Here is a 230,686-nt window from a genome sequence, read left to right on the forward strand (position 1 = left end):
CGTTTCGATCGTCGATACCAAGGGCGCGAAAGTGGCGCGCGGGCTGGTCGAATATGACTATGCCGACGCATGTCGCATCGTCGGCCGCCGCAGCGAGGATGTGGCCGCGATCCTGGGCTATGCGCCGCGATCCGCACTGGTGCATCGCAGCCATATGGCGGTGCTGTGACGACAATTGCGCTGACCGGCGGAACCGGGTTTGTCGGCGGCAAGCTGATCGATCTGGCGCTGGAACAGGGCATTACGGTTCGCGCGCTTACCCGGCGCGATCAGCGCGCACGGGACGGTGTTACCTGGGTGCCGGGGTCGCTCGACGATATCGCTTCGCTGACCGAGCTCGCTCGGGGCGCCGACGCCGTGATCCATGTCGCCGGCGTCGTGAACGCACCAAGCCGCGAAGGCTTCGCGAAAGGCAATATCGAAGGCGTCGCGAACATGATCGCCGCCGCAAAAGCCACCGGCGTCACGCGCTTCGTGCATGTTTCCTCACTGGCATCTCGCGAGCCGCAGCTTTCGACCTATGGCTGGTCGAAGGCCGAGGGCGACAAGCTGGTCCACGCATCGGAGCTCGACTGGACGATCGTCCGGCCGCCCGCAATTTACGGGCCGGGCGATTATGAGATGCTCGAACTGTTCAAGCTCGCTGCCAGGGGACTGGCGCTGACCCCGCCGCGCGGCCGCATGTCGGCAATCGAAGTCAGCGATCTCGGACGGTTGCTGCTCGCACTGACCAAAGCCGAGGGCATGGGCGGCATGACATTCGATGCCGATGACGGACGCCCGGGCGGGTGGAGCCATGGCGAATTTGCGCAGGCGATCGGTGTGGCGGTGGGTAAAAAGATACGTGTCATCGCCCTGCCCCGCGCGATCATGATGCTGGCGGCGCGCGGCGACAGGATGTTCCGCGGCGCCAAGGCCAAGCTGACACCCGACCGCGTCGATTATTTCTGCCATGAGAACTGGGTGATCGACGCCGACAAGCGCCCGCCCGCACAATTATGGCAGCCGCAGGTTGCAACGCCCGACGGGCTGGCCGCAACGGCGGCATGGTATCGCACGCGTGGCCTGCTATAGGAGTGCCCATCTACGCCTAAAGGCCGCCGCATTTGCTTGGCACGGACGGCAAAGGGCAATTCAAGGAAACACTGTGAGCGACCGTCAGGAAGTTTTCGAAACCGTCAAAGCGCAGATCGAACCGTTCAACAAGAAGGGCGTCGCGCTGACCGACAGCACCACCTTTGCAGGCGATCTCGAATGGGACAGCCTGACCGTGATGGATTTCGTCGCGGCGATCGAGGATGAATTCGACATCCTGATCACGATGAACATGCAGGCCGAAATCGAAACGGTCGGCCAGCTGGTCGATGCCGTGGAAAAGCTGAAGCAGGGTTAGAACAGAAACCTCCGTTTGCCCTGAGTAGCCATTGAGCGAAGTCGAAATGGCATATCGAAGGGCGCTTCGATACAGGGCTTCGTCAAGCTCAGCCCTTACTCAGCACGAACGGGTATAAGGACATAAAATAGTGACCGACGCGATGCAGACCGCCGACGCGCCCTCCGTCCCGGAAGGCGCGAAGCCTGACCTGATGAGCAAATTCGACGGCCTGATCGCCGAGCGCCAGGCATTGCTCGACAGCGGCGTCACCGATCCGTTCGCGATCGTGATGGAACAGGTGAAATCGCCCACCGAGGCGGTGATCAAGGGCAAGGACACGATCCTGCTCGGCACCTATAATTATATGGGTATGACCTTCGATCCCGACGTCATCGCGGCGGGGCACAAGGCGCTCGACACGTTCGGCAGCGGCACCAATGGCAGCCGCATGCTCAACGGCACGTTCCAGGACCATATGGAAGTCGAGCAGGCACTGCGCGACTTTTACGGCACGACCGGCGCGATCGTGTTCTCGACCGGATACATGGCCAATCTGGGCATGATTTCGACGCTCGCCGGCAAGGGCGATTACATCATCCTCGACGCCGACAGCCACGCCAGCATCTATGACGGGTGCAAGCAGGGCTATGCCGAAATCGTCCGTTTCCGCCACAACAGCGTCGAGGATCTCGACAAGCGCCTGGGCCGCCTGCCCGCCGATGCCGGCAAGCTGGTCGTACTCGAAGGCGTCTATTCGATGCTCGGCGACGTCGCCCCGCTCAAGGAAATGGTCGCGGTTGCGAAGAAGCACGGCGCGATGGTGCTTTCCGACGAAGCGCATTCGATGGGTTTTTACGGCCCCAATGGCCGCGGCGTCTATGAAGCGCAGGGCTGCGAAGGCGATGTCGACTTCATCGTCGGCACCTTTTCCAAATCGGTCGGCACGGTGGGCGGCTTCTGCGTGTCGAACCATCCGAAGTTCGAAGCGATCCGCTTCGCCTGCCGCCCCTATATCTTTACTGCGTCGCTGCCGCCCAGCGTGGTCGCTACCGCGACGGCATCGATCCGCAAGCTGATGACCGCGCATGAAAAGCGCGAGCGGCTTTGGTCCAATGCGCGCACGGTGCATTCGGGGCTCAAGGAAATGGGCTTCAAGCTCGGCACCGAAACCGCCGAAAGCGCGATCATCGCCGTCATCCTGACCGATCAGACACAGGCAGTGATGATGTGGCAGGCGCTGCTGGAGGCCGGCCTCTACGTCAACATGGCGCGCCCGCCAGCGACTCCTGCCGGCACCTTCCTGCTGCGTTGTTCGCTCTGTGCGGAACATACGCCCGAACAGGTCGAACAGATTCTGGCGATGTTCCGCAGCGCCGGCACCGCAATCGGCGTGATCGGCTGATTCCGGCAAGAGCTTTTCAGGCGAGTCAGCTGCCTCTAGGGTCCCTGTCGTCATGAGCGATACCGATGAGGGAAGCACGGGTCGACGCGTGAACTGGCGGCTGGTGCTGCTGGCGCTGTTCACGCTGCTCGGCACCGGCATCTTCGTCGCGCTGCTGACGCTGCAGATGCGCAGCACCGAACAGCGCGACGTCGCGCTGGCGCGGCAGGCGCATACCTATGAAGTGATCATCCGTGCGACGACTCTGTCGGGCCAGATCGGCCGGGCCGAGGCTGCACTCGGGCGCTATGTGGTCAGCGGCGATACCCGCATCGGCCAGCAATATAGCGAAGAATGGCGCAAGGCATCGGATCAGATCGATCGGCTGTCTTCGATGACCGCCGACAATATGGTCCAGCGGCGCCAGATCGATTCGCTGCGCGAAGCCTTTCAGCGGCGCGGCGACGAACTGGCCGAAACCGCCGCCTATTCGGTGCATCATCGCAACGCCGACGCGCTGGGCAAATTCTATGCGGTCAGCGAAAGCGCGGCGCTGCGCGACCTGAGCAACCGGCTGACGCGGATTATCGATCACGAACGCGTGCTGCTTGTCCAGCGGTCGCAGGCGCTGGCGGCATCCAACCAGCATGCGAGCCAGGTGACACAGACGCTTGCCGGTTTCGGGATCGTGATCGTGCTGGGTGCGATCATTCTTGGCTGGCTGACGGTTCAGGCGATCAGCGATCGCGCAGCGTCCGATGCGGAAGCATCGGGCGAGCGCGCGCGTGCCGCCGAACTCGAACAGGCGGTGTCGGAAGCGACCGAGCGACTGCGCGCGGAGGCACGCGAACGCGAAGAGACCGAGGCTCAGCTGAGACAGGCCCAGAAGATGGAAGCCGTAGGCCAGCTTACCGGTGGAATCGCGCATGATTTCAATAATATGCTGGCAGTTGTTCTGGGCGGACTGGAACTTGCCAAACGCCATCTGCGCAACGGCGGAAAAGACGCGCAACGCCATATCGAAAACGCCATGGAAGGTGCCAACCGCGCCGCCGCGCTGACCCGTCGCCTGCTCGCCTTTTCGCGATCCGAGCCCGTCCTGCCCGAGGCGGTAGCGCCCGACGCGCTGGTTTCGGGCATGTCGGACCTGCTCGATCGCACGCTGGGCGATGGAATCGCGATTACGACCCGGGCCGATTCGGACGGGTGGACGATCTGGGTCGATCGCCATCAGCTGGAAAATGCGATCCTGAACCTCGCCGTCAACGCCCGCGACGCAATGGACGGGCGCGGCGACCTGACCATTGCCACCGGCGCCGTGACGCTGGAGCGCAACAGGATCGGCAGGCTGGCCGCAGGCGATTATGCCACCATCGCCGTCACCGACACCGGCACGGGAATGACTCCACAGGTGCTGGAGCGGGTTTTCGAGCCCTTCTTCACCACCAAGCCGGCGGGCAAGGGCACCGGGCTGGGTCTCAGTCAGATTTTCGGTTTCACGCGCCAGTCGGGCGGCGATGTCGAAATCCGCAGCGCGCCGGGCGAAGGAACCACCGTCACGCTCTATCTGCCGCGGCATCTGGGCGACGCATTGCCGGCAAGCGGCAAGATCGAAAGCGATCTGGAAACGCCCGAACATGCGTTCGACATTCTGGTCGTGGAGGATGATCCGCGCGTGCTTGCCGCCACGGTCGGCGCGCTGACCGAACTGGGCCACCGGCCCGTGGGGTGCGATGATCCGCAAAAGGCGGCAGACCTGCTGAAAGCGATGGAATCGCTGGACCTGGTGCTTTCCGACGTGCTGATGCCCGGCCAGACGGGACCCGAAATGGTCGCCGCGCTGGGCGATCGGATTGCCGGCACGCCGGTTCTGTTCGTCACCGGATTTGCCGGTGAGATCGATGCCGCGCAGTTCGGGCGGCACCCCGTGCTGCGCAAACCCTTCACGCTGGCGGGGCTGCAACATGCCGTGGATGAAGCGGTGCGTGCGCGCCACGAGACGCAATTGCATGCCGATGGCGCAACATAGCGCAACTTCCCGCCATGGCCCCGATTATACGGATGACGGCGGCACACACCGCCGGTATAGCCGTTCCCCTCACCGGCGCGTTGCGTCCTGTCTGTCGATTTACCGAAGGTTCCGCTGACATCGCATGAAATCGATCGACCGCTATATGGCGCGACTGATCGCGGTGCCGCTGATTGCAAATCTTGTAATCGCGTCGATGCTGCTGGTGCTCGATCGGATCCGCATTCTGCTCGACTTCGTCGCGACCGAAGGCGGTCCGGTGAGCGTCGTCTGGGAAATGCTGGCCAATCTGCTGCCCGAATATCTCGGCCTCGGCATACCCATCGGGCTGTTGCTCGGCATCCTACTGGCATTTCGTCGCCTCTCCACCAGTTCGGAACTCGATGTCATGCGCGCCGTGGGCATGGGCTATGGGCGGATGTTGCGCGTGCCCTATATGTTCGCGATCGGGCTGGCGCTGGTGAACTTCGCGATCGTCGGTTTCGTCCAGCCAAAGGCGCGCTACGGATACGAACAGCTGCGCTACGAACTGCGCTCGGGCGCATTGGGCGCTTCGATCAAGGTCGGCGAATTCACCAGTTTCGGCGACAAGATGACGCTGCGCATCGAAAAGAGCGAGGATAGCGGGCACAAGCTGTCGGGCATCTTCGTCCATGCAGTGCCGCATGCCGGCGAATGGCTGGCGGTTACCGCCGAACGCGGACAATTTCTGCGCACCGACGATCCCGACGTCATCATCTTTCGGCTAACCAACGGCACGCTGACTCAGAAATCCAAGGATTCGCCCGTCCCGCGCGTGCTGACTTTCACCGCGCATGACCTGCCGATAGATCTGCCGAAATTCGAGACTTTCCGAAGCAGGGGCGGTCGCAACCTCGAACTGACCCTGCCCGAATTGCTGGCAACGGGGCACGACCCCCAGGTCAGTCAGGAGGACCGCAACACCAGCCGCGCCGCGCTGCATTTCCGGCTGGTCGAAGTGGCGACGATGCTGTTGCTGCCGATGCTCGCGGCGGCGCTGGGCATTCCCCCGAAGCGATCGACATCGGCGCTCGGCGTCTTCCTGTCGATCGTGATGATCGTGACCTATCACAAGGTCAACGAATATGGGGAGTCGATCGGCAGCCTGGGTCTGGTCGACCCGATCGTCGCGCTGTGGGTGCCGTTCGTGATCTTCGCATCATTGGTGATCTGGATGTATTATACCGTCGCTTACGTGCCGGGCGGACAGCCGATCGGCGCGCTTGAAAAGGTGTTTGCCAAAATCGGCAAATCGATCGCCAGGCTGTGGCCCGGGGCGCGGAGGAAGTCCGCGTGACCGCGAGCAATTTCTTCCCCTCGCGCACCATGTCGCTCTACATGGCGCGTATGTTCCTGGTCCGCAGCTTCGCGGTGCTCGCGGGCCTGGTGCTGATCCTGCAGACGCTCGATCTTCTCAGCGAATCGGGTCGCATCCTGGCCGATCCGGCCAATGGCGACGCGGAAATCTGGCGCTATGTCAGCCTGCGGACGCCGCAGATCATTGCCACCTTCCTGCCCTTTTCGGTGCTGCTGGGAACGGTGATCACGTTGATGACGCTCAACCAGAACAGCGAAGTGATCGCGATGAAGGCCTCGGGCCTTTCCGCCCATCAGGTGCTGGCACCGCTGATCGTCGCCGGATTGCTGGTTGCGGGAATTTCCTTTGCGTTCAACGAACGGATCGTCGCACGCGCCAGCGCCACGTTGGATCAATGGAAAAAGGTCGATTACGGCACGATGCCGATCGATCGCGGCGACCGCGCCAATGTGTGGGTGCGATCCGAAAACAATCTGATCGAAGTCGACCAGATCCGCGGCAAGGGCAATGCCGCGCATCTCTATGGAATCACCGTCTACGAACGTAGCGGGGAAAATCTCCGGTCGATCCTGATGGCGAATGAAGGCGTGCGCGACGGCGATGGCTGGCAAGTGAGCGGCGCGCGCCGGTTCGACATCGCGAGCGGCACGGTGACGCCGCTGGGAACGCTGACGCTGGCCAGGGGCGTGACGCCCGATCAGTTCACGCTTTCGTCGGTCGATGCCGACGGGCTTTCCTTTTTCGAACTGCGCAACGCCATTCAGGAACTGCGCGCGGTCGGTCGTCCCACCAAAGCGCTGGAGGGCAGTTTGTGGCACAAGCTGTCGGGGCCGCTATCGGCCGTGCTGATGCCGCTGCTGGGCGCGGTGGCCGCATTTGGCGTCGCGCGATCGGGCAAGCTCTTTCTCCGTGCCGTAGTCGGCATGGCGCTCGGCTTCCTTTATTTCATGGCCGATAATTTCGCGATCGCGATGGGCAATCTGGGTGCCTATCCGCCGTTTCTGGCGGCATGGGCGCCCTTCATGCTGTTCCTGATGATCGGCGAAGCGCTGTTGCTCAAGACCGAGGAATAGGCGGGAGCGAAACGCCCCACTCCGTCCGATCGCCACCCGTTCGATCGCCACCCGCTCTATCGGCTGTCAGTTCCGTCCGCGCTGCTTCATCGTATTCTGGCCCAGCCGCACCATCAGTCCGGTCAGCGTGGGATAGTTCGCCTTGTGATACGCCGAATCACTTGCCAGCGCTTCGCTAAGGCGACGATGCGCTTCGGTGAGCGAATGATATGGCAGGCTCGGCAACAGGTGATGCAACGCGTGATAGCGCAGCCCCACCGGCGCCCAAAAATAGGGCAGCCACGACGGACCGGGCACGTTGACGCTGTCCAGAAACTGCGCCGTGACGGTCAGCGGCTCGCCTTCATTTTCCCACAGATGCGCGACCAGCGTCCGCACCTGATTGATCACCGCCACGCCGGCAATCACCGCCATATAGATGGCGAACGCCCTGAGCGGGAAAATCCCGGTCGCGACGGTCGCGATCACGCCGATCGCCCAGATGCTGCAGATCGTTTCCTGAAACGCCCATTGCTTGCGGAATTCGCCGGTCGGCGCCTTGCGCTCATAGCTGGGGTTGATCTGCAGCCCCGAATATTTCGCGATCACCAACCGGCGAAGCTTGGGAAAAAGCAGCGAAAGCGGCGTCAGAATGCCGAACCGGATCAACAGCCCGACCGGCATCAGCACCGACACCAACAGGAACAGCGGAAGCGTATAGGGCTTCATATGCGCAAGCGGCAGATATTCGGGATCGTCGGCCGTGCCATAGCGCGTGCGCGAATGATGGATCGCGTGAATGCCCTCATACATGAAGGAGGGCAGCATGATCGGCATGCCGACCAGCACATTCCATCCCACCCGGAATCCGGGCAGCAGCGAATGTTTCACATGGGTGATTTCGTGAATGAACAGCGACGCCCGATAGAGCGCGAGCACCGCCACCGCGCCGGCAAGCAACGTCCAGCCCAGCGTCGGCGAAAACATCGCAGCAAGCATCGCCGCATAGCCGATGGCAGCCGATATGAGGCAGTCGGTCCAGTACAGCCACGGCTTGGGTTTCTGAAGATCGCGCGTCAATTCCGCGGCCGCGCGCATCATCGCACGATCGTCCGCGACGCCGGAAAGGCGGATACGCGGCTCCCTCACCTCACGCGCGGACGCATCGGCTGGCTTCAGGGCAAGTATCTCGGTCATAGTCCTTAACTGCCAATAGATAGTGGCTATATGGTGGCATTCCAGCCCCGACAGGCACAGCAATGCCATCGACGTCCCGGCCTGGCGCCGGATCGCTTGACAAGGCACCCCTGACGCAGGACTGCATTGCGCGAAATCAATGCGAGGTCGTTTTGGCAAGCCAGCCCGTCGTCCGCCCCGTTTCAGGCAAGCGTGACATCAAGTCTTTCATCGATCTGGCCTTTCGGCTGAATGCCGGCGATCCCAACTGGGTGCCGCCGCTGAAGAGCGAAGTGGCCGGGACGATCGACCCCAAAAAAAATGGCTGGTTCAGCCATGCCGAAGGGCAGCTGTTCCTCGCCGAGCGCGACGGACAGGTCGTGGGCCGTATTTCGGCGCATATCGATACGCTTGCGCTTGAGATGCCGGCCGACCAGGGTTTCGGCCCGGGCACCGGTTTCTGGGGCATGATCGAGGCCGAGGATGAGGCGACGGCTCACGCCCTGATCGCACAGGCCGAACATTGGCTGGCGGGTCGGGGCATGACTCGCGCGCTCGGTCCGGTCAGTCTTTCAATCTGGGAAGAGCCGGGCCTGCTGGTGCTGGGCCATGATCACGCGCCGACGGTGATGATGGGCCACCATGCCCCGCAATATCGCGCGTGGATCGAACATACAGGCTATGCTCCGGCCAAGAAGCTGCTCACTTATGAACTCGACGTCCGCAAGGAATTTCCTCCGGTTATCCAGCGCATCATCGCATCGGGGGAAAAGAACCCGCGCATTCGCATCCGGATGGTCGACAAGTCGAAATTCGACGAGGAAGCGGCGATCATTCTCGCCATTCTGAACGATGCATGGTCCGACAATTGGGGCTTTATTCCGCTTACCCAGCCGGAAATCGATGATGTCGGAAAGAAGCTGAAGCCGATCGTGTTCAACGATCTGATCCGGATCGCCGAGCTTGACGGCGAACCGGTGGCTTTCATGATCACCCTGCCCGACCTCAACGAAGCAATTGCGCCGCTCAAGGGCAATCTCTTCCCGTTCGGCTGGGCGAAACTGCTCTGGTGGCTGCGCGCGCCCAAGGTGCGGACGATGCGCGTCCCGCTGATGGGCGTGGTCAAGCGTCTGCAATCCTCGCGCATGGCGAGCCAGCTGGCTTTCATGATGATCGAATATATTCGCCGTTCGGCAGTCTCGGTCTATGGCGCCTCACGCGGCGAAATCGGCTGGATCCTGGACGATAATCAGGGAATGATTGCGATCGCCGATGCGATCAACAGCCATGTGAATCGCGAATATCTGATCTATCAGAAGTCGCTGTAACGCAGGGTTTTGCGCCTCAGCGCAGCCGTACCCAGGTCGGTGCGTGGTCGCTGGCCTTTTCCTGGCCGCGATATTCCTTGTCGACGCCCGCATCGACGAAGCGATCGGCCGCCTGGGGGCTGAGCAGCAAATGGTCGATGCGGAAACCGGCATCGCGCTGCCATGCGCCGCGCTGATAGTCCCAGAAGGTCCAGACACCCCCTGCCGGAAACCGCGTGCGCAGCGAATCGGTCCAGCCCTGGGCCAGCAACCGGCGATAGCCCTGCCGCGATTGCGGCTGCATCAGCGCGTCATCGGCCATCGACTTCACCGAATATACGTCGTCGTCATTGGGAATGACGTTGTAATCGCCCGCAAGCACCACCGGGCGCTCTTCGGCCAGCAATTCGCGCGCGCGATCTTCCAGCCGCTCGATCCAGCGCAGTTTGTAATCGAATTTGGGACCGGGAACGGGATTGCCGTTGGGCAGATAGATCGAAGCGACGATCAGACCGTCGACTTCAGCCTCCAGATAGCGGCTATGTTCATCGTCCGGATCGCCGGCCAGCCCGCGTTGCCGCTCGACAGGATCGGCGCCGCGCGCCAGCACCGCCACGCCGTTCCAGCTTTTCTGGCCATGCCAAACCAGGCCGTATCCGGCGGCGCGAATATCGTCGGCCGGAAAGCTGTCGTCGGACGATTTGAGTTCCTGAAGACAGACGATATCGGGCTTCTGCTCGTCGAGATATTCGAGCAGCCGCGGCATGCGCGCCTTGATTCCGTTGATGTTGAAGCTGACGATCTTCAAGACGCGCGCCGCCGGTCAGACGGCAAAGCTGGAGCCGCAGCCACAGCCTGCAGCGGCGTTCGGATTTTCGACGCGAAACGCAGCGCCGCCGAGCGATTCGACATAATCGACGCTGCACCCGCGGACGAGATCGAGGCTGACCGAATCGACGACCAGACGCACGCCATCGGTTTCGGCGATGCTGTCATCGGCTTCGACGCCATCGGCAAAGCCGAATTTATATTGAAAGCCCGAACAGCCTCCCCCTTCGACCGACAGCCTGAGGATTGCGGGCTTGTTCTGCTTTTCGGCGATCGCCGCCACGCGCGCGGCAGCCGCGGGCGTCAGCGCGATATCGGTTTGGGCGGTTGCCGTCATGGCATTTCAGATAGGCGCGACAGGCGCCCTCGGCAACCGTCGCGCACAGTCCCGAAGGACATAGTTGTTATTCGTCGTGCGCCGGGCCGCCCACTGCGTTTTCGCGGCGTTCCTGAATCGCCGTCAGATACTCGCCCGTATGAAGGAACGGGATCGGATTGACCGCACGGCCATCGACACGAACTTCATAGTGGAGGTGGCTGCCGGTCGAACGGCCGGTCGAGCCCATCAGGCCGATCACATCGCCGCGATGCACCTGCTGATTGTCCTGAACCAGAATGCGCGACAAGTGGCCATAGCGCGTGGCGAGGCCGCGACCATGGTTGATTTCGATCAGATTGCCATAGCCGCCCGCACGACCGGCGCGCGATACGATACCGTCGGCGGTCGCATAAATCGGCGTACCGACCGGACCGGGAATGTCGATGCCGCTGTGCATCGCGCGCGTGCCGCGGAACGGATCGGAGCGGACGCCAAAGCTCGAAGTCAGCGTGACATGATCGACCGGCTGAAGCGACGGGACCGAAATCACGGTCTGCTCGAGCGCATCGAGCTTCTTCCAGGTCAGGAACAGTTCGTGGAACTGGGCATCGGCATCGGCGCCCGATTTTTCGGGATCGTCGCCGGCGGGCTCATAGGGGCCGCCCATGCCGCCGACACTCACGAAACGCTCGGGCTTGAGGCCCAGCCGACGCAGATGATTGGAAGTCTGTTCGAACCGCGCTTGCCCGGCAGCAATCGCCTGCTGCGCGAAGGCGCGCTGGCGCGATTCGATGCGGCGCAGCGGGGCCAGCACTTCGTCGGTCATCGCGCTGGTTTCGGGGGCATCGGGAAGCGGCTGGTTGAGCAGCGCGGGATCGCCCTTGCCCGAAAGCACTGCGGAAATGAGGCGCTGGCGAGCCTCGACGCGGGCGGCATGGATGCGGGCGGCTTCCTTGGCAGCGGCGATATCGGCCTGCATCTGCATCACCTGATGCCGCATATCGGCCATTTGCGCTTCGGGCGAACGCGCGGCCGAAATGCCCGAAACCGCAATCGCATCTGCCGTCGCCTGAGAAACGCCATAGGCCGAGAAGGCGACCGTCAGCGTCGCGACGCATGCCAGAAATGCCTGGGTACGGCCGGCAATGCTGAACCGGCGCAGGTCGCGGCCATCGTGCAGAATAAGATCACGCGTCGTGAACAAGGCGCGGAACTTTTGAAACAGACCCGCGTTAGATTGTTTCGATGCGTTAGCCATGCATTCCCCGGTGTCTTGGCGAACGACCCCGCGCCGATTGCGCGGTGCCATTCGCATTAACCAATTTTCCGGGAATCAGCCCCTCCGCTCCCGGCAACTATACTCATGGGAAATTTTCGCCGTCCGGGGCAAGCGCGAGATAGTATTCCCGCGTCAGACCGGCTGCATGGCGCGCCGAGTCGTTGAACGGAGGCTTAACGACACCCCGAAAATGACGCGAAACGAGTGTTCGCCATGCCTGTTGCGGACTCGTTTGCCTGGTGCGGCAGGCGGATTCGAACCATTTCGTCCCTGCGCCGACATGGCGGATTTCATCGCTCAGAATCCGGCGCAATATCCGCGCGGTCGGCAAATCGCCCGCCGCTTCGAACCGCGCGATCGTCATCGGCGTGATGTCGAGGCCGCGCGCTTCGAGCACCATCGGCACTACCGCGAGCCGCGCCATCGCATCGCCCGCCGTCGCTTCGGCAGCTTCCCACAGCCCACCATGCGCCGGATGTGCGCCATAATGGCTGCCGAGCTGGCGCAACCGCCGGTCGAGCAACGCGAAGTGCATCGCCTCGTCCGCGCCAACACCGATCCAGTCGTCGACAAAGCCGCGGGGAAATTCGCCGCCGAACCGCCCGATCAGATCGAATGCCAGGTCGATCGCGACGAATTCGATATGCGCGAGCGCATGAATGCCCGCGATCCGCGCACGTTCCGATCCCGCCCTGCCGCGTTTCGGCATCCGGTTGGGCGGCAACAGTTCCGGCCGTTCGGGTCGCGCAGGCGCAACAGGCATCGCCACGTCGAAGCGATGCGCCAGTTCGCCCCGGCGCCATTGCCGCGCGACCAGCCGCGCCGCCTTTACCTTTGCAGCAGGTTCAGCGGTATCGAGGACCGATCGTGCGGCCCCGGCAATGCTGCGCATCAGCCCGCCGCCAGTTCCTTTACCGCTTCGAGCACATCGACCGCATGGCCGGGCACCCGCACCTTGCGCCACATGCGCACCAGCTTGCCATCGGCGTTGAAGAGGAAGGTCGAACGGTCGATGCCCATATAGGTCTTGCCGTACATCTGTTTTTCCACCCAGACGCCGAACGCTTCCATCGCCGATCCGTCCGCATCCGTCGCCAGCGCTATGGTCAGATCATATTTGGCGATGAATTTCTGATGCTTGATCGCGCTGTCCTTCGAAACGCCCAGGATGCGGGCGCCCGCCGCCTGAAATTCGGGCAGCAGCGCACTGAAATCCTGTGCCTCGCGCGTGCATCCCGACGTATCATCCTTGGGGTAGAAATAGAGGACGAAAATCTCGCCGGCGTGATCGCGCAATGCCAGCGGCTTGTCCTCGCTGTCGGTCAGCGTGACGTCCGGAATCCGGTCGCCTTCCTCGATCGCCATCTGTTCAGTCTCCATCCATCGGTTCGCGCCGGACCGCCGCCCAGCATTTGCGCACCTCCTGCCGCGTAGCATCGAGCGACGCAACCACAGCGGACCAGCTTTCGGCCCCGACCGCCTGCGCCAGCAGTTTTTGCGTGGCGGGAGAAGGCTCGGCGCAATCGGGAGCCACCAGCCGCATGGTGACGAGCAGGCGCGAGAGAAAATCATGCGCGGCGCGCATATCCCCGGGCAACAGCCCCTTGGCGATCAGCGCGTCGATGGCGCCGCCCAGTTCGGGATCGAAGCCGGTGCGATGAGTCAGCTGAAGCAGCTGGACCGTGAATTCCAGATCGACCAGCCCGCCATCGAGCAGTTTGACGTCGAGCGGCCCGCTAGGGTGTTTGTGCGCCGCCATCTCCATGCGCATCCGGGTAGCATCTTCGGCAACGTCGCGTTCGGGACGTGCGCCGTTCAGCACATCCGCGATAATGTCTGCGGCCGCCTTGCGCGCGTCGTCCGATCCGAACACCGGCCGCGCCCGGGTCAGCGCCATATGCTCCCAGGTCCAGGCATCTTCCTGTTGATAGCGCCGAAATCCCTCGAGCGAGACCACCAGCGGCCCCTGCGCGCCGGACGGCCGCAGCCGCGTATCGACTTCATATAAGGGCCCTGCGGCGGTGGGCACCGAAAGTGCAGCGCTGAGACGCTGTCCCAGCCGATTATAATAAGTCACTGCGCCCAAAGGCTTTTTACCGTTCGATTCCGCCGAATAATCGCCCGTGAACAGATAGATGAGATCGAGATCCGAGGCGTGCGTCAGTGCCTTGCCGCCAAGCCTCCCGAGCGCAAGCACGACGAGTTCGCTGCCCGGAACGCTGCCATGATCCTTTTGAAATTCGGCGACGGTCGCGGCGGCGAGAACGTCGATCGCAGCCTCCGCGACACGGGCATAGCCCGCCGAAACCTCGAGCGGGTCGCTGACCCCCGCGACGATCTGGGCGCCCAATGCGAAACGTCGTTCACCGACGATGCGGCGCACATGGTCGAGCAGCCATTGATAATCGCTGCCCGGCTCGCGACGCCCCATTTCGTCCGCGAGCATGTCAGTGGAGGGCATCGGATCGAGCGCGCTTGCGTCGATCAGCCCGTCGAGCAATTCGGCCCGCCGCGCCAAGGCTTCGGCAAGCGTCGGCGCATGGCTCAATATCGTGCTGAGCAGCCGCGCCAGCGCCGGCTGTGCCTCAAGCAGGCGGAAAAAGTTGATTGCGCTGGGAAGCCGTGAAAGCAGCGTATCGACGCGCGCCATCGCCGCCGCGGGCTCGGGCGCATCGGCAAAGGCGTCGATCAGGCCCGGCAGCGCATCCTCCAGCGCCGCACGCGCCGCGCCTGTGCGCAACGCGGGATAGCGCCCGCTGCGCCATTTTTCGATCAGGTGCTGTGCATTATGCACATCGGCGAACCCGGCATCGGACAGGCGCGCTTCGAGTCCTGCGCCTTGCGGAAGCCGGGAGGCGTTATCCTCATCGGCAAGCTCGTCATATATCCGCCCCACCCGCTCGACATGCGGACGCACCGCTTCGAGCAGCGCGCCGCCGCTCTCCATCCCGTGCAGCGCCGCGACGCGGTCGAGCGCTTCGGGACCTTCGGGCAATTGATGCGTCTGGCGATCGTCGATCATCTGGGTGCGATGCTCGATCGTGCGCAACACCGTATAGGCGGCCGCCAGGGCACCCGCATCATAGCCGTCGATCCACCCGGCCCCGGCAAGCGCCTCAAGCGCCGGGAGCGTCGCCGGCACGCGCAAGGCAGGATCGCGCCCGCCATGGATCAGCTGATGGATCTGCGCGAAGAATTCGACTTCGCGAATACCCCCGCGACCGCGCTTGAGATCATATCCCGGGCCGAAACGCTGCGTTTGCGAATAATGGTCGCGGATGCGGTGCGAGATGGCGCGTATCTCGCCGATCGCGCCGAAATCGAGCGCGCGGCGCCAGATAAAGGGGTGGATCGCCTCAAGGAAATATTCGCCGAGCGCACGATCCCCCGCCGCAACGCGCGAACGGATGAATGCCGCGCGCTCCCATGCCAGCGCCTGCGATTCATAATAGGAAATCGCGGCCTCCACCGGCAACGCGATCGGCGTCACTTCGGGCGACGGGCGCAGGCGCAGGTCGATGCGGAAAACATAGCCATCGGCGTCGCGCGCCTGAAGCAGTTCCACGACGCGGCGACCGATGCGGACGGCGGCTTCGCCCGGATCTTCGCGCTCGCGACGTGGCAGTGTCTTGGGATCGACCAGGAAGATAAGGTCGATGTCGGACGAATAATTGAGTTCGTGCCCGCCCAGCTTACCCATCGCGATGGCGGCAAATCCACGCGGCGCTTCTCCGGGATAGCGTTCGGCGATCGCGGCCGTGATCGCGCGGTCCAGCGCGCTGTCGGCGAAGTCGCTGAGGATATGCGTCACTTGCGTCAGATCGCTCAGCCCCGCCAGATCGCCGAGCGCGACTGCCAGCGCCAGCCGTCGCCGCTCGACCCGCAATTGCGTCGCTATCGGAAGATCCGCCGTGCCGCTGGCAGCATGTGCCAGCGGATCCCGCAGAAAAGCGAGCAGGTCGTCCGCCAGCTGCGGCTCTTTCGCCAAGATCGACGAAAGAAACGGGGCGTTGGCGCGGGCGCGGGATATCGCCGATTCGAGAGCGTCATCGAGACTCAATGAACAGAAAGCTCCTACTCGCGGAAATGTTTTTTATAGTTGTCAAGCAACAAATTGCAGACTGCTTGGTTCTATCCGCATGAACCGTACCCCATCTCGATCGGCCACTGCCGCCGCTTCATCCGGATACCGGGTGGAAGCGCCGCGCGCAGGCGATGCCATCGGCTTGGCATTGCGCGACGCCTATGACAATGATCTTGGGCTTCCCGACGATATGGCGGCGCTGCTGCGTCGGCTCAATCGCAACGGTTCGGATCGCATAACGCACTGATCGCAAATGCGCCGGAGCAACGTTCGGGCGCCGGTTTCAACGCAAAAACGCTACATCCGCTTTTGCTTCAGCGGTCGCGGCTCAGATCGTCGACTTCGCCCAGAATCGTATCCAGCGCGCTGCGTCCATCGCCTTCGGGGCTGTCGCGGCGTGACGGCAATTGGCCGTCGGTAAGAAGATTTTCCAGCGCGACACGCCCACGCGCGACGCGGCTCTTGATCGTACCCACCGCAACGCCACAGATTTCCGCCGCTTCTTCATAGGCGAAGCCGCCCGCGCCGACCAGAATCAGCGCTTCGCGCTGCGGTTGGGGAAGGTGCAACAGCGCCCGCTGCATATCCGACAATTCGACATGGCGGTCCTGGCTTGCCGGAGCGGCGAGCAGGCGGTCGGCGACCAGATCGTCCCACTCGCCCTTGAAGCGCGAACGCCGCATCTGGCTGAGGTAGAGATTGCGCAGAATGATGAAGGTCCAGGCGCGCATATTGGTGCCCGCCTGAAACCGCTGACGCGCCGCCCATGCCTTGAGCAGCGTTTCCTGCACCAGATCGTCGGCAAGATCCCGGCTGCCCGAAAGCGAACGGCCAAAGGCACGCAGATGCGGAATCACCTGCGCCAGCTGCTTTTTGAATTCGGGATCGGAAAGCGCGACGTGCTCGGTCTTTTCGACCGCCTCGTTATCGGAAGCCTCGTCGTGCTGGTCTGACTGCGTCATTCGATTCCGTTCGGTTTCTGCCCCGGGATTCGACGGGATCATAAGATAGGGAGCCGGGCCGCCATTGCCAGTGGCGGAACTGCCGGCGGAAACTAACGCCACAGGATAACCGCGAACAGCACGATGACCAGAATCATCGATATTGCCAGAATATATCGCGTCATGCCGGGCGTAGCACCTGCACGCGCTTCTTCGGTATCGAGTTCGATAGGTTCGTTTTGCTCAGTCATGAACCATCAACCCGCGAAAACCGTTTTGGCTCCGTACCGTCTTCGATTTTCGCGGCTGATGTTCAGTTGGCTGCCGGCACCGTCGCCTGGTCGAAGAACAACGCCTGACTGATCGTCGTCTTCACCGTTTCGCGCTGGAACGGCTTGGTGATGAGGAAAGTCGGCTCGGGCCGCTCGCCGGTCAGCAACCGTTCGGGGAAAGCCGTGATGAAGATCACCGGCACTTCGAATTCGGCGAGGATGTCCTTCACCGCATCGATGCCCGAACTGTCGTCGGCAAGCTGAATATCGGCCAGAACGAGCCCCGGGCGATCCTCCATCGCCAGCGCGACGGCTTCGTCGCGAGTCACCGCAACGCCGGTCACGTCATGCCCCATGTCACGCACGATCGTTTCGATATCCATCGCGATCAGCGGTTCGTCCTCGATGATCAGCACGCGCGTGCGCGTTTGCGATTCGATTTCGCCAATCGCTTCCGAAACGAGGTCGGACACTTCGTCCGGCTCTTTCTGAATCAGATACGCCGCATCTTCGATCGTGAAACCTTCCATCGCGGTCAACAACAGCGCCTGGCGCGAAAGCGGCGCGAGCCGGGCGAGCCGGGCGCGCGCGATCGCCTCGCTGCCGCCGTCGGAAACACCCGAATCATGTTCTTCGAACTGAGTCGTCTGCCAGATCGCCTGAAAGGTGCGATACAGGCCGAGACGGGGGGCGATATCCGTGGGGAATTCCTCCGGAGCCTCAACAATCGCTTCGAGTGCGGCACGAACATAGCGGTCGCCTTCCGCCTGGCTGCCGGTCAGTGCGCGTGCGTAACGCCGCAGAAAAGGAAGGTGCGGCGCGATTTGCTGTCCAAGCGACATGGTAGGGTCATTCTCCTTCGCGTGAGCCGTCGAACATGCGTCTCCGGCCCCCCTGTTGCAATCAATTTGCACACCCGAAGAAACCCCTCCCCGGATTTGCGTTGAAGCATGGAACCAACGACGCGCTTTTTAGTTTCATGCGCATGGCAAGGGTCTGTTCCGTTTCTCAGGCCCTTGCGCGGCTGAAACAATATTCTTAATCCCGGGCCCGGTTGCCGGGTCCTGAGGGGGGAATTGGTGCACTCTGCGGATCAAAAGAAAACGAAAGACCAGCACCCACCGTCGGGCAATGGCAAAGACGGAAAGCGGCGATCAGACCGCGACGTGGGTGATGCTCTTCGCAAGGCGTATGATGACGCCATGGGGGAAGCCATTCCCGACTCCATGCTCGATTTGTTGAAAAAACTCTCCTAAGTCATCCTTCATGGCGACAAGCGATCAGAAGCCGCGCGATACGGGGCCGGCGGCGATGATGGCGCGCATGCCCACCGGCGCGAAGCTGTTCCTGATCCTTTCCTGCGCGCTGCTGCCCCTGGCGCTGATTGCCCTTTTCACCACGTTGCGCACGACCCGGCTTGCCGATGTCGAAGCCGAAGCCCGGCTGAATGCCGCGGCACAGGAAAGCGCGTCGGTTCTCGAAACCTTTCTCGGCAATCATGTTCAGGGGCTGCGCCAGGCGCTGGGCGCGCTGGAGCGCGATCCGGCCGACGCGCCGGCCTGCACGCGCCTTCAGGGCAATTTTGCCGGCATCGCCGCCAGCGGCGCGCAATTCGCCATCACCGATCGCAACGGCCGGATTCTTTGCGGCACGCAATTCAGCGTTGCCGGGGCCGATATCCTCGAGCCCGGTGATGTCAGCGCCGGCATCGTCCCGGGCAGCGGATTGACATTGCGCACCGCCGGGGCCGCAGGGGGAACCGCGACTGCCTTCTACCCCACCCGTTCGCTCGCCGCGCTGGCGCGTCCCAGCGGTTTCGTTCCCGATTATGGCGCGGCATTGGTCAAGCCCGACGGCGAGCGGCTGCAATTGCGCGCGCTCGACAACGACACGCTGGAAACCCGGGGTGCGGTTCGCAGCAATCTGGGGATCGACGGTCTCTTCCTCGAAATGAAGATGCCCGGCGCGCCGATCACTGCGCCGTTGCTGATCGCGATGCTGCTGCCGTTGTTGATGTGGTTCGCCGGCGCGGGAATCTCATGGTTTGTCGTCGATCGGCTGTTGATACGCCCGCTCCGGCGGCTGCGTGCCGAAGTCGGCGCCTATCGTCCCGGCGAAACGATCGAATATGGCAAATTCGGCGCCATTCCGGCCGAGGAGATCCGCGAGCTGAGCGACACGTTCCGCGACATCAGCCGGACCGTTCAGATTCACGAGGCCGACCTTGCGGAAGGGTTGGTGCGCCAGACCAAGCTGACACGCGAAGTGCATCATCGGGTGAAGAATAATCTTCAGGTGATTGCCAGCCTGATCAACTTCCACGCCCGCAGCGCACGATCGGCGGAAGCCACCGAAGCCTATGCATCGATCCAGCGCCGCGTCGACGCGCTCGCGGTCGTGCACCGCTATCATTATGCGGAGATGGAGGAAAATCGCGGGCTCGAACTGCGATCGGTGATCGGTGAGCTGGCATCCAGCATCCGGGCAACCGCGCCGGAAGCGGCGTCGGGACTTGGCATCACGCTCGAACTCGAACCCTTTATGGGTAGCCAGGACGTCGCGGTTGCAGTCGCGTTTCTGCTCACCGAAATCATTGAGCTGGCGATGAATTGCAGTCCGGCGGCGCAGGTGCGGATCACGCTGAAGGCCGATCCGGCGGATGCGGGGCGTGCGGTGCTGAAAGTGCTTTCCCCTGCGTTGGTCGAAACGCCGGAAATGGAGGCGCTGGTTCAGGGACGCTATGGCCGCGTCATGGGCGGGCTGGCGCGACAGTTGCGCAGCAAACTCCATTATGATCCGCTGCTTGGCGCCTATGAAGCGTCGATCGCGGTCATCGGTAAATCCTGACCTGAAAAAAGCGTAAAAAAAACGCACGGGGCGGAACCGGTCTTCAAAACACGCGTTCTGCAAGACGGATAGTGACCTTATTGCCCCCCCGCTCTCGCTATCCAAGACATGGGCCCGGAAGCGTCAACCCTCCCCCCCCCCGGTGACGCTTCCGGGCCTAACACTTTTTATACCCCCTTCGAAAATCTGTATTTTTTGACGGTTGCGGAACGAAATTCCGGGCGCGGCATTTCTTTTTGCGGGCCGCAGTGCGGCTGGGGTGCCACCTCGTTTTTGGGAGATGGATGATGCGTAAGTTTCTCTGCATTGCGGCGATTGCCGGCATGTTCGCGGTTTCGGCCTGCAACACGGTCGAAGGCATGGGCGAGGATGTTTCCTCGGCAGGCGACGCGGTTTCGGGCGCGGCGGACGGCGCCAAATAAGCCGGACCGGCCGGACAAGATATCAAAGGGCGGAGCGCGCGGCGTTCCGCCCTTTTTTATTGCGTGTCCGCAGCCGCTTCTGCCGCCTCTGCCTTTTCGCGGCGGCGATGCGTGAAACGGATCGCGACGAGCGAAAGGAAATACAGGCCGATCATCGGCACTGCGAGCAGCGTCTGCGACCAGATGTCGGGCGGGGTCAGCACCGCCGAGACGCCGAATGCGACCACCACGAAATAGCGCCAGGCGCCCTTGATCTGTTCATAGGTCAGGATGCCGGAGCGTTCGAGCAGCATCAGCAGCACCGGCAGCAGGAACGCCAGCCCGAAGGCGAACAGGAACTGCATCACGAAATCGAGATAATTGCCGACCGACGGCAGCGCCTCTTGCTCCACCCCGCCCAGATTGCCCTGAAAGCCGAGCAGGAACTGCAGCGCGACCGGAATGGTGATGTAATAGGCCATTGCCGCGCCGCCGAGGAACAGCAGCGGCGTCGCCAGCAGGAACGGCAGCAATGCCCGTTTTTCGCGGCGATAGAGGCCCGGCGCGACGAATTGCCAGATCTGGTTCGCGATCACCGGGAAGGACAGCATCATCGCGGCGAAAAACGCCACCTTCACCTGGACGAAAAAGGCTTCGAAAATCTGCGTGAAGATGATCTTCCCCTGCCCCGCCGCGAGCAGCGGCTGGACCAGAAAGGCGAAGATTTTGTCAGCGAAATAATAGGATGCGCCAAAGGTGATCGCGACTGCGACCGCGCAATAGAGCAGCCGCTTGCGCAGTTCGAGCAGATGGTCGAGCAGCGGCGCCTGGCTGTCGTCGATTTCGTCGCGGTCGCTCACGAAGCGGGCTTGTCCGTGGCGGTGTCGGACGCTTCCGGCGCGGCGGGCGGCGATGCGGGCGCGGCGTCACCGCTCTCTGCCGGTGCATCGCGCAGGACGGGTTTTTCGGTCATCACCGGCGGCTGATCCTCACCATCGGGCAGCAGGTTTTCCGGCGTGCCGGTGTGGGATTCCGCGGGCGCAGCCGGCGTCGCGGGCACAGTCGGCGATGGCGAGGAATCGGGCAACAGACCGGCCATCGGATGCTCGCGCATGATGCGGGCATTTTCCTCGGCCCATTTCTTTTCCATTTCGGCGAGCTCGGCCTCGCGCACCATCGCGTCGAAGCCCGAGCGGAACTGGCGCGCCATGCCGCGTGCCTTGCCGACCCATTGGCCGGCAAAGCGCATCGCTTTTGGCAGGTCTTTCGGCCCGATGACGATCAGCGCCACAAAGCCCACCATCAGCAATTCGCTCCAGCCAATATCGGCAAACATTCGCTAGACTCTGCCCAATTCGATTAAACCGTTCGCCCTGAGTGGGGCTGAGCGAAGCCGAAGACCCGTATCGAAGGGCAAACAACACCCTTCGATACACCGCTTCGACAGGCTCAGCGGTTACTCAGGGCAAACGGCGGATCAGCCGGCCACCACACGCCCGGGCTAAGCCCTTGCGATCAGCGCTGCTCTTCGCGGGCGCGCTCGGTTTCGGTTTCGACGCTTGGGTCGGGCGCACGAAGCCCTTCGATCTTGCTCGGCGGCGTGGCGTTTTCCTCTTCCGACATGCCCTTTTTGAAGTTCTTGATACCCTTGGCGACGTCGCCCATCATATTCGAGAACCTGCCGCCACCCAGCAGCAGGATCGCGATCAGGGCGAATATCAGAATCTGCCAGATGCTCGGACTCATACGAAATCTCCTCGACTCCGCCCGTATCTAGTCCTCATCCGTGACGTTTTCCACCTCCGCTTCGTCGTCCATCTCCATTTCCGCCTGTTCGAACGCCAGATCGACCGGATCGAGCAGTCCGGCGGCGCGCAGATCGTCGATTCCGGGCAAATCGCGGCGGCTTTGCAGCCCGAAATGGCTGAGGAATTCGGCGGTGGTGGCATAGAGCAGCGGGCGTCCGGGCACTTCGCGGCGCCCCGCCGGGCGGATCCACCCCGCCTCCATCAGCACGTCGAGCGTGCCCTTCGATATCTGAACCCCGCGGATCGATTCGATTTCCGCGCGCGTGACCGGTTCGTGATAGGCAATGATCGCCAGCGTCTCGATCCCCGCGCGACTGAGCTTGCGGCTTTCCTCGCGGTCGCGGCGGAGCAGATGCGCGAGATCGGCGCTCGTCTGAAAATGCCAGCGTTCGCCGCGCCGCACGATTTCGATCCCGCGCCCGGCATAGACTTGCGTCAGCCGGTCGAGCGCGCCGCGCACATCGGCCTCGGCCCCCACATGCGCCTTGATCTCATGAATCGTCAGCGGTTCGACGGCGGCGAACAACACTGCCTCAACCGCGCGTTCGATGATGTCGGGTTCCTGGTTCATGCCCCTGCCCGCAGATATAGCGGCGCAAAGGCCGATTTCTGCTGCATTTCCAGCCGCCCCTGCCGCGCGAGTTCGAGCGCGGCGACGAAGCTGGAGGCGAGCGCCGACTTGCGATAGGGCCCGGTCGCTTCGGGGGGCAGAAAGCTTTCGATCGTCGACCAGTCGACGGCCTTGCCGATCATCGCCGACACGCGCTCGATCGCTTCGTCCAGCGTCATTACCGGGCGCACCGCGACGATATGCATCACCGGGCGGGTGCGCGCGCTGACGCGGCCATAGGCGGCGATCAGATCATAGATTTCGGCTTCCCATTTCGCCTGACGCACGGTGCGCAGCCCCTCTGGCGCGCCACGGCGGAACACGTCGCGGCCCAGCGTATCGCGCGCGATCAGCCGCGCCCCCGCCTCGCGCATCGCGTTCAGCCGTTCGAGCCGCAATTGCAGCCGCAGCGCCAGTTCCTCTGGGCTCGGCTCAACCTCAGGATCGCGCGGCAGCAGCAGCGCGGATTTAAGGTAAGCGAGCCAGGCGGCCATGACGAGATAATCGGCGGCGAGCTCAAGCTTGAGCGAGCGGGCCTCGTTCACGAAATGCAGATATTGCTCGACCAGTTGCAGGATCGAAATCGCCTTGAGATCGACCTTCTGATTGCGGGCAAGCGTCAGCAGCACGTCGAGCGGCCCTTCCCACCCGTCGATATCCAGATTGAGCCGTTCGGGAGCGTCTTCGACCGCAGCGTCCATCGGGCGAGTTAAGCAGGATGCGCGGGGCTTCTCAATGGGCAGCAACGACGCGCCGCGAAAGTGGCGGTTTTGCGTGCCAAGTTCGCAGTGAGTCGCACCAACCCGCGCGTTCGCACGCGCTCGCGCGCGAGGGAGGTGGCGTTGCGGGGTGGTGGATGTGGCGGAAACGGGTGTTGGGTTGGTGCGCATCGTTGGGGCACGGTAGGCGGGGCGTGGGGTTGTAGGACAGGGGATTTTAGGTCAGATTTGCACGCCATGACCGGTAGTTCGAGGCACTGCCCGTCAATCTCGAAAGCCGTCAATCGTTCATGCAGCGTTGGCGGACATGAATGGTGGAAAGCGACTGGTCCAGCACGGGGCTGTCATCTGACGTTAACGGACGCTCGTTCAGCCAGCCACCTTCCCAGTCGCAAGATGCGTTCACACTCCTTCCGAAATGACTCGGAATAGCCTGCGACCTTTGCCTGGAGCCGGACTGCCGCTAGGCTCGCCTCATGATCAACCTAGTCAGCCTCAAGCGCTTTAAGCAGATCGAGGAGGCCGCTCTGCCGCTCGGTCCAATCAATGTACTAGTGGGCGGCAATAACTCGGGCAAAAGCTGCATCCTGCAGGGTATCCACTTCGGCATTGCGCTGGCGCAGGCCCGGCGCGAGGCCGGTGTGCAGCAGTTTCCGCCGGAACGCCTTCGCTACTGCCCAACAGACGACTTTCTCGATCTGCACCACGGCCGGCGGCTGACCGAGGGCACCAGCATCGACTTCCGCTATGAGACGACCGGCGATGGCGATGGCGACCATGCTGCCGTTGCGCTTCAGCGCGGACGAAACGGCGTGGTCTCTGCGGTAAGTAGCGGAGGACCGCTGCTCGACTCCGTGAGCGATCCGCGTGGATTCTTCTCGATCTACGTCCCCGGGCTGGCCGGGATCACGATACGCGAAGAGTATCGGTCCGACGCGGTCGTCAGCAACGGCATCGCCCGTGGCGACGCCAACCTCTACCTTCGTAACGTCCTACTCAGGATTGAGCGCAGTCAGGTCCGGAAGGACTGCTTCGACGGTTACCTAGACCGGGTGTTTCCGGGCGTTCGCGTCAATACGCAGTTCCAGGAAACCGCCGACCTTTGGATCAGATCGACAGTCACTCGTGAGAATGCCGGCACCCGGGCACTCGACCTCGTCGGAACAGGACTCCTGCAAGCAATCCAGCTCATCGCGTACGTGTCCAACTACGAACCCAAAGTGCTGCTCCTAGACGAGCCTGACGCCCACTTGCATCCCAGCAATCAGCGCCTCTTGGCGGACACCCTGGCGATGATTGCCGGCACAACCGACACGAAGATCATCCTCGCCACCCATTCCCGGCACCTCCTGGACGCCCTCAGCGAACTCGAGGATGCCAAGCTCTTCTGGGTCAAGAACGGCGCGGCGACACCCCAGCAGGCTTGGTCCGACATCGCCGTCCTGATGGACCTTGGCGCGCTCGACAAGGGCGAGCGGTTCCTCGCAGGCAATTACAAATATCTCGTGTGGTCGGAGGACAGGGACACCGAGCCACTCTCGATCGTCCTGGAAGCGAACGGCATCTCCCGCGAAGAAACTCTCGTCTTCAGCTACCAGGCGAGCAGCAAGGTGGACGCGGCCAAGCTGATGGCGGCCTTCGCCGAACGCGTCAGGCCGGGCGTGATCACGGTCGTTCATCGCGACCGCGACTTTATGAGCGACGAAGAGGTCGAGCGCCTTCGAGCGCAGTTCGACCTCGATCAGGCACCCAACATGCGACTGCTCATAACGCAGGGTTCGGATATCGAAGCTTACTTCACTCGTCCCGACCACATTGCAGAGGTGATGGCGAGTGATCCTGCCGACGCGCAAGCACTCGTGGAAAGCGTTCTGCATAAAGACATGATCGAGTTCGTTACCGCGTTCATCAACAAGCGTGGGGAGATCAAGCGGTCCCTATACAAGAAGGATCCCGAGGCCTGCCCGGAAATCAACGCCCTGATCAACGGAAACCAGATCCCGTTGGAAAAGGCGGTAGGTAAGCTGCTGCTGAAGCGGGTCAAGCAGCGACTACAGGCCGATGGCTTTAACGGCGGCGACATTGTGCGGTTAACCGAGGCGCTCACCGACCCCAATGTTGCAGCCGCGTTCGCCTGAGACACCGTAGATCAGTCCAGGTCAGGGTCAACAAAGGTGCGCGTTTGCAAATGCGGCGGCGGGCAACAGTGTCTTGTTGCAGGCCTGGAAGCCGCACGGACGAGCGACCGCTCCTCGCCTCGCGACACTCAAAAGCGGACAATCCGCTTCCGGCCAGTCGCCGCCGGTGAGTTTCTGAACATAGGGCCGCTTTGGGCGAGCTAATCCGAGGCCGGCAAGGTCAGCAATGTTCGCGACAACTGCCCGATCACCACGCGGTGACCGCCGGTGCCCCAACCGCCGAGATCCGGACCAGGTTTACCGAGCAACAAACATCCGCCAAAGTGACGCAATGCCACTGTTAAGTCTCATCCCATTCGGCGTGTTCTTTCTCTGCTGTGTGCTACAATTCTGGTATATGAAAAGAGTGAGAGACGTTCTCATTGATCGGCATCCAGAGACGTTCCTCGCCGTAGAAAAATCGTCGATTTTTCCACATCAGGGTCTATGGAAATTCACGAGAGGGAACCGCTACAAAGAACTGGGCGACAAGGAACTGAACCGACATGTTAGGAACCTCAAACGGCTGTGGGTAGTCACGATTGGTTCTTGGCTCGTTTACGCATTCGCGCTCTTAACGCTGCCGATGCGTTAGGCAATCCACCCAGTGAATGACAAATTGACCGGCCTATCTGGCGCCTCATCGGACATCAGGCTGGGAGGACGCACCGACGTGCCCTTACGAAAAGCGAATTTGGGTCGCTGAAGGGCGGCTATGTCGGCGATTGTCGATTGAGCGCCAACCTGCGCGGATGGCAGCTTTTCCATTCCTATCCACAAAACCGGATAGGCGGCAGACGGCCCAATCGAGCCTAGTTCGGCCATCGCACCTGCGCAGGCAGCGGCCTGTCGCTGCGTATTTTCGGCGATTCAGGGGACACATAGGCGCCGTGGCTGTGTCGGCATTTGGTGTGGGACGCGACAGATATGGGCCCCTGCCTTTGCAGGGGCGACGGTGCTTGTCGCTTTATGCTGAGGTGGGAGCCGGAACGACCCGCAGCGAAATCGTTACGGCTGCTTCCTTCCGGACCTGACCGGGTTGGCGACGACTACGTCCGCCCGACTCCCGAGGGGGCAGATAGTCGCGCGCGGATCGCTTTGCAACGTCAGGAAAATTCGGTGAGGATTCGGTCGGCGACTTTGGCATGGGCGGCGTCGCGATCCCGGGCGGTGACGGTGTCGCAATTGATGAAGCAGGCGATCAGGATCGGGGCCCGTTCGGGCGGCCAGATAATCGCGACATCATTGGATGCGCCGTTGGTGCTGGTCCCGGTCTTGTCGCCCACGCGCCATTCGGAGGGCACGCCGGCGCGCAGGCGGTTGTCGCCGGTTTCGCAGGCGACCATCCATTGCGCCAACTGGCCACGCGATGCCGGGGTCAGCGCATCGCCGAGCACGAGCCGGTTGACCGTATCGAGCATCGCACCGGGCGTTGTCGTGTCGCGCGAGTCGCCGGGCAGGTTGCTGTTGAGATCGGGCTCGATCCGGTCGAGCCGGGTGGTGGTGTCGCCGACGCCGCGCAGCCATTGGGTGAAGGCTTGGGGTCCGCCGATGCGGCGCAGCAACAGGTTGGCGGCGACATTGTCGCTGACCGTGACTGCGGCTTGGCAAAGTTCGGCAAGAGTCGCTTCGCCGCGATCCATCTGCCGCTCGATAAAGGGCGCATAGGGGACCAGATCGTCGGGGCCGAAGCCGATCCGTTCGTCGAGCCGCAGCTTCCCCGCATCGTTCAGCGCGAGGACCATGCCCGCGAGCGGCAGTTTGAACGTCGAGCACATGGCGTAGCGGCTGATCGCGTCGAAATCGATGCGGCGGCCGCTGCCGGTATCGAGCGCCGAAAGGCCGATTCCGCCATAGAATTTGCGCGCGAGATCGTCGAACAGACCGTTTCCGGTCAGGGCCACGTCCTGTCGATCCGGATCGGGCGCGGGGCGGCATCCCATGGCGATGCTGGCGGCGGCGGCGGCGATCAGGCTGCGGCGGTCGATCATGCCGCTCAGCGCCCCTGCATGTTGCGATGTTCGGGCGGCATCCGCACGGTAAGCGTGTCGAGCGCGCCGCCGAGCAGTATCTGGCAGGCGAGGCGACTGGTCCGCGTGGCCCCGGTGGCGAGATCGAGCATGTCCTCCTCTTCCTCGCTGGCGGGGGGGAGATTGTCGAAATCGGCGGCGTCGACGATCACATGGCACGTGGAGCAGGCCATCTGGCCCTCGCACGTGCCCTCCAGCGGCTGACCGGCATTTTGTGCGACTTCGAGCAGCGCGGCGCCATCGGGGGCGTCGACTTCCTGAACGGATTCGTCGTCGGACGACAGGAAGCGGACCCGGGTCATGCCGAAACGGCCTGGGCGCGGGCGGCGGTGTCGATACGGTCGAGGGCGGTCATCAATTCCTCTTGAGTCGTGTAGCGGCCAAAGCCGATGCGGATGCTGGAGCGCGCCTGTCGGTCGGTCAGGCCGATCGCGCGCAGGACGTGGCTGGAGCGGCCCGAGCCGCTGGCACAGGCCGAACCGGCGGAAAAGGCAATATCGCGCAGTTCGGACATCAGGCGGGCGACGTCGAGCCCGTCGCGGCGAATGTTGAGGTTGCCGGGATAGCGAAGGTCGTGCGCCCCGTTGAGGTGCCAGCCGTCGAGACGCGCGAGTGCAGCGTCGCAGAGCGCTGTGACATGTGCCATGTCGGCGTCGCGCCGATCGGCCATCAGCTTCGCCGCCGTGCCGAAACCGGCGCAGAGCGCGGGGCTGAGCGTGCCCGAGCGGCCTGCCGCCTCCTGTCCGCCGCCATGGAGCAGCGGCGCGAGCGTTACGCCGTCGCGTATCCATAGGGCGCCGATCCCCTTTGGCCCGTGGATCTTGTGCGCGGAAATGGCGATCAGATCGGGGCCGTCAGGGATCGGTATGCGGCCATAGCCCTGAACCGCATCGCAGAGCATCAGCGCGCCGGCCTGATGCGCCAGTTTTGCCAGCGCGCCGACCGGCTGGATCGTGCCGATCTCGTTGTTGACGAGCATGCAGGCGACGAGCGCGGTGCCGGGCGTGATCGCTTCCGCCGCAGCTTCCAGATCAACGATGCCGTCTTCGCCGACCGGCAGGATCACCACCTCCCTGCCCTGCCCGCGCAATGCCTCGACCGTGTCGAGCACGGCGGCATGTTCGGTCGCCTGGGTCACGATGCGACCGGGACCGACGCCCTTCAGCGCCCAGTTGAGCGCTTCGGTGGCGCCGCCGGTGAAGCTGATGTCGCCATTTTCGGGAAGCAACGCCGCGACCTGATCGCGCGCCACCGCGACTGCCGCGCGCGCGGCGCGTCCGGGCGCATGCGCGCTGTGCGGATTGGCGTGCTGCGACTGGAGCCAAGGGAGCATCGCCTGCAATGCTTCCGGCGCGAGCGGCGTCGTCGCCTGATAGTCGAGATAGATCATGCCGCGCGGTTTCTCCCCTCGGCGGCGAGGTTCAGCCAGTGCTCGAAGAACTGATCAATCTCTTCTGCGGTGGTGTCCCAGCCAAGGCTGACGCGGATCGTGCGGGCAGACACTTCCTCCGGGATACCAAAGGCCCGCAGCGTCCGGCTCTGCTTGAGTGTGCCGGAGGAGCAAGCGCTGCCCGCTGAAACTGCAATTCCCGCCATGTCGAACCGCATCAACTGGGCCGCCGCGCTGAAACCGGGCGTCGCAACGGCGAGAATGTGCCCGCTCCACAGCGCGCCTTCACCGGCGGGGGAAACCACCTCGCCACCCGCCCGATGGAAGTCATATTCGCGGTCCACAAGGACTTCGGCAATATCCAACCACTTTGCCGTCCCGTCTCTGTTGCGCGCTACGTCGACGGCAGCGGCGAATCCCAGCGCGCCGGGCAAATTCTCAGTGCCCCCGCGATAGCCGAATTCCTGACCGCCTGACGGGTCGAGCATCGCGAAATCGCGCACCAGCAGCGCACCGATGCCGGGCGGTCCGCCAAGCTTGTGTGCCGACACCACAATCATGTCCGCATCGGGCAGCGCCAGCTTTCCGGCAGATTGCGAGCAATCGGACAGGAAGATGCCGCCCGCCTCGCGCACCTGATCGGCCACGCCCTCGAGCGGCTGGATCGTGCCGGTTTCCGAATTGAGGTGCTGGATCGCCACGATCGGCTTGCCGTTGCCCGCGAGCAGCGATCGCAAAGCTTCCCGGTCAAAGGCGGCACCCGCCATCGGCACTATCGCGGCCTGCGGTCCGGCAGCGCGGAACACCGCATCATGCTCCACAGCCGAAACGATCCCCCGATCCGCCTTCGCCCTGCCCAATCCGATCGCCAGCGCCTCGCTCGCGCCGCTCGTGAAGATCAGTTCGCCGTCCCATCCCAACGCCGCCTTGATGCGGGCGCGCGCATCCTCGAGCGCGGCGCGCGCGGCGCGGCCTTCGGCATGCGGCGAAGAGGGGTTTGCCCAGTTGCGCATCCCCTGTTCCACCGCCGCGATTGCCTGTGGCAGCATCGGCGTGGTCGCGGCATGATCGAGATAGATGCGGGTCAAGTCGTGTTCCAATTGCGCAAATCGGGTCCGTGCCTATATAGCGCGCACTTTCCTGCGCTCCACCGGAGCGTGAACCGAATCATCGTAGGTGCCATGCCCGAAGTCATCTTTCCCGGTCCGGAAGGCCGCCTCGAAGGCCGTTTTTCGCCCGCTCCCAAGCCCCGCGCACCCGTCGCGATGATCCTGCATCCCCACCCGCAATCGGGCGGGACGATGAACAATCACATGGTGCAGGAACTGTACAAAACGTTCCAGCGGCGCGGTTTTGCGACGCTGCGCTTCAATTTCCGCGGCGTGGGACGCAGCCAGGGCACGTTCGACAATGGCATCGGCGAGCTTTCCGATGCCGCCAGCGCGCTCGACTGGGTACAGAGCTTCCACCCCGAAGCATCGACCACCTGGATCGCGGGCGTCAGCTTCGGCGCGTGGATCGGCATGCAGCTGTTGATGCGCCGCCCCGAAATCCGCGGCTTCATTTCAGTCGCTCCGCCCGCGAACATGTATGATTTCACGTTCCTGGCGCCCTGCCCCAGTTCGGGCATCATCATTCAGGGCGACAGCGACGAAGTCGTTACGCCCGGCGCGGTGCAGAAGCTGGTCGACAAGCTGCGCACGCAGAAGCACATCACCATCCATCACGATGTGATCCCGGGCGCGAACCATTTCTTCCAGAATGAAATGGGCCTGTTGATGAAGAGCGTCGACAATTATCTCGACATGCGGCTCGACCCGAACTCACCGATCCGCTGAGCCATGACCATTCGCCGCGTCGACATCACAGCGACCGGCGGATGCCAGTGCGGCGCGGTGCGATATCGCGCCACGGCGATGCTCGACAATGCGCATATCTGTCATTGCCGGATGTGCCAGAAAGCGACCGGCGGGCCGTTCGCCGCGCTGGTCGCCGCGCCCGATGACGCATTGACCTTCACGCGCGGCGCGCCTGCCGTTTTCATGAGTTCGCAGCGTGTCGAACGCGGCTTTTGCAGCGATTGCGGCACGCCGCTTTTCTATCATTCGCTCGACAGCGGACGGACCAATCTGACGATCGGATCGCTTGACGATCCCGCCGCTTTTTCGCCGCATAGCCAGCTGGGCAGCGAGGCGCGGCTGCCGTGGTTCGGCGCCTTGCCGACGCTGCACGACGATGGCGTGACCGGCGCTGCGAATCCCGAATGGGCAGCAGCGATCGCGCGAACGAGCCGTCAGGCCCCCGATCATGACTGACCGGCGCTAGGAAGCGCGCAGCCGCGCCGCGATCCAGTCATCGACGATCGCCGTGCCGGGATAATCGGCATTTCCCATGTCGCGGTTGATCTGCATATGCCCGCGTAGCGCGCGTCCCGGCAGCGCACGCACGCTGGCATCGGTTCCCGCACCCGTCAGCACGCGCGCCAGCCCCTCGGACTGGCGCTTGCCGTCGTCGCGATCGACATGGAGGATCAGGAACGCCGGGGCATTGGGCGAAGCGGCATGATGGAAGGGCGACAGGGCGCGCTGGCGCACAGGATCGTCACCGAACGCCTGACGATAGGTATCGTGCATGATCCGGGGACCGTCGCCAAGCTGGGCCGGGACGTCATAGGCAGCCCCGTCGAGCAGAACCACGCCGCGCAATGCGTCCATGCTGAGCCCCGCGGCGCGCAGATATTGCGGATCGGTGCCGACCAGCGCGGCCAGATGCGCGCCCGCACTATGCCCCATCAGCACGATCCGCGAGGGATCGATGCCCAGTTCGCGCGCATGACCGACCAGCCAGGCGAGCCCATTGGCTATATCCGCCGCCTGCTGCTCCACAGTCGCCGCAGGAACCAGCCGATAGTTGAGCGAGGCGACGGCATAGCCGCGCGCATGGAAATGCGTGATCTTTGCTTCGCCGGTGGCATTGCCCTTGTCGCCGCGCTTCCACCCGCCGCCATGGACGAAAACGATCAAAGGCGCATTTTCGGCAGCGGCAGGATAGAAATCGAGCCGTTGCAGCGGCGCTAGCCCATAAGCGATTTCACGCGCGTCGGACTGGATCGCCGAAGGCGCCACGGGATCGGCCAGCCCTCTGGCAGCGACGCATCCGGCGCTCAGCAGTGCCGCCGCAGCGATAGAGGCCGTCAATATCCTGCGCATGCGCGTCTCCCGATATCCGTCGCCAACATGACACCGGAGCGCTGAACCGCGCCTGACTCAGAGCGTCCAGATCAGGACATTGCCGAGCATCACCGCAGCGCAGACGATCATCAGGATGCCGCGCCGGCGGTCGTTGCGCTTTGCGATCATCCACACGCCGCCGGCGACCAGCGCCAGCATCGCCGCGATCGTCAGCATCAGCGCGAAGCCGGCAATCGGCGTCAGCGAACCGGTCACGACAATTCCCCGGCGGCATCGGCGTTCTGAGTGCTATTCTCCGATTCGCGATCGGCGAGCACGCGGGCATAGGCGTCGGGATCGACATTGCCGCCCGACAGGATGACGAGCATGCCCGGCTGTAACGCGATCTTGCCGGACAGGATCGCCGCGAGCCCGACCGCGCCGCCCGGTTCGACCACGAGCCGGAGATGATCGGCCGCCCAGCGTTGCGCGATGCGAATCTCCGCCTCGGACACGGCAATGCCGGTGACGCCGCGATTCGACAGCACGTCGAAAGTGAGTTGCGAAACCCGGGGCGTCATCAATGCGTCGCACGCCGTTTCCGGCGCATCGTCGCGCACCGGCTCGATCCAGCCCGCCTCGAGACTGCGGCACATATCGTCCCAGCCTTCGGGTTCGACGATCGTGACTTCGGCGTCGGGCAGCGCCAGCGCGCATCCGGCGGCGAGCCCGCCCCCGCCACAGGGCACGACGATGCGAGTCGGCTGGTCGAGCCCCAGGCTGCTCATCTGCTGCGCGGCTTCGATCGCTGCGCTCCCCTGCCCCTCGATCACCCAGGGATCGTCGAAACTGGGCACCAGAGTCGCGCCGCGCGAGTGCGCCAGATGCGCGGCGATCTTCTCACGATTTTCGGTCCTGCGGTCATAGGAAACGACCTCGGCACCCAGCGCGAGCGTGCCGTCGCGTTTCACTTTCGGCGCATCGGACGGCATCACGATCACTGCCGGAATGCCGAGCCGCCGCGCCGCCCAGGCGATACCCTGAGCATGGTTGCCCGAGGAAAAGGCCACCACGCCGCGCTGACGCCCCTGTTCGTCGAGCGCGGACAGCCGGTGCCACGCCCCGCGCAGCTTGAACGCGCCGACCGGCTGGAGCGATTCGGCCTTGAACGCGACCGTCACCCCCCTGATACTCGCCGTCAGCAACGGCGAAGGCGGCACGATCGCCGCGATCTTGGCAGCAGCGTCCCGAACGCCTGCCCGTGTAGGCTGTCTTACAATCGTCACGACTCAACCCCGCAAGGAACTCACAACGTCCTATAGTCTTTACATCAAAAGCGGTGGACCCTATGTGGCCATTCCCTCGCTGCCCCATGGGACTTCCAACCGCAAGGCAGCACTTGTGTTGAACTGCAAAACTACCCTTGGAGGTCCCTTGAATTGGCCAAACATCATAGCGCGCTGGGGCTAGCAACCGCCCTTCGACCGGTTCAGCCGGTAACGCTTGTTCGCCCGCACGCAGCTGCGCGCGCTGCCCGATTCTTCGTCGAGAAGTTTCCGGGTCGTGCGATGTACGCCGTAAAGGCGAATCCGTCCCCCGACCTGCTGCAGGTTCTGTGGGATGCAGGCATCACGCATTATGACGTTGCTTCGCTGGGCGAAGTCCGACTCGTGTCGCGGACGCTTCCCGACGCCACCTTGTGCTTCATGCACCCGGTGAAGGCGGAGGAAGCGATTGCCGAGGCCTATTTCGATCATGGCTGCCGCACTTTCAGCCTCGATTCGATCGAGGAGCTGGAAAAGATCGTTCGCGCGACCGAAGGCGCGAAGGATCTGACGCTATGCGTACGCCTGCGCGTATCCTCCGATCATTCCAAGCTGAGCCTGGCTTCCAAATTCGGCGCGATGCCGGGCGAGACCAAGCAATTGTTGTTCGCCACGCGCCAGGCGGCCGATGCGCTGGGCATCTGTTTCCATGTCGGCAGCCAGGCGATGAGCCCGGAAGCCTATTCCAACGCAATGGAACGCGTGCGCGAAGCGATCGTCGAAGCCGCAGTGACGGTCGACGTAATCGATGTCGGCGGCGGATTTCCGTCGGCCTATCCGGGGATGGAGCCGCCGGCGCTCGAACATTATTTCGAAACGATCCACCGCGCCTGGGAAAGCCTGCCGATCAGCTATTCGGCGGAACTGTGGGCCGAGCCGGGCCGTGCGCTGTGCGCCGAGTATAGCTCGATCGTCGTCCGCGTCGAAAAGCGTCGCGGTGACGAGCTTTATATCAACGATGGCGCCTATGGCGCGTTGTTCGATGCGGCGCATATCGGCTGGCGCTTTCCGGTGCGGCTGCTGCGTGAGCCGGACAGCAATGCGCGGGACATGGAATTTTCCTTCTATGGTCCGACGTGCGACGACCTCGATCATATGGCGGGGCCGTTCCTGCTGCCGGCCGATATTCGGGCAGGCGATTATATCGAGATCGGCATGCTGGGCGCCTATGGTTCGGCGATGCGGACCGCGTTCAACGGCTTTGGTTCGGACGAGACCGTAATCGTGACCGACGAACCGATGGCGAGCCTGTATCTGCCCGACGAGCAACGCCGGGCGGCGTCGAACGTCGTTACGCTGTAACATTTGCTGTTAAGCCCGTTTGGGCTGAGCCGGTCAAAACCCCGTTCTTCTCTCTGCAGCCGGCAGCGAAGAAGAGCGGCACTTCGACAAGCTCAGTGCAAACGGGTTAAGAGGCTGTGCCTCTGCCAACGGGTTTCCGCGTCCCCTTTTTGAACGACGTTGGCCATGACGATTGGGAGAACCCCCATGACCGATACCCTGACCAAGACCGCAGCCGCCAACGCGCCGATCAACGACACGCGCAAGGCCGAACTTCTGTCGAGCACCGTCGAGCATATCGACATTCGCAGCTTCGACGCGCGTCCGATCATCGATTCGATGAAGAAGATGAGCTTCACCAGCCGCGACCTGGCGAATGCGACCGGCATTTATAACCAGATGCTGAGCGACCCCGATTGCACGGTCTGTCTCGTCATCGCCGGTTCGACTTCGGCGGGCGGCTGCATGGACCTCTATGCCGAGCTGGTGCGCAGCAACATGGTCGATGTGATCGTCGCCACCGGCGCCAGCATCGTCGACATGGACTTCTTCGAAGGGCTTGGCCACAAACATTACCAAGCGCTTGAAATCCCTGACGATGACACGCTGCGTTCGCTCTATATCGACCGCATCTACGACACCTATATCGACGAAGAGCAGCTGCAGGATTGCGACCACACGATCAACAAGATCGCGGAATCGCTCGATCCCAAGCCATATTCGTCGCGCGCCTTCATCCGCGAAATGGGCAAATACCTTGTCGAGCACGGCAAGAAGGACAACAGCCTCGTCAAGCTGGCGTACGAGCATGACGTTCCGATCTTCTGCCCGGCGTTCGTCGACTCCTCGGCGGGCTTTGGCCTCGTCAAGCATCAGGTCGATGCCGCCAAGGAAGGCCGCCCGTACATGGTGCTCGATGCGATTGCCGATTTCCGCGAGCTTACGCAGATCAAGATCGAGGCGGGCACCACCGGCCTGCTCATGATCGGCGGCGGCGTGCCCAAGAACTTCATTCAGGACACGGTCGTATGCGCCGAAATCCTGGGCCATGAAGATGTCGAAGTGCACAAATATGCAGTCCAGATCACTGTCGCCGATGTCCGCGACGGCGCCTGTTCGTCCTCGACGCTGCAGGAGGCGGCGAGCTGGGGCAAGGTCAACACCGGCATCGAACAGATGGTGTTCGCCGAAGCCGGCAGCGTGATGCCGCTGCTCGCCAGCGATGCCTATCATCGCGGCCATTGGAAGGACCGCGCCAAGCGCGCCTGGGCCAAGCTGTTCGCCTGATCCGCGCGATCGAACGCAAACCGAAAAACCCGCCGGAGCACCCTGCTCCGGCGGGTTTTTCCTTGGCTATTGCGGTTGCGGATCATAGCCGCTGGCGGCGATTGCGCATGGCACGACACGCGAACCGAAACGCAGCGGCCGAGGCTCGCCTCCACGCCCCAAGTCATCGATAGGCAGCGCATCATAGGCCAGCTATAGCCGGTGCATGGCAGAGAAATTCGAACGGCATCGTCAGCCCTGGCGGCCCGATGAAATCCAGAAACTTCACACGCTGGCCGGCAAGGGCATGGCGCTGAAGGCGATCGCCAAGGCGCTGACCCGCAGCGAGGAATCGGTGAAGGATCGCGCACGAGCGGACGGGCTGAAGATCGCCAGGTTGCGATGAGGCGGCGCCAAACTGTCGATTAAACTTACAGTAACCAAGGGCTCCGCCAGGCCGTTAACTATGTAACACATTGTTTTTAAGCGTTTTGGTGGTTCTGGCCCGATCTCTGCTTAAGTGTTTCCCGGCACAATAATTGGGAGGCACATATGCGCCACATCCGTACCATCACCAGCGCGGCGTTGCTCGCGGCAGCAGTTCTGCCGGCGGTCGCGCAGGCTTCGTCGACTCCTCCGGAAAGCACCCCGGGCGGCGGTGGCGGTCAGGGCACCAGCGGTTCGCCGACTTCGGTTCCCGAACCCGGCACGCTTGGCCTTCTGGGCGGCGGCATCGTCGCTGTCGCGCTTGCCCGTCGGGCACGTCGCCGCAAAAGCTGATCGCCGATCCCGCTGCGCTTGCGAAGCGCGGCGGACCAAGGCAGTTTGCCCTCCGGCGGAAGGCCCGCCGGGGGGAGAACGATAATGCACAGCCAGATTCTCGCGCCTGTCGTGGTGCTCGTGGCGTGGTCGCTGATCATGCTGCTATGGACGCTTGCGGTCCGTTTCCCGGCAATGGCCAAAGCCGATATCAAGCTCGGCAATCTGGTGGGCGGCACCGGCAAGGACGCCGACCGCATATTGCCGCCACAGGCGCAATGGCCCTCCCACAATTACAATCACCTGATGGAACAGCCGACGCTGTTCTATGCCATCGCGCTGACGCTGGCGATCATGGGCTGGGGCGACGGGATGAATGCCTGGATCGCCTGGGTCTATGTCGGCCTGCGCATCCTGCACAGCCTGGTGCAGGCGACGTTCAACCGCGTGAGCATCCGGTTCGCGCTGTTCGTATTGTCGACCTTTGCGCTGGTCGCACTGACGCTGCATGCCGGGATCGCGTTGCTCCACGGCCATTGAGCGTAGGGGCTAGGTCGTGATCCGACTCTGTCCCGATTAGCTTCGACCGTTTGTCCTGAGTAGCCATTGAGCTTGTCGAAATGGCGTATCGAAGGGCCCTTCGATACGGGTCTTCGCCAGGCTCAGCCCCTACTCAGGGCGAACGGAAACGTAATTCCATTTAAATAGCACAGGATCTAACCGAACAGGCGCGTCAGGCTGCGTTCGAGCATCAGCAATTGCCACAGCGTGCGGCCATGTTCGGCACGACCGGCGCGGTGATCGGCGGCGAGCCGCTCGATTGCCTTCAGGTCGAACCAGCCGGTCTGAGCCAGGAAGCGCGAGCGCGGCAGCGCGGCGGCTTCCTCGGCCAGCGCCTTGCGGAACCATGCCGATACCGGCGTCACGAACCCCATTTTGGGCCGATAGAGAATTTCCTTCGGCAGCCACGGCTCAAGCGCCTTTTTCATCAGCCATTTGCCCTGCCCCGCGCGGATACGCAGCGCAGGCGGCAAGGTCGCCGCGAATTCGACGAGGTGATAATCGAGCAGCGGCTCACGCGCCTCAAGGCTGACGGCCATGCTGGTGCGATCGACCTTGGTCAGGATGTCGCCGGGCAGCCAGTGCTGGAAATCGGCATATTGCGCGCGATCGAGCGCATCGCGTGCGGGCGCATTGCGCATCGCATCGACATAGCGTTGCTCGGCGGCGTGGCCGCCCAGCGCCTTGCGCGCGCCATCGGTATAAAGCTGGTCGCGAAGATCGGGGCGCGTGACGCCGACCGCCTTGGGATAGGCGAACTCGCCACCCTCCGCGAGCGCGAGCAAGGTTGTCTTGGCGCGGAACGGACGCGGCGCCCAGTCCGCCTTGGGATAGAGCCGGCCTAGCGTGCCAAAGATCGGCTCGCGCAGGCTTTCGGGCAGCAGCCCGCGTATCTTTTCCTCGGCAGCGTGGAAACGATAGCGGCGATATCCCGCGAAGCTTTCATCGGCGCCGTCGCCCGACAGCGCGACCGTCACGCTTTCGCGCGCCAACTGGCAGACGCGATAGGTGGGCAGCGCGGAGGCATCGGCAAAGGGTTCGTCAAACGCGCCGACCAGCGTGTCGATCAGTGCGAAATCATCGGCGGCGACGGTGCGGATGCTGTGCCGGGTCGCGAAACGCTCGGCAATCGCCTGGGCATGCGCGGTTTCGTCGTGATCGGCTTCGTCAAAGCCGATGGTACAGGTCTTGACCGCCGCCTTGCTCGCTTCGGCCATCATCGCGACCACTGCCGAACTGTCGACACCGCCCGACAGGAACGCGCCGAGCGGCACGTCGGAAATCATCCGCGACTGGACCGCCCGACGCATCAGATCGACCAGTTCGGCCTCCAGATCGGCCGTCTTGCCCTTTGCGCGATGCGTGAAATCGAGGTCGTACCAGCGTTTCGGCTGGGGCACCGGCTTGCCGCGTTCGAGCAGCAGGAAATGTCCGGCGGGCAGCTTTTTAACGCCCGCGACGATACAGGCATCGTCGGGAACATAGCCAAGGCCGAGGAAATCCTCGACCGCATGGAAATCGGCCGCGCGGCGGACGAGCGGGTGCGCCAGCAGCCCCTTGAGTTCCGACGCGAACGCGACCGCGCCGTCGGAAAGCTCGGCATAATGAAGCGGCTTCACCCCGAACCGGTCGCGCGCGAGAAACAGGCTGCGCGCGGCAACATCGTAGATGGCGAAAGCGAACATGCCGTTGAGGCGCCGGAGCATGTCCGGCCCCCAGGCACGCCAGCCATGGAGCAGCACTTCGGTATCGCTATGCGTTTCGAACTGCGCGCCCAGTGCCTCCAGATCGGCACGGACTTCCATGAAATTATAGATTTCGCCGTTGAACACCGTGACGACCGCGCCGTCGGCCGTCTGCATCGGCTGCGACCCGGTGGCGAGATCGATGATCGAGAGGCGCCGATGGCCGAGACCCACGCCGGGAACGGTCCAGACGCCCGACCCGTCCGGCCCGCGATGCACGAGCGCGTCGGTCATCCCCACGATACGCGCGGGATCGACCGGTTTGGGCGTGTGAGGATAATAGAGGCCGGCTATGCCGCACATGATGTCCGCGCCCCCTTCCCTGCCGCTGGCGTCCCGTCGCGCCTAGGACAGCGCGGCGCGGCGATCAACGGCCATGCGCGATACGATCCGCCAATGCGTCGACCGGACCCGCCGCCGCGAGGAAACGCTGCAGGGCGGCACGACTGTCGGTGTCTTCGCGTTCGGCCGAAAGCAGCACGGCAACCGCGGTCTGATCGCCGCCCACCAGCTTTGCCCGAAGCGTTGCGAGTTTGGCGCGGCTGTCGCTGCTCGTCAGCGTATCGCCGATGCGATACCAGGTGACGGTTTCGCGTTCGACAGGCCCCGGCGCGCGCATGCGGATCGCCGCGCCGCCATCGAGCGGCGGCAGCGTCTGAACGCGCAGCCAGCGGTCGTTTTCGCGAATCGCCCCCTGGCCGAAGCTGATCAGCTCCTTGCCCTCATGCTGGCTGCCGTAAACGGCTACGACCAGATCGACGGTGGCGCCGGAGGCATCGCGATAGCGGCCATGGAGATAATGATCGGCGCCCGGATAATTGGCGGACCAGGCGGCGCGTTCCGAAAGCGGCACCCGCTCCCATCCCGGTACGTCGGGCAGCGCCACTGTGGCCGGCAATTCGGTCGCGCGCGCATTGACGACATGGCCGAGCGTGAGGAACAGGCTGGCCACGACCAGCACCAGCAGCCCGGCGACCGGCGCGTCGGCGCGAAAGCGGACCGGCGCCTGAAACCGGGCCGGATCGAACCAGCGCGCATCGGGATCGCGATCGAACCAGCGCCAGCCGATCGCCAGCACGCCGGCCATCACCAGCGCGAAGAAGAACCAGCCATAGACGATATGGTCGAACCCGGTCGCGGCCTCGACCGTCGTCATCCATGCGGCATAGATGGTGCCGAACGCCCGCACCGCATTGGCGAGGATCGGCACGATCAGTGCCATCACCATGAAGGCGGCACGGCGGCGCCACGACACGTAACAGACATTGGCGACCAGCGTGCCGTAAGCGAGCATCGCGATCACGAACTTGGCGCCCGAACATGCCTCCGCCACTTCGAAATAGCCGTTGGGCGTCGTGATCAGCACCCCGTCGCTCGTCGCAGGCACGCCAGCGATATGGAGCAGCGGCATCACCATCTTCGCGGTAAGATCCTGAAGCGGCTCCTGCATCCCTTCGCCAAAGGGCACGAGGAAGAACATATAGGCGATCGGAAAGAGCAGCGCGCGCGACACGTTCGGGCCGAGCACGGTCACCACGCTGCCCTGAAGCATCAGCACCAGCCCCAGATGGCGCATCAGCGCGACCTGTGCCGCTTCGCCGAGCAGCCAGGCAACGCCGCCCGCCCCGGCGAGCGCGAGGCCGGGAAGCCAGCCGGCGGGAACAAGCTGCGCCAGTTCGTTCCTGCGCTGCCACACCAGCCAGCCGATCACCGGCAGGATGAAGAGGCAATGGCCGAACGTGGTATTGGTCCAATAGATCGTCGCAAGGTCGCGCGTGTCGCTCCGGAACAGCAGCAGGAGCAACGCCCAGACGCCGCCGAGCACCAGCGCATGCCGCACCCAGCGGCTGTCGAAACCGGCCTTCGCCTGATCCGCTGCAGGCGCAGACGCCACCGCCGTCATGCCACCGCCGCCGCGCGACCCGGCGTCCGACCGGTCAGCCCGAGGATCGAATCGAGCGGCGCGAGCCGGGCGTCCCAGCTATAGCGTTGCTGCACCCGTTCGCGCGCCGAAGCGCCCAGTGCCGCCGCGCTGCGGGGGTCGGCGAGCAATTCGTTGATCGCCTCGGCCATTTCGCCGACGCTGGTCCCGACGCGGATGGTGCCGCCATGATCGATCCCCTGCGCCGCATCTCCGGTCGCGACGACCGGACGCGCCATCGCCATTGCCTCCAGCACCTTGTTCTGGACGCCGCGCGCGATCTTGAGCGGCGCCACCGCGACCGATGCCGCCGCCAGCCAGCCGCGCACATCGGCGACTTCGCCGGTCACGACGACGCCGGGCTCCTTGCCCAGCGCCTTTACCGCATCGCTGGGGTTGCGGCCGACGATCGCGAAGCGGACATCGGGATGTGCAACGCGGATATGCGGCCACACCGTTTCGACGAACCAGGTAACCCCTTCGATATTGGGGCGATAATCCATCTGGCCGGTAAAGACGATCAGCGGGCCCATCGTATCGATGCGTTTGAACTGCGCCGCCGGATCGTAAAATTGGGTGTCGATGCCGTTTTCGACGACATGAACGCGATCCGCGCCGGTCCGCTCGCGGAACAGGGCGGCTTCGGCTTCGCTGACGAACAGGCTGGCATCGGCGCGCGCCGCCACCTGGCGTTCATGCTGAAGCAGCAGGCGCGATTCACGCCCGAACATCCATCCCTTCAGCCCCTTGGACCCTTCGGCATAGGCAGCGAATTTCGCCGAATCCATGTCGACGAAATCCATCACCACGCGCTGACGCGGGCGCGACGGCAGATATTGCGCCATCTGGCTGGAAAAGACGAAGATCGTATCGATCGCATGCCGGGCGAGGATATTGTCGACCGATTGCTGGAGCGTTTCGTTCTGAAAGGCGGTGATCGACAGCGGGCGATGCGTGAACAGCGCCTGCATCCCCGCCGCGATCTGCGGTTTGGAACGCCAGATGATCGACCGATTGCCGGTATAGGGTGCCAGCCCGCCCTTGCGCTTGAGATCCTGCGAACTGTCGGCAAAGGCGATCAGGTGCACGCGCTTGCGCTGCGAGAGATATTTCAGAATGTTGAAGCCCCGGATCTTGTCCCCCCGATCGGGCGGATAGGGGATCCGATGGGCAAGAAAGAGAATATCGCCCATCAGCCGAGCCCCCGCGAAATCCAGGGGCCAAGGCGATTGGCGACCGCCAGCGGCAGCCGTTGCCAGGCCGCGACCTGAAGCCGGTATTTGGGGCTGAGCGGATTGATTTCGCGCGGCGCCTCTCCGTCGCGGGCGCGCTTGAAATAGGTGAGCGGTTGCGCTTCGAACCCCCAGTTCTTCTTGAACGCGGCGGCGCCGGTCCCGACCTTCGAACGGCCGAAATCGAAGCGCGTGCAACCGCGCGTGCGAGCATGCTGCATCAGCGAGAAATACATCCGATCATTGGCGCGAAGCGCGCGTGCCGCTGCGGTGCCGCCGCCCCAATAGGGATAGACGGTCTGTTTCCAGTAGAGACTCAACACACTCGCCACAGGTACACCACCATGGCTCACTATAAGGATATCCGCCGAATTCCCAAATTCGCGCAGCACTTCGGTAAAGAGGCGCCGGGGGAATACCGGCGTCCCCAGATTGCGAACCGATTCGGCATAGACCTGATAATGCGCTGCAGCGTCACTGGCATGACAGCCCGTCGTGACGACAAGATCATTGGCAAGCGCCTTGCGGATCTCCGCACGCTGCTTGCGCGGCACAGCGAGCAGCTCGGCATCCTCGTCCCCGGCCAGGTCGCGCACGAATCCGCAATAGGTTTCGCTGTCCTGATGCCAGCCGGTCCCCGGATGCGCGCCGCCGCGCAATTCCATCGTCGGACAGCTCAGCCGCCCGGCGAGCTGCCACCCCGCCCGCGCGAGCGGCGCGACGGCGCCGACACCTTCCGACAATATTCCGCCGCCGACACCGAACCCGGCCGATACCAGCGCCCGGCCGAACAGAGGCGAATGGACTTCGCATAACGGCAGCACGCCGACGATCTGTCCCGAGCCGCGCTCGGCGATCAGATAATGGGCCTTCTGCCCGCATCCCCGCGCGACTGCGGCGGTCCATTCGGGCAAGTGAAACGGCGTTGCTTCGGGATGGTCGTGCACGAAGGCGCCGATCCGCGCCCGCTCGGTCGGGTCGGCCAGATCGGCGGCGCGTATCGTGATCGCAGGATGCAGCATCGGCGCGTTCATGCCAGCCCCCTGGCCAGCGCGGCAACGACGCCGTCGGTCCGTCCCCAGCGATGGCGCGCGATCAGCCCGGCGATCTTGCCGCGCATCGCGCCAAGCCGGGCATAATGGCGCAGCTTCGATTTCAGCGGCGCGGCGTGGACGCGCGGCTGATCGGGATCGATTTCCCAGGGATGAAAATAGAAGATCGCCGGATTGCCCGCCGCATTCGCCGCGCGCACGGCGCGATCGGTGATGCCGGCGGGAAGGAGGCGGAAAAAGCCGCCGCCCGCAGTGACTTCGCGGCCCAACAGCGTGGCGATGGTGACCGGCAGTTCGATCAGCGGGGAATCGGGCAGCGGACGCCAGGCGGCGCGCGGGGCGTCCGGCACGCCATAATGATCGTGCCGGATCGGCGCGATGCTGGAGGAATAGCCATAGCCTTCCTCCGCCAGCACCTGATGCGCCCAGGGCGTGCGTGCATCGAAGGAAAAGCTGGGCGCGCGATAGCCGACGACCTTCGTGCCCGAGGCATCCTCCAGCGCGGCGCGCGACCGCGCCAGATCGCTGCGAAACTGTTCCGGCCCCATGGTGAAGACGCGTTGATGGTCCCAGCCATGGCTGGCGATCTCGTGCCCCGCATCGGCAATGCGGCGCAGCAGGGCGGGATGGCGATCGGCCACCCATCCCAGCGTGAAGAACGTCCCCTTGACCCCGCCTTCGTCGAACAGTTCGAGCACGGCATCGGTATTGGCTTCGACCCGATCTTCGAGCGCGGGCCAATCCTCGCGCGCGATCACCGTTTCGAAGGCGCCGACCTGAAACCAGTCCTCGATATCGACCGACAGGGCATTGACGACCATCGGCGCTCCCTTCAGGCCGCCGTACCGCGAAGCGACGAAATATCGGGCCGCCGCGCGTCGCTTTCGACCCAGTCGACGAGCAGGGTCAGCACCCGGCGGAGCACGTCGTCCTGCGACTGAAGCTGGGTTTCGAGCATTTCGATGCGGCGCATCAGCGCCGTGACATCGGGATTGTCGTTGCGCGATTTGGGCGGCGCGGGCGCTTCGGTTGCCGCGGCGCGGATTTCCGCCGGGCCGAGCGTCAGCGGCTCTTCGTCGCGTGCTTTTTCGGGGGACGCTGGCAACGGGGATTGCACCGGCGCCGGCCGTTCGGCTTCGACAACCGGGGATGCCGGTTTCGGGACCGTTCCGGCGAACTCGGCAGTGTCGCCGTCGAGATCGGCGATCACCGATTCGACATCGGCGCCGTGAAAGGTTTCGATCTGCTCGATCGCGCCGAACAGCAGCACCCGCGTCGCCAGCTGGTTGAGCTTGCGCGGGCTGCCACCCGACCAGCGGTGCATCGCCGCGATCGCATCGTTGGTGAAGCGCGGCTTGCCGCGCCAGCCGACCACCGACAGGCGGTGGATCAGATAGGGTTCGACTTCATCGGCTTCCATCGCGCCGAGCTGATGCATCGCGATGACGCGCTGACGCAGTTGTTCGAGGCGGGGATCGTAGAGGAGGTCGCGGAATTCGGGCTGGCCGAGCAGGAAGATCTGCAGCAGCGGATAGCCGCCGGCCTGGAAATTGGAGAGCATGCGCAGCTCTTCCAGGCTTTCGATCGGCAGCGCCTGTGCCTCATCGACGATCAGCAGCGTGCGCTTGCCGGTGCGGGCGACGTTGTGCAGCCCCTTTTCGATCGCCGACAGCATCGCCGCCTTGGGCTGCCCGGTCGCATCGATGCCCAGCCCTGCCGCGACGGTGCGCAACAGATCCTCGGCGGGAAGCTGAGTCGAGACGATCTTGATGATGTTGAGCCGTTCGGGATCGATTTCGCCGAGCAGATGCCCCATCAGCGTCGTCTTGCCGACGCCGGGCGCACCGGTGATGACGACGAACCCCTCGCCCTGACTGAGGCCATAGCCGAGATAGGCCATCGCCTTGCGGTGCGTGGCGGTATCGAACCAGAATTTGGGATCGGGCGTCAGCTGGAACGGCCGTCCGCTCAATCCATAGTGATCGTCGTACATCATCGTCTCCCCGGGCGGGTTTCCCGGCTAGAATCCATAGCTGAGGCCAAACAGGCCCTGTGCCACGAAACTGTCGTCATAAGGGTCCGGTCGTCCAAAACCGTACAGGCCGACGGCCGCAGTCGCGCTCAACCGGCCGAAGCTGTGCGAATAGGACGTGTTGGCGCCCCAGCCGAAGATATTGTCCGAACCCGGAATCTCGCTGTTGTAATAGTTGACATAGACATTGCCGCTCAACTGGCCGCGCGGTCCGATGCTGCTCGATCCGAACAGCTGGGCATAGAAGCTTTCGTCGGTCAGGCCGTTGACGCTGAAGCCGCTGCCGGTTTCGGGCGCAATGAATTTGCGGCTGGCATAGCCTGCGCCGATTCCCCATCGCGTACCCGCACCGTTGAACGCAACCACCGCGTCGACGCCGCGCGCGCGATAATTGGAGGTCGCGACCGACTGGAACACGCCGTTCAGACAGCCGCCGCCGGTTCCGCCATTGCCGGTGACGCACCCGGTATAGGTGCTGCCGAACGGATCGCTGATCGTGCTGTAATCGGTCGAAAGCGCGGCCAGACCGCCGGTCAGCTGACGCCCGAAGCTCTGAACGCTGTCATAAACGCCGACCTGCAGCGCGCTGCCGCGGCCGAACTGGTAGCTGAACGATCCGGTATAGGTCCAATCGTCATAGCGGCGCCCGACGCGCGCTTCGACCATCGTCCGGCGGCTGGGGCGATACACCACGCCCGCGTCCCAGAAGAGACCGTCCATGTCATAGGCCAGCCTGCGCGGCGATGCCGGATCGGAGACATAATGGCCCGACCCGTCGGTGACCGGATCGCCCGATCCGTCGAGCAGCGCGTCGCGCTGGCTGATCTGAATGCTTTCATAGCCGACGCCGCCGACCACGGCGACGCTGCGCGCGACCGGGATTACGACGTCACCACGGCCATATTTGCCTTCATAGCGCTGGTCGAGCTGGCCGGCATCCTCGCGCTCCCACGCGCCGCTGACAGTGACGCCGACGGGCAATACGGTGCCGGATGCGAAGCCGACGCTGGCGGTCGCCGTTTGCGAAGTCGAATCGTCATAGACGTCGAGCTGCGGCGCGCTGGGGTCGACACCGGTCGAACCGGGCGCCTCTGCACGGACATAGCCGAACCGATAGCCCGCATTGACGTTGAGCGCGCCGAGATGCGTCGAAAGGCTGGGGCCGGCATAGGCCGAATAGATCTGGCTGACATTGCTGACATTCGGATCGTTGGTGTTGAGCGCAGCATCGCCGCGCACGTCCGAGCGGGCGCGCGTGGCGATCCCGCCCGCTTCGATCGTGAAGCCCGGCGCAACCGCGACCGCAGCGCGCGCGAGACCCGAATGGACATCGCCACCGGCGGTGTTGCTGTCATACGAAAACTGGTGGGTATAGGTATAGCTGAGCTGCACCTGTACGCGCCGCGTCTGCACCGATGCGTCGACGCCGGCACCGACGCTGGTATAGGTCAGCACGTCGCCGCTCTGAAGATCGGCGCTGAGCACCTGTCCTGCTTCGATATGCGGCCTGATCTGAACATGACGGCCGCCGCTCGATTGCGCATAGGCTGGGCTTGCCGCCAGCACCAGCGCGCCGATCGCGGCGCTTCCGAGCCATTCGATACGCACGCGCCGCATGCGGCTGCCATAAGCTGTTCCGGCGGTCATGCGCCCGCATCCTCATAATAATTGCCGAAGCGATATCCGCCCGGCTGAAACGAAACGCCGTTGAGAACGAGCTGCACATGCTCGCACGCATCGACCATCGCGACGGCTTCGCGCAGGTCGGTTTCGGTGGTCTGATCGGCACGCACCACCAGCATCACCTGGCCGACATGGAGCGCGAGCACCGAAGCGGGCGATGCCGCCAGCACCGGCGGCGTATCGAAAATGACGTATCGGCGCGGATTGGCCCGGGCGAGCCCGGCGAGAACCGCATGCGCGTGATCGCTGGCCAGCAATTCGGTGTCGCTTGCCGATTTGGTGCCGGCGGGAAGCAGAGTCAGCTGGGGAATATCGGTTTCGACAACGCAATCCTCGACATCGTTGACCGAACCCGAAAGCACGTCGAGCAGGCCCGGCCCCTGATCGACGCCCAGCCGCCGGAGCACATCGGGCTTGGCGAAATCGGCATCGACCAGCAGGATCTCGACATCCTTTTCCGCCGCCAGCGACAGCGCGAGGTTGATCGCACAGAAAGTCTTGCCCTCATTCGGGCGCGCCGAACCGACCAGCACCATGCGGGCGCTGTCGGCATCCGCTCCCGCGACGGCGCGGGCGGTCAGCAGCAGCTGACGCTTCACCAGGCGGAATTGTTCGGCGAGCGACGTGATCGTGCTGCCCGGGACGATCAGCCCCTGTTCGGCCAGACGCTCCCGGTCGATCGCCACGCGGCGGCGACCCGAACGCATCGTCGGTTCGGAAAGTGCGGCAGGCACCGGCGTCGCCACCGGCGCCGTCGGCTCGGGTGCGGGCGGCACGGGTGCAGGCGGCGCTTGCGGGACGGGCATTGCCGCATCGACATCGCTGCCCCGGCGCAGGATCGGGCCGACGGGCTCCTGCGGCATATCGAACACAGGCTGCGGTGCCGGCGCCGGAGCCGGTTCAGGCTGGACCTGGGGCTGCGGCGCCGGTGGAACCGGCGCTTCCCGCTGAGCGGGCTGGGCCGGCGCCGTATCGGCGTAGCGATAGAATTCGGCGGCGCGCTCGAGCAGCGTTCCCTTGAACCGACGGGGAGTGGAATCGTTCATGCCTGCCCCCTCACGCCGCCATGCCGCGTTGAATGAATTCGACCCCGACAAGGCCGACGAACGCCACCATCAGCGCCAGCGTGCCGCCGGCGAACAGCATCAGCCGACGACGACGCAGCGCCCGTTCCGCGTCGGTGACGATTTCGCCGATCGAACCGATCACCGGCATGCCGCTGGCGCGTTCGAGCTTGCGGGCGTCGATAAAGGTGGTCTGCAACCGCGACAGGCCGAACGCGACGCCAAGCCCGCCGAACAGGCCGACGACGAGGACGCCGGCAAGCAGCATGGGGCGATTGGGCGATGTCGGCGTGCGCGGCGCGGTGGGCGGATCGATCACGCTGAATTTCACGGCACCGGTCTGAGTCTGGGCCTGCGCCTGGAGGCTGACCTGTTCGCGCTGGGCGAGCAACTGGTCATATTGATCCTTGAGCACGCTGTAATCGCGTTCGATCTGCGCCTGTTCGGCGGCGACGCCGGGTGCGTCGCTGAGCTTGCCCTGAAGCTGGGCCAGGTCGCCCTGAATCTGTTGCTTGCGCTGGTTCAGCGCCGCGACCTGCGCCGCCTTGTCGGCCTGCATCGACCGCAGCGACAGATAGAGCGGGTTGGTGGTGCCCCCCGAAACCGCACCGGCGGGTTCGTTGCGTGCGGCAGCGCGCGCCGCAGCAAGCTGGCTGAGCAGCGCCTTCACATCGGGGTGATTGTCGGTCCAGCCGCGCGCGCGCGCTTCGGCCAATTGTCCCTGAATGGCCGCAACCCGCGCACGCGCCGGGCCGACCGCCGCACCACCGCCGCTGGCGACGGTTGCGGGCGTTCCGGCCATCTGGGCATTGACGGCGTTGAGGCTGCTCTGCGCGGCGGCAAGGTCGCTTTCGACCTGGGCGAGCTGGGTGCGCGCTGCCGAAATCCGGTCGCTCAGCGATCCGGTGCCGGGCAGCGAGGAGAGATATTGCGACTGGAATTCCGCGCGCTTCGATTCGGCTTCCTGAAGCTGGCGCTGGCGCTGGGCCAGCTGTTCATCGAGGAACGCCAGCTGTTGCGTCGATTCATTGCGCTCGTTCGACAGATTGTCGTCGACGAAGATATCGATCAGCTTCTGCACCACTGCCTGGGCGATCTTCGGATCGCTCGACGTCGCGGTGATTTCGAACAGATTGTCCTGCTGCGCGACGACCTTGATCGCCGATTGCAGCCCGGCGATGCGATCGGCAACGTCCTGATCGGTCGATACGGTGCGCGACAGCGCCGTGCCGCGAACGACCTTTTCCAGATTGACCGCAGAGGTCAGCGTCTGGCGCACGCGATCGACGTCGCGCTGCTGCTGGACCTGATTGGTGTTCGACTGGTTGGGCAGCATCTGGCGCAGCTGCACGAAGATGCGCGCGCTGGACTGATAGCTGTTCGGGATTTGCGATACGACGAACCAGCCCGCAAGGCACAGGGCCCAGGCCACCGCCAGCGCGATCCACCGGCGCCTCCATACCGCGTGCAGCGCGGCGCGTATCTCGTCGTACAGACTGCCCATGCCCGCTACGCTCTCCGTTAAAACATGCTTTCCGGGATGATGATCACATCACCCGGTTCCAGGCGGACATTCGCGCTGGTGTCGCCATTCTTCATCAGGTCCGACAGGCGCAGCCCATATTCGCGCTGACGGCCGCTCGCCCGGTCGAACCGGACCAGACGCGCGCGATTGCCCGATGCGAATTCGGAAAGGCCGCCGACCGCGATCAGCGCGTCGAGGATCGTCATGTTCGCGCGATAGGGAATCGACGCGGGCTTTTCGGTAGCGCCGACGATGCGGATCTGCTGGCTCGACGTGCCCGAGAAATTCTGGACGATCACCGACACGATCGGGTCGTTGATATATTCGCTGAGCGCGATCTTGATATCGTCGGCGAGCATCGCGGGCGTTTTTCCGACCGCGGGCATGTCGCTGATCAGCGGCGTCGTGATGCGCCCGTCGGGACGCACCTGAACCTGTGCCGAAAGCTCCGGATTGCGCCATACAAAGACCTGAAGCTGGTCGAGCGGGCCGATGATATACTCCTCGCCCGGCGCATCGGAACCGGCGACGAAACCGGCCGGTGGCAACTCGGGTCGTCCGCCCCCGCCCATGCATCCGGCAAGCAGCATTGCCGCGACAATCGGCAGCAGCAACACCCGGCCTGTCTTCACGAAACGCATTCCCGAACCTCCTTCCCTGTGCGGGAACCGGCCGACGACGTCTCGACGGCATTCCACACAGGATGAGCTTCGCTATGCGCGGGAACGGGTTAAATTAGCGTTAGGAGTTTTTCGCATTTGCGAGGATTTCTCGCGCTGCGGGGTGCCCGAGAAAGCCCGACGGGCTCGCCGAGGCACCATAGGCACCGGCACAGAAGATCGCGATCAGATCGCCGACTTCCGCCTTGGGCAGCACCACCCGGTCGCCGAGCCGATCGAGCGGCGTGCAGAGTGGCCCGACCACCGAAGTTTCCACGTCGGCCAGATGGTCCAGCCTGTCGGCCACGGCGATCGGATAGTTGCGGCGCACCACCGTGCCGAAATTGCCGCTGGCGGCGAGCTGATGGTTGAGCCCGCCATCGACGACCCAGAAGGATTCCTCGCCGCTGGTTTTGATATCGACGATCCGGGTCAGATAGACGCCGGCTTCCCCGACGATCCACCGCCCCAGCTCGATCGCGAACCGCGATCCCGACAGATTTACGGGCATATCCGCGAGCTTTTCGGCCAAAGCTGTGCCGATAGCGGCGATATCGACCGGTGTGTCGCCGTGAAAATAGGGAATGCCGAACCCGCCGCCCAGATTGACCAGCGGCGGAACCGCGCCCGCTTCGCCGGCAAGCCGCGCCGCCAGGTCCACTGTCGCCGCCTGGGTTTCGATGATCGCCGCCGTGTCGAGCGACTGCGACCCGGCGAAGATATGGAAGCCGCGCCATTGCGCGCCTGCATCGGTGAGCTTGCGGACAAGGCCGGGCACGCTGGCGACATCGATCCCGAACGGAGAGGCCCGCCCGCCCATTTTCATGCCCGAACCGCGCAGTTCGAAATCGGGATTGACGCGAATGGCGATTTGCGGCGCCAGGCCGAGCCGCTTGCCGATCCGCAAGGCGCGATCGACCTCGCCCACAGATTCGGCATTGAGCGTCACGCCCGCGCGGATCGCGGCTTCGAGTTCGTTGTCGCGTTTGCCGGGGCCGGCAAAGCTGATGTGTTGTGCCGGTTTTACTGCCAGCGCCTTGACCATCTCCCCCGCCGAAGCGACGTCTAGCCCGCCGACCAGTGGCGCGACCTGCGCGAGCAGCGGCTCCCAGGGATTGGCTTTCACGGCGTAATGGATGTCGACGATATCCGGCAGCGCGGCGCGCAATCGGGCGAGGCGATCACCGATCGACCCGACGTCATAGACGAAGAGTGGGGTGTCGCCTGCAGCTTCGACCCATTGTTCGGCGGTCCTGCCGCCGATGGTCAGCTGTTCCTGCTCCGCAAATTGCGGGGGAATGGGCCCGGTAGGTTTGCTCATCGGTTTCCCCCGCACGTTGCGCCTGAAGAAGAACGGCGCTTCGACAGGCTCAGCGCAAACGGCTGTGGAGATAGTTTTTCCGGCGCCACACACCCTCCCGTCAGGGCTGAGCCTGTCGAAGCCCTGCTCTTCGCTGAAGCCCCACTCATGCCTGCGCCTCCGCCGGGTTGGTTTCGATCAGCGATAGCCGAAGCGCGGTGCGATCGAGCTTGCCGTTGGGATTGCGCGGCAATTGCGCCTGCCAGCGATAGCGTTGTGGTTGCTGGAAACTCGGCAATTCGCGGCGCAGCCGTTCGCGCACCGATGCTTCTGCGTCGTCGGGATCGCCCTTGGCGCGGGCAATGACGACGATCGCCTGTCCCAGCCGCGGATCGGGCACGCCGAACACCGCGCATTCGGCAACTTCGCCGCCGGCGAGCACCGCATCCTCGATTTCGGTCGGGCTGATCCGGTTGCCCGCCGATTTGATCATTTCATCGTCGCGCCCGACAAAACGGAGCAAGCCGTCGCTGCCCACCATCGCGGTGTCGCCCGACCAGACCGCCATGCCGCCATATTCGGAGAAAGCAGGCGCCGGTTTGAAACGCTGTGCAGTGCGTTCGGCGTCCTGCCAATAGCCCTGAGCGACCAGCGGCCCGGCATGGACCAGCTCGCCCGGCTCATCGGGACCCGCGCGGGTGCCGTCGGGGCGGACGATCATCACTTCGGCAAAGGGCACCGCGCTGCCAACCGAATCGGGATGTTCGTCGATCAGCGACGGATCGAGATAGGCCGAACGAAATGCTTCGGTCAGACCATACATGGCGTAGAGATCGGCTTGCGGGAACAGCCCTCGCAACCCGCGTACCAAGCGCGGTGTCAGCGCACCGCCGGTATTGGTAAGCCGCTTCAACCGCGCGGCGGTTTCGGGCGGCCAATCGGCCTCCAGCAACTGGACCCAGAGCGGCGGGACGCCCGGCAGGCTGTTCGCTTCGAACCGCTCCACTGCCTTCACCACGTCGCGCGGGGTCAGGTAATCGAGCGGGACCACGCTCGCGCCAGCAAACCAGCTCGAAAGCAGCTGGTTCTGGCCATAATCGAAACTGAGCGGCATCACCGCAAGGATGCGATCGCGCGGCACGACGTTCAGATAGGTCGCGACGCTGACCGCGCCGAGCCAGAGATTGGCGTGGCTGAGCATCACGCCCTTGGGACGCCCGGTCGATCCCGAAGTGTAGAGAATCGCGACGAGTTTCGACGTGTCGCGATCGGCTGGCGATGGCGGCAGCGTTTCCCCGGTCAGCGGCACATCGTTTTCCAGCACGGCGATACAGCCATCGGGCCGATCGCCATCCTCCAGCGTGCCGAGCCGCCCTGCCCCGCCGATGATCATCCGCGCGCCGCTGTCGCGCAGGATATGGCCGACCTGTGCGTGCTTGAGCAACGGATTGACGGGGACATGGATCAGCTGCGCCCGCGCGGCGGCCAGGGGCATGACACAGGCGAGCCGCGTCTTGGCGAGCCAGCTGGCGACGCGATCGCCCGGTTCCAGCCCCTGCGCGCGCAGCCATGCGGCAACCGCACCAACCGCATGTTCAAGCCCGGCAAAGTCGAGCACACCGCCCTTGTCGACCAGAGCCGGCGCATCGGGAGCGCCACGCAGAGTCAGCCGGTCGAGCGGTTCGGTTTGCGGGCTTAAGCCTTTCGTCATTACGTTCGCCTAGTTCCCTTTGGTGAAGAGCGCGGTTACCGGAATAAACCGATGAGTGTTGACGTAAAGTTGTTCGACGATCTGGAAGCTGTCGCGGCCGATGCCGGCGACGCGCTCGATCGTGCGCATCAGCCGCGTGTCTATGACCGGATCGAATGGTTTGCGCGTACCGCGGCGCGCTGCCCGGTGCCGGGCAGGCCGCTGGTCGCCCGCGCGCGTGCCGGGGATACCGCGCTGTGGCTGTTTCTCGCCAGAAAAGGCAGCAAGGCACAGGCGCTGGCCAGCTGGTACACGCTCGATTTTCAGCCGGTCAGACAGGGCGAAGGCATGTTGCTGCTCGCGCCATTGGCGGCGCAGCTGAAAAAACTGTCGCATATCAGCATGTCTCCGGTCGCTGACCCCGACCCCATTCGCGCGGCGTTTCGCAGGGCCGGCTGGATAACCGCCGTCAGTCCCGCCACAGTGACCTGGGAAGTGCGGCCGCCCGCCGATTTCGATACCTATTGGGCTTCGCGCCCCGGCCAGTTGCGCAGCACCGCCAAACGCAAGGGCAGGAAGGCGGGGCTCGACATCACGATCCACCGCCAGTTCGATGCCGCCGCCTGGGACGCCTATCGCGCGATTTACGAAGCAAGCTGGAAGCCCGACGAAGGCAGCTGGGATTTCATGCGCGACTTTGCGGAGACCGAAGGTGCCGCAGGCGCTTTGCGGCTGGGCATTGCCAGCAAGGACGGCGTGCCGATCGCCGCACAGCTGTGGCATGTCGAAAATGGTCGCGCGACGATCCACAAGCTCGCCTATCGCGAGGATGCCAAAGACCTCTCCCCCGGCACGATATTGAGCGAGGCGATGTTCCGGCACGTGATCGAGCAGGACCGCCCGCAGGTGATCGATTACGGCACCGGCAACGAACCCTATAAGGCCGAGTGGATGGATGGCGCGCGCAAGATGTGGCGCATCGATTGCTGGAATCCCCGGCATCCCGCGTCATGGCCGGGTCTTCTGCGCCATCTGCTCGGACTTGTCCGCAGAAGGCTTAGCCTTTAGGTGGCCTCGGCAAATATCCAATCGGGTCTGATGACAATGCTCCCTGAAGGTTACGAAACCGTCCAGAAGACCGTTCGCGCGGTGCTGCGCGACACGCTGGGACTCAGCGAGGAACGCGCGGCGGCGTTCGACAGCGATACGCCGCTGTTCGGCGCGCTGCCCGAGCTGGATTCGATGGCCGTGGCCGGGGTGCTGACCGAACTGGAAGACCGGCTGGGCATCATCATCGAGGATGATGAAGTCGATGGCGAGATGCTCGAAACCTTTGGCGCGCTGACCCGATATGCCGCGGACAAGGCGCTTACATGATCTCCCAGTATGACTGGGAAGGCGGGCGCGAGGCGATGTTGCGCTTTGGCCCCGATACCGGCCCGGTCATAGTCGCGGCATTGCCGCTGTTCGAGGAAGCCAACCGCACCCGGGCGTTCGTCGTGTCGATCCTGCGCGCGCTGGCGCAGCGCGGCGTGGCGGGCGCCCTGCCCGATATGCCCGGACAGGGGGAGAGTTGCTACCCGCTCGAAGATGCAACGATCCTGAAAATGCAATCCGCCTATGAAGCCGCCGTCGAGAGTTTCGACCGTGATGGCCGCAATTGCTATGGCATGGCGATCCGTAGCGGGGCGCTGCTCGATCATCTCGGCATGATCTATGGGCGCTGGCATCTCTCGCCACAGGGTGGCGCGCAATTGCTGCGCGAACTGACACGGATGAAACAGGCCGAAGTCGGACGCGATCAGAAGCTGGGTGCCCATTGGTACATGGACGCGGACGTCCCGACTGTAGCCGTGGCCGGAAACAGCCTGAGCACAGCGTTGCTGACCGACCTGTCGCTCAAGGAACCGTGGCAACGCGAAGACGCCCCGGACATTCCCCATCGTATCGTCCGCATGGAAAGCGATGCGCAGCCAGCCGATCTGAAGGTCGCCGGCGCGCCGCTCTGGCGCCGGGCAGAGCCGGATAACGACCCGGCATTGGCGGACCTGCTCGCCGACGACATCGCAGAATGGGTGCGCGCATGCGAAAGCTGATCGCCTTTTCCTGCGCGGACGAAACGCTGTTCGGCACGCTCGACGAAGCGCCGGGAACGACCGGGCTGCTGATCGTATCGGGCGGCAATGAAATCCGCATCGGCGCGCATCGCGGTCAGGCGTTGCTGGCGCAGCAGGTGGCAGGCGAGCTTGGCGTTCCCGTATTCCGCTATGACCGGCGCGGGATCGGCGATTCAACCGGCGAAAATGGTGGGTTCGAGACGACGCGCGACGACATGGCGGCCGCCGTCGCGGCGTTTCGCGAACATGCACCGCATGTCGAGCGGCTGGTGGCGTTCGGCAATTGCGATGCGGCGACGTCGCTTGCCTTTTTCCACGAACATGCCGGGTGCGACGCGCTGTTGCTCGCCAATCCCTGGGTGATCGAGGAGGAAAGCGACACGCCGCCCGCCGCCGCGATCAAGGCACGCTATGCCGAGAAGCTCAAGGACCCGAAGGAATGGCTGCGGCTGATGCGCGGCGGCGTGAATATCGCCAAGCTGGCAAAGGGGCTCGCCAAATTGGCGGCGAAACCCGCACCCGCCGCACCCGAGGGACTGGCGGCGCGCATGGCATCCTGCCTCGATGCCAGCCCGGTGCCGGTGACCATTTTGCTGGCAAAGGGTGACAATACCGCCATTGCCTTTGCCGATGCGTGGAAGGGCGAACGTTTCGCCCGCATCCGCACGCGCGTTGCGTTCAACGAGCTGGATTCGGACAGCCACAGCTTCGCGCGCGCGGGTGACAAGGCGTGGCTGTTCGAACGGGTGCGAGAGGCTGTCGGCTAGACATGCTCAAACGCTGGAGAAATCGCATTCCCGTTTGTCCTGAGTAGCCATTGAGTAAAGTCGAAATGGCGTATCGAAGGACCGTTGGCACCAACAGACCGGACCTTCGATACGCCGCTTCGACAGGCTCAGCGGCTACTCAGGACGAACGGATCGATCCAAGCGGGCGGATTCCCCCTCCCCTTTCGGGGGAGGAATTTTTACTCCGCCGCTTCGGTGATCGCTTCGAAATCGGCTTCGGCGAGGAAACGTTCGGCATCGAGCGCGGCCATGCAGCCGGTGCCTGCCGCCGTCACTGCCTGACGATAATGTTTGTCCATCACGTCGCCGCACGCGAACACGCCGGGGATGTTGGTCTTCGACGTGCCCGGCGTCACTTCGATATAGCCGTCCTTGTCGAGTTCGAGCCCGGTGCCCTTGAACACTTCGGTCGCGGGCGAATGGCCGATGGCGACAAAGCCGCCTTCGACATCGATGCTCGAAATTTCGCCGGTTTCGGTGTCGCGCAGTTTGAGCGCGGTCAGCCCCGCCGGATCGCCTTCACCGACAAATTCCTCGACCGTCTTGTTCCACAACACAGTGATCTTTTCATTGGCGAACAGCCGTTCCTGCAGGATCTTTTCCGCGCGCAGGCTGTCGCGGCGGTGGATCAGCGTCACGTCATGGCTGTGGTTGGTGAGGTAGAGCGCTTCCTCGACGGCGGTGTTGCCGCCGCCGATCACCGCAACCTTCTTGCCGCGATAGAAAAAGCCGTCACAGGTGGCACAGGCCGACACGCCCTTGCCCTTATAGGCGTCTTCGCTTTCCATGCCGAGCCAGCGTGCCTGTGCGCCGGTGGCGATCACCAGCACATCGCCCGAATAGACCGTGCCGCCATCGCCGATCAGGCGGAACGGGCGCTGCGACAAGTCGACCTCGACAATCGTATCCCACATCATCTGCGCGCCGACATGTTCGGCCTGTGCCTGCATTTCCTCCATCAGCCACGGGCCCTGGATGACGTCGCGGAAGCCGGGATAGTTTTCGACATCAGTGGTGGTGGTCAGCTGACCACCCGGCTGGAGACCCTGCACGACGATCGGCGCCATGCCCGCACGCGCGCCGTAAATGGCGGCGGAGAGCCCGGCGGGGCCGGAACCGAGGATCAACATGCGGGTCGAGTGGGTGGCGGTCATGGGTGTTCCTGTGTCGATGTGCGGGCGCTGGCCCTGAAATCCGTTGGTGCTGAGCCTGTCGAAACACCGTTTTGCCCTTTTCCGAAATCGGAAGCAGCAGGACCGCCCTTCGACAGGCTCAGGGCAAACGACGTTTCTCTTGGCTGTCTTTTCGAAGAATGGGGCGCGTCGGATGCTATTGCAACAGCGCCGATAGAAGCATTCCTATCCCCCCGACAAGGCCGCGTCCGCCGCCCGATCGACCGCATCGTGCAGCGCGGCGAGATCCGCATCGTCGATACAGTAAGGCGGCATCAGATAGACGGTGTTGCCCAGCGGGCGGAGCAGCACATTCGCCTCGCGAAAGACGGCCGACATGCGCGGGCCCGCCGCCGACAGATAATCGCCGTCGGGCACGGCGACTTCGGCGGCAACGATGGTGCCGGTACGGCGCACATTGTGAAAACGCGAGTCCGATACGAGGCGCGCGCGCCACGCCTCTTGCCGCTCGCACAGGCTGGCGACGCGTTCGCGGACCGGCTCCTCGCGCCAGATCGCCAGATTGGCGGCGGCGGCGGCGCAGGCGATCGGGTTGGCGGTATAGCTTGACGAATGGAAGAACATCCGCGCCTTGTCGGTCGAAAGATGCGCGTCGAAAATCGGCGCGGTCGCCATGGTGACGGCGAGCGGCATCGATCCGCCGGTCAGCCCTTTCGACAGGCACAGCAGGTCGGGGATCACATTGGCCTGTTCGCACGCAAGCAGCGTTCCGGTGCGGCCCCAGCCGGTCATCACTTCGTCGGCAATCAACAACACATCATGCGCGGCACAGATTTCCGCCATTTCCCACAGCATGTCCGGCCCGTACATCCGCATGCCGCCCGCGCCGAGGATCAGCGGTTCGACAATGAAGGCAGCGGGCTTTTCGGATGCGGTGCAGGCCGCTTCGAGTGCGTCGAGCGTCGCCTGTTCCGCCCCGGCGGCGGGAAAGGGGATGGTACCGACATCGAACAGCAGCGGCGCATAGCTGGCGCTGAATACGCCGCGCGCGCCGACCGACATGCCGCCGACCGTGTCGCCATGATAGCTCGATTCCATCACCAGGATGCGGTGGCGCGGCTCGCCGCGATTGGCCCAATAGCCAAGCGCCATTTTGAGCGCGACTTCGACGCTGGTGGAACCACTGTCGGAGAAGAAGACATGGGCGAGCGGCGCGGGCATGATTGCGCGCAGCCCCGCCGCGACCGTCTCTGCTGGTTCGTGCGTGAAACCGGCGAAGATGACCTGATCGAGCTTTTGTGCCTGCGCCGCGATCGCCGCCATGATGCGCGGGTGGCAATGACCGTGCGTCGTCACCCACCAGCTGGAAATGCCGTCGATGATGCGGCGGCCGTCGTCGGTAAAGACAGCGGCGCCCTCCCCGCGCACGACGCGCGGGATCGGCTCGCCCAGGCCGTGCTGGGTAAAGGGGTGCCAGACGGGCGAACTCACAGGCGCAACTCCGACAGGTCGAATCCTTCGGCAAAGGCGGGATGGAGCGTATCACAGGAAAGCCTGTCGAGATGCGGGAGTCGCCCGAGGCGCCGGACCTGACCGATCGCGCAGATCGTCCGTTCGGTATCGGGCATCGCATCGCCGACAAAGGCGATGCCGGCGATCGGTACGTTGCGGGCGCGCAGCGCCTCGATCGACAACAGGCTGTGGTTGATCGTGCCCAGCGCAGTGCGCGCGACCAGCACCACCGGCGCACGCCATTGCGCGAACATATCGGCATAGAGCAACGGTTCGGAAAGCGGCACCAGCACGCCGCCTGCCCCTTCGATCACCAGCAGGCCGTCATGGCCGGGCGGAGTCAGCCTGGCGGGGCTGATCAGCACGCCTTCCTCCGCTGCGGCGAAATGCGGCGAGGCGGGAAGTTTCAGGCGATATGCCTCCGGATAGGCGCGATCTTCGGGCAGGCGCGCGAGGCGGATCACTGCTTCGCGGTCGGTTTCGTCTTCGAGCCCCGCCTGCACCGGCTTCCAATAGCCGGCGTCGAGCGCGTGGACGAGCGCAGCGGCGATCACGGTCTTGCCGATGCCGGTATCGGTGCCGGTCACGATCAGCGCGCGGCTCATACGAGACTCTCCAGCGCGGTGGCGAGTGCGTCGATATCCTTCACGCGCGCATTGCGGGTCAGCGAGATGCGCAACCGTGCGGTCCCCTGCGGTACGGTAGGCGGGCGGATCGCGCGGACGTCGAACCCCTGTGCCTGCAGCGCATCGGCCATGGCGACGGCGCGGGCATTGTCGCCGACATGGCGCAGCAATATCTGGCTGCCCGTCGCGGGAACGCCGACGGGGCCGAGCCGTGCCCGGGCATGGGCGATCAGCGCGTGGAGTTCGGCGCGATATTCGGGATGATCGGACAGCGAGCGGATCGCGGCCCGGGCGATTGCCGCCATCAGCGGCGAGGATGCCGTTGAAAAGATGAACGGCCGGGCGCGGTTGACCATGAAATCGGCGAGCAGGCGCGGCATGCCGAGCAGCGCGCCTTCGCATCCCAAAGCCTTGCCCAGCGTGCGCAGGACGATGCGGTTGTCGGCGGACGGCAGATCGGCGGACAGCCCCCGCCCCTGAGGCCCCCACACGCCGGTCGCATGTGCCTCATCGACCACCAGCATCGCTTCGTGGCGATCCGCCAGCGCGGCGAAATCGGCGAGCGGCGTCTTGTCGCCATCCATCGAATAGAGGCTTTCCACTGCGATCCAGACGCGGCCGGTGCCGCCGCCGGCGCGCCAGTCGGCGATCACTGCGTCGAATCCATCGACCTGTTGATGCGGCGCGGCGCGATATTCGGCGCGGCCCAGCCGCATCCCGTCATGGACGCTGGCATGGATCAGCGCGTCATGGACGATCAGGTCGCCGCGCTGGGGCACTGTGGCGAAGAACGCCGTGTTCGCGGCGAATCCGCTCGAAAAGAACAGAGTCGCCTCGTCGCCGAAAAATGCCGACGCCTCTGCCTCGAGCGTTACGATCTCGGGATCGTTGCCGCGCAACAGCCGCGATCCACACGATCCGATCGGCACGCCGCGCGCCAGCGCTTGCGCCGCCGCTTCGCGCAACAAGGGCGCGTTGGCAAAACCGAGATAGTCGTTCGACGAAAAATCGACACCCCGGCGCGGGGTCAGCCGCCGCAGCGATCCGGAATCGGCAAGCGCGGCGAGATTGGTTTCATAGGGTGCGGACCATTGCATATCCCGGCGCGGTTAGCCGAGCGCCTGCGCGGAATCCAGAAAGCGGTTCTTTGTATCGCTGTTAGCCCGTCGGCTTGCTGCGCAGCAGGGCCGAGCGGAGGCATTCGCAGACGATTTCGTCGCGCTGGTTCCACAACTGGTGCTTCCAGGTGACGATGCCCTGCCCCGGTCGCGACTTTGACGGCCGAATTTCGGTGACTTCGCTGGTCGCGCGCAGCGTGTCGCCGATGAACACCGGCTTGGGCATCACCAGCTTGTCATAGCCAAGATTGGCGACGAGCGTGCCGAGCGTGGTGTCGCCGACGCTGAGCCCGACCATCAGCGAGAACGTGAAGGTGCCGTTGACGAGAATCTGCCCGAACTCGCTCGCCTTTGCTGCTTCGGCGTCGAGGTGCAGCGGCTGGGGATTATGCGTCATCGTCGTGAAGAGGAGATTGTCGGTCTCCGTCACGGTACGGCGGATTTCGTGGTCGATCCTGTCGCCCACTGCCCATTCGTCGAAAAAACGTCCGGCCATAGCTTCTCTCCCCAGATTTCCGTTCGTGGCCCGAAACACCGTTGCGAAATACCCCATGCCCTTCGATACGCCGCTTCGACAAGCTCAGCGGTTACGCAGGGCGAACGGAGGGTTTCGGACAATACCGGCCGCACGCACCGCGTCGAGATCGGGCATGCCGTTGACCGCCATCAGCAAGTCCGCCTCGGCAAGGATCGATTTGAGCACATGCGCGGCGCCATCGGCACCGCCCAGCGCGAGGCCATAGCAATAGGGCCGCCCGATGCCCACCGCCGCAGCGCCCATTGCCAGCGCCTTCACCACATCGGTGCCCGAGCGCACGCCTGAATCGAACAGCACCGGCGTGTCTGCGGCAGCCTTCACGACGTCTGGCAGCATATCGATCGCCGCGATCCCGCCATTGGCCTGGCGCCCGCCATGGTTGGAGCAATAAATCCCGTCGACGCCCGCATCGACAGCACGACGCGCATCGTCGGGATGGCAAATGCCCTTGAGCAGGATCGGCAGGCTGGTGAGGCTGCGCAACCAGGGCAGGTCGTCCCAGGTCAGCACCTTGCCGAACAGGCCGACCCACAGCATCACCGCCGCCTGCACATCCTCCGCCGGGTCCTTGCCGAGCAATTGCCGGAACACCGGATCACTGGTGTAATTGGCAAGCACATGGCCGCGCAGCTGCGGGAAATTGCCGGTGTTGAGGTCGCGCGGGCGCCAGCCGGTCACCCAGGTGTCGAGCGTGACCACAATCGCCTTCGCCCCCGCCTTTTCGGCGCGAGCGACAAGGCTGGCGGCAAGATCGGGGTTTTTCGGCGTGTAGAGTTGATACAGCGCAGGCGTGTCGCCGCAGGCCGCGAAGACATCCTCCATCGGATCGTTCATCAGCGTCGACCCGATAAACGGCACGCCAGTCTGCGCCGATGCCTGTGCGGCGGCGAGATCGCCATGCCCATCATCGGTGCAGATGCCGGTGACGCCGATCGGCGCCATGAAGATCGGCGATGGCAATCGCATCCCGAACAGGTCGATCGACAAGTCGCGGCTGGCGCAATCGACCAGCATGCGCGGCACCATGCCCCAATGCGCAAAGGCCGATGCATTGGCGTCCTGCGTCGCTTCGTCGCCGCATCCGCCCATCACATAGTCGCGGACATTGTCGGGCATCGCCTGCGCCGCCCGCGCCTCCAGCGTGGCGAAATCGACCGGCAGATCGGGTGTCTTTCCGCTCAGTCCGGCGAAATAGATCGCGTTCTGATAATCGCCATAATGCGGCATCCGGAGCTCTCCTGAACTTTTTTCTTGCCCGCCACTGAGCCTAATAATCGTATCGTCATGCTGAATTCGTTTCAGCATCCACCGCGCAACAGCGAAGGTCGGTCGGGAGGAAAAGTGGACCCTGAAACAAGTTCAGGGTGACGAAGCCTGATTGACCGCCTGCTGATTTTCAATCCTCCAGCTTGAGCTTGAAGCCGTAATGGCTGCGGACCCAGCCCATTTTTTCGTAGAAGCGATGCGCGTCGGCCCGGCTCGTCATCGACATCAGCTGGACCATGCGACAGCCGCGCGCGCGGCATTGTTCGACGGCCCATTCGATCATCGCGGTACCATGGCCGCCGCCGCGCACATTGCTGGCGATGCGCACAGCCTCGATCTGGCCGCGCCATGCACCGCGAAAGGCGATGCCGGGGATGAAGGTCAGCTGCATCGTGCCGATCATCGCGCCGTCCAGTTCGGCGACGATCAGCCGTTGATCGGCGCTGGCGTCGATATCGGCGAAGGCTGCTTCGTAGCGCGGGTCGAGCGGCAGGCTGGGGTCTTCACGCCCGGCGCTGTTCACATCATCGGCGAGCATCGCGATGATGGCGGGCAGATCGGCGAGCGTCGCGTCGCGAAAATTCAGGCTCATTCGCCCTTCTCCACTTGCACCAGCAGCGTCCCTTCGCTCACCTGACTGCCGGTTTCGACATTGAGTTCGGCGATCGTGCCGTCGAACGGCGCGGTCAGGCTATGCTCCATCTTCATCGCTTCGAGCGTGACGAGCTTTTGCCCCGCCGTCACATTGTCGCCCGTCGCAACGTCGACCGCGATCACCTTGCCCGGCATCGGCGCAAGGATCGCGCCGTCGCCCGCAGCGCCTGCCCCGCCGCCATCGTGCCGCGCGGGGGCGAAGCGATAGGGCTGGCCGCCGTCGAACAGCAGCAGCGCGTCCTGGCCGGGAATTTCGGCGACTTCGACCAGCCAGCCGTCATCATCGTCGCCGCCGCCTTCCATCGGCACGATGCGGGTTTCGCCGGGGCCAGCCAGTTGCAGCTCGCGACGCGGCGCGGCGTTGAGGCGGAAGCCGCCATAGCCCTGCCAGGGCGACGGGTCGGTACGCTGTTCCTCGGCGCGCTCGACCAGGTTGATCGCGGCCGCATGCCAGAAGCTCTCGGGCGGCTGCGCGGGCGGGATCAGCGCGTCGCCGGCGTCGGCGATGAAGCCGGTCGTCATCGCGCCGCGCTGAAACACGTCGCTGTCGAGGCAGCGTGTCAGGAAACCGGCATTGGTCTTGACCGGCCAGACATGGCTTTTGGTCAGCATCAGCTTCATGTCGTCGATGACGTCGCCGCGATCATAGCCATGGACGATCAGCTTCGCGATCATCGGATCATAATAGGGCGACACGCTGTCCCCCTGCTCCACCCCGGTTTCGACGCGGAAGATGGTGCCTTCGCCTTGGTAGAGATCGAGCAGGTCGAGCCGCCCGGTGCTCGGCAAAAAGCCGGTCGCGGGATCTTCGGCATAAAGCCGCGCTTCCATCGCACACCCACGGATTTCAAGCGCGTCCTGCGCCCTGGGCAGTTTCTCGCCTGACGCGACGCGCAATTGCCATTCGACCAGATCGACGCCGGTAATCTCTTCGGTCACCGGATGTTCGACCTGCAGCCGGGTATTCATTTCCATGAACCAGATGCGATCGGCGCGCAGCCCTTCGCTGGCGTCGGCGATGAATTCGATCGTCCCCGCCCCGACATAATCGACGGCCTTGGCGGCGCGGACGGCGGCGGCACAGAGCTGCTCGCGAGTCGCCTCGTCCATCCCCGGCGCGGGTGCTTCCTCGATCACTTTCTGGTGGCGCCGCTGGAGCGAGCAATCGCGTTCGAACAGGTGGACGACATTGCCATGGGTGTCGCCGAATATCTGCACTTCGATATGGCGCGGCGAGAGGATGTATTTTTCGATCAGCACGCGATCGTCGCCGAAGGAGGACGCAGCCTCGCGCTTGCAGCTTTCGAGCGCGTCGCGGAAGTCCGCAGAGGCATCGACGCGGCGCATCCCCTTGCCGCCGCCGCCCGCCACTGCCTTGATCAGTACCGGATAGCCTATCTGATCGGCCTGCTGGCGCAGATGTTCCGGTTCCTGATTGTCGCCGAGATAGCCGGGCGTGGTGGGCACGCCGGCATCCTGCATCAGTTTTTTTGCGGCATCCTTGAGGCCCATCGCGCGGATCGAGGATGGCGTCGCGCCGACCCAGATCAGTCCGGCATCGGCCACCGCCTGCGCGAAATCGGCATTTTCGGAGAGGAAGCCATAGCCGGGATGGATCGCCTGCGCCCCGGTCTGCTTCGCCGCCGCAATGATCTTTTCGCCGACCAGATAGCTTTCGCGCGCCGCCGCCGGGCCAATATGCACCGCTTCGTCCGCCATGCGGACATGGCGCGCATTGGCGTCGGCATCCGAATAGACCGCGACGGTGCGAATGCCCATGGCGCGCGCGGTGTCGATCACACGGCAGGCGATTTCGCCGCGATTGGCGATGAGGAGCGATGCGATCATCCGCCACCCCCGCCGAAGTTCAGGAAGTTTAGGCTACGTCCCCCCTCTTTCGCCTTCCCCGAACGCTTTGCATTGCGGGGAGTGCCATCGGCGATGGTGGCATGACAGGCCATGGGGGCATGTTTAGACACGGATATCCTACATTTAAAGCAGCTACGGATGCCTCTCCGGAAATCCGTGACGCGCATGCAGCGCCGCGAGCAGCGCTTCGATATCATTGGCGAAGCCGCCCTCGGCAAAGGCGAGCGCGGGGCAATTCTGGTTTTCCTCGCCCAGCATGGCGACCACCGGCCCGCGCGGGCGCGGCCAGGCGACGCGGACGACGTCGATATTCGCGGCGCGATCGGGAAAGGCGGCGAGCAGCCCCTCCACGGTCATGCAATCCTTGCAGTAGAAATGCCGTTCGCCGCCAAGCGCCGGATCGGCCCAGTCGTTATCGAGCAGGAACAGCGTGTCGCGGCTCATTGCCCGCAATCATCCTTGCGCGTGGAAAAGGTCAGATCGGCGATCTTCCATTTGTCGTCCTTTCGGACGAGGCTGAAATGATCGACTCCGCAATGGCTGAACTGGCCAGCGATTTTGAAGGTGTAGAACCCCCAGACCATCGCGATATCGCCATCGATCTCGACTGCCGGATTGGGCATCGCTTCCTGCAGCCCCTGCGGCGCGCCCGCCAGCCCGTCAAGCCATTGGCTGAAAGCCAGGCGGCTGACCTGGCGTTCGCCATTGGGCAGCGCATCGGCAACGGTGATCATCGCCCCGTCGAGGATATAGGGCCGGATCAGTTCGGCATCATGCGCGGCGATCCCGGCGAACAGGGCATCGACCGGTTCGAGCACGGCGCGATAGGTAGCCTGAGGCGCATCGATCTGCGCGGGCGGCAGGCCGCTATCCTGCGCGAAGGCGGGTGTCGCGAGGAGAAGAAGGGGGAGAAGGGAACGGAGCATCTCGATTCCTAGCCTGATTGTGGACTGGAGCATCGGCTCCAATGCATTGAATTTACGTGAATTTGACTACCAAATAGACCACAGCAACAGCCGCCATCGCGGATGGAGGGCCCCATCGCACGATAAACCGCTGAAGCGGATTGTTGCGTGCCTGCTTATCAAGGTGGGTGAGCAATTCCTCGCGGGCGTAATAGATCGCATCCTCACGGATCCACCTTTCCTGCAGGATAAGATCAAGAGCATCGGAGACAGCCTGCTTGATCGCGTCGACATCTTCGCTTCGCTTGAGCAGATCAAAAACAATCACCCGACGCTGGCTGTCGAACCGTGCTTGCAGGTTTTGCATTTGGGTCCGGCGAGTGGTTGAGAGATAGCCGGAATATTCCTGCAGTTCGGCGGCAACGATCAACAAATCACGCAGGGCTTCGCTGTGATCCGAGGGCAAGGTGCTCATTTTCATCACATCCGAAACACGCCGAACGCCGGGCGTTCGGGGATTGGTGCCTGTAGCGACGCGGCGAGCGCCAGCCCCACGCCCAGGCCATAGAGCACGGCAAAAATCACGAACTGAAACAAGGTGACGATTGCGATCTGATTACTGTCGGCAATGTTGAACATTGCCGCCGACACCAGGATCGAGACGAAAGCGCCGACCAGAAGGATGATCCAGTTCTGCCAGCCGAATGATTTCGATACCCGCCCATAGGCCAGTATCGCGATGTACACCGCGATCCCCAACATTGCCCGCACCCCGGTAAAGATCAGCATCGGGATCGTCCCCGGGTCAGATGATGTCAACTTGAAATCCAACTGGATCGGGTGCCGACATGGGTGTAGTACCGACATCAACCACTCAGGAGGATTTGCATGTCCCGCAACAAGCTGTTCGTGTTGCTCGCCAGCACGGCGCTCACCTTTTCCGCTCCGATCCCGGCAATGGCGCAACAGGCGCCCGCCGCCGAGGCGACCAGCACGGCGAGCGATTCCGGCATCAACCTTGCCGCGATGGATCGCAGCGTGAAGCCGGGCGACGATTTCTACGATTATGCCAATGGCAACTGGATGCGCACGACCGTGATCCCGGCCGACCGGTCGAGCGTGGGATCGTTCCTGATCGCATATAACAAGACGCAGGCCGAAACCGCCCAGTTGATCCACGATATCGTCGCGTCGGATCCGGCCCCGGACACCGATGCAGGGCGTATTGCCAATTATTACAGCGCCTATCTCAACACCGATGCGATCAACGCCGCCGGCATGACGCCGATCCGGGCCGATCTCGACCGGTTTGCCGCGATCGACAGCAAACAGGCGCTTTCCGCCGTGCTGGGATCGCAGATGCGCGCCGATGTCGATCCGCTCAACGCGACCAATTACTGGACCGAAAATCTGTTCGGGATTTTCGTGAGCCAGGGGCTTTCGACGCCAGGCGAAACGCTTCCCTATATCCTGCAGGGCGGGCTCGGCCTGCCCGAGCGCGAATATTATCTGTCGCACGATACGCAGATGGTCGAACTGCGCGATGCCTATCGCGCCTATATCGAACAGATTTTCACGCTCGCCGGATATGACGATGCCGCGGCGCGCGCGCAGCGTGTGTTCGATCTGGAAACCAAAATCGCCAAGGCGCATGTGACACGCGAACAGGCGGAGAATTTCGCCGGTTCCTCGGGCGTGTGGACGCGCGAGGAATTGATCGCCAAGGCGCCCGGTATCGATTGGGACGCGCTGCTTTCAGCCGCGTCGCTTGGCGATCAGGATCGCTTCGCCGCCTATTCGGGCGAAGCCATCCCGGCGCTTGCCGCGCTGGTCGCCAGCGAACCGCTCGACGCCTGGAAGGACTGGCTCGCCTTTCACCAGATCAATGGCCACGCCAGTGTGTTGCCGAGCAGCTTCGACGATGCGCGCTTTGCCTTTTACGGCACGACCCTGTCGGGCACCCCGCAGCAGCAGCCGCGCGAAAAGCGCGCGCTGAGCGCAGTCAGCGGCGCGCTGGGCGATGCGGTCGGCCAGGCCTATGTCGAACGCTATTTCCCGGCATCGGCCAAGGCCGAGGTTCAGGCGATGGTCGACAATATCAAGGCCGCCTTCGTCCACCGGATCGAAGGGCTCGACTGGATGGCGGACAGCACCAAGGCCGAGGCGATCCGCAAGGTCCAGTCGATCGTCGTCGGCGTCGGCTATCCCGAAAGCTGGCGCGATTACAGCGACCTGACGATCAGCCCGACCAATGCCTATGCCAATGCGATCGCTGCCGGGCAGCATGAATATGCGGTTCAGCTCGCCAAGATCGGCAAGCCGGTCGACCGCGCCGAATGGTGGATGACGCCGCAGACGGTGAATGCAGTCAATCTGCCGGTGCAGAACGCACTGAATTTCCCCGCCGCGATCCTGCAACCGCCCTTTTTCGATCCCAATGCCGATGCGGCGTATAATTACGGCGCGATCGGCGCGGTCATCGGGCATGAGATCAGCCACAGCTTCGACAATAACGGCGCCGATTTCGATGCCACCGGCGCGCTGCGCAACTGGTGGACCGATGCCGATCTGGCGCGGTTCGACGAACAGGGCCAGGCGCTGGCGGCGCAGTTCGACACCTATCGCCCCTTCCCCGATCTGGCAATCAACGGGAAGCTGACGCTGGGCGAGAATATCGCCGATGTCGCGGGGCTGGCGGCGGCCTATGACGCCTATCACGCGTCGCTGGGCGGCAAGGCTGCGCCGGTGATGGACGGGCTGACCGGCGATCAGCGTTTCTTCATCGCGTTCGACCAGACCTGGGCGACCAAGACGCGCGACGCGGCGCTGCGTGGTCAGGTCGCGACCGACGGCCATGCGCCGGGCCAGTATCGCGCGCTCACCGTGCGCAATATCGACGCCTGGTATGACGCGTTCGACGTGCAGCCGGGCGATGCGCTCTATCTGCCGCCCGAACAGCGCGTCAAAGTGTGGTAACAACGAAAAAGGGAGCGGTATCACACCGCGCCCTTTTTTCCTCAACCGCGAAGCCGTGCTGTCCAGGCACGCCGATGGCGGGGCACAGGTCGCGGGGGGACCAGTCCTGCTGATCGATGCGGGCTGCCAGTGGGGCTATGCGGTCATTTGCAAAACGCGCCATCGTCTCGCGGATCATGTCGGCGGCCTCGCCGAGCGCGAAAACCGAGATTCATTCGGTCTCTCCTTGCGGCCCCTCTGCTATCGCAAGGGCAACAAGCGAACCGAATGGGGCAGTCAGAACAGGAGGATTGCGATCATCGCCCAGAAGGCCAGCGACAGCGCCACCGCAATCACAAGTCCGATGGCAGCCGGGGGGCTATCCTCCGCAATCGGGGCACCGTGAAAATCAAGCCTGTCCATCGTGACCCACTCCTTGCGATTATTCGATCTGTCGTCGAAATCCCTTTCGCTGCGAATTGCGATGTGCCTTTGGCATATCCCGAACACGCTGTGACATCTTAACGCAACAAAAGGGGAAAGTCTCCTTCATCTTGCCTGTGCATGGCGAAATTTTACGATGCCATCACTGTTCTTTTGCTGCACTTGCGAACAACGCTGGCAACACTGGCGCGCGAGGGGAAGAAACTTCCAGAAAACCAATATGCCCCGGAATCGGCGCCGGTGTTGCGGCGCAACGAGGGGGCATCGCGATCGCGGCGCGCCGGACCCGATTAAGGCCGCGTAGATCGCGATCTGGCTCAGCCCTCCGCCGATGCCAGCAACTGGCGCGCGCGCGAAAGATGCGGCCGATCGAGCATGCCGCCCTTATATCCGATCGTTCCGGCACCGGGATTGGCTTCGAACAGTGCGACGATTTCCCGCGCCGCTGCCAGTTCCTCTGCCGTCGGCGTGAACGCGGCGTTGATCACCGGCACCTGAGCCGGGTGAATCGCCAGCATCCCGCGATATCCGTCGCGCCGGACGCGCGTGGCGCGCGCCTTGAGTGTTTCCAGATCGCGGAAATCGCCCTGGATCGTCTCGATCGCCGCGACCCCGGCCGCCGACGCACCGAGCAGGCACAGGCTGCGCGCGAGTTCATAGGTGAAACCATAGCTGCCGTCGGGATTGCAGTTCTCGCTCGCGCCGATCGAATCGGCCAGATCCTCCGCCCCCCAGCTCATCGCCACCAGTCGCGGCGCGCCGGCATAATCGCCGGTGGTGAACATCGCGCCCGCCGTTTCGGTGACGAGCGCGATCACGCGAGTCGACCCGATCGCGAGGTCCGAAGCCGCTTCGAAGGCCGAGAGATAATGGTCGAGCAACTCGACATCGTGCCGGCCCCGCGCCTTTGGCAGCATGATCCCGCCGGGGCGACCGGGCATCACGGCGGCAAGATCGGTAAGCGCCTCGGGCCCGTCGAGCGGATTGATCCGCACCCAGAACCGTTCGCGCCCGGCATCCGCCTTGTCCAGAAACGCGCGCACCATCCGCCGGGCGGCGGGCTTTTCATCGGGCGCGACGGCATCCTCCAGATCGAACAGCGCGATATCCGCGTCGCTGTTAGCGGCCTTTTCCATCTTTCGTTCGCTGTCGCCCGGCGCGAACAGCCAGGATCGCATTTTCAGCGGTTCCAATTCGTGCATCCCGCCTCTCCCTGCATATATGGCACGCCCTTGCGGGCCGCAAAATTCGTGACAGCATGCCATTGCGTGAAATAGGCGCGCAAAGTCAAAAGAGTCGGGAGGAAGAAATGCAGGGCGGCGAACCGCACCGCGGGCCATTGGCGGGAATCCGGGTCATCGACCTTACCAGCACGGTGATGGGGCCCTATGCCACCCAGATGATGGCCGATATGGGCGCCGACGTCATCAAGGTCGAATCGCCCGAAGGCGATGTGATGCGCTGGGTCTCGGTGGGGCCCGAAGAGGGTCTGGGCGGCGTCTTCGTCAATATCAATCGCGGCAAGCGCGCCATCGTGCTCGACCTGCGGCAGCAAGCCGACAAGGACATACTCAACCGGCTGATCGCCACTGCCGATATCTTCATCCATTCGATGCGCGCGCGCGCGATTGCCCGGCTGGGGTTGGATTATGACGCGGTCCGCGCGATCCGGCCCGACATCGTCTATACCAATTGCTACGGTTATCGCCGCGGCGGCCCCTATGCCGACAAGCCAGCCTATGACGATACGATTCAGGCCGAATGCGGGCTGGTCGCGACACAGCGGATGATCAACGGCGATGCCGAATTCGTCGGCACGATCATGGCTGACAAGGTTGCCGGGCTGACTGCGCTCAATGCGACGATGACGGCATTGTTCCATCGCGAGAGGACCGGCGAGGGGCAGGAAATCGAAATCGGCATGTTCGAAACCATGACGGCGTTCATGATGGTCGAACATGCCAATGGGACCGTGTTCGATCCGCCGCTGGGCAAGGCCCATTATCCCCGCGTGGTATCGCCGCACCGCCGCCCCTATCGGACCAGGGACGGGCATGTCGCGGCGCTGATCTATAACGACAAGCATTGGGCCGCGTTCGTCGATGCGGTACAGCCCGAATGGGCCGGGCCGGACCTGGCGACGCTGGCGCAGCGCGCGAAGCAAATCGACCATGTCTATGCGCGGCTGGCCGAGACCTTTCTTGAGCGGACGACTGCCGAATGGCTCGACCTGCTCGGGAAGCTCCATGTTCCGGCAGCGCCGATCCGCACGCCCGACGAATTGCTGAACGATCCGCATCTGGAGGCGGTCGGCTTTTACGAGGAAATCGACTCCTCCTATGGCCGGTTGCGCTTTCCGGGCACGCCCGCGCGTTTCTCCGCCTCACCCGCCAGCGTTGCCGGGCCGGCGCCGCGGCTTGGCGAGCATCAGGCCGAGATTCTTGCCGAGCTCGACGCGGGAATTAGCGCCCCTCAGGGATAATCGGGCAGCGGATCGCGGATCGGCGGCGGCGGATCGTTCGACGCGGCAACCGATCCCGGATGGATTTCGATCAGCCGCTGCACGACCGGCGGCTGGCCGCGATGCAGCGCCATGATCCGGTCGAGATTGGCGGCATCGGCATGGGTTCGCCGATAATTGTGGCGGACATAGTCGAGCCAGGTCGACACCTGATAGCTTTCGATCCACAGCCTCGGCTGGGCAAGATCGCGCGAAAGCGACCAGCGGCGCGCGCCGTCGCGGCGGCGAATGCGTCGCCGCTCCGCCATCGCCGCCAGAAACAGGTCGATATCCGCCGGATCGATTTCATAGGTCAGCGCGATCGTCAGCGGGCCGCTGCGGCTTTCGATCGGCACCTGCGTGCTCGGTTCGCTCCAGCGGCGCAGCGGATCGAGATTGAGGTGGTCGATATCGGGGATGCGGATGAAATAGCCCAGAACCAGCCCGACAAGCTGTAATGCCGCCGCAGCGAGCAACGCGGTGCGCGTGCCGTGGCTCGCCGCGATCATCCCGAAGATCCAGGCGCCGAACGCCAGCCCGCCAAATGCCGCCGTCTGATAGGTGGCGATGGCGCGTGCCACCACCCAGCGCGGCGAGGCGAGCTGGATCGTTGCGTTGAGCGCCGCCATCGCCATCATCCAGCCACCGCCGGCCAGCGCAAGCACTGGCGCCGCCGCCAGCGGCGTGGTGCTGAACGCCACGCCCGCCACGCCCAGCGCGACCGCCACACCCGCCGCGCCCACCAGCCGTTGCGGCGCGAACCGATGGCGCAACCGCGCACCGAGCAGCGCCCCGCCCACTGCCCCCACGCCAAAGGCGCCGAGCAATATGCCGTATGTCACTGCCCCGCCCTGCATCAGATCGCGCGCGACGAGCGGGAGGAGCGCGGATATCGCGCTTGCCCCGGCAGCGAAGAAGACCGATCGGATCAGCACACGGACCAGGTCCGGCGACATCGCGACATAGCGCACGCCGCTCGCCACCGCGCTGCCGATCCGTTCGGGCGGCAATTCGGCAGGCGCAGGGTCGGTTTTCCAGCGCAACAGCACGACGATCAGGCCGATATAGCTGACGCAATTGGCCAGAAACGCCGCCGAGGCATTGGCGACGGCGACAATCGCGCCGCCGACCGCGGGGCCGGCACTGCGCGCGATGTTGAACGCAACGCTGTTATAGGAGACCGCGGCGGACAGCGCCTGTTTGGGGACCATGTCGCCGACCGATGCCTGCCAGGCCGGGCTGTTCAGCGCCATGCCGCACCCGATCAGGAACGTCATCGCGAGCAGCAGCAGCGGCGTCATCAGGTGAAGCGCAGTCAGCACCGACAGCACGAGCGACACCGTCAGCATGAAGAATTGCGCCGCCAGCATCACCTTGCGGCGATCGAAATTGTCGGCGATCGCGCCCGCCGCCAGCGCGAGCAGCATCACCGGCAAGGTCACCGAAGCCTGAACCAGCGCGACCATGGTACGCGACTGGGCAAGTTCGGTCATCAGCCAGGCGGCACCGACCGACTGAATGATATAGCCGAAATTGGAAACCAGATTGGCGGTCCAGATCGACCGAAAGATCGGCACCGCGAAGGGTGATGCTGATTCCACATCGGCGGTGCGCGCATCGGGACCGGGTTCGGCTGCCATCGCCCGCTCCCGGTTCAGCGGCCGCGACGGCGGCACAATGCCGCCGCGCATGCCCGCCGCCGGTTATTTGTCGGCGGCGATACTGTCCCAATCCTCATTCGAGCGGTGGACGAGATATGCATAGATCGCCTCTGCATCTTCCTGCGACAGCACGTCCCCGAAACTCGCCATGCCTTTTTCGCGCCGTGCGCCATGAAGCACGATATCGTAAAATTCGGAACGGGTATCGGGCGACATCAGGCGAAGATCCTTAATCCCGCCCAAAGCGCGTTCACCATGGCAGGTCGAGCAATGTTGCGCGAACAATTGTTCGCCGCGCGCGATCACCTCTGCGCCGGCGCCCGTTTCCTCGGGCCGGACCAGTTCATTGCCCGCACCCGCGACTGCCGGAAGGCTTGCCGAACCGCCGAGCTTGAACACCAGCAACCGCGGCGAAGGCGATAGCGGGAAGCCGAGCGACTTGACCGACGTCGAATGGGCCAGCCCCCCGCCCCATCCGGCGTTGACCGCGATATATTGCTCGCCATCGACGGTGTAGCTGATCGGCGCTGCGATCGGCACTTGCTGCACCGGCATTTCCCAGAGCAAATCGCCGGTATCGGCGGCATAGGCCGCCAGCGTGCCGCGCACCGTCCCCTGGAACACGATATTGCCGCCGGTGACCAGGATGCCGCCGCTGCCGCGCACCGGATAGGGCACGCGCCAGCGTTCAGTCTGCGACACCGGGTCCCAGGCGGTCAGCCACGCCTTGTTATGTTTGGCCGCATATTCGGTGGCGGCGGCGCGGCTGAGATCATAGCCGGTGGTCGAAATCCCGAGCTGGCCCATCATCCCCGGAGTCTGCTGAAAGTCCGGGTTGAGCGAATAGGCCATGTACATTTCGGTGACCGGAAAATAGGCGAGCCCGGTCTTGGGGCTATAGGCCATCGGGTTCCAGTTATGCCCGCCCCCGGGCCCCGGCGTCAGGATCACCGGCACCGGCCCGTAACGCGCTTCAGGATTCACATTGGGACGCCCGGTTTCCATGTCGATGCCGGTCGTCCAGCTGACCGGAACGAAGTTGTTGGCCGAAATCAGTTCGCCGGTCGCCCGATCGATCACATAGAAATAGCCGTTTTTCGGCGCCTGCATCAGCACCTTGCGCTCGCGCCCGTCGATCGTCAGGTCGGCAAGGATCATCGACTGGGTGGCGGTGTAATCCCATTCGTCGCCCGGCACCGTCTGGTAATGCCAGACATAGTCGCCGGTATCGGCCTTCAGCGCGACGATCGAGGAGAGGAACAGATTGTCGCCGCCGCCCGGGCTGCGATATTGGAGCGGCCAGGGACCACCATTGCCGACGCCGATATAGACGAGGTCGAGTTCGGGGTCATAAACGATCGAATCCCACACGGTGCCGCCGCCGCCGCGTTTCCACCATTCGCCGTTCCAGGTCTTTGCGGCCATATCCAGCCCGGAATTTTCCTGCGGCTTCGACGGATCGCCGGGCACGGTGTAGAAACGCCAGAGCTTGTCGCCACTTTCGGCATCATAAGCCGTGACATAGCCGCGCGCGGCGCCCTCTGCGCCGCCATTGCCGATCACCACCTTGCCATCGAACACGCGCGGCGCGCCGGTGATGGTATAGGGCCAGACCGGGTCGAAGGTATTGACGCTCCATACCGGCGTACCGGTCTTCGCATCGAGCGCGATCAGCCGCCCGTCGAGCGTGGCGATATAGATATTGCCCTTCCACGCGGCGAGCCCGCGCGTAACGATATCGCAGCACGCATCGCGCCCCTTTTCGCGATCGACCTGGGGGTCATAGCGCCACAATTCCTCGCCCGTCTTTGCGTCATAGGCGACGGTGACGTTCCACGGTTCGATATTATAGAGGACGCCGTCGATCATCAGCGGCGATGCTTCGACCCCGCGATCGACTGCGATATCGGCGTACCAGGCGAGACCCAGGTCGGTGACATTGCCGGCGTTGATCTGATCGAGCGGGCTATAGCGTTGCTCGCCATAGGTGCGGCCCGGGCCCATCCACTGGCCCGGTTCGCCATCGGCGGCGGTCATCCGCGCCTGATCGACATTTGCGGGCACTGTCTGCGCCTGCACGAGCGCAGCGCCGCCCAGCATCGCCAATGCCGCCAGCGCGGTGCGCAACCGAATAACCGCCATTCCGGACTCCCCTCAATCGACCCGTTATTTCGCGTTCGTTTATCAGCCTGTATGATATCTTAGGTCAGGCATCGGGCGAGTCAACGAACCCTGTCGAAGCCGCCACTTCGCCGGCGATGATGCGGCGATGGAGCCGCATCAGGTCGCGGCGATTGCCGACGCCCAGCTTGCCATAAGCGCGCCGCCGATAGGTCACGACGCTGCCATGCGACAGATGCTTGCGATGCGCGATTTCATCCTGGGTTTCGCCCAGGATCATCGCCGCCGAAATCTCTGCCTCGCGCGTGCTGAGCCCGCAATGCAGCGTCATCAACGCCTGGGCGACCGCCGCTTCGCTGAGCTGCGATGCAACCAGCGAGTCGCGCCCGCAATGCCGCTCCACCGCCGCCATCAGGATGCCGGCATAGCATTCGAGCCGTTCGATATCGGCAGTCGAAAAACTGTCGTTCCGGGCGGTACGATAGCCATTGGCGACAAAGGCCGGATGGCCGGGCCAGAAAATCGACAACCGCTCGCGCACCCCAGCACGTTCGTAACAGGCGGCGCGATAGGCCGGATCGGCGATGTCCGCCGCGCGCTTGCGCACCAATACCGGCTTTCGCGAGCGCGAACGGGCAAGCCGCGCGATTTCCGCATCGGACCGCCAATAGGCACGCGCATATTCGAGCGAAGCCCGCATCGGAAAACCCGGATCGTCCGCTTCGCCCGCCGCGAACAGCAGCGTCACCGTCGCATCGCCTTCGCGGCGGAACACCGAGCAAAGCTCGACGGCGGCGATCGCCCGCATCGCCTTCAGGAAATGCTGGGGAAAGGCCGCGCTGCCGATCGCGGCAACCAGCCCCGCCAGCGACGCGGCGATCGCCGCCGCATCCGCGCCGCCCGGGCCCGAAGGATCGGCTGGCGCGCCGGCCATTATGCCAACAGGCCCTTGCGCCTGCTCCAGTCGATCACGGCATCGATACACTGGGCGAGCAATTCGGGCTGGCCGAGATAATAATGCGTCGCGCCGACCAGCCGGACATATTCCTTGTCCGGCGTCGCCAGCGCGTCGCGGATCGTGGGATTATGCGTGGCGGGCACGGCTTCATCGGCAGTGTTTTCGATCTGCAGCACCGGCGTGTCGTGAATGCGCGCGGCATTCATCGGCCCCTTGGCATTCGACTTGTCATAGCTCCACTGGCTCAGCCACGAACGCAGCGTCGTGAACCGCGCCAGCCCCACCGGGCCCACATTCACGGCGCGCGGATCGCCCATATAGGTCCAGCCCGGCCGGCGTTCCGACGGATCGACGGCCGGATCGAGCCAGCGCACGTCGCACATGGTACGGTGCACGACGAACGCCTTTTCCTGTTCGGGCGTGTCCAATGCCTGCAGCCGCGCCAGTTCGCTTTCCGCCCAGGCGGTGATCCGCCGGTTGCGAGCGCGCTGTGCCTCGCGAAAGCGCGCGACGAATTCGGCGTCATAGGGCGGCTGATGCGGGCAATCGGGCGAATAGATATCGAACTCCGGATCGCGATCGTCGGGATCCAGTTCGTTGCGGACCGACGGGTCGAGCCACTCGGTCAGCGTCTCGGCGCGCGAAAGATGCGCGGCGATGAAGATCACACCGTCCGCCGGTTGCAGCCCCGCCCTGGTCAGATCGACCGGATCGCCCGCCGGCGTTTGCGTAACGCTGGGGTTTTCGGCCTGCGCCTGATAGAAAAGCGACAGCGAGCCGCCGCCCGACCAGCCGACAAGCACGACTTTTTCATAGCCCAGCGTGTCGCAGGCATAGGCAATCCATTTGCCCAGATCGATCGCCACCTTTTCGAAGATCAGCGCCGTGTCGTTGCGCGGATAGCGGCTGGCGGCGCAGAGCACATCGAGCCCGGCATCGGCGAGCGCGGTGGGCATCGGCAACAGATGCAGCACCGATGTCGGGTGCATGAAGACATAGACCGTCTTCGACGTGGAATCGGGGCTGCGCATCAGCTGCCCCTCCAGATTCACATGACCCGAATTGCCCGCAAACCCATAGGTTTCGGTGAATTTGGGATTGTCCTTGAACGACACGATCAGCGGCGTTCGGGTCCATTCGGTACGGCTGGCGCTGGAAGGCATATCGTAATCGGCCCCTCAAGCCGCCGTATCGGCACGATCGACCAGCGTCACGCTGGTGGGATCGTAGCGGAACAGCCATTCATAGCGATCGACGACCTTTTCCGGCGCCCATTCCTGATCGACATAGGCCTGTGCATTGGCCGGATCGGCAAGCGCGGGATTGTGGAACCGTTCGGTATTCGCCGTCGCGCCGTTCACAGCGCGCGTTGCCCGCGGAACCCGCGTCGCTTCATAGCGCGTGAGCGCTTCCTCGATCGTGTCGAATTCCTCGAACGCACGCCCCAGGATACAGGCATCCTCGATCGCCATCACTGCGCCCTGCGCCAGAAACGGCAGCGTCGGATGGCACGCATCGCCCAGTAGAACGACGCGATTATTGACCCAGTTCTGCATCGGCGGCCGCGCGATCAGCGCCCATTTGAACGGCTGGGGGATCTTTTCGATATAGGCCTGCACTTCGGGGTGCCAGCCGGGATAATCGTCGTGATATTCCTGATTGGTGCCGGGGGTCGACCAGGATTCGATCTCCCAGTCGCGGCGCTCGACGACGCTGGTGAAGTTCATCAGCTCGCCGCGGCGGATCGGATAATGGATCACATGCCCGCCCGGGCCGACCCAGTTGACGCCCACCGGCTTCTGAAGCTCCCTGGGCAGCAACTCCATGGGAATGACGCCGCGCCATGCGACGATGCCGGTGAATTTGGCCGGGCCCGCGCCGAACAGCTGTTCGCGCATCTTCGAATGGACGCCATCGGCACCGACGGCGACATCGAACGTCGCCGAAGGCTGACCGTCGAACGCAAGCGTCACGCGGTCGTCATTGCGCTCGACCTCGGTGAACCGGTGGTTGAGGTGGATGGTGCCGGGCGCGATTGATTCAACCGCGCGGATCAGCAGCTGGTGCAGGTCATTGCGATGCACGGTGACATAGGGGAAACCGTAGCGCGCACGCGATTCGACGCCCAGGTCGAACAGCTTCCAGGTATCGCCGGTATTCCACAGGCGGATTTCCTTGCCCTCGGGCTCGAAACTGACTTCCATCAGTTCCTTTTCAAGACCCAGGCTGCACAGCACCCGGACGCCGTTGGGACTGATCTGCAGCCCCGCCCCCACTTCGCGCAGCTCGGCCGCCTGCTCATAGACCGACACGTCATACCCACGACGCAGCATGGCGATCGCAGTTGTCAGTCCCCCAATGCCGCCTCCGACGACGCCGATCCTCGGTTTGCTTTTCAAGACCAAGCCCTTTCGTTTCAGCTGGCATATTTCTGACGAACGACGTTCGTCAATATCAAATGTTCAAATGAGACGCGATCGATGCGGGGTGGCGCAGCGGCGCGCACGACATGCGTCGCCGAAACGCGCGCAGACGCCGGTCCGCCGCCGCTTGCCCGATGTCGAAACTGGTGCATCGCCCCCGGTCCCGCGCGCCCGCTCTGCGTCAAAGCGCGATCGCCACCGCCTTGGTCTCGGTATAGGCCTCGATCCCCTCGCGGCCGTTTTCGCGGCCCCAGCCCGATTGTTTGAAACCGCCGAACGGCAGCGCGGGATCGAGCCCGCCGCCATTGACGCGCACCGTTCCGGCCTTGAGCGACCGGGCGAGCTTGTGCGCGGCGGAGAGATTATTGGTCCACACGACCGCGCCCAGCCCGTAATCGGAGGCGTTCGCCTCTGCCGCGATCCGATCGAGATCGGAGTCGGCGAACGACATGGCGCACAGCACCGGGCCGAAAATCTCTTCCCGCTGCACTGCCATTTCGGGGCCGGTGCCGGTGAGGACGGTCGGCGCGACGAAATAGCCGTCATCGGAGACCGTACGCGCGCCGCTGCGCTGCGTCGCGCCGTCGTCGAGGCCGCTGCGAACATAGCCGGTCACGCGATCGCGCTGCGCCTGCGAAATCAGCGGGCCCATCTGGGTGTCGGATTCGAGGCCCGAACCCAGCTTCATATTGTCGGCGATCCGGGCGACGCCCTCGACCACCTGGTCGAACAATTGTTCATGCACGAACAGACGCGAACCCGCGTTGCAGACCTGACCCGCATTGGTGAAGATCGCGCGGGCGGCGCCTTCGATCGCGCGCGTCGGATCGGCATCGGGCAGGACGATGACCGGCGTCTTGCCGCCCAGTTCGAGCGTCACGCGTTTGAAATTGCCTCCGGCGGCGCGCAGGATCAGCCGCCCGACTTCGGTCGATCCGGTGAACGTCACCTTGTCGACGCCCGGATGTTCGGTCAGCCCGGCGCCGGCAGTTTCGCCATCGCCGGTCAGCAGGTTGAACACTCCGGCCGGGAAACCGATCTCTTCGATCAGATGCGCCAGCCGCAATGCCGTCAGCGGCGTTTCCTCGGCAGGTTTCAGGATAACCGCGCAACCGGTGGCCAATGCCGGAGCGATCTTCGACGCGGCCATCGCCAGCGGTGCATTCCATGGCACGATCTGTGCCACCACCCCGACCGGCTGGCGCAGCGTATAGGCGTGCCAGTCGCCCATCCCCGACAGTGCGATCGTCTCGCCATTGAGCTTGGTCGCCCATCCGGCATTGTAGCGCAGCACTTCGATCGCATGGGGGATGTGGAAATAGCGCGCATCGCCGACGGGCATGCCGTTGTTCAGCGTTTCGAGCGCAGCGAATTCGTCGATATTGGCTTCGAGCGCATCGGCCAGCCGATTGAGCAGCCGCGCGCGCATCGCCGGTTTCATGTCGCGCCATTCGGGGTTTTCCATCGCGGCCCGCGCGGCAGCGACGGCAGCGTCGACATCGGCGCGCCCGGCTTCGCCGATATCGGCGATCTTCCCGCCCGTCGCGGGGTTATAGGTCGCGAAGCTGCGCCCGTCCTGCGGGGCAACCCAGCGCCCGCCGATGAACAGCTTATGCTCCCCCGCCGCAAAAGCCTCTGCGCGATCGAGCGATGCCACTTTCGGCCGCTCCGCCGTTGCCGCACTCGTCATTTTCAGCCCCTCATCCCTGCATGTTCGATGCCGCTCGGGACGCGCCCGGCGACTGGTTTGCGCGTAGCATCATAACCAACGCTATTATACCTTGTCGAATGCTATTTGCCATGCCACAACGCCGAAAGCGCCTCGGGAGAGGAAAAATCGGGGTGGAATTGCCCCTGCGATCAAGGGGTCGGGCGCGTCGGATATGGATGAAGAATTCGATTATGTTATAGTCGGCGCCGGGTCCGCCGGATGCGTTCTGGCCAATCGCCTCACACGGACCGGCAATGCGAGCGTCGCATTGATCGAAGCGGGCGGCAGCGATTCCAGCTGGCTGTTCCGCATGCCGCTGGGCTTCATGATGGCCGCCGCCAATCCCGCCTATGACTGGGGCTATGAATCCGAAGCCGACGCAAAGCTGGGCGGGCGTTCATTGCCCGTACCGCGCGGGCGCGTTCTGGGCGGATGCTCTTCGGTCAACGGCATGATCTATATGCGCGGCCATTCGCGCGATTATGACGAATGGCGTCAGCGCGGCGCGGCGGGATGGAGCTATGCCGATGTGCTCCCCTATTTCCGCCGTATGGAAACGAGCTGGCGCGGTGCCGATCGCTATCATGGCGACAGCGGCCCCTTGTCGGTGACGCCCGTCGAGGGCCGGCATCTGCTGACCGATCCGATCCGCCGGTCGGCGATCGCCGCCGGCCATGCCGAAAGCCCCGATCTGAGCGGCGAGCAGCAGGAGGGATTTGCCCCCTGCGAAGTGACGGTCGATCGGCAGGGACGGCGCGCCAGCACTGCCCGCGCCTATCTGCGTCCGGCGCTGAAGCGTCCGAACCTCTCGCTGATATCCGAAGCACAGGCGACGCGCGTGCTGGTCGAGGACGGGCGCGCAGTTGGCATCGAATATGTCCGCGACGGCGAGAAACACCGGGTCCGCGCACGCCGCGAAGTGATCCTGAGCGGCGGGGCGTATAATTCGCCGCAGCTGCTGATGCTGTCGGGCATCGGCCCGGCCGCGCATCTGGCCGAACATGGCATTCCGGTAGTCGCGGATATGCCCGGCGTCGGCCGCAAGCTGTCCGAACATCCTTTGGTATATATGACCTATGCCGCGCGCGGCGAAGAGAGCTTCCTGCGCGCATTGCGGTTCGATCGCGCCGCGCTGTCGGCGCTGCGCTGGGCCACGGCCGGATCGGGACCGTTCGCCAGCCAGATCACCAGCGGCGTATTGATGCTGCGCACCCGGCCGGAACTCGAACGGCCCGATATCCAGGTCGTGTTCCTGCCGGTACGGCTTGACGCGAAGCTATGGTATCCGCTGGTCGGCAAGCGGCAGAGCCATGTGCTTTCGGTGATGGTGATGCAGCTTCATCCCGAAAGCCGGGGATGGGTGCAATTGCGCTCCGCCGATCCGCTCGACAAGCCGCGCATCAACCTGAACCTGCTGTCGACGCCGCGCGATTTCGCCGACATCCGCGGCGGCATCGAAGCGGTGCGGCACATCTTTGCCCAGCCGCCGCTGGCCGACATGGTGGAAAGCGAAATCGCGCCGGGCGCGAACGCACAGGACGATGCCGCGCTCGACGATTTCATCCGCCACAATCTGCGCATTACCCAGCATCCCGCCGGCACGTGCCGCATGGGCGAAGGACCCGACGCGGTGGTCGACAGCCAGTTGCGGGTGAAGGGCATCACCGGGCTGCGCGTCGTCGATGCGTCGGTCATGCCCAGCGTGCCCGGCGCCAATATCAATGCGGCGGTGATCATGATTGCCGAACGCGCCGCCGATCTGATCCGCGGCATTCAGCCGCTATCCCCGGAAAGCTGACCGACCCGACATGGAACTACAGTTCACTGACGAGGAGCGCGGGTTCCGCGCCGAAGTGCGCGACTATCTGCGCACCAACATCCCCGATGCCATTCGCGCGGCGGTTCGCGAGGAACGCCCGCTGCCGCGCGAATGGATGGTCGAGGCGCAGCAGATTCTCAATCGCGCCGGCTATGCCGTGCCGCACTGGCCGGTCGCCTGGGGCGGGCGCGACTGGTCTGCGGTAAAACGCGCGATCCTGACCGAAGAGATCGACCGCAATGCCGTGCCGCGCCCGCTGGCGTTCAACGTCGCGCTGGTCGGGCCGGTGATCGCCGCGTTCGGATCGGAGGAACAGAAACGCCGTTTCCTGCCCGCCATCGCCAATCTCGACCTCTGGTTCTGTCAGGGCTTTTCCGAGCCGGGCGCAGGGTCGGATCTTGCCGCGCTGAAGACATCGGCAGTGCGCGAGGGCGATGTCTATCGCGTCAACGGGCAAAAGATCTGGACCACCTATGCCCATAAGGCCGACTGGATATTCTGCCTGGTCCGCACCGATAGCAGCGGGCGCAAGCAACAGGGCATTTCCTTCCTGCTGATCGATCTTGCCACGCCCGGCATCGAGATCCGCCTGATCCATACGATCGACGGATATCGCCATGTCAACGAAGTGTTCTTCGACAATGTAGCGGTGCCGGTCGACAATCTGATCGGCGAGGAAGGGCGCGGCTGGGACTATGCCAAATATCTGCTGGGGCAGGAGCGCACTTCGATGGGCAATGTCGGCTTTTCGCGCCGACGGCTCGAACAGGTCCGTGTGGTGGCAAGCGGCACTACCGGCCCATGCGGTCGCGCGATCGATTCCGCTGCGTTCCGCCGCAGGCTGACTCAGGCCGAAATAGAACTCAAAGCATTGGAGATCACGCAGATGCGTGTGGTGGCCGCCGATGCAAAGGCATCGCACGCGCCCGATCCCAAGACATCGATCCTGAAGATACGGGGAAGCGAATTGTTGCAGACCGCCGCCGAGCTGATGCTCGACGCATTGGGGCCCGAAGCGCTGACCGGCGGGTTCGGCATGCCCGACGAAACCGATCCGCATCAGGGCATCGATGCCCGATCGGCGCCGCTATCGGCCTATTTCAGCTCGCGGAAATTTTCGATCTTCGGCGGTTCGAACGAGATTCAGCGCAACATCCTCGCCAAGGCGGTGCTCGGACTGGGAGCGCGCAAATGAACTTCGATCTCGACGAGGAACAGGAACTGCTCCGGGCGAGCGCGTCGCGGCTGTTCGAGGATCATGCGCAGGCCGGGCAAGACGATGCCGCCGCGCAATGGCGCGACTATTGCGACATGGGGCTGATCGCCCTGCCCTTCCCGGCCGCGGTCGGCGGGCTGGACGGCGGGCATGAGGCAGTGATGCTGGTGATGGACGCCTATGGCGCGGCGCTGGCCCGCCAGCCCTATCTCCAGCCGGTGCTCCTTGCCGGGCGCGTGCTCGCGCAGAGCGAAGGCGAACTTGCCGCCAGCGCCCTTGCCGGATTGCTCGATGGATCGCGCCGGGCGGCGCTGTGCCTCTATGAACCGCGTGGCCGCTATCGCTGGGAGCTGCCCCAGACCAGCGCGTTGCGGACCGGCGAGGGGTGGACGCTGCGCGGCGAAAAGCGCGCGGTGCTGGATGCCGACGGCGCCGACCTGTTGCTTTGCCCGGCGAGCGTGCGCGGCGGTGTGGCGCTGTTCGCAGTGCCCGTGGATGCCCCCGGCGTGACGCTATCGACGCGCAGGACGCCCGATGGGCGCAGCGCGTCGGACGTGGTGTTCGCGGATGTCGCTCTCGGCACCGAAGCGATGATCGCCGACCATCGCAGCGCCGGCGCAGCGATTGCCGCCGCCGTCGATGGCGCGACCGCGGCCTGTTGCGCCGAAATGGTCGGCGCGATGGACCGGCTGCTTGCGATCACCGTCGACTATATCAACACGCGCGAACAGTTCGGTCAGCCGATCGGCGCGTTTCAGGCGCTGCAGCATCGCGCCGCCGACATGCTGGTGGCGATCGAACAGGCGCGATCGATGGTCTATTATGCCGTCGCGATGCTCGATGCCGAGCCCGCGCAGCGCAAAGTCGCCGTCGCGGCGGCAAAGGCGCTGGTCAATCGTTCGGCACGGTTCGTCGGGACCGAGGCGATCCAGCTGCACGGCGGCATGGGACTGGCCAGCGAATATCCTGCAGGCCGTTATTTCCAGCGGCTGACGACGCTGGAAACAATGTTCGGCGACACCGACCATTTGCTGGGGATCGTCGAGACGGCGGGCGGCCTGCCGGACTGAGGCCGCCGCACCGCCGATTCAGGGCGAGTGCCGAAAACGCGCCGGGGATTACTCCCCGGCTTCGTGCCGCTTTACCACGTCGAGCAGCATCCGCGACGCCGTTACCGAAGCGGGCCATGAGGAATAGAAGGCCAGGTGCAACAGCGCCTCGCCCAGTTCCTCCTTGGTCACTCCGTTCTTGAGCGCGAGCCCCAGATGCGCCTCGAGCTGCTGGTGCCGGTTCGCGGTCATCAGCGCAGCGACGGTGAGCAGCGAACGGTCGCGCTTGGACAGTTCCTCGCGCTCCCACACTTCGCCATAGAGGATACGGTCGGTCAATTCGACAAAGGCGGGGACGACGTCCTTGAGCTCGTCCCCCTTGGCAGCGCTGGGTCGCTTCATCGGCTCAATCCTCGCGCTTATAGTTGCCCAGACCCGGCTTGTAGGTCTTTTCGTCGAGGAACTGAGTCATTCCCTTTTCGCGACCCTTTTCACGGTCGACGAACGTGGTCTGGTCGCCCTTGGCAGTCAGATATTCGGCCGCCAGCTCCCAATCCATCTCGCGCGCATATTTATAGGCCATGCGCGCCTGACGCAGTGTCGTCGGGTTCTTCTCAAGCAGCACCTTGGCGAGTTCGCGAGTGCGCTCCTTGAGCTTGTCGGCGGGGACCGCTTCGTTGACCAGGCCCATTTCCTGGGCGCGCTTGCCGTCGAATTTTTCGCCGGTCATCACGTGATACAGCGCCTGACGATCGCCCATCAGCGTCGAAATCGCCTTGGAAACGACGCCGCCGGGAATGATGCCCCAGTTGATTTCGGACAGGCCGAACACGGCGTCCTGATCGGTAATTGCCAGATCGCAGCAGATGAGCGGCGTGAACGCCCCACCGAAGCACCAGCCATTGACCATCGCGATCGTCGGCTTGGCGTAGAACATCAGCGTGCGCCATTGCCATGCGCGCGTTTCGCGATAGGCGCGGTGCCGCTCGACATCGCTCACTGCATCGGACGCACGGAAAAATCCCTGAAGATCCATGCCGGCCGAAAATGCCTCGCCCTTGCCGGTAAGGACGATGACGCCGCAGCGATCATCGAGTTCGAGCGCGTCGAGCACCTGGTTCATTTCGCGCGCCAGCTCGATGCTCATCGCGTTGCGCTTGTCGGGGCGATTGAGATGGACCCAGGCGATGCCGTCCTCGAACTCGACAAGCACCGTGTTGCCGCCGGGAATGGGTTTGGTTTCAGCTGCTTGCGTGGTCATGGTCATGTGCTTCCTCATCCAGTCCTGTTTTCAAGCTTCGGTGACGACAAGCGCGTCGAGCGCGACCGCGCCCTCACCCTCTGCGTGCACCATCAGCGGATTGATATCGATTTCGGCGATGCCAAGGCCTGCGCGCATCGCCGCGCCGACCTTCACCACCACATCGGCGACCGCATCGACGTCGCGCGCCGGGCGGCCACGGAATTCGCCGAGCAGCTTTGCCCCCCGCAGACCGCGGATACGGTCCACCGCGCGCGCATGCGAAATGTCGGCAGGCAACAGTTCGGCGGCGTCGAGCGCCTCGATCAGAACGCCGCCCAGTCCGACGAGCACCGAAGGGCCCCATTCGGCATGGTGGCGCGCGCCGACCACCAGTTCGAGGCCGGGAGCCGACATCTGTTCGACGAGCACGCCGTCGAGCGTCACGGCGCCGATATTGGCCATCAGCCTTTCCCAGCCGGCGCAAAGCGCGGCTTCGTCGGTCAGGTTCAGGATCACCCCGCCCGCATCGCTTTTGTGCGACAAGGCGACTGCCTGTGCCTTCAGCACCAGCGGGAACCCGATCCGCGCCGCGATGACGCGCGCTTCGTCCAGCGTCTTTGCCAGCCCCCCTTCGGGGACGCGGACGCCGATGCTGCGCAGGAATGCCTTGCCTTCATATTCGGGTTTGACGCCCGCGCCGTCCCACCCTTTCAGCCCGGTGGCGGCAGGCGTGCGATCCTCGACCCATTGCAACGCATTGGCATAACGGCGCGCGGCGGCGAACGCCCGCATCGCGCGTTCGGACGAGCGGAACAGCGGCGTTTCGCTTTCGCGCACCATCGCCAGAAATTCGGGCGATAGCGGTGAATCATCGCCTGCGATCGCCATGGCGACCGGCTTGGCCGAAGCAAGCGCTTCGGGGATGATCGCCTCGGCCTTGGCAATCTGCTGATTGGGTGCACCGCCCGCCATCGGCAGCAGCACGCCGCCCACTGCCGGATCGGCGAGCATCGCCGCGGTCGACGTGCGGAAAATGCCCGCATTCACAAATCCGGTGGTGCCGATATCGAGCGGATTGTCGATCTCCATCCCCTCGGGCAGCATGCCGGCAAGCGCGTCGCGCGTTTCCTGCGAAACCTCCGCGATCGGCAAGTCGATATCCTCGGCGAAATCGAGTGCCATGCCGCGCATCGCGCCCGAATTGGTGACAACACCCAGATCGCCCGGCGGCGGCGCAGGAAAGCGATGGAGTATCGCGACGGCATCGAACAGTTCGTCGATCGTATCGACCGCCACCACGGCTTCATTTTCCACCGCCGTGCGCATCAGCGCATAATCGCCGACCATCGAACCGGTGTGCGACTGCGCCGCTTCCTGTCCGCGCTTGCTGCGGCCCGGGTGCATCAGCACGATCGGCACGCCCGCATCGCGCGCGCGGCGCGCGGCGGCAAGGAAGGACGCCGGTTCGCGGATCTGTTCGACATACAGCGCAATGGCGCTCGCGCTGCCGTCCTGAACCACATAATCGATCATGTCGGCGGCGCGGATCACCGCTTCATTGCCGGTCGCGACGCCGAGCGACACCGAAATGCCGCGTCCGTACATCGCCGATCGGATCGCCGACGCCGTCGCGCCGCTCTGGGCGACAACGGCAACGGTACGGCGCTTGCCGAGCGGTTGCGGCTGGACCGGTTCGAAGGTCAGCGCAACGCTGTCGGCATAGTTGACGAAGCCCATGCAATTGGGTCCGAGCAATGCGAGCCCGCCTTCGCGACAGACGCGTGCGATTTCGGCCTGTTCGTCGCGCCCGGCTTCGCCCGCTTCGGCAAAGCCCGATGCAAAGACGATCGCACCACCGACGCCGCGGCGAACGCATGCCTCGACCGCGGGCAGGATCGCCGCGCGCGGCACGTTGAGCACCACTGCGTCCACTCCTTCGGGCAGATCATCGATGCTGCGCACACAGGGGCGACCGTTGATTTCATCGCGGGTGGGGCTGACGAGATGCAGATCGCCGGTAAAGCCGAACCGTTCGAGGTTCGCCAGAATCGCGCCGCCCATCGTCTTCGCATCGGGCGACGCGCCCGCCACGGCAACCGAACGCGGTCGCAACAGCCGCGCGAGCCCGTCGCGAACCGAGGCGCCGTTACCGCCCGAAATCGGCTCGGCCAGGCTGGTGGAAGTGTCGCGGTTACGCGTAGTCTGCTCGTTCAAACCCCTCTCCCCGTCCGGTGATTACTCCGGTTTTGGACCCTATTGGCGCGCGGGTGGATACCGTCCAATGCCAATTGCGCGCGGCTACGATAGGATTACGATATGAGTCGTTACGGCGGCTTTTGATACTCATCGGGTATCGGGCGCCCGCCGACAAGGAATTAGACGCCATGCAAGGCCCCATTCTAGAGCATGGGAAAAAGCGAGGCTGGAACGCCCGGCCCCGGGACGCGAACTCAGGAGATGGTTATGTATGGTCGCAACGATCTGAGGGCGTCGCTCGCCACGGCAAAATCGGCGGCGGGACCCACGCCGACGGCATTCAAGCACGCTAGCTATGCTCCCTTTTACGGCACCGATCCGCAGGAAGCGTCGGATACGGCGCAGACCTGGTACGCGCGCGGCCAGACGCTGATCGTCGCCTATAGCGAAGTGCAGCCCGGGGCCGTGTTCGAACGGACCGACCAGCCCGACGAATATGCGCTGGTGCTGCCCGACGGCGATGTCGAGCTCGATATCGAAATCCCCGAGGGGAGCGAAACGGTGAGCGGCCGCAAGGTCGCCTTCATCCCCGCCGGACAGAGCAGGATCACCGTCCGCAAGGGCGGGCGGCTGGTGCGGCTGATCACCACCCAATCGGCCGATCTGGCCGACAAATGCGTCAATGCCGATGCCTATGCGCAGCCCGATCCCAATGTCGCGCCGTTCCAGCCCTGGCCCGATCCGGTCGGCGGTCGCAAGATCCGCGTCTATGCCGGCGATGTCGCGCCCGAACAGGGACGGTTCGGCCGCATCTATCGCGGATCGACGATCATGGTGAATTTCGGCGACGGTCGCCCCGGCCCGCGCGCCGCCGACAATCTGTCGCCGCATCATCATGACGATTTCGAACAATATTCGGTCGCGCTCGACGGCGATTATATCCACCATCTGCGCTGGCCGTGGATCAGCGATTCCACCCAATGGCTGCCCGACGATCATGAACATATCGCCGCGCCGTCGGTCGCGGTGATCCCGCCGCCCGCAACGCATACGTCGCAAGGGGTGGCCGAAGGGCTGAACCGGCTGCTCGACGTGTTTTGTCCGCCGCGCGCGGATTTTTCGGCCAAGCCCGGCTGGGTGCTCAACGCCGACGACTATCCGATGCAGCAAGAAACCAAGGAAGAGGAGCCGGTGGCATGAGCGACCGTATCACCGAACTGCTCAAGGGCGCGATCGACCTGCATTGCCACAGCGGCCCTTCGGTCATGCCGCGACGGCTCAACCATGTCGAAGCGATCAAGGAAGGCGAGGAAGCCGGCCTGCGCGCGATCCTGTTCAAGGATCATTATTATTCGGTCACGCCCGTGGCTGCGCTGCTCGACGAGATCATGCCCGGCACCGTCAAGCTGCTCACCGGCGTGCCGTGCAACAACACCACCGGCGGCATCAATCCCTATGCCGTCGAACATGGCTTCAAACTGGGCGCGCGGCTGGTGTGGATGCCGACATTTTCGGCGGCGAACCATATCCGCCATTCGCACCGCAAACAGTTTCTGCCGACCAAGGACAAGATGCTCGATCCCACGATGCTGACGGTGATCGACGAGCGCGGCAAGCTGAAGGAAGAAGTGTTTCAGGTGCTCGACCTGATCGCCGAATATGATGCGGTGCTTTCGGCGGGACACCTTCACATCAGCGAGATCTGGCCGCTGTTCACCGAGGCGAAGGCGCGCGGGATCACGCGGCTGCTGGTCAATCACCCGACCTTCCTGATCGGCTGCGCGCCGCCCGACATGGCCGAGCTGGCCAAAATGGGCGCCTATCTGGAGCATAGCTGCTGCATGTGGGCGGGCGTTCAGGGCAAGAATTACAGCCATGACAGCCTGCAAATGTGCATTCAGGCGGGCGGCGTTCCCAACACGATCATCGGATCGGATCTGGGCCAGGTCGGCAACCCGACGCCGGTCGAAGGGCTGCGGTACGTCATCCAGATGCTGATCGATCTGGAATATGGCGACGATGATATCCGCGCGATGATCGGGGGCAATGCAACCAGGCTGATGGGGCTGGACGAAGCGCAAGCCGCTGCCGATGCCCCGGCGACCCAGCACCAGCCCGCCTGACCCACCGGACGCGCCTGTTTCGAAGGATATTCCATGAGCCATGACTTCCGCCTGTTGATCGACGGCGAGCTTCGCGCCGGTGTTTCCGGTTTCGATGTCGTCAATCCGGCCACCGGCCGCCCCTTCGCGCAATGCCCCAAGGCCGATGCGGCGATGCTGGAGCAGGCAGTCGAAGCGGCAAGCCGCGCCTTCCCCGGATGGGCGGCAACGCCGATCGAGCAACGTGCGGCGAAGGTCGAAGCGCTTGCCGACGCGCTGGTCGCGCGTGTCGACGAATTCGCCGCGCTGCTCACTGCCGAACAGGGCAAGCCGCTCGATCAGGCGAAGAAGGAAGTGCTGGGCGGCGCCTATGTCATGCGCGCCTTTGCCGCGATGCGGCTTGAATCGCGCGTGCTGCGCGAAAAGGACGGCAATCGCATTGTCGAGCAGCGCACGCCGCTGGGCATTGTCGCGGCGATCACACCGTGGAATTTCCCGCTGATGCTGCTGGCGAACAAGATCGGCCCGGCGCTGGTGGCGGGCAACACGATGATCTGCAAGCCCGCGCCGACGACTCCGCTGACGACGCTGTTGCTGGGCGAACTGTGCCGCGACATCTTCCCCGCCGGCGTGATCAACATGCTGTGCGACGAAAACGAGCTTGGCCCGGCGATCACCGAACATCCCGGCATCGCCAAGATCGCCTTCACCGGCTCCACCGCGACCGGCAAGAAGGTGCTTGCATCGTCATCGGGCAGCCTGAAGCGCGTGACGCTCGAACTGGGCGGCAACGATGCTTCGATCGTGCTCGACGATGTCGATCCGGTGCAGGTCGCGCGCAAGGTGTTCGAAGGCGCGATGCGCAACGCCGGGCAGATTTGCGTCGCGATCAAGCGCGCCTACGTCCCCGACGCGCTGTATGACGATTTCTGCGACGAACTGGCGCGGCTGGCAAAGGAGGCCGTGGTCGATGACGGCGCCAATCAGGGCGCGCAGATCGGGCCGGTACAGAACCGCCAGCAGTTCGAGAAAGTCGCCGCGCTGATCGAGGAAAGCCGCAGCCTGGGTACCATCGTGGCCGGCGGCGCCCCGCTCGACCGCGACGGCTATTTCATTCCGCCCACCATCGTGCGCGACATTCCCGACGATGCCCCGCTGGTGCGCGAGGAACAGTTCGGACCGGTGCTGCCGGTGCTCCGCTACAGCGATATCGATTCGCTGCTAGAGCGCGTGAACGGCACCGAATATGGGCTGGGCGGCACGGTGTGGAGCAACAATCTGGATCGCGCCATCGCCGTTGCCGAGCGGGTTACGTCGGGCACGATCTGGGTCAATCAGCTGATGGCGATCGACCCGACCATTCCGTTTCGCGGGCTCAAACAATCGGGCATGGGCACCGAAATGGGCCAGGAAGGGCTTGAGGAATATACCCAGGCGCAGGTCATCAACGCCGTCGCGCTCGACGCCGCCTGAGCGGCGCCGGGCGCGCCGCGTTCAGAAGAAATAGAAGCGCAACGCCGCGTCGGACATGGCGCGGCGGTCGGCGGCATCGGGCACGATCCGGTACAGGGTGTCGAGTGTGTCGCGATAGGTCACACGGTCCTCCGCACCGACAAAGGGTGCGTCGCTGCCCCAGAACAGATGTTCGGGACCCGCGACCTGCAACAGCCGCGCGGCATAGACCGACAGGCGATCGGGCGGCAGGCGGAACCCGGCCGATATTTTGACATGGCAGCGGCCCTGTTCGATCGCCTTGAGCATCGCGCGAAAGCCGACCCCTTCCATTTCGCCTTCGCTGCGCAACAGCCCGAAATGATCGACCACCACGTCGATGCCGTCGAGCGCGGGGAGCATTTCCGCCAGCTGATGCCCGGCAAGGTTGAGCTCCATATGCATGCCCGCATCCGCCAGCCGCTTGAGAAAGCGACGGAAGCGGAATTCGGTCAGGTCGGGCAGCGGATCGCGCGGCGATATCTGAAAGCGCACGCCGCGCACGCCGCGTCGGGCCAGATCGGCGATCTCGCTCCGCCCGGTGTCGATATCGAGCATCACCGTGGCGCGCAGGCGCGGAAAACGGTCGAGTACGCCCAGCGTATAGGCGTTATAGGTACCGTACAGGCTCGCCGCCGTGATCACGCCGAACGAAATGCCATGCGCATCCAGATCCGCGACATAGCTTTCGACCGCATAGTCGTAATCGGGCTTTGTCCACGCCGTCGGCACCAGCGGCATCGCGCTGGTGAAGACATGGGCATGGGCGTCGATCACCGGCGGCTCGATCGCCGCTGAAACTTCCGACATCGCCGACGTCACAGCCGGTCGACGAACAATGCGCTACCGTTTCCGTGCAGCACGCGATCGCGATCCGCGTCGCTCAACAGCCGCGTGGCATCGATCGCCTGACGTACCATCTCTTCATAAGCGAGCTTGGTATTGCCATAATCCGATCCCCACATCAGCCGCCCGGCGCCATAGGTGTCGACCATCTTGCGCACGAACTGCGCGGCATCGATCCCGGTTTCGGCAAAGCGGTTGAGATTGATCTGCGTGAATTTGAAATGGATGTTGGGAATATCGACCAGCGCCAGATGCTCCTCGCCGATCGTCCCGTCGATGCCATTCTCCGCCGACGGCCAGCCGCAATGATCGAGCGCGATCGTGGTTTGCGGATAGCGTTTCGCCAGCGCGACGACCCGGCCCAGCGCGGCGCTCGACGGACGGCCGGGCGCGTACATGATGACCATCGTCAGCTTGTGCATCGCCGCCACATCCCATGTGCGCAGCGCATCGCTCGAATCGAGCCAGGGGTAATTGCCGGCATCGTCGGGATAGCCGAACAGCCGCAGGCCGCTGATATTATGCCGTTCGGCAAGTGCGCTGAGCGTGGCCGGTGTCGCCGGATCGGCGGCGTTCAGGATCAGCACGCCGGAAACCCGGTTATGGTGCACATCGGCGACCCAGCAGGTGTAGCGGTTATCGGTCTTGTACACGGTGTTGTACTGAACCGCCGCCCCGCCGGTGACGCCATTGGCATCCCACAGCGCGAAGATACGCTCGTCGGTCGCCGGATCGCTTTCGATGCGTTGGCGAAGCGCATCCTCGCCTTCGCGCGCGCCTGTCAGATCGACCGGAAAACGCCCATAATCGTTGGTGAAGAAATGCGCATGGGTATCAAACAGTCTAACGGACGGGTTCGGCATGAAGCTCTCCTGAAGATGCCGTGGTCTTGGCGGCGCGCGCACGCACCGCGTAACGATTGGCGAGATGCATGGCGACGGCGGGGATCACCGCGATCGCCGAGAATACGAAATAGGTGTCCATCCGGCCCATGCCCGCGCTGAGCAGGAAACCGCCCAGCATCGGACCGAAGATTGCCCCGACGCGTCCGAAACCGACGATGAAGCCCAGCGCCGTATTCTGAATCGTGTCGGGATAGATCACCACCGAAACCAGGAAGAGACCGGTATAGGCGCCGACGACGAAGAAGGTCGTGATGCCTGCCATGGCCAGCAGCGGGATCGGATCGGGCGGCTGAATGCCGAAGATCACCAGCGTGACCGCGGCGAGTGCAAAGAAGATCGCAGTCAGCCGACCCTCGCCCACGCGGCGGGCGAACAGCCCCATCGCCAGATGGCCCATCGCGCCGCATGCACCGGTGATGATGCCGCTGGCCGCCGCCAGCGAAGGCGTCAGTCCGGCATTGGCCAGAATCGTCGGTTTCCAGTTGAGCAGGAAATAGCCGACGATCGCATAAGTGAGCGATGCCACCCAGACGAGGATCGTCTGCGTCCGCATCGATTTGCCGAGCATCCCGGTCAGCGCGACGCGGAATTCGCCCGCCCGTTCGCGCTGCGGCGGCATCTCGGCCAGCGGTGCAAGGTGCATGCGACGATGCAGGCGATTGAGCGCCGAAAGGTCCTTGGGCCCCTGACGTCGCGCGAGGAAACCCCGCGATTCGCCCAGCAGGAAGATGCTGAGCACGAAGGTGACGACATTGAAGGCGCCGGCCGAGAAGAAGACGGCGCGCCAGCCGATGGTTTCGACCACCATCGCCGCAATCGCACTGCCCAGCATCATGCCCGCGGTGAAGCCCATATGCAGCACCGCCATTGCGATATTGCGCGCCTTGGGGCTCGAATATTCCGCGACCGTGGTGTTGAGGCAGACCACCAGCGTGCCGAGCCCGATACCGGTGATGAAACGCAACGCCAGCAGGTGCCAGATATCGCCGGCGAGTCCGGTGAGCAGCAAGGTGCCCGCCAGCGTGCCGAGCGCGCCCAGCATCACCGGTCGACGCCCGATACGATCGGCGAAAGGCGCCACGACGAACGCGCCGATCGTCAGCCCGACCGCGACGGAGCTGAACAACATGCCCATGATCGCCGGATCGACATGCCATTCCTTCGACAGGACAGGCGCGGCGACGGCCAGCGACAGCACGTCGAACCCGTCCGCGACATTGCAGAGGCAGCACAGCGCCACGACTGCAAATTGATATGGCGACATTCCTGTCGGCGCCTCGACTCCGGTTTCGCTCCGGCCAGCCACCATCGACCCTCTCCTTGTTTTCTGGTCGCGAAGCCGCGGGGAACTGCCGCCGAAAACGCGCCTTATCGGTCTTGTTTATGTCTAATGTCGTTCAACGATATCCGACTTTACGCTTGCCCGCTAGGGGTCATATGTTATAGACAAGCGTCGTCCGATAATTTGGAATGATACGACAGATATCAGCCGAGTATCGGACAAATGCCCGTGACGGATCGACCCGCGATCCCGTCGGGTGAGGAGAAACGATGGACGGCCGATGCCGCGTCGAGGGGAGGAAACATGACTGAGGGACTTACGGGAATTGCACATTCGCGCCTGAACAGGACGCTGCGGGGCGCCAGCATGGCGGCCATCGCCGTCGGTTCGCTGAGCTTCGCCGCGCCGAACGCGTGGGCGCAGGACGCGACTCAGGATCCGCCCGCTGCCGAAGCGACGCTGACCGGCCCCACCCAGCCCGGCCAGGACGCTTCCGTGCCACAGGGCAGCGAAATCATCGTTACCGGTTCGCGACTCGGCGAAGGCTTCACTGCCCCGACGCCGCTTACCGTCGTCGGCCAGGAACAGGTTCAGGATCGCGCGATCGCCAGCGTCGCGGAACTCAATTATGAAGTGCCGCAGCTGCGCATCAATCAGAATATCGGCCGTTCTTCCGAACCGGTCGGCCAGAACCAGCTCGACCTTCGCGCGCTCGGTTCGGCGCGCACGCTGGTGCTGCTCGACGGGCGCCGCATGGCCGCGACCAGCCCCTTTGGCGGCATCGATTCGAACGTCTTCCCTGTGGCGCTGCTCAGCAGCGTCGAAGTGGTGACCGGCGGCGCTTCGGCGGCCTATGGTTCGGACGCGGTTGCCGGCGTGATCAACTTTGGCCTGGTCAAGGATTTCGAAGGGTTCAAGCTCGACGCGTCCTACGGCGTTTCGCGCTATGGCGACTATAACCGCCCGGTGATTTCCGCCGCGGCCGGCACCAGCCTGATGGACAATCGGCTTCATGTCGAAGTCGCCGGCGACTTTTATCGCAACACCGGCCAGACGCGCGCCGCCACGCGCAAATGGGCACGCGGTCGCCCGATCATGTTCGCCAACCCGAACTACACGCCGACCAATGGCCAGACCAAAAACTATATCGCCTATGACGCCGGTCTGATGGCGTCGTTCGGCGGCCTGATCACCGGCGTCAATGCCGACACCAATCCCGGCAACGGCGCCGATGTGCTGCGCGGAATTCAGTTCGGCGCCAACGGCAGCGTCGATCCCTTCAACTATGGCTCGATCCAGAATTCCACCTGGATGCTGGGCGGCGACGGCGCTTCGGTAGAGGATGACGGCAACCTGTTGCCGCATATCACGCGCTATTCCGGCTATGGCCGCATGTCCTATGACGTGTCGAACAGCGTCAGCGCCTGGGCCGACCTGCTCTATTCGCGCGTCGAGGTCACATCGGATCTCGCGCCGAACTATGATCTGGGGTCGAGCGCGCTGACGATCTATTCGGACAATGCCTATCTGCCCACATCGGTGCGCAACACGATGCTGGCGAACGGCATCTCTTCATTCCGTCTGAGCCGCGTCAACCTGGAAGATGGCTTCTCGGAGAATAACAGCTCGACCGAAGTGCTGCGCTATGCCGCCGGGCTCGAAGGGTCGTTCGGCGACGGATGGAACTGGGATTTCTTCGTCCAGCGCTCCGACAACCATTTCTATCAGGAATCGGTCAACAACCGCAATCAGGCGAAGTGGCGAGCCGGGGTCGACGCCGTCATCGATCCGGCAACCGGACGGCCCGCATGCCGCGTCAATGTCGACAGCAATCCGGCGAACAACATGCCGGGCTGCGCACCGATCGACGTGTTCGGCCCGGGATCGATCAACGGCGCCGCGCTCGACTGGTATCGCGGCACGTCCTTCTATGACTCGCACATGACTCAGAATGTCGTGGGCCTGAACCTGCGCGGACGTCCGTTCTCGACCTGGGCAGGCGATGTCAGCGTGGCCGTCGGCGCCGAATATCGTCGCGAGGAAATCGACAGCGTTTCGGATCCCGTTTCGATGGCCAGCGGCTGGCGTTCGATCAACCAGCAGCCCTTTTCGGGCGATCTGACGGTGAAGGAAGCCTATCTCGAAACCGCCATTCCGCTGCTCGATCATTCGTCGGTCGGCTATAATCTCGAATTCAACGGCGCCATCCGCTACGCCGATTACAGCTCGTCGGGCGGTGTCACGACGTGGAAGGTGGGCCTCAACTACAGCCCGATCCAGGACATCCGCTTCCGCGGCACGATTTCGCGCGACATCCGCGCCGCGAACATCAACGAGCTCTATTCGGGCCAGAACCAGGTCATCAACACGCTGAACGACCCGCGCAGCACTGCGCCGGCACCGGCCTATTTCGTGCTGCAGCTGACCGGCGGCAACCCGAACCTCGATCCGGAAAAGGGCGATACCAAGGCCGTTGGCGTGGTCATCAGCCCCAGCTTCATTCCCGGGCTCGACCTGTCGATCGATTATTACAACATCAAGATCGACAACGCGATCACTTCGGTCCCGCCACAGACGATCGTCAACAACTGCTTCGTGCAGAATATCTCGCAATTCTGCAGCCTGATCGCAGTCGATTCGACCACCAACCTGATTTCGAGCGTGCAGGCGACGATCGTCAACGCACAGACGATCAAGACCAGCGGCATCGATTTCGAAATGTCCTATCGCCGTCCGATCGGCAGCGGCACGCTGGGGACCCGGCTGCTCGTCAACTATGTGAACGACCTGTCGCTCACCGCTTCGGGGGTTTCGACCGACTATGTCGGCGACCTTGCCACCGATTATTCGGGTCAGCCGCGCTGGAAGGCGAATTTCGACCTGACCTGGCGGGACGGCCCGCTGAAGCTGGGCGCCTATGTCCGCTATATCGGCGGCGGCAAATATCGTTCCTATTATATCGACGATGTCGATCTGCCCGCCGATGAAAACAATGTCAGCGGCCAGACCTATGTCGATATTTCGGGTTCGTATCGCGTGACCGACTGGCTCGAAATCTATGGCAAGGTCGACAATCTGTTCGACAGGGACCCACCGATCCTGCCGAACGCAATCGTCCAGCCGACGGTCGCCAACTCGCAGATGTTCGACAAGATCGGGCGCTATTATGTGGGCGGCGTTCGCATGCGCTTCTGATCCGTGACGATATCGGGGTTCGGCGTCCTCCCCCGGGGGCACGCCGAACCCCGAATAATTTCCGACGAACGACATTTTCCAATAGCGAAATGCGTTTGTAATCGCCGAATCACTTTGCCATGATTCGGTCCGTTGAGGAGTGAGGATGCGTATGCCGGCGAACCAGCAACGGCCGCAGCGCCGGCGGAAGCGGAGTGCGATCGCATGAGCGAGGCCCCCACCCCGAACGACATCATCAAACACAGCGATATGAGCTTCTATCAGGCGATGGTCATCGCGATCTGCGTGCTGACCTATGCCGCCGACGGGCTCGACGTCGTCACGCTTTCCTATGCCGCACCGCTGATCATCGGCGAATGGGGCATCAGCCCCGCCGCATTCGGCCTTGTGTCCAGCGCGACCCCGGTCGGGATTGCGATCGGATCGATCTTCATCTCGCCGCTTGCCGATCGGATCGGTCGAAGGACGCTGACATTGTGGCTGCTCGGCTGTCTGTCGACATTCCTGTTCGCAACCACCCTGTGCAACTCGCTGATCCTGCTGCTGGTGCTGCGGCTGGTGACCGGCATGGCGCTGGGCGCGCTGGTCGTGTGCCTCAACGTCACCGTAACCGAATATAGCAATGCCAAGCGATCGAACTTCTTCGTCGGCATTCTCCATACCGGCTATTCGGCCGGCGGCATGTTGTGCGGCGCGCTCGCCGCGGTGCTGATCGAGCCCTATGGCTGGCGGTCGATCTTCCTTGCCGCGGCGATCCTCAACGTCATCAGCTTTTTGCTGAATCTCGTTCTGCTGTCGGAATCGCCCTCCTATCTTCTGTCGCGGCGCGGGCCGGATGCACTGGCCCGCATCAACGCGGTACTCGCGCGGATGGGCAAGCCGTTGCTGGAAAGGCTTCCGGCGGCTCCCGAAGAGCAGTCGGGCAAGCGCAAGGGTTCCTGGGCGATCATTCCGCGCGGGCTGTGGGCCGGCACGGCGCTGTTGTGCATCGGCGGGTTCGTCTTCACGATCAGCGGCGGTTTCATGGCCGGATGGCGGCCGCAGATGCTGGCATTTGGCGGGCTCGACATGACGTGGAACGGCGTCGCCGGCGTCACCACCTATGGCGCAGGCATCATCGCGCATCTGATCGTCGGCGGGCTGGCGCGGCGGGTCGGCGAAGGGCGGATCGCCGTCATCTTCCTGCTCGGCATGGCCGCCTCGTTCATCTTCCTGGGCGCAGTGCCGACCGGATCGACCGCGGGGCTGGTCGCCGCTTCGACGCTGTCCGGCTTTTTCAACGTCGGCAGCTACACCGCGCTGATCCTCGTCACGCTGAACTATTATGACGTCGGCGCGCGCAATGCGGGCCTGGGCATCATGATGGGCTTTTCGCGCGTCGGCGGCATCATCGGCCCGCTGCTGGGCGGCATCGTGATCGGTGCGGATTTCGGCCGCTTCTGGGTGATGTTCCTGTTCGGGGCGATGATGGTGATCCCGGCGGCAACGGCAATATTCGCGCGGATGAAAGCGCCGGCCCGCACGCCGGAACTCGCCCATGGCTGAGTTCGCTGCAATCCCCTATCGGACGTTCGATCAAGCAAGGAGACCCGGGTGACCTTTTCGCTTTCGCCGATCCATCTGCCGCTGCTGGGTGCGGCCGGCCTGTTGCTGGCCGCATGCGGCTCGGCTTCGCAAACCAGCGAAACCGCGCCGTCGAACGCAGTCGAAGGCGGCCCTGTCGCTACCGATGTCGTCGCGCCGGAAGCATCGTCGGCAAACAGCGCCATGGTCGAGAACAGTGTGATAGCCGCCACTGCAACGCCGGTCGCATCGCCCAGCGCGACTGCAACGCCGGTGCAGGCGACGCCCACGCCGAGCGCAAGTCCGACGCTGGCCGCCACGGCGGCTCCCACGCCCGTTCCCGCCGATCCCCCGGCATCCTTTGCCATGTGCAAGGCCTGTCACACCACGGCGCACGGCGGCGCGGCGAGCGTCGGCCCCAATTTGTTCGGCATCGTCGGCGCGCAGGCGGGTGCGCGTACCGGATACAGCTATTCGGATGCGATGAAAAATGCCGGATTCCGCTGGACGCGCGCCAATCTCGACGCGTTTCTCGCCAATCCGGCGGGCAAGGTTCCCGGCACGCGCATGATGCTGCCCGGGATGAGCGACGCCGCCCAGCGCGCCGCGATCATCGACTATCTGACCACGCTCAAATAATCCGTTTCGGGAGGCCGCGCCGATGAAGAAACTTCTGGTTGCCGCAACACTGCTGTTCGCGATTCCCGCCGCATCGGCGCAGACCGCGCGGCCCGCGCTCGATTATGCCAGCGCCGCGACGATCCGCGACAGCTGCATCGCCTGGGCACAGGAACATGGGCGGAAAATGGCCGTGGCGGTGATGGACAGCCATGGCATGCTGATCACCTATGCGCATATGGACGGCGTTTCCTATGCCGCGGGCGATATCGCCAGATGGAAAGCGACCGCGGCATCGCGCTTCGGCCGGTCGACACAGGATCTGGGCGCGCTCAATCCGCCGCCCGGCATGCCCAATGTCGCAACGATGACCGGCGGCGTGCCGATCTATACCAGCGACGGGTTGCCGCTGGGCGGTGTGGGCACTTCGGGCGGCCGCCCAGAAGAGGACGCCGCCTGCGGAACCGCGGGTATCGAGGCGGCGGGGCTGGTCGCGGCGCGGCCCGCCCCTGCCCCGGCTCAATAAGCGTCGATTTCCTTGAGCGCTTCGGCGGCGAGGTGCCAGCTTTCCACGCCGCCCGCGACGCCGATATACATCGTCGTCTGAAGCAGCGTTTCGCGGATATCCTCCTTGGTCGCGCCATTGGTGACTGCGCATTTCACCAGCCGCTTTAGCGGGGTGTGGCGATTGAGCGCGGCACAGATCGCCATGGTGATCAGGCTGCGTTCGCGCAGCGTCAGCCCCGGGCGGGTCCAGGTTTCCCCGAAACAGGCCGAGGTGACGTAATTTTCCAGCGGCTCGTGGAAATCATCGGCCTGATCGAGCCGGGCGACGCTGCCTTCGCCGAACATCTGCTTGCGGATTTCGCGGCCCGCCTGAAAGGCGGGATCGTCGGTCTTGAGGGCCATTTTTCGTTCCTTGGCTTGGTCAGATAAGAGAGCGGAAATCTTCGCCGAGCTTGCGCATCGCATCGCGCGCGGCTGGCGAGAAACGTTGCGCGCGCAAAAATCCATGCGGCATCGCTTCGACCATGTCGAACCGGGCGTCGACGCCCGCGCTCTTCAGACGCTCGGCATAGGCTTGCGACTGTTCGAGCAAGGGATCGCGCTCGGCCCCCAGCAACAATGCGCGCGGCAATCCCGCAAGATCATCGGTTTCGAGCGGCGGTGGAAAGGGCAACGGATCGCGGGCGTCGCATTCGCGCCAGGTCGCGTTCATCATCCGGACGATCGGCAGCGTCAAAATCGGATCGCGCGCCCGCTCCAGCCCCGGGCGCGTCTCGTCGAAATCGAACACGCCATAGCAGAGGATCTGCGCGGCCAGCGCCGGCCCGCCGCGATCGCGGGCGAGGATCGCAAGCTGTGCCGCGATACAGGCACCGGCGCTGTCGCCTGCAACGCAAAGCCGCGACGCGTCGATCGCCAGCGGCTCCGCCATCGCCGCGATCCATCCGATCGTTTCGAAACATTGTTCGATCATCGCGCGCGGCGTCGCTTCAGGAAGGCGCATATAATGGACGCTGACCACCGTTGCACCGGTCGCTTCGGCGAGCGCGGCGGCCAGACAATCATAGCTTTCGATGCTGCCGGTGGTGAAACCCCCGCCATGGAAATAGGCGATGGCCGGCTGCGCCCCCTCACCCGCCGGGCGATAGATGCGCACCGGCGTTTCCAGCCCCGGCGTCACTGCGAAACTGTCGGTGACGCGCATGCCCTGCGGCCGCGGCACGGCGATGCGATACGCATTGGCGTCGGCAATCAGCCGCGCGGTTTCCAGATCGGGACGCGGCCCGTCGCGCGCGATCCGGACCGCCGCGATATATTCGGCGATCCCTGCGGGCAGCGCGGCGGCGTCGGGCTCGGTCAGTGCCACAGCGCCTGCGATGCCAGGCCGGCGCCTTCGACCAGCGCGGACAGCTTCGCCCATTGCACTTCGGGATGGACGCGCGCCATGTTCCACCCTTGCGAAAAGCCGCAATCGGTGCCGGCGATCACATTCTCGCGCCCGACGACGCTCGCATAATTCTGGATGCGCCACGAAATCAGCTCGGGATGCTCGACCACATTGGTCTGGTGGCTGATCACGCCGGGTACCAGGATCTTGCCGTCGGGCAGCTTCACATCCTTCCAGACCATCCATTCATGCTCGTGACGCGGATTGGCGCCTTCGATCACATAGGCCTGTGCCTTGATCTTGAGAATGATCTCGACAACTTCGCGCAGCGGCACGTCGGTCGTGTGCGGCGTGTTCATGCTGCCCCAGCACATGTGATAGCGGACGCGATCCTCGGGAATGTCGCGCAGCGCGTGATTATAGGCCTCGACCTGCCGTTCGGAGGCACGGCGCAGATCCTCAGGGCTGGGATTGGGATTGCCCGGCAGCACCTGATTGCGCGCGGGCAGCCCCAGATCGAGCTGGACGACGAAACCGGCATCGACGATCGCCTTATATTCGACGGCCATCGCATCGGCGAGCGCATAGAGATATTCGGATTCGCTCGAATAGACATCGCTCCAATCGGCATCGTCGCGCGCGGGCGTTGCCGACGGCATGAATGCCTCGACGAAATCCTGCCCGTCCAGCGCCGCCTTGTAATTGGTCAGATCAGTCCGGAGCGCGTCGACGCCGGCATAGGTGATCGGCCCGGCAACGCGCGTGCGCGGCATCGGCGCCGCCGCAGCCGATTTGACCTTTTCGGGATCGAGCTCGGGCGGCATCCACATCGTCTTGTACATGGCGTTATACTGTTTCATGAAACCGGGAAATTCCTCGGTCAGCAGGCCGTAATAGGCTCCGCGCTGCTGCGGCGGCACTTTCTCCAGCCCGCCCAGCCGCTCGACCACATAATTGTGAAAGCTCGGCTTGGAGATTTCGCCGTCGCTGGGAATATCGATGCCGATTTCCGCCTGTTTGGCGACGATGTCCTTCACCCCCTGCGCGACGTCACGCGCAAGCTGCGCTTCGTCGACGGGTTCGCCATTGACCTTGTCCATCATCCCCTTGAGCACGGGGAGCGGACGGATCAGACTGCCGACATGAGTCGTCAGGATGCGGTCGGTGCTGCGCTTCACATCTTCTCCTGCGGCCGCATGGTTGTCGCGGCTCTCCTTGCGTGCCAAGGCAGGCTAAAAGCAGCTTGGCTTATATGAATCCTGCTGCCATGTTGAATGGCGTTTGTAAATAGCAAGCAAGGGACGAGGATGTTTCTCAACGCAAAGGTGAAGCGCAAGCTGGAGGCCGGCGAGGTCGTATTCGGCAGTTTCCTGAAACTCGATGCGCCGCCGATCGCCGAGCTGTACGGGCTGGCCGGGTTCGATTTCGTGATCATCGATGCCGAACACGGCACCTATACCCATGCGGGGATCGAAAATATCGTCCGCACCTGCGAGCTGGTGGGGATGAGCAGCATCGTGCGTACCCCCGATGCCGAGGAAGCCAATATCCTCCATGTGCTCGACAGCGGCGCGAGCGGGATTCAGGTGCCTTCGCTCAAGTCCGCCGATCAGGTACGCGACGTGATCCGCAAGGCGAAATATCATCCGCTGGGCGAGCGCGGCGCGGCGCGCGCGTGCCGCGCAGGTGCCTATGGCACCACCGGCGCGGACTATGAAACCCGCGCCAATGCCGACACGCTGGTCGCGGTGCATATCGAAAACAAGGAAATGGTCGAGGAAGTCGAGGCGCTGTGCGGCATCGACGAGCTCGACGTGCTGTTCATCGGTCCGGGCGATCTCAGCCACTCGCTCGGCCATCCTGGCAATGCGAGCCACCCCGATGTCGTCGCCGCGATCGATCGCGTGATCGAAGTCGCCGCCGGGCGCAAGCATATCGGCACCGTCGTCGCCAACAAGGCGCAGCTCGACGCCTATGTCGCGCGCGGCGTTCGCTATATCGCCTGGCTGTCGGACATGGGATTGATGCGCGCGGCGCTGAACAAGGCGGCGGAGAATTTCGCATCGCACCGCGCCGGAGGAGAAACGGCATGAAAAGACCCGCGGGCGGACGCGGCAGGGAACTGGCGGCGGTTGCCCCCCTGCTCGACGAGATCACCGAGAATATTCTCTATGACAAGGTCTGGGACCGGCCCGAGCTGTCGCCGCGCGACCGCAGCCTGATCACCATCACCTGCCTGATCGCGCTCAACCGCGATCAGACGCAGGGCCATATGGAGCTGGGACTGGAAAACGGCCTCACCGAAGAAGAACTGGGCGAAGCGATCGCCCATATCGCCTTCTATGCCGGATGGCCGGTGGCGGTCAGCGCCGCGCGCAAGCTCAAGAACATCGTCGATGCGCGAGCCGGGGCCGAATAGCGGCACCCGACCGCACACCGATCACATGGCGCGCGCACGACAGGCCGTCGCTTCGATCTCGAGCGTGTCGAGCGAAAAGGAACCGTCGGGCTCGATGGCGAAATAGGTCGCCGTCTCCGCCGAAGCCGCCTGTTGCAGCGATCGGATCGCCGCGCGGTGCGATTCCGGCGTACGCATCCGCTCGACCCAGGACTGATATTCCATCCGCAGCCGGCGTTTGCGCGTGCCGCGCACGCGAAAGCCGGCGCGATCGAGCGCGGCGGACCATTCCGCCTCGGCATAATCGCGGACATGCGATGGATCGCGCAGCAGTTCGACTGCCTGAAGATGCGTGTCGAACAGCGCCTTGCCCGGCGACACCACGTCGATGAAGATCGCCGTCGCACCGGGTTTCAGGACACGGCGCGCTTCGCGCAGGCCCTGCTCGAAATCCCGCCAATGATGCGCGGAAAAGCGACAGCCGAGCAAATCGAACGCTGCGTCTTCGAACGGCAATTGCTCCACCGGAGCGACGCAGGTTTCGATATTTTCCAGCCCGCGCTGCCGCGCGGTCGCCTGCACCGCGTCCATCATCGCAGCCGAAAGATCGACCGCCGTCACGCAACGGGCATGTGCGGCAAGCCGATACGCCGCATGCCCGCCGCCCGATCCAAGGTCGATCGCGCGATCGGGCCGTTCGCGCATGGCAACGGCCTCCAGCGCGTCCAGGTCCTCGCCGGCGGCATGCACTGCGCTGCTGACATAGGCGGCGGCCTGAATGCCGAACTGATCCTCTACGACGGTCATGTGCGAACGGTTCATGTTGCTGCTCCTTCGCAGCGACCAGACGCGCTTCTTTACCCTGGTACAAGAGGTTCACTTATCCTGGTATAAGCTGTGCCATGGAACCGAATGAGAAGCGCATGCTGCTGGGCCGCTTCATCCGATCGCATCGCGAGCGCACCGCGCCGGACGTCGCCACGCCGCGACGCCGAACGCCCGGCCTGCGGCGTGAGGAACTGGCCGCGCGCGCCGGAATCGGCGTGACATGGTGCGCCTGGATCGAGCAAGGGCGCGAGATCAGCGTGTCGGCGCATACGCTTGCCCGGCTTGCCCGGGCGCTTGCACTGACGCCTGCCGAAAGAGCGTATCTGTTCGAACTGGCGGATCGGCGCGACCCCGATGGGCCGGCTAGGGAAACTACATCCGAGGCTCCGGAAGCGATTTCTGCGCTTGTCGCGGCACTGCCTTACCCGGCTTACGGGCTCGACCGGCTGTGGAATGCATGTTGCTGGAATGCGTCCGCGGCGCAGCTTTTCACCGGATGGCTCGATGCGGGAAACCAGCGCAACCTGCTGCGCTTCGTCTTCACGGCGCCAGCGGCACGGTGCCTGCTGCCCGATTGGCAGGAACGGGCGCAGCGCATCCTTGCCGAATTTCGCGTCGATTGCGCGCGGATGGCGCAGGATGCAGCGCTCAACGACCTGGTTCGGCAATTGAGCGAGGAGTCCGAACTCTTTGCCCAGGCGTGGGATGCGCAGTCGGTCATGGCACGCGAAGGCGGCACCCGCCGTTTCACGCATCCGACCGACGGCGATCTGAACTTCATCCAGCACACGCTCAACCCGGCCGAGCGCCCGGATCATAAGCTGGTGATTCTGGTGCCGTGCGACGATCCGCCGACCTGACGCTGTGGGAAGACGCCCCTAGCCGCGCCCGAGAAACGGTATCTTGTTCTGCACCAGCAGCGCGTCATAGAAATTCAAGTGATCGGGCACGTCGGCCATATGGACGATGATCCCCGCCGCATCCTCGGGCTGCGCGATCACATCGTCGGGCAGGCTGCTGATCCCGCCGCCCAGTTCGGTCGCGACGATGCCGGGATGAAAGATCGACACCGCGATATTATCCTCGCGGCAATCGACCGCCAGCGCGCGGGTAAGCCCGTCCAGCCCCCATTTGCTGGCGGTATAGGCCGGGCTTTCCTTGCGCGGCACCCGTGCGGAGATCGATCCGACATTGATGATACGCCCGCGCCCGCGCGCGCGCATGATCGGGATCGCCGCCCGCGCGCACAGAAATGCGGATGTGAGATTGGTGTCGATCACCTTGTGCCACAGCGCGAGCGCCAGCTTGTCGGCGGCGGTGCTGTCGGCGATACCGGCATTGTTGACGAGCACGTCGACGCCGCCGAACCGATCGACCGCGCGCGCGAACAAGGTCGCTACCGCGTCCTCGTCGGTGACGTCGGTCGCAACCGCGACTGCCTCGCCGCCATTCGCTTCGATCTGCTGCACCAGCGCGTCGAGCCGATCGGCCCGGCGCGCGGCGAGCACCAGCTTCGCCCCTTTCGCTGCGAAGCCGGTTGCACAAGCCGCGCCGATGCCCGAGCTCGCGCCGGTCACCACGACCACGCGGCCGCGCAGGATGCTCATGACTGGCCGGCAGCCTTTTCGGCCTGGTCCGAAACCAGCGCCAGCGGATCGTCCGCCACGACAGCGACACCGCCGCCACGATCGGACCGGACATTTTCGAACGTGCCCGCTTCCTTCTTGCGAAGGCCATAGGAACGCACCGGCTCGATATCCTCGCGCGCGACCGGCGCCATGCGCGGTTTGCGCGCAAGTGCCGCCTCCAGATAGGGCGCCAGCTCGGCCTGTTTCTTCGCCAGCCGCGCTTCTTCGCCCTCCTTCAGCCGCGGCATTGCGGTGTCGGCGAACAGTTGCAGCGATTCGCAGATATGCTCGTGGTTCGCAGGCCCGGTCTGCTGGACGAAGATGATCTGATCGACACCGACATCGGCATAGGCCTTGCAGTGTTCATAGACCTGTTCGGGCGTGCCGATGCCGCCATTGCCGTGATTGTCCTCGATCCCGGCCTCGGCCTTTTTGAACCCTTCCCAGACCGCCGAATGGCCGGGAATATGGCGACCGAACGACGCGTAGAAGCCAAGCGAATAGCCGAAATATTTGAACCCTTCGGTGCCGCGACGAATCGCTTCCTGTTCGTCCTCGTTGACCGACAGCGCCGTCACGATCGCGAAGTTCGGATTCACGGCATGGCCGATCGGCACGCATTCGTCCGACTTGATGATGTCGTAATATTCCTTGACCCATTTCCCGGCCTGTTCGGGCGCGGCAAAGCCGAAGACGAGCGCGCCCATGCCGTTGCGCGCGGCGTGCAGGATGGTGTCGCGGCGCGAGCAGGCGACCCATAGCGGCGGGTGCGGCGCCTGAATCGGCTTGGGCACGACGTTGCGCGTGGGCATCGAGAAGAATTCGCCCTCATAGCCCGGATAGGGATTCATCGTCAGCATGTTGGCGCATTGTTCGGTCGCTTCGCGCCATGCCGCTTTCTTGGTGTCGGGATCGACGCCGAACCCTTCCAGTTCCATCGCCGTGCCGCTTTCGCCGGTGCCCCATTCGAGGCGCCCGCCCGAAAGCAGATCGAGCGTGGCGATACGTTCGGCAACGCGCGCGGGGTGATTGATCTTGGGCGGCATCACGCAAATGCCGTGGCCCAGCCGCATCCGCTTGGTGCGCTGGCTGAGCGCGCCCAAAAACACTTCGGGCGCCGAGCTGTGCGAATATTCCTCGAGGAAATGATGCTCGACCAGCCAGGCATAATCATAGCCCAGCTTGTCGGCGAGTTCGAGTTCGTCGAGCGCGTTGTGCAGCACGCGCATATCCTGTTCCGCCGAAAAGGGCGCAGGCGACTGATGCTCGTAAAAAAGTCCGAATTGCATGGTGTTAGCCCCTTTCTATCTGAAATATTCGCAGGAGTGACCGACCGGCATCGTCACAATGTTCCGCGCGGAACGGGGATGCCGGGGATGTTGAGCCGGATGCGGTGGAGCGAGCGCGAACCGGTGAAATAGAGCGTGCGCCAGTCGGCATCGCCCCAGTTCATGTTCGACGTGCGCCCTTCGAGCAGGATGGTGCCCAGATGCTTGCCCTGTGGCGTCAGGATCCAGATACCGCCCGGGCCGGTGCAATAGACATTGCCCTCGACATCGCATTTCATCCCGTCGGGGCCGCCCATGCGATCGTCGTGCCGCATGTCGCAGAACAGCCGCGCGCTGCCCAGATCGACCATGCCGTCGGCTTCGACGTCATAGGCCATGATCAGCTTGCGATGCCGGTTGCTGTCGTTGACGTAGAGAATGGTTTCGTCGGGGGAGAAGCACAGCCCGTTGGGATTGATCAGGTCGCGGATGATCATGTTGATCCGCGCCCCGTCGGGCGACACGCGATAGACGCCCGCGCAATCGATTTCGGGCGGATGTTCGGGCGGCGTGAACGGCACCTTGGGCGGCGGATCGGTGAAATAGACCGCACCGTCCGATTTCACGACGACATCGTTCGGCCGGTTGAGCTTCATCCCGCGATAGGCGTCGGCGATCACCGTGACGCTGCCATCGGCTTCCTCGCGATCGACGCAGCGGCTGAAATGGTGACACACGACCAGACGGCCTTCGCGGTCCCGCGTCTGACCGTTTCCGTTCTTGGTGTCTTCCTTGTCGACCGTAACGCCCTGTTCGGGGTCCCAGCGCATCCGGCGGCTGTTGTGGATGTCGCTGAACAGCAGATAGCCGCCTTCGGAAAACCAGACCGGCCCTTCGGCGGGCCCGGTCGGGCCGCCATAGCCGCGGCCCAGTTCTTCCCAATCCGCGTCGGGCGACACGATCGCGTCGAGCGCCGGGTCGAGTCGTTCGATGGGCATCAGCCTGTTTTCCTCTCATCGCCGGTCTTGTGCCGGGCTGTTTCAGCTTCTGATAACAGCCGCACTGATATCAGCAAAGCTTACATATTGGAAGGCCAAACTGAGATCCCCGCCGTCGCAATCGGCGGAACAGCGACTGTTTCAGTGATTGACAGACAGCCTGGCTTATATAGGTATGAAGCGTCGCGCCGGCATGGCCGGGGCCTCCAACGACCATAAGACTGAGAGGAACCGAAGCGTGGCCCGACCCCCGGTCGATATCGACACTTTTCTCGATTCCGCGAAGCTCCGCCCCTTTCATTTCCGTGTCGTGCTGATCGGCGCGATGGCGATGCTGGTCGATGGCTTCGATCTGGGCGTGTTGAGCTGGGTGCTTCCCAAGATTTCCGATGATTTCGACATCGCGCGCACGTCGCTCACCTGGGTGCTTTCAACGCAGCAGGTGGGCATGGTGCTGGGCGCCTATTTCATCGCGCCGATCGCCGATCAGATCGGCCGGCGACGCTTGCTGATGCTGTGCCTGGGTGCGGTTTCGGCATGTTGTTTCATGACCATCTTTGCCGACACGCTGATCGCGCTGGCGATCTGGCGCCTGCTGACCGGTATTTTCGCCAGCGCGGTCATCGCCAATATGGTGGCGCTGACGTCCGAACTGGCCCCTGCCCGGCATCGTGCGACGATGGTCACGATGGTGCTGGCGGGATCGATGCCGGGCGCCATTCTGGGTTCGTTGATGCAGGCGTTCCTGCTCGAGGATTTCGGCTGGCACGTCGCCTTCTGGATCGGCGCGGCGATGCCGCTGCTGCTGTTGCCGATCATGTATTTCTTCCTGCCCGAATCGCCGCGCTTTCTTGCCGCGCGCAATCACGGCGATCCGCGGCTGCGCAGGATCGTGTCGTCGCTGATGCCGACCGGAGAGGATTTCGAAATCGCGCCGCCCGTCACGCGTGAGGGGCGTTCGGGCAGCATCGCATTGGTGCGCGACCTGTTCCGTCCGGGGCTGGCGGTGCCGACTCTGCTGCTCTGGCTCGCCTTTATCAGCAGCTTCGGCTTCATCAGCGCAGCATTGTGGAAGACCACGGTGTTCCACGACATCGTCCAGCTCGACTGGAGCCAGGTCGGCATCACCACCGCGATCGGCACCGGCTTCGGCGCGCTCGGCATGGTGACGATCGGGGTGATGATCGACCGGTTCGGCTTTCGCGCGATCGTGCCGACCTATTTCATCATCGGCTCGCTCGGCGCGATCGGCATGGGCCTGTTCGCGCCGGGTTGGGGCATGTTCGTCGCGCTGGCGATCAACGCGACGGCGCAGCATGCCGCGCATGCCGGCCTCGCATCGGTGGCATCGACCCTATACCCGACGCGCAACCGCGCGACGGGCGTCGGCTGGGCCTATGGCGCCGGCCGCGCGGCGTCGATCCTGGGGCCGATGTACGGGGCGCTGGCGCTCAAGCACGATCTGGGCGCGATCGGATATTTCTTCCTGCTCGCCGTGCCGCTGGCATCGGCGGGAATCGTGCTGTGGATATTGCTGTCGATGGTGAAGCTCGATCCGGCCAGGCGCGCCGTCGGCCATTGAGGCGCGCGGTCAGGCGCACGGGTTCAGGCGGTGGTCGGGCTCCATCCGAGCAGCCGCTTGACCGTCCCGCCGAAAATCGCGGCCTTGGCATCGCGGTTCAGTTCGTTGCTGTGGAGCAGCATGTCGCGCGTTTCGCTGTACAGGCATCCGCGATTGCGCGAAGGGCCGCCCGCTTTCGCCATGCGCAGCCGGGTATAATCGCTTGCCCATAGCAGCCGGTCGGCGCTGAATGCCGCAATCACGCGCTGCAGGTTCGGCCAGACATCGGCAAAGGGATAGGCTTCGTCCGACAGCAACGGCAGGCCGCACAGCTTGACATGGACATTGGGATATTCCGCCAGCGCGATCAGATCGTCGATATGCTCCCACACATCGTCGCGCGGCGGCGACACCGGATGCTGCGCCAGTCCGACATGGTCGATGACGACGGACAGGTTCGGGTGCCGTTCGATCACCGGACGCATCGCCGCCGATCGGCCATGGGTCGACAGGAACAGCGGCAGCCCGACTTTCTCGGCGACTTCGAACCCGGCATCCATTCCGCCCCCGGCAAAGCCCGCCGATAGTTCGAGGGTGCGGAAATCGGTGACGAGCAGCCGCCCGGCGGCAAGCCGCGCGTCGCCGCGCGCCCGCTCGACCGCCGCGCCCAGCTCCGCGCCGGTGGCCGCGAAGGTTTCGACGCCGATGAAACGCTCCGGGTAGCGCGCGACGCAAGCGTCGATATAGGGCATCGCCGCGACGACGAGCGCGGCATCGACCCCGACCGCATCCATCGCCTCGCGCGCGATTTCCACATTGATCGTCAGCTTTGCCGCGTCGTCCCAGCTTTCATCGACCGGCGTCGGCGGCGCGGGCTGGTGGATCTGTCCGTCGATAATGTCGAAATCGGCGCTTTTCACATTGCATTCCTGATGGCGGGGCCCGGCACGACAGCGGGCCGGAAGGAAAAATTCTTGCGCGTCAGTTGAGCCGCGCGCGGCGGGAAATCAGAAACATCTCGTCGTTGAACCACAGGCCGCCATGCCGCTGCAGCACCTGACGCGTGGCTTCGAGATAGGCATCGTTCGACAGCGCTTCGGATAGCCGGGTATCTTCGATCTGCGCGACATAGCTGGCTGCATTCCACGCGGCGAACAGCGTCGAACTGTGGATACGCGCGCCCTCTCCCACTTCGGTGGGCAGCGCGCGGATATCATAGCGGAACAGCGCTTCTTCATCCGAAAGATCGTGGAAGTGAAAGTCGCGCGCCGCGACGCCCAGATCGTCGGCGACGGCGGCCATCACTTCGCGGCGGCGATGCAGGAACGGGCTTTCCCGGGGCCAGATGGTGCGGATGATCTCCATCCCCGGATCCTCGCCATAGCTTTGAACGCCCATCAGCTTGCCATTGGGCCGCAACGCCCGGACGAGCGGCGCGATGACCCGCGAGCTTTTGAACGAAAGCGGCGCCGATGCGCGATAGGGTTGCGAGAGCAATGCGAAATCGAAATCCGCCATCGCATAGCCGCGCCGCGGCACGATGGGGTCGAGCATGAAGCCGTGATCGCGGCGATAGAGCACCAGCACGACCGGAGTCTTGTACACCGGATTGCCGCTCGTCGGACCGATGCTCGCCTGCCAATGTTTGGCGAGAAACGGTTCGAGCGCCGCAATCTGTTCCTCGAACTCGCCCGCGCTGGTGCCGTCGAGCGCGACTTCGTGCCACACCATCGCACTCGCGCCGCTCGCCGTATCGGGCTGAAGATGCGGGACTTCGTTATATTTGAGATTGGTCATCACCAGCACGGTTCCGGCATGTTCGCGAAACCGGTCGGGCATTTTTTCGAGCGTCAGCCGGATATTCTCCATGCTGATTTCCTTGGCCACCACGTAAAAGGGTACCCAGGGATGGCGGCGGTGCAATCCGCGCAGGATCCGCGCCAGCGCGGTGCCGTCGCCGGTGCCGCCATCGAACAGGCGAATGGCAGGTGGCACCGGCTGGGTGTCGCACAGTTCCTGTACCGCGCGATCGGCGATGATCTGTTTCTCCGTCGTCGTGTTGACGAACATCAGATATTTCTGACGATTGTCATAGAAGCGGAAATTATGTTCGGGTGGCACCCGATCGCGCAGTCCCGGAAGCGCGGCCCGCAGCGCGCTGACCGACGCGCCGTCCTGTTCCTCGATGAAACGGTGAACCCGCTCGATCGTCTGGATCGTCACGCGCCCGCCCTGCTGAAGCCGCGATACCAGCTTGCCGTCATTGACCGCCAGCCGCCCGAACGTCGATTGCGCCATCCTGAGCCGGCGGCAAGCTTGCTCGATCTGAGTCAGCAGGGCCTGGGTGTCGTCCATCGCGCCGCCTATGCGAACCGCACGGCGCGGGCATATCCGCCATCAACGTAAATCAGCGGGTCGACATCGCCGGTCCAGCCGACATGCTTCACTTCGCCGATCACGATTGCGTGCGTGCCGTAATCGAAATGCGACCGATATTCGCACAGGAAATGCGCCTGAGCATCGCGCAGATAGGGCGTGCCGCAATCGCTGGCTTCCCATTGCCCCTCGCGAAACCTTTCCTCGCCCTTCATCTTGCCCGCGCAGGCATTGGAGACCGATAGCTGATCGGCGTGGAGGATGTTGACGCAGAAATTGGCGCCTTCGGACAGCGGCCCGTGCAGGCTGGCGGTGCGATTGACGCAAACGAGCAGCGACGGCGGGTCCATGCTGAGTTCGCTGACCGCCGTCGCAGTCATCGCCCAGCGCCGTCCTTCATGCCAGCACGTGATGACCACCACAGCCTTGCCCAGCCGGCGCAATCCCATGCGCAGTTGCTCGGCAACCGTCATCGGCTCGGTCTCCGAAAGCGTCACGTCGTTCATCATTCTCTCCAATCGCGCCCGGGACCGCCGTGCCGCTCAATAGGCACCAGCTTCCTGCAATGCCTCGCGCGCGTGCCGCCAGCTGTCCGTTCCGGCGGGCAGGCCGACATAGATGGTGGCATGCATCAATATTTCGCGGATTTCTTCCTTCGTCACGCCATTTGCCAGCGCACCCTTCACATGGTTGCGCAGCTGATCCGGGCGCGACTGGCCGACCAGGATCGCGATCGTCAGCATCGACCGGATCTTGCGGTCGAGCCCGGGGCGGCTCCACACATCGCCGAAGCACAGGCGCGTCACCAGATCCTGCAGCGGGTCGGCGAAGTCGTCGGCATTGTCGAGGCTGCGCACGCCGGGTTCGCCGAACATTTCGAACCGCATCGCGCGGCCGCGCTCGTAACTGTCATCCTGTTTCAAGAATATGTCCTTTCAAGGGGCTATTGCTATCCGCCGGGTGCAGCCATGGCAGGATCGCCACTGCCGCTTCGGCAAGTTCTTCGCGGGCGGGCGCCGAAACCGCGACGGCGCGCAAAAAGCCGTGGATCATCCCCGGCGCGATGCGCAGCGACGTCCGCACCCCGGCCTGCGCCAGCCGCGATGCCATGCGTTCCGCCTCGGCACGCAACGGATCCCGTTCGGCCGCGACGATATGCGTCGGCGGCAGTCCGGCAAGATCGGTCCGGTCGATCGGCGCGTGATGATGCGCCAGGCCGCCGCAACGCTGAAACAGTGCGATATATTGGCGGATGCGCAGCCCGGTGAGCAGCGGATCGTCCGACGCGACATAATCCTGCGACCCGGCGTCCATCGCGAAGGTGCCGTAAAAGAGCAGCAGCCCGGCGGGAATATCGCCGTGCGTATCGCGCATATTCGCGGCGGTGGTGAACGCCAGCAGCGCCCCGGCGCTGTCGCCTGCAAGCATCACGCGGTCGGGATCGACGCCCAGCGTTCCGGCCTGTCGTGCCAGCCAGGCAAAGGCCTCGTCGCAATCGGCCTGCGCCTCGCGATAATCGGCGTCGGGCAGGCGGCGATATTCGACGCTGGCAACCACCGCGCCGGTCGCTTCGGCCAGCATCGCGCCGATCACATCGAAGCTTTCGATGCTGCCAAGCGAAAAGCCGCCGCCATGGAAATAACAGATTGCCGGGCGCGCGCCGGTCCCGCCCGGATCATAGATGCGGACGGGTATCTCGCGCCGACTGGCGGCGATCTGACTGTCGAAACGACGAACCCTGGGGTTCAGCCCTTCGGCAAAGCGCGCGCCGCCCAGATCGCCGAACAGCCGCATCTGCGCGATGTCCTGCGCCGCCGGCTGGGCGCGGAACATCGCGACATATTCCTCAATGCCGTCCGCATAGATTGGCACGCGAAGTCCGGGGTCAGCCGACGGCCTCATAGCGTACCTCAAGCGGCATGTCCGGAAGTTCGGCGAGTCGCGGCGCGACTTCGCGCGCGACGAGCGTCAGATTGTCCACCGTGTCCTTGTGGTCCAGTTCGCCCGCCTGCGCCATCATCAGCAAATTGCCGAACCCGCCGGTTTCCGCATGGAAGCGGACAAGCTGTTCGTACACGTCATCGGGCGTTCCGACGAAGAACAGGCCGGCGTCCATATATTCCTCGATCGACCCGTCGACGGGCAGCGGCTGGCCGTTGCGCATCCGCGGCCGCATGGCGTTGGCGCCCGCCTGAAGCATCCGGATATTCGCCTCGACCGGATTGAACCCAAGCGGATTGCGAAATTGCGGATCGAGCCGCGCGGCGGTGGTGAAATAGCTTTTCATCGCCTCGGCGCGCTTGAACGCAGTCTCGCGATCATCGGCGCAGGCGACCAGCGCCAGATACGCAAGCTTGTCCTGGCTGGGCTGATGCCCATGCGCCTCGACATAGGCTTCGCGATAGCCCGCGAACACCGAACTCGCGACCGCGCCCGACAGGAACGTCGCGCACACATCGCCGCGACGGCCATATTGGCGCGCGCTGCTCGCCGACGACGCCGTCATCCACAGCGGCGGATGCGGCTGCTGAATCGGGCGCGGCCACATGCTGGCGGTGCGATAATGGAAATGTTCGCCTTCCCAGGTGAAATTGTCGCCCTGATTGGTCAGCGCTTCGATGATCAGGTCATGCGCTTCCCAGAACCGGTCCATGAATCCGGTCGGCTGGCGGTTCGACATGAACAGCTCATAGGCGGCGCCCTTGACGAACCCGACTTCGAGCCGCCCGCCCGAGATGCAATCGACCATCGCGATTTCTTCGGCGACGCGCAGCGGATTGGACCGGTTGGCAAGCGGAATGCCGAGCGCGAGCAGCCGGGCCTTGCTGGTCTGGCGCGCCAGGATCGCCAGCGTCGTCATGCACGATGTCGACATACAGGTGGCGGCCGCATGGTGCTCGTTCACCATGATGTTCAGCCCCAGTTCGTCGGCGAGCATATATTCGTCGAGATAGCGATTGAGCAGCCGCCCCGCTTGCTCCGGCTCGCAATGATGCTGGGGCAGCGTGACGCGCATCGCGCCAGGCACCTGGAATGCGGGATAATAGGCCTGTTCGGTGAACTGCCAGATTTTCATGTGCGTCTCCGGGACGAGGTGTCAGGCCGCGGCGAAAGCGGCGATGCGCGCGGCGAGGTTCTGGGGCTGATCGGCGTGGATGCGATGGCCGGCATCGGCGACGGTTTCGAATGTCGCCTGGGGAAGCGCCTTCGCCCAGTCGTCGCGATAGCGCTGGCTGACGATGGCGTCGTCCGCGCCCCACAGCACCAGCGAAGGAACCGCGATGCGATGGAGCCGGTCGGCGAGCTTGGGATTGCTCATATAGGGCGTCCAGCCATAGAGGCTCGCCGCTTCGTCGTTGCGCATCAGGCGGCGCAGCTGCGGTTCGGGCATTGCGGCCAGAGTCGCCATATCGCTGCCGGGAAGCGGATCGCCCACCTGCATGCGGCGGCCGAGTTCCTGACGCGAGAGCATGAAGATATCGGCGACATGCTGTTCGCGCCGGTCCGCTGTCGGCAGCCCGAGCGGCGATGCCATCACCAGATGCGATGCGCGCGCCGGTTCCTTGGTCAGCGTTTCCGCCGCCACCCATGCGCCGAACGAGGTTCCGACAACGACCGGGCTGCGCAACGACAGCCTGTCGAGCAGATCGAGATAGAAATAGCCGAGATCATCGACGCGATTGAGGCGCTGCGGACGCCCCGAACCACCGAAACCGGGATGCGACGGCGCATAGACCGTGAATTCGCGGGCCAGTGCCTCAAGCGCGGCGCCCGAACCTTCCAGTCCGTCGGTGCCGTGCAGAAACAACAGCGGATCGCCTTCCCCCGCCTGAAACATTTCGATTTCGGTGCCGAGCACGTCGAGCTTCGACAGCGTTCCGAAACGCAGTTCTTCCAGAATTTCGGTCAGCATCGCTCTCCACTCGAATTTGGTTCGTTGCGCGCAACCTGTTTCCCGCCGACTGATACGTCCAATTCTTTGTTCTTGAGATTTTGATACCGGAAAACTATGGGTGGGCGATGGAACTGCGCCACCTCCGTTATTTCCGCGCGATCGGCCGCGAAGAACATTTCGGGCGCGCCGCAATCGCGCTGCGCGTGGCGCAACCGGCCCTTACCCGACAGATACGCGACCTCGAATCCGAACTGGGGGTCGAGCTGTTCGAACGGCTCCCGCGCGGCGTGCGGCTGTCCGATGCGGGGCGGATATTCCTTGCCGAAGTCGAAGAGATATTGTCCCGCGTCGATCGCGCGGTCGATCGCGCGCGACGGCTGGGCACCGGGCATCTGGGCACGATCCGGGTGGGGCTGAGCGAGATCATCGCCGCGCATGATTTCATTTCGCACGGCCTGCGCCAGTTCCGCGAAAGCGAACCCGCCGTCGTGCTGGAATTGCGGTCAATGGGTTCGATGGGACAGATTCAGGCGCTCAAGGAAGGCACGCTCGACGTCGGGCTGGTATATGACGCGCATCTCGACGATCGCGACGACGGCGTGCTCGAGTGCGCACCGCTGGGTTTCGGCGAAACGATGCTTGCGGTGCATGAAAGCCACCCGCTCGCCGCCCGCACATCGGTGACGATGGCGGAGCTGGCCGACGAACCGGTGCTCGGCCCGACGCGCCAGACCGCGCCCGGCTATTACGACCGGCTGATGGCGGCGCTGATCCAGAGCGGTCGCGCGCCGCGCATCGTTCAGGAATGCACCACCAATTCGATCCTGCTCAGCCTGGTATCGGTGGGCATGGGCATCGGCTTCGTCACGGCATCCGGCTCCAATCCGCCGGCGCATAATATCCGGCTGGTGCCGATTTCCGACCTGGGGCTGAAGTTCGAAGTGGAGCTTGTCTGGCGCAAGCGCGACGGGTCCGCAGCGCTTCAGCGATTCATCGAAATGATGCGGGACGAGGCACAGGACGCGCAAAAGCAGGCGGTCCCCCTGCCGGGGTGACCCGCATGAGCGAATGCGGGTGATATCAGCGGGGCAAAAGGAGCATGCGATGACTGACCCACGACCGCTGAAAGGCCTGTATCATTTCGCCTATCCGTGCCGCGACGCGGAGGAGACCCGGCATTTCTATGAGGATATTCTGGGCCTGCCGCTGGTGAACTGCATGCTTTCCGAACGCGTGCCGAGCACCGGCGAGGAAACGCCCTATGTCCATTTCTTCTTCGAACTGGGCGACGGTTCCTATGTCGCCTTTTTCGATCTGGGCGGCGAGGAAATGCCCGCCCCCTCCCCCAACACGCCCGATTGGGTGCAGCATTTCGCGATCGAGACCGATTCGGTCGAAAGCGTCGATGCGATGCGTCAGCGGCTTGAGGAACATGGGGTGAAGACCACTCCGCTGGTCAATCACGGTTTTGTCCGATCGATCTATTTCTTCGATCCCAACGGCCTGCGCCTCGAAATCGCCGCGCGGACCGAGGAGCCCGGCTTCCTCGCCAAGGCGGCCGGCGAAGCGCATGACACGCTGAAAATCTGGAACGCTCGCAAACAGGCCAGCCTGGCCGCGAACTGACCGACACGGCATTCCGGTTTGCGCGCCGATCGGGCTCCACGCCCGGTCGGCGCTTTGGCGTGCCCGTTAAACTTGATGTCAGTAATGGACAGATCGGATTGGCGGCGGCAGAAGACAGGAAAGTAATCCATGACGGAGTAACAAGAGGATATGCCCGCAGACACGGAACAATCGCGCAGGCGTGTCCAGTCGATCGAAGTGGGGTTTCGTGTATTACGCGTGCTTCGCATGGCCGAAGGCGCGCTGCCGCTGCGTGAAATCGCCTCTCGGGCGGGCATGCCGTCGAGCAAGGTTCATCTCTATCTCGTCAGCTTCGTGCGCGAGAATATGGCGTATCAGGACCCCGAAACCGGCCATTATGGCCTCGGCTCCTTCGCGATCCAGCTGGGCCTGGCGGCGATCCGCCAGCTCGACGTCGTCGATATCGCGCAGGAAGTGATGACGGAGCTTCGCGACAAGACCGACTGCGCCATCTATCTGTCGCTATGGGGCGATCGCGGCCCGTGCATCGTCGCAAAGGCGGACGGATTGTTGCAGGGCGCGTTCCAGATCCGCCTCGGTTATATCCTGCCGCTGACGACGACGGCCACCGGGCTCGTCTTTCTGGCCCATCTGCCCGACTATGAAACCCGGCGCGCGCTCGATGCCCAGGAAGCCTATGACCGGGACCGCAACCATGCCAGCGCCCCTTCGGAAGAGGAGCTCGCCCAGCGGATCGCGGAAGTGCGCAGCAATGGCTTCGGCTCGACGGTCGGCATGCTGCACCGCAATTTCGCCGGCGTTGCCGCGCCGATTTTCGATTACAGCCATCAGGTCGCGGCGACGCTGACGCTGCTCGGGCCCACCGATTTCGTGACCAAGACCCGGCTCAAGGAATTTCAGAAGCTGGTGCTCAACGCGACGGCATCGATTTCCGAGCGGATGGGCGCCCATGGCAGCGGCGACGCGAAGGACGGCTGACCCGCGCAGCGCCGGGGAGTCGGTTCGCTGACAGCCGGCGCTAATCGCTTCCGCGCACGAAGTCCGGCGCACGTCGCCCCTCGGCTGCCGCGCCGAGACGCAGCCGGCGCGCCACTTCGCGCTGCGCATCGGTCAGCCAGCCGCGCTCATGCCCCCACAGGCTGGGGCCGTAATCGCATTCGAACGGCTCCCAGCGCGCGGGATCGATCGAGCGGCCGCCCCAGCCATATTCGATCATGAAGTCCGACGGGGTGCGGGCATAGAAAGACGTCATGAAATCGTTGCTGTGCCGCCCCAGCGTCACGCCGACGCGCCCTTCCTCGAGCTGTGCCAGATCATAGCCCTGCCCGACATCGTCGAGCGAATTGAGCTCTACCATCAGATGGTGGAACCCCTCGCGCCCGGTTTCGATCGCGGCGAAGCTGTGATGGCGGGCGTTGAGATGGAAGAAATAGGCCTTGAACGGGCGTAGCGCATAATCGCTCAGCCGGAATCCGAGCAAATCGACATAGAAGGGCAGCAGCGCATCGAGCGATCGCGTGGTGAGGACGGCATGCCCCAGCCCCAGCGCGCCGGTGCGAAAGCCGCTGATGGCGCGTCCGGGCGCGAAGGGCGCGGATGCCGTTTCGGCATCGTGGAAAAACTCCAGCCGATTGCCCGCCGGATCCCAGGCAGTGACGAAATCGCGAACGCGGCGACGTTCGGCCGCGGCGGCGGTCCCTCGCTCGACGCGGTGTCCGGCGTCCGAAATACGCGCCGCCAGCGCAATGAGCGCGTCGGCATCGGCGACTTCCCAGCCCATCGCCGCCACGCCCTCTGCGGCATCATGCCCGATCAGCAGCCGTGCGGCGCGATCGTCGATACGCAAGTCGAAGCCGCTGGCGGAACGTTCGGCGACCTGCATCCCCAGCAGTCCGGAGGCGAAATCGGCCCAGTCGTCGCCCCGCGTCGTGGCGACCCTGATATAGCCGAGCGATTGCAACATGAGCGGCCCCTTCCGAACGGATCGAGGGCCATCATAATCAGCCTGGCTGATTAAACCAGCATGGCCGCCCTCCGGCGGACGCAGCGATCAAAGGCGCTGGACGCCGGGACGTCGATATTCGCGTGTGAACTCTTCGGCGATTTCACTGTCTTCGGCCGCGTTATCCTCGCCGCTGAGCGATGCCAGCAACCGCATCAGATAGCCGCGCATCTGATCCTGTTCCTCAGCGTCGAGCGGACTGAGCAACTCGCGTTCGAGCGCGCGCGAATCCTTGCCCAACTGCTTCACGATCGCCTTGCCGCTTTCGGACAGGCTGAGATCGAGCCGACGCTTGTTCGCCTTGCTGACCTGGCGACCGATCAGGCCTTTCGTTTCCAGTATCGCGATCTGCTTGATCATCGTCTGCGGCTTGACGTCGTACAGACGCGCCAGCGACGCCGACGACATATTGGGCCGGCTGGAAAGCGTGGTCAGGATCCGGAACTGAACGGCGGTGACGCCGAGCGGCTGTAATATCGATTCCAGGCGCACATAGGCCTTATACTGTACCTGCTTGACCAGATACAGAATCGACGGCGCTTCACCGACGGATTTGGAACGCATGTCTTTCCCCATCGGCACTTAGTGTCCGATCGGGACGATAGTGTCCAGTGGTGGGCGGGCGCCGCGCGGGCGCCCGCCATGATCAGCCGCGCTTCAGCCGCTCGCTAGCGATCGCCGCCCCTTCCGACATCGCCTTGAGCTTCGCCCAGACGATTTCCGGATGGCCGACGCGCGACCCGATGCCGCAATCGGTGCCGCCCTGCAGATTTTCCATGCCGACCAGCTTGCCGAAATTGACCAGCCGCTCGGCGACCAGTTCGGGATGTTCGACCAGATCGGTATAATGGCCGACCACGCCGGGGCAGATGATCTTGCCTTCGGGAAGCTTCACATCCTCCCACACATGATATTCGTGCGCGTGGCGCGGATTGCTCGCTTCGAAGGTGTAGCATTGCGCATTCACCTTGAGCAGCAAGTCGACGATGTGGCGCAGTTCGATATCATGGACATGCGGGCGGTGGCCGCTGCCCCAGCACATGTGGAAACGCACCTGTTCCTGCGGCAGCCCCTCAAGCGCGTGGTTGATCACCTCGACTGCGAAATTCAGATAATCGCGATACTGATCGACCGACCATTCGGGATAGAACATCCAGCTGGTGGCGAATTCCGGCTCGTCGATCTGGACGATCAGGCCCGCATCGGTGACGGCCTTATATTCCTCGCGCATCGCCGCGGCGACGGCCATCATATAATCGCGCTCGTCCTTGTAATGCGCGTTGCGCGCGCCGGCCCCGGCGCTGAGCGGCCCCAGCGCGGCGATGAAGCCGTCGACGCCGTCCTTGCCCTCCAGCCCCTTTTTCAGCGCGGCGATATCCTTGCCGATCGCGTCCTGCCCGACATAGGTCAGCGGACCGGTGCATACCTTTTCCATCGGCGGGCGCTGCGGCGCCTTGCCGGGCGTCATGAAACCGGGGCGAACGGGACCACCTGCACCTGCGAACCACAGGCCCGATTCGTAAAAGCCGGGAAAATCGCGCTTGTCGCGTTCGCCCGGGCCAGCGCGCTTGGGCGCGGCAGCCGGATCGCGCGGCAGCGTTTCCCACCCCGTCACGCGCGCGGCGATATAGCTGGTGTAGCTGCCCATATTGGCGGCCTTCACATATTCGCCGTCATTGATGACATCGACGCCGCACGCGATCTGCTTGTCGACAACTTCCTCGACGGCAAGCGGCAGCCGTTCGGCAATCGCAGCCTGATTCTTGTCGGCATCGGCCAGCAATGCGTCGAGGTCGGCCGGGCGCGGCAGATTGCCGCCATGGGTGGTCAGAATATGATCGGTGGAACGCCGCATCCTATGTCTCTCCTTCACTGTGCCTGGCGGCTCTCAATGCCGTCGCACGAATTTCTGAATCTGATGATCGCCATGCGCTTCGGGCACCCAGCCCGGACGGATCGCGAAACTATAGGGAACCTCGGCGACATAGACGTCGCCATGGCTGTCCACCGCGATACCGTGCGGCGCGATGAAATTGCCCGGCAGATGCCGCCCTTCCGAAACGCCGCCCCAGCGATCGAGCACGGTGCCGTCGGCGGCGAGCACGCTCACGCGGCCGGGATGGTCGGTCTGCATCTCGCCATGGACAAAGCTCTTCTTTCCCTTGGGCCGCCACAGTTCGGCGACATAGACCAGCCCCTGGGCGTCGATCGCGAGGTCGCAGGGCCGCTGTACGTCGGTCCACTGATCGATAAACGCGCCGTCGGCCGAGAAAATCTGAATCCGGTCATTTTCCCGGTCGCAGACAAGCACCCTGCCCGCCGCGTCACAGGCGATGCCGTGCGGCAGATGAAATTCGCCCGGGCCCGTGCCGATCTCGCCCCAGGACTGAATCAGGTCGCCGTCTGCGGAGAAGCGATGGACCCGGCAATTGCCATAGCCGTCGGCGACGAACAGCTCTCCGTTCGGCGCCACCGCCAGGTTGGTGCAGCGATTGAACGGCCCGCCCGGATAGGCAATGCACTCGCACGCATGCACGTCGAACGGCGGCTTGGGATCATAGCCGGTGTCCGATGCCTGTCCCGGCACCCCCAGCGTCATGATCGGATCGCCGGCCAGCGTGAAGACGCGAATGCTGTGATCGCCATTGTCGACGCAATAGACCCGATCGTCGGGCCCGATGGTCAGCCCGTGCGCCATGGTGAAGATATCGTCGCCCCAGGCGCCCAGGAAGCCGCCGTCGCGATCATAGATCAGAATGCGATGCGGAAAGCGGACGAAGAGATAGACACGATCCTGCGAATCGACCGCCACGCCGGTCACGTCGCGATGCGACACGCCCGCCGGCAAATGTTCCCAATCGGCCGACACGTCGAACCTGGGCACCGTAATCAAATTCTCGACCGGCATTTCGATCCCCGGAAAACTGCGCTCTGTGTCTATGCTGGACACCGGGCCGTTGCTAAGCCTAGCTGATATAAGAGCGTGATTGCTCGTTTGTATATAGCAAACGACATATGATAAAGTCGAGTAGCTGTCGAAATCGGGCGCGCCCGAATCGAAACGGGCGGCGCTGGAGAGGGGACATTATGGCGGGTACGGGCACGCGGTCGACGGATGTGGACAGCTTCCTCGACGGATTGAAGTTCAGCCGGTTCCATCTGGGCATTCTGATCCTGTGCACCGCCCTCACCGCGATCGACGGCTATGAACTCTATGTCGTCGGATGGGTGCTGCCCGATCTCGCTCGCGATTTCGGGGTTGAGCGCACGGCGATCACGTCGGCGATGGTGGCGCAGCAAATCGGCATGCTCGCGGGCGCATTCGTTATCCCCCCGCTCGCCGACCGGGTCGGGCGGCCACGGCTCTTGCTGTTCTGCTATACCGGCATGATGCTCAGCGCGCTGGCGATCCTGTTCACCAAGTCGCTGCTGCCCTTCACGCTTTGTCGCTTCGCCGCCGGTTTCTGCGGCACGGCAATGATCCCGATTCTGGTGACGCTGACGTCGGAAACCGCGCCGCGGCGGCTGCGATCGACGATGAGCACGATCACCGTCAGCGGCACGATGATCGGCGCGCTGCTGGGCGCGTTGATGCAGGGATTCATTCTCGAACCGTTCGGCTGGCGCGGCGCGTTCTGGATCGCGGTGCTGATGCCGGCGATCCTGCTGCCCTTCATTTTCTTCCTGCTGCCCGAATCGCTGCGCGCGCTGGTCGCACGCAATCCGCACGATCCCGCCATTCCGGCACTGGTGCGCCGCATGCAGCCCGAAGGCGCCGAGATGGTGACGCTCGAAGCGCCGCCGGAAACCGAGCGCACGGCAATGAAGACGATCCTTTCCGACGTGTTCGGACAGGGCAAGATCGGCAAGACGTTCCTGATGTGGGCGATCGCGATCTCCAGCTTCGTGTTCATCACCGCCGGCGTGTGGAAAACGACTATCTTCAAGGACGTCGTCGGCCTTTCCTGGGAAAATGTCGCGCTGATCAACGGGGTCAACACGATCGCCGGCTTCATTGGCATGTTGTTCATCGGCTTCTTCATCGACCGGCTGGGGTTCAAGCGCGTGATGACCGGAACCTTCCTGCTTGCCGCGCTGGGATCGGTGATGATCGGCGTGCTGGCACCGGGCGCCGGCATGTTCGTCGCGGTGGCGATGATGGCGATGTTCCAGCATGGCGGCCAGGCGAGCATACCCGCGCTCGCCGCCTCGCTTTATCCCGCGCGCAGCCGCGCGACCGGCGTGGGCTGGGCCTATGGCGCCGCCCGTGTCGCGTCGATCGGCGCGCCGCTGTTCGGCAATTTCGTGCTGAACAACGGCATGGGGCCCGTCGGCATCTTTGCGATGCTCGGCATTCCGCTGGCGTCTGCCGGTATCTTCACCTTCTGGCTGATGAGCCTCAAGGGAGCTCCCCAGGTAGTGCGTCGTCCCGGCCATGGCTGATGTTGTGGCGGACGAGGACACACCGCGCGTCGATGCCCATGCGCATATCTTCACCCGCGCGATGGGCTTTGCCGAGGATGCGCATTCGCGACCGGACTATGACTATCCGGTCGCGCGCTATCTCGCCGATCTCGACGCGCACGGGATCAGCCACGGCGTAATCGCCGCGGCCAGCCTGTTCGGCGACAATAACGATTATACGCTCGCCGCGCTGGACGCGCATGCGCGGCTGCGCGGGACAGTGATATTGCGCCCGGAAACCGATGCAGCAACGCTGCACGCAATGGCCGATCGCGGCGTGGTCGGCGTACGGCTGCAATGGCGCCGCATGGCCCAGTTTCCCGACCTGTCGAGCGATCCCTATCGCGCGTTCCTGCGACGGCTGGCCGATTGCGGCATGCATGTCGAACTGCTCGCCGGCGGCGCCAGCCTGCCCGACCTGCTGCCACGCTTTGCCGACAGCGGGGTCCGGCTGGTGATCGATCATTTCGGCGTCCCTTCGCGCGACGAAGCCGAACGACGGGCAGGCACCGATGCGGTGCTGCGCGCGCTGCAACAGGGCAATGCCTGGGTAAAGATATCCGCCGGTTTCCGCATGCCGCTTCCCATCGCAGAGGAATGCGCCGCGCGCTTTCTGGCCGAAGCGGGACCCGAACGCATAATATGGGGCAGCGACGCGCCGTTCGTGAACTGGGAAACGAAGATCGATTTCGCCGATACGATCGCCCTTTATCGCCGGCTGGTGCCCGACGCCGAAACGCGGCGCCGGATCGACGCGACCGCCATGCAGCTGTTTTTCACCTAGGGAGAATCCGGACATGAACCGCAGGGAGCGCGCCATCGCCACCGCCGAACTCGAAATGGGGCTGGCGGACTTCTGGCACGATGTCGACACCAATTGGGGGCGCCACGCCGCCGAATATTACGCGCCCGAGGGCGTGTATCGCTCGGGCCGGCTCAACCTGGTCGGTCGCGAGGAGATCCAGAAATTCTATAGCTGGCGCGAGGATCGCGGCGCGCGCGTCGCGGTGCATGCCTTCAGCAACTTTCGCGCCGAATTCGATGGCGAAGGCGGCGCAACCGCCAATTGGTACATGCTGCTCTGGGCCGCCGATGGCGAGGCGCCGCTGGAAAGCCGCGTGCTGACGCGTCTCAGCCGCGCGACCGAAAGCTTTCGCTGGGACGAAGGCGAAGGCCGCTGGCTGTGCACGCTGCGCGAGCTGACCAACCTGTTCAAGGGCGGCGAACAGCTCAACTTCAGCTGACGGCAACCCGCCGCGACCGGCACGGCATCGCTGTCCACGCCGCATAAAAAAAGGGCGCCTCCTTCGCGGGGGCGCCCTTTTCGAGTTTGGAGGTAGCCTTAGCGGAAGCGCATGCGCGCCCCGAACATGAAATTACGACCCACCTTGTCATAATATTGCCCGTTCACCGGTCCGTTGAGGATGGTATAGGGCGTCGGCGGCGGATCCTTGTCGAACAGATTGTTGACCGCCCAGAAGAACTCGAACTCATTGTCCTCGCCGGCAAAGATCTTTCCGAACAGGTTGAAATAGGTCACCGGCGGCACACGATTGGTGTTGATCGTGTTGGTCGGCAGCGTGTTGTACGTCACGTCCTGCACGCCCTTGCTGATGAAGATCGTCTGCAGCGTCAGCTCCCAGCCGTCGCTACCGATGGTCTGCGACAGATTGCCGCGGAAGGTGGGAATGGCGCCCAGATTGGCCCAGCCATTTTCACCCGCACGATCGACCGGCGCCGCACCCGTACCCGAGTCGACATAAGCGTGGAAAATGTACGTGCCGCTGGCCGACATGCTGTAGCGACCGCCCTGGCCCAGGAAACCCGCGCTCGTGCGATAGCTCAGCGTCGCATCGATCCCTTCCTGTTCGAACGCACCCACGTTGAGCGAGCCGGCGACCAGACCGGTTTGGATGCGGTCGTTCGGATCGGGCGTGCTCGTGTCGGGTCCATAGGTGAACAGGCTGCAGAAATAGCTGTCGCCCGAGCTGCAGAGATTGGCGATGTTCACAGTCGACAGGTTGGTAATCGCGTTGCCGATGGTGATGTGGTAATAATCGGCAGAGAGGCCGAAACCGCTCAGCGCGCCGCGGCCGCGATAGGCGAAACCGGCGGTCCAGGTATCGGCATATTCGGCTTCCGCATTCGGATTGCCCGCGCTCGTATTCTGCGGGATGACGGCGTTCTTCGTCACGCCATCGACCACCAGCGTCACATTGTTGGTGACGTTGCTGCCCGGGCTCGCCAGCTCGTTGATGGCGGGCGCGCGAATGTCGTGCGAGCGTGCGACGCGGATGTTGAAACCGTCGAACGGCTCCCACACCCCGCCGAGTTTCCAGGCCGTCTGTCCCCCGACCGAGCTGTAATCGGCATACCGGACAGCGCCGTTGAGATCGAGACGCTGAAGACCCGGCGTGTTCGACGCGAGCGGCACGGTGGCTTCGATATAGCCTTCCTTGACGTCGAAGCTGCCCGAATAGGGCACGGCATTGCCGGCGGTGAGGAAGCCGTTGGCAGTCGCCACCGGATCGGCAGTCAGTTTCTGGGTTTCGCGGCGATATTCGCCGCCGACCGCAACCACCACCGGACCGGCCCAGGTCGAAAAGACGTCGCCGACCAGATTGAAGCCGCCGGTCAGCTGATCATATTTGACCTCTGCCAGCCCCTCGCCCCAGATATAGTCGAGCGCCTGGGCGTCGGCATTCCCCGGGCCGAAGAAGTTGAGCGGCTTGCATCCGGCAGCGGCAGGATTGCCCTGCAGGACGGCGCGACAAACGATTTCGTTGGTCGCCGGATCGCGTACCGCATCCACCGCGAAATTCAGATTGTTGCGGATCGGGTTATAATAAGTGCGCGACGCATAATTGTTGACGCCATAGGAAACATGCGCGTCCCATTTCCAGCTGTCCGCGAACGATCCCTTGAGCCCCACCACGCCGTGCGGCGTGGCATTGGTGATTTCATAGAGATTGTTCCGGATATCCGTGCCGATCCGGCTTATGTTGAAGCTGGTCGTCGTCGGAGGCAGGAGTGCAAGCACCCCGGCCGGGATATAGGGATTGTCGCGCTGAATGGTGATGGTCGACAGGCGGATCGGAACGCCCTCCAGCGTACCCTTCGACCAGGAATAGCCGCCTTCGATATAGCCGGTCAGCGAATTGGAGAATTCATAATAGGCGCTGCCATAGGTCGTCAGGCGCTCGACCGCCGGCACCAGTGCCGTTCTGGTGATGATCGACGTGCCCTCGCCGCCGATCATCGTCGAACCGCCGAAGATCGCTCCCTTGTCGAACGGGCGCAGGCTGCCGTCCGAATTGAAGGTCATGTTGTACAGACCGGGGATATTGCTGGTGATGACACCGCCCTGGCCCAGATTGTTGTGCACGTTCGGCGCCAGGATATAGGCCGGGCCGCCATTGGTGGCGCGCTGGCCGTTGCTGACGATCATCCATTCCTCGCGACCCCAGTCGCGCGAATAGATGTCGGGTACGCCGTTATTGTCGGAATAATCGGCGCTGAACACGACCTTCAACCGGTCATTGTCGAAATTCCGGCCGGCGATGAAACCCGCACGCAGCGTGCGATAATCACCCTGTTCGGAAATACCCGACTGCAGCGTCACGCCGATGCCGTCATATTCCTGCTTCATCAGGATGTTGACGACGCCCGACACCGCGTCGGAACCATAGATTGCCGAGGCGCCGCCGGTGACCACGTCGACCCGGTCGATCATCATCGTCGGGAACAGGTTGAGGTCGGTGGTGGTCGGCACGCCCAGATTGCTGGCGGGCGCGAACGGCACCACGCGCGACTGGTTGACGAGCACCAGCGTACGCTGGCCGCCCAGCGCGCGCAGATCGGCAGTGGCCTGTGCCGGGCTGGACGTGTTGGTCGCATTGGCGCCCGGCGAACGCGTCGCCTTGAACGTCGGGTTCTGGTTGAGCACTTCCATCACCGTCGGCGCGGCCTGGCGGGCGATCACTTCGTCGCCGACCACCTGAGTCGGCGTGGGCGCATCAAGGCCGCTGGACGCCGTACGCGACGCACTGACGACGATTTCCGGCGAGAATGCTTCGGCCTCGGCCGGATGTTCGGTGGTTTCCTGCGAAGAATCCTGCGCCAGGGCGGCGCTTCCGGCAAAGGCCGTTGCAGTCAATGCCGTGGTTGCGAGCATGCCGCGAATCCAAACCGGCGGACGGCGATGTGTATTGCGTGCCATTTGGTCCCCTCTCCCCTGAAAAATGCGAGTCCGACTGATTGTCGTTGACCCGGTTTCCTTGCCGCTTCGATCAGACGCCGAGACTGGCCTTTTTGACGCTCGCGCTTCTGCCGATCGGACAATGTTCGCAATTGCAGAATAACAAACGCCGCTTGTTTATGGCATATGCAGCTCTCGATACAAGGCAAAAATATCGCATTGTTGAATCGCGTTGGTTATATTCGAAACCGTTGCACGACGGCATCGGTGCGGTCCGCCGGCCATGCTGCGCAGATGTTCCGGGTCATATCGGACATCGCTCGCGCTCATTGCGCCAGCGCTTCGGCCAGGACGGTGGGATCGATCAACCTGGCGAGTTCTTCGCGCGAACGCACCGGCCGTCCGTCCTGTTCGGCAAGCCAGGCCTCCTCGCGGACGAGCGCATCGAGCAAATCGTCGGGTAGCGACATCGGGAATGCCAGATGCGACCAGGCACCGGCGACCTGATCGGGAGCGAAGCCCGCGCGATCGACGACCAGCGCCTGCGCGTCGCCGGGATCGCAGACGATCGCATCCTTCGCATCGAATAGCGCGCGGACGAAAGCGACGATCCGCCGCCGCTTTACCGGATCGGCAAGATTTTCCTCGGTCGTGTTGAGATTGAACAGCTCGCGGTAAATACCGGTCCCTTCGAACGCGATCATATCGTCCCCCAGGACCGCAGCCGCATCGGCGCTATGCGGTTCCCATATCGCCACTGCATCGACTTCGCCGCGGTCGAGCGCGCCTGCAATATCCGCCAGCGGCGCAATCCGCACCGGCTCGACATCGGAAAAGCGCAGACCCGCCTGCTCCAGCATCCGCGCGAGAAAATAGCCGGCCGATGTGTTCGCCAGCGTCGCGATACGCTTGCCCTTAAGATCGGCAATGCTGTCGATCCCCGCCGAACGCCGCGCGATGATGCGATAATGCCCCTCGGTGACAGTCAGGATGATCCGGATTCCGGGATGTTCGACCGAATAGCGCAGCGCCTGGGTTTCGGCATGCGTCGCCACATCGGCGAAGCCCGGCTCCCCGCCATGCGACGCGGTTTCGCCGAACAGGTTGGGAATACCCCCGTCGGTGACCTGCGTGCCGCCGGGATAGAAATCGCGCGCGGCAAGCAGCACGGGTGCGATCTCCATCGTCGCGGTGCTGCCATAGACCGCCAGCGGCGCGGGCGGCGGTCCCGGCGGCACCGCTTCGCCCGGCGCGCAGGCGGCAAGCGCGAAGATGGCAGTCAGTCCGCTCGCCCGCCGGATCCGCGCCAGCATGCCGCGCATCGGCTACAGCGACTCGCGGACGATCGTGGCGCCTTCGACCATCGCCCGCATCTTTCCATAGGCGATGTCGCGCGGCACATATTTGAAACCGCAATCGGGCGCGACGATGATGCGTTCCACCGGCACTTCCTGCATCGCGCGGCGGATGCGCCCGGCAACCGTTTCCGGCGTTTCGATCGCCGGATCGTTGAGATCGAGCACGCCGACCAGAATTTGCTTGTCGTGCAGCGGGCGAAGCTCGGCCGGGTCGAGATTGGGTTGCGCCGTTTCCACCGAAACCTGATCGACGCGCGTCACGGCAAGCTCACCCAGATAGTCATAGCCCTTGGGCCGGTCGCCATGAATGATCGCGGCATAGCCGAAGCAGAGATGCAGCGCAGTGGTGCCCGTGACACCTTCCAGCGCGCGGTCGATCGCCGCCGGACCATATGCCCGCGCCTTTTCCGCGCGCGCCTGAAGATAGGGTTCGTCGATCTGGACGATATCGGCGCCCGCCGCGAACAGATCGAGGATTTCCTCATTCACTGCCGCTGCATAGTCGAGCGCCATTTCCTCTTCGCTGGCATAGAAGTCGTTCTGTGCCTGCTGAGTCATGGTGAAGGGGCCGGGGACAGTGATCTTGATCGGCAGATCGGTGTGCCGGCGCAGAAATTCCACGTCGCGCACCTGCACCGGATGCTTGCGCCGGATACGCCCGCTGACGCGCGGCACCGGATTGGGGTGGCCGCTGCGATCGAGCGCAGTGCCCGGATTGTCGAGATCGACTCCTTCCAGCGCCGTGGCAAAGCGGTTCGAATAGCTTTCGCGCCGCATTTCCCCATCGGTGATGATGTCGAGCCCCGCGCGTTCCTGCATATGGATCGCGACGATGGTGGCATCGTCCTGCGCCTCTTCCAGATAGAGCGGATCGGGCCGCCACAATTCCTGCGCACGCACCCGCGGCGGAAAGCGTCCGGCAAGCTTTGCCCGGTCGATCAGCCAGTCGGGCATGGCATAGGATCCCACGAGCGTGGTGGGCAATAGTTTCGCCATTATCCTCTCCCCTGCTGTTCTGATTCAATTGACAGCGTGGCGAATATGATAACAGTCAGGCGAATATATGCCTAGGGCATCATGGCCGCGCGGAATCGAGCCGGAATTTCACTGACTCCGGACGAACCGTGCATAGCGCGCCCGGTTACCTAGACCGGCATGGCGATGCCCAGATAGCAGGCAACCAGCACCGCGCACCAGATGGCGACCACGCTGATCCGCGCCCGCGCCAGTACCGATGCCAGTGCCGCATCCGACTGGGGAGTCGGCCCCGATGTCGCCATCGCACCGATGATCGGGATCAACGGCTTGAGCTGGAGGCGGATGACAAGCCCCAGGATGATACAGGTCGCCAGCGCCAGCAATTTGAGCGCGATGAACATCGGGATCGCGACGTCCCGAACTACGCCTCCGATGCCCAGCACCAACAGCGCCACGATCACTGCGACGCGCACGATCAGGTCGATCCGCGCCAGCAGCTTTCCCGTTCCGTCATGGCGCACATGCACGGCCCAGGCGAGCGCCAGCCAGATCAGCCCCGCCACCCAGATCGCGACCAGCGCTTCGCTGCCGATCGGCAGCCAGCCACGCACTGCCGCCGCCGTCAGCCCGGTCGGGATCGCCATGATCATGGCCGTGCGCGGCGCCATGTCGATATTGTTGACCAGCTTGAGCGCCATCATGCGTTCGCCAACCGACCGCTTCGGATCGATCAGGAAATAGGAGCTGTAAAACGCGCCAAGGTCGCCCCCCAGCCAATAGATCGGAACCAGCACATGCAGGAGAATTATCAGGGAATCGCCGATCATCGCGTCATCGCTCCTTCAGGCTGATCAAGAAATTGGTGGAGCGCGGCAAGGCGCCGCGCCGGGAAATCCGTGTCGGACGATGCTGGCAACGGCACGAAGCGTGCGGTCGGTGCATGTCCCGACAGCGCCATGGTGTCGGCAAATAGCGGATCGTTTTCCGCCGCGATCATCAGCACGGGTTGCGCGATGCGCCCTGCCCGCTCCTCGCCATTCCAGCGGAATGCGGCGTGGTAATTGTGATGATAGGTCTCGTTGGCCTTCATCACTTCGGTCAGCCATGCGTGAAGATCTTCGGGCTTCATTAAACCCCCGCCGCGACGGCATTCGGCGGTCCCGCGAAACCAGGGATAGAACAGCGCCTGGTCACGGCAGAATTGCAGCATGTCGACAAGATAGGCCCCGCTGCGATCGGCGGGAAAAGGCGGCGCATAATGCCGCAGATAGTCCTGCTGAACGTCGCGTGCGAAGCTCGCTGCGCCGTCCAGGATTACCGCACCGATGCGCGCAGGCGCCAGAATCGCCAGCTCTGCCGCGATACACGCCCCCGTGTGCGAACCATAGACATCGACCGTTGCGAGCCCGGCCGCATCGATGAAATCCAGCATCGCCTGCGCCAGCGAAACCACCGTCGTATCTTCGGCCGAAATCGCCGGACTGTCGCCATTGCCCGGCGTATCGGGCGCGACGACCCTGCGTGTGTGCGCCAGCGCCGCGATCAGCGGTTCGAGTTGACGAGAACTGCCGGGAGACGCGTGGAGCATCAGCAGCGGGCGCTGTCCCATGCGGATTTCGCCAGCCGTCCGATAGTGCATCTGCGCCGACGGGCAATCGACAAAGCCGCGTCGGATCGCTGGGCGGACTGCGTCGGGCACGGTGCTAGAGCGGGCCACCGGACAGGCTTTCCAGCTCGAAGACCGAATCCATATAACCGGCCACAACTCCCTTTACGTACAGGAAGTCGCCATCATCGGTGACCCACATGTCATAGGGCGGATGATCGTTCGAGATACCGATCAGGCGCATGCGAAAGCAGGTAAAATCGCCCGCCGCCACGCTGATCGCTTCGCGCCCGACAAACTCCAGCCCGCTGGATGTCTGTTCAAGCGCCGGCCCCGTCGCGCCCAGATGATGCAGGCTGTGCATCAGATTGGTGCCCCAGAAGTGCTGCGACCCCGGACCCTTTTCGATGGGATAGGTCGCGGTCAGCCAGGCATCGGATTGCAGCGCATGCTGACCAAAACCACGCATCGGGCGGGAAATCGGAACGCGTTGCGACACACGCCCGCCCGAACGCGATACCGCTTCGCACGACGCGATATCTTCATCGAAGCGAAACCAGCCATCGCCCGACCAGCGGCCGTCATTCATGATCCGTACGGTGGCGTCATGCGGATGATATTCGCCGTCGACCGCCAGCAGGCTGTCGCGCACGACATTGACGCCATCCAGCGCCATCTCGCAATGCGCCGACAGCACGCGCATCCCGTCGGCCCCGCGCGTCATGCGCCAGTCCTCGAACCCCCAACACGCGCCGGAACGGCGGCGATAGGATATCCGCCCCTGTCTGGCGGGAAGCGGTTGAAACATCGTCAAACGCGCACCACCGCGCGGCCCATCGCTTCGCCGCGGGCAACGCGGGCCAGCTGACTGCCCGCTGCGTCAAGACCTTCGGCTGTGTCGCGCACCTCTCGCAGGGCGCCGGAAATGACATAGGGTCGGGCAAAATCGATGAACGCATCGCGGCGATCGAAGAAATCGTACACGATCAGCCCATGCACCGTGCCGCGTCGACCCATCAGTCGCCCTGCGGGGATCAGGCACTGGCTGCCATCGGCATAATGTTGCGCCAGGCCGCACAGCACGATCTCGCCATAGTGGCGAAGCCGCGGCAAAACGGCGTCGATCCCCTTTTGCCCGACATTTTCGAAATGCACGGCAATGTCCTGCGGCAGGCGGTCCTCCCAGCCGTCGCGGTGGTAATCTATGCAATCGTCAAAGCCATAGGCTTCGATCGCCTGCGCACATTTGTCCGGCCCCCCGGCGATGCCGACGGCCTTCGCACCCAACAGCCTGGCGATCTGTCCGGCCGTCCCGCCAACCGAGCCGGCAGCGCCGTCGATGGTGACGATGTCGCCGGGCTTCACCGTGGCGAGCTGGGTCATGCCTGCCCATGCGGTCAGCCCCGGCAGCCCGAGAAGTCCCAGATGTTCGGCAATGCCCAGCGCCGGATCGACCTTGCGCATGGCCGATGCCTCGACGATCGCCTGCTCTGCCCAGCCGGTCACGCCAACAACATGGTCGCCGGCTTCGAACGCCGGATCTGCCGAAGCAATGACCTGGGCCACTGCCTCGCCCGGAAGGCTGCCGCCCGGACGCGGCGTTTCCTCGCCCATATGCTTGCCGCGAATGACCTGGGAGACATAGGGGTCGAGCCCGATATAGAGCACCCGGACCAGAAGCTGTCCGGCATTCGGCACGTCGGGCAGTTCGCGCGTCACGCGTTCGAAGTCGTCTGCTTGCGGCAGGTCGGTCACCGCCCGGCGCAGAGTGATTTCGCTGGTCTCGATCATATTTCGTCCCATTGGGTTACGCAGACCGAGCAATCCTCGGCTGGCATGGTGGAAAGCGCATCGACCATCATGGTCAGCGCTTCGCGTGCGGGTGTGCGGAATGCGCCGCGCGAGGCGGGAACGCCGCCGGAAAGCAGCGCGGACAGTCCAGCGGCAAGCGGATTGATGACCGGCAGCGGCGTCTCCGCCGCGATGTCGCGAGCCAGCGCGGACATGCAGGTGCAACCCAGCAGGATCGCCTCTGCACCCTGATCGCGGGCATCTGCGCACGCCGCTGCGATGCGCTTGCGCAGGCTGCTCGCGCCGGTGCGGATCTGTTCCAGATAACCGTCGGGTCCGGCGAGTGTTTCCAGTTGCGTTTCCGACCCGACATTATGGATGCCGGTGCAGGCACCCGCCCTGCCCTGCCGATCCATCGTGCGGCGGGGAATGAAATTCATCGATTCGGGCCAGACCGTCACGATGGCGAACCGCCTGCCGCCGGCGGCAGCGGCGCGAACGCCTTCCTCTCCCGCGCCTGCCACCGGGATCGAAAGCGATCCACGCATCGCTTCCAGCCCGTAATCGCCGATACTGTCGATTACCGCGCCCACGCATCCGGCTTCCTCCGCCCGCAGGGCCGCCTCCATATGCCCTGCCTCCTGCAGCAACACATCGAGCGGCGTGCGCGGAAACAGCCCCACCGGCGAGGGAAAGATGCGCAGCGATTGCCCCTCCGTCAAAAGGTCGGAAAGCTCCGGCGCGGGCACCGCAGGCGGCATCACCGGCTGCGAACCCAAAAGTCCGATCCTGCCCATCATGCTGCTGTCTCCTGTCATGGCGCGATCTCGATCAGCTCGAGCAGCTCTCCGGCCGGGCCGATGGCAGTCGCGCTGCGCCTGCCGTCGTAAAGACGACCCTCGCGGCGCGCGGGCGCAGTGATGAAGGCGATGTCCAGCGCATCGAGACTGTCGACCGCCAGCGTCACCAGCGCATTGCCCGGCGGCAGCGCTCCGTCATGCGCCGCGCGCGACGTGGCTGCGGCGGGATAATCGTCGATCTCGACAACGGGCATGCGCCCCACCTGGGCCATGCTGAGCGTTGTCATATGGTCGGCGCCCAGATCGAAGGCGCGATTGATCATGGTATACGGGATCGTATAGGTGCCGCCCTCTTCGAACGAGAGGATGCGTTCGTACCAGGCCAGCGCCCTGGCGCGGTCGGGTGCGGCCAGTATGACGATAAAAGGGTGATCGACCGGCGATGCCGCGCGAGGCAGGTCGGAAGTGGGCGTGTCCTCACGCACTTCGTTCAGATAAATCATCTCCTGGCCCCGGCCCAGCATCTGCATGGCGACGAAATAGGGAAGCCCCGGAATTTCCTTGGGCGGGCCGATGATGTCGAATGCGCTTCCGGCCAGCCGATCGGGCCAGCCGAAAACGTCCTGCACAGTGATTTCGAATGCCGCCCAGCCATAGGTGGTGACCGGCCTGAACCCCGCGACCAACGGCTGTTCGATCAGTCTGACCCCCGATGGCAGCCCGCTTCGCGGCATCAGCACCGCCTGCTTTGCGCCGGCGACGGCGGGGGCGCCCCAGGCTGCGGCCAGAGCGCTGTCGACCGTTCCGGTTTCGACGATCTCCAGTCCCAGCGCTTCGCCATAATCGGCCAGCGCCGCATCAAGCGCGGGAACGGTCGCTGTCACGCCAAGGATGCGACCATGGGTAGTGAAGGATGTCATTTGAACTCCGGCTTGCGACGGGCGAGGAACGCAGCGACGCCCTCTGCGAAATCGGGTTTGTCGAAGGCTTCGGCGAACATCGCTTCGGTGCGCGTGTCGTCATCGGCCTGACCGTCGAGGATGCGGCGAATGATCGCCTTGCTCGCTGCTATCGAATGCGAGGAATTGGCAGTGATCGGCGCGATCAGCACGTCCGGCCTGTCGTCCAGCACGTCGACCAGCCCGATCCGAAATGCTTCGGCGGCATCGACCGGCTGGGCAGTGAACAGGATGCGCTTCGCCTGTGCTGGCCCGACCAGATCGACGAGCAATTTGGTATCATGCAGCGAATAGACGAGGCCAAGCCGCGCCGGGGTGATCGCAAATCGCGACGCGCTGCCCGCGACGCGCAGGTCGCAGGCTATGGCCAGCCCGCAGCCGCCGCCAAAACAGTCGCCTTCGACCATTGCCACGGTGGGAAGCGGACAGCGCGACAGTGCCTTCTGTGCCTGTGCAATCGCGCGCTGGTTGGCATCGAGCCAGTCGCGGTCCGCCGCATTCTGCGCGAATTCGCCGATATCCGCACCGGCGCTGAATGCACCGCCCGCGGCAGAGCGCAGCACCAGCATGCGCGCGTCGGCGCTGTCCTGAGCCTGGGCGATCAGCCGCGGCAGCGCTTCCCACATCTCGCGAGTGAAGGCGTTGCGCTTTTCGCTTCGGTCGATCGCTATCGTGGCAACCGCGTCATGGATCGAAAGCGAAAGCGTCATGCAGGAACCTGCTGCGCGAAACGGTCACGAATCTGGCCGCGAGTGGCGATCCAGACGTCGTCACAGGCAGCGACATGTTCCATGAACTTCGCCAGCGCCCAGAACCGCCCCGGACGCCCGATAATCCGAAGATGCAGGCCCAGCGACATCATGCCGCCCCGGCCGGGAGTGCCTTCGGCGCGCATATGATCGAGCGCGTCGATCGCATATTCCAGCCACTGGCGCGGGGTATAGGACTGGGACACCCACATCTTCATATCGTTGGTGTCGACCTGATACGGCATGACGACGATCGGCGATCCCGCCACCGTATCCCGATCCCAAAACGGAATATCGTTCGAATAGTCGTCCATATGATATGCGAACCCCTCCTCGATGAGGAGGCGGCGGGTATTGTCGGTGAGCATATATCGGCTCAGCCAGCCGCGCGGGCGGATGCCGGTGGTGCGTTCGATGGATTCGGCGGCGCCCCGGATAAAGGCGCGTTCTTCCGCTTCATCCATCTTGAACTGATGCACCCATCGCAGGCCGTGGCTGACGGGTTCATGGCCCAGCGAGACAATCGCCCTTGCCAGATCGGGACATTGCTCAAGCGCCTGCGCCGCGACTGTCCAGCTCGCCGGAACGCCATGTTCGGCCAACAGGGCCAGCACGCGCGGCGCGCCTGCATTGATGCCATAGCGATAGTTGGATTCATTGCCGTAATTGCGAAGCGGCCCCTTGATGAACACGGCCAGTTCGTCGACCGGCTCCATTCCGGCGTCGCCGCGCGCAACGCTCATCTCGGAACCTTCCTCGACATTCACGACGATCGACAATGCGACGCGCTTTCCTGCGGGCAGATCCATCTGCGGCAGGTCCATTCCGGGAAAATCCATCAGTGCATCTCCTCGCCGCCGGAAACATTGAGCGCTTCGCCGTTGATGTAGAAAGCGTCCTCGCTCGCCAGAAAGGCGCAGGCCGCCGCCGTGTCGGAACCCAGGCCCGGCCGCCCCATCGGGTTTTTCGCCGACATGTTGGCCAGATATGCCTCGACCGATTCAAAGCCGAGGAGGCGCGAATAATAGGCGTTTTGCTGTGCCCCCAGCGGAGTGGTGACATGGTTGGGGCAGACCGCGTTGACGGTGATCCCCAGCGGCCCGAGTTCGAGCGCCGCAGCGCGTGTCAGACCGATCATGCCATGCTTTGACGCGACATAGCCCGCCAGATGCGGCACGGCGGTCTTGGCGGCCTGACTGGCGATATTGATGATGCGCCCGCCTTCGCCGCGACGCTTCATCGCGCGGCCAGCGGCCTGCGTCATGTAGAATGCGCCCGACAGGTTGACCTTGAGCACCATGTCCCAGTCGGCCGGATCGACATCGAGCAACGGCTTCATCATGAAACCGATCCCGGCATTGTTCACCAGGATGTCGCTGCGGCCCAGTTCTGCCTCGGCCTGTTCGATCAGCGCGGCGGCGGCAACGGGGTCCGATACGTCGCATGCAATCGCGCGGGCGCGAACGCCTTTGCGTTCCAGCGCCGCGATCGTGGCCATCGCCTCGTCGCCGATCTCACGGTCGGACAGCACGCAGTCGGCGCCTTCCTGGGCGAAGCGCGTCAGGATCGCGGCACCCAGTCCGCCGGCCCTTCCCGCGCCCGTGACGACGGCGACCTTGCCGGACAGGCTGCCCATCACAGCGCCTCGGTCAGAATGAACTGCGGATTGTCGGCGAAGTCGGCGAAGCGCGCTGCGATCGCCTGAAACGCTTCGGCGCTGACTTCCGCGACGAACGGGTCCATCTCCGTGATGTCGAGCAGCTCGATATAGTCATAGGGGGACGGTGCATCGCTGCCGAACAGGCCGGTGGCGCGGTGCACGGTGAAGGATTCCACCGAATCGAGCCCGTTCGCGCCCGGAATGTCGAATTCACGCGCCCACGCTTCGTACTCCTGTGCCGAAACGCCCGGCTTCAGGTTGAACAAAACGATGATCTTCATGACGTCAGTCCTTTCATGACGGGAGCACGATAGCCCTGCAGGCTGGCTTCCAGCCTTTGAGCCATCGCGACGAGCGGGAGTTCGCTGCCGCGCGGGCCGACCAGCTGGACGGCGACCGGCATGCCAGCGTCGCTGCGGCCCGCAGGAAACGAAATGGCCGGAAAGCCCCCGATATTGGCCAGGCAAGTGAAATCGGCCTGGTTGGCTGGCCCATGCTGGCGCAGCGGAAAAGCGGCCTGGGGTGCAGTCGGCATGATCAACACGCCGTCATCGCCGATCGCCGCTGTCAGCCGACGCGCTGTTTCCGCCAGCAGTGCATTGTCGGCGACGCGGCCGCGCGCATGGTCCAGCGTGGCGGCCAGTGCCGCCGATATGCCAGCACGCCCGTCGGATTGCGCCAGTTCACTTTCCAGCGCCTCTGCGCAGCGAAGAAACCCCGCGAAACGCACATCGTGCAGCGGTGGCAGCGCCACCGTTTGCGGAGCAGGAGGAAAACATGCCAGCGCGCGTTCGAACGCAGCGATCACTGCCGGTTCCGTGCTGACCCCGCCCAGATCTTCGAGCACGAGCGGACGCCATTGTTTTTCCGTTTCGGCGCCGGCGGCGGACCAGTGCGGGTCGAGCACTGCCATCACCGCATCGATACACGCCGCCGATCGCGCAAGGGGGCCGGCACAGTCCCATTCCCGCAACAGCGGAAAAATGCCGTGATCGCAGAGCAGTCCGTGCCCCGGCTTCAGCCCGAACACGCCGTTATAGGCCGCCGGTATGCGCACCGATCCCATCGTATCGGTCCCCAGCGCAAAAGCGCAGATGCCTGCCGCCACCGCTGCGCCGCTGCCGCCGCTCGATCCGCCGGGGGTGCGGCCCGGATCATGCGCGTTGGCGCCGATGCCAAACGCCTCGTTCCAGCCCGTTGCGCCCAATGCGCCTTCGTGCATGGACAGCGTGCCAAGCGCGATGGCGCCTGCGTCGCGCAGGCGAGCGACGATTTCGGCGTCCTGTGCGGCGCGCCGGGTGCGGCCGGCAATCCCCGCCGACCAGCGGAAACCACGCAGCGCGATATTGGATTTAACGCCGAAGACAATGCCCTCGAGCGGTCGGGCCTCGCCGCGCCGCCAGCGTATTTCGGCCTCGCGCGCGGCGCTTTCCGCGGCATCCCAGTCGGCTTCGGCCACGGCATGGATCGCGGCATGGTCGCACGCGGCGGCGCGGCACGCGGCGACATGATCGACAGGCGTTGCCGAGCCATCGGCAAAGCGCGCAAGCCAGCGCGAAACCGTATCGTAGCGCGAATCCGCCGCCGAAACCAAAGACCGGGCCTCGGCTGTCATTTGCGCTCGTCGATAAGCCGGATCGGCTTTTGCCGGACATCGACCTGCGTCTGCGCAGCCGTCGCGCCCACCGCTACCAGTTCGAGCGTGACGTCGACGCCCAGCCCCTGCCGCAGCAGCGCAGCCAGCTGGTCCGCATCCGATCCCCCAGCGCTTTCCAGCCGGACGACCAGCTCCTCGCGACCGCTGGTTTCATCGCGGCGCGCAATACAGACATATTCGCCGGTCAGTTCCCTCGCCCCGTCGATCAGCGCGCCGATCGCGTGCGGAAACACATTGATGCCGCGCAGCTTGACCATATTGTCGCTGCGCCCCTTGAACCCGGCGATACGGCGGAACACCATCCCGGTATCGCTGGGGCCGACCAGCTCCTGGGTGATGTCGTGCGTGTTAAAGCGGATGCACGGCGCGATATCGTTCTTGAACAGGCAGGTGACGACCATGTCGCCCGTCTCGCCCGGCGCAACCGGTGCGCCGGTGTCGATATCCAGAATCTCCAGAAACTGGGCATCTTCCCAGACATAGAGCCCGTTGCGGTCCGGCCCCTCGCCCGCGATGGCGCCGGTATCGCCGACGCCATACCAGTCATAGGCCTTTGCCCCGCCCCATGCGTCTTCGATGATCTTGCGATCCTCGCTGCCCAGATGCGCGCTGATCATGCGCACATTGATCCGGTCCATCAGCCCTTCTTCGACGGCCACTTTGGCGAGCTTGCGCAGATAGTCGGTAAAGCCGACCAGCACGCTGGTCCCGAAATCGGCCATCAGCCGGACCTGCTGCGCCGATCGGGTTTCGATGCCGGTGCCGGCCGACAGGAAGATCGAATTGGTATAGTGGGTAAATACCTCGCGGATATAGTGCCCGCCATTGATCATGCCGTGGCCATAGACAGACTGCACCACATCCTCGGTGCGCAGCCCCTGCCAACGGTACATTCGCCCGGCGAGGAGGTTGGGCACCTCGCGCCCGACGGGCCCGAACATCAGCGGTTGCGGCCGCCCGGTCGTGCCCGACGTGGTGTGAAATACCACCGGCGGCCGGTCATCGCCGCCAAGTCCGGCGAAATCGCCGAACGGCGGATGTGCGGCGATCGAGGCCATGATGTCCTGCTTGCCGTAAACGGGCAGCTTCTCGATGTCGCGAAGCCCGTCAATGTCGCCCGGTTCGATCCCCTTCTCGCCCCACAGCCTCTGGTAAAACGGAATTTCCCATCCGCGCCGCATCAGCTTCCGGAACTGGGCATCCTGACGCGCGAACAATTCGTCGCGGCTCATCGCGGTATAGCGCGCGGTAAATTCGGCGCCGACCGGGTAAAGCTCTAGAAGTTTGGCGCTGTCCAGCGCCTCGAGATAGGTGGGGAAACGCATCACAACTCCGGCGTGCAGAAATGGGCAATCGGGTCGGCCAGGATCGCATCGCACGTTCCTGGAGGCGCAAGTTCGCGGACCAGCGCGATCTTCGCATCGTCCATCGCACTGCTCATGGCCTGTTCGGGGGAACCGGGCGCGTGCGCGATCATGATGCGCCGCTCCTCACCGCCGCGCAGAGTCACGGTCAGAACCTGCGGCGACAAGGCGTTGGGCCCCAACATGTCATCGGTATCGACGCGCAGCCGGGCGGCCGTTTCCAGCAGCGCGGGATCGCCAAAGGTTTCGGGCACCATCATCCGCGGGTCGATCCGCCCGTCGCGCAGCATCAGCGCGGCCAGTAGCGGCAGGCACAATTGCGCCGAGGCGACGCTCATGTCGGGCGAAGGATCCCGTGCTACCAGCCGCGCAATCAGCGGCGGGACCACCGCCCGCATGGATTCGATGTCGGCGCTACCGATCCCTTCCTTGCGAAGCTCGAGCAGCGCACCCAATATCGCGTGGCTGGCCCGACCGGAAGGAAACGGCTTGGTGCTGATTTCGGCAATGCGCCATGTCGAACCCAGAGCGCCGACAAAGGGGGCCAGTTCCCCGCGATCGAACAGCGGGAAATAGCCGAACGGCCCCTCCAGGCTGTCGTGCGGACCCGTCAGCCCGGCCTTGACAAGGTCGAGCGCGGTAACCGCCGCGCGCGCAGCATTGGCGACCTGCAGGGGCAACGCGACCGATCCCTCGACATGCGCCTGCATCGTGCCCGCGCAAAAGGATTGCGCCAGACCCAGCACATCGCCGTAGCGTTCCGGATCCAGCCCCTCGATCCGCGCCAATGCCAGCGCAGCACCCATACAGCCTGCGGTTGCGGGACGAAAGAAAGTCAGCGCCGATGTCGATGCGACGCCCAGCAGGCAGGCGACTTCGACTCCGACGCACAGCGCCTGCAGCGCGGCTTCGGTATCGTCGCCACCGCGCCGGTCGATCACGGCGCCCAGCGCAGCGGTGACCACGGACATCGCATGCACCACCGCCCCTTCGTGCACCGCATCCCATTCAAGACAGTGGATCTGGAACGCGTTGACGAAAGCCGCGGCGGGTGCGGGCAGCCGGTCGTCGCAGCCCAACAGGCGCGCGTCGTCGCCTGTGCCCCACCCTGCCGCTGCGCGGCGCACGCCTGCCGCGCCATGCGCCGTCGCGCCCGCCGCACCGACCGCCAGCGTATCGCGCAGCAGCCGCGTTGCGGCATCGCGGGTGTTCGGGTCGAGCGCGTGGTGCGCAGCGGCAAATTCCAGAATGCGTTCGGTCGGCGTCACGCGAGATTCCCCAGCCAGTCGTGAATGGCGCGAATGTCATCGCCCTCCAGCGCCGCGCTCAGACCCGCATCGATCAGCGGATCGTCGCACCCGCCCCAGCGGGCAAGCGCGGCGAATTTCGCAATGCAGCCAGCATCGTCCAGCGGGTTGTCGGGATCGCCCAGCGTATCCATGACGACCGCGCTGCGCCCGCCGCAGCGGATGCTGGCACCATAATGTTCGGGATAGGCGGCGCTCAGCGCAGGATCCTCCACAACCGAAATGCGCGCACGCACCGGCGCCAGTGCGCGGATCGCTTCCGGTCCGAAATCGTCGAGCTGAACCGCACCGCGCTCGGCGATCAGCGCCACCGCATGCTGCAGCGAAAATTTCGCATCGAGGACAGTCACCGGATCGGGCCGGTCGCAAAAGCGAATCGCGTCGGCATAGGTGCGGACCTCGATCGGGCCGTCGAGCGGCCCTTGCTCGCGCAGGCGCAGCGCCGCGTCGATGCTGGGGTGCGCGTGACGGCAGGCTGCCCATGGCTTGATGCTGACATCATGGATCGTCCAGCGATCCTCAAGCGGCATCGGGCGGGGATTGGCGCAGGTCGCCGCGAACAGCCCCTGTTCGCCTTCCAGAATATATTCGGGGCCGCGCACGCCCGACAGCGCGGCGGCAGCCGCCGCCATGCCGTTCGCCGCCGCGCGGGCGACATGGAACTGTTTGGCGTCGCAATCCTCATGCCGCATGCGCCAGAGCCCCCCGGACATCGAACCGGCGAGTCCCATCGCAGAGGTCAGCGCGTCTTCATCCGCTCCGTTCAGCATCGCAGCAGCGACTGCCGCCCCGAAAACGCCTGCCGTCGCAGTGGTATGGTAAAACGCATAATGCCGCGCATCGAAGCAACAGCCGACCGCGATCATCGCCTGATACCCCGAAATCGCGGCATCCAGCGCCTGCTCAAGTGAACAACCGGGCCGGGAGAGCGCAGCCGGCCATATGACGGGACCGGGGTGCAGGATCGACATACGGTGAATGTCGTCCATCTCCAGCACATTGCCGAGCCAGGACGCACGCTCCAGCGCATCTTCCTGCATGGGAATGTGCGCTGCCACGGGGGCATCACTTGCCCCGGCGACGCACCCCATCCAGTCGAGCAGATGAATCCGCGCACGCTGGCGATCCTCGACGCAGACCGGGCGCCGCAGCGTGCGGGCAAGCCGCCGGGTAAGCGATGCGCCCGTCATGCGCGCGCAGCACTCCCGCCCAGCGCCGGCGGCTCGGAAAGCGCGTTATCCTCATCTGCGAAGCGGAACGAAGGCGCGATATGATGCGCCCCGCCCTGTTGCCGCCAAAGACCGCGCGCGGCGACCTGAGGCGATTGCAGCGCCTCGGCAAAGTCCAGCACCGGGGCGAAGGCAATGTCGCGCCCGCTGAACCAATCCGACCATTCATCGCGGGTGCGCGTGCGGAAAGTGGCGCGCAGGAAGTCGATCGCAGGGGTTTGCGCCTCGCCCGCCGGGCCACAGGCGATTGCGACCAGATCGGGGCGGTCGAGCGCCGTGAACAGGTTGCGCGCGAATTTCTCCTCACGCCCTCCCAGCACGATATATCGTCGATCGGAGGTTTCATACACCTGATAGAGCGCCGCGCCGCCGAGCGAACGCTGCTGCGCGCCGACCGGCGCCGCACCGCCCGCAATCGCTTCCCCCGCGACATGGACGCACCAGGGCAACAGGCTGTCGAACATCGCAATGTCCAGATAGTCGCCGCGCCCGCTGCGCTCTCTTCCGATCAGCGCCATCAGGACCGCCGACAGACCGTTCAGCGAAGCCGCCATGTCGGCCGATGGAACGCCGGGCACGGCGGGCGCACCGTCGGCGACATCGTTGACCGAGATGAACCCTGCCAGCGCCTGCACGACCAGGTCATGCGCGGGGTGATGCGACAGCGGACCGTTCTGCCCGAAAGCGCTGATCGAGCAATATACCAGTCGCGGACACCGCTGCGCCACGGTTTGATAGCCAAAACCCAGACGCTCCATCACGCCGGGGCGGAACCCTTCGACAAAGACATCAGCGGTTTCGAGAAGCGCCCATAACGCCGCCTTGCCCGGTTCGGATTTCAGATCAAGCGCGCGTGCCGATTTGCCGCGATTGACGTTGCGAAACCAGACCGAATGGCCGTTTTCCACCGGTTCCATCTGGCGCACCGGATCGCCGGCGATCGGTTCGATCTTGCAAACCTGCGCCCCGTGATCGGCCATCATCTGCGTCAGCATCGGCCCCGGCAGGAACTGCGAACAATCGACGACGGTGATTCCCGAAAGCTTGGCCATCAAACGATGCCCGCCTTGCGCAGCTTCGCGACCTGTTCCCGGTCAAAGCCCAACTCGGCCAGCAGCGTGTCGCTGTCCTGACCCAGCCGCGGACCGGCGCTGACCGGCAGCCGGGCACCATCGATCCGGATCGGGTTGGCCAGCAGCGCCAGCGTCTCGTCCGGCGATACCGATGCCTGCGCGATCATCCCGGTGGTGCGCAGGAACGGGCTGTCGAGCGCACCGGCCAGATCGTGGACCGGCGATACGGGCAGCTGGCCCTGCATCTCTTCCAGCCATTGTGCGGTGGTACGCTGTTGCAGCGCGGCGTTGAGCTCGGCGTTGAGCGCGTCGCGATTTTCCGTACGCGCAGCCGGCGCGGCAAAGCGCGGGTCCTGGGCCAGGTCGGGACGGCCGATGATCGCGATCAGCCGGTCCCAGAATTTCGGCAGCTGCGCCATGATGAAGATATGGCCGTCCGCCGTCGGGTAAAGCTGGCTTGGCGTGACGGAGGGGTGGCCCGAGTGCGCGGTGCGCCCCGTCGTCGCCCCGGCATTGAGATACCAGACCGCCGGATAGCTGGTCTGATGCACTGCAGCCGAGAGCAGGTCCACATCGACATCGCTGCCCTTGCCCGTCTCCCGCGCCATGAGCAGCGCCGACACCAGGCCCGTCGCCATCATCATGCCGGTCATGAAGTCCACGACCGAAAGCCCGAAGCGCGTGGGCGGCGCATCGGGTTCGCCGGTGACCGACATAAAGCCGGCCTCGGCCTGCATCAGATAGTCATAGCCCGGCCATGCCGCGCGTTCATTGTCGCGGCCATAGGCGGAAAGATGCGCACAGACGATCGCGGGGTTTACCCCCGCCAGGTCGGCATGCGTCACGCGCAGCTTCGCAGCGAGGTCGCCGCGAAGATTATTGGCTACTGCATCGGCGCTCTTCACCAGCCGTTCGAAGACCTGGCGCCCTTCGGATTCGCGGATGTCGAGCGTGATCGAACGCTTGTTGGCGTTGAAGGTCTGGAAAAACAGGCTTTCGCCCTCGCGCGTGAAATGCGGGCCCATCGCCCGCGCCGTATCGCCCCCCCGGGGCGGCTCGATCTTGATGACCTCTGCGCCCAGCTGAGCAAGGAACAGCGTGCCATATGGCGCGGCGCCATATTGCTCCAGCGTCAGAATGCGAACGCCGCTGAGCGGAAGCGCTCGCGAGTCCGAACGTTGCTGCTGCCCTTGCTGCTGTGCTGCCGTCATGCCCGATTCCGTCCGACCCACTGTTTGGAAATGATGATACGCTGCATCTCGTTGGTGCCTTCGCCGATACACATCAGCAAAGCATCGCGGTAAAAACGCTCGATCTCATATTCGGTCGAATAGGCGTAGCCACCGAAGATGCGCATCGCCTCTTCCGAATTGCGCACGGCGGCTTCGGAGGCGAAATATTTGGCCATGCCCGCTTCCATGTCGCAGCGCTCGCCCCGGTCGTACGCCGCGGCGGCATCCAGGGTCAGCAGGCGGGCAGCGCGCGCGCGCGTTACCATCTCGCCCAGCTTCAACTGGATCGCCTGGTGCTGCGCGATCGGGCGTCCCATCGTTTCGCGGACCTTGGCATATTCGGTTGCCAGGTGCAGCGATCCTTCGGCCAGTCCGACCCCGCGTGCGGCGACATTGATGCGGCCCAGTTCCAGCCCGCCAGTCGCCTGGAGGAATCCCTGCCCTTCCTCGCCACCGATCAGGTTGGCAGCGGGAATGCGATAGTCATCGAACACAAGTTCCGCAGAATCGATCGCCTTATAGCCGAGCTTCTTGATCTTCTTGCCGACGGTAAACCCATCGCCGCGCGGGGCGATGAACAGGCTCATACCCCGATAGCGCGGATCGGCGTTTACGTCGGTCTTGACCAGAAGCGCAAAGCACGACCCGTGGATGCCGTTGGTGATCCATGTCTTGGTGCCGTTGATGACATAATCATCGCCGTCGCGGCGCGCCGTGGTCCGGATCGCCTGCAAATCGGTGCCGGCATTGGGTTCGGTCAACGCCAGCCCGCCGCGGACTTCACCGCTGGCCAGCCGCGGCAGCCATTCGCGCTTCTGCGCCTCGGTGCCGAACCGTTCGATCGCGGCGCCCAGCATCAGGTGCGAATTGAAGATGCCGGTGATCGCCATCCAATGGGCCGCGATCAGCGACACGATCTTGGCATAGGTGCTGGCCGGCAAACCCAGCCCGCCATATTCCTGGGAAATGGTCGCACCGAAAAGGCCGAGTTCGGCCATCTGGTCAACCAGCTTTTCGGGCCATTTATCCTCATGGTCATGCGCGACGACCACCGGCTTGACCTCACGCTCGACCCACTTGCCGATCATTTCGAGCAGGGCGGCTTCCTCGTCCGGTGCGATCGTGCGCGTCGGTTTTTCCGCAGGACTTGCCCGCTCAATCGTCGACATTGCCACACCCCCGCTTCCAGATGAGCATCGTCCGGTTGAACGTGCATACGACATCGCCATGCTGGTTGCGCCCGGTGGTCCGCACCGTGACGATCCCCTGTTCGGGTCGCGACCCGGATTCGCGCTTTTCGAGAACTTCGCTTTCGGCATAAAGCGTGTCGCCGGGGAACATCGGATGGGTCATACGGATGTCGGTCCAGCCCAGGTTCGCCACGGCCTTCTGGCTCAGATCCGACACGCTCATCCCGACCATCATCGCCACGGTCAGCGGCGAGCACACCAACGGCTTGCCGAATTCGGTCTTCTTGGCGAATTCGTAATCGAAATGCGCCGGGTGCGTGTTCATGGTCAGCAGCGTGAACCACACATTGTCAGCGTCGGTGATCGTACGACCCGGGCGATGTTCATAGACATCGCCGACGACGAAATCCTCATAGTTGCGGCCGAAAGTCTCGCGGTAGCGATTTTCGGATATCTTCCTAGCGCCTTCACGCATCGGTCTGCCTCCTGGATTGCAATTTCTCTATGACGCGGCGGTGGGAGCGCATGACGGGCTCCTCCAGCATGGTTCCGCGAAAACGGACCGCCCTGCCGCCCGCCGCGTCGAACGCCTCGATCGCGGCGCGTGCCAGTTCGACTCGCGCATCGTCCGGCGCAAAGGCCGCTTCGATCGCGGCAATCTGTCGCGGGTGAATCGCCGCCTTGGCGGCAAAGCCCAGCGCGGCGGCGCGGGCACATTCGGTTTCCAATCCGGCATCGTCATCCAGCGCGATGAACGGAACGTCGATCGCGGACTTGCCGGCACGCGCGCACGCCATCAGCAGTGCGTTGCGGGCGTAAAGAAGCGGCTCCCAGGCCAGCTCGACATTCAGCTCCGCCGACATGTCGCCTCCGCCGAACATCACCGCGCTCACTTGCGCCTGTGCAGCGATTTCATACGCCGCGGCGAGCCCGCGCGGCGTTTCGATCAGCGGGATCAGCGATGTTCCGGGAAGCGATGCCGCACAGATGCGGATTTCCTGCGCGCTCTCGACCTTTGGCACGAACACGGTCCGGCCAGTCAGATCGGTGCCGGACCAGACCGCCAGGTCGCGGATACCCTCGCCCGTTGTCAGCGCATTGATACGAAACGCCAGCCGATCCGTGGGATGGGAATCAAGCAGCGCGGCCAGCGCAGTGCGCGCCTCACCCTTTGATTCGGCGGGAACCGAGTCCTCGCAATCGGCGCAGACTATGCCTGCATCGCCTGCCAGCGCCTTGACGACCCGATCGGGCCGTCCGGCGGGCGCGAACAGCATTGAGCTGAACCGAATGGACAAAATATTGGCTCCAAACCGATTTCGATGGGAATTAAATGTCCGGACAATGCGCATGGGTCAAGCGCCAATCAGCGATACGGCATCAAAAAATTTAATTACGCATACTTGTTATAAAATTTCATATTGCGGCCCATATTCCGGGCATAATGCGTAAAATCTGGCGATTTCCGGGCATTTTGCAGCGATCGCGCAAAACATGCCCGGTGCGAGTTTTTAAAATATAGGTGCCATTTTAGCGGTTGACAGCGATCTTCAAAAGTGGATCTTTGTCCAGACAAATATAGCAGCCTTGTATCGCGTCCGGCACATTCTTCGAGACAAAGGGACCAACATGAAGCAGCGTTTACTGATGACCACGGCCCTTGTGGCCGCCGCCTTGGCCTCGCAGCCCGCCCTCGCCCAATCTCAGGACGGCGCCACCGCCTCGACAGCGACAAATGGCCAGGATCAGGATTCCGCTGCGAACCAATCCGACGAACAATCGGGCATGGGTGTCATCGTGGTGACGGCGCAGCGCCGCGAAGAAAGCCTGCAGGACGTTCCCATTGCCGTGTCCGCCTTCTCGGGCGAGACGCTTGCGGAGCGCGGCATCACCAACACGCTGGAACTGGCGCAATCAATCCCGAACATGGTTGCCAACGGCAACACCGGGCTCGGTTCGTCGAACAGCTTCTACATCCGCGGTCTGGGCAACACCGAATCCATCGCCACCTTCGATCCACCGGTCGGCGTCTATGTCGATGACATCTATCTCAGCCGCCAGAACGCCAATAATCTGGCGCTGTTCGACGTGGATCGCGTCGAAGTGCTGCGCGGTCCCCAGGGCACGCTTTTCGGCCGCAACACCACGGGCGGCGCGATCAACGTGGTGATGCGCCGGCCCGAATTCGACGCAATCGATGGGTATGGCGAAGTCGGCTACGGTTCGTTCCACAAGAAGGTCGCGCGCGGCTCGATCAATCTGCCCCTGGCCGACACGCTGGCCGTACGCATCAGCGGTTATTACCAGGATGACGACGGCTATGCCCGCAACACGAAAACGGGCGAGCGGCTCAACGACGACGACGGCTGGGGTGCGCGCCTTGCCATTCGCGGCGAGCTTTCGGACAGCGTCCGCTGGAACGGAGCCTATTCCTATATCGAAGCGAACGGGACCAACGTCCTGAACTTTCCCTGCGACCCCTATAACCCCAGCAATTGCAAGGGGCGCTTCTACAGCAGCGGCTATCGCACCGGCCGGGTGGGCGACACCACCAATTTCCCCATGCTCGACATCTCGGGTGAGAAGGCCAATTATCTGCAGGGCAACTACACGCAGAGCCACATCATCTCGTCGAACCTGGCGATCGACCTTTCGCCGGATGTCACGGTCAGCCTGATCACCGGCTATGTTCGTCAGGCACAGCAATATGGCCTCGACTTCTACGATGGCCGCGCCGCACCGTCGATGACGAACCCGACGCCCGCGGTCACCGGCTATGACACCGGCGGTTTCGTCTATGTGAACAACGGCTATGCCGACCAGTTCAGCCAGGAAGTGAAGTTCGACGGCTCGCTGGCGAACGGCTTCATCGATTATTCGGCAGGCGTCTATTACATCCGGGAAGATGCCAAGACCGATTATGCCGACATCTATACCGTGTCGTCGAGCACGGTGCTGCTGCTGGCCGACCGCATCCTGCGCAATTCGACCGAGGCGATCGCAGGCTATGCCCAGGCCGACTTCAACGTCACCCCGGCGCTCAAGCTGACCGCAGGCCTGCGCTACACCGACGAAACCAAGAAAATCAGCTTCACCGATCTTCGCGATGCGTGCATCGCGCAAAACACGCCAAACTGCCTGAACACGCAGAATATGATCGCTGCGAACGGCGTGCCGATCCCGACCAAGCTGAATTCCAAGGTCTGGACGCCGCGCTTCGTGGTCAATTACGATGTGAACGACGATGTCCACCTCTATGTCAGCGCCACGCGCGGCTTCAAGTCGGGTGGTTGGGCCGCTCGCGTCAGCAACCCTGCGGCTGCCCTGCCCTTTGGCCCGGAAAAGGTGTGGAACTATGAAATGGGCGCAAAGACGCAGTTCCTGAACAACCGCGTCCGCGCCAACGTCACGCTTTTCTGGATGGACGTCAGCGATCTGCAGACCCCCGCGGGTCTGGTAAATCCGAATGGCACCATCACCTATATCACGCGCAACTTCGCCGATTACCGCAACCGCGGGGTGGAGCTGGAGCTGGCGTTCGAGCCGGTCCGTGGCCTGAATCTCTATGTCAACGGCGGCTATTCCAACGACAAGTACATCATCGACCGCAATGCCCCCGAATTCGACGAATACGGGACCCAGTCGGTCGCTGCGCAGCAGGCCGCATGCCTTGCCCTGCTGGCAGCCGGTAATGTCGGCGGAGGACCGGGCACCACGTCGGTTTGCGGCGCGGGCATCGTGACGCCTTCGGGCGATATCGCCGAACCCGTCCGCACCCCGGACTGGACGGTGTCGATGGGCGGCAGCTACGATCTTGAGATCGGCGATTTCACGCTCGTGCCGACCGTCAACGCCAGCTACCGTTCGGAGATGCAGGTACAGTCGGCGAACACCAGCTATTACAGCGATCCGGTGTCGGGCACGAACGGCAGCTTCCCGATCAACGCCTATGGCAATGGCGACTTCCTTGTCGGTGCCTTCTCCAAGGCTTCCTGGCTGCTGAACGCCGGGCTGACGCTGAACGGGCCGAACCATGCATGGGCGTTTTCGGTAACGTGCAGCAACTGCCTCGATGAGGAAGCGATCCAGACCTATCTGGGCTACAACTACCTCAACCCGCCCCGCACGTTCCTGGCCAAGCTGCGTTACAATTTCTGATCCAGCGGGGTGATCACAATCATGACTCGGGCACGCTTTCACCAATCCGGCAGCTATCTTGAATTCTCGGCCGGATGGAAGGTGCTCGTAGCTTCCCTTGCGGGGACGGCGTTCGGCGCATCGCCTGTGCCCTTCAATGTCCTCCCGCTCGTCATGGGTCCCATCCATGACGAGCTGGGCTGGGACTTTGCGACGATCAGCGTCGGACTGACGATCTTCAGCGTGATCGCATCGCTGCTGGCACCGGTTATCGGCAGCCTGTCCGACCGTCACGGCGTGCGTCCGGTCGCGCTGATCTCGCTATTCGCATTCGCTGCGGTATTCGCTGCATTCTATTTCGTGCCGAGCAACATCTACGCCTGGTGGGCGGCATGGGCCGTGCTCGGCCTGATCGCCATCGGTTCGACGCCGGTCACCTGGAGCCGGGCGGTTTCAATGTGGTTCGTGCGCAATCGCGGACTGGCGCTCGGCATCATGTTGCTGGGCACCAGCCTTGCCGCCTTTGTGGTGCCACAGGTCGTCACCCGCGCGATCGAGGCATTTGGCTGGCGATCGGCATTCCCCGTCGCGGCGTTGCTGCCGCTGCTGGTGGCGTTGCCGCTCTCGCTGCTCTGGTTTCGCACCCCCCGGCCCGAAGAGCTGGTTGGAGGCGAAGAGGAAAAGGCACAGGTCTTTACCGGCGTTACGCTGAAGGAAGCGGTTCGCGGTCGGCGCTTCTGGCTGTTGATCGGCTCCATCCTGCTGGCCGCACTCGCCTATGGCGGCGCCCATATTCACATGGCGCAAGTGGTGGCTCTCCACGGCTATACACCGATCGATGCGGCGTCGGTTCTGGGGATCATCGCGCTGGGCATCCTGGGCGGGCGCGTCATTGTCGGGCTGTTGTTCGACAAGCTGTGGGCGCCGGGCGTCGCCTGCGCTTCGCTGTTGCTTCCGTCCTTTGCCTGCTTCCTGCTGATGGGCACCGAAACGCCGCTTTCGATGCTGATGGCCGGCGGCTTCCTGCTGGGCTTTGCAGCAGGCGCCGAATCGGACATCGTCGCGTTTCTGGCGGCGCGCTATTTCGGCATGAAGCATTACGGCCGCATCTACGGCATGCTCTACCTTCCCTTCGGTATCGGTTCGGGTGCCTCGCCCATCTTCTATGGCGCGGTGCGCGACGCGACCGGCAATTACGACCTCATGTTTCTTGCCGCGATCTTCATGTTCGCGACGGCCGGCCTGCTGCTGCTGGGCCTTGGCAAATATCCCATTTTCGGAGAGACCGATGGCAACCCGCGCTGATACGCAAAACCCCCTCGATTCCGTTCGCGAAGCGGTCGGCGGCGATGCGCTCGTCCTGGATGAGACGACGCTTGCGCTACACGGGCAGGACGTCTTCACGATAGGCGAAAAGCCGCTTGCCGTTTTCCGCCCCACCAGCGTCGAGATGCTGGCGAGCGGCGTGGGCGCCGCCACCGCTGCGGGCCTTGCCGTCGTGCCGCGTGGCGGGGGCATGAGCTATACGTCCGGCTATCTGGGCGACGCGCAGGGTTTCATCAGCATCGACATGGGCGGGCTTGACCGGATCGTGTCGATCAACCGCGAAGACATGCATGTCGTGGTCGAGGCAGGCTGTACGTGGCAGACGCTGTACGAAGCGCTGCATCCGCTGGGCCTGCGCGTTCCGGCCTGGGGCACGCTTTCGGGCACCTATGCACAGATCGGCGGCGGGATGAGCCAGAATGGCGTCTTCTGGGGCGGCGGACGTGGGCCGATCGCGCAGACGCCGATGAGCTATGACATCGTGCTGGCGAACGGCACGCTGCTGACCACGGGCAATGCGACGATGCGCCCCTATGGCCCCGACCTCACTGGAATCTTCAGTGCCGACAGCGGCGCGCTGGGTATCAAGGCGCGAGTCACCCTTCCGCTGATACCCGAAGCGAAAGCGCTGGCCTATGGCAGCTTCAGCTTCGCCAAGGTCGAAGGCTTCCTCGCCGCGGCCAGCCAGATCTCCCGCGAGCAGATCGCGACCGAGATATTCGGGTTCGACCCGTTCCTCCAGGCGCAGCGCATGCGGCGCGAAAGCCTGGCCAAGGATGCCAAGGCGTTGCTGGGCATGATGAAGTCGCAAGGCGGCTTCTGGAAGGGGATCAGGGAAGGTGCAAAAGTCGTCAGCGCCGGGCGCAATTTCCTCGACGCGGCCAGCTTCTCGCTGCACCTGATCGCAGAGGGGCGCAACGACGCCGCCGCCAGCGCCGATATGGCGCGGATCGAACAGATCGCACTGGCGAACGGCGGAACGAAGACCGACAATACGATCCCCAAGATCATGCGGTCGTCCCCCTTCCCCGATGTCAACTCGATCGTCGGGCCGAATGGCGAACGCTGGGTGCCCACGCACGGCATCCTGCGGCACAGCACGGTCCTGCCCGCGCTTGAGGCGATCATTGCCTATTATGAATCGCACGCCGAAGACATGGAAAGGCTCCAGATCGGCGCGGGCTATCTGTTTCTCACCTGCGGCACCACGGCCTTCCTGATGGAACCGGTGTTCTTCTGGCCCGACGCGATGGAGGATTTCCACCGCCGCTATCTCACGCCCGAACATCGCGCCAAGCTGACCGATTTTCCGCCCAATCCCGAAGCCCGGGCGCTGGTCGAAAAACTGCGCAAAGGGGTTCTCGAAATTCTGGGCAGGTTCGGCGCTGCGCATCTGCAGATTGGCCGATCCTATCCCTATTCGGAGCGTATCGCACCCGAAGCGCTGGAGCTTGTCCGTGCCATCAAGCGCGATCTCGATCCCCATAATCTCATGAACCCCGGCGCACTGCGTCTGTAACGCGCCCATCGATCAGGAAAGGACAGCCATGACCATCAATGTCCCACCACCCTATACCGCGGTCGAGCGGCACGCGGTTTTCCCCGATGTCAGCCATGACGAGGCGGCACGCTTCGATTTCCTCGCCGGTTTCAATCGCTACCTTTCCGGCACGCTGGGAGAAGGCAACGCCCTTGCCTATGAAAAGCGCGTGCTGCCTTCCTTCCGGGAAAGCCACGGTCGCGAACCCAAAGACCGCCTCGAAGTCCGCGATGCGATGAACGCCGATCCCTTCCACCGTTTCTGGTCGGCGCTGAAGCGCAGTTCGATGGAGATTCGCCAGCATAATGGTCGCCAGGCGGTGCTGCGCCAGATCGACGAGCTCGATGCGCGCGCGCGTCAGTTCAACGAGGGCCGCGACACGCTGGTACTCGACCCGTCGGTCGAAGTGCCCAGCTATCAGTCGGTCGTCGACATTCACTGCATGCCGGGCAGCTATCACGGCGAGGAGCGGCCCGGCGACGTATCGGCGGGTGCCAACTATGACAGCGGCCTCTTTGCCACCACTGCGGGCGCGCTGGGCGCGCTGTCGGACGGTGGCGGACAGGCGCTGGTCGAATGGGCGCGCCGCGAACGGCCGGACTGGTCGCCGCGCCGCATCCTCGATATCGGTTCGACGATCGGTCACAACGCCGTCCCGCTGGCGCTGGCCTTTCCCGACGCCGAAGTGATCGCGATCGACACCGCCGCGGCTTCGTTGCGCTATGGCCATGCCCGGGCGCAGGCGCTGGGGGCGAGGAACATCCAGTTCCGGCAAATGAACGCCGAGGATCTTTCGGCCTATGCCGATGGCGCGTTCGACTGGGTGCAGACGACCATGTTCCTGCACGAACTTTCGGCCGGCTCGCTGCGCCGCATCCTGAGCGAAGCGCACCGCGTTCTGGCGCCGGGCGGGCTGATGCTCAACCTCGAACAGCCCGAATATTCGGACGAAATGCCCCTGTTCGAGCAGTTTCTGCGCGACTGGGATGCGTTCAACAACAACGAACCCTTCTGGTCGGCGATGCATGGGCTCGACATGAAGGAGGAGATGATCCGCGCGGGCTTCAGCGCAGACGAGCTGTTCACCACCAGCGCGCGCGCCGTCGTCGATACCGACGTGTTCCCGCAGGCCAGGGACGGCGCCGAAGACCATGGGCGCCGCGCCTATTGGCACGGTTATGGCGCCTGGAAAAACATGCAGACAAAAGGAGACGCAGCGTGAGCGATCACGAACTCGACTGGATCCGGCTCGCGGCACGGCGGGCAAAAGGCAAACGACCCGATTATTTCGAGGATCCCGCCACCGACCTTTTGCTGACCATGGTGACTGCACTGACGGCGGAGCTTTCGGTGCAGCGCCAGCGCGGCGACACGCTGGAACGGCTGCTCGAAGCCAAGGGCATCGTCAGCCGCGAAGAGATCGAAAACTGGCGGCCGGACCAGTCAGAGGCCGAAGAACGCGGGATCGCCACGCGCGCCTATATCGCGCGCGTCATGCGCGGCGTTCAGCAAGCGGTCGAAGCGATGAAGGTCGATGAGCGCCCGCTCGATGAGATCGGCAAGGATTTGATGGCATCATGATGCAGCATCGCTCGGTACGCGGGAAAATCCGCTATACGTCGAAAAAGCCCGAAAGGATGGATCAGGAACGGGGACGCGAATGGTTCTCGTTCACCCATCATGGCGATGGCTCGGTCATCCTGCGCGCACAATGCGAGATCGAGGAACCGGACCCCACCGTATTGCGCGATGTAACCTATGCGATCGGCGCGGACGGGCGACCGCGCAACCTGCATGTCGACCTGACCGTCGGGGATCGTTTCATGGGATCGGGCTGGTTCAACCTGACGCATGACGCCGCAGGTGGCACGATCGAATGCGAAAGCTATGGCCCCAGCATCGGGCGCGTATCGCAGACGACTCGTTTCGAAGGGGCGATTGACCTGATGGGAACCCATCCCATCGTTGCCGATGCGTTCAACACACGCTGCATGGATATTTCAAAAGGCCCGCACAAGCGCGAGCTGCGTTGCTATCTCCCCTCGCCCGACCATCGCGGTGCGACGCCGCCGATGGCAGTGGAGGTGCGAATCCACCTGGAATATGTCGGCGAGGAAACCGTGACGGTCGCAGCCGGGACCTTCGCTTGCCGCCATTTCCGTTTCGTCGACGAATCCGAAGCCGGAATGGGCGGCACGACGCACCCCCATTATGATCTGTGGGTGACTGCGGACGAGGACAGCATCTTCGTGCAGGGCGGCGTCGGCGGCTATATGCAGACCTGGTACGAGCTGGTCGAGCTGGAGCGTTAAGTCCTGGCATGACCGAAATCACACGCCATTTCGTGGAGGTGGCGGGTCGGATGGTGCATTATCGTCGCTGCGGCGCTGGCCCGGCGGTGCTGATGGTACATCAAAGCCCGCGAAGCTCCGCCGAATATGAAGGATTGATGCGCGAATGGGGCAAGACCCATTGCTGCATCGCCCCGGACACCGCCGGCTTTGGCCATTCCGACCCGCTTCCCGATGCCGATGCCGACATCGACGATTTCTCCGACGCGCTGATCGGCTTTTGCGATGCCATCGGCCTGCATCGAACGGCGGCCTATGGCTTTCATTCGGGCGGAATCATCCTTGCCAACACGCTACGCCGCCATGCGCAACGCTTTACGGCAGTCGCGATCGGCGGCTACGCACTATGGACCGAGGATGAGGCAAAGGCCTTCTCGCAGAAATATCTTCCTCCGTTCCGGCCCAGCGACTTTGGCGAACATCTGACCTGGCTGTGGAACCGCATTCTCGAACAGACATGGTTCTTCCCCTGGTACCAGACCGAACCGGGCGCGGCGCTCAGCGTCGCGCATGACGATCCGGTGCGCGTCGATGCAGTGGTCCGCGAGATGCTCGATTCGGGCGACGCCTATCGCACCGGCTATGGCGCCGTGCTGCGCGCACCCCGCCTCGGCGATCCCGACCATGGCTATGAAACCCCGCTTCTGGTCACTGCCTATGACGGCGATCCGCTTCAGGATCATATCGACCGCCTGACCCGGCTTCCCGCCAGCTGGACCGCGCGCAAGGTCGCCACCCCTGCCGAGCATCAGCAACAGAGCATCGCATGGCTCGACCGGCACCCCGCGCCCGTCCCACCCCCCGTCCGTCCGATGCCCGATCGCGGATTTGTCCGCGTTGACACTGCGGACTTCGACGGGCTGATCCATTGGCAGAGCGACGCTGGCGGCCCGTTCGATTGCGCGCACATCGCCGCGCCGGGCATGGCAGTGGAACTGACCGGCGGCGCGCTCCGCATCGACCCGCCCGGCCACGGCCTGTCGGACGACTGGAACGGCCTGCGCCCCGGCGATTTCGCCGCCTGGCGCAAGGTTCTGGAAGCTGCCGCCGGAAAGCTGGGCGCGCGGCACATCGCATGGCCCCGCCCCGCCATCGGCGAAAGCGAACGCCTGTTTCCCGATCTGACCCCGGACCGGTTCGGCCATTATCTGCAAACCGGCTGGCAGGTTGTGCGGGCACAGGTGATGTTCGAGCCCTGGTATGCCGCCAGCACCGGACATGCGCGCCAATTCGCGCCTGAGGAATTATCCCCCAAGCGCCTCGCCATCGCACAGCGCGCGCTGTTGCGTGCGCGCGCGGCGCGCAGCTGGCACGACGCGCTCTATGCGCGGCCGGCCGGCGATGCGCCCATCACTCCAATTGATATGCCCGCGTCCGCGGCGCCAGAGGACCGACAATGATAGCATCGCTGCCGCTAGCCAATCTCCGGATCGTCGAGTTCACGCATATGGTCATGGGGCCATCGGCGGGAGCGATTCTCGCTTCGCTGGGCGCGCAGGTCACGCGTATCGAGCCGCCCGGCGGCGATCCGACACGGCGCCTCCTGGGATCCGGCGCAGGCTATTTCCCGATGTATAACCGGCACAAGGATTCGGTCGTCCTCGACCTCAAATCCGACGACGGCAAAAATCAGGCGCTCGCGCTCACGCAGCAGGCCGATATCGTCATCGAGAATTTTCGCCCGGGCGCGCTCGACCGGCTCGGCCTTGGCTATGACGCGCTCTCAAAGGACAATCCCGGGCTGATCTATTGCTCGCTCAAGGGATTTTTGCCCGGTCCCTATGAAAATCGTACCGCGCTGGATGAAGTGGCGCAGATGATGGGCGGCCTGGCCTATATGACCGGTCCGCCGGGCAGGCCGCTGCGCGCCGGTTCTTCCGTCATCGATGTGACGGGCGGCATGTTTGGCGTGATCGCCATTCTCGCCGCGGTGGAGGAGCGCCACCGCACCGGCTACGGTCAGATGGTGCAGGCCTCGCTGTTCGAAACGACTGCCTATCTTGTCGGTCAGCATATGGCGCAGTTCGCCGCGACGGGCAGTCCCGCCGCGCCCATGCCCGCTCGGCTGTCGGCCTGGGCGATCTATGACGTGTTCGAAACGCGCGATGATCCGGTTTTCCTGGGCGTGGTCAGCGACGGGCTGTGGGAGAAGTTCTGTGCGCTGTTCGGGCTCGAGGAGCTTTGGGCCGACGAACGTTTGCGGCGCAACAACGCGCGCGTGATGGCGCGCGAGGAACTGCTGCCGCGTATCCGCGAGGTCGTGGGGAAATTCACTCGGGACGAGCTGGTGACCAAGCTGGAGGGCAGCGGCATCCCCTTTGCTCCGATCACGCGTCCCGAAGACCTGTTCGACGATCCGCAAATGCAGGCAGGCGCACTTGAAGACGTGACGCTGACCAACGGCGAACAAACGAAACTGCCCGGACTTCCGATCATGATGGGCGGTCGCCGGATGGTGCGCCCTGCCACGCTTGCCAGCCAACCCGACGCGTAACCGGAAAGGCGGCCGGTTCGCCGGCCGCCTCCCCTGTCAGTCGGTCGGCATGGGTTTCCCCGGATAGCGTGGCCCCTGGCTGGACGCGGGAAGCGGCGGAACGGACACGCCATCTTCGCGCGCGTCCAGAAAGCGTTCGATCAGCTGGGCCGCACAAGCGGCGTCGAAATCAAGAAAACCATGCCCCCATCCCGGCACGTCGGCCACCACCACATGCGGCCAGCGGCCCTGCGCCCGCGCGGTCGGACCTTCGAGGTCGTCGCCGGTCTTCAACACCAGCACCGGCCCGCGGCAGGCAGCAAGCGCTTCCTCGAAATTCTCGGCAAAGGCCGCACGATGGCCCCACCATCCGTCCATGCCGCCCATCAGCGCCTCGCGAAACGCTTCGTACAGCGCTTCGCTCGTTACACCGGGCCTACGGTGATGATGCACGAAGGAACGCCAGCGCGCCTGCAGGAACGCGCCATCGAAATCCGGCACAGGCGGGTGATAGAGCGCGGCAAGCTCGCCACGCTCCTCCTGCGTCAGGATCGGCGCGCCGATCATGGCAATGCGCCGCGCCCGATCCGGCAAGGTTGCGCCGACGCGCGCCGCGATCATCGATCCGGTATGAAAGCCGAACATGTCAAATCGATCGGGCGCCAATGCGATATCGAGCGCTTCCACCAGATCGGCGGCGTAATCGGCAATGGCGGGCGGCGCGGCTGGCCGGTCCGACATGCCGAATCCAGGCGTATCGAATGCCAGCGCCGTGCGGTCGTCGCTGATGCTCGCCAGGAATCGTTCGAACACCGCCCCCGACATCGGACTTTGGTGAATGCACAGAAGCGGCGGCTTTGGCCCGCTTCCCCGCGCGATCCGTCCATGGACCTGTCGCCCGCCTTCAAGCGTGACGTAGAATTTCTCGATCCGCCGCATGCGGGCTACTCCCAGCCGAAAATGTCCGGACAAATGAGCATGGCCAGCACTAGGACACAAGGGCTTTTCCCCCGCGTGTCGCACCCCTTTTCCGCAGGAGCGCGATCAGCCGCGATCGGCTTCCATATGCATCGAATAAACGAAGCGTTCGCCGGGATGATAGCTGAGCGATATTTCGAAAAGCCGGTCGTCCTGATCGAAATAACATCGCAGGATCTGGAGCGCCGGACTGCGCCGCGCCACGCCGAGCCCGCGCGCCATGGTGACGGTTGCGCCCACTGCGCTGATGTCCTGTGTGAAGCGTGCGACGCGTAATCCCGTATTTGCCTCGATCTGCGCAAACAGAGTCCCTCCGCCGTCGAGATCGAGATCGGCCGCAGTATCGCCAAGGTCGTGGTGGACGAAGGCATCGGTCAGCGCGATCGGCTGCTCGTCGCCGTTGCGTTTACGCACCCCGCGAAAACGCCACCACGCGCCGGGATCGATACCCAGCTGCCGCGCAACGCGCGTGGGCAATGGCCCTTCGCCTCGCGCAGCATAAGCGATGGAGGTGTCGCGCGCATATTGCTGGATTTCGCGAAGGTCCGAAAGCGGCTGGTTGAGGCTGGCGCCGCGACTGACAGAACTTTTGACCACGGTGCCCGATCCGCGCCGTCGGCCGATCAGATCCTCGTTCTGCAGCCTGCGCAACGCCTCCCGCACGGTATAGCGGCTTACAGAATACATCTTGCACAATTCAGCTTCGGTAGGAAATGCGGTACCCGGCTTGAATTGTCCGGACGTTATCTTGCCGCGAACATCGTCCGCCAATTCGAGATAACGCGGTTTTCTTTTAATCATCGCCCCGATTCCAGACAAACTCTACCGCAGAAAATGCGAGCAGGACCGTTTTTCGGCCTCGCGGTCCCTCAACTATAAATCGCGCAACTTGGCAACCGATAGCAGCATGCAGCCGCGTATTTCCAATTCGCGCCGCGCTGCGATCGGGCGTTGCGGAACGGCCGCGCCAGCCTGCGCGTGCCAACCGCACGCGCTCCCGGTACGCAAGGGTTCAGCGAGGGTATAGTCGATCGAGACCGAACTGCCGACGGTGCGCCGGTCCTTCAGCACCGCATCCTAGGGCTAGGTCGTGAATTCGAGGAATTTCGCTTTGCCGCCGGCCCGTGTCGCCTTTGCCGCGCATACCGAATGGCAGGACCAGAGCCCCCCCCGCCTCTGGTCCTGCCATGGTCGATACGCGATGCGATGACGACGGCAAGCGTCGTTCCGTTGCGCCGAAACGGAATTGCCTATTTCGCGTAGGGGCAGATACGCGCAGTGGCATTCCCCCAACAGGCTTCGCGTGTCGAAGGCCGGTTGACGACACCATAATCCTGCATGCCTTCAACCGGATCCATTCCGTGCAACCGGGCAACGGTCCGTGTGTCCGCCGCCAGATAGAAGCTTTCGACATCGCCGATCAGCGGATAGCCATTGGGATGTTCGACCGAGAAACTGGCGCCGCCTTCGGCCGTGAACTTGCACGCCCCGCGATAGTCGCCGGCCGGAATTTTGATGACGCAATTGGCATTGGCGCCGCCGGCGATTTCATCCGCCGTCCATGCCGCGAACCGCCCGGGACCAGCCGGCCTGGGCGCAGCCTTGCTCGCTGCGGCCGGAGTGGCCACAGCAGCCGGCGCAGCGATCGGAGCGGTCGGAGCGGCTACCGGCTCTGCGGCGACAGAACCGCTCGCAGCGGTCGTCGGATAGGCAGCGGCATTTGCCACGGGCTGGCTGTCATCGGCGTTTCCAGCGCCGCCGCCGCACCCTGCCAGGGCCAGTGCGGCGCCCGTCGCGAACAGTATCGAGTGGATGTGTTTCATCATGTTCCCCTTCGTTTCGCCGCCAGCTCTCTCGTCGCCGCGATCAATCATCGGCGAGGAACCAGTCGGCGATCTCCTCGCCGGAATCGCAGCTCGCAACGCTCAGGCTCCACGGAAACGGAGCGCTCGGATCGAGCATCAGCGGGAGCGTCGCACAGCGATTGTCACTGGACCGGATCGGCGCGGCACGCGTCGCGCTGGCTGAAATCGTCCACTTCGTTCCGCCCGAGCCGCAGCGGCCCAGGATCATGACCGGCGGCTTCATCATGCCCGGGCTTTCGACGTCGAGACAGAGCTCGGGATGCCTGTCGATCCCGATCTCTCCGTTCGATTTGCGCACGAAGATCAGATCATCGGGCACGCGGCAATTATCGAGCACAATTTCGCTGCCCACGCGAAGTCCGTTGGCGGCACGCAGGCAGCTCGAAGAGGCACCAGGCAGATCGGGATAGAGCTTCTTGCCCGCCGGCATCGCGGCGCTGGCGCGCGCCTGTTCCTGCGGCGACAAAGCGGTGGCGCAGATCCGCGCGCGGGCATTCGTCCAGCATCCGCCACGGCGGGTTACCGAACCCAGCGGATCGGAAACATGCGAGGCAGCGGGCTCCGCATTCCAATAGGCGCTGCCCGAACCATTGCCCGCGACATCCACCTGGACGGCATAGCCGTCCTTGGTTATCTGAAAGCTGCCGTCACCGCGCATCGGCGTGAACAGGCAAGTGTCCTTGATATAGGTCCTGCCGTCGACGACCAGTTCGCAATTCACCGGTCGCTCGCCCGATTGCGGTCGCGCGCCCGATTGCGCCGTCTGAACGGCGGCTTTCGCCGGAGCATCTACAGCAACCGCATTGCCCTGAGCCGGGGCCGAGCCGGTTTCGACCGGGACGCCGACCGTCGCCAGATTCGGTGCAGCCGCATCCTCCGCCACCGACCCGCAGCCAGCCAGCAGCGCGCCGGGCAGCAACATGCATAGTTTTACAGAGCTTTTCATCGATCCGATTTCCTTGCCGGTCGCAATCCCGCCTCGGCGGAACCCGTTCAGGACGCGTATTTGTGCGTGCAGTTTTCCATTTCGACGAACACATCGGTCATGTCCTGGCCGTAAAGCGGCCAGTCACGCCGGATCATATTCTGCTGAACGCCGATGGTTTCATTGGCGCGGAAGAGATTGTCGATCATCGTGCTGTCGAGCTGAATCGACGGACGATTGGAGCGATTCGACATGCGCATCACGCGGTATCCGCGATCGAAATACAGCATGGTGAGCGACGGGTCCGTGACGCCGCCGGTCGTCGAGGGCCAGCTGAGATAATAATTTCCGTTGGGGAAATAAGCGAAACGCAGCACGCCGCTCGATCCGCGAAGGTCGGCCGCGCAACGCGAGAACCGTCCGCTCTGATAGATCGGGCGGATCGTCCATGCCCCCACCTGCGACCGATATTCGAAATTCCGGCCATGGGATTGCTGCGCGCTCGCCGGCGGGGCGACGGTCAGACACAATCCAGCGCCCAGCAAGGCGCAGGCGAGTGTTGAGAGACGGTTGATCACGGATGGTTCCTCCCCAGCAAGAAGCGCGACTGCCCCGCCATCGGATGCGGTGGCGAACGGCAGCGGCGCGATCGTGCAGAGGCTATGGGGCGCGGTGCGGCGCGGGAACTGGACGATCGGCGCGGCAACCCTGTTCATCTGTACAGGATTCTGCACCGCCCCTGCCGATGCCGCGTCCTTGCCAGCGCGTAACCGCTCGTCGTAGATCACCTAGGGAATTTGGCGCCAACGCTTGCCGCCTCATTCGCTTCGGGGGGAGCGAAGTTGCACGATGGATTCTGATGCCGCGCCACTTGCGCCTGCCGAATCCATGGCGCTCGACCGGATATTCCTGTGGGATCCCCATGCCATAGGCTTTCTGGCGCAACTCATCCTGGGGACGTTGTTCGCAGCCTATGTCGGATACCGGCTGTTCCGGGAATATCGGCTGCGAAAGGCGACGCCGGCGATGATTCTGCTGCTGGCGACCATGCTGGCGCAAGGTCCGTCGCTCGTCTTTTCGTTTCTGAAGGCGGTTCTGGTCGGCGAATACCAGATTTATTTTCTGCCCTGGATCAGCCCCTTTCAATCGCTTGCGGCGTTCACCTTCATTCAGTTCGCCTATCGATTCCCGACCGAACTTGGTTCGCGGACCGAACGGCGGCTGGCAGGGGCCGTCACTGCCGCAATTGCCGTCTATGAAACCGGATTTGCCGTCTCGCGCTGGCTTTCCTCGCTGAACGAAGAGATTGTCTATCGGCCGGCGCAGCTCGATCTCTTGCTGCTGGGATCGTTGCTCTGGCTATGCGCGCTCTTCTGGCGTCAGATGCGCGCCGCGCGCGGAACCCGGCATGCGCCCGCCGCACGCGGGTTCGTGGTCGTCGGCGCGATCGTGCTGATTCAGGTCATCACGCTGACGTTCCGCGCCTATGGCTTCTTCGATGTCGCATTTTCGGATTCGCTGACCGAACTCGTCAATTGCTGGCTGTTCATGGCCCAGGTGGCGGCGACCGCGCTGGTCTATTTCGGATATATGCCCGAGCGCAGCTCGTTCCTGGCAAAGCTGTCCGGGATGACCATCACGCTGCTGATGGTGGTGATCGTGGGAATAAGCTGGCTGCTGCTCCCTGTGTTCGAACAGACCTATCGCGAACCGAACATGGTCACGACGGGGCAGACCTATCGTTTCGATCCGACAAGCGATGGCGGATATGCGATGCGCCAAGTGGCTTTTCGCCCCGAGCGCGATGTCGGCACGCCGATCCATTATGAATCGGATAGCGAATGGCTGCCGTTCCAGTTTCCCTTCTTCGGAAAACGTTATGACCGCGCGTTCGTCCATTTCAACGGGATGTTGAGTTTCGATTCACTGGCGACATGGCGCGACGTGCGGCACCGGCCGGACAATCAGCCGATCATCTATGCGCTGAGTATTTTCATGGGAGACTCCTCCCCACAGCAATTCGCTCCCGGTGCCGCGATATTGATCAAGCGACACGCCAATCGCACCGTCGTCACCTGGAACCGGATGAATGGCGGTACCAATATCGAAGGGCGGTTCACGGTCCAGGCCGTGCTCCACCGCAATGGCGCCATCGAAATCAGCTATGTCGAATTGCCGAAGAACTTCATCCGCACCGAATATGGCATCGACGCCCCTTGGATGATCGGCATCGCGCCCGGCAACGACGCCGGCGGTGTCGCACGCATTGCAATCGGCGAACTACCGCTGGCGGTACCGCGTGGCGTCGGCATCATCGACGATTTTCAGCGTCGTTTCCTGACCGCCGAAGACCGGCTGTTCGGGCCGCTCGCCGTGGCGCTTATCCTCTCGATCCTGTTCATCCTGCTGGCGTTGCCGCTATTCCTGCGAGTCAATATGCTCGCGCCGCTCAAAGACTTGCTGCGCGGCGTCGAGCGCTTTCGCGAAGGCCAGCTGGAGACAGAGGTTCCCGTCCGCTTTCCCGATGAGATCGGGTCGCTGTCGGCGTCGTTCAATGCGATGGCGCGCGCGCAACGCAATCTGGTCGAAACGCTGGAACAGCGTGTCGCCGAACGGACCGAACAGGCGGTGCAGCTCGCCGCACGCAACGCCCAGCTGGAAGAGCGCGACCGTTTGTCCCGCGACCTGCACGACACCGTCAGCCAGACCCTGTTTTCGTCGGCGCTGCTCGCCGACACGCTGCAACAACGCTCGAATGAAGACCCCATGCCCGACCGCGAAACGCTGGACCAGCTGGGCAATCTCAATCGACATGCGCTTGCAGAGGTGCGCGCGATGCTGAACGAATTGCGCGGATCGGACTCGCGCGACGACCAGTCCTTCGTGCCGATGCTCGCCGAGTTGCTGGCGCGCTTCGCCGATGCGCATCCCGAACTGGCACTGGTCAGCGAACTGGACGGAAATGCACAATTGCCAACCGAAGTACAGATGCAGTTCCTGCGGGTGGCACAGGAGGCGCTCAACAATATCGTCAGACATGCGGTCGCCACCCATGTGCGAATCTTCGCACAGGCCGTGGAAGGGCATGCGTTCCTGGAAATTTGCGATGATGGATGTGGCTTTGATACGATGACCAGACACAAGGGCTTCGGCCTTGCGATCCAACGGGAGCGTGCGGCGGCGATCGGCGCCTCAATCGAAATCGCATCGGCCCGCAATTCGGGGACGACCGTAACGATGGCCTGGACGGCGGCAACCCATGACTGACCGGATACGCCTGCTGGTGGTCGACGATCACATGCTTGTCCGCAGCGGCGTCATCAACGCGCTCGGCGCAAGTCCGGACATCGAAATCGTCGGGGAGGCCGATAATGGCGAAGAGGGGCTGTATCTGTGCAGCAAGGCCAATCCCGATGTCGTGCTGATGGACGTACATATGGCCGGGATGGGCGGATGCGCGGTCGCAAAGGCGATCAGCGAACATTATCCCCAAGTCGCCGTGATCGCGCTGACCGTCGCGAACGATCAGGCCACGATGCGCGAGATGGTTGCCGCCGGCGCCAAGGGCTTCCTCCCCAAATCCGTCACCAAAGACGAATTGATCGCCGCCATCCGCCGCGTCCATGCGGGAGAAGCCGTGATCGATGCCCTGCCGGATATGACGGCCGAAGAACCCAGCCGCGAAACGCATGCCACGGCGGCGCCGACCAACAGACTGGCGACGCAACAGCGGCGCGTTCTGGCGCTGATGACCAAAGGCTTCACCAATTCCGAAATCGCCGAATATCTGAGTATTTCGGTGCCGACGGCGCGCTATCATGTCAGCGCAGTGCTGGCGAAACTGGGCGCGAGCAATCGCGCGGAAGCCGTCGCCACGGCAGTGCGCGAATCGCTGATCTCGCAATCGGATTTCTGAAGGCGGCGACCGGGCCGACAGCAACCGGCCCTGTATGGACGTACAGGAAAAGCGGAACGTCCGGCTAGTTTCGCTTTCGCCACCTTTTTCTACTCTCGGATCGGACGGTGCAGCCCGCATCGTCACTATCGTTCGGCAACTGCCGCACGATGCCAATCCGCGGAGTGGCTCTGCCGATGCGTAAACCAAACAGCGATGACCGACACAAGCCGGGCGCCACCGCCGCGATCGGCGTGACAGGGATCGGAGTGGCTCTGTTCAGCCTCGCGCTTGGTGCCTGCAGCGACCCGTCCTCCAACGCCGGTTTCCAGAACAGCGCTGCGGAGCAGGACCAGACCGCCTCGCGCACCGCAGCGGCTGCGCAACCCTGCGCCGACAACGGCCGGCGCCTGCCGATAACCGGTATCTGCGCCGATGCCGCGGTCAGATACCTCAATAGCGCCGGCGGATCGGCAGACGCGCCCGATGGCTGCGCATGGGTGGTTCAGGAAAGCGCTTTCGCCGATGACGCCCTGCTCTACCGCGCGCTGCAATGCCGGTCCAAGCTGACTCGCCTGACATTTTCGCCGGCGGCGCATCTTGCCGAGCTTTCCTATCAGTCGGCGGCCTGGCGCGACCCGGAGGACATGCTTGCGGGGCAGGTGCTGGTTCGCATCGCGCCGATGACCGCCAGCGGCGCCGACGACGCGATCCTCGAAATCGCGCGCCCGGCAATGACCGACCCGGCCGATCGCGCTTTATGCCGCGTCCGGAAAGCGGGAATCGACGTCTGGCCCGACGATGCGCTGGTGGTCGATGTTCCTCCCGATCAGGCCGCGGCGATGCCCGACGACATGCCGCGATCGAGCTGCGGCCCCTTCGGATATAGTGGCGACGAGGCGTCCTTCTGGCGCGTTTTCCAGGGCTATCTCTGGTTCTTCCAGCTCGGACAGGATTTCGCCCAGGTCGATCCCGGCTCCTTCACGCTGATGCGACGAGCCGATGACGGGCGCTGGCAACGCACCGAATAGCCATTGCGGCACGATGCGGCCCGAACGCCGCGAACAATCTCTCAGGAAAGGAAGATCGATGAAGAAATTCGCTATTTTCGCCGCGTTCGGCGCGATGGTCAGCGCCATGCCGGCAGCGGCGCAGATGCATACGCAGGACACGCTCTATCAGCGGGTTGCCGCATGGAACGTCTATTCGGTGCGCAACAACGGCCAATTCTGGCAATGCTCGGCCGAAGCGACCAACACGAACAACCGGATGCGCCTGATCAAGTTCGCATCGGGCAACTCGCTCGTGATCGCTACGCCCTCCTCCCGGCGCGGGCCCTTTACCGGCGGCGTGAATTTCAACAGCCAGGGCGACGGGGTTGAATATTTGACCACCAATGGCTGGGCATTCTTTTCCATGCCGGAGAGTACATTCCGCTCGCACATGCAACAGGGCGTCCGGCTCGGGCTCGATGTGGGTGGCGGCTATTCCTATTACATGCTGTCGGGCTGGCATCAGGCGTTGGGCGCGCTGAACAGCTGCGTCGCGAACCGCGGACGGACAAGCCGCGCGCTGCCGGCCGTCGCCGTACGCTGCGCTTCGGAGAACCAGCTTTGCCAGTTCACCGGCTGGGCTACGGTGCAATATGGCGCCACGAGCGGCACCGTCAGCAGACGGATGCGCGGCCCCGTGATGTGCAGCAACCGGTCGATGGGCAGCGACCCGGCACCCAATGTCCCGAAATATTGCACGATCCGATGAGCCGCCGCGACGCGGTTTCGGCACGGGTTCGACAATATCGCGCAGAGGCCGAAAGCCACCGCCATTCTGTCATTCGAAGCGCCCTCTTCGTTCGGGGAGTCAATCGATGAAACATTCTTTCGCCGGGATCACGGCCATCTCGCTGGCCGCACTCTGCGCCACCGGGTGCGGCGCCCAGACCTTCCAGCGTCCCCAGCTCGAACTGGCCGCCGGGGAGGCCGCCTATGCCACTTATGGTCCCTGGATCTTCTATCAGACCAGTTCGGAAATGTTCGGTGGCCAACTCTCCTGCGCTGCGGTCGCAAACCTGCCGAACTCCGGCACCGCGGTCCGCGTCGAGCGCGTGGCCGAAGGCTATGTTTTCGGCGTCAACGGTTTCGATCGCCAGCAGATCGGCGCAAATGGCGAAGCGCCGCTGGGCATCTGGTTCGACGGCGATGAGGCGCACGGTGCGGAGAATGTCGGTCGCTTCGTCCGGGACCCCGTGCTGCCCAACAACGACTGGCTCAGCGGCTTTCAGGCGATCGAGGATTTCGACTCCCCGTTCGAAAATTTCATCACTGCCAACGAAATCACCTTTGCCGTCTATGGGCCTGGCCGGGACCAGCGGGCCAGGCCGACTTTCCCGATCGGCACCGGCGAGGTCGTGAAACGCGGGCTCGACCGTTGCTACGAAATGGGTCGTCGCGTTGCGGAAGAAACCGAAGGTCCGATCGCGCCATGCCCCGGCAAGGGTTTGCGGCTGCCGCTGAGCGGCCTGTGCCTTTCGGAAGCCGAGACCTATCTCAGGATCGCCGATGGTCCCGAGCCGGAACTGCAGGGTCCGTGCAGCTGGGCGATCAACGAAGCCTGGCTGGCCGGCCAGATGCTCCTTTACCGAGCCGCCGAATGCAGCGGACGCGTCTCTCGCCTCTATGGCAGCGCGGACGCGCATATGGCGTCGCTGGAACGCATCGAAACCGCCTATCACGAAGACGGCAGCGCCTTCGGGAAGCTGGAAGCGCCATTGCCCTATGCCGATGTCTATGCACGCTTCAAGAGCACGCCAGCCGAAGATGTCGAGGCACGCGCCCTGTACGAGGAACCGCGCGACGTCGTGCAGCGCTGCTCGGCTCGCCGCGCGACGGAAGTATCGGACGGCTATATCGTCGATGTCAGTCCGGCCGAACGCGCCCGCCAGCCGCAGGACGAACCGCCGGCGCATCTTTGCGGAGCCTATGGCTATGGCGATGATGCCGATCTGTGGCGCGTCTTTCAGGGCTATGCCTGGTTCCTGAAACTCGGCCAGGACTATCAGGACATCGATTATCGGTCGCTGACCCTGGTCGAGGAGGACGGCAAGGGCGGTTGGCAACTGGTTCGGTAACCCCCGAAACCGGGTCTGTCGCGCTTCGCAGCCGGAGCATGGCGACCGATCCGCTCCAACGCCGCTTCCGAAACTCGTCTTCAAAAAACGAAAAGGCACCGGTCACGTTCGTACGAGACCGGTGCCCTTTTCCCTGCCGGTCGCTCGGACCGGGCGCCTGTCGGTCGCTTATTTGGGCGTGATGGTGCACTCGCCGGTGATACCGCCATTGGCGTCGGCGCTGATCCGGCGAATCTTGCAGTCGCCGCTGCTGACCACATATTCGCCGGAATAGACAATCATGTCGTTGCGACCGCCGGCGACTTCATTCTTGCCGATCGCGATGAAGAAATGCGATTCGACCCCGTCCGATGCCTGAAGCCAGGTTCCGATCAGACGTCCATTATATTTGACTTCCCAGTTGCTGGTAAGCTCGTAGGTGTTCTCGAAATTTGCCGTCGAAATATGGAAATCGACACCGTTGGCATTGTACATGTTCGTACGCGCCGACTGCGCCGAAGCGGTCGCGGCCGCAAAGCCGCCGAGTGAAAGCGCACATGCGATAAGCGTTTTGATTTTCATTTTGCTATCCTCGTGTTGAAATACCAAGGACGAAGCCCCAATCATCAAGTGCGGAAATATTTCTTCTACGCGCAGCGGACCTGCCCGAAGAAGATTCGGAACTAAAATCGGAATTGCACCAGATATTCTCTGCAGGGGCTCTGAACCGCGACGAGAATTAACGAGGATGCACCAAGGCGGAACTAGCCGAATGACTAGTCGCACTACGCCGAATGGCTAGTGGCAGCAGGGATCGCAGGCACGATTTCCCCGCCATGCCGTGCCGAACATCATGGGTCGGTTGCAACGCGCTGCCCCAAACCGCCGTCGGGGAGGCACCATTCCGGCGGACCATGCCTTCACAGGCATAAGGGAAATGGTAGCGGAGGAGGGATCCACCAACCTCACTTAAGTAGCTGTTAAATTGGCGGTTCTCTATTAGCTTCGCCAAAAATACCCCCTGCAATACCCCCATCTTGGGACCTTTGCGATGAGCGGATATTCGATCGCGGCAAACCGTTGGACTTATCCCGAGCAGTGGGCATTCACTGCGCAAGTTGGTGTATGTCGCAGGCAGCATAGCTCCCACTCACGATACCTGAGAACCAATCCAGATCACTCTGCCGACGACATTGATCGCCTTTCGCTGAACACCGTTCCAGCTTGGATAAGCGGGATGGTCGGTCAGGACAGAAATGCGATTTTTGGTCGGGTCCAGAGCGATCCTCCTGACGAACGTCTCTGACGATCCCCGGACAGCGTAGAGCCCGTCGTGAAGGGCATCGTGAGAGCGCAACCTTTGGATTATGACTTCGTCGCCGTTCTGCAGGGTCGGCTGCATAGCCTCACCAGCAATGGGTAAGATCGCCAAACCTGCAGGCCTGTTGCATAGGCGTCTTAGCCAGGCTTCATCTACGATCCGAGATCGTTCCTGTGGGATTTCCAAGCCCTTGGCCTCAATTACCGGCACAGTGATGACCGAACGTCGCGGAGTTGAAGAACTCTCTTTTCCGCCGAGCAGTTTGGCAGGAACATCGAAATGCAAAGCCAGCTGAGCGATGTCGCTTTGATCGAGACGCGCGGGCGTGCCCCGCTTGATGTATTGCTGGATATAGGCGGAGTTTCGGCCAAGCAGACGCGAAACCGCAGCGTAGGTCTCGTCCCGCTCGCGGATCAAATCATCAAGCGCTTGCCTCGGGGTCATCCTATCCACTCCTAGCGTATCCTATTCCACTATCACGCCAGAGCGGATAATTCCTACTCGGCGAGTTGCGCGGCCCAACCTAGGTTAGGCTTTCTGGACAGGTTTCGAAGGATGCGGTGGTTGGCTTATCAGCACTACTGGGTGGGGCTCGATGCGGGGCATCTCGAAACAGCCGTTTGCCTCATCGACGCAGAGGGCGGGATCCTCTTCGAAGCGATATGCGAAACGAAATCTGGACCCATCAGAGATATTCTGCGGAGGTTTGGCGTCGAGGCAGCGCAGTGCCTCACGATCGAGGCCGGCAATGGCACACAGATGGTTCGCGAACTGCGCTCATTCGGATTTCCCGTTGAGGTGGTCGATGTACGCAAATCGAGCAAGTTCCTGGCAATCAGGCGGCAGAAGACAGATGTCCACGATGCCCGAGGGCTCGCAGAGCTCGGGCGGCTTGCTCGATCGATGGGGTCGCAGGTTTTCGTGAAGCCAATGGAGCATCAGAATATCCGAACTCTGATCAATGTTCGGAGAACAATGCTGAAAAACCGCGCCAGGACGGATGCGCTCATCCAATCGATTTTCAGGTTATACGGCGGGAACGTGAAACTTCTGAACGGAAAGGGTGCGCTAGCCGCTGAGGTGAACGACCAGGTGCGGAAAATGCGGCAGCACGGGCTTGAAATCGGGGTCAATCTGCAACCGCTCGTCGAAATTTCCGAGGCTCTGAGAGAGCAGATCTCCGCTCTTGACCGGCAGATGCGCAATATCGCATCGAACAATCCTACATGTCGCAATTTCCAGACGATCCCCGGCGTCGGAGCTGTGATCGCGCTTTCGTTCTACAGTGCCATCTGCGATCCACATCGATTTAAGCGGAGCCGTGACGTTGGCGCATACTTGGGCCTGACCCCAACCCTATATCAGTCAGGCGCCACTTCACGCCGGGGGCGTATCAGTCGGCACGGTAACAAGCTGACACGGATGCACCTGATTACCGCAGCCACCGTGCTACTTTGCAGGATTGAGATCGAAAGCCGTCTTCGCACTTGGGGTCTCGAGCTGGCCCAGCGGGTTGGGTTCCTGAAGGCGCGCGTTGCCGTGGCCAGGAAGCTTGCGGTGATCATGCTCGGAATGTGGAAATCAGGTTCGCCGTTTCGCGCAGACGGCGAACCTTCGCTGTTCCTCCAGCAGGAGGAGGCAGGCTTGGACCCCGTTCTGATTTCTGGGACGCAGATCTCGCTGTAGGTAATTGGGCCAAGCCTGCCGTCAATCGCAGCGTTCACTTCAGACAACAGCTCATAATGTCGCAAACTTGCAGCATTATCCCCTGAAACAGCGTTACGGTGTCAAAATTGACGCATTACGAACCCGATCGCGACCTGATGCCTACAGGTAGCCATTGAATGCTCGTGCTCTAACTCGGGAATTTGGGCCGCGCTGCAAAGCGATCGTTCGACACTAACTTGGGAGCGGAGTTGCGGGGAAAGCTAACTTTCGGGCGAGCGCCTCAATTTCGTCGCGCCAAGCTAACTTCTCCTGCCATGACTGACGAATAGACGAGGCTCCGTAGATGGCACCAGCCAACTGCCCAGCGATTGCCGCAGTGGTGTCTGCGTCGTCACCAAGGTTGGCTGCCAGCAACACCGCATCATCGAAGTTATCGGTATTTGCTACACACCAGATTGCCGCTTCGAGGCTGTGAGCCACGAAGCCGCTGCTCGAAATTTGATCTCGGGCCTTCCCGCGCCAGCTGCCGGCGACAATCGGCCCGATGTGTGGACCGTAGGATCCGCGAGCATCTCCCAGTGCACTGTCGAAATCGGCACCGAGAATCGCCGCTCGCAGCATCAGCGCATAAGCTTCGCACGCTTCCAGGCATGCATCGGCCGCGTGGGTGGTCATACTCTGCCGACGGGCCACTCGTGTCATCACCGCAGGATCAGCCCGGATGCCCCAGATCGCGACTGGTGCCAGCCTCATCAGAGATCCATTTCCTGCTGAATAGGGATCGTCCGAACCTGAGATGGGATCCCCGCTCTGTTCAAAACGCGAGAGTGCTTGGCGAGTGGTGATCCCGATATCGAAACAGTGGCCTGTTGGGCTGTAAGCCCCATTCTTCCACCATTCGACAAATCGGCGTTGTGCTTCTTGGGGTTCAAAGATTGAGCCCTTGGCCGCACTAGCCAGAAGAGCGTCCCCGAGAGCAAGAGCCATCGCGGTATCATCAGTCCAGGTGCCCGCGTCCAGACCGAACGGCCCTCCCCCGACCATATCGGTGATATGGTCATAGCTATCACGAGGCTTGAACTCGAGCGTCGTCCCCAAAGCGTCTCCGACGGCCAAACCGATCAGACATCCACATGCACGATCGTACACGCGCCAAAGCTCGTGCAGATGGTTCTCCTGCGCCCTGGTTTCGATGGCCCCAGGTCGCACCTCTCTTACTCGTGCAATCGCGCTAGCGGCGTCAGCTTCGCCTAGTTCGATAAGCAGCCTCGCTGCTACCGTTCCCGCCCTGCCGAGACCGCCCCTGCAATGGACGAAAACGCTTCGTCCTTCTGCGAGCATGCCGCGCACGCGAGGTCCAGCGGATCGCCATCGTTGCTCAAATTCATCACCGGGTGCGGTAACATCAACGATTGGCAGATGAAGCCACTCCATGCCGCGAGCGGTCACTTCCGCTTCCAAATTGGAAACGCCAAGAAATTCGATCTCATGATCCTCGATTAGAGATATGACTGCGGCGGCTCCCCAGTCGCGCACCGCGTCCAAGTCGACAGCGAGATCGCGCTCCCAATCGAAGCCGGCAAATGCCGGCCCCCGTTTACCGGGACAGAACGATACTCCAATTCGCCCGGTCGCTGCTGACAGCGTCGGGATCTGGATAGGGTCGGTTAAGCTCTTCCGAAGGCTTCTACTCATTGTGCCTGACTAATCCCTACCTACGATAAAGTTGGCCGCATCTGAGCGCCCTGCGCATCAAACAACACTTGGGAACGCGTTGGCCTCGAGGCAAACCCCAAACCAAGCCGGAATAATCTGTGCGTCCACCTATGGCTCGAACTTCCTTCGCAATTCTTCTGCATGCGCAGCAACCTCAGGAGATGTGGCAGGCGATGCGAACCGCATCAGCCATTCTGACCAGCTTGCCGCAGCAAATCTGACACGGGCACCGCTCACCGCGACAGAGAAGGCCTCGATTTCCGCCCGGTGCTCCGAACGCGCTGAGGCTGACACCCGCGAAGGCTCGGCAAAAAGATAGACCAAGACCGGCGCGCGGCAGATCCGCCGGGCTTCAGTTACCAGCCCGAATGCATGCTTCACGAGCTGGGCAGCATCGAGATAGCGGAAAGAAGACGGCGCCAATCTCAAACTGTCACGCATAGCGCACCACGGGTCCATTTCTTCTCCCCACACATCGCGATCGTACGCATTGGAGAGGATGGCATGCTTGGTGTCGCGAAATGGTTCGAAGCGTTTGGATTCGACTCCGATGAGACAACTGTCGGTGACAACGGCAGCATCAAGCCAGGGATGACGACCGCCATTCCAAGGGAAGCGCATCTGTCGTTCGATCTCGACGGAAATTGGCGGCCATTTGAGATCGTCAAGCCCAGGGAAAGGCGGGAGCAAGGCCGGTCTCTCAATGAACCAGCCGAACCCATTGACCGCCAAAGCGGCGCTACTCTCGGGGCTTTTGAATTTTCCGGAGGCCAGTTCGTTACCGCCTGCTATGGCTAACGAGTGGCGCACGAGCCTCTCGGGGACTCCTGGAAGGAATAGTTCGCTCATGACCCCATAATAGCTCGGAAATGCGTCAAAATAGGTCGCATCATCAAATCCGCCAGCCAACTGCCAGGACAAATTCAACCTGAACCTGACTTTGGCTGGAACTCCTGCAATCGTCTGCTGACAATAGCCTTGTCGGACGAAATCCTAAGCAAGCGCTTGGCTCTATCGTGGGCAAATTCATCGACCCCAAGGACTATGAGTGTGATGCCGTTCATCGGCAACAATTCGCGGCGGCGCGCGTCATAACGTCGGCGCTGCTCTCCGCGAGGCACTCCAGAGACAGTTGGCTTGTCATCGAAAAAGCCGACACGCTCGTTGTGCTGACGCTCGTGATATTCCACGACAAGCCTTAGTTCCGGATAAAAGCCATCGACCGGTAAAGGCCTTCGGTTCCCGCGCAGATCGGGATCTCCGGTAAGAAAAGGAAAGCAATGCTGACGCACTGCTTTCAGCCCGAGAAACTCATCGCAAAGGTCGAGAACATATTGCTCGTCGCGGGCAGACACCCTTGGCTTCGCGTCAACAGCCTTCTTGACCGACCGAAAGTTTGAAGGCTCTCCGCATAACCTCGCCATGACATTTTCCATGTCTGCGTGTTGACTGCTCCCACGCATGACATCCCAGCGGCCGTTGTGCGAATGCCAACCCAGTCCCGCAGCTCGAAGGGCGGCGCGAAACCGCTTTGGATCGATACCGTTGGCATTCGCCATCTCGATGGCGGTAATCAGTTGATCTGACATTTTGCTGCCCAGTCATCCATCAATGGAGGCTGCTGACCATTGCTGCTTCAATGCCAGCCCAGTCATGCTCGTGCGATCCTGAATTGTTCGACATTCCAGCCTTGGTCAAACAGCCCTTGGGAAAAGTGTAACTGTCGATCCGACGTTCCGGCTCCTCCCGCCAAGCTATGTTCACCGCCCAGAACTTCGGGAAAAAATATAGGCTTGAGTAGGGCAAGTGGTCGTGGATCCACCAGGCAAGCTTCCGCCAATCACCTTCATTCTGAAATGCATCCCAGAACGCTGGGACTACGACGCACGCCGTTGCCCCCATTCGCCCCGCCGAGTCCCGACGATCCCAAATGTGGCCAGCGAAATTGGCATCGTTCGAAGCGCAGTTATATCCGCTTTTCCCCGCTACTTGCATCTCATTGCCCAGCCCGTTGACTTCGCACGAGCGAAAAGCAGATCGGACAGCGATGCGACCGAACCGATCCTGCAAGGGCTCAAGTAGTTCTTCACAGAGCCTGCTTCCTGCCGCGATCGCCAGGTCAGGATCATCAGGTACATTATTTAACCCGTGAACGGCTGCAATGTCGGAGAATAGGAAATCCCGCATGAAGAACGACTTCGACAGCCGAACGCGGCCAAAGTCTGCGAGCGTAGATACAGAATCGGGCTTTCTCATAGGGTCGGTCTATCTTCATTATGCGTCAAAAGCGGTCGTAGTAGAGGGTGTCGTTTGCCAAAGTGGTTGGGAGGCGCTCTAGACGCGTTCCAACCACTCTTGCAGTAGGTTATCAGCTCTCGGCCAGCACTTGCCAACTGTTGTATAGTCAGGATGAAATGTCACTAAGTCGTCTGCGCAATATCGTGAACCTCGCAGTGCCCACGCTTTTTCGCCAGATCGTTGGTGGACGAGTACGATGCGAAAGCGAGGCAACTCTTCAGCTACACCTCGGACGCATAATTTCGTCGGCCGCCGATCTCGAGATCATCAGCGAGCGCGAGACGTTTTCTGTCGAACTAGAAAAGCCGCTGCGGAGCAATGGCGGCAAGCGTGGGCGGATCGACGTGTGGTTTCGACTTACAGACGGTGATGGCCGCGAATGGCGTTGTGCGATCGAGCTTAAGTTTTTCAAACGGGAAAACCACCGCGAACCAAACAATCGCTACGACGTGTTCAAGGATATCGCCAGGCTGGAGCAGTGCGCAGATGTCGCGGATCTAGGGTTCATGTTGGTGGCGACCGATCATCGACATTATGTCGACCAGACAAGCTATTCCAGCGACACGAGCGATTTCGATTTCCGCCATGAGCGAGAGTATGCAGGAGGAACCGCCCTTACTTACAAGACCGGCGCGTATGGCCCCCCCATTACCCTCGCTGGGAATTATGCGTTTCGCTGGTCAGAGTGCAGCTCCGCGCTCCCGTACTTGCTAGTCGAGGTTCCCCCGATCCGGCTTGGCCCCGCCTGAGAAATTGACACTCTAACAAACCGAACCAATCACGGTTCGAGCTTGATCTGCAATTCTTCGAGAGCAGCCACGTCGACGCCCTCGTCAACGAGACGGTCAAGATAGGCCAGCAGGTCGTCTTGCCGCGGCTGCCCAAATGCGAGCCGGTAGAGTGTCAGGCTGCGTTTGAGCCAACGTAGCCGCGTGTTTTCCCGACTCATGGGTAGCATTGGCACGCGGCGCTCGACCTTTACCGGACCATCAAAAACCCAGTACGGAACAAGTTCGGATTTGCTCGTGGTAGCGCGCTTGGCCGCGTTGAACATCGCCTCCCATGGGTCCGCAGGTGGCTTTGTAGAAGTGCGGATTGCATCGGCGTGTGCCCGGGCAACATTATGCCGGACCGCATGTCCTTTGAACCGGTGAACACGCCCTTCCCTTTGTTCAAGATCGACCGGGTTCCCCGGGAGATTCCAATGGTAGACTCGATAGCAATAGGGATGAAAATCCAAGCCTTCCTGACCAATCGATGTCGTGGCCAGCACGAACGGTCTGAAAGGCGAGTTGAACGCATCTCGCACGCTTCCGAGCCGCACGGTTCCGCCTTCATCATCCTTGTATTCAGCCAATCGCATAGCGAAGCGACCGCGCATCCTGATGGACGGATGAAAGACGACCTTGCCGTCTTCAACTCCCACATCATCGACATCAATCTGGGAGGGGCGGACTGACAAGGCGTGGGTCATGGCTGCGGCCACGCCGGCGACACGGTCACGCTCGGAGCTCCCGGCCAAACCCTCGCCTTCGACGAGATAATGGGCGTACTCGTCGAGCACTGACTGGAGGTTGTGCTCGACACCATGCGTCAATGCGCTGCGCCAGTAATGGTCATCGCGCTCTTGCCGTAGGAGAGCAACGGCGTCGTACTGATTGAAGAGCGCCCGAAAACCCCAGGCGATTGATGCCGCGGCGTCCAGCAAATGCGGGTCATCCCAAGCCAGTCCTGGCGCAATGCGATGGAGCGCGCGCAATGCACAGACAGCCGGACTTCCCAAGGCTACATCGACCAGCAGATCCAGCGTGTTGTTGTCGAGCTCCCCGAGGGATGCCTCGGTTGCAGTCCTTCGCAACTCGGCGATGTGCTCTCGAAAGCCTTCCTCCTGGATCGTCCATCTGTAACCGAGATACTGCAGCCACTCGGAAGACTTGGTCTTCAACAATACGTCGATCGTTGCCGGTGTGGACCATTCTGCATCCCTGCCAGCTGCTTCTTCACCTTTTTCCTTGGCGAACAGGTGCCCCAGTGCAGTACGAATACGATCCGCAATCTCTGCGCGCATTTCTGCAACCGACAATTGTTCCGGAGCGCCAGAAAAGACGCTTAGCGGATCACAGATTCGGGCCAGTGTTGGTGACGGATAGATCAGGTGTAGCGCGCGCATCGCAGCCGGGCGACCATCGACCAGCTTGAACTGAAGCGGACGGCGGCGCGTGGCTTCCGAGTAGGATCGAACGACCGACGCTGCCCCCATCCGCCGTTCGGCCTCGTAGGAAAGCAGTGCGGCAAGCGCATCTGGCACCATCTGCCATGCAGAAAAGACAAGCGCTTTCGTAGCCGGTGTGCCCTCAGATGCCGGGCCATAATATGTGACCGCCGGGGGAAGCCAGAGGTGCTGATGCAGCCCGGAGTCAAACAAATCAGCCATCAATGCTCGAAGGCGCCCATTAGCCGGATCAATCGGCTGATAAGCTTCGACCTGTTCACGACTGATGCCCAGCGCCTGCGCATCGCTCAACGCTGATATCAGGGCCGGGCTTGAATTTGCGGCTTTATCCTTCAGGCGATGCTTTAGCGTGTAATCACGCATAAAATTCAGGAGGTAAGGGGCGGACTTCCAATACTCGATGATTTCGCGCGCATCGACGGCTCGCGCCACGCGGGAAAACGCTTCGGCCTGAAGGAGATCGGAAGGTGCGAGCGGCACGTTGATCGATGGCTCCGCCAGCATCGAATCCCGTTCAGCAGTACTGCCAACGCGCTCGGTGCGCGCCATAACGCGCTTCAGTGTACGCTGAACCTTGTTGCGCGCGCGCTTGGCGTCGGTCGCGCTCGTCGGCAGTTGCTGGAGCAGCTTACGAAAGCGGCGCATTTCGCGGTCAAGTTCGACCTTGATGGTCGCCCCCTTATCGCGGCCGTAGAGGAACTCGATTGTTTCGAGGAAGTCCTCGTAGTGATCGCCGTCATCGGGCTCATCGCCCGAGAGCGTGAGCATCTTGTAGGGAGTTGCGGAGAGTAGAAGGGTACGTGCGCTGGCTGTATCGTCAGAATAGTCAAACAGGGCCCGTGCGAGCTCGGCCGGCTCCCCCTCACCGCGCAGCAATTCCCGAAAACGTTGGAATTCGTCGAGGATGATAAGATCTGGCTTGAGCGCACTGACGCAAGCGTGCGATAGCATGCTCCGTAGCGCCCCGATTACCTCGTTTCGTTTCCAACGCTTCTCGTCAGGGTATGTTGGCTGGCGGCGCGGGAACAGCGAGATCATTTCGTCGATTGCCGACAACAGCGATGCATCTTGACGGACTGCGTCTTGGAAGTTCGAAACTATCGTCGGATCAATACCCTCAAGTGACATGCTACCGACGCACGCATCCCAGCGTCCATTCCCGGCGTCCACTTGCAGCGCGTTTCTGAGCGGCGTGAACGAAAAGCCCATGGCTTCAAGCAGGCGATGCAAGAGCGCCCGTTCTTCAACGACCCCGGTGGTGGATCGAAGATTGAACGTGGTTCCAGGCGTGAGGCTGATGAAATTGACCTTGTTCGCAGACAGATCTTGTTCGCCGCGAAGCTGCAATGGCACCAAGGTCATGCGAGTGGGCAAGGCCATCGCACGCTTTCCCAATACATTGAGACGATTGAGATTTTGCGCGGCGATGGCCTGATTGGAGCAGATGTATAGAATGTCGATCCGCTTTGATCGATTCCACAGCGCTTCGATGGTCTTGGCGATCACCCCGCGGGCAACCATGGTTTTGCCCAGACCCACTTCGTCTGCGACCAGGAACTGACGCACTGGATCGGGGCCATGCAAACGGTCGAACACATAGTCTACCGTGCGACGCTGAAAGCGCTTGAGTTGAGCGAGTGCGGCGCCCGCGTCGAACGGCTCATTCTCCATGGCCGGACTCCTCCAGTACGGCACGGAATGTCTGCCAGAGGACCCGAAACTCTTCGGGTATTGGATCGGCACCTTCTGTTTTTGACTCTGCTAGCCTGGTCATCAGACGATCAACTGCATTCAGCCGTCCATCCTTGGCGCAAAGGGCCCGGACGAGTTCTTCGAGCAACGGTTCATCATCGGCCATGGCCATGGCCCACCCTGCCCCACTGCCGCCTCCGTCGGCCGCCAAAGCCGCCGCAAACGGATCACCGAGTGCGGTGAGCAAGAGCCTCAAATAGCGCAGGAATGTTTTGCGATCATTGATCACCGATCGCATGATCGCTGCGTCTCGCTCGGCCGGTAGGCCCTCAATCGGCAAGCCAGTGCTAAAAAGGATGCTTTGACCGGTTGCCCGTTCCTTCATTTCGATCGCCAGAAAGCGTGTGACATCGGCGAGCGGAACCACACCCAAGTCCAAAGCCGCACCGGCTTCCAGTGATGCCTGAGCATCCTTGGCGTGCCCTTCCCCTCGGGTTATCGGCCAAACCCGCACGCGGTTGATGTCCGCAAGTGCAATGCCTCCGGCAGGTGGAACCAGCCACATGCGCCAATTGCCTGGGCCCTCGGTCGCGTCTGCTTCACAACGGATGCTGATGCCTCCGCGGGCAAGCGCCCGCCGAGCAATGAGGAGCACTCTTTCAGCAGCGCGCTCGGAAGCTTCAGCAGCAGCCAGTTCTCCTGGAATGAAAGCGCGAGTCAGTCGCCCGAACCCGTTTTCGCCGAGAATGGTCTCGATCGACCCCAGCTTTGACGTCTTACCCGTGAACGTGATGAAGAACTCGACATTTCGCCCTGAGATGAACGCGGGCGTGGTCGCATTTCCGGAGCCCAAAGTCAGACGGGTATCCCAGCTATGCTCGGCAACGATTATCTTGGCGTGGAGCCCTTCCAGAGCTGACGAAACAGCTTCCTCACCATCCTCACGCTCGGCCATTTCATCTAGGACCGCGACATGTTCGAAATCTTCGAGTGTTTCGGCAGCTATGCAGGCAAGCTGATCGGGCCTGCTTATCAAGATTTCGGCGGAGCGGCGTGCCTTTCCAGCCAACATCGACAACGCATCATCATCGCAAAATGGCGAGACTACACCGATACGGGTGCATTCCGGCGGCTGCCAAGGCCGCCCTGCCAGCCCGTTGACTGCGAACTCAAATTTTTCACACGCATCAGGCAATGCCCAGTCAGCAAAGCGCATGTCTTCGGCGAGTTCCATAGTGAGCGCCCGCTGCTCATCCGGGACGGGGCTGACCGCGAGATCTGGGAGCGCGGAGAGCAATGCATACAGGGGACGGTTCTGGGCCTTAGGCTGGCGAGTGCGGCGTCCGTCGAGACGCACGGCTATGTCCCATGACCTGTCGCGCGTGAGATTGCGTGACAATACGAGCACCCTCAGAAGATCATCGCCCTCTTCGTCCAATGGCTTGAACCGCAGCGCCCAGATTTTCGGATGGAAGCTACCCTCACCTGGCGCTTGGACTTCGACGATAACCTTCTCGAGCAACGAGCAAAGTCGAGATTGTTGGGCAAGTCCCGCATGGATTTGACCTGCCTCGGCGAAGACGGCCAAGCGCCCCGAAATCCGCTCCGCTCCCTCGAGCAGAGCAATAGGATGCTGCAAAATTTCGTCTCTATTGTCGGCGGCAAACAAAGCCAGGCTGACCGGCACGGCTAGCGCGGTCTCAAAATCGAGTGAGAATGTCGTCGCCACGCCGGCATCGAAGCGATACCCGGGGGGAGCCTGAAGGCTATCGCCGTACAGAAGCCGGTTTTCGGGATCGAGCGTTGTCCTGCTCAACGCTTGAGATCCTTCAGATGGCTTTGTGCGATTGACCAGCGAAACTGAAGCCTTCCAGTTCCGGATGCTCCTTGCCAACGGTCCCGCGCACTCTTGTTTGCAAACCGGGATTGCCCCTTTTTGAGCCTCCTCTCACGCGTCATGACGAGCCCGTTTGCAGCGTCGCGATTGCGGCCCAATCCTCCCTCCTTCCGCACCAAGGCCACCCATTCGGTGACAAACCGCTTGGCCGGTTCGAGGACCGAATGTCCGGTATGACGTGTCTCGTGCCAGAAATCATCCAGCGACCAGGATGCCAATTCCTTGGTATCGAGTTCGTCGCTCCATTCGGTGAGTGCGGTTTGGTAGCGCTCAATCCAGTCCTCGTTTTCCCGCAGCTCACTCAACAGCAGATTGTAGAGCAGCGCGGCGCCATGCATGACGCCCGAGAATATCCTGGCATGTTCAACCAGCACTCGTGCCTGAGCAGGAAAATCCGCAATATGCGGATGCAGCCATATTGCATCTGCCTTTGCCCGATCGCTCCGGCTTGCCAAATAGGTCAAGAGGCTGTGGGGATGGCGATCGACAAGGCGATCGACAAGAAAACTCGCCTCGTCCGGTTCCAGATCGAAATCGACGGTGTCAGGCCATCCCTTCGGTGGCTGAGGCATGCGGTCGTGCCACAGATGTCGATGCCGCTGTGCCCCGCTCATGTCGTCTTCGACGTGATCTTTACCAGTATCCTTGGGCCAGTGCGGCAAGGCGGCAAAATAGGACTCAATCGAACCAGGAAATTGCCGGATACCCCAGCTTTCCAGTCCCGACCAATAGATACTGCTAGGCAGGCGCTTGAGCTTCTCGCCAGCGTCCTTGCCAATGATGCCAACGGCACCAGGCGCGCCAGAAATCAGCGCCTGGCCAAGTTCGATTTCCTTCTGACATGCTTTGGCTGCAATGTCTCGCGGACTGAGATGAGACGGCAGGGAGTCGAATATCCACGGAATGAACAGCATGTACCGCAGCCGCGTGTGAATGGTGCTCGTTCCGGGAAAAAGATGATCGGCTATGGAATCCCTGATCGCGCCAAGCCCAAGCTCGTCGCGGCTATCCTGCTCACGGAACAGGTCCATCAACCGCTGCGCACGATCGCGTTCTGTCTCGTCAAAATCGACCCAGCCAATTGCTGAACTCATTTTTAGCGCCAAGTGCCAGTGCCCCTCAGATCCCTCTGCCCAGCGTCAGTTCGCCGGTCTCTGTCCAGAATACGGCGACGCCATCAACGGACTTGCCACCCATTAGCCCAACTGCATCAACATAGGCTGCCAGTTGCGACCAGTAGCGTTCGAAGCGAAGCGCGTGATCTTCCGCCGCCCCGCTCTTGTGATCGACGATCATGAACCCGCTGGTGCCTTCAGCGATAAGGTCGAGGATGATGCTCTGCCTCCCACCATCTGAAAGAGGGACCTCGATCGGTTGCTCAACATGTAGTCGGGGATAGCCAATGTCCGCGAAAGCCTGTCGCAGAGCATCTGCCTGCTGCACAAGAAATTCGACTTCGGCATCGAGAATGCGGCAATGCTCCTGAACCCTGTGGCGTAAATCAGGACGGCAGAGAAGAATGCGCAGCGCTTCGTGGATCGCCGTGCCCTTATCGGTCGCCTGCAGGAGATCAGGTCCGGCCAGCTTTACACCTGGTGCGATCACACGCGTCTCGATCTGGGATGGAAGCGGGCGTGACGTAGCAATTGCCTGCGAGGGGCTTACCACAGATGCCATGTCGTCGATCGGGCGCCGCTCCAGGGCAAATCGCAGCTCGCGGTCGGACGCGTCGAGATGAACTTTGTTCTCAGCCTCGAACGAAGCCGGCAACTCCTTGCTGCAGATCGTCATGCGCGCAGGAAATTCTTCGGCGCCGACGCTGACCTGGTTACCCTGAAATCTGATGCCGCAAACGTCGTTCAGAAGGCGGCGGCCAGTTATCGGTAGAGGCGGATCAACCTTCTCATCGTCCTGCGGCCATTCGATAATCAGGCGGTCCCGCGCACGGGTCAGGGCCACGTAAAGCAGCCGCCTCGCTGTTTCTTCGGACTCCGGATGGAGTTCATGAAGAAAGCGATCGGTCGCTTCAGGCGCGGCAAATTCGGGAGCATAGGCGAGCGTTGCCTCCTCGATCACATGATCTAGATCGTCGAACCCCGGAAATTTGGTGCTGAAGGTCCCGGCACGGGGGTCGAGCTTGTGGTCGAGCCCGCAGACAACGACGATTGGCCATTCACGTCCTTTAGACGCGTGCCAGGTGACGATCTCGACTCCGTCGGCCTCGCTGCCTGAAGGGTTAGGCCGCAGATCTTCGCCTTTGAGCCCGACCTTGTTCTCAAGCCAGCCGAGAAAAACGTTGGCGCTCTGCCCATAAAAGCCGGATGCTTCGCGCATGTCGCGGTGAGCATCCATGAATGCTGCCGCTTCCGCTTCGAACCGCAGCAGGTCGGCTCTCATCTGGGCTGGGTCATCGAGCCTGTCGCACCATTCGCGAAGGCCCGCGACTTCGATGACTTGATGAACCAGACGATCAACTGGGGTCGCGAGCGAGTCGGGCCAAAGTTTCTGCAGCGCAGTCAATTCAGGCGTGTCGATCCGGCCTTGCTGGGCAAGCGCCCTGATCGCGTCCGGAAGTGCTGTCGCCCCGGGACCAAGCGTGGCCGTACAAATCGCGGCATGGCTGTCTGCAGGATCAACGGCGAACCGCAGGGCAAAGCACGCGGCCTGGACGATCTTGCTCTGCCACCAGCCGCCTTCAGCCACGCGAACCGGCAGGCCAAGTGATCGCAGCGCGCTGGCATAGCTCGCGCAATGGCTATGGGTCGGGCACAGGACCGCGATGTCTCTGGGCTCCAGCGGTCGCAAATTCTTCGTATGCCTGTCGATGATCGTCACATGATCGTCGGACAGCAGGGAGAGCAGGCGATCCGCGACGAAATGCTGGGGCTTCCCGCCGGAGCGCGCGCCGCGCTTGTTAGACAGTTCTATTATCTCAAGCGCGGTGTCATGTCCGGTGGGGTTCTGCGCGGTGAGCGAAGTGTAGTCATCGCCGAAAAGGCAAGGACCGAGCGCGTTGACGAAATCCATGATCCGCGGATCGGAACGCCAGTTCCGGTTGAGCGGGCTGGTTTCAAACTGCTTCGTGAGCGCGACCGTCAGCCGTGGGTCGGCACCTTGAAAGCCCATGATGGCCTGCTTGGTATCGCCGACGACGAGCGAGCGCTTCGCTTGCCGCGCCAGGGCCCACAGGAACGTGAATTGGATCGGGTTTGTGTCCTGGAACTCGTCGACAATGACACAGTCCACCTCATCCATGATCGCGGCAAGCACGCCGGGCTTCTCATCGAGAATCCGCGCGGCGTTGGTGACCATGTCGCTGAAATCGATGACTCCGAGCTCCCGCTTGCGGGTCTCGTAGTCGGTCATGGCCGATTGCGCGCCTTCTACGAGCGCGCGAGCATGGGAAACCGCATCTTCGAGCGGGCCCGGATGATAGACCAGTGTGTCGGCCGCCGTCATGACCGCAGCGGCCAGGTCATCGTAACCATCAGGCGTCGGACTGCCGCGCTTGGACTGGCGAAGATCGCGCAGGCGCTGCCAGAGCTTCCAGTCCTTCCCTCCGGTCGAGAGGAGTTGTTCGGCTTGCTTCAATGCGCGGAAATTATCCCGAAACGCCGTCTTGGCCGCGGCACTTCCAGCGTCGTCCGCCAGCGATCTCGGAAAGGCGAGAAGCAGCGCGTCGACAGCCTGTTTCAAGCCAGCCGCCAGGGCCTCTGGCGTCCCGACCGGCTGGCGATATCCCTGCCTGATCGACGCCTCGACGAAGTCGGCCATCGCCGGGTCGCTTCCGCGCGGTCCAAGCGTTCGCAGGAGTGCGATGACGCCGAGCAATGTCTTGCGGAAGCTGTCTTCAGCCGTGTCGTCCGAGATGAAGCTACCCCGGTAGCCATAGGCCCCGAGGTTACGGGAGAGCTCGCTTAGCGCCTGGTTCTCCTCGATCGAACGGCGGATGAGCAGGTCCTGCTCGTCTTCTGCGATGAGACGTTGCTGCGGCGAAGAGCCTGCCGCAAAGGCGTGCTCAATCAGCAATCGGCGACCAAGTCCATGGATTGTGGAAACATAGGCTCGCTCAACGGCCAAAGCCGCTTGCAGATTGCCGTCAGCAATCAGTGCTCCGCGGATCCTCTGACGAAGTTCCCCAGCCGCGGCCTCCGTGAAAGTGACGGCCAGTATCCGCTCTGGCCGAACTTTGCCGTAACGCACCCACTGGGTGAGGGTTTCCTGGATGTGATGGGTCTTGCCAGCCCCTGCACCGGCTGGAACGATCGAAAGCTCAGTCATCTTCATTGTCCGTAAGGGCCACCGAGGGGCTGATGTCGTCGCGCATGAAAGCGGCGATCAACGGACTGTCTTCCAGCGCATAGGTGCCGAGCGCGGCGGAACGCTGGAAGAACTTCTCGTCGGCTGTAGTGTTGGTATCGAGGCGGCCGGCATTGAGAGCATCGAACCGCGTCGAAATGAGCGCCAGCGCATGCTCGGCAATATCGCCCGCAACAAGTTCGACCTCAGCGCTATCGAACTCGTCGATCCCGTTGAGCAGGACATTCCCGTCGTTGAGGGTGTGATAGGCGACTGCCGGGAGCTTCGACCACCCGCTCAACGCCTCGGCAATACGGACCACGCCTTCGTTGCTGCGCTCGTCGAGCCGAACGCTCATGCGCCGGTAGAGATCAACCTGTAGATCCCATCCCTTCTGGAGACGCTGGCGACGCGTGCCGGAACTGCTCTTCTTGTAATCCACGACGATCGGCTGCCCATCGGGAAGCCGCAGCAGGCAATCGGCTTTGCCGTGCACGGGATGACCGAACAGCTCTCCCGAGAGCCAGAACTCATTGCCCACGATCTCGGCGTCCAGAGATTTGAGGACCAACGACCAATGCTTCGCGGACTTGGTGATTTCTGCCTCAAGCGTGTTGCGCTCGACCGCCCATGCCGACGTCTGGAGAAACGGCGCCAATGCGCGAATGCGATCGAGCAGTAGGTCGGGGACCTTGGCTTCGATCTCTTCATTGGACGGATGCGCCTTGCCCGGCAGAAACAGGCGCTCGAAAACCTCGTGCGCGAGGGATCCGCGAAGCATGACGTCAAGCGCCTCGGGCTGCCAGGAAACATGTTCGGCGCCCAGCTCAGCGAGGAGCCAGGCCAGGGGACTGACCAGAAGCTTTTCGAGCCGGCTCGGGCTCTGCGCTCGCACACTGCCGTCTTCCTTCTGGCGCAGCCCCAGAAGATTGAAGTCGAACGCATAGTGCGGCGGCACCTCCGGCATCAGCGCCGGTTCAATCACTGGTCTGGGCTTCCACGCCACCAGCCTGTCCCAGATCGTTCCCTCGCTATGGTTCAAAGGCACGATCAGATCCTCTGGGTCCTCTATCCCTTCCACAAGCCGCGAGATCAGCGGCAGGCTCGACGACACCGAAAGCGAGCTACCACTGCGATCACGCTCTGACAGGATGAGGATAACCTGCTCGCTCGCTGCACCAATCTGGCGCGTGAAGAGCTCGAGCGCGGCAGCGAGTTGCTGCGCCTGCGATGGCAGCTGGATGCCCGTCACATCGGCAATCGATGCGACTTCGCTGTCGAGGAAAAACGGATTGCCCGCGGGCGGTGACGGATAGGCACCGTCATTGAAGCCCAGGACGAGAAGCTTGCGAAACGGCCGCTTCGGTGTTTCGTGGGCCATCATCACCGAGATCCCACCGAGGAAGTAAGCTCCTCTCGCCGGTGGCGCAGCTTGGTAGGCCGCTGCCATCTGGATGGCTTTCTCCAGTTCCGCTTCTGCCGCGTCATTGGCATTGCCAAGTGCTGCGATCAGGCGCGATGCCTGTTGCTTCGCTTCAGCGACATCCTCAGCGAGCGCCTCGTTGTCGCTGAGCAGCCTCTGGAAAGATCGAATCTGCTCCTTGAGCTGGCCGTTGGTCGAAGGCGAGTTCGAGCGGATCAGGGCGAAGAGAGCGGCCTGTCTGCCTGTGAAGTCACGAACATCCCTTGGCTGAAAATCGCCGTCCATGACGGCAGCCGCCAGGGCCGTCCCCACTTCTTCGGGCCAGCACAGGACTGGTGAACAGTAGAGCGATGCGAGCGCCATGGCGGGAGCTGGCCGACGTCGGCATTGAAGGAAATGCAGAAGAGCCTCTCCGCCAATGTTCCTCCGCTGACCAACCCCAGGAAGCGATGAGGCAACCAAACCAGCGTGGGCGAAGGTCTCTGCCAGATAATGACCATATTCCGCCCCCTGCGGGACGATGATGCCGATGTCGCTGGCTGCGAGAGTTGCATCATCAGCCAGCCATCGCTGCACGATGGCCGCCGCGGCCTCGCATTCGGTCAGGGAGTCTCGGACGGACAGTATTGCCAGGCTGTCGTCGAGCGGCATGACCGGTACATCCGGATCCAGAAGATGGCGTTGTACATGGCCTGCCAGACACGATCCGGTTGCCCGCGCCAGCTTCCGGTCAGAAATCAGACGGACGACGTCATTATCGTCCTCGCTCAGCTGGCCATGATGGGTTTCGATGTGCTCGATCACCGCTCGCTCCAGCGGGGTCAGCTGAACGCAGTCTCGATCCCAGACAACCTGCAACGGCTGCAGAGCATCACCTGCGTCACTCGCAAGGAAAGCCTTGAGCGTCGCAAGATCGGACGGAACAAGGGCATCGCTGCTGATCCAGAGATTGCGCAACGCCTCCAAATGAAGGCGCGCCCTGCCCTCGCCCGGCAGCGCATCAAACTCGATCGACCTTGGATCGAGATCGCGCGTAGCCATCATCATGTGGCGGAGCATCGCCCCCACGGCACCAGTGGTCTGCTCAGGCGCTACCGCGAAGCTTTCTGCCCAAGGGACGCTGTCACCCAAGGCATCAAGGGCCTCGCGCAGCGGCTTCTCGGTGGACTGAGGTAAGGCATAAAGGCTTCCCAGGAGCTGCGCGCTGAGGGGCATGCAGCTCGTAAAGGGCGCTTCGCCGATCCGAAGATGGCAGTTTTCAAACATTCAAGATTACCCCTCAGAATTCGCCCTGCACCACTGCGTCACCCCTTGCCTGCAAATTACGACAAATCTGGTCGCAGCATTGTCTGCGCGGCAGCGATGCGCTTTTCCATTATGTCCTTGAGTGCATCAGGGCCTTCGATCACCAGTTCGCCGGCCCATCCGAACAAGTGATTGGCGAGCTCGAACAAGCCGCCTGATTGGAAACGAACGATCAGTTCGTCGCCATCTTCCTCGAACTGTTGATGGGGATGGAAGCGCCAAGCCCGCGCCCGATCAACCGCCGGGGCTAGCACTCGCAGAACGATCTCATGACCTGCCTCGTGCCAGATGCCGAAGCTGCGGGCCATCCATGCATCGAGATCCCAATCCTCGGGAGGGCATCCGACGATCCCGCTGTCCCGAACATTGGTCATCCGGTCCAGGCGGAAGGTAAACGGCGGATCGTCCCGGTCAGGCATCTTGCCCACGAGGTAGGTGATCGGTCCATGGATCAGACCATAGGGAACAACCCTGCGCCACGACGGCTCATCCGCCCAATCAGGCTGATAATCGAAGTCAACACAATGAGATGCGAGGATGGCAGACTGGATCGTCGTCAGATCTTCGGGCGATGCAATGACAGCAGGCCCTGCTGCGACACGCGAGCGTTGTAGGCGGGTGAGCAGATCGAGGTCGTTGTCCAGCCGACGCCTTTCCGCGCTATCGAAGGCAATCTTGATCTTGGAGAGCAACTTCTCAAGCGCTTCGGTGTTGACCGTACCTTCGCGGCGTCCGGCATCAACCACGGACTGAAGTGCAGCAACCTCCGAAGAACTCGGCCTTGCATAGGCACGTCCCGGGCTGTCCTTGATCCGAAATCGCTTGATCCGACCGTCGATCGCTTCTTCGAGATCGAAATGAATCAGAATGACGTTTCGCAAGCGTTCGACTGTTCGCCGGTTGACCTCAAGCAAGGCCGCCATTTCATCGAGAGTCAGACCGTCGATGCTCTGCGTAAGCGCGTGCACAAGCTTCAATGTGCGGTCGAGATTACTGAGGCGCTTGGTCATCAGGGGCTATTGCTAACTGCCTGATCGGCAAGAGCAAGTGAGTTCGACATCGATCCACGCTTTTTACGACCATTTTTGTCGCATGAATGTGGTTTATGACCGGAAATGGAACCGCCACTCAGGGAGATCGCGAAGAAAATGGGACGTCGTCTGACTGCACAAACCGAATTCGGCCCGCACCCGAAAGGCGAAGCAGCGCATTTTGCAAATGCTGCGGCGAGAGTGCTGCGCGCATTGACTTCTCATCAGCTGAAGCGCTGCGGCGAGGACCTGATCGAACTGATCGAGCAGGAAGTGCCGGTCGATGCCTTGAGCAAGGTGGCCAATCGCGAGAGGCCCTCTTCGACGGAGATGCGAACGATCGCAAGGCAATTGGCGCTCAAGCGTCCTGAAACTACCGACCTTGACCGCATATTTGGCTGGGTTGGTGAGCTGTTTGGCCTCGACGATACCGAAATCACGATCCTCACCATCTTTGCGCGCTGGGGAAAGCTGGAATGCTGGCGCGACCTTGTGCGCCGGGCCCCCTTCTCCTGCAGCAACCTCACTCCGACCGTGGTCGCGCGCCTCTCCGGACTGGAAAGTAACCTTGTCGAGCAGAAGTTGATGCCTGGCGCTCCGCTCTTTTCCTGTCGGCTGCTGCACGACGATCGGGATGGTGAGTATAGTCTGAGTCCGCTGCTCAAGCGCCTCATCCGCGTGAATGCCGAGACACAAGAAGAGATGCTGCGCTGGCTCATGCCGAATCCGGAAGCAGGCTCATTGCTGTGGGACGATTTTGAGCACATTGATCCGCTGCGCGGCGTCGCACTCAAGGTTCTGGCCACCAAGGAGCCGGTCAGCATTCTGCTGTTTGGCGAGCCCGGCACGGGGAAAACAGAATTTGCTCGCACGCTGGCCGCGGAAGCCGGAAGCGGTGCTATCTTCGCAGGCCTTGCCGACGATTTCGGCAATGAACCCGAGCGCTCCGAACGCCTTGATCATCTGATGGTGCTGCGTGCCATGTGCCGTCATCGCCGGAATCGCGTCATTGTTGTCGATGAAGCAGATGACGTGCTCATGATGAGCGAACGCAAGGGCAGCTCGAAGCAGTGGATCAATCGCCTGGTCGAGAACCCGCAAGTGACGACGATCTGGATCGTCAATCAGCGTTCTCGGCTTGACCCGGCAATCCTGCGGCGGATGACCCTTGCCATTGGCTTCGACCGACCACGCTTCTCTGTGCGCGAGCGTGTCGTAAAGAGATCGGCAGAAGCTGCATCGGTTTCGCTTAGCCCAACAGAGCTGCGCGATATTGCGAGTTTGAAAGCGCCGCCGGCCGTCGTCGCGTCAGGCCTGAAGGCGGCTCAACTCGCCTGTGGTGGAGCCGATGTTGCAAAGACTGCCATTCACAGCGTGATGCGCATTCTAGGTCAGTCTTGCGCACCCGATAGTCCGGGAAGTTCCGTCTATGACCCGCAGTTGTCGCGAGCGGACACCGATCTTGCTCGACTTTCAGAGCAACTGGCAAATTCGCCGGACCGTGGGTGGAGCCTGTTGCTTTCGGGGCCATCCGGGACAGGGAAGTCTGCATTTGCAAGGCACCTCGCCGAGGTCATGGGCATCGAGGTCGAAGAGCGACGGTGCTCGGACTTGATGAGCCCATTTGTCGGCGAGACCGAGCAGAACATCGCCGAGGCATTCGCCAGGGCCGCGGAACGCGGCGCCATGCTGCTTATCGATGAAGCAGACAGTTTCCTCTACAGGCGCGAGGCCGGGCAACGAAGTTGGGAAGTCAGCCAGGTCAACGAGATGCTCGTCCAACTCGAACACCTGCGGACACCGTTCGTCGCCACGACGAACCTCGCCGACAAGCTGGATGCGGCGACGCAGCGGCGCTTCACCATGCGCGCCACCTTCAGGTCGATGACGACGGACCAGGCACGCAAGCTCTTTCAGGCACACTTTGGCCAGGTCTGGCCGACGGAGTGGCCAGTCCATGAGGGACAAACGCCAGGTGATTTTGCCGTCGTCGCGCACCGTGCTCACTTGCTTTCAGAGCGCGAGCCGGCTGTTCTGCTGCGCTGGCTGCGCGAGGAAATTGATGCGCGCGGCGATCACGGCCGCGGCGTCATGGGTTTTCACGTTCCAAGAGCGAGCGGACCGATGCAGCGACTGAAACCCTGCGAACAAGAAGCCGCATGAAAAACTCAGCAGTTTGGCTAGTCGACGACCGGGTAGTTCGGCATCGGCCATGCATGCTGGGGATTGTCCATCATCAGATCGATGAAGATCGGTAGCAGACAACCCAGCAGTGAAGCTCCGTCTCTAACCTGGTCGCGATTGACATCACTGTTCCAGGTCGCGCCGCCATGCACCAGCTGATTTCGCAGGACGTAGAGCCGATCGAACAGGATCGACAGGATCCGAACCGTATCGTGTTCGCGCAACGCGTGATTGATGGCTATGCGACCGCGCTCGAGTTTGTGCTCCCAGTCCTCGTAACCTGAAACACCGTTCTGATGCTGCCAGAAGGGATGGTAGACATAGCGATTGTCGAGAAGGAGGCGGATCTCCTGACTGAACCGCTGCCAAACCGCGTCGTAGACACGGTGACGCCCATCGAACTTTACGAGCGTCGAGAAGAACGACTGGAAGAGTCCACGTTCACCTTCCGGCGCTGAGCTGCTGGCCGAGGCTTCTACGTCACCGGCGTAGGCCGCGTTGAACCCGACCCACAGTAGGATGAAGCGAACGTCCTGGTCATCCTGTTCTTCTTCGGCCCGGCGCAGCCACGATAGTGCGCGATGAACGCGAAGGGTCAACGGCGTAGAAAAGCCGTCGCGAAGCGCCCGCTGCTTCTCTTTCAAGGCTTCAGGATGGAGGGGATTGCCTGTCGGGTATCGATAAACCATGCGCACAACTTAGCGCGATGATTTCTTTCGGGATAGTTTACAGAACGTCTCGATGCGGCTTGTCCGCAATTGATCTGATCCACGCGTCGATTTCCTCCTCAACCCACACCGTGCATTTGGGGCCGAGCGAGCGGGATTTGGGAAAGCGCCCTTCGCTCATCCGCTGATAGATAGCCGAACGACGCAGGCCGACCCGGTCAATGACCTCGGGCAGCCGCAAGAGCCGGGGCGGCGGAGGGACTTGCGGAGATGCTTGATCTGCGCTCGCGCTGTCCTCGGAAAACTGGGGATGTGCATTCATGATCGCTCCTGTCAGGTCAATATCTCGGTCCCCTCCGAGGTGAATTGAATCAGCGCGGCAGCGCCATCGAAATGTCGCGGTTGGCAAAATCATCAATGTGCTTGGCAAGCATGCGGGCGACGAGCTGCGAAGTGCCGTTCGCCCACCGGGGTCGCAAATCTTCGACGCGTCGCCCAAGCGTCCGTTCGAGCTGGCCTGGCAAGGCCGTAAAGAAGTCCTCAAGGAACTCCCCCATTTCGCTGCGCATCCATTCGCAGGCGAGATCCTCCTGACCAGCCAGGGCGAGGATCATGCTGGCGCGGGGAAAGGCGCCGCAGACATCGAGAACGCGCGCGGCTTCATCAAGGCCGATCGGCCGATCGCCGCGCATGACACGAAGCAGGGTCTCGCGGTGGATCCCGACTTCTCGAGCGATCTGGTGCTTGGGCTTGTCAGACGACTCGATTGCATGGGCGAGAATGTGCGCGAGGCTGGTGTTGGCTTCGCCTCGGAATGGCGCGGGCTGATGCATCGACAAAAACTCCAACGATGAGGAACTGAGTCGTAGCCATATCGCGCGCGATCGATGTAGGAAAATGAAAAGAACATTTACAGAACATCTCGTTTCTAGGCGAATCACCCCCTAGATCCGAGTCGCCGACATTCACCGCCGCCCCTGTCGGGTTTCGTCGACGCTAATCACGAGTTAAGCCGCTGTTTCTGCGTATTATCGCCGACGCCGGCCGATCGATGCGTCCATATCCGTCCGTCACTTCAGCCCCAGCGGCAATCCGACTTTCCTACATCGATTTCCTAGATGCATGTGAAACACACAGCGAACGAAAGAACGCTGGGTTCACCCCTCCAGATGGAGCTCCATATGCAGTCTCTCACCCTCTCCCGGCGTTCCGGCGCCATTGATCACAACCCCTCGAAGTTCGGGCGGGCCATGACCATTGCAGTACCGCTTGCTGTCGCAGCACTGGCCGCCAGCGCTGCCTACGCTGGCGCCGACACGACCTTCACCCCTGCCCTCACGAAATTCACGGATTTCCTCGAAGGCTCGGGCGGCAAGATCATCACCGTCCTCAGCCTTGCAGGCGGCCTCATCGGTCTCGCCTCGGGCCGGTTCTCGCTCGGACAGGTCGCTGTTCCGGTCGGCGTCGGCATCGGCGTCGGCACGGGTGTTCCGATCGTCACCTCGGTCGTGACCGCGGTCATCTGACGCATCGGACGGGAAGGCGCGTCGCCATGGCAGACCCATATATCATCCCGCGTCGGCTCGACGATCCGGAGCTCATCGGCTTCTGGACCATCGACGAGTTCGCCGGGATGCTCATCCCCTTCACCTGGGGAATCCTCAGCCAGCATATCTTTATCGGCATCATCGTTGCCTTCGGCGCCTGGTTCGCGCTGCGAAAGGCAAAAGCAGGACGCGCCAGCTCCTGGGTAGCCCATGCCGCCTATTGGTATCTGCCGGCCGGATTGCTGGGCCTGAAATCGACGCCGCCTTCCCACTGCCGCCTGCTTGCCGGTTGAGGGGAGATATCCATGTTTGCCGACATTTCACACGAGCGTCAGCAGTCGCTGCTGCGCCAGCGCAACCTCTTTGCGCTCACCAGCGCCGGACTTGGCATTGCGCTCGTCGTAGCGGTCAGCCTTGCTGCCACCCGCGACCGCGAAGTCGTCCTCCTGCCAACACTCCCCAAGCAGCTCACTGTCAGCAGCGCGGGGGTCGAGGCCGACTATCTCGAACTCGTGACCCGCGATGCCGCGCTCGTTCTCCTCAATCGCAGCCCCGAGGGCCTCGACTACTGGATGGACGAGATCCTGAAGCTCGCCGATCCGGCAAGCTACGGACGCCTCAAGGCCGATCTCGTCCGGATTGTCGAAGAGCAGCGGGGGTCGGATGTCACCCAGGCCTTCGTCATCCGGTCGATGACCGTCGACCCCAAGGGGCTGACTTCCGATGTGACGGGCACGCTCAAGACCTTTGTCGGCGCCCAGGTCATCGCGAGCGACGAACGCCGTTTCCGCTTCAACTGGACCTACCGGGGCCTGCGTCTCGCGCTGTCAGGCTTCAGCCAGTTGCCACCCAAAGATCCCACGAAGGAGGCCCAGTGATGGCTTACCGACGCAAGACACGTGCGTGGAGCCTGGCTCTTTGTGCCAGTACCATCCTCGCATTTTCAGGGAGCGGCGCCCAAGCCGCAGACCAGTTCAAACAGGCTGCAGACGGAGCGAGCATCGAATGCGCCGTGTCGGCCCGCGAGCTGACGCGCTTCGCGCTCGTCGACGACCAGTTTGCCAGCGTGTCGAAGATCTCGACCGGCACGCCCTACAACGATTTTGCGGTCACCAACGAACCGCTGCGCGGCGACATCTACGTGTCGGTGCCCGAAACCTATGCGGCGCGGTCGATCAGCTTCTTCGCCACGACCAAGAAGGGCTTCGTCTACAAGGTCTCCTGCCAGGTCGAGCCTGTCCCGGCAGTGCAGGTCTTCATCACCAACCCGGCGATCGCGACAAACAAGGCATCTGGCTGGGAAAGCCAAACGCCGCTGGAGACGAGCGCAGTGCGGCTCATCCAGGCCATGGCCAATGACCGGACGGTCGATGGCTTCGAAGTCAGGCAATCCTCAGCCCTTCCGGCACGGGTCGGCGATCTCGAAATCCAGCTCATCGCCGATTACCGCGGCAGCGCGCTCGCCGGAAAGGTCATCCGCCTGGCGAACCGTGGCCGCAAGCCGCTGATGCTTGCCGAAGCGGATCTCGCATCCTCCCAGACACTCGCAATCTCGATCGCCCAGCCCACTCTCAAATCGGGAGAAAGCACGGTCGCCTTCATCGTCGGTTCGAACGGAGGGTTGGGCCATGACTGATGCTCCCTCGATCTCAACCCCGGTACAGGCCGATCCGGCATCGCCGTCGCCAGTAACCAGCCTCAACGCGAAGACCGCACGGCGGCAGAAGCTTCTGCTTGGCTCCCTGGGCGCACTCGCGCTTGTCGGCGGCAGCTGGTTCATCCTGGGCGGCGACGACAAGGCGAAGAGCGATGATCCCACCGCCGCGCAGACCATCGACACGGCAGGACTCATCAATCGCGACCTTTCGCAGCGCGAGTTCGTCGCGACCTACGGCAACCGTCTCGATGCCGTGACCCGCGAGCAGAAGGCCATGAAGGACGCGAGCCTCCCGCGCGAGGAAATCGAATCCCAGCTTGCCGCGCTCAAGGCCGAGAACCAGGCCATGCGGGTCGATGGCCAGGCCGCGATCGATGCGATCTCGGCTGAGAATGCGGATCTCAAGTCACGCCTTGCCAGCCAGTCCGCCCCTGCAGCCGCAAGCCTGCCGCCACCGGCCTATGGCCCGCAGGCGGGTGGCTACGATGCGCGCGGCCGACCGGTTCAGCCTGCTCCCGCGGGTGCTGCGCTGGGCGCGAACGAAACCGGCCTGCCCGGTCCCGGTGAGGTCAAACTCATGAGCTTCACCTCCGACAAGGCAGGAGCCAGTGGACTGCGAGCGGCTCGCCCGGAAGCGCCGCCGGTGGTGGTCGAGGACTCGCCGGATTATCTGCCGCCCAATTCCTATGCTCCTGCCAAGGTCATTGTCGGCGTCGATGCATCAGCGGGCGTCGCGAGCCAGACCGATCCGCTTCCCGTGGTGCTGCGCATTACCGGTCCGGCGCGATCGGTCATGCAGAACGGCAAGGTTCTGACCACGCGGCTTCAGGGCTGCATCGTCAATGGCGCAGCGCGCGGCGATCTCTCGTCCGAAAAGGTTTACGTGAAGCTGGCGCGGATGACCTGCGACCAGCCCGGTGGGCGCGTCGCGGTGAGCGAGGTCAAAGGCTTCATCAGCTTTGCTGGAAAATCGGGCGTGCGTGGCCGTGTCGTCAGCCGCGAGGGCAGCCTTGTCAGCCAGGCTCTGCTTGCCGGGATTGTCGGCGGGTTCGGGCGCGGCTTTTCGGCGAACGCCAACAGCGTCTTCTCCGGCGTCACGACCAATGCCGATGGCACCCGCTCGAAGCTCTCTGCCGGCGACATCCTCGGCGGTGGGCTCGGCCAGGGCGCTGCCGATGCCGCCGATACGGTCAGCAAATATCTGATCGAGCGCGCCGAACAATACCAACCCGTCGTCGAGATGCCGACCGGCATCGATGTCGAGATCGTCTTCCTCGACGGCGTCTACGTGAGGAACTCCCAATGACCCCCGTCACAAATGATCCAACCCCCACCAAGCCGCGGCGCTGGCTGCGACCGGTGGCGACCGTTGCTGCCGTCGTCGCCCTGTCAGCCGCAACGGGTTGGGGCGTGGCCAGCCTCGCCTCCCCGGCCCAGGCTCCCGACACGGCAAAGGTGCGCGCCGCGCTCAAGCTGCGCCTCCCGAAGACGCCGATCGACGCCATCACCTGCGATGGCCTTGGCGGCCTGTGCGAAGTCGCCTCGAAATCGACGCTGTTCTACGTCGATCGCGCGGCCAAATATCTGGTGATCGGGCGCATCTACGACATGGAGGCGCGGCAAGACCTGACGGCAGCCCGTCTCCTCGCACTCAACCCAGACTTGCTGGCTGCTGGTGCTGCACGGCGGAGCAATGCCAACGAAGAAAGCCAGCCCGCCCCGCGCGCCACCCCGCAGAAGGTATCGCTCGCCGGCCTGCCCGCGAACGGCGCGATCACCTGGGGACCAGCCAACGGCCCCAAGGTCGTCGTCTTCTCCGATTTCCACTGCGGCTACTGCAAGAAGCTCGAAGCCGAACTGAAGGCGATCGGCGCGCGCGTCGAGGAGCGGCCCATTTCGATCTTCGGGGCCGACAGCCGCCGCGATGCCGAACGGGTGCTGTGCTCGCCGCGCCCCGAGCTGTCCCTGCATATGGCCTATTCGGGTCTCGCCCTCGCCAACCCGAAGCCGTGCGACACGAGCGGGCTCGATGCCAACGAGGCCTTTGCCAAGGCCCATGGCTTCAACGGAACGCCGGTGATCGTACGCCCGTCGGACGGCGCGATCCTTGAAGGGTATCGCCCGGCTTCCGTGCTCCGCGAATTCCTCAAGCCCGCAAAAGCGGCAGCCCCCGCTCCGGCCAAGAAAGGATAATCGTCATGGGATTTTCCCGCCGTATTCTCGCCTCTGCCTGCCTTGCCGTGCTGACCAGCGGCTGCGCCACCTTCGGCACCAATATCGAAGGCGATTTCACCTGTCGTGCTCCCAAGGGCGATTGCGCACCCAGCCAGGTGATCGATGCCCGCGCGACCAAGGATTTGTCCGCGACCGGACCGGTCCAGGACGGCTTGCGTCCTCCTGTCCCCGTCGCATCCGGCGATCAGGGCCGCACCTCCGAACGTACGCTCAGGATCGTCTTTCCGGCGCACATCGATGAATCCGGAACGCTGCACGACGATGCGGTCGCCTGGGCGGTGGTCGAAAATCCGCGCTGGGCCGCAGAACTGCGCCGCAAGGCAGGCGAGGATACCGCCCCGCCGCTGATGCGGCAGCTCAGGCGCCAGCTGAAGGCCGCACAGGCCAAGAGCGATCTCCTGAACGAAACCACGGCCCTTCCCCAGGCCAAACAGCCTGATGCCGAGACGTTCGATCTCGGTCAGCCCTTTCAGCCTTCGTCCTCGCTCGAGGACATCTCCTCTGCCTCGCCGCTGGTCCTCCCCTCCACGGCGCGCGAGGCCGTTGCCGGTGCGAGCGCACCGGCGGTCGAGGGGTTCGACATGGCGCAGCCCCCGCATGATCGAACCCCTCGGCCCTCTGCCGACAAGGCCCCGCTGATCTTCCCGACCATCGAGGCGATCGAGGCCGCCAAGAACGCCGCCAAGGCACAAAAGGAGCCCAAGTGATGGCCGAGAAACTCAAGACGATTGTCGACAGGCTCCTCACCGGCCTTCTGGGCGATGCCGAGCACGCTGAACATGACCGGCCTGCCCTGATGCTCGATCTGCTGTCGGACTGGCTCCCCTACCGGGTCTATGATCCGACGAGCCGGCTCTATTTCAACGCGCGCTCCAAAGGCTTCGTGCTCTCGGTCACTCCTCTGATCGGGGCGGACGAACGCACTGGCGAGATCCTCGGGTCGTTCTTCTCCGAAGGGCTTCCGGCAGGCGCCTGTCTCCAGGTTCTGCATCTCGCATCCCCGCGCATCAGCCGGATCGTCGCACCCTGGTTTGCGCCGCGCTATGTTCAGGGCGGCGTCTACGAGGCGATTGCCCGTCACCGCGCCCGGCGGCTCTACGGCCTCGTCTGGGAATCGGGCTCGCAGGATGCGCCCTTCCACGCCCGGCACCATCAGGTCATCGTTTCGGTCGGTGTGCCTGCGTCCAAAGCAGTCAGCAATGAGGATCTCAAGCAGACCCGCGACGGCCTTATTGCCATGCTGAAGTCGCTCAATCTGGGCGTGGCCGAAGTCGAGCCCCAGCAACTGATCGCGATCATCGACGACCTGACCTCGCCAACCACCGCGCCGCAGGACGATGCCGTGCCTTACAATCCCAACGACGCCATCGCGGCCCAGGCAATCCGGCACGATATCGAGCTCGTCATCCACGAAGACCGGATGCGGCTCGTCACCGAGCGGTTTCGTGCGACGGGCAAGATCGAGGACGGCGTTCCCGAGATCGGCACGGTCTACCCCGATGCCTTCGACGTGCGGCATTTTTCCTCGCGCAACATGCCCCAGCGCTGGGCGCCGTGGGAATGCGCACGGCTCATCGGCGACATGTTCACCGACAAGCTGCGCTTCCCCTGCCCGGCGGCAACGATGCTGTGCCTCGTCTATCCCGATCAGGAAGCCGCTTCGGCCAAGGCCGGCTTCAAGTTCATGCGTACGACGAGCCTTGCCGGAACGCGCAGCGCGCGTTTCCTGCCCCGCATCGGCGAGCAAGCGGCCGAGTGGCAGCATGTGCAATCCGAGCTGCAGGAAGGCCGACGTTTGGTGCGGGTCTTCTATGGCCTGACGACCTACTCCCCGCTCGGCCGCGGGGACCGCGACGAACGCGCGATCAAGTCGATCTACAAGGCGGCGGGCTGGGATCTTGCCGATGAGCGATACCTGCAGATCCAGGGGCTGCTCGCGGCCATGCCGATGACGCTGGCCGATGGGCTTGGCGCGGACATGGAGCGCCTCAAGCGCTTCAAGACCGTGCTCTCGACGACAGCGGCCAATATCGCTCCCATGCAGGGCGAATATCTCGGCAGCGTCCATCCGCACCTGCTGTTCGTGGGCCGACGCGGTCAGCCCTTCTTCTGGTCGCCGTTCGAGAACGATGCTGGCAACCACAATGTCGCGATCTGCGGCAAATCCGGCTCGGGGAAGTCTGTGCTGCTCCAGGAAATGTGCGCGGCGCTTCGGGGTGCGGGCGCGCAGGTCGTGGTCATCGACGACGGACGCAGCTTCGAGCATTCGGTGAAGCTGCAAGGCGGCCGGTTCGTCGAGTTCACGATGAAGGCGGGCTTCTGCCTCAATCCGTTCTCGATGATCGATGGCGAGCGCGCGGCCGAAGACGAGGATTACCGGCTCGACTGCTTCGGCATGGTCAAGGCGATCGTCGGCCAAATGGCGCGACACAGCGCAAAGCTTAACGACACCGAGCGCGGCCTGATCGACCGGGCGGTTAACATGGTCTGGAGCGACCGGGGCGTCGATGCCTCGATCACCGGCGTCGGCGAAGCGCTGGCCGGTCTCGGCAATGAAGCCGCGAGCGATCTCGCCACGGCGCTTGCGCCATACATGGCCGGCGGCACCTATGGCGCCTTCTTCGAAGGCCAGGCGAGCCTCGATCTCGACACCGACTTTACCGTCTTCGAGATGTCGGACCTTGCCACCCGCGAGGAACTGCGCAGCGTCGTTCTCTCGGCGATCATGTTCATGACCAGCCAGGCCATGACCCGCAGCCCGCGCTCGGTGAGGAAGCTGCTCTTGATCGATGAGGCGTGGTCGATGCTCAAGGGCGGCTCGATGGGCGAGTTCGTCGAAACCTATGCCCGCACTTGCCGCAAATATGGCGGGGCGCTGGCAACCGCGACGCAGTCACTCAACGACTATTACAAGTCCGACGGCGCGACCGCTGCGCTGGAAAACAGCGACTGGATGCTGATCCTCCAGCAGAAGCCCGAGACGATCGCCGATTTCAAGGCGTCAAAACGCCTCGACATGGACGACCGCACCGAGACCCTGATCCGCAGCCTGAAGCGTTCGGGCAGCGACTATTCTGAAGTCTTCATCAAGGGCCCGGAGACCGAAGCCATCGGCCGGCTCGTCCTCGACGACTATTCGGCGACGCTGTTCTCAAGCTCGCCCCAGACCTTTGCCGCGATCGATGCCGAAATCGCGCGCGGCCACCAGCTTGCCGACGCGATCGAACGGATCGCCTTTGCCAATCGAACCTGACTTCTCCCTCCATCCAAGGACACCCAAAACCGATGCCACTCCATCTCGTCACGCCGATCGACCGGGCCCAGGATGCCCGTGCCGACAGCGACAGCATCGATCTGCCGGTCAAGGGCTGGCGGTCTCATGCCGCCGACCTTTGCTACATCGTGCTTCGCGGCAGCACCTTCCTCGCCTCGAGCTACCTCATGGCGCTCGGGCTGCCGCTGCTCTTCTTCCTTCTGATTTCCGGCGGCGATGCCGGGGTCTTCTTCGCCCATCTCGCCAATATTTCGGACCGTTTTCTCGGCGCCGAGCAAGGCCGCCAGATCGGCTTCCTCGACGAGTTCAAGTTCGTCCTCATCGGTGTCGCCACGCTCGTCGTGGTCTGGCGCCTGCCGCGCTTCATCAACGATCTCGAGCGCGAGCTTTCGGGAGAAAAGCTGTGAAGAACATATTGGCAACACAGTCCCTGCGCGGCCGCATGGGTGCGGTGAACTGGACCGCCGTCGCGCTCGGTTTGAGCATGGTCGGCTCGGCGCTCTGGGGCGTTTGGGCGACCGACAAGTTGCTCGCGCTCGATAAGCGCGAAGTGGTGACCGTGCAGCTGAGCCGCATCATGGGCGACTTCATCGAAGCCGAGGCGCGCGCGGGCCGACCGCCAGAAGAAACCAAGATGCGCGTCCAGGCCTATCTCCAGGCGGTCGAAGCCTCGGTCGAACATCTGGGCCGCGAGGGCCGCACGGTCCTTGTCGCCGAAGCGGTAGTGGCCGGCAGCACGCCCGATCTCACCGAAGCCGTGCGCGCCGATGTCGCGCGCCGCGTGGGAGCCATTCCCGATGCGCGCCGCTGATCTTGTCCTCCACTCGCCAACCGGGCGGCGCCTCGCGCTGTGGGCAGGGCTTGGCGCGGCAGCGCTCGCGCTCACCTCCCTCGCCGCCTTCTCGAAGGACCACGCGCTGATGATCAACGCCAGTCCGAGCCTGCCTTACTGGGCGATCTGGCTGACACGCGGCGCGCTGCCGCAGCGCGGCGAGATCATCCTGTTCGATCCGCCCGCCTCGCCGCTGCTCGAAAGGCACTTCGGCAAGAAGCCCAGGCCGTTCGGCAAGAAGGTGAGCGGCATGCCTGGCGATATCGTGACCGAAAAGGAGCGCAGCTTCTTCGTCAATGGCCGCAAGGTTGCTGTAGCCAAGCGGGCAAGCCGTTTCGGTGAACCGCTGGCGCTCGGTCCGACAGGCGTGGTGCCTCAAGGCTGCTATTTCGTCACCACCGCGCACAAGGACGGTTTCGACAGCCGCTATGCGGCGATCGGGTGGATCTGCGCCAGGCGCATTCTCGGGGTCGGAAGGCCGATCCTGTGACACCGCTGCGCGCCGCCCCATTCCTCGTAGCCGGTCTTCTGATGGCCGCGCCGGCAAGCGCCCGCGACTACGGCCAGCAAGGCACGGTCTGGTCCGTGATCGAGCCTGACCTGCTCGAGCAAATCCATGCGCGCCTCACCCATCTCGAGAAGACCGGCGAGACGGCCAAGCTCAACGAAGAGCTGAAGCGGCGCACGATCGCACGCGTCAACCGCCCTGAGCCAGTCGCGGGGATCAATGCCGCGGCGGCGGCGCGTAGCTGGCGATTTGATCCGACGATCAGCGTCGAGCGCGACATTGCCGACGACAAGGGCCGGGTGATCGTGGCCGCCGGAACACGAGTCAATCCGCTCGACACCGTACCGCTGCGTGTGCCGCTGGTATTCCTCGACGGCGATGATCCCGAGCAGCTTGCCTGGGCAACCCGGCGCTATGCCAGCACCAAGGCCAAACTCATCCTCGTTCGCGGCGCGCCGCTTGAACTGATGAAGGCCCGCCAGCGCCGCTTCTATTTCGACCAGGGCGGCAGCCTCGTGAAGCATTTCGGCATCCGAGCCGTGCCCGCAACCGTCGAGCAGCAGGGCCGCGTCCTCATCATTACCGAGCAGCCGGTTCGCCCCAAGGAGCGCGCATCGTCATGAGCAAAAAAAATCGTCTTCTCGCATGGGTATGCTGCGCGATCCTTGCATGCAGTCTCAGTCTTGCTGCGGCTTCGCCAGCGCATGCTTCTGCCGGTCCGGGCCGCTGCACAGGCAAGTTCGTCAATCCGATCACGGACATCTGCTGGTCGTGCCTGTTTCCGATCTCGGTTGGCGGCCTGAAGATCTGGCCGTCAAGCCGTCCCGACACGAGCAACCCGACGCTTCCCGTTTGCCTCTGCGGTTTGCGGCCGGGCATCGCCATGGGCTTCTGGGAGCCGGTGCGACTTGCCGACGTCAGCATGAAGCCCTGGTGCTTCGTCAATCTCGGCGGGATGAAACTCGATCCCGGCTTCGACATCGGGTTCAAGTCGATGGCCGGTCCTTCGGCGGTGGGCGGCGCGACGCAGTACAATTCGCAGTGGCATGTCCACTGGTATGCCTATCCGCTGATCTACTGGATGGAGATCGTCGCCGATTTCCTGTGCCTCGAACAGGGCTCGGTCGACATTCTCTACATCACCGAGATCGATCCGCTCTGGCAGGACAGCGAGCTCACCGCGATCATCAATCCCGAAGCGGTTCTCTTCGCCAATCCGCTCGCGCTTGCGGCCTGTGCGGCTGACTGCGTTGCTGCGACGGCCAAGCTCCCGACCGACGAACTCTTCTGGTGCGCTGGATGCCAGGGCAGCATGTATCCCTTGAACGGGAATGTCTCGGCGACGATCGGGCACGTCCAGGCATCGCGGCTCGCCCTCGCCCGCTTCTCCTACAAGCTCCACCGCGAACTCGTCGCCTGGGGCACGATGGGCAGCAAGGGGCTTTGCGGCAAGTATCTGATGCCGGTGATGAGGAAGCAGCAATACCGCTTCCAGGCCACCAATCCCAATCCGCAGACCAAGGGCCGCTACGCCTGCGCGCCCATTGGCGCCTCCACCACCTTCATGTCGGCAGGTCAGGTCTATCCCGCCATCGGCGAGGACATGGGCTATCTGGTCTGGCGCAAACGGAACTGCTGCGCGCTATGAAAATACTCCCTCATCTCCTTGTAATCGCGTCGATCACTGGCGCCGCCGCTATGGCGGGAGCCGCAGCGCAGACAAGCGAGCCGGAGCTCGATCTCGAAGCAATCCGCGCCCGCGCCAAGGTCGAGGCGAGCGAAGCCGATGCGCTTGCCGCCAGTGCCCGCGCGCGCGCGGAAGCTGTCCTTAGCCAAGCCAATGACAGCGCCGCCGAAGCCCAGGCGCACGGCAAGCGCTACACCGAGCAGGCGGCAAGATCCGCGCGGCCAGAAAGCGAGGACGTCTTCGACTTCGACAAGATGGTGGCCGACGCGGGCACCATGGCCAGCGAGGGCTTGGGTGAAGCACCCCGCTTCATCGCGTTCGCTTCGCTCTCGATGCCGCCGGCGGCCTTGCGCGCCATGGCGGACGACGTCGCCCGTGCAGGCGGTGTGGTCGTGCTTCGCGGGCTGCCAGGGGGCAGCGCCAAGACCCTGACCGCAGCACTCGCGAAAGTCGCGGGGGACGGCGGCAAGCTCGACGCGGTCGGCATCGATCCGCGCCTGTTTCGCGCCTTCGGGATCGAGACGGTCCCCACCTATGTGGTGACCAGCAGCGATTTCGATCTCTGCGATGGCTTCGATTGCCGAACCCAGGTTCCGCCCCACGACCGGATGAGCGGCAATGTCAGCGTGTCCTACGCGCTCGAAACCTTCGCGCAAGGCGGCGGTCCCGGCGCGCTCCTCGCCTTCCAGCATCTCGCCCGCCTGCAACGGAGTGACCCATGAAGCGGCTTCTCCTCCCCCTTTTCTGCCTCGCCTGTGCCTGTCTGCCGACAAGCGTCTCGGCCCAAACCACGACCGATGCCGCCAAGGCGGACGGCAAGGCTTTCGGGCGCGACCAGGCGGCCGCAGCGCAGAGCGCGGCGACAACCGACCCGGATGCAAACCGTATTCCCAATTTCGGGGGTGTGCCGAACCAGTCGGGCTATTTCGATGATCCTGACCGGATGGCGCGTGAAGCCGCGAGTCAGGCCACGGCGAACACCGGCTACCGGACCATGCGCGATTCCATGGATCGCCGGGCGCAGTTCGCGCCACAGGACCTCGACGCGGTTGTCGCGCGCAGCAATGTCATCAACGACGATCCGCTCTCCTACACGAGCGGCATGAGCATCAGCGGGAGCCAGGGCCGCTGTGTCCCCCTGCCTCCGGGAACCGGCACCGCAGCGCGCTACATGGCGACCTGCAACGTCGGCTATACCGCGACCCAGGAGACCAGAAGCTGCCCGGTGACTCTGAATGCCACGATCGAGCAGCGGCAGGTCTATGGCTACTACTGCGTCGGCGGGAGCGGCGTCGATCCGGCATCGATATACAATTGCAATCGCTACCCGGCGCCGCAGTGCACGGTCACGCAGTCTTATCCGATCAATCTGTGCGATCCCTATCTCGGTATCTACTGGGGCTGTAACTCGGGGGACCTGCGCGTCGATCTCGTAAGCTGCACAGCGCCTGTCGATGGCGCGACGCCCTACAGCGTGACCGGCGAAAATGTCGTCACGACGAGCCGCGATGAAAGCCAGTGCGCAGGCCTTGCTGCGGACAATTCATGCCAGCAGGACACCGAGACCTGCACCGACAGCGATCCCGTCACCCGGATCGTCGATGGCATCGCGGTCACCCAGCCCTGCTGGGCCTGGTCACGCAGCTATACCTGCGCCCAATTTACGCAAGCTCAGGACTGCCAGACTCTGGAAAGCACGCCCGGCTGCTCGCTGGTGCGCGAAGACTGCCTTTCGGGTGAGCCCTGTCGGACCTGGGAGCGGGTCTATGATTGCCCGGTCCCGGACCAGCCTGCCGATACCAGCCAGTTCATCTGCGACGGCGACGTCTATTGCATCGATGGCTCGTGCGAGACGATCGAGCGCGAGGCCAATGACGAATTCAAGGATGCAGTCGTCGCGCTCAACGCGATGGACCAGGCACGGCGCGAGTTCGATCCCGACACGCTCACCCTGTTCAAGGGCACGCGCAATACCTGCTCGTCCAAGGTCTTCGGCGTGCTCAATTGCTGCAAGGGCAAAGGCTTCCCGCTCATTCCGGGTATCCAGCTGCTCGTCGCGCTCGGCTGCAGCCGCGAGGAAATGCTGCTTCACCAGCGTGATGTGCAGGGCCTGTGCGCCTACGTCGGGACCTATTGTTCGGACAGCTTTTTGGGCGTCTGCCTCACCAAGAAGAAGGTCTATTGCTGCTTTGAATCCAAGCTTTCGCGAATCCTGCAGGAACAGGGCCGCCAGCAGCTGAACAAGCCCTGGGGCAAGCCCAAGACCGAGCAGTGCCTTGGCTTTACCATCGACGAGTTTTCGCGGCTCGATCTTTCCAAGATGGATTTCAGCGAGGTCTACGCAGAATTCACCGATGCCGCGCGCCTGCCCGACGAGCTCCAGGCCGCCACCGAAATCCAGCAGAAAATCGAGGACTATTATGCCCGCGCCAGCCAATAAGGCCGCCCGGCGGCTGCTTGCCGCCTGCCTCTCGCTCACCGCCGTTGCGCCTGCGCTCAGTGTTCCGGCACGCGGCCAGGAACCGCCGCTGGTCACGACGAGCGACAGCCAGGACAGCTTCTACTGCGAGGAGCGGCGCCTTGGGTACTGGTTCTATTGCGCCAAGCCCAAGCCGCCCGAAGTGCGGGAGGAGGCATCTGAGCCTGCTCCGAATGCGACGAGCCAGCTCGATGCCATCACGGCAAATCTGCGCGAACTGAAAGCCAAGGCGATCCTAGAGCCAACGCCGGCCAATGTGACGGCCTATATCCGCTTCCAGCGCGCCCAGCTCGACCGGGCATCGCTGTTCAGCGATGTATGGCAGCGGGCAATCTGGCAGGATCCTGACCTCGACTATACGCTCCAGCGGCCGGTCTCGACGCTCGGCAAGCGCCAGTGGCAGGACTCGCGCAACGCCGAGCGCAATGCGGTGATGGCGCAGCTCTCTGAACGCTACGGGCTGTTCTACTTCTTCGCCCAGAGCTGCGGCGCCTGCGAAGTCATGTCGCCGATCGTCCAGAGCGTTGCGTCGACCTGGCACATCACGGTGCGCGCGATTTCAACGGACGGCGGCCCCTCACGCCATTTCCCGAATTACACAGTCGAGACCAACCAGCGCAGCCGGATGGGGCTCGAGCCCAAGGTCACGCCGGCGGTGGTGCTCTGGGATGCCGCCAAGGGTCAGCCCATCCCGATCGGCTACGGCGTGATGAGTGCCGACGAGCTTCAGGACCGCATTTACCTCCTCACATCGAAGGAAGCTGGACGTGACTACTAGGATGAAACGTGCCGTCGCCGCGATCCTCGCGGCCACCCTCCCCCTTACCAGCGCGTCGGCCGATGTCGGCAGTTCGATGGACTCGTTCCTCAACGATGTTGGCGGCGCCGCCAACGTCAATGGGCCGACCGCGTTCGAGGGTCAGTCGGCAGGCTATTACAGCCTCGGCAACGTCTGGACGCGCTTCCCGCAGAAGACGACCAACATCGCCAATCTGCAACTGCCGCGCGCCCGTGCGGGCTGCGGCGGCATCGACATCTTTGCCGGATCCTTCAGCTTCATCAACGCGAGCGAGATCGTCGCGATGCTGAAGGCTGTCGCCAACAATGCTGTCGGCTTTGCTTTCAGCCTGGCGATCGACACGGTCTGCCCGGAATGCTCGAAGATCATGCAGGAGTTCAGCCAGAAGGCTCAGCTCATGAACAACCTCAACATCAATTCCTGCGAAATGGCGCAGGGGCTGGTGGGCGGCATCTGGCCCAAGGGCGATCTGGCCGACAAGGCCATCTGCGAAGCGATCGGCAATTCGGAAGGCATCTTCACCGACTATGCCGCCGCCAAGCACGGGTGCGGCACCAAGGGGCAGCGGTCGAGTACGACAGCGCAGGGCTCGGGCAAATATGACGACGTCAATCCCGCCGTAGCGAGAAACTACACCTGGACGATCCTCAAGAAGTCCGCGTTCTTCTCGCCGAATGGCACTTTCGACGAGGAACTCGCCGAATATGCAATGACGCTGCTGGGCACGATTATCTATGTCCCGCCCAAGGATGATGAGCCGGGCAAGTTTGTGCCGATCGTCGGGGAAGCGTCCTCGACGCTGGTTACTTCACTGCTCGATGGGACGAGCAACGGGAACGTCCTGATCTTCGACTGCGACGAGCCGGACAAGTGCCTCGATCCAGGCTTCAAATCGCTCAGCCTTCCCGCATCCAAGGCGCTGCGCCCGCGCGTTGCGGCATTGATTGCCGGCATGGTCCAGGCGATCCATGACGACACCGCGATCACCGACGCGCAGAAGGAACTGCTCCAGGTTGCTTCGATCCCGCTCTACAAGATCCTGACGGTCCAGGCGGCCTATGGTCGCGGTATGCCGACCGATGATCGCGAGACGCTGGCGGAGATCGCCAGCGTCGACCTGTTGTTCGCCGTCCTCGACCGGATCGTCAGCGAAGCGGGCCGCTCGATGTCGAGCTTCATCGGCGCGGACGAGGCCAAGATCGCGATGTGGCAGGGCCAGGTGAATGTCGTCAGGCAGGCACTCGCCGACAGGCAGGCGAACACGCATCTGAAGATCAACGCCATCATGCAGATCATCGAGAAGACCGCGTTCATCGAGAACGTGCTCGCCGCCTCAATGTCGCCCGGCATGGCCGCCTCGCTCGACTGGTCGCGCGGCGTACAGTCGCGCGCTCTTACCCACTGATTCCTTTCTGCGCGCCGAAAGAGGCGGGAGCCCAACATCATGGTCGAGATTTTCACAGTTGGCGGCGGCGACTACCTGGTCAATGTCTTTCAGGCGGTCGCCGCCTGGACGGGCAATGGGGGCTACAAGAGCCTCCTTCAGGTCGTCATGGTCATGGGGCTTGGCCTCTCCGCCATTACGCTGGCGTTCAATCAGGACTGGCGGGCCTGGATCAACTGGTTCCTCGGCGCGACGCTGATCTATTCGTGCCTGATGGTGCCGCGGCTCGACGTCCATGTGACCGACCGGCTCAACCCCAGTCTCGCTCCCGCCAATGTCAGCAACGTGCCGCTGGGGCTTGCACTGATGGCGAGCTTCACGAGCCAGGTTGGGGACTACCTGACTGGCACGGCCGAGTTGGTGTTCGGGCTGCCGGGCGATCTCAACTACTCGAAGAATGGTATGATTTACGGCGCGCGGCTCTACGATGCCACGCGGTCCTTGCGCATTTCCGACCCGGAATTTGCCGCCAATCTCGACGAGCACTTCCGGCAATGCGTCTTCTACGACGTGCTGCTTGGCCGATATTCGATGAAGGAACTCGCCGAGACCAGCGACATCTGGACGACCATTGCGCCCGGCAGTCAGGCGCGGGCCCAGCGCTTCCTGACCCGCGACACCGGGACCGGTCAGGTGACTTCGAACATCATCACCTGCCGCGAAGCCTATGATGCGCTGAACGCGCAGTGGGCCGGACTGATCGACGGCATGGGGACGGTCTTCGGACGCCAGCTTTATCCCAACCAGACCGCCGCCCTCGCCAAGGCCAAGCTTTTTGCTGACCTGCCGGTGGCTTACCAGTACCTCACCGGGGTCTCGGCCAATGCGACCGAGATCTTCAAGCAGACGCTGACGATCAACGCGATGAGCCAGGCCATGCATTCGATGGCGGCAACGAGCGGCGCGGGCAATGTCGATGTCTACGCCCAGACGCGCGCCGATATTCAGACCGAGCGAACCTATGGCTCGATCGCCAGCAACGCGATGAAGTGGGTTCCGCTCCTCAATGTCGTGCTGACCGTGCTCTTCTACGCCCTGTTTCCTGTCCTCTTCCCACTGTTCCTGCTGCCCAAGACCGGGCCGCTGGCACTCAAAGGCTATGTGACAGGTTTCTTCTACCTGGCGGCATGGGGACCGCTGTTCGTGATCCTGCACATGATGCTGATGTACAAAGGCGCCGCGGACATGAGCGCGGTTGCTGGAAGCAGCGGGCTCAGTCTTGCAAGCTTCACCGGCATGGCCGATGTGAACAGCGATATCGGACTGCTGGCAGGCTATCTGATCGCCTCGGTGCCATTTCTGGCCGGCGGCGTTGCCAAGGGCGCCATGGCGATTTCACACCATGCGACTAGCTATCTCAATCCAAGCCAGAACGCTGCCGAGGAAGCTGCGCGCGAGGCGAGCACGGGCAACGTCTCGCTGGGCAATACCAGCTTCGAGAATTCGAGCGTTCTGACCCGCCAGTTCGCACAAGGGACGATCGCGCCAAGCTTCACCTATGGCGCGGCGCAGACCCGGACATTCAGCGACACGGGCTCGATGACGACGAGTTTCCCTGAAGCCAGCTACGACCAGCTTCCCAACTCGAGCTATCCCTTCACGCCCAGCCTCGGACAGGAGTTCACTTCACGCCTGTCGACGATGGCATCGCAGGCCCGCTCGAACAGCGAGAGCTATGCGAACATTGCGACGGAATCGACCACCAGCGCGGTCACGAAGTTCCGCGAGCTGCGCAGCCAATTCAGCCGAGGATCGGCTTTCGAGAGCGCGACCGGCACATCCAACTCCGACAGCATCCAGACCGCCTTCAACGAGGTCGACCAGGCATCCACCAACCTACAGCGCCAGTTTGGCCTTTCACGAAGGGCCGCTGACGACATTTCGACCGCTTGGTTCCTTGGGGGCGAAGCGGGCGCTAAAGCTGGTGTTACTAACGGTGTGCTTTCCGCAAACGTGGGTGCAAAGGCCGGAGGAACTCGCACCTGGACCGACAGCGATATCGGCATCGCATCCGAAGACCGCTCACGCATCTTCGGGAGCCTTGCGCAGATTTCGGACAGTCGGAACTGGTCGAGCACGCGAGATGGATTTGTTCGCAGTGTCAGCACCTCATCGAGTTCCTCGATTTCGTCGACCGCGAGCGGCATGAACGCTTCGCTCACCGAGGCGCAGAGTTACAGCCGCGAAGCACGACGGGCTGAGGAACTGGCGAACCGACTCGAAAGCCAGGCATCGTTCTTCGAAGGCAACAGCGCCGCAGGCAGCCTAAACTTGTCGCAGGCCTACCGCGAATGGGGCTTGGTCGAAATTGAACGCAATCGCGACTTCTACGGCAATGTCCGGTTCGACGACCTGACGTTTCAGCTCGGTCCGGAAGGTCAGGCGCTGCAGGGCAAATTCATCGAAAGCTACGCTGAACAGCTGCGCGACGGGATCGAGGACAGGCTCGTACTGACGCCAGGACAGCCAATCTCGCGCCCGTCGGTGACAGGACCAGGATCTGTCCGTGGTCGTGCCCTAATCGGTGGAGGGGTCTCTGGAAACGTGCCGCAGGTGGACCCGGGCACTATTCACGACGAAGTGCTGCGTGCTCACAATGCCGGTCGCCAGCGGATCCGCGGATCCAGAGGCCGCCTTGATGCGTCTACCAAGGGTGCACAGGGTGCGAGCGCAGAGTCGGCCGATGAAGTGAAAGAATGGTGATGAATGGATTCACCAGAGTCCGAACGACGCACCGGCAAGGAACAAAAACACGCCTAAAATGACAGCCAAGCCCGCGACAGTCAGCTTCCGTCCCCACGGGTCGGCCCAAGACTTCTTGATCCGATACTCCATCACGCGATTGTCACGGATCGCCTGATCGATTTCGGACAGCCCCTCCCACTTCGGAGTACGATGCTCAGCGGTGTCGATGTCAAACTTGGTCATGATCGCATTCATCTCGCTTCTCCTTAGAACATAGCAGAAACAAGGGCCCACGCCATAGAAACATGCCCCACGAGAGACGCGCAGCCTTTCCTCAGAACCTAGGCAGGGCGGTCACGTACCGGCGTTTTCATCCGGCAGAAGCATGATCTCACTGCGGATGCCGGGCCGGGTCATCATTTCGGCGATAGTTGGCAAGCTTGCCTTCATGGACGAAAGAAGACTCGCCTCGAGTGCCTTCAGTTGCTCGCCGTTCACAGAAGGTGGTTTGGGATTGTCTGCTCGGCCCAATGTGTTGAGCATCTGCAGAACCTCCCAATCCCGCAGGACATGGGTCTGCCCTTCATGATCGCGCCATGCCCCCAACACAATCCGGGTAACCGAATGGTCTTGGCCGGTGACTTGGTCCTCGACCGAAGCAATGAGCATGGGAGCTGGCAATCGCAGGCAAATCGCCAGCGTGCTTTGCAAGCCCTCTCCTTCCTTCAAAGCGCGATCGAAAAGTGTATGCCCCACACCCACGAGACGCGTTGGACCCTCCCGATCGCCTAGGCGGACATTGCGATCGAACAGCAATCCTTTGTACCGATCCTGCATCGCGTAATCTTCATCCACCCATTTCTCAGGCGACAGGACATCCAGCCCATCGTCCCTCCGAAACACGCGGCGGCCTTGCGACTCCATCATCATCGCGAAGAAACGTTCGAGATCGGGAAGATCGACCTGCGGGAGGTTTCGTCCAACTTGCGCAAAATCGAAGCGGGTTACGTTCCCCATCATCGTCTTGACCTTGTCAACCAAGTCTTCTCCGCCAATGGTGGCGGATTCCCGGTCGAACCACTGATCAAGGCTTTCGCGCGACTGCATCTGTCCAGCCGCAAAAATCTTCTCGAATGCGCTCGGGCCGGTCATGCCGATGACGAGCTGACTGATGTCTTCGCGCTCGTCCATGGCTTCGTCGAGAGCGCGCTGAATTCGCTCGAGTTTGGCGTTCAATAGGTCCCAAATTCGCGCCTCTACGGTGTCGGGGTTTCGCAGGATAAAGACCTGAACCGGCCGTGTCTGACCATATCTGGAAAGTCGCCCGACACGCTGATGCAAACGCATCGGATTCCATGGCATGTCTACATGTATCAGCGTGGCGCAACGCTCTTGGAGATCGATCCCCTCGCCTGCTGCCTCAGTTGAGACCAGAAACCGGATCGAACCCTGATTGAAAGCCTCTGCCGCCGCATCGCGCGACCAACTTTTTGGCCCGCGAGACCCGTCTGCCTTGTTGATCTCCTCCAAGCGCTCATCGCCGTTGATAAAGGCACAGCAACCGTGCCCAAATCGAGCGTGCAGGGCATCAACGACCAAGGCTTGTGTCGCCTTATATTCGGTGAAGAGAAGTACGGGCTCACCTGAAGGCAGCTCGCGTTCAATGAGATCGACTAGACGTTCGATCTTGCGCTCCTGCTGAATAGGCTCTGCCAATTCGAGCAACTCATCAAGCCGAGCAATCTCCCCCTCCATGAGTTCGGCAAGCATCTTGCTCCACGCTTCCTCATCGGCTCGGGCGCGATCATCCAAAGTCTCGTCTTCGTCTCCCTCAGTTATCGTCGGAATTGGGGCGCGAGCCTGTTCGGCGACATCTGCTAGTTTGGCCCGGCGCTTGGTCAAAGCGCTTCGAATTGCGGCGATCGAACTGGCTGCCAGTTTTTGAAGCGCAATGAGCAAGAGCATCCGGGCTGACTGCGCCCGGCCATCGAGTGTCGATGCATAAGCTCGCCCATCAATGATGAAGCTGCTCAGCGTTTCGTAAAAGGCGCTTTCCTCAGGGCTAAAGGCGTATTCTCGCGTCGCCACCGTGACCGGCGTGAAGAGGCGGTTGCCTTTGAGGTCAGTGACCGTCGCCTTGTTGTTGCGGATCATCACATCCGGAAGCTTGGTCAACTGCTCGTCGATATCATGTTCGGGTCCGAACTGGTCCGGATCGAGCAGGCTGAGTAGGGAAAGAAAGCCGAAGTCCTTTCCACGATGCGGCGTACCGGTGAAAAGCAAAAGCGAGCGGATCTTGTGTCTTTCTTCCAGCGCGCGCAGGAGCTGGAAGGATAGAGTTTCCCCTGTCCGCTCATCGGCGTGAAGATGGTGCGCCTCGTCGACCACCACAGCGTCCCAAGGGTCGGCATAAAGGAAGCGACTACCATCCGATCGACCATCGGCAACTTCACGGCGCAGAGTGTGAACCGATGCAACGACCATGTTCGCTGTGTCCCAGAAGTCCACGGTCGGCGTATCAACCGAGCGATCATAGACCTGCAGACGGATATCGAACATCTGACGGAGCCGCTTCTGCCATTGGGGCACCAGTTTGGCAGGCGCCAATACCAGTAGGCGGCGGATTTGTGCTCGTGCCACTAAAGGCATGAGCACAAGGCCAGCCTCAATGGTCTTTCCCAGCCCCACATCGTCGGCCACCAGCCAGCGGAAGGGAAATGTCCGGTTGACCTTGTGACAGACCCAGAGCTGATGCGGGAGCAACTGGACGCGCGATCTTGAAAACACTCCCCACTGATCGTTCACCGAGCGTATCGCCATCGCGCTGGCGCGCATAAGAGTCTCAGCACTCTCATCAAATGCGCCGGTCGCCAGTGCCTGATCGAGCGAGCGAGCGAGCGTGAGTTCCGCGCGCAGGACCTGCTGGATCGCTGCGCCAAAACGGGCAACAACGAATTCGCCGGTATCTGCGATGACATAGCCGGCACCGTGGCGAGGATGGTTGACCGGCGCGTTGGCGGCAAGCGTTTCAGGCATCGTCGTCATCATCATCTTCGTCATTCCACTCGCCACGACCCCATTCACTTCCATTGGACTCCCATAGGATGGCGTCCAATTCAGAGCGGTGTTTCGCCAGGGTAATAATGTGCAGCGGCAGGTCGCCATCGCCGTTGAACCGGGCTTCGTCACCGATAAGACGTTCAATCGTTTGATGCAGTAAGCGGCCTTGATCGACACCATGATCGAAATGCCCAACGCCCAGTGAATGCATCAACCGACGTACTTTTGCGGCAGTGCTCCAACCATAGGGTGCGACGAGTTCTGCCTGATCCTGCGAGTAGACCCCGTTGCGCGCCAATTCGCGGATCAGCCAGTTGGCACCGATGCCGAGCGAACGCGCCAATGGCGCCGCTTCAAGGCCCATGCGTGCAGCCACATGGGAAAATGAAGGGCGCAGATGGTTTCGCAGGCTCTGATCGCCCTCTTGGGCGACAATAGCTGGAAACCTCATGAACAATCGACGGTAGGCATCGAGATGTCTGGAGATCATGCACAAATCCGTCAGGCACCGCCGCCAGATCAGATAGCCTTCTTCCGCATCGGGCTCACTCCATGCACGAAGGCGTTCTACAAACGGCCGGAGTTCCGCGTCATCGGGCTCGATTGTTGCCAGCGTGCGCCACCAGCCGTCCTGCATCGCATCGGCGACAAACTGGCGGGATTGAAACGGCCTGATCCGCCCAAGCGTTTGGAACGACGCGAGTGCCAGTAGTGTGAACCAGGTGGCCTCATCCCCATCGCCAAGCGCTGAGATCGAAAAATCTTCCGGATAAACCGCTCGATCATAGGCAGGCACCAGGGCGTCTCGGTTCTCCCGCCACCAGTCAGCAATTCCCAATAGAGCGGCTTCGGCGTCTGGCTGGAATGCCGATTCGGGTGCCGGTTCAACTGGCGGAGCGCCAAAATATAGACCGAGTTTGGCAAGCAGGCGCCCACGCTCATCCGGTGACAGGCCTTCGAGCATGGCCGAATGCGCTAATTCACTAGCTGGTGGCAACCACGCCGCGGCCTGCGACAGCAACGAGACAGTTCGCTGGTCTGCATCAACCAGGTAACGAATGAGGGCTGCTTTCCGTAGGTCGCTGGAGTTGGCGCCTTCCGCCCAGCGCTGCCATTCAGGCTCCTGCGAACCAGCCTGCTCGCGCGCAAATTCGGCCAATTTGAAACCATCAACACTATAACTTTGCGAAAGCCTGCCGGAAGGTGGAGCGAACGCGGCCCGTGCGCGCTCTGCCGTGTCATCGCTTTGCGGGAAGGCCAAAACGCGGACCGACTGCCAGGTGCCGTCTTCGGCCAGCCATTTCCGGTCGCGAAAGATTTGGCGAAGCTCCTTGTCTTCCTCACCCGTCAATACGTTTCGAACGTCGTCGTCGAGCAGCGACACTAGAATGTCAGCCAAAGCGGCATCGACCCCTTCACCACTGACAATCGTATCGACAAGATCCGAGAGGGTCAGTCTCTGGCCCCGCGACAAATCGAGCCTGGCCAAGAGGTCCGCCGTAGACTCTTCGATAAGGCCGTGTTCCATGGCCTCGATCGCGGACCAGCGTCCAATCCGATCCCGAACCGCCGATTTGGCTAGGGCTCCATCCAGCCGCCATTTCACATTCGCAGCGCAGACGGCACCTCCAAAGGCAAGCGGTACAAGCGGGCGCTGAGCCAGCAAGCGGGCCAGACCGCAAGCGGGGTTGTGCAAGGCCTGCTCCGGCCCAAATCTGGTGAGGTCATCCGCGAATAGATTTACCACCTTGCGCCAGAAATCCTCTCGCCCTGCTGGATCGAGCGCGGCTTCCTCCGAAAACTTATCCCAATCCGTGAGGCAGTAGTCATAAAAGGCGACAAGACGTTCGCCGAGCTCGAAGCCCAGTCGGGAAAACAACCGCTCCTTTTCTTCGGGTTGATCTGAAAACTCCGTGCGCCCCGGATTTACCGGGAAGCGTCCTTCCATCAACCAGGCTCCGCGACGGCGCTCCCCAACCAAGGGCACAAGATGCCAAAACTGTGAGACGTCCTCCAAGAACGCATGAGGCCCGTTAGGCCCAAACGGCAGGAACAACCGGAAACCGTCAGACAGGGCGAACTTCAGCAAGTGGCGACCGCCATCCATTTCCAGGAAACTGACCCCTTCAATCAGTTCGTGCTCGACATGCCTGAAGGAATGGTCCTGTTTCTCATCGACCAGTTCTATCGAACTCTCACGGCCCAACGCGGCCAGCAGTTCTGCCGCCCTGCGGAATGCCTCCCATGCCGCTGCTGCGTCCTCGTTCCGATCGCCAGTTATCGGAATCTCGATCAAGGTTGCCTTGCGTCCACGATCATTGAACGGAGCAATCTCCCTCCCGCCATCGGGCCACTCGGCAGGGATCATGCCTCCCAGAATGCGGATAGCAATGCCACCACTGGCGAGCCGGATTTCGTCAGCCAGCATGTGCACAGTCTTGAAGCCGAGGCCAAAGCGCCCGGTGACGCCATCGCCTTCTTTGGCAGAGTGACTTATGGCGAGCATGTTCGAAAGATCTCGCCGATGCCCCTCCTCTTCGGCTTTGTGCGGGTCAGCACCAGGTTGGTTAATTGGGCGTCCCCAATGAACTACACGTAGTCGGCTGATCGCCAGGTCTGCGTCGCGGACAACCTCAACACGAAAGCGGCCATCACTGTGCCATTGGGCCTGAGCATCGATAGCATTCTGGTATAGTTCGAACAGGACGCGATGTGGCTCGTATCCCATTTCGCCGACCTTCTTGCGTGTGGCGGCAAGTAGCTCATGCGCTCCTGAATCTGACCGCGCAGCCTGCCACAACGCCTCGCGCGCGTTGTCACGACTGCGATGGACGTCCCGGTGATAGGCCTTCAAAGCCTCGCGCATGACTGGGCCGGGCTTGATGCCCTCCAGTCGATCATGCAGCACGTCCTTTAGTTCGGCACAGGTGTCGTCAAGCGTGCGTTGATCGGACGCAAAGTAGCTGTGAAGCAGGTCCGACAGCGCCTCCTTGTGCCGTTCAAAACCAAGCATCAGCGCAATGCCCAGCTTGCGCACAAACTGGTCGAGTAACTCTTTCGCTTCGCCCTCGTCGGTCGGCGCAACTGGCCCGAAAACAAGATCAAAAACGTGGCGATATCCCGCCTCGTCGCGCTCTATCCCCCGTTGTGAGCAATCCAATAGCAGCGCTTCCCCGCGCCCGGAAAGTGGGACGATGCAGTCGGATCCGGCTGCCGATCGCACGCGGACCTGGCCGTCCTTTGGAAATTCGATTGCGAAACGCAGTTCGGCGAAGCGTTCACGGTTCGCACCGCACATGTCGCGTTGTTGATCAGCGAGGGCGTCGAGATCATCGCATATCCGATCGAAGGACCGTTGCCCCTCCCATTTGCTTGCTAACGCGCGAATAGGCTCATCGCGTCCCAACATTGCCAGTGCCAAAAGGATTCCATCGCCCACATCGTGTTGCCCGATGGGCGAAAATGCTCTCTCAATGCCGTCCAGCAAGTCGGGTTGCTTTCCCGAAACAGCTTCCAGCGACGGTGGCTGTTGGAGGTCCGCAAGGTCCAGCTGTTCGGCGTAGTCACGAACCAGCAGAGCTGCTGAAAAGATGCCTTCCGCATTCAACGCGAGAGTATCTGCGCTTCGGAATTCTCCGATCGCACTGGGTAAAAGCAAACTTGAGGGGAGATAGGTACCGTTCGATCGAAGGGTGCGAAGATTTTGCGAATATGCAGTGCGATGAAGCCTCTTGGCCGCTTCACCGACTGACCCACTCAACGCCAGGCCTGCAATTGCATTCATCTGCGAGACGATGGCTGCCTTGTCGGGCAAATGAAAATTCCGGGCCAGTTGGATGATGGCCTCGTCTGGCAGGTCATCCCGCAAAGCCGCTGCCAAAAGCGGCCAACAATTTATCTCAACGTCCGCCTTCTTTCTGGCGAGTTGCCTCAGTTCCTCCAGACCATCGCTGACATCGAGACAAAGCCCGATGATCCCGCGTTCACCCGCGTGACGAAACCCGAGCCGGTAGGACTCCGTTCGATCCGGCATCACCTTGCGCAGCGGCTCGCGCACGCGGTCCTCGCGAAGGCGACCTGGTATCTCGCTTGACATCAGGAATGCGTCTTGCCCAACGAAGGACTTTTCGACCTCGATCGGCAAATCCAAGACCTGGTCCGGACGCCACACTGCGTTCTTTGCCGCGATCCATGAGATCGACCGGAGTAGCTCTGCGAGCTCCTCGTCCAGCGTTTTCAGTTCGGCGAGCGCTGCACAAATTTCGTCGGTGAATTGCGCCGGGTTTGGAGTATTCAGCGCCGTCTTGATGGACGCTTCCGCCCCCCAACGAGCAATCAGCTGGTTCTGAATGCGGTTGACGCCTGGGTCCGGCCACAAATCAGCGAGCCTGGCAAATGGGACGAGACGTGACGTAATGTCGGTCTTGCGACCGATAAACAATTGGTCGGCGGCATACAGTTCATCGTCGTCTTCGCAGCCGTGCAGAGGTAGAACCTTCAGGATTTCCGGCGCGATCCCTGACTTGAGCAATGCGACAGCTGTCGCGGCGTCCCATTCAGGAAGACGCTTTGCATCATACGCTTCCTGCAGCCACTCGCCGAGGCTGGACATATCCACTCGGCACAAGCCGACTTTCTCGCGGACCGCCTTCTTGAGTTCTGCGGCGAGGACCGATGAAACAAGCCTATCGCGACGCCCTTCGCGCAATGCAGTAACGAGCTCATCAAGCGCACCGTCGAACTGGTCGAGCTCAATCAGTTCGACATCTTGCGGAAGCCCGGGTTCGCCTGCGACTAGTTGGCGCAGGTCATCGCGGGTAGCGTGATCGCGCAGCATCTCGGCCAGCTCGCCACACTTGGCAGGATCAGCAAAGCGAGTGGCCTGCCTCAATACGCCAAGCAGGCAATCCAGCTTCTTGGCCGATGCCAGATCGGCTATTCCTCCATCCCTGAGACTAACACGGTAGACGTATGGCTGAGCGATTGCACCAGCGAGGACGGAGAGTTCGCTGTTCGGCGCGGTATCGAACAGCAATCCTTTGTGTGTAATGCTTGCGATTTCGCCCAGCGACAATCGCTCGTCAAAATCATCCTGCATCCTGCGAACCGGGATCACCCGCAAATTCCGGGTGTGTGCGTGCGCGGCAAACTCGGCGAGGGAAGGCCCATTTCGGAGCAGATGAGAGATAAGTGCAGACGCCTGGTGAGCGGCTTCCCCTCGCCCCCCTAAGAATGGCTCAATGGCAACAAGCAGGTCGCTGGCTTCATCGAGCCCAAGACGTCTCAGATCGGCACCTTCACCTGCAGCCCACCCCGCCTTGACCGGCAGCGTCGGACCCGACGATACGAGGGCGGCAATGAGCTCGCGGTTATCAACGCTGGAAGGAAGCACCAAAACATTGTCGAGTGGCAGGTGACGCACCAGCGGCTTGAGCTTTTCGGCATTGGCAAAGTTCTGGCTGACGTCGAGGGCCGCGCGGCGATAAGCATCCGCAAGAGCGGCACGGCTGCTGAGACCTGGTGGCGATGCATCAAGCAGTACTGACAGCGTTTCCGCGACCGGCCCCTTCGTGAAGGCGGCTGGGCCAGCTATCTCGAGCAATTCAGCAAGTTCGGCATCGGGCCACCGCGGGTCGATATCGGCGAGTATGGTGCCAAAGGCCAAACCTATGCCCTTTGCAGTGCACCAGTCTTCGAGGCTCGGAAATGCCGACTTCAGCCGCGACAGCGTCGTGGAATCTCTCCGAGGGATTGGCCGCAAAGACGCGCTGGCACAAACTTGCCAGCTCTCCGCCTTCTCGCCCGGCCAACACCGGGCCATGCCTCTGCCCTGGCAGACATCGACGCGGTTCTCACTCCACCAAGCGCTGTTTTGGACCGCGCGGACAAGCGCCTGACGTTCTTGCTCGCCAGGCATAGCCGGAAGTGAATCTGCCAGCGCATCGAGCATCAGCGGCAAGCTGGCTTCCCGGCGTAGCGCTTCGTTCCAATCGCTCTCAATGTGATCGTCGTCGCGCAGCTTGCGCCGGTCGCTGGACACGAAAAAATAGCCGTGGATCAGCAAGTCAATGTCATGCGAGCCATGACCGAGCGGTATGCTCTCGACGGGCTGGCCAAGCGGCAGATAGACCGCATCGCGGACACGCAGGACCGCTTCACCCTCTTTGGCCGACGAGCGGCAGACAAGAACCGCTCCGTGTGGATTGGCTTTGGGCGGGATTAGCCTGCGATGGATGTCGAAGACCTTGTCCCATCCAACCTGATCAAGCAGCTTGGCGGCCTTGCCGCCGGGCATCCATTGCTGCCGCCCATTGAACTCGAGCATAAATCCGGCGCCATCGATCTGTCCGGCAACAATCGAATCGCCCTGATCAATTCCGGGCCCGGATAGTCGGCGGGCGCCCTTTCTCAGCAAAAGCCGGCGTCCCTCCCCCACAGTTGGCCTGACTTCAATGGATTGCAGGCTACGAAGACAGGAAAGTGCCGCGGGAAGCTCCGCGCCTTGCAATATGTCTGCAATAGCGCTGTCTGGTTCCCAATTCTGGTCAGAAAGACAAAGATCATACCCAGGCCGCAAATTCGCTGTCCGCAGCGGGAGGAAAAGCGCCATTCCCTTATCAAGGCCGATTTCCGCGACTTTTCCGAGCAGCATTTCGGCATCGGCAGTAGTCAGGGACGGCCAGGCCGTGGCTGCAACGTCAGCCTCGCTTACCTTTTCCCACGGGTTCATGATCAGAAGGCGCGGGCGTCCACCTTCGTCCTCAACCCTTCCCAGCGCGATAAAGGCATCGCAAAGGTGATAAACTGACTTTTGCCCCAGCCCAAAGCGTCCCACCGCAGCGCGCTCATCTGCCTTGCTGCCACCGCTGGCGCGAGTGATCCCGTCCATGTTCCGGGCGAAGACTTCCCCGTCGTTTGCCACAATCAGGCCAGGCGTTTGCAGCAACGGATTGCTCGCCTCCGGAAAGCCGTTGTGCCCCACGACAATCAAACGCTTCGCGCCGGCATCCTCGGCGTTTTGGAGCAGTTCCTTAAAGATCGTGAAGCCTGATGCGTAGCTTTCGCGTAGTATCTGCTGGAGCCGCTCGATATCGCTCTCCGCCGAGTGAACCAGTCCGCTCGATCGCACATCCATCCCGACTTGATACGAGATTGATGCGTCAGATACGGTCACATTCAATTCGGTTACCCCCATCAACCTTTGCGGCATAAACACGCTGAAAACTATTCAGCATCATGATTTAAGATATGAGAAAATCCTCAATGAATTGATCGCGTTTATCTACGTTTTACTGGCGCGCTAGACCGACATCAATCTTGTTGGCTCGCCGGAAAAGGAGACGCGCAATACCCCTTTTGCACGGGTCGCGGCTACGTGGAGAAGCGAGCGGTTTTGGGCGATAATGTCTTCCCGGTCCGCCGCATCGACGGCCGCCTTCAACGCGCCGGCGGGCGGGAAGGTCGCCTCGGACAGGAACGGGATTGCCACCGCGAAGAACTCGAGCCCCTTCGCCCGGTGCATCGTGGTGATCCTAACCCCGGGGATGGACCGATCATCGGCGGTGCCAGCCTGGAGGACCACGGTGTCGATACCCGCCCCCCTCAGCGTTCCCTGAACTCGATCGATATCTGCCCTTCTGCTGCACAGAATTCCGATGTCGGCCAGGCGGATATCTTTCGCAGCAAGACCTTGAACCCAAGACGCAAGGCTTGCCAGTTCGTCAGCTTCCGCCCGACAAGCGACAAGCTCAGGCGCAGGCCCGTGCATGAGACTCACATACCCCCGCAGCGTGTCTGTCCCTTCATCTAGATCGTCTACGCTGACGCCCTCAAGGATCGAGACCGCCCAAGTCCGGATCTCCTGGGTCGTTCTATAGTTGAGCCGGAGCCGACGGGACCGGCCTCGAACATTGATCCCGCAGGCAGACATGCTAGCCCGGCGGGCATAGATGCGCTGGTGCGCGTCCCCAGCGATGAAAATAGAGTTCCGATCACCGGATGACGTCTCCGGCATGATCGCACGGATCAAACGGAACGCCTGCTCCCCCATGTCCTGCGCCTCGTCCACAATGACTGCCGCATAGGGAAGATTCGGCGCTTCCGCGCTCAAGATTTCGGTAGCCTCGCGATAGGCATCATCGGGTTCGGCCAGCCCCTCGCTTATCATCCGCGCCCGATAATCGGCGAACAGGTCCCAAAGCAGGGTCCGCTTGCGTCGGTCAAGGGGGGTGCCGCGGCCAGCACGGGACGCCTTCAGATAGGCACGCTGCTCCGTCAGACCTTTTGCCTGTACGATCTGGGCCCACTCCGCCCTGACAAAGGCTTCCGACAAGCCTTCGGGCAACTCATGATGGTCAAACACTTCCTGCCAGATCTGATCGAGACGGTCGCGCGCCTCTCCGAAATACGCCACCTGCCGTGCGAAGCTTTTGCGCTTTAGGAACTGGGATACCCAGCGGTCGAGGTTAATCACCTCGATCCGAGGTGGACGGGCGTCGAGATGTCCTGGGCAAAGCGTCCGGAGATTGGCCTCGATGTCCTGTGCGAGACTGGTCGTAAAAGTGGTGAGAAGGACCCGTTGGCCTGCACGCGTCGAGTCATTCTCTAACTGTTCGGCGAGGTGCTTCGCCCGGTGCATTGCGACCACCGTCTTGCCGGTACCGGCACCGCCTCGCACCATAGCTGGGCCGTTGTAGTCGCGATACGCAATTTTGCGCTGTTCCGGGTGCAGGAATACCCGCCAACCCTCCATCCCTTCTTCAAAGACGCGACGCAGCTCAGCCTCTGAATCGGGTATGAAGATGGTTTGGCGGCTCTCCTCTGTTTCGATGAGCCGGTCGAAAGTCAGGTCCGCGTCCGACTTTGTGGACGCTATTTCCTGCTCCTCGCCAACTCCGGTCAGCGCACGAATCTCCTCATCGCCGAAACCGGCCGCAACCGCGTAAAGGACCTGATAGGTGAGCGGGTCGAACCGGTCCTCATCTGTCTCGAGCGCTTCGATGGTTGTGACGAGCCGGACTGCTGGGATCTCCTCTTCCGCAACCCCAAGGGCATGGAGCCGCTTGTCGGAAACCTCCGCGAACAAACGCGGCTCCGACACTTTCGGAGCGGCGACCGGTTCCACCGCCGCGTCGATCTCCTCGATCACCCGAATCCGGTTGGTATCCGGATCGAGCTTGACCCGCCGACCTGCTGCCCAACGATAGGCCTTGTCGTGTTCGTTGACGTGAACGAACATGATGTCTCGGCCCACTTCGAAGGCAATCGCACGATACGCCTGGTCGACCCGGAGGGACTTTATCGAGCTGTCCTTCGCTCCCTCGACCGTCTCAAGGTTCAGCCCATTGCCGGACGGGTCGGACATGTATCGGGTCATCATGTCCATGAACCGGATCGCCACCTTGTCTGGGAGCTTCCTGAGGCTCTTCATGCAGCCGATGTCATAGGAGACCCGCTTGGTAATCGTGTCCGTCATGATTGTGTCTCTTCTAGTACCTGCAGAACCCGTGTGACGACCTCCCCGACCGGATTTGTGTCCGGTTCGAACAGAATCAGGTTCCAGCCAACTCCGTCATGGATTTCCTCCGCGACGGCGAGCCCCGCCCCAGACCAGCCGAACTCCATCATTCCAACGACCCGGCCTTCGGCTAACAGGTCGTCCCCGAACCGATCCGGCGCGGGCGCCTCCGCAGCGATCAGCGCATCGATAAGGGGGTGGAAAGCCTCGTCGCAAAGCGCGCGCGCCTCCATCCAGGCCATTACCGCGCTATCAGACGGATCCGAACGATCGGACATATCGGGCGGCGACAGGGTATCGAGTCCGTCAAGTTCAACATGGAACCCACGGACCCCTTGGAACAGATTCACCAACCGCCAAAGACCGCGCCAAATATCTGTGTAAACGGCCTTCGTCGTGGGCGCTGCGCCCGGGTCCGGTAGCACGGCCCGAAGAATTAGCCGCAGATCCGTGTCGGATTGAAGCCATTCGCTTGGCGAGATCTTCTGGCACGCCAGATAAAGATCGATCGCTCCAGCGCCGACATGTTCTGCGAGATCTGGGGTTCGCAGGAACCCGCGCCCTTCCTCGGAAAGAGCGGCTGATCTGGGCAGTTGATCCAGCGGCCTGCCCGTCGCCACGAGAGCCCGGATCAATACGGACCTGGCCGCCTCCTCCTCCTCCTCCGCCTCCCCGTCGAGCAGGCGCCGGAGCGCTGCGAGGGCGGTTTCGGTTTGGAACGTTCGAACGGTGTCGGCAACAGATGCGAATCCTGGATGGGCAAGAACCCGGGCGAGACGCCCGATCTTCTCTGAGCCGAGCTCCGATTCTTTCAGCGGATTGAGCAGGCTCCGATCGTCTGGGTCGAGGTCCCGCCACGAGAGGGTCCAGAGGCGCACCTCCCCGGATCGGATCATGGTGATCCGGTCAAGCAGATCTTGGCCGACGGTGCCCGCGTGGTATTCGATCCCGTCCATTTCGATCACGACCGGGAGGTGACCGGCGCGCCCGATCGGGGTGAGCAGGAAGTCAATTCGCTTCTTCGGGAGACCTCGAAACCGGGCTTCGATCTGGACTTGCGGTTCGATGGTCCAGAGGCGTGGCGCGTCTGTTCGCCCCGCCCGCAACACGAAGCCACGACGCCCACCGGCGAGCACCTGCGGAGTCAGTGCTCCGTCGCCGTAAAGCTCGGACAGGGCGCTGAGGAGCCTCTTCTCGAGCGCGCTTTCGACAAGTGCACCGCGCATCGACTCATCTATACCGGTCTCGGTGCGGGTCAGGCTGTCCCATTTCTGAAGGATCGCATCCATCAGCTGGCGGGCCCTGTCCCGATCCGGCTCCCCGGGTCCGAACTGTGACCGATAAGACTTAACGCAGCGGAAGCACCCGTTTCGGTCCGTTTCCTGGTTACACGGACAGTCGCGGAGCGCTTCTGCTGCGCGCATGATCACCGAGCGCATCGTCTCCGGATGTTCGCCGATCTGGCGCAGATAGCCCGAACCGCCGGGAACAGAATCGTAAAGATAGAGGCTACGCACCGTGGTCATTCCGTCCAGCTGCGCCGCGAATACCGTGGAGCGGATGTGGTCTACCTTCCCGGCGAAATGGCGCCGCATGCCGAGATTGATCGCTGCAACGAAGCTTTTCAGATCGTCGTCATCTGCGTCTCCCACGACGGGGATTACGATCCGGATCGCCTCTGTATCGAACCCGCGCATCAGGAAAACATCTGTTTCCCACCGGTCGCGCGGCAGATCTGTCTCTCGCACGGCGCGGCAATTCGGCGGGTGCGTCCCGCGATCATCTGGGTCTCGCGGGGGCTTCTGCAGGCCGCCGCAGTGCCGACAAATTCGGAACGGCTGCGCAGATCGGCGATCACCTGCGATTTTCGGCCCGGGAAGAGTGGATTTCGGACCGAAATTGAAGTCGCGAAAGGTGCAGTATGGAATAAATTCGAAGCCGAAGGGGGTTCCCGTGTCGCGGCTGGTAAACCAGGACGTGGCGATATCCTCAGGATTGTGAAACGGCATCAGGACCCGGTCGAACTGCCGTTGATCCCGCTGGTCCAAGTCCCGGATTGCGGCCTTTTCCTCGCTATCAACCGAGATAACCGACTTGAGCCTCACGACCTCGTGCTGCGACCCGGTGTCAGACCACATATCATCGCCGCACTTTGGACAGGTGCGGCTCTCCGTTTCCTCGATCCTGCGGGCGACGTGTGAACAGGAGGGGCAGAAGGTCCAGGCGGTAAGGTCCTCCTTACCGATCTCGATCCGCTCAATCTGAACTTGGCGGCCGTTGGCATAGAAGAACTGACCCGGCGCAAATTCAGAAAGCGCCGAACTGGCCGGTCGGGAATACTCGAGATAAAGAAGACCATCTTCGTCCCTGGCGGAGTCGTTGCGCCGCGACAAGATCGATGTCAGCTTCACCCCCTCCTCGGGGAAGGCATAATTCGGCAGTACGCCTTTGTCTGTCAGGAACTTGATGACCGGGACGTCGTCAATTCCACTTCTGATCAGCCTGTTGATCTCCGTCCGGTCCCGCGAGATTTCCTGCTCCCGCTTCTCGAACTCCTCATCCGTCAGCTCGGCTCGACGCCGCCGCAACCGTTCCAGTTCGCGTGTTGCCTCCTCCCGCTTCTGCAGCAGATTTGCTCTCTCCTCGGCCGCCCCATCAAATGCGGTCCCCACTCGCCAACCGATCGACCGTGAGTCCGTGCCGGTCAGATAAGTCCTCACACGCTCGACGAGGTCAGCGCGCTCCTGCACCTCCGGGGGCAGGCCGGACAAGAAGACTTGGGCAAACTCCGCCCCGCGTATCCGCACGAGGTCGAGCCATTCTACCGGGAATCCCTCAGCCGCTCCGGCAGCGCGGCGCTTCAGGACATCCCGGACCTTCCCGTAATCCCCGCTCTCCGCAGAGGCGGATACGTAGGCATCGAGGGTGAACGCTGTCACCTGACGCAAAAGCACCTCTTCTGCAGCGAGGAACACACCCGGAGGACGTACCTCGCCGGCCAGCATCGGGGTCGGATCCTCCCAAAACTGGAGATCATGGGCGCGCGCGTTAGCGAGGACCAGATTCAGCGCGTTACCGTCGCGGCGCCCGCTCCGACCCATTCGCTGGACATAGTTCGCTTCCTCCGGCGGGACGGAACTAAGGAGCAGGGTCGACAGGTCTCCGATGTCGATCCCCATCTCGAGCGTCGGGGTTGCCGAGATCAGGTTGGGGGCCCAACGGGCCTCCCCTTTTATGAAGCCGGATTCAACCCGCAGCCGTTCATCCGCCTCGAGGATTCCGGTATGCTCACGGGCCACGACCCGGTGATTGCGGTCGGAAGCGAGTGACCGGCGGAGAGCTGGCCGGGTCGATACGGAGGCAGCCTCCAAGTAACCGTCACATCCGATCCGAGCGCAAGGGGCTCCCAGCGCGCTCTCCGCGTTCTCAGCGAGAGCGGTCTCGTGACGCCCGCAGCAGCCGCAAACAAGCCCAAGCGTGGCGGTCGAGACGGTGACATGCTCCGGCTCGAGAAGCCAGGCGTGACAGTCTTGCCCGTCCGGACCATTCACCCGTCGCACAAGGCCGTCGGCTTCCAGCCGATTGAGGACAATCGGGTAGATCGTGTCGGGGTCGGTCGCGACTTGCAGATCGACTGCCCCCAGCGCCCGGAAGAGCCAGTCTCGATACCAGTTCGAGGCGTGGTTTCGGGTGATCCGCTCGAATCCTGGCGGACTGCCCTGGAGGGTGATCGGAGTAGGAGCTAGCCCTCTGCGGAAATTCGGCACTGGCAGAGTTCTGCTCTGGCCGAGCCCCATCTGGACCGCCGCACGGTACCAGTTCAATCCGCGCGCAGCCTGGCTCGTCGCCACTGCATTGACAACATAGGGATGACAAACGGCCCCCTGTTGGCGCATCCGTTGCAAGAATCCAGACAAGAACTGCGTGAGCACGTTCGGACTAATCTGCGGCGCGCCCGGGAACGCGTTGCGGATTTCGTTCGCCAGACGCTCGGCCGAGGACCGCAACAGGTCCACAGCGACGTCCGCGGCCGCCATTCCATTGACTTCGAGTGTGTGGCTGAAATGCGCCCGGTAGCTCAGATCGACGAAATACTCCCAGCCGAGG

205 protein-coding genes, 1 other RNA gene and 1 pseudogene (2 of these 207 only partly in view) are annotated in these 230,686 nt (G+C 63.0%); 80 read left to right on the forward strand and 127 right to left on the reverse strand.

All coding sequences use genetic code 11. The features are described from left to right. The 7 genes from proB to lptG all read left to right on the forward strand — a co-directional run. Window positions 1-169 carry the 3' end of a glutamate 5-kinase gene (gene proB / locus DKB74_RS05680; protein ID WP_109807193.1) on the forward strand. 977 nt of this gene lie to the left of the window's left edge, so 169 of the gene's 1,146 nt are visible here — the last part of the coding sequence; its start codon lies off the left edge, out of view; its stop codon occupies window positions 167-169. Further along, complete coding sequence (locus tag DKB74_RS05685) at window positions 166-1,074, forward strand: NAD-dependent epimerase/dehydratase family protein (protein ID WP_109807194.1); 909 nt, start codon at window positions 166-168, stop codon at window positions 1,072-1,074. The genes proB and DKB74_RS05685 overlap by 4 nt, the downstream gene beginning before the upstream one ends. A 73-nt stretch (window positions 1,075-1,147) precedes the next feature. After that, window positions 1,148-1,393 carry an acyl carrier protein gene (locus DKB74_RS05690; RefSeq protein ID WP_109807195.1) on the forward strand — a complete coding sequence of 82 codons (246 nt, stop codon included), beginning with the start codon at window positions 1,148-1,150 and terminating at the stop codon, window positions 1,391-1,393. A 142-nt stretch (window positions 1,394-1,535) separates the two neighbouring features. Continuing rightward, window positions 1,536-2,777, forward strand: coding sequence for a serine palmitoyltransferase (spt, locus tag DKB74_RS05695; RefSeq protein WP_109807649.1), 1,242 nt, complete (start codon window positions 1,536-1,538; stop codon window positions 2,775-2,777). 52 nt (window positions 2,778-2,829) lie between these two features. Continuing rightward, on the forward strand, window positions 2,830-4,785 hold the full coding sequence (locus tag DKB74_RS05700) for an ATP-binding protein (RefSeq protein ID WP_109807196.1): 1,956 nt from the start codon (window positions 2,830-2,832) through the stop codon (window positions 4,783-4,785). Between the two features lie 124 nt (window positions 4,786-4,909). Further along, on the forward strand, window positions 4,910-6,103 hold the full coding sequence (lptF, locus tag DKB74_RS05705) for an LPS export ABC transporter permease LptF (RefSeq protein WP_193504391.1): 1,194 nt from the start codon (window positions 4,910-4,912) through the stop codon (window positions 6,101-6,103). Continuing rightward, window positions 6,100-7,197: an LPS export ABC transporter permease LptG gene (gene lptG, locus DKB74_RS05710; protein ID WP_338062883.1), complete on the forward strand. Its 1,098-nt coding sequence runs from the start codon at window positions 6,100-6,102 to the stop codon at window positions 7,195-7,197. Before lptF ends, lptG begins: the two co-directional genes overlap by 4 nt. A 66-nt stretch (window positions 7,198-7,263) precedes the next feature. Here lptG and DKB74_RS05715 read toward each other — a convergent pair whose 3' ends face one another. After that, window positions 7,264-8,373: a fatty acid desaturase family protein gene (locus tag DKB74_RS05715; RefSeq protein ID WP_109807197.1), complete on the reverse strand. Its 1,110-nt coding sequence runs from the start codon at window positions 8,371-8,373 to the stop codon at window positions 7,264-7,266. Between the two features lie 152 nt (window positions 8,374-8,525). On the opposite strand from DKB74_RS05715, the gene DKB74_RS05720 reads away from it, so the two are divergent. After that, window positions 8,526-9,680, forward strand: a complete 1,155-nt coding sequence (locus DKB74_RS05720; protein WP_109807652.1) for an N-acetyltransferase — start codon at window positions 8,526-8,528, stop codon at window positions 9,678-9,680. Between the two features lie 16 nt (window positions 9,681-9,696). On the opposite strand, the gene xth is transcribed toward DKB74_RS05720, so the two are convergent. From xth to DKB74_RS05750, 6 genes are all read right to left on the reverse strand, one after another. Continuing rightward, a complete protein-coding gene (xth, locus tag DKB74_RS05725) occupies window positions 9,697-10,467 on the reverse strand; it encodes an exodeoxyribonuclease III (protein WP_109807198.1) in 771 nt (256 codons plus the stop codon). Between the two features lie 15 nt (window positions 10,468-10,482). Continuing rightward, window positions 10,483-10,824, reverse strand: coding sequence for an iron-sulfur cluster insertion protein ErpA (gene erpA, locus DKB74_RS05730; protein WP_109807199.1), 342 nt, complete (start codon window positions 10,822-10,824; stop codon window positions 10,483-10,485). Window positions 10,825-10,891: 67 nt separating this feature from the next. Next, entirely contained in the window at window positions 10,892-12,010 is a 1,119-nt protein-coding gene (locus tag DKB74_RS05735) for a M23 family metallopeptidase (protein ID WP_338062884.1), read from the reverse strand. Between the two features lie 157 nt (window positions 12,011-12,167). Further along, on the reverse strand, window positions 12,168-12,977 hold the full coding sequence (locus tag DKB74_RS05740; protein ID WP_109807200.1) for a ferritin-like domain-containing protein: 810 nt from the start codon (window positions 12,975-12,977) through the stop codon (window positions 12,168-12,170). After that, window positions 12,977-13,465 (reverse strand): peroxiredoxin, encoded by a 489-nt coding sequence (locus DKB74_RS05745; protein ID WP_239987401.1) that lies wholly within the window; start codon window positions 13,463-13,465, stop codon window positions 12,977-12,979. Before DKB74_RS05745 ends, DKB74_RS05740 begins: the two co-directional genes overlap by 1 nt. Further along, a complete protein-coding gene (locus DKB74_RS05750) occupies window positions 13,455-16,145 on the reverse strand; it encodes a bifunctional [glutamine synthetase] adenylyltransferase/[glutamine synthetase]-adenylyl-L-tyrosine phosphorylase (protein ID WP_109807201.1) in 2,691 nt (896 codons plus the stop codon). The genes DKB74_RS05745 and DKB74_RS05750 overlap by 11 nt, the downstream gene beginning before the upstream one ends. Before the next feature lie 133 nt (window positions 16,146-16,278). Between DKB74_RS05750 and DKB74_RS18525 the strand changes: the two genes are divergently transcribed. After that, window positions 16,279-16,416, forward strand: a complete 138-nt coding sequence (locus DKB74_RS18525; RefSeq protein ID WP_161956807.1) for a hypothetical protein — start codon at window positions 16,279-16,281, stop codon at window positions 16,414-16,416. Between the two features lie 67 nt (window positions 16,417-16,483). On the opposite strand, the gene DKB74_RS05755 is transcribed toward DKB74_RS18525, so the two are convergent. The 3 genes from DKB74_RS05755 to DKB74_RS05760 form a co-directional block, all read right to left on the reverse strand. Then, window positions 16,484-17,131, reverse strand: coding sequence for a sigma-70 family RNA polymerase sigma factor (locus DKB74_RS05755; protein ID WP_109807655.1), 648 nt, complete (start codon window positions 17,129-17,131; stop codon window positions 16,484-16,486). 92 nt (window positions 17,132-17,223) lie between these two features. Next, complete coding sequence (locus DKB74_RS18865; protein ID WP_164497922.1) at window positions 17,224-17,361, reverse strand: hypothetical protein; 138 nt, start codon at window positions 17,359-17,361, stop codon at window positions 17,224-17,226. 62 nt (window positions 17,362-17,423) lie between these two features. Then, entirely contained in the window at window positions 17,424-18,224 is an 801-nt protein-coding gene (locus DKB74_RS05760; protein ID WP_109807202.1) for a response regulator, read from the reverse strand. A 237-nt stretch (window positions 18,225-18,461) separates the two neighbouring features. On the opposite strand from DKB74_RS05760, the gene DKB74_RS18690 reads away from it, so the two are divergent. The 3 genes from DKB74_RS18690 (at window position 18,462) to DKB74_RS05770 (ending at window position 20,651) form a co-directional block, all read left to right on the forward strand. Beyond that, on the forward strand, window positions 18,462-18,638 hold the full coding sequence (locus tag DKB74_RS18690) for a NepR family anti-sigma factor (protein ID WP_154670829.1): 177 nt from the start codon (window positions 18,462-18,464) through the stop codon (window positions 18,636-18,638). Window positions 18,639-18,648: 10 nt separating this feature from the next. Then, on the forward strand, window positions 18,649-20,229 hold the full coding sequence (locus DKB74_RS05765; RefSeq protein WP_239987402.1) for a sensor histidine kinase: 1,581 nt from the start codon (window positions 18,649-18,651) through the stop codon (window positions 20,227-20,229). Window positions 20,230-20,516: 287 nt separating this feature from the next. Further along, window positions 20,517-20,651, forward strand: a complete 135-nt coding sequence (locus tag DKB74_RS05770) for an entericidin A/B family lipoprotein (RefSeq protein WP_109807657.1) — start codon at window positions 20,517-20,519, stop codon at window positions 20,649-20,651. 56 nt (window positions 20,652-20,707) lie between these two features. Here the strand turns inward: DKB74_RS05770 and tatC are convergent, their stop codons facing one another. The 5 genes from tatC to DKB74_RS05795 form a co-directional block, all read right to left on the reverse strand. Further along, complete coding sequence (gene tatC / locus DKB74_RS05775) at window positions 20,708-21,490, reverse strand: twin-arginine translocase subunit TatC (protein ID WP_109807203.1); 783 nt, start codon at window positions 21,488-21,490, stop codon at window positions 20,708-20,710. Beyond that, window positions 21,487-21,966 carry a Sec-independent protein translocase protein TatB gene (gene tatB, locus DKB74_RS05780; protein WP_109807204.1) on the reverse strand — a complete coding sequence of 160 codons (480 nt, stop codon included), beginning with the start codon at window positions 21,964-21,966 and terminating at the stop codon, window positions 21,487-21,489. Before tatB ends, tatC begins: the two co-directional genes overlap by 4 nt. A 179-nt stretch (window positions 21,967-22,145) precedes the next feature. Continuing rightward, entirely contained in the window at window positions 22,146-22,376 is a 231-nt protein-coding gene (locus tag DKB74_RS05785; protein ID WP_109807205.1) for a twin-arginine translocase TatA/TatE family subunit, read from the reverse strand. Between the two features lie 27 nt (window positions 22,377-22,403). Then, window positions 22,404-23,009 carry an SMC-Scp complex subunit ScpB gene (scpB, locus tag DKB74_RS05790; protein ID WP_109807206.1) on the reverse strand — a complete coding sequence of 202 codons (606 nt, stop codon included), beginning with the start codon at window positions 23,007-23,009 and terminating at the stop codon, window positions 22,404-22,406. Beyond that, window positions 23,006-23,749 (reverse strand): segregation and condensation protein A, encoded by a 744-nt coding sequence (locus DKB74_RS05795; protein WP_109807207.1) that lies wholly within the window; start codon window positions 23,747-23,749, stop codon window positions 23,006-23,008. The genes scpB and DKB74_RS05795 overlap by 4 nt, the downstream gene beginning before the upstream one ends. Before the next feature lie 494 nt (window positions 23,750-24,243). Here DKB74_RS05795 and DKB74_RS05800 point away from each other — a divergent pair, with 494 nt between their 5' ends. Further along, window positions 24,244-25,905 (forward strand): AAA family ATPase, encoded by a 1,662-nt coding sequence (locus DKB74_RS05800; protein WP_109807208.1) that lies wholly within the window; start codon window positions 24,244-24,246, stop codon window positions 25,903-25,905. 1,012 nt (window positions 25,906-26,917) lie between these two features. On the opposite strand, the gene ffs is transcribed toward DKB74_RS05800, so the two are convergent. The 5 genes from ffs to DKB74_RS05830 form a co-directional block, all read right to left on the reverse strand. Then, an RNA gene (ffs, locus tag DKB74_RS05810) (signal recognition particle sRNA small type) lies at window positions 26,918-27,015 on the reverse strand. A 35-nt stretch (window positions 27,016-27,050) separates the two neighbouring features. Then, a complete protein-coding gene (gene bla, locus DKB74_RS05815; protein ID WP_109807210.1) occupies window positions 27,051-27,935 on the reverse strand; it encodes a class A beta-lactamase in 885 nt (294 codons plus the stop codon). 5 nt (window positions 27,936-27,940) lie between these two features. After that, window positions 27,941-28,276, reverse strand: a complete 336-nt coding sequence (locus DKB74_RS05820) for a 2Fe-2S iron-sulfur cluster-binding protein (RefSeq protein WP_109807211.1) — start codon at window positions 28,274-28,276, stop codon at window positions 27,941-27,943. Then, on the reverse strand, window positions 28,273-29,364 hold the full coding sequence (locus DKB74_RS05825) for a cysteine desulfurase family protein (protein ID WP_109807212.1): 1,092 nt from the start codon (window positions 29,362-29,364) through the stop codon (window positions 28,273-28,275). Before DKB74_RS05825 ends, DKB74_RS05820 begins: the two co-directional genes overlap by 4 nt. Then, window positions 29,361-30,452, reverse strand: a complete 1,092-nt coding sequence (locus DKB74_RS05830; RefSeq protein WP_109807213.1) for a cysteine desulfurase family protein — start codon at window positions 30,450-30,452, stop codon at window positions 29,361-29,363. Before DKB74_RS05830 ends, DKB74_RS05825 begins: the two co-directional genes overlap by 4 nt. A 93-nt stretch (window positions 30,453-30,545) precedes the next feature. Between DKB74_RS05830 and DKB74_RS05835 the strand changes: the two genes are divergently transcribed. Then, window positions 30,546-31,202 (forward strand): alpha/beta hydrolase, encoded by a 657-nt coding sequence (locus DKB74_RS05835; RefSeq protein WP_109807214.1) that lies wholly within the window; start codon window positions 30,546-30,548, stop codon window positions 31,200-31,202. Window positions 31,203-31,205: 3 nt separating this feature from the next. Further along, the gene (locus DKB74_RS05840; RefSeq protein WP_205007841.1) at window positions 31,206-31,679 is read left to right on the forward strand and encodes a GFA family protein; all 474 of its coding nucleotides are present in this window, start codon (window positions 31,206-31,208) and stop codon (window positions 31,677-31,679) included. A 6-nt stretch (window positions 31,680-31,685) separates the two neighbouring features. Here the strand turns inward: DKB74_RS05840 and DKB74_RS05845 are convergent, their stop codons facing one another. The 3 genes from DKB74_RS05845 to DKB74_RS05855 are packed head-to-tail and all read right to left on the reverse strand — an operon-like array spanning window position 31,686 to window position 33,820. Next, window positions 31,686-32,573 carry an alpha/beta hydrolase gene (locus DKB74_RS05845; RefSeq protein WP_109807215.1) on the reverse strand — a complete coding sequence of 296 codons (888 nt, stop codon included), beginning with the start codon at window positions 32,571-32,573 and terminating at the stop codon, window positions 31,686-31,688. 57 nt (window positions 32,574-32,630) lie between these two features. Then, window positions 32,631-32,810: a hypothetical protein gene (locus DKB74_RS18810; protein ID WP_109807216.1), complete on the reverse strand. Its 180-nt coding sequence runs from the start codon at window positions 32,808-32,810 to the stop codon at window positions 32,631-32,633. Then, window positions 32,807-33,820, reverse strand: coding sequence for a threonine ammonia-lyase (locus DKB74_RS05855; protein WP_109807217.1), 1,014 nt, complete (start codon window positions 33,818-33,820; stop codon window positions 32,807-32,809). Before DKB74_RS05855 ends, DKB74_RS18810 begins: the two co-directional genes overlap by 4 nt. A gap of 153 nt (window positions 33,821-33,973) precedes the next feature. Between DKB74_RS05855 and DKB74_RS05860 the strand changes: the two genes are divergently transcribed. The 5 genes from DKB74_RS05860 (at window position 33,974) to DKB74_RS05880 (ending at window position 37,705) form a co-directional block, all read left to right on the forward strand. Continuing rightward, a complete protein-coding gene (locus DKB74_RS05860; protein WP_109807218.1) occupies window positions 33,974-35,161 on the forward strand; it encodes a type III PLP-dependent enzyme in 1,188 nt (395 codons plus the stop codon). Between the two features lie 186 nt (window positions 35,162-35,347). Beyond that, a complete protein-coding gene (locus DKB74_RS05865) occupies window positions 35,348-36,427 on the forward strand; it encodes a 1,9-bis(guanidino)-5-aza-nonane synthase (protein WP_109807219.1) in 1,080 nt (359 codons plus the stop codon). 205 nt (window positions 36,428-36,632) lie between these two features. Next, window positions 36,633-36,812: a hypothetical protein gene (locus DKB74_RS05870; protein WP_109807220.1), complete on the forward strand. Its 180-nt coding sequence runs from the start codon at window positions 36,633-36,635 to the stop codon at window positions 36,810-36,812. 146 nt (window positions 36,813-36,958) lie between these two features. Continuing rightward, window positions 36,959-37,186, forward strand: a complete 228-nt coding sequence (locus tag DKB74_RS05875; protein WP_109807221.1) for a PEP-CTERM sorting domain-containing protein — start codon at window positions 36,959-36,961, stop codon at window positions 37,184-37,186. A gap of 84 nt (window positions 37,187-37,270) precedes the next feature. Then, entirely contained in the window at window positions 37,271-37,705 is a 435-nt protein-coding gene (locus tag DKB74_RS05880) for an MAPEG family protein (protein WP_109807222.1), read from the forward strand. A gap of 176 nt (window positions 37,706-37,881) precedes the next feature. On the opposite strand, the gene DKB74_RS05885 is transcribed toward DKB74_RS05880, so the two are convergent. The 12 genes from DKB74_RS05885 to DKB74_RS05940 form a co-directional block, all read right to left on the reverse strand. Further along, entirely contained in the window at window positions 37,882-39,774 is a 1,893-nt protein-coding gene (locus tag DKB74_RS05885; RefSeq protein WP_109807223.1) for an XrtA/PEP-CTERM system amidotransferase, read from the reverse strand. A gap of 64 nt (window positions 39,775-39,838) precedes the next feature. After that, window positions 39,839-41,374, reverse strand: a complete 1,536-nt coding sequence (xrtA, locus tag DKB74_RS05890; protein WP_109807224.1) for an exosortase A — start codon at window positions 41,372-41,374, stop codon at window positions 39,839-39,841. Then, window positions 41,371-42,585, reverse strand: coding sequence for a TIGR03087 family PEP-CTERM/XrtA system glycosyltransferase (locus DKB74_RS05895; RefSeq protein WP_109807225.1), 1,215 nt, complete (start codon window positions 42,583-42,585; stop codon window positions 41,371-41,373). The genes xrtA and DKB74_RS05895 overlap by 4 nt, the downstream gene beginning before the upstream one ends. After that, window positions 42,585-43,658, reverse strand: a complete 1,074-nt coding sequence (locus tag DKB74_RS05900) for a FemAB family XrtA/PEP-CTERM system-associated protein (RefSeq protein WP_109807226.1) — start codon at window positions 43,656-43,658, stop codon at window positions 42,585-42,587. The genes DKB74_RS05895 and DKB74_RS05900 overlap by 1 nt, the downstream gene beginning before the upstream one ends. Beyond that, a complete protein-coding gene (locus tag DKB74_RS05905; RefSeq protein WP_193504393.1) occupies window positions 43,655-44,497 on the reverse strand; it encodes an XrtA system polysaccharide deacetylase in 843 nt (280 codons plus the stop codon). Before DKB74_RS05905 ends, DKB74_RS05900 begins: the two co-directional genes overlap by 4 nt. Before the next feature lie 11 nt (window positions 44,498-44,508). Next, complete coding sequence (locus DKB74_RS05910) at window positions 44,509-45,669, reverse strand: ExeA family protein (protein WP_109807659.1); 1,161 nt, start codon at window positions 45,667-45,669, stop codon at window positions 44,509-44,511. 27 nt (window positions 45,670-45,696) lie between these two features. Further along, window positions 45,697-47,355: a TonB-dependent receptor gene (locus DKB74_RS05915; protein WP_109807228.1), complete on the reverse strand. Its 1,659-nt coding sequence runs from the start codon at window positions 47,353-47,355 to the stop codon at window positions 45,697-45,699. Continuing rightward, window positions 47,352-48,437 carry an AAA family ATPase gene (locus DKB74_RS05920; protein WP_109807229.1) on the reverse strand — a complete coding sequence of 362 codons (1,086 nt, stop codon included), beginning with the start codon at window positions 48,435-48,437 and terminating at the stop codon, window positions 47,352-47,354. Before DKB74_RS05920 ends, DKB74_RS05915 begins: the two co-directional genes overlap by 4 nt. A gap of 10 nt (window positions 48,438-48,447) precedes the next feature. Beyond that, window positions 48,448-49,959, reverse strand: a complete 1,512-nt coding sequence (locus DKB74_RS05925; protein WP_109807230.1) for an XrtA system polysaccharide chain length determinant — start codon at window positions 49,957-49,959, stop codon at window positions 48,448-48,450. Window positions 49,960-49,976: 17 nt separating this feature from the next. Then, window positions 49,977-50,621, reverse strand: a complete 645-nt coding sequence (locus DKB74_RS05930) for an XrtA/PEP-CTERM system exopolysaccharide export protein (RefSeq protein WP_109807231.1) — start codon at window positions 50,619-50,621, stop codon at window positions 49,977-49,979. 100 nt (window positions 50,622-50,721) lie between these two features. Continuing rightward, window positions 50,722-51,960, reverse strand: coding sequence for a pyridoxal-dependent decarboxylase, exosortase A system-associated (locus DKB74_RS05935; protein WP_109807232.1), 1,239 nt, complete (start codon window positions 51,958-51,960; stop codon window positions 50,722-50,724). Between the two features lie 145 nt (window positions 51,961-52,105). Beyond that, window positions 52,106-53,650, reverse strand: a complete 1,545-nt coding sequence (locus DKB74_RS05940) for an acyl-CoA ligase (AMP-forming), exosortase A system-associated (RefSeq protein ID WP_109807233.1) — start codon at window positions 53,648-53,650, stop codon at window positions 52,106-52,108. Between the two features lie 51 nt (window positions 53,651-53,701). Between DKB74_RS05940 and DKB74_RS05945 the strand changes: the two genes are divergently transcribed. From DKB74_RS05945 to DKB74_RS05960, 4 genes are read left to right on the forward strand one after another with little or no spacing between them, the layout of a single operon-like run. Beyond that, the gene (locus DKB74_RS05945; protein WP_109807234.1) at window positions 53,702-54,697 is read left to right on the forward strand and encodes a GNAT family N-acetyltransferase; all 996 of its coding nucleotides are present in this window, start codon (window positions 53,702-53,704) and stop codon (window positions 54,695-54,697) included. A gap of 36 nt (window positions 54,698-54,733) precedes the next feature. Then, entirely contained in the window at window positions 54,734-55,006 is a 273-nt protein-coding gene (locus DKB74_RS05950; protein ID WP_109807660.1) for an acyl carrier protein, read from the forward strand. Then, the gene (locus tag DKB74_RS05955) at window positions 55,003-55,725 is read left to right on the forward strand and encodes a hypothetical protein (RefSeq protein WP_109807235.1); all 723 of its coding nucleotides are present in this window, start codon (window positions 55,003-55,005) and stop codon (window positions 55,723-55,725) included. Before DKB74_RS05950 ends, DKB74_RS05955 begins: the two co-directional genes overlap by 4 nt. Continuing rightward, window positions 55,713-56,513, forward strand: a complete 801-nt coding sequence (locus DKB74_RS05960; protein WP_109807661.1) for a hydrolase 1, exosortase A system-associated — start codon at window positions 55,713-55,715, stop codon at window positions 56,511-56,513. Before DKB74_RS05955 ends, DKB74_RS05960 begins: the two co-directional genes overlap by 13 nt. A 200-nt stretch (window positions 56,514-56,713) precedes the next feature. On the opposite strand, the gene trxB is transcribed toward DKB74_RS05960, so the two are convergent. The 12 genes from trxB to DKB74_RS06020 form a co-directional block, all read right to left on the reverse strand. Further along, complete coding sequence (gene trxB, locus DKB74_RS05965; RefSeq protein ID WP_109807236.1) at window positions 56,714-57,688, reverse strand: thioredoxin-disulfide reductase; 975 nt, start codon at window positions 57,686-57,688, stop codon at window positions 56,714-56,716. 204 nt (window positions 57,689-57,892) lie between these two features. Further along, window positions 57,893-59,158 carry an adenosylmethionine--8-amino-7-oxononanoate transaminase gene (locus tag DKB74_RS05970; protein WP_109807237.1) on the reverse strand — a complete coding sequence of 422 codons (1,266 nt, stop codon included), beginning with the start codon at window positions 59,156-59,158 and terminating at the stop codon, window positions 57,893-57,895. Further along, the gene (bioD, locus tag DKB74_RS05975) at window positions 59,155-59,784 is read right to left on the reverse strand and encodes a dethiobiotin synthase (RefSeq protein ID WP_109807238.1); all 630 of its coding nucleotides are present in this window, start codon (window positions 59,782-59,784) and stop codon (window positions 59,155-59,157) included. The genes DKB74_RS05970 and bioD overlap by 4 nt, the downstream gene beginning before the upstream one ends. Then, window positions 59,781-60,902, reverse strand: a complete 1,122-nt coding sequence (locus tag DKB74_RS05980) for an 8-amino-7-oxononanoate synthase (RefSeq protein WP_109807239.1) — start codon at window positions 60,900-60,902, stop codon at window positions 59,781-59,783. The genes bioD and DKB74_RS05980 overlap by 4 nt, the downstream gene beginning before the upstream one ends. 61 nt (window positions 60,903-60,963) lie before the next feature. Beyond that, a complete protein-coding gene (locus tag DKB74_RS05985; protein WP_109807240.1) occupies window positions 60,964-61,419 on the reverse strand; it encodes a MaoC family dehydratase in 456 nt (151 codons plus the stop codon). Window positions 61,420-61,503: 84 nt separating this feature from the next. Beyond that, the gene (locus DKB74_RS05990) at window positions 61,504-62,688 is read right to left on the reverse strand and encodes an alpha-hydroxy-acid oxidizing protein (protein ID WP_109807241.1); all 1,185 of its coding nucleotides are present in this window, start codon (window positions 62,686-62,688) and stop codon (window positions 61,504-61,506) included. Between the two features lie 169 nt (window positions 62,689-62,857). After that, window positions 62,858-63,319 (reverse strand): GNAT family N-acetyltransferase, encoded by a 462-nt coding sequence (locus DKB74_RS05995; RefSeq protein ID WP_109807242.1) that lies wholly within the window; start codon window positions 63,317-63,319, stop codon window positions 62,858-62,860. Further along, window positions 63,316-65,229, reverse strand: a complete 1,914-nt coding sequence (locus DKB74_RS06000; RefSeq protein ID WP_109807243.1) for an acetyl/propionyl/methylcrotonyl-CoA carboxylase subunit alpha — start codon at window positions 65,227-65,229, stop codon at window positions 63,316-63,318. The genes DKB74_RS05995 and DKB74_RS06000 overlap by 4 nt, the downstream gene beginning before the upstream one ends. A gap of 153 nt (window positions 65,230-65,382) precedes the next feature. Next, window positions 65,383-65,694 (reverse strand): DUF3088 family protein, encoded by a 312-nt coding sequence (locus DKB74_RS06005; protein ID WP_161956808.1) that lies wholly within the window; start codon window positions 65,692-65,694, stop codon window positions 65,383-65,385. Beyond that, complete coding sequence (locus DKB74_RS06010; protein WP_161956809.1) at window positions 65,691-66,176, reverse strand: nuclear transport factor 2 family protein; 486 nt, start codon at window positions 66,174-66,176, stop codon at window positions 65,691-65,693. The genes DKB74_RS06005 and DKB74_RS06010 overlap by 4 nt, the downstream gene beginning before the upstream one ends. 52 nt (window positions 66,177-66,228) lie before the next feature. Further along, window positions 66,229-66,630 (reverse strand): hypothetical protein, encoded by a 402-nt coding sequence (locus DKB74_RS06015; protein WP_145960910.1) that lies wholly within the window; start codon window positions 66,628-66,630, stop codon window positions 66,229-66,231. A 5-nt stretch (window positions 66,631-66,635) separates the two neighbouring features. Beyond that, the gene (locus DKB74_RS06020; protein WP_145960911.1) at window positions 66,636-66,974 is read right to left on the reverse strand and encodes a hypothetical protein; all 339 of its coding nucleotides are present in this window, start codon (window positions 66,972-66,974) and stop codon (window positions 66,636-66,638) included. 69 nt (window positions 66,975-67,043) lie between these two features. Here DKB74_RS06020 and DKB74_RS06025 point away from each other — a divergent pair, with 69 nt between their 5' ends. Next, entirely contained in the window at window positions 67,044-69,131 is a 2,088-nt protein-coding gene (locus DKB74_RS06025) for a M13 family metallopeptidase (RefSeq protein ID WP_109807248.1), read from the forward strand. A gap of 37 nt (window positions 69,132-69,168) precedes the next feature. Here the strand turns inward: DKB74_RS06025 and DKB74_RS18970 are convergent. From DKB74_RS18970 to DKB74_RS06040, 3 genes and pseudogenes are all read right to left on the reverse strand, one after another. Further along, window positions 69,169-69,309, reverse strand: a pseudogene (locus DKB74_RS18970) (acyl-CoA dehydrogenase family protein); the annotation flags it as partial. Between the two features lie 98 nt (window positions 69,310-69,407). Then, the gene (locus DKB74_RS19070; RefSeq protein ID WP_275658160.1) at window positions 69,408-69,533 is read right to left on the reverse strand and encodes a hypothetical protein; all 126 of its coding nucleotides are present in this window, start codon (window positions 69,531-69,533) and stop codon (window positions 69,408-69,410) included. Between the two features lie 338 nt (window positions 69,534-69,871). Next, window positions 69,872-70,756, reverse strand: a complete 885-nt coding sequence (locus tag DKB74_RS06040; RefSeq protein WP_109807251.1) for an HpcH/HpaI aldolase/citrate lyase family protein — start codon at window positions 70,754-70,756, stop codon at window positions 69,872-69,874. Window positions 70,757-70,863: 107 nt separating this feature from the next. Here DKB74_RS06040 and DKB74_RS06045 point away from each other — a divergent pair, with 107 nt between their 5' ends. Continuing rightward, a complete protein-coding gene (locus DKB74_RS06045) occupies window positions 70,864-72,036 on the forward strand; it encodes a CaiB/BaiF CoA transferase family protein (protein ID WP_109807252.1) in 1,173 nt (390 codons plus the stop codon). On the opposite strand, the gene DKB74_RS06050 is transcribed toward DKB74_RS06045, so the two are convergent. From DKB74_RS06050 to DKB74_RS06075, 6 genes are all read right to left on the reverse strand, one after another. Then, complete coding sequence (locus DKB74_RS06050; RefSeq protein WP_109807662.1) at window positions 72,027-73,694, reverse strand: MFS transporter; 1,668 nt, start codon at window positions 73,692-73,694, stop codon at window positions 72,027-72,029. The two genes, DKB74_RS06045 and DKB74_RS06050, sit on opposite strands and share 10 nt — an antisense overlap. Window positions 73,695-73,757: 63 nt before the next feature. Then, window positions 73,758-75,857, reverse strand: a complete 2,100-nt coding sequence (locus DKB74_RS06055; RefSeq protein ID WP_109807253.1) for a PQQ-dependent dehydrogenase, methanol/ethanol family — start codon at window positions 75,855-75,857, stop codon at window positions 73,758-73,760. A gap of 64 nt (window positions 75,858-75,921) precedes the next feature. Then, complete coding sequence (locus DKB74_RS06060; protein WP_109807254.1) at window positions 75,922-76,770, reverse strand: helix-turn-helix transcriptional regulator; 849 nt, start codon at window positions 76,768-76,770, stop codon at window positions 75,922-75,924. Continuing rightward, window positions 76,770-77,957 carry an alpha/beta fold hydrolase gene (locus DKB74_RS06065; RefSeq protein ID WP_109807255.1) on the reverse strand — a complete coding sequence of 396 codons (1,188 nt, stop codon included), beginning with the start codon at window positions 77,955-77,957 and terminating at the stop codon, window positions 76,770-76,772. The genes DKB74_RS06060 and DKB74_RS06065 overlap by 1 nt, the downstream gene beginning before the upstream one ends. A gap of 15 nt (window positions 77,958-77,972) precedes the next feature. After that, window positions 77,973-79,193 carry an FAD-dependent monooxygenase gene (locus DKB74_RS06070; protein ID WP_205007842.1) on the reverse strand — a complete coding sequence of 407 codons (1,221 nt, stop codon included), beginning with the start codon at window positions 79,191-79,193 and terminating at the stop codon, window positions 77,973-77,975. Window positions 79,194-79,398: 205 nt separating this feature from the next. Beyond that, on the reverse strand, window positions 79,399-80,907 hold the full coding sequence (locus DKB74_RS06075) for an aldehyde dehydrogenase family protein (RefSeq protein WP_109807257.1): 1,509 nt from the start codon (window positions 80,905-80,907) through the stop codon (window positions 79,399-79,401). A 193-nt stretch (window positions 80,908-81,100) separates the two neighbouring features. On the opposite strand from DKB74_RS06075, the gene DKB74_RS06080 reads away from it, so the two are divergent. From DKB74_RS06080 to DKB74_RS06090, 3 genes are read left to right on the forward strand one after another with little or no spacing between them, the layout of a single operon-like run. Then, a complete protein-coding gene (locus DKB74_RS06080) occupies window positions 81,101-82,726 on the forward strand; it encodes a GMC family oxidoreductase (protein ID WP_109807258.1) in 1,626 nt (541 codons plus the stop codon). 10 nt (window positions 82,727-82,736) lie between these two features. Next, window positions 82,737-83,942, forward strand: a complete 1,206-nt coding sequence (locus DKB74_RS06085) for an acyl-CoA dehydrogenase family protein (RefSeq protein ID WP_109807259.1) — start codon at window positions 82,737-82,739, stop codon at window positions 83,940-83,942. Beyond that, entirely contained in the window at window positions 83,939-85,033 is a 1,095-nt protein-coding gene (locus tag DKB74_RS06090) for an acyl-CoA dehydrogenase family protein (protein ID WP_109807260.1), read from the forward strand. Before DKB74_RS06085 ends, DKB74_RS06090 begins: the two co-directional genes overlap by 4 nt. A gap of 48 nt (window positions 85,034-85,081) precedes the next feature. Here DKB74_RS06090 and DKB74_RS06095 read toward each other — a convergent pair whose 3' ends face one another. Genes DKB74_RS06095 through DKB74_RS06105 form a run of 3 tightly spaced genes read right to left on the reverse strand, consistent with a single transcriptional unit; the run spans window position 85,082 to window position 88,469 of the window. Next, on the reverse strand, window positions 85,082-85,414 hold the full coding sequence (locus DKB74_RS06095; RefSeq protein ID WP_109807261.1) for a carboxymuconolactone decarboxylase family protein: 333 nt from the start codon (window positions 85,412-85,414) through the stop codon (window positions 85,082-85,084). A gap of 4 nt (window positions 85,415-85,418) precedes the next feature. Further along, the gene (locus DKB74_RS06100; protein WP_109807663.1) at window positions 85,419-86,273 is read right to left on the reverse strand and encodes a p-hydroxycinnamoyl CoA hydratase/lyase; all 855 of its coding nucleotides are present in this window, start codon (window positions 86,271-86,273) and stop codon (window positions 85,419-85,421) included. 30 nt (window positions 86,274-86,303) lie between these two features. Further along, complete coding sequence (locus DKB74_RS06105; RefSeq protein ID WP_205007843.1) at window positions 86,304-88,469, reverse strand: acetate--CoA ligase family protein; 2,166 nt, start codon at window positions 88,467-88,469, stop codon at window positions 86,304-86,306. Between the two features lie 249 nt (window positions 88,470-88,718). On the opposite strand from DKB74_RS06105, the gene DKB74_RS06110 reads away from it, so the two are divergent. From DKB74_RS06110 to DKB74_RS06120, 3 genes are read left to right on the forward strand one after another with little or no spacing between them, the layout of a single operon-like run. Beyond that, the gene (locus tag DKB74_RS06110) at window positions 88,719-89,651 is read left to right on the forward strand and encodes a cupin domain-containing protein (protein ID WP_109807262.1); all 933 of its coding nucleotides are present in this window, start codon (window positions 88,719-88,721) and stop codon (window positions 89,649-89,651) included. Next, window positions 89,648-90,574: a DUF6282 family protein gene (locus tag DKB74_RS06115; protein WP_109807263.1), complete on the forward strand. Its 927-nt coding sequence runs from the start codon at window positions 89,648-89,650 to the stop codon at window positions 90,572-90,574. The genes DKB74_RS06110 and DKB74_RS06115 overlap by 4 nt, the downstream gene beginning before the upstream one ends. 33 nt (window positions 90,575-90,607) lie before the next feature. Then, a complete protein-coding gene (locus tag DKB74_RS06120; RefSeq protein WP_109807264.1) occupies window positions 90,608-92,026 on the forward strand; it encodes an aldehyde dehydrogenase family protein in 1,419 nt (472 codons plus the stop codon). A gap of 21 nt (window positions 92,027-92,047) precedes the next feature. On the opposite strand, the gene DKB74_RS06125 is transcribed toward DKB74_RS06120, so the two are convergent. The 3 genes from DKB74_RS06125 to DKB74_RS06135 are packed head-to-tail and all read right to left on the reverse strand — an operon-like array spanning window position 92,048 to window position 95,104. After that, entirely contained in the window at window positions 92,048-92,854 is an 807-nt protein-coding gene (locus DKB74_RS06125) for an amidohydrolase family protein (protein WP_145960912.1), read from the reverse strand. 8 nt (window positions 92,855-92,862) lie between these two features. Further along, window positions 92,863-93,753, reverse strand: coding sequence for an amidohydrolase family protein (locus DKB74_RS06130; RefSeq protein ID WP_109807266.1), 891 nt, complete (start codon window positions 93,751-93,753; stop codon window positions 92,863-92,865). Then, entirely contained in the window at window positions 93,734-95,104 is a 1,371-nt protein-coding gene (locus DKB74_RS06135) for an MFS transporter (RefSeq protein WP_109807267.1), read from the reverse strand. Before DKB74_RS06135 ends, DKB74_RS06130 begins: the two co-directional genes overlap by 20 nt. Before the next feature lie 339 nt (window positions 95,105-95,443). Between DKB74_RS06135 and DKB74_RS06140 the strand changes: the two genes are divergently transcribed. The 4 genes from DKB74_RS06140 to DKB74_RS06155 all read left to right on the forward strand — a co-directional run bounded on the left by DKB74_RS06140 (window position 95,444) and on the right by DKB74_RS06155 (window position 100,979). After that, on the forward strand, window positions 95,444-98,272 hold the full coding sequence (locus tag DKB74_RS06140) for a TonB-dependent receptor domain-containing protein (protein WP_161956810.1): 2,829 nt from the start codon (window positions 95,444-95,446) through the stop codon (window positions 98,270-98,272). Window positions 98,273-98,476: 204 nt separating this feature from the next. Further along, window positions 98,477-99,817 carry an MFS transporter gene (locus DKB74_RS06145; protein ID WP_109807269.1) on the forward strand — a complete coding sequence of 447 codons (1,341 nt, stop codon included), beginning with the start codon at window positions 98,477-98,479 and terminating at the stop codon, window positions 99,815-99,817. Between the two features lie 48 nt (window positions 99,818-99,865). Beyond that, window positions 99,866-100,474, forward strand: coding sequence for a c-type cytochrome (locus tag DKB74_RS06150; RefSeq protein ID WP_109807270.1), 609 nt, complete (start codon window positions 99,866-99,868; stop codon window positions 100,472-100,474). A gap of 22 nt (window positions 100,475-100,496) precedes the next feature. Next, window positions 100,497-100,979 carry a GlcG/HbpS family heme-binding protein gene (locus DKB74_RS06155; RefSeq protein WP_109807271.1) on the forward strand — a complete coding sequence of 161 codons (483 nt, stop codon included), beginning with the start codon at window positions 100,497-100,499 and terminating at the stop codon, window positions 100,977-100,979. On the opposite strand, the gene DKB74_RS06160 is transcribed toward DKB74_RS06155, so the two are convergent. Genes DKB74_RS06160 through DKB74_RS18775 form a run of 3 tightly spaced genes read right to left on the reverse strand, consistent with a single transcriptional unit; the run spans window position 100,973 to window position 103,525 of the window. Further along, window positions 100,973-101,362, reverse strand: coding sequence for a carboxymuconolactone decarboxylase family protein (locus tag DKB74_RS06160; RefSeq protein WP_161956811.1), 390 nt, complete (start codon window positions 101,360-101,362; stop codon window positions 100,973-100,975). The two genes, DKB74_RS06155 and DKB74_RS06160, sit on opposite strands and share 7 nt — an antisense overlap. Window positions 101,363-101,381: 19 nt before the next feature. Then, the gene (locus tag DKB74_RS06165; RefSeq protein WP_161956812.1) at window positions 101,382-102,326 is read right to left on the reverse strand and encodes an alpha/beta hydrolase; all 945 of its coding nucleotides are present in this window, start codon (window positions 102,324-102,326) and stop codon (window positions 101,382-101,384) included. After that, the gene (locus tag DKB74_RS18775; RefSeq protein WP_161956813.1) at window positions 102,317-103,525 is read right to left on the reverse strand and encodes a cobalamin-independent methionine synthase II family protein; all 1,209 of its coding nucleotides are present in this window, start codon (window positions 103,523-103,525) and stop codon (window positions 102,317-102,319) included. Before DKB74_RS18775 ends, DKB74_RS06165 begins: the two co-directional genes overlap by 10 nt. Before the next feature lie 129 nt (window positions 103,526-103,654). On the opposite strand from DKB74_RS18775, the gene DKB74_RS06170 reads away from it, so the two are divergent. After that, entirely contained in the window at window positions 103,655-104,440 is a 786-nt protein-coding gene (locus DKB74_RS06170) for an HpcH/HpaI aldolase family protein (protein WP_161956814.1), read from the forward strand. Next, entirely contained in the window at window positions 104,437-104,766 is a 330-nt protein-coding gene (locus DKB74_RS06175; RefSeq protein ID WP_109807275.1) for a carboxymuconolactone decarboxylase family protein, read from the forward strand. The genes DKB74_RS06170 and DKB74_RS06175 overlap by 4 nt, the downstream gene beginning before the upstream one ends. A gap of 21 nt (window positions 104,767-104,787) precedes the next feature. On the opposite strand, the gene DKB74_RS06180 is transcribed toward DKB74_RS06175, so the two are convergent. Next, window positions 104,788-105,567, reverse strand: a complete 780-nt coding sequence (locus DKB74_RS06180; protein WP_109807276.1) for a class I SAM-dependent methyltransferase — start codon at window positions 105,565-105,567, stop codon at window positions 104,788-104,790. An 80-nt stretch (window positions 105,568-105,647) separates the two neighbouring features. Here DKB74_RS06180 and DKB74_RS06185 point away from each other — a divergent pair, with 80 nt between their 5' ends. Beyond that, on the forward strand, window positions 105,648-106,433 hold the full coding sequence (locus tag DKB74_RS06185) for a helix-turn-helix transcriptional regulator (protein WP_109807277.1): 786 nt from the start codon (window positions 105,648-105,650) through the stop codon (window positions 106,431-106,433). An 18-nt stretch (window positions 106,434-106,451) separates the two neighbouring features. Here the strand turns inward: DKB74_RS06185 and DKB74_RS06190 are convergent, their stop codons facing one another. From DKB74_RS06190 to DKB74_RS06200, 3 genes are read right to left on the reverse strand one after another with little or no spacing between them, the layout of a single operon-like run. Then, window positions 106,452-107,180, reverse strand: a complete 729-nt coding sequence (locus tag DKB74_RS06190; protein WP_109807278.1) for an SDR family oxidoreductase — start codon at window positions 107,178-107,180, stop codon at window positions 106,452-106,454. Continuing rightward, entirely contained in the window at window positions 107,177-108,490 is a 1,314-nt protein-coding gene (locus DKB74_RS06195) for an LLM class flavin-dependent oxidoreductase (protein WP_109807279.1), read from the reverse strand. The genes DKB74_RS06190 and DKB74_RS06195 overlap by 4 nt, the downstream gene beginning before the upstream one ends. Window positions 108,491-108,543: 53 nt before the next feature. Beyond that, window positions 108,544-109,467: an SMP-30/gluconolactonase/LRE family protein gene (locus DKB74_RS06200; protein WP_109807280.1), complete on the reverse strand. Its 924-nt coding sequence runs from the start codon at window positions 109,465-109,467 to the stop codon at window positions 108,544-108,546. 238 nt (window positions 109,468-109,705) lie between these two features. Between DKB74_RS06200 and DKB74_RS06205 the strand changes: the two genes are divergently transcribed. Further along, window positions 109,706-111,049 carry an MFS transporter gene (locus DKB74_RS06205; protein WP_161956815.1) on the forward strand — a complete coding sequence of 448 codons (1,344 nt, stop codon included), beginning with the start codon at window positions 109,706-109,708 and terminating at the stop codon, window positions 111,047-111,049. Between the two features lie 23 nt (window positions 111,050-111,072). Here the strand turns inward: DKB74_RS06205 and DKB74_RS06210 are convergent, their stop codons facing one another. The 7 genes from DKB74_RS06210 to DKB74_RS06240 form a co-directional block, all read right to left on the reverse strand. Continuing rightward, entirely contained in the window at window positions 111,073-111,948 is an 876-nt protein-coding gene (locus tag DKB74_RS06210) for an amidohydrolase family protein (protein WP_109807282.1), read from the reverse strand. A 61-nt stretch (window positions 111,949-112,009) separates the two neighbouring features. Beyond that, the gene (locus DKB74_RS06215) at window positions 112,010-113,383 is read right to left on the reverse strand and encodes a hypothetical protein (RefSeq protein WP_109807283.1); all 1,374 of its coding nucleotides are present in this window, start codon (window positions 113,381-113,383) and stop codon (window positions 112,010-112,012) included. A gap of 8 nt (window positions 113,384-113,391) precedes the next feature. Continuing rightward, window positions 113,392-113,910, reverse strand: coding sequence for a flavin reductase family protein (locus tag DKB74_RS06220; RefSeq protein ID WP_109807665.1), 519 nt, complete (start codon window positions 113,908-113,910; stop codon window positions 113,392-113,394). Window positions 113,911-113,946: 36 nt separating this feature from the next. Next, a complete protein-coding gene (locus tag DKB74_RS06225; protein WP_239987403.1) occupies window positions 113,947-114,327 on the reverse strand; it encodes a carboxymuconolactone decarboxylase family protein in 381 nt (126 codons plus the stop codon). Continuing rightward, window positions 114,314-115,276, reverse strand: coding sequence for an alpha/beta hydrolase (locus DKB74_RS06230; protein ID WP_161956816.1), 963 nt, complete (start codon window positions 115,274-115,276; stop codon window positions 114,314-114,316). Before DKB74_RS06230 ends, DKB74_RS06225 begins: the two co-directional genes overlap by 14 nt. A gap of 13 nt (window positions 115,277-115,289) precedes the next feature. Continuing rightward, window positions 115,290-116,480 (reverse strand): LLM class flavin-dependent oxidoreductase, encoded by a 1,191-nt coding sequence (locus DKB74_RS06235; RefSeq protein ID WP_109807285.1) that lies wholly within the window; start codon window positions 116,478-116,480, stop codon window positions 115,290-115,292. 21 nt (window positions 116,481-116,501) lie between these two features. Then, a complete protein-coding gene (locus DKB74_RS06240; RefSeq protein ID WP_109807286.1) occupies window positions 116,502-117,317 on the reverse strand; it encodes an alpha/beta fold hydrolase in 816 nt (271 codons plus the stop codon). Between the two features lie 107 nt (window positions 117,318-117,424). Between DKB74_RS06240 and DKB74_RS06245 the strand changes: the two genes are divergently transcribed. The 3 genes from DKB74_RS06245 (at window position 117,425) to DKB74_RS06255 (ending at window position 119,885) form a co-directional block, all read left to right on the forward strand. Next, window positions 117,425-118,354 (forward strand): LysR family transcriptional regulator, encoded by a 930-nt coding sequence (locus tag DKB74_RS06245; RefSeq protein WP_109807287.1) that lies wholly within the window; start codon window positions 117,425-117,427, stop codon window positions 118,352-118,354. 49 nt (window positions 118,355-118,403) lie between these two features. Beyond that, window positions 118,404-118,925, forward strand: coding sequence for a VOC family protein (locus tag DKB74_RS06250; protein ID WP_109807288.1), 522 nt, complete (start codon window positions 118,404-118,406; stop codon window positions 118,923-118,925). 150 nt (window positions 118,926-119,075) lie between these two features. Continuing rightward, on the forward strand, window positions 119,076-119,885 hold the full coding sequence (locus DKB74_RS06255; RefSeq protein ID WP_109807289.1) for an IclR family transcriptional regulator: 810 nt from the start codon (window positions 119,076-119,078) through the stop codon (window positions 119,883-119,885). A gap of 40 nt (window positions 119,886-119,925) precedes the next feature. Here DKB74_RS06255 and DKB74_RS06260 read toward each other — a convergent pair whose 3' ends face one another. The 4 genes from DKB74_RS06260 to DKB74_RS06275 form a co-directional block, all read right to left on the reverse strand. Continuing rightward, window positions 119,926-120,870, reverse strand: coding sequence for a VOC family protein (locus DKB74_RS06260; RefSeq protein WP_109807290.1), 945 nt, complete (start codon window positions 120,868-120,870; stop codon window positions 119,926-119,928). An 87-nt stretch (window positions 120,871-120,957) separates the two neighbouring features. Further along, window positions 120,958-121,473 (reverse strand): MarR family winged helix-turn-helix transcriptional regulator, encoded by a 516-nt coding sequence (locus DKB74_RS06265; RefSeq protein ID WP_161956817.1) that lies wholly within the window; start codon window positions 121,471-121,473, stop codon window positions 120,958-120,960. An 82-nt stretch (window positions 121,474-121,555) separates the two neighbouring features. Further along, window positions 121,556-122,764, reverse strand: coding sequence for an epoxyalkane--coenzyme M transferase (locus tag DKB74_RS06270; protein ID WP_109807292.1), 1,209 nt, complete (start codon window positions 122,762-122,764; stop codon window positions 121,556-121,558). A gap of 33 nt (window positions 122,765-122,797) precedes the next feature. Beyond that, on the reverse strand, window positions 122,798-123,859 hold the full coding sequence (locus tag DKB74_RS06275) for a peptidyl-alpha-hydroxyglycine alpha-amidating lyase family protein (RefSeq protein WP_205007845.1): 1,062 nt from the start codon (window positions 123,857-123,859) through the stop codon (window positions 122,798-122,800). A 137-nt stretch (window positions 123,860-123,996) separates the two neighbouring features. On the opposite strand from DKB74_RS06275, the gene DKB74_RS06280 reads away from it, so the two are divergent. From DKB74_RS06280 to DKB74_RS06290, 3 genes are read left to right on the forward strand one after another with little or no spacing between them, the layout of a single operon-like run. Then, window positions 123,997-125,352 (forward strand): MFS transporter, encoded by a 1,356-nt coding sequence (locus DKB74_RS06280; protein WP_161956818.1) that lies wholly within the window; start codon window positions 123,997-123,999, stop codon window positions 125,350-125,352. Beyond that, the gene (locus DKB74_RS06285; RefSeq protein WP_109807295.1) at window positions 125,345-126,157 is read left to right on the forward strand and encodes an amidohydrolase family protein; all 813 of its coding nucleotides are present in this window, start codon (window positions 125,345-125,347) and stop codon (window positions 126,155-126,157) included. The genes DKB74_RS06280 and DKB74_RS06285 overlap by 8 nt, the downstream gene beginning before the upstream one ends. 13 nt (window positions 126,158-126,170) lie before the next feature. Beyond that, the gene (locus DKB74_RS06290) at window positions 126,171-126,617 is read left to right on the forward strand and encodes a hypothetical protein (protein WP_109807296.1); all 447 of its coding nucleotides are present in this window, start codon (window positions 126,171-126,173) and stop codon (window positions 126,615-126,617) included. Window positions 126,618-126,715: 98 nt separating this feature from the next. Here DKB74_RS06290 and DKB74_RS06295 read toward each other — a convergent pair whose 3' ends face one another. From DKB74_RS06295 to DKB74_RS06400, 22 genes are all read right to left on the reverse strand, one after another. After that, window positions 126,716-129,547, reverse strand: coding sequence for a TonB-dependent receptor domain-containing protein (locus DKB74_RS06295; RefSeq protein ID WP_161956819.1), 2,832 nt, complete (start codon window positions 129,545-129,547; stop codon window positions 126,716-126,718). Window positions 129,548-129,897: 350 nt separating this feature from the next. Further along, a complete protein-coding gene (locus DKB74_RS06300) occupies window positions 129,898-130,884 on the reverse strand; it encodes an ABC transporter substrate-binding protein (protein ID WP_109807667.1) in 987 nt (328 codons plus the stop codon). Between the two features lie 12 nt (window positions 130,885-130,896). Next, entirely contained in the window at window positions 130,897-131,925 is a 1,029-nt protein-coding gene (locus DKB74_RS06305; RefSeq protein ID WP_109807298.1) for a 5-methyltetrahydropteroyltriglutamate--homocysteine methyltransferase, read from the reverse strand. Window positions 131,926-132,074: 149 nt separating this feature from the next. Beyond that, window positions 132,075-132,734: a hypothetical protein gene (locus DKB74_RS06310; RefSeq protein ID WP_109807299.1), complete on the reverse strand. Its 660-nt coding sequence runs from the start codon at window positions 132,732-132,734 to the stop codon at window positions 132,075-132,077. Beyond that, window positions 132,731-133,624, reverse strand: coding sequence for an alpha/beta fold hydrolase (locus DKB74_RS06315; RefSeq protein WP_239987404.1), 894 nt, complete (start codon window positions 133,622-133,624; stop codon window positions 132,731-132,733). The genes DKB74_RS06310 and DKB74_RS06315 overlap by 4 nt, the downstream gene beginning before the upstream one ends. Then, window positions 133,611-134,237: a hypothetical protein gene (locus DKB74_RS06320; RefSeq protein WP_145960913.1), complete on the reverse strand. Its 627-nt coding sequence runs from the start codon at window positions 134,235-134,237 to the stop codon at window positions 133,611-133,613. The genes DKB74_RS06315 and DKB74_RS06320 overlap by 14 nt, the downstream gene beginning before the upstream one ends. An 86-nt stretch (window positions 134,238-134,323) precedes the next feature. After that, window positions 134,324-135,304, reverse strand: a complete 981-nt coding sequence (locus tag DKB74_RS06325) for an MDR family NADP-dependent oxidoreductase (RefSeq protein WP_161956820.1) — start codon at window positions 135,302-135,304, stop codon at window positions 134,324-134,326. Then, window positions 135,301-136,104: an aspartate/glutamate racemase family protein gene (locus DKB74_RS06330; protein ID WP_109807303.1), complete on the reverse strand. Its 804-nt coding sequence runs from the start codon at window positions 136,102-136,104 to the stop codon at window positions 135,301-135,303. Before DKB74_RS06330 ends, DKB74_RS06325 begins: the two co-directional genes overlap by 4 nt. Before the next feature lie 14 nt (window positions 136,105-136,118). Further along, window positions 136,119-137,024 (reverse strand): VOC family protein, encoded by a 906-nt coding sequence (locus DKB74_RS06335; protein WP_109807304.1) that lies wholly within the window; start codon window positions 137,022-137,024, stop codon window positions 136,119-136,121. Next, window positions 137,021-137,773 carry an enoyl-CoA hydratase-related protein gene (locus DKB74_RS06340; protein ID WP_109807305.1) on the reverse strand — a complete coding sequence of 251 codons (753 nt, stop codon included), beginning with the start codon at window positions 137,771-137,773 and terminating at the stop codon, window positions 137,021-137,023. The genes DKB74_RS06335 and DKB74_RS06340 overlap by 4 nt, the downstream gene beginning before the upstream one ends. Beyond that, window positions 137,770-138,651: a polysaccharide deacetylase family protein gene (locus tag DKB74_RS06345; RefSeq protein ID WP_239987405.1), complete on the reverse strand. Its 882-nt coding sequence runs from the start codon at window positions 138,649-138,651 to the stop codon at window positions 137,770-137,772. Before DKB74_RS06345 ends, DKB74_RS06340 begins: the two co-directional genes overlap by 4 nt. Beyond that, on the reverse strand, window positions 138,651-139,448 hold the full coding sequence (locus tag DKB74_RS06350) for an SDR family NAD(P)-dependent oxidoreductase (protein ID WP_109807306.1): 798 nt from the start codon (window positions 139,446-139,448) through the stop codon (window positions 138,651-138,653). The genes DKB74_RS06345 and DKB74_RS06350 overlap by 1 nt, the downstream gene beginning before the upstream one ends. Next, entirely contained in the window at window positions 139,448-139,753 is a 306-nt protein-coding gene (locus DKB74_RS06355; RefSeq protein ID WP_109807307.1) for an REDY-like protein HapK, read from the reverse strand. Before DKB74_RS06355 ends, DKB74_RS06350 begins: the two co-directional genes overlap by 1 nt. Next, window positions 139,750-141,087, reverse strand: a complete 1,338-nt coding sequence (locus tag DKB74_RS06360; RefSeq protein ID WP_109807308.1) for an amidase — start codon at window positions 141,085-141,087, stop codon at window positions 139,750-139,752. The genes DKB74_RS06355 and DKB74_RS06360 overlap by 4 nt, the downstream gene beginning before the upstream one ends. Continuing rightward, entirely contained in the window at window positions 141,084-142,454 is a 1,371-nt protein-coding gene (locus DKB74_RS06365; RefSeq protein WP_109807309.1) for a phenylacetate--CoA ligase family protein, read from the reverse strand. The genes DKB74_RS06360 and DKB74_RS06365 overlap by 4 nt, the downstream gene beginning before the upstream one ends. Next, window positions 142,454-143,761: an MmgE/PrpD family protein gene (locus DKB74_RS06370; RefSeq protein WP_109807310.1), complete on the reverse strand. Its 1,308-nt coding sequence runs from the start codon at window positions 143,759-143,761 to the stop codon at window positions 142,454-142,456. Before DKB74_RS06370 ends, DKB74_RS06365 begins: the two co-directional genes overlap by 1 nt. Further along, window positions 143,758-144,990 carry an MmgE/PrpD family protein gene (locus DKB74_RS06375; RefSeq protein ID WP_109807311.1) on the reverse strand — a complete coding sequence of 411 codons (1,233 nt, stop codon included), beginning with the start codon at window positions 144,988-144,990 and terminating at the stop codon, window positions 143,758-143,760. Before DKB74_RS06375 ends, DKB74_RS06370 begins: the two co-directional genes overlap by 4 nt. Beyond that, window positions 144,987-146,081: a CaiB/BaiF CoA transferase family protein gene (locus tag DKB74_RS06380; protein WP_109807312.1), complete on the reverse strand. Its 1,095-nt coding sequence runs from the start codon at window positions 146,079-146,081 to the stop codon at window positions 144,987-144,989. Before DKB74_RS06380 ends, DKB74_RS06375 begins: the two co-directional genes overlap by 4 nt. Next, window positions 146,081-147,313, reverse strand: a complete 1,233-nt coding sequence (locus DKB74_RS06385) for a CaiB/BaiF CoA transferase family protein (RefSeq protein WP_109807313.1) — start codon at window positions 147,311-147,313, stop codon at window positions 146,081-146,083. The genes DKB74_RS06380 and DKB74_RS06385 overlap by 1 nt, the downstream gene beginning before the upstream one ends. Continuing rightward, complete coding sequence (locus tag DKB74_RS06390) at window positions 147,310-148,503, reverse strand: acyl-CoA dehydrogenase family protein (protein ID WP_109807314.1); 1,194 nt, start codon at window positions 148,501-148,503, stop codon at window positions 147,310-147,312. The genes DKB74_RS06385 and DKB74_RS06390 overlap by 4 nt, the downstream gene beginning before the upstream one ends. Continuing rightward, window positions 148,490-148,999 (reverse strand): MaoC family dehydratase, encoded by a 510-nt coding sequence (locus DKB74_RS06395; RefSeq protein ID WP_109807315.1) that lies wholly within the window; start codon window positions 148,997-148,999, stop codon window positions 148,490-148,492. Before DKB74_RS06395 ends, DKB74_RS06390 begins: the two co-directional genes overlap by 14 nt. Further along, the gene (locus tag DKB74_RS06400; RefSeq protein ID WP_239987406.1) at window positions 148,992-149,822 is read right to left on the reverse strand and encodes an HpcH/HpaI aldolase/citrate lyase family protein; all 831 of its coding nucleotides are present in this window, start codon (window positions 149,820-149,822) and stop codon (window positions 148,992-148,994) included. The genes DKB74_RS06395 and DKB74_RS06400 overlap by 8 nt, the downstream gene beginning before the upstream one ends. 349 nt (window positions 149,823-150,171) lie before the next feature. Between DKB74_RS06400 and DKB74_RS06405 the strand changes: the two genes are divergently transcribed. From DKB74_RS06405 to DKB74_RS06440, 8 genes are read left to right on the forward strand one after another with little or no spacing between them, the layout of a single operon-like run. After that, a complete protein-coding gene (locus DKB74_RS06405) occupies window positions 150,172-152,682 on the forward strand; it encodes a TonB-dependent receptor (RefSeq protein ID WP_109807317.1) in 2,511 nt (836 codons plus the stop codon). Window positions 152,683-152,703: 21 nt separating this feature from the next. Continuing rightward, entirely contained in the window at window positions 152,704-153,966 is a 1,263-nt protein-coding gene (locus tag DKB74_RS06410) for an MFS transporter (RefSeq protein ID WP_109807318.1), read from the forward strand. Next, window positions 153,950-155,506, forward strand: coding sequence for an FAD-binding oxidoreductase (locus tag DKB74_RS06415; protein WP_109807319.1), 1,557 nt, complete (start codon window positions 153,950-153,952; stop codon window positions 155,504-155,506). The genes DKB74_RS06410 and DKB74_RS06415 overlap by 17 nt, the downstream gene beginning before the upstream one ends. A gap of 28 nt (window positions 155,507-155,534) precedes the next feature. Beyond that, complete coding sequence (locus tag DKB74_RS06420) at window positions 155,535-156,749, forward strand: class I SAM-dependent methyltransferase (RefSeq protein WP_109807320.1); 1,215 nt, start codon at window positions 155,535-155,537, stop codon at window positions 156,747-156,749. After that, window positions 156,746-157,108 (forward strand): hypothetical protein, encoded by a 363-nt coding sequence (locus DKB74_RS06425; RefSeq protein ID WP_109807321.1) that lies wholly within the window; start codon window positions 156,746-156,748, stop codon window positions 157,106-157,108. Before DKB74_RS06420 ends, DKB74_RS06425 begins: the two co-directional genes overlap by 4 nt. Then, complete coding sequence (locus DKB74_RS06430; RefSeq protein WP_239987407.1) at window positions 157,105-157,839, forward strand: DUF3108 domain-containing protein; 735 nt, start codon at window positions 157,105-157,107, stop codon at window positions 157,837-157,839. Before DKB74_RS06425 ends, DKB74_RS06430 begins: the two co-directional genes overlap by 4 nt. Window positions 157,840-157,847: 8 nt before the next feature. Then, window positions 157,848-159,278 (forward strand): alpha/beta hydrolase, encoded by a 1,431-nt coding sequence (locus DKB74_RS06435; RefSeq protein ID WP_109807322.1) that lies wholly within the window; start codon window positions 157,848-157,850, stop codon window positions 159,276-159,278. Continuing rightward, on the forward strand, window positions 159,275-160,372 hold the full coding sequence (locus DKB74_RS06440; protein WP_109807323.1) for a CaiB/BaiF CoA transferase family protein: 1,098 nt from the start codon (window positions 159,275-159,277) through the stop codon (window positions 160,370-160,372). The genes DKB74_RS06435 and DKB74_RS06440 overlap by 4 nt, the downstream gene beginning before the upstream one ends. A 36-nt stretch (window positions 160,373-160,408) precedes the next feature. Here the strand turns inward: DKB74_RS06440 and DKB74_RS06445 are convergent, their stop codons facing one another. From DKB74_RS06445 to DKB74_RS06470, 5 genes are all read right to left on the reverse strand, one after another. Beyond that, window positions 160,409-161,290, reverse strand: coding sequence for an alpha/beta fold hydrolase (locus DKB74_RS06445; RefSeq protein WP_109807324.1), 882 nt, complete (start codon window positions 161,288-161,290; stop codon window positions 160,409-160,411). Window positions 161,291-161,395: 105 nt separating this feature from the next. Further along, window positions 161,396-162,130 (reverse strand): GntR family transcriptional regulator, encoded by a 735-nt coding sequence (locus DKB74_RS06450; protein WP_109807325.1) that lies wholly within the window; start codon window positions 162,128-162,130, stop codon window positions 161,396-161,398. A gap of 449 nt (window positions 162,131-162,579) precedes the next feature. Continuing rightward, window positions 162,580-163,152, reverse strand: a complete 573-nt coding sequence (locus tag DKB74_RS18930) for a hypothetical protein (RefSeq protein WP_193504395.1) — start codon at window positions 163,150-163,152, stop codon at window positions 162,580-162,582. 43 nt (window positions 163,153-163,195) lie between these two features. Continuing rightward, window positions 163,196-164,140: a hypothetical protein gene (locus DKB74_RS06465; protein WP_145960914.1), complete on the reverse strand. Its 945-nt coding sequence runs from the start codon at window positions 164,138-164,140 to the stop codon at window positions 163,196-163,198. Between the two features lie 47 nt (window positions 164,141-164,187). Further along, a complete protein-coding gene (locus DKB74_RS06470) occupies window positions 164,188-164,697 on the reverse strand; it encodes a hypothetical protein (protein WP_145960915.1) in 510 nt (169 codons plus the stop codon). Window positions 164,698-164,968: 271 nt separating this feature from the next. Between DKB74_RS06470 and DKB74_RS06475 the strand changes: the two genes are divergently transcribed. The 5 genes from DKB74_RS06475 to DKB74_RS06495 all read left to right on the forward strand — a co-directional run bounded on the left by DKB74_RS06475 (window position 164,969) and on the right by DKB74_RS06495 (window position 171,141). After that, a complete protein-coding gene (locus tag DKB74_RS06475; RefSeq protein ID WP_109807330.1) occupies window positions 164,969-167,386 on the forward strand; it encodes a HAMP domain-containing sensor histidine kinase in 2,418 nt (805 codons plus the stop codon). Continuing rightward, window positions 167,379-168,035 carry a response regulator gene (locus DKB74_RS06480; protein WP_109807331.1) on the forward strand — a complete coding sequence of 219 codons (657 nt, stop codon included), beginning with the start codon at window positions 167,379-167,381 and terminating at the stop codon, window positions 168,033-168,035. Before DKB74_RS06475 ends, DKB74_RS06480 begins: the two co-directional genes overlap by 8 nt. Window positions 168,036-168,211: 176 nt before the next feature. Then, window positions 168,212-169,045, forward strand: a complete 834-nt coding sequence (locus DKB74_RS06485) for a hypothetical protein (RefSeq protein ID WP_109807332.1) — start codon at window positions 168,212-168,214, stop codon at window positions 169,043-169,045. Between the two features lie 58 nt (window positions 169,046-169,103). Beyond that, the gene (locus DKB74_RS06490) at window positions 169,104-169,775 is read left to right on the forward strand and encodes a hypothetical protein (protein ID WP_109807333.1); all 672 of its coding nucleotides are present in this window, start codon (window positions 169,104-169,106) and stop codon (window positions 169,773-169,775) included. 106 nt (window positions 169,776-169,881) lie between these two features. Next, on the forward strand, window positions 169,882-171,141 hold the full coding sequence (locus DKB74_RS06495) for a hypothetical protein (RefSeq protein ID WP_109807334.1): 1,260 nt from the start codon (window positions 169,882-169,884) through the stop codon (window positions 171,139-171,141). Between the two features lie 168 nt (window positions 171,142-171,309). On the opposite strand, the gene DKB74_RS06500 is transcribed toward DKB74_RS06495, so the two are convergent. Both DKB74_RS06500 and DKB74_RS06505 read right to left on the reverse strand, forming a co-directional pair. Beyond that, window positions 171,310-171,702 (reverse strand): hypothetical protein, encoded by a 393-nt coding sequence (locus tag DKB74_RS06500; protein WP_109807335.1) that lies wholly within the window; start codon window positions 171,700-171,702, stop codon window positions 171,310-171,312. Between the two features lie 568 nt (window positions 171,703-172,270). Then, on the reverse strand, window positions 172,271-172,885 hold the full coding sequence (locus DKB74_RS06505; RefSeq protein WP_109807336.1) for a S24 family peptidase: 615 nt from the start codon (window positions 172,883-172,885) through the stop codon (window positions 172,271-172,273). A 120-nt stretch (window positions 172,886-173,005) separates the two neighbouring features. On the opposite strand from DKB74_RS06505, the gene DKB74_RS06510 reads away from it, so the two are divergent. Then, window positions 173,006-174,127 carry an IS110 family RNA-guided transposase gene (locus tag DKB74_RS06510; RefSeq protein ID WP_161956821.1) on the forward strand — a complete coding sequence of 374 codons (1,122 nt, stop codon included), beginning with the start codon at window positions 173,006-173,008 and terminating at the stop codon, window positions 174,125-174,127. Between the two features lie 213 nt (window positions 174,128-174,340). On the opposite strand, the gene DKB74_RS06515 is transcribed toward DKB74_RS06510, so the two are convergent. From DKB74_RS06515 to DKB74_RS06530, 4 genes are all read right to left on the reverse strand, one after another. After that, window positions 174,341-175,804 (reverse strand): ADP-ribosylglycohydrolase family protein, encoded by a 1,464-nt coding sequence (locus DKB74_RS06515; RefSeq protein ID WP_109807338.1) that lies wholly within the window; start codon window positions 175,802-175,804, stop codon window positions 174,341-174,343. 129 nt (window positions 175,805-175,933) lie between these two features. Further along, window positions 175,934-176,752 (reverse strand): PGN_0703 family putative restriction endonuclease, encoded by an 819-nt coding sequence (locus tag DKB74_RS18535; protein ID WP_145960916.1) that lies wholly within the window; start codon window positions 176,750-176,752, stop codon window positions 175,934-175,936. Beyond that, window positions 176,749-177,414 carry a hypothetical protein gene (locus DKB74_RS18955; protein WP_205007847.1) on the reverse strand — a complete coding sequence of 222 codons (666 nt, stop codon included), beginning with the start codon at window positions 177,412-177,414 and terminating at the stop codon, window positions 176,749-176,751. Before DKB74_RS18955 ends, DKB74_RS18535 begins: the two co-directional genes overlap by 4 nt. Window positions 177,415-177,433: 19 nt before the next feature. Then, window positions 177,434-178,081, reverse strand: a complete 648-nt coding sequence (locus DKB74_RS06530) for a hypothetical protein (RefSeq protein WP_109807340.1) — start codon at window positions 178,079-178,081, stop codon at window positions 177,434-177,436. 158 nt (window positions 178,082-178,239) lie between these two features. Between DKB74_RS06530 and DKB74_RS06535 the strand changes: the two genes are divergently transcribed. Then, window positions 178,240-178,872: a hypothetical protein gene (locus tag DKB74_RS06535; protein WP_164497924.1), complete on the forward strand. Its 633-nt coding sequence runs from the start codon at window positions 178,240-178,242 to the stop codon at window positions 178,870-178,872. A 29-nt stretch (window positions 178,873-178,901) separates the two neighbouring features. Here the strand turns inward: DKB74_RS06535 and DKB74_RS06540 are convergent, their stop codons facing one another. From DKB74_RS06540 to DKB74_RS06565, 6 genes are read right to left on the reverse strand one after another with little or no spacing between them, the layout of a single operon-like run. After that, a complete protein-coding gene (locus tag DKB74_RS06540; protein WP_109807342.1) occupies window positions 178,902-182,027 on the reverse strand; it encodes a helicase-related protein in 3,126 nt (1,041 codons plus the stop codon). Further along, on the reverse strand, window positions 182,017-183,864 hold the full coding sequence (locus DKB74_RS06545; RefSeq protein WP_109807343.1) for a phospholipase D family protein: 1,848 nt from the start codon (window positions 183,862-183,864) through the stop codon (window positions 182,017-182,019). The genes DKB74_RS06540 and DKB74_RS06545 overlap by 11 nt, the downstream gene beginning before the upstream one ends. Continuing rightward, window positions 183,861-185,039 (reverse strand): DUF6361 family protein, encoded by a 1,179-nt coding sequence (locus tag DKB74_RS06550; protein ID WP_109807344.1) that lies wholly within the window; start codon window positions 185,037-185,039, stop codon window positions 183,861-183,863. Before DKB74_RS06550 ends, DKB74_RS06545 begins: the two co-directional genes overlap by 4 nt. A gap of 25 nt (window positions 185,040-185,064) precedes the next feature. Continuing rightward, window positions 185,065-188,226, reverse strand: coding sequence for a UvrD-helicase domain-containing protein (locus DKB74_RS06555; protein ID WP_161956822.1), 3,162 nt, complete (start codon window positions 188,224-188,226; stop codon window positions 185,065-185,067). Then, window positions 188,219-190,933, reverse strand: a complete 2,715-nt coding sequence (locus tag DKB74_RS06560) for a PD-(D/E)XK nuclease family protein (protein WP_109807346.1) — start codon at window positions 190,931-190,933, stop codon at window positions 188,219-188,221. Before DKB74_RS06560 ends, DKB74_RS06555 begins: the two co-directional genes overlap by 8 nt. Before the next feature lie 56 nt (window positions 190,934-190,989). Beyond that, the gene (locus DKB74_RS06565) at window positions 190,990-191,982 is read right to left on the reverse strand and encodes a helix-turn-helix transcriptional regulator (RefSeq protein ID WP_109807347.1); all 993 of its coding nucleotides are present in this window, start codon (window positions 191,980-191,982) and stop codon (window positions 190,990-190,992) included. A 105-nt stretch (window positions 191,983-192,087) separates the two neighbouring features. Here DKB74_RS06565 and DKB74_RS06570 point away from each other — a divergent pair, with 105 nt between their 5' ends. Beyond that, window positions 192,088-194,166 carry an AAA family ATPase gene (locus DKB74_RS06570; protein ID WP_109807348.1) on the forward strand — a complete coding sequence of 693 codons (2,079 nt, stop codon included), beginning with the start codon at window positions 192,088-192,090 and terminating at the stop codon, window positions 194,164-194,166. Between the two features lie 17 nt (window positions 194,167-194,183). Here DKB74_RS06570 and DKB74_RS06575 read toward each other — a convergent pair whose 3' ends face one another. Genes DKB74_RS06575 through DKB74_RS06585 form a run of 3 tightly spaced genes read right to left on the reverse strand, consistent with a single transcriptional unit; the run spans window position 194,184 to window position 195,688 of the window. After that, window positions 194,184-194,876, reverse strand: coding sequence for a HEPN domain-containing protein (locus DKB74_RS06575; RefSeq protein WP_109807349.1), 693 nt, complete (start codon window positions 194,874-194,876; stop codon window positions 194,184-194,186). 37 nt (window positions 194,877-194,913) lie between these two features. After that, window positions 194,914-195,177 (reverse strand): AlpA family phage regulatory protein, encoded by a 264-nt coding sequence (locus DKB74_RS06580; protein WP_109807350.1) that lies wholly within the window; start codon window positions 195,175-195,177, stop codon window positions 194,914-194,916. A gap of 49 nt (window positions 195,178-195,226) precedes the next feature. Beyond that, on the reverse strand, window positions 195,227-195,688 hold the full coding sequence (locus DKB74_RS06585) for a transcriptional regulator (protein ID WP_054529585.1): 462 nt from the start codon (window positions 195,686-195,688) through the stop codon (window positions 195,227-195,229). A gap of 348 nt (window positions 195,689-196,036) precedes the next feature. Between DKB74_RS06585 and DKB74_RS06590 the strand changes: the two genes are divergently transcribed. The 18 genes from DKB74_RS06590 to DKB74_RS06675 are packed head-to-tail and all read left to right on the forward strand — an operon-like array spanning window position 196,037 to window position 214,020. Further along, on the forward strand, window positions 196,037-196,381 hold the full coding sequence (locus DKB74_RS06590) for a TrbC/VirB2 family protein (RefSeq protein ID WP_109807671.1): 345 nt from the start codon (window positions 196,037-196,039) through the stop codon (window positions 196,379-196,381). 26 nt (window positions 196,382-196,407) lie between these two features. Continuing rightward, a complete protein-coding gene (gene traL / locus DKB74_RS06595; protein WP_007013892.1) occupies window positions 196,408-196,695 on the forward strand; it encodes a type IV conjugative transfer system protein TraL in 288 nt (95 codons plus the stop codon). A gap of 12 nt (window positions 196,696-196,707) precedes the next feature. After that, window positions 196,708-197,280 (forward strand): type IV conjugative transfer system protein TraE, encoded by a 573-nt coding sequence (locus DKB74_RS06600; RefSeq protein ID WP_007011019.1) that lies wholly within the window; start codon window positions 196,708-196,710, stop codon window positions 197,278-197,280. After that, window positions 197,280-198,038: a type-F conjugative transfer system secretin TraK gene (locus DKB74_RS06605; protein WP_109807351.1), complete on the forward strand. Its 759-nt coding sequence runs from the start codon at window positions 197,280-197,282 to the stop codon at window positions 198,036-198,038. The genes DKB74_RS06600 and DKB74_RS06605 overlap by 1 nt, the downstream gene beginning before the upstream one ends. Beyond that, complete coding sequence (locus DKB74_RS06610) at window positions 198,031-199,365, forward strand: TraB/TrbI/VirB10 family type IV secretion system protein (protein WP_109807352.1); 1,335 nt, start codon at window positions 198,031-198,033, stop codon at window positions 199,363-199,365. Before DKB74_RS06605 ends, DKB74_RS06610 begins: the two co-directional genes overlap by 8 nt. Next, a complete protein-coding gene (locus DKB74_RS06615; protein WP_109807353.1) occupies window positions 199,362-200,252 on the forward strand; it encodes a DsbC family protein in 891 nt (296 codons plus the stop codon). Before DKB74_RS06610 ends, DKB74_RS06615 begins: the two co-directional genes overlap by 4 nt. Before the next feature lie 5 nt (window positions 200,253-200,257). Then, the gene (locus DKB74_RS06620) at window positions 200,258-201,001 is read left to right on the forward strand and encodes a conjugal transfer protein TraV (protein WP_109807354.1); all 744 of its coding nucleotides are present in this window, start codon (window positions 200,258-200,260) and stop codon (window positions 200,999-201,001) included. Further along, window positions 201,001-203,547: a type IV secretion system protein TraC gene (gene traC / locus DKB74_RS06625; protein ID WP_109807355.1), complete on the forward strand. Its 2,547-nt coding sequence runs from the start codon at window positions 201,001-201,003 to the stop codon at window positions 203,545-203,547. Before DKB74_RS06620 ends, traC begins: the two co-directional genes overlap by 1 nt. Before the next feature lie 32 nt (window positions 203,548-203,579). Then, window positions 203,580-203,975: a hypothetical protein gene (locus DKB74_RS06630; RefSeq protein WP_109807356.1), complete on the forward strand. Its 396-nt coding sequence runs from the start codon at window positions 203,580-203,582 to the stop codon at window positions 203,973-203,975. 8 nt (window positions 203,976-203,983) lie between these two features. Then, complete coding sequence (locus DKB74_RS06635) at window positions 203,984-204,379, forward strand: TrbI F-type domain-containing protein (RefSeq protein WP_239987408.1); 396 nt, start codon at window positions 203,984-203,986, stop codon at window positions 204,377-204,379. Further along, complete coding sequence (locus DKB74_RS06640) at window positions 204,366-204,890, forward strand: S26 family signal peptidase (RefSeq protein WP_109807358.1); 525 nt, start codon at window positions 204,366-204,368, stop codon at window positions 204,888-204,890. The genes DKB74_RS06635 and DKB74_RS06640 overlap by 14 nt, the downstream gene beginning before the upstream one ends. After that, on the forward strand, window positions 204,887-205,531 hold the full coding sequence (traW, locus tag DKB74_RS06645) for a type-F conjugative transfer system protein TraW (protein WP_109807359.1): 645 nt from the start codon (window positions 204,887-204,889) through the stop codon (window positions 205,529-205,531). Before DKB74_RS06640 ends, traW begins: the two co-directional genes overlap by 4 nt. Then, on the forward strand, window positions 205,528-206,556 hold the full coding sequence (traU, locus tag DKB74_RS06650; RefSeq protein WP_109807360.1) for a conjugal transfer pilus assembly protein TraU: 1,029 nt from the start codon (window positions 205,528-205,530) through the stop codon (window positions 206,554-206,556). The genes traW and traU overlap by 4 nt, the downstream gene beginning before the upstream one ends. Window positions 206,557-206,606: 50 nt before the next feature. Then, window positions 206,607-207,317, forward strand: coding sequence for a type-F conjugative transfer system pilin assembly protein TrbC (gene trbC, locus DKB74_RS06655; protein WP_239987409.1), 711 nt, complete (start codon window positions 206,607-206,609; stop codon window positions 207,315-207,317). After that, complete coding sequence (locus tag DKB74_RS06660; RefSeq protein WP_109807362.1) at window positions 207,314-209,035, forward strand: conjugal transfer protein TraN; 1,722 nt, start codon at window positions 207,314-207,316, stop codon at window positions 209,033-209,035. The genes trbC and DKB74_RS06660 overlap by 4 nt, the downstream gene beginning before the upstream one ends. Further along, window positions 209,016-209,852, forward strand: coding sequence for a conjugal transfer protein TraF (locus DKB74_RS06665; RefSeq protein WP_109807363.1), 837 nt, complete (start codon window positions 209,016-209,018; stop codon window positions 209,850-209,852). Before DKB74_RS06660 ends, DKB74_RS06665 begins: the two co-directional genes overlap by 20 nt. Before the next feature lies 1 nt (window position 209,853). Next, window positions 209,854-211,278 carry a conjugal transfer protein TraH gene (locus DKB74_RS06670; RefSeq protein ID WP_109807364.1) on the forward strand — a complete coding sequence of 475 codons (1,425 nt, stop codon included), beginning with the start codon at window positions 209,854-209,856 and terminating at the stop codon, window positions 211,276-211,278. Window positions 211,279-211,317: 39 nt separating this feature from the next. Further along, window positions 211,318-214,020, forward strand: a complete 2,703-nt coding sequence (locus DKB74_RS06675) for a conjugal transfer protein TraG N-terminal domain-containing protein (RefSeq protein ID WP_109807365.1) — start codon at window positions 211,318-211,320, stop codon at window positions 214,018-214,020. A 9-nt stretch (window positions 214,021-214,029) separates the two neighbouring features. Here the strand turns inward: DKB74_RS06675 and DKB74_RS06680 are convergent, their stop codons facing one another. From DKB74_RS06680 to DKB74_RS06700, 5 genes are all read right to left on the reverse strand, one after another. Continuing rightward, window positions 214,030-214,257, reverse strand: coding sequence for a hypothetical protein (locus DKB74_RS06680; protein WP_062912932.1), 228 nt, complete (start codon window positions 214,255-214,257; stop codon window positions 214,030-214,032). Between the two features lie 99 nt (window positions 214,258-214,356). Then, window positions 214,357-217,062 (reverse strand): DEAD/DEAH box helicase, encoded by a 2,706-nt coding sequence (locus DKB74_RS06685; RefSeq protein WP_161956823.1) that lies wholly within the window; start codon window positions 217,060-217,062, stop codon window positions 214,357-214,359. Next, window positions 217,031-224,236 carry a sacsin N-terminal ATP-binding-like domain-containing protein gene (locus tag DKB74_RS06690; RefSeq protein ID WP_145960917.1) on the reverse strand — a complete coding sequence of 2,402 codons (7,206 nt, stop codon included), beginning with the start codon at window positions 224,234-224,236 and terminating at the stop codon, window positions 217,031-217,033. Before DKB74_RS06690 ends, DKB74_RS06685 begins: the two co-directional genes overlap by 32 nt. A gap of 126 nt (window positions 224,237-224,362) precedes the next feature. Beyond that, window positions 224,363-226,537, reverse strand: a complete 2,175-nt coding sequence (locus DKB74_RS06695; RefSeq protein ID WP_109807367.1) for a UvrD-helicase domain-containing protein — start codon at window positions 226,535-226,537, stop codon at window positions 224,363-224,365. After that, window positions 226,534-230,686, reverse strand: partial view of a DEAD/DEAH box helicase gene (locus tag DKB74_RS06700; RefSeq protein ID WP_109807368.1) — the 3' portion only. It continues 2,240 nt past the right edge of the window; the window shows 4,153 of its 6,393 coding nt (coding positions 2,241-6,393); the start codon falls outside the window, past its right edge; its stop codon occupies window positions 226,534-226,536. Before DKB74_RS06700 ends, DKB74_RS06695 begins: the two co-directional genes overlap by 4 nt.

The sequence above is a fragment of the Stakelama portus genome, assembly GCF_003171655.1.
Taxonomy (GTDB): domain Bacteria; phylum Pseudomonadota; class Alphaproteobacteria; order Sphingomonadales; family Sphingomonadaceae; genus Sphingomonas; species Sphingomonas portus.

What these genes read in the sequence shown, in the direction of transcription:
- spt (WP_109807649.1), top strand. Translation starts at nt 1,536, where the DNA reads ATGCAGACCGCCGACGCGCCCTCCGTCCCGGAAGGCGCGAAGCCTGAC.
- DKB74_RS05700 (WP_109807196.1), top strand. Translation starts at nt 2,830, where the DNA reads ATGAGCGATACCGATGAGGGAAGCACGGGTCGACGCGTGAACTGGCGG.
- lptF (WP_193504391.1), top strand. Translation starts at nt 4,910, where the DNA reads ATGAAATCGATCGACCGCTATATGGCGCGACTGATCGCGGTGCCGCTG.
- DKB74_RS05715 (WP_109807197.1), bottom strand. Translation starts at nt 8,373, where the DNA reads ATGACCGAGATACTTGCCCTGAAGCCAGCCGATGCGTCCGCGCGTGAG.
- erpA (WP_109807199.1), bottom strand. Translation starts at nt 10,824, where the DNA reads ATGACGGCAACCGCCCAAACCGATATCGCGCTGACGCCCGCGGCTGCC.
- DKB74_RS05740 (WP_109807200.1), bottom strand. Translation starts at nt 12,977, where the DNA reads ATGCGCAGCATTGCCGGGGCCGCACGATCGGTCCTCGATACCGCTGAA.
- DKB74_RS05745 (WP_239987401.1), bottom strand. Translation starts at nt 13,465, where the DNA reads ATGGAGACTGAACAGATGGCGATCGAGGAAGGCGACCGGATTCCGGAC.
- DKB74_RS05755 (WP_109807655.1), bottom strand. Translation starts at nt 17,131, where the DNA reads ATGACGCAGTCAGACCAGCACGACGAGGCTTCCGATAACGAGGCGGTC.
- DKB74_RS18865 (WP_164497922.1), bottom strand. Translation starts at nt 17,361, where the DNA reads ATGACTGAGCAAAACGAACCTATCGAACTCGATACCGAAGAAGCGCGT.
- DKB74_RS05760 (WP_109807202.1), bottom strand. Translation starts at nt 18,224, where the DNA reads ATGTCGCTTGGACAGCAAATCGCGCCGCACCTTCCTTTTCTGCGGCGT.
- DKB74_RS05765 (WP_239987402.1), top strand. Translation starts at nt 18,649, where the DNA reads ATGGCGACAAGCGATCAGAAGCCGCGCGATACGGGGCCGGCGGCGATG.
- DKB74_RS05770 (WP_109807657.1), top strand. Translation starts at nt 20,517, where the DNA reads ATGCGTAAGTTTCTCTGCATTGCGGCGATTGCCGGCATGTTCGCGGTT.
- tatB (WP_109807204.1), bottom strand. Translation starts at nt 21,966, where the DNA reads ATGTTTGCCGATATTGGCTGGAGCGAATTGCTGATGGTGGGCTTTGTG.
- DKB74_RS05785 (WP_109807205.1), bottom strand. Translation starts at nt 22,376, where the DNA reads ATGAGTCCGAGCATCTGGCAGATTCTGATATTCGCCCTGATCGCGATC.
- scpB (WP_109807206.1), bottom strand. Translation starts at nt 23,009, where the DNA reads ATGAACCAGGAACCCGACATCATCGAACGCGCGGTTGAGGCAGTGTTG.
- DKB74_RS05795 (WP_109807207.1), bottom strand. Translation starts at nt 23,749, where the DNA reads ATGGACGCTGCGGTCGAAGACGCTCCCGAACGGCTCAATCTGGATATC.
- DKB74_RS05800 (WP_109807208.1), top strand. Translation starts at nt 24,244, where the DNA reads ATGATCAACCTAGTCAGCCTCAAGCGCTTTAAGCAGATCGAGGAGGCC.
- bla (WP_109807210.1), bottom strand. Translation starts at nt 27,935, where the DNA reads ATGATCGACCGCCGCAGCCTGATCGCCGCCGCCGCCGCCAGCATCGCC.
- DKB74_RS05820 (WP_109807211.1), bottom strand. Translation starts at nt 28,276, where the DNA reads ATGACCCGGGTCCGCTTCCTGTCGTCCGACGACGAATCCGTTCAGGAA.
- DKB74_RS05825 (WP_109807212.1), bottom strand. Translation starts at nt 29,364, where the DNA reads ATGATCTATCTCGACTATCAGGCGACGACGCCGCTCGCGCCGGAAGCA.
- DKB74_RS05835 (WP_109807214.1), top strand. Translation starts at nt 30,546, where the DNA reads ATGCCCGAAGTCATCTTTCCCGGTCCGGAAGGCCGCCTCGAAGGCCGT.
- DKB74_RS05840 (WP_205007841.1), top strand. Translation starts at nt 31,206, where the DNA reads ATGACCATTCGCCGCGTCGACATCACAGCGACCGGCGGATGCCAGTGC.
- DKB74_RS05845 (WP_109807215.1), bottom strand. Translation starts at nt 32,573, where the DNA reads ATGCGCAGGATATTGACGGCCTCTATCGCTGCGGCGGCACTGCTGAGC.
- DKB74_RS05865 (WP_109807219.1), top strand. Translation starts at nt 35,348, where the DNA reads ATGACCGATACCCTGACCAAGACCGCAGCCGCCAACGCGCCGATCAAC.
- DKB74_RS05870 (WP_109807220.1), top strand. Translation starts at nt 36,633, where the DNA reads ATGGCAGAGAAATTCGAACGGCATCGTCAGCCCTGGCGGCCCGATGAA.
- DKB74_RS05875 (WP_109807221.1), top strand. Translation starts at nt 36,959, where the DNA reads ATGCGCCACATCCGTACCATCACCAGCGCGGCGTTGCTCGCGGCAGCA.
- DKB74_RS05880 (WP_109807222.1), top strand. Translation starts at nt 37,271, where the DNA reads ATGCACAGCCAGATTCTCGCGCCTGTCGTGGTGCTCGTGGCGTGGTCG.
- DKB74_RS05885 (WP_109807223.1), bottom strand. Translation starts at nt 39,774, where the DNA reads ATGTGCGGCATAGCCGGCCTCTATTATCCTCACACGCCCAAACCGGTC.
- xrtA (WP_109807224.1), bottom strand. Translation starts at nt 41,374, where the DNA reads ATGACGGCGGTGGCGTCTGCGCCTGCAGCGGATCAGGCGAAGGCCGGT.
- DKB74_RS05895 (WP_109807225.1), bottom strand. Translation starts at nt 42,585, where the DNA reads ATGGGCGATATTCTCTTTCTTGCCCATCGGATCCCCTATCCGCCCGAT.
- DKB74_RS05900 (WP_109807226.1), bottom strand. Translation starts at nt 43,658, where the DNA reads ATGAACGCGCCGATGCTGCATCCTGCGATCACGATACGCGCCGCCGAT.
- DKB74_RS05905 (WP_193504393.1), bottom strand. Translation starts at nt 44,497, where the DNA reads ATGGTCGTCAATGCCCTGTCGGTCGATATCGAGGACTGGTTTCAGGTC.
- DKB74_RS05910 (WP_109807659.1), bottom strand. Translation starts at nt 45,669, where the DNA reads ATGTACGACGATCACTATGGATTGAGCGGACGGCCGTTCCAGCTGACG.
- DKB74_RS05915 (WP_109807228.1), bottom strand. Translation starts at nt 47,355, where the DNA reads ATGACCGCCGGAACAGCTTATGGCAGCCGCATGCGGCGCGTGCGTATC.
- DKB74_RS05920 (WP_109807229.1), bottom strand. Translation starts at nt 48,437, where the DNA reads ATGAACGATTCCACTCCCCGTCGGTTCAAGGGAACGCTGCTCGAGCGC.
- DKB74_RS05925 (WP_109807230.1), bottom strand. Translation starts at nt 49,959, where the DNA reads ATGGGCAGTCTGTACGACGAGATACGCGCCGCGCTGCACGCGGTATGG.
- DKB74_RS05930 (WP_109807231.1), bottom strand. Translation starts at nt 50,621, where the DNA reads ATGCGTTTCGTGAAGACAGGCCGGGTGTTGCTGCTGCCGATTGTCGCG.
- DKB74_RS05935 (WP_109807232.1), bottom strand. Translation starts at nt 51,960, where the DNA reads ATGAGCAAACCTACCGGGCCCATTCCCCCGCAATTTGCGGAGCAGGAA.
- DKB74_RS05940 (WP_109807233.1), bottom strand. Translation starts at nt 53,650, where the DNA reads ATGACGAAAGGCTTAAGCCCGCAAACCGAACCGCTCGACCGGCTGACT.
- DKB74_RS05945 (WP_109807234.1), top strand. Translation starts at nt 53,702, where the DNA reads ATGAGTGTTGACGTAAAGTTGTTCGACGATCTGGAAGCTGTCGCGGCC.
- DKB74_RS05950 (WP_109807660.1), top strand. Translation starts at nt 54,734, where the DNA reads ATGCTCCCTGAAGGTTACGAAACCGTCCAGAAGACCGTTCGCGCGGTG.
- DKB74_RS05955 (WP_109807235.1), top strand. Translation starts at nt 55,003, where the DNA reads ATGATCTCCCAGTATGACTGGGAAGGCGGGCGCGAGGCGATGTTGCGC.
- DKB74_RS05960 (WP_109807661.1), top strand. Translation starts at nt 55,713, where the DNA reads ATGCGAAAGCTGATCGCCTTTTCCTGCGCGGACGAAACGCTGTTCGGC.
- trxB (WP_109807236.1), bottom strand. Translation starts at nt 57,688, where the DNA reads ATGACCGCCACCCACTCGACCCGCATGTTGATCCTCGGTTCCGGCCCC.
- bioD (WP_109807238.1), bottom strand. Translation starts at nt 59,784, where the DNA reads ATGAGCCGCGCGCTGATCGTGACCGGCACCGATACCGGCATCGGCAAG.
- DKB74_RS05980 (WP_109807239.1), bottom strand. Translation starts at nt 60,902, where the DNA reads ATGCAATGGTCCGCACCCTATGAAACCAATCTCGCCGCGCTTGCCGAT.
- DKB74_RS05985 (WP_109807240.1), bottom strand. Translation starts at nt 61,419, where the DNA reads ATGGCCGGACGTTTTTTCGACGAATGGGCAGTGGGCGACAGGATCGAC.
- DKB74_RS05990 (WP_109807241.1), bottom strand. Translation starts at nt 62,688, where the DNA reads ATGCCGCATTATGGCGATTATCAGAACGCGATCTATTTCGCCGGACTG.
- DKB74_RS05995 (WP_109807242.1), bottom strand. Translation starts at nt 63,319, where the DNA reads ATGAGCCTGAATTTTCGCGACGCGACGCTCGCCGATCTGCCCGCCATC.
- DKB74_RS06000 (WP_109807243.1), bottom strand. Translation starts at nt 65,229, where the DNA reads ATGATCGCATCGCTCCTCATCGCCAATCGCGGCGAAATCGCCTGCCGT.
- DKB74_RS06005 (WP_161956808.1), bottom strand. Translation starts at nt 65,694, where the DNA reads ATGAGCCGCGACACGCTGTTCCTGCTCGATAACGACTGGGCCGATCCG.
- DKB74_RS06010 (WP_161956809.1), bottom strand. Translation starts at nt 66,176, where the DNA reads ATGCTCCGTTCCCTTCTCCCCCTTCTTCTCCTCGCGACACCCGCCTTC.
- DKB74_RS06015 (WP_145960910.1), bottom strand. Translation starts at nt 66,630, where the DNA reads ATGAGCACCTTGCCCTCGGATCACAGCGAAGCCCTGCGTGATTTGTTG.
- DKB74_RS06025 (WP_109807248.1), top strand. Translation starts at nt 67,044, where the DNA reads ATGTCCCGCAACAAGCTGTTCGTGTTGCTCGCCAGCACGGCGCTCACC.
- DKB74_RS19070 (WP_275658160.1), bottom strand. Translation starts at nt 69,533, where the DNA reads ATGGACAGGCTTGATTTTCACGGTGCCCCGATTGCGGAGGATAGCCCC.
- DKB74_RS06040 (WP_109807251.1), bottom strand. Translation starts at nt 70,756, where the DNA reads ATGCACGAATTGGAACCGCTGAAAATGCGATCCTGGCTGTTCGCGCCG.
- DKB74_RS06045 (WP_109807252.1), top strand. Translation starts at nt 70,864, where the DNA reads ATGCAGGGCGGCGAACCGCACCGCGGGCCATTGGCGGGAATCCGGGTC.
- DKB74_RS06050 (WP_109807662.1), bottom strand. Translation starts at nt 73,694, where the DNA reads ATGGCAGCCGAACCCGGTCCCGATGCGCGCACCGCCGATGTGGAATCA.
- DKB74_RS06055 (WP_109807253.1), bottom strand. Translation starts at nt 75,857, where the DNA reads ATGGCGGTTATTCGGTTGCGCACCGCGCTGGCGGCATTGGCGATGCTG.
- DKB74_RS06060 (WP_109807254.1), bottom strand. Translation starts at nt 76,770, where the DNA reads ATGGCCGGCGCGCCAGCCGATCCTTCGGGCCCGGGCGGCGCGGATGCG.
- DKB74_RS06065 (WP_109807255.1), bottom strand. Translation starts at nt 77,957, where the DNA reads ATGCCTTCCAGCGCCAGCCGTACCGAATGGACCCGAACGCCGCTGATC.
- DKB74_RS06075 (WP_109807257.1), bottom strand. Translation starts at nt 80,907, where the DNA reads ATGACGAGTGCGGCAACGGCGGAGCGGCCGAAAGTGGCATCGCTCGAT.
- DKB74_RS06080 (WP_109807258.1), top strand. Translation starts at nt 81,101, where the DNA reads ATGGATGAAGAATTCGATTATGTTATAGTCGGCGCCGGGTCCGCCGGA.
- DKB74_RS06085 (WP_109807259.1), top strand. Translation starts at nt 82,737, where the DNA reads ATGGAACTACAGTTCACTGACGAGGAGCGCGGGTTCCGCGCCGAAGTG.
- DKB74_RS06090 (WP_109807260.1), top strand. Translation starts at nt 83,939, where the DNA reads ATGAACTTCGATCTCGACGAGGAACAGGAACTGCTCCGGGCGAGCGCG.
- DKB74_RS06095 (WP_109807261.1), bottom strand. Translation starts at nt 85,414, where the DNA reads ATGAAGCGACCCAGCGCTGCCAAGGGGGACGAGCTCAAGGACGTCGTC.
- DKB74_RS06100 (WP_109807663.1), bottom strand. Translation starts at nt 86,273, where the DNA reads ATGACCACGCAAGCAGCTGAAACCAAACCCATTCCCGGCGGCAACACG.
- DKB74_RS06110 (WP_109807262.1), top strand. Translation starts at nt 88,719, where the DNA reads ATGTATGGTCGCAACGATCTGAGGGCGTCGCTCGCCACGGCAAAATCG.
- DKB74_RS06115 (WP_109807263.1), top strand. Translation starts at nt 89,648, where the DNA reads ATGAGCGACCGTATCACCGAACTGCTCAAGGGCGCGATCGACCTGCAT.
- DKB74_RS06120 (WP_109807264.1), top strand. Translation starts at nt 90,608, where the DNA reads ATGAGCCATGACTTCCGCCTGTTGATCGACGGCGAGCTTCGCGCCGGT.
- DKB74_RS06125 (WP_145960912.1), bottom strand. Translation starts at nt 92,854, where the DNA reads ATGTCGGAAGTTTCAGCGGCGATCGAGCCGCCGGTGATCGACGCCCAT.
- DKB74_RS06130 (WP_109807266.1), bottom strand. Translation starts at nt 93,753, where the DNA reads ATGCCGAACCCGTCCGTTAGACTGTTTGATACCCATGCGCATTTCTTC.
- DKB74_RS06135 (WP_109807267.1), bottom strand. Translation starts at nt 95,104, where the DNA reads ATGGTGGCTGGCCGGAGCGAAACCGGAGTCGAGGCGCCGACAGGAATG.
- DKB74_RS06140 (WP_161956810.1), top strand. Translation starts at nt 95,444, where the DNA reads ATGGCGGCCATCGCCGTCGGTTCGCTGAGCTTCGCCGCGCCGAACGCG.
- DKB74_RS06145 (WP_109807269.1), top strand. Translation starts at nt 98,477, where the DNA reads ATGAGCGAGGCCCCCACCCCGAACGACATCATCAAACACAGCGATATG.
- DKB74_RS06155 (WP_109807271.1), top strand. Translation starts at nt 100,497, where the DNA reads ATGAAGAAACTTCTGGTTGCCGCAACACTGCTGTTCGCGATTCCCGCC.
- DKB74_RS06160 (WP_161956811.1), bottom strand. Translation starts at nt 101,362, where the DNA reads ATGGCCCTCAAGACCGACGATCCCGCCTTTCAGGCGGGCCGCGAAATC.
- DKB74_RS06170 (WP_161956814.1), top strand. Translation starts at nt 103,655, where the DNA reads ATGTTTCTCAACGCAAAGGTGAAGCGCAAGCTGGAGGCCGGCGAGGTC.
- DKB74_RS06175 (WP_109807275.1), top strand. Translation starts at nt 104,437, where the DNA reads ATGAAAAGACCCGCGGGCGGACGCGGCAGGGAACTGGCGGCGGTTGCC.
- DKB74_RS06180 (WP_109807276.1), bottom strand. Translation starts at nt 105,567, where the DNA reads ATGAACCGTTCGCACATGACCGTCGTAGAGGATCAGTTCGGCATTCAG.
- DKB74_RS06185 (WP_109807277.1), top strand. Translation starts at nt 105,648, where the DNA reads ATGGAACCGAATGAGAAGCGCATGCTGCTGGGCCGCTTCATCCGATCG.
- DKB74_RS06190 (WP_109807278.1), bottom strand. Translation starts at nt 107,180, where the DNA reads ATGAGCATCCTGCGCGGCCGCGTGGTCGTGGTGACCGGCGCGAGCTCG.
- DKB74_RS06195 (WP_109807279.1), bottom strand. Translation starts at nt 108,490, where the DNA reads ATGCAATTCGGACTTTTTTACGAGCATCAGTCGCCTGCGCCCTTTTCG.
- DKB74_RS06200 (WP_109807280.1), bottom strand. Translation starts at nt 109,467, where the DNA reads ATGCCCATCGAACGACTCGACCCGGCGCTCGACGCGATCGTGTCGCCC.
- DKB74_RS06215 (WP_109807283.1), bottom strand. Translation starts at nt 113,383, where the DNA reads ATGGACGACACCCAGGCCCTGCTGACTCAGATCGAGCAAGCTTGCCGC.
- DKB74_RS06220 (WP_109807665.1), bottom strand. Translation starts at nt 113,910, where the DNA reads ATGAACGACGTGACGCTTTCGGAGACCGAGCCGATGACGGTTGCCGAG.
- DKB74_RS06235 (WP_109807285.1), bottom strand. Translation starts at nt 116,480, where the DNA reads ATGAAAATCTGGCAGTTCACCGAACAGGCCTATTATCCCGCATTCCAG.
- DKB74_RS06240 (WP_109807286.1), bottom strand. Translation starts at nt 117,317, where the DNA reads ATGCTGACCGAAATTCTGGAAGAACTGCGTTTCGGAACGCTGTCGAAG.
- DKB74_RS06245 (WP_109807287.1), top strand. Translation starts at nt 117,425, where the DNA reads ATGGAACTGCGCCACCTCCGTTATTTCCGCGCGATCGGCCGCGAAGAA.
- DKB74_RS06250 (WP_109807288.1), top strand. Translation starts at nt 118,404, where the DNA reads ATGACTGACCCACGACCGCTGAAAGGCCTGTATCATTTCGCCTATCCG.
- DKB74_RS06255 (WP_109807289.1), top strand. Translation starts at nt 119,076, where the DNA reads ATGCCCGCAGACACGGAACAATCGCGCAGGCGTGTCCAGTCGATCGAA.
- DKB74_RS06260 (WP_109807290.1), bottom strand. Translation starts at nt 120,870, where the DNA reads ATGTTGCAATCGCTCGGCTATATCAGGGTCGCCACGACGCGGGGCGAC.
- DKB74_RS06265 (WP_161956817.1), bottom strand. Translation starts at nt 121,473, where the DNA reads ATGCGTTCCAAATCCGTCGGTGAAGCGCCGTCGATTCTGTATCTGGTC.
- DKB74_RS06270 (WP_109807292.1), bottom strand. Translation starts at nt 122,764, where the DNA reads ATGCGGCGTTCCACCGATCATATTCTGACCACCCATGGCGGCAATCTG.
- DKB74_RS06280 (WP_161956818.1), top strand. Translation starts at nt 123,997, where the DNA reads ATGGCGGGTACGGGCACGCGGTCGACGGATGTGGACAGCTTCCTCGAC.
- DKB74_RS06285 (WP_109807295.1), top strand. Translation starts at nt 125,345, where the DNA reads ATGGCTGATGTTGTGGCGGACGAGGACACACCGCGCGTCGATGCCCAT.
- DKB74_RS06290 (WP_109807296.1), top strand. Translation starts at nt 126,171, where the DNA reads ATGAACCGCAGGGAGCGCGCCATCGCCACCGCCGAACTCGAAATGGGG.
- DKB74_RS06295 (WP_161956819.1), bottom strand. Translation starts at nt 129,547, where the DNA reads ATGCTCGCAACCACGGCATTGACTGCAACGGCCTTTGCCGGAAGCGCC.
- DKB74_RS06300 (WP_109807667.1), bottom strand. Translation starts at nt 130,884, where the DNA reads ATGCTGGCGCGGATCCGGCGGGCGAGCGGACTGACTGCCATCTTCGCG.
- DKB74_RS06305 (WP_109807298.1), bottom strand. Translation starts at nt 131,925, where the DNA reads ATGGCGAAACTATTGCCCACCACGCTCGTGGGATCCTATGCCATGCCC.
- DKB74_RS06310 (WP_109807299.1), bottom strand. Translation starts at nt 132,734, where the DNA reads ATGATCGGCGATTCCCTGATAATTCTCCTGCATGTGCTGGTTCCGATC.
- DKB74_RS06320 (WP_145960913.1), bottom strand. Translation starts at nt 134,237, where the DNA reads ATGACGCGCGGGGCCGACGGGATGCGCGTGCTGTCGGCGCATTGCGAG.
- DKB74_RS06325 (WP_161956820.1), bottom strand. Translation starts at nt 135,304, where the DNA reads ATGATCGAGACCAGCGAAATCACTCTGCGCCGGGCGGTGACCGACCTG.
- DKB74_RS06330 (WP_109807303.1), bottom strand. Translation starts at nt 136,104, where the DNA reads ATGATGGGCAGGATCGGACTTTTGGGTTCGCAGCCGGTGATGCCGCCT.
- DKB74_RS06335 (WP_109807304.1), bottom strand. Translation starts at nt 137,024, where the DNA reads ATGACATCCTTCACTACCCATGGTCGCATCCTTGGCGTGACAGCGACC.
- DKB74_RS06340 (WP_109807305.1), bottom strand. Translation starts at nt 137,773, where the DNA reads ATGACGCTTTCGCTTTCGATCCATGACGCGGTTGCCACGATAGCGATC.
- DKB74_RS06345 (WP_239987405.1), bottom strand. Translation starts at nt 138,651, where the DNA reads ATGGATTTTCCCGGAATGGACCTGCCGCAGATGGATCTGCCCGCAGGA.
- DKB74_RS06350 (WP_109807306.1), bottom strand. Translation starts at nt 139,448, where the DNA reads ATGGGCAGCCTGTCCGGCAAGGTCGCCGTCGTCACGGGCGCGGGAAGG.
- DKB74_RS06355 (WP_109807307.1), bottom strand. Translation starts at nt 139,753, where the DNA reads ATGAAGATCATCGTTTTGTTCAACCTGAAGCCGGGCGTTTCGGCACAG.
- DKB74_RS06360 (WP_109807308.1), bottom strand. Translation starts at nt 141,087, where the DNA reads ATGACAGCCGAGGCCCGGTCTTTGGTTTCGGCGGCGGATTCGCGCTAC.
- DKB74_RS06365 (WP_109807309.1), bottom strand. Translation starts at nt 142,454, where the DNA reads ATGCGTTTCCCCACCTATCTCGAGGCGCTGGACAGCGCCAAACTTCTA.
- DKB74_RS06375 (WP_109807311.1), bottom strand. Translation starts at nt 144,990, where the DNA reads ATGACGGGCGCATCGCTTACCCGGCGGCTTGCCCGCACGCTGCGGCGC.
- DKB74_RS06380 (WP_109807312.1), bottom strand. Translation starts at nt 146,081, where the DNA reads ATGGCCAAGCTTTCGGGAATCACCGTCGTCGATTGTTCGCAGTTCCTG.
- DKB74_RS06385 (WP_109807313.1), bottom strand. Translation starts at nt 147,313, where the DNA reads ATGACGGCAGCACAGCAGCAAGGGCAGCAGCAACGTTCGGACTCGCGA.
- DKB74_RS06390 (WP_109807314.1), bottom strand. Translation starts at nt 148,503, where the DNA reads ATGTCGACGATTGAGCGGGCAAGTCCTGCGGAAAAACCGACGCGCACG.
- DKB74_RS06395 (WP_109807315.1), bottom strand. Translation starts at nt 148,999, where the DNA reads ATGCGTGAAGGCGCTAGGAAGATATCCGAAAATCGCTACCGCGAGACT.
- DKB74_RS06405 (WP_109807317.1), top strand. Translation starts at nt 150,172, where the DNA reads ATGACCACGGCCCTTGTGGCCGCCGCCTTGGCCTCGCAGCCCGCCCTC.
- DKB74_RS06410 (WP_109807318.1), top strand. Translation starts at nt 152,704, where the DNA reads ATGACTCGGGCACGCTTTCACCAATCCGGCAGCTATCTTGAATTCTCG.
- DKB74_RS06415 (WP_109807319.1), top strand. Translation starts at nt 153,950, where the DNA reads ATGGCAACCCGCGCTGATACGCAAAACCCCCTCGATTCCGTTCGCGAA.
- DKB74_RS06420 (WP_109807320.1), top strand. Translation starts at nt 155,535, where the DNA reads ATGACCATCAATGTCCCACCACCCTATACCGCGGTCGAGCGGCACGCG.
- DKB74_RS06430 (WP_239987407.1), top strand. Translation starts at nt 157,105, where the DNA reads ATGATGCAGCATCGCTCGGTACGCGGGAAAATCCGCTATACGTCGAAA.
- DKB74_RS06435 (WP_109807322.1), top strand. Translation starts at nt 157,848, where the DNA reads ATGACCGAAATCACACGCCATTTCGTGGAGGTGGCGGGTCGGATGGTG.
- DKB74_RS06440 (WP_109807323.1), top strand. Translation starts at nt 159,275, where the DNA reads ATGATAGCATCGCTGCCGCTAGCCAATCTCCGGATCGTCGAGTTCACG.
- DKB74_RS06445 (WP_109807324.1), bottom strand. Translation starts at nt 161,290, where the DNA reads ATGCGGCGGATCGAGAAATTCTACGTCACGCTTGAAGGCGGGCGACAG.
- DKB74_RS06450 (WP_109807325.1), bottom strand. Translation starts at nt 162,130, where the DNA reads ATGATTAAAAGAAAACCGCGTTATCTCGAATTGGCGGACGATGTTCGC.
- DKB74_RS18930 (WP_193504395.1), bottom strand. Translation starts at nt 163,152, where the DNA reads ATGAAACACATCCACTCGATACTGTTCGCGACGGGCGCCGCACTGGCC.
- DKB74_RS06465 (WP_145960914.1), bottom strand. Translation starts at nt 164,140, where the DNA reads ATGAAAAGCTCTGTAAAACTATGCATGTTGCTGCCCGGCGCGCTGCTG.
- DKB74_RS06475 (WP_109807330.1), top strand. Translation starts at nt 164,969, where the DNA reads ATGGATTCTGATGCCGCGCCACTTGCGCCTGCCGAATCCATGGCGCTC.
- DKB74_RS06480 (WP_109807331.1), top strand. Translation starts at nt 167,379, where the DNA reads ATGACTGACCGGATACGCCTGCTGGTGGTCGACGATCACATGCTTGTC.
- DKB74_RS06485 (WP_109807332.1), top strand. Translation starts at nt 168,212, where the DNA reads ATGCGTAAACCAAACAGCGATGACCGACACAAGCCGGGCGCCACCGCC.
- DKB74_RS06490 (WP_109807333.1), top strand. Translation starts at nt 169,104, where the DNA reads ATGAAGAAATTCGCTATTTTCGCCGCGTTCGGCGCGATGGTCAGCGCC.
- DKB74_RS06495 (WP_109807334.1), top strand. Translation starts at nt 169,882, where the DNA reads ATGAAACATTCTTTCGCCGGGATCACGGCCATCTCGCTGGCCGCACTC.
- DKB74_RS06500 (WP_109807335.1), bottom strand. Translation starts at nt 171,702, where the DNA reads ATGAAAATCAAAACGCTTATCGCATGTGCGCTTTCACTCGGCGGCTTT.
- DKB74_RS06505 (WP_109807336.1), bottom strand. Translation starts at nt 172,885, where the DNA reads ATGACCCCGAGGCAAGCGCTTGATGATTTGATCCGCGAGCGGGACGAG.
- DKB74_RS06515 (WP_109807338.1), bottom strand. Translation starts at nt 175,804, where the DNA reads ATGAGTAGAAGCCTTCGGAAGAGCTTAACCGACCCTATCCAGATCCCG.
- DKB74_RS18955 (WP_205007847.1), bottom strand. Translation starts at nt 177,414, where the DNA reads ATGTCAGATCAACTGATTACCGCCATCGAGATGGCGAATGCCAACGGT.
- DKB74_RS06530 (WP_109807340.1), bottom strand. Translation starts at nt 178,081, where the DNA reads ATGAGAAAGCCCGATTCTGTATCTACGCTCGCAGACTTTGGCCGCGTT.
- DKB74_RS06535 (WP_164497924.1), top strand. Translation starts at nt 178,240, where the DNA reads ATGTCACTAAGTCGTCTGCGCAATATCGTGAACCTCGCAGTGCCCACG.
- DKB74_RS06540 (WP_109807342.1), bottom strand. Translation starts at nt 182,027, where the DNA reads ATGGAGAATGAGCCGTTCGACGCGGGCGCCGCACTCGCTCAACTCAAG.
- DKB74_RS06550 (WP_109807344.1), bottom strand. Translation starts at nt 185,039, where the DNA reads ATGAGTTCAGCAATTGGCTGGGTCGATTTTGACGAGACAGAACGCGAT.
- DKB74_RS06555 (WP_161956822.1), bottom strand. Translation starts at nt 188,226, where the DNA reads ATGACTGAGCTTTCGATCGTTCCAGCCGGTGCAGGGGCTGGCAAGACC.
- DKB74_RS06560 (WP_109807346.1), bottom strand. Translation starts at nt 190,933, where the DNA reads ATGTTTGAAAACTGCCATCTTCGGATCGGCGAAGCGCCCTTTACGAGC.
- DKB74_RS06565 (WP_109807347.1), bottom strand. Translation starts at nt 191,982, where the DNA reads ATGACCAAGCGCCTCAGTAATCTCGACCGCACATTGAAGCTTGTGCAC.
- DKB74_RS06570 (WP_109807348.1), top strand. Translation starts at nt 192,088, where the DNA reads ATGGAACCGCCACTCAGGGAGATCGCGAAGAAAATGGGACGTCGTCTG.
- DKB74_RS06575 (WP_109807349.1), bottom strand. Translation starts at nt 194,876, where the DNA reads ATGGTTTATCGATACCCGACAGGCAATCCCCTCCATCCTGAAGCCTTG.
- DKB74_RS06580 (WP_109807350.1), bottom strand. Translation starts at nt 195,177, where the DNA reads ATGAATGCACATCCCCAGTTTTCCGAGGACAGCGCGAGCGCAGATCAA.
- DKB74_RS06585 (WP_054529585.1), bottom strand. Translation starts at nt 195,688, where the DNA reads ATGCATCAGCCCGCGCCATTCCGAGGCGAAGCCAACACCAGCCTCGCG.
- DKB74_RS06590 (WP_109807671.1), top strand. Translation starts at nt 196,037, where the DNA reads ATGCAGTCTCTCACCCTCTCCCGGCGTTCCGGCGCCATTGATCACAAC.
- traL (WP_007013892.1), top strand. Translation starts at nt 196,408, where the DNA reads ATGGCAGACCCATATATCATCCCGCGTCGGCTCGACGATCCGGAGCTC.
- DKB74_RS06600 (WP_007011019.1), top strand. Translation starts at nt 196,708, where the DNA reads ATGTTTGCCGACATTTCACACGAGCGTCAGCAGTCGCTGCTGCGCCAG.
- DKB74_RS06605 (WP_109807351.1), top strand. Translation starts at nt 197,280, where the DNA reads ATGGCTTACCGACGCAAGACACGTGCGTGGAGCCTGGCTCTTTGTGCC.
- DKB74_RS06610 (WP_109807352.1), top strand. Translation starts at nt 198,031, where the DNA reads ATGACTGATGCTCCCTCGATCTCAACCCCGGTACAGGCCGATCCGGCA.
- DKB74_RS06615 (WP_109807353.1), top strand. Translation starts at nt 199,362, where the DNA reads ATGACCCCCGTCACAAATGATCCAACCCCCACCAAGCCGCGGCGCTGG.
- DKB74_RS06620 (WP_109807354.1), top strand. Translation starts at nt 200,258, where the DNA reads ATGGGATTTTCCCGCCGTATTCTCGCCTCTGCCTGCCTTGCCGTGCTG.
- traC (WP_109807355.1), top strand. Translation starts at nt 201,001, where the DNA reads ATGGCCGAGAAACTCAAGACGATTGTCGACAGGCTCCTCACCGGCCTT.
- DKB74_RS06630 (WP_109807356.1), top strand. Translation starts at nt 203,580, where the DNA reads ATGCCACTCCATCTCGTCACGCCGATCGACCGGGCCCAGGATGCCCGT.
- DKB74_RS06640 (WP_109807358.1), top strand. Translation starts at nt 204,366, where the DNA reads ATGCGCGCCGCTGATCTTGTCCTCCACTCGCCAACCGGGCGGCGCCTC.
- traU (WP_109807360.1), top strand. Translation starts at nt 205,528, where the DNA reads ATGAGCAAAAAAAATCGTCTTCTCGCATGGGTATGCTGCGCGATCCTT.
- trbC (WP_239987409.1), top strand. Translation starts at nt 206,607, where the DNA reads ATGGCGGGAGCCGCAGCGCAGACAAGCGAGCCGGAGCTCGATCTCGAA.
- DKB74_RS06660 (WP_109807362.1), top strand. Translation starts at nt 207,314, where the DNA reads ATGAAGCGGCTTCTCCTCCCCCTTTTCTGCCTCGCCTGTGCCTGTCTG.
- DKB74_RS06665 (WP_109807363.1), top strand. Translation starts at nt 209,016, where the DNA reads ATGCCCGCGCCAGCCAATAAGGCCGCCCGGCGGCTGCTTGCCGCCTGC.
- DKB74_RS06670 (WP_109807364.1), top strand. Translation starts at nt 209,854, where the DNA reads ATGAAACGTGCCGTCGCCGCGATCCTCGCGGCCACCCTCCCCCTTACC.
- DKB74_RS06675 (WP_109807365.1), top strand. Translation starts at nt 211,318, where the DNA reads ATGGTCGAGATTTTCACAGTTGGCGGCGGCGACTACCTGGTCAATGTC.
- DKB74_RS06680 (WP_062912932.1), bottom strand. Translation starts at nt 214,257, where the DNA reads ATGAATGCGATCATGACCAAGTTTGACATCGACACCGCTGAGCATCGT.
- DKB74_RS06685 (WP_161956823.1), bottom strand. Translation starts at nt 217,062, where the DNA reads ATGACGAAGATGATGATGACGACGATGCCTGAAACGCTTGCCGCCAAC.
- DKB74_RS06695 (WP_109807367.1), bottom strand. Translation starts at nt 226,537, where the DNA reads ATGACGGACACGATTACCAAGCGGGTCTCCTATGACATCGGCTGCATG.